Raw genomic sequence first — 224,525 nt, forward strand, 5'->3', positions numbered from 1 at the left:
CACAGCGTCCGGTGCTCGAGCCGGTGCGCGTGTCCGCGAGCCGGCCGGTCTGCGGGGTGAACCCGCCACCGGGGTTGCTGGGGGTGAAGTAACCCTGCACGCTGACGACGAGATCGAGCGTCGCACCACCCTGGGTGTTGTCGATCGTGAGCTTGCCGTCCGAGCCGAGCGCGACCTGCGCCGACACCGACGTCTTCGACGCCTCCGGCGAGTACGACAACCGGCCGGAGCTCGGATCCCCCGACGACGGATACACACGGATCGCACCACTGTGGCCGCCCTGGCTGCGGATCACGACACCGGCCTGCGCTGCCGCAGGCGTCTGCGGGACACCGCCCTTGCCGGGTTCGTGACGGTGTGCGTGGCTGCGACCGGGCAGCCCGGGTCCGACCACTGACCTAGGAGCGGTCCGGTCCGATCGTCCACGCTGCCCACGCGTCGAGCTGCGCCTGCGCGTTGCCGAGCGAGTTGTGCGATCCGCGGATCGTGCCGTCGGTCGAGTGCAACTCGTACCCCTGGCCCTGGTCGATCGTGCCGACGACGATCCCGTCGCGGCGGGCGGTCCAGTGCGCCCCGGAGTCGTGTCGCCATGTGATGGCCTGCATACGGTTCACGAACGCCGACTTCCTGTGTTGCGCCGCTCACCGAGACCGACGACCGACCCCGACGGTAGGCCGCCGACATGTGTGCACCGACATGTGCTGCTCACCGGTCTTCCGCGACTCCTCGTGGGACGCTCGGGGGATGAGCACCTCCCAGACCGTCGTCATCGCCGGCTGCGGCGACCTCGGCACCGAAGCCGCCCTCCGCTTCGCCGACCTCGGGTACCGCGTCGTCGGACTCCGGCGTCGGGCCGAACTCCTGCCCGCACCGATCGAGGGTCGGAGCACGGACCTGCGGCAGGACGTCCCCGAGATCGACGCCGACACCGCGATCGTCGTCGTGGCCCTGGCTGCCGGCAGCCGTGACCCGGACCAGTACCGCGCGACCTACGTCGACGGCCTCCGGAACGTCTTGGACGGCATCGACCGGTCGGGAGCGAGGCCGCGGATCGTCGTCGTGTCCTCCACCGCGGTCTACGACGTGTCGGACGGGAGCGAGGTCACCGAGGAGACGCCGGCGACCGGCGGGACGCCCACGGCGGAGGTCCTCGTGGGGGCCGAAGCCCTCTTCCGTGAGCGAGCTCCGGGTGCGGTGCTCCTCCGGCTCTCCGGCATCTACGGGCCCGGGCGCGAGCGGTTGATCGAGCAGGTGCGGTCCGGCAGTGCCCGACTCGCTCCGACGGACTCGGCGTCGCCGCACACGAACCGCATCCATCGTGACGACGCCGCCGCCGCGATCGTGCACATCGCGACGCTGGAGGACCCGGCACCGACCTACCTGGGCACGGACAACGAGCCCGTCCGGCTCGACGACGTGCTGCGGTTCCTCGCCGTCGAACTGCGCGTGCCGGCACCGGAGTCCGGCCCTGCGTCGGACCGACAAGCGGGCGGCGACAAGCGGCTGTCGAACGCGCTCCTCCGGTCGACCGGCTTCGCGTTCCGCTACCCGACCTTCCGCGAGGGCTACCGCGCGGTGCTGGCCGGCGAGGGTGCACGGCACACCTGACAGAGCGAGAGCCGGGCAACAAGAGCAGTGCCCCGGCGACATGGTCGAAAACCAGCGGTCCACGCGGGGCTCACGTTGCCGACCGTAGTGCGGCCCTGAACGTGCCGCAACCGTGACCGGTGCTCAGTGCCCCCGGTGGTCCTGGATCGTCATCCGCGGCCCGAACGCCGGCTTCCGGAAGCCCGAGCCCGCGATCAACCGCACGACCCGCTCCCGGTGCCCCCGCCACGGTTCGAGCAACTCGAGCATCCCGTCGTCGTCGACCGGGCCGCCCGTGAGCGCCCACCCGACGAGTGCGGGCACGTGGTAGTCCCCGACGCTCGGGGAGTCCGGGTCGCCGTGGGCTCGCTGCGCCGTCTCGGCAGCGGTCCACGGTCCGACGCCAGGGATCGACTGCAGCCGACTCGCGACGAGCTCCCCACCGCGGCCGAGCGTCAGCGTCCGTTCGAGTGCGGGCGCGACCTTCACGACCCGCATCACCGTCGCCGAGCGCCCGGGTTCGATGCCGGCCTTGTGCCACTCCCAACTCGGGATCCGCGCCCAGGTGTCGGCATCCGGCGGGACGACCATGCCCTCGGGAGCCGGGCCGGGCGCGGGCGTGCCGAAGCGTCGGACGAGGTACCGCCACGCGCGCCAGGCCTGCCGGGAGGTCACCTTCTGCTCCATGATCGCGGGCACGAGCATCGCGACGACGGTGTTCGTCCGGAGCAGGCGTAACCCTGGCTGGCGGTGTCGTGCCTGCTCCAGGAAGGCATGCGCGGACACGTCGAGTTCCGACCAGTCGTCGCCACGGCCGACGAGGTCCGGTCCGTGCACGACGGCCCAGGCCGCACCGGCGCCCCACGCACTGATCGCGACGGTGTCGCCGACCGGACGGACCAGGACGGACGCCGGCCCCTCCGGGGTCCGGAGCGCGAGCCACACGTCCGAGCCGACCACGCGGTGCGCCGGGTCGCCGGAGCCGCGCGACAGGGGCCGCAGCGTCGCGACCACGTCCACCGGGCCTCCCGGCCGGTACACGGTGTCCACCCGGTCTGCTCCGTCGTCCGCACCGGGACGGGCCACCGGCGAGGCGGCGACGGGACGGACGGAGGGCATGCAGGGATGGTAAGCGGAACCGCCGTCAGACATGATGGGCACGTCCCCTCGGACCCGACTACGGGAGTCTCCATGCGCATCGGCATCCTCACCTCCGGCGGCGACTGCCCCGGTCTCAACGCGGTCATCCGCGCCATCGTGCTCAAGGGCATCGCGATCCACGGCCACGAGTTCGTCGGCTTCCGCGACGGCTGGCGGGGGGTGGTCGAGGGCGACATCGTGCCGCTCGGCCGCAAGGACATCCAGGGGATCGCGAAGCAGGGCGGGACGATCCTCGGCACGAGCCGCACGAACCCCTTCGAGGGTCCGAACGGCGGCGTCGAGAACATCACGAAGACCCTGGAGCGGCACGGCATCGACGCCATCGTCGCGATCGGCGGCGAGGGCACGCTGGCCGCCGCGAAGCGCCTGACCGACGCCGGTCTGCAGATCGTCGGCGTCCCGAAGACGGTCGACAACGACCTCGGTGCCACGGACTACACGTTCGGCTTCGACACCGCGGTGGCGATCGCGACCGAGGCGATGGACCGCCTGCGCACCACCGGTGAGTCCCACTCACGCTGCATGGTCGCCGAGGTCATGGGCCGGCACGTCGGTTGGATCGCCTTGCACTCGGGCATGGCAGCGGGCGCGCACGCGATCCTCATCCCCGAGCAGAAGACGTCCCTGGCGCAGATCGCGGAGTGGGTGCAGGCCGCCTACGACCGCGGACGCGCACCGCTCGTCGTGGTCGCCGAGGGCTTCGTCCCGGACCACGAGGACACCGCCCACACCGAGCGCGGCCTGGATGCCTTCGGCCGACCTCGCTTGGGCGGCATCGGCGAGCGCCTCGCCCCGCTCATCGAGGAGATGACGGGCATCGAGACGCGCGCCACGACCCTGGGCCACATCCAGCGCGGCGGTACGCCGACGGCGTACGACCGGGTGCTGTCGACGCGCCTCGGGCTGGCGGCGATCGACGCGGTGGTCGAGGAGCGCTGGGGTCGGATGGTCGCGCTGAAGGGCACCGACATCGTGCACGTCTCGTTCGCGGACGCGCTCGGCGAGCTGAAGACCGTGCCGCAGGACCGGTACGACGAGGCCGCCATCATGTTCGGCTGACGCCGTCCCACCCGAGGTCCGCCCGGTCCGCCCGGTTCCGGCCGGGAGGCCCGGGGTAGCGTCGCGCGCATGACCCGCGCCGTCCTCGCCTCACGTTCCGCAGCCCCCGCCGTCACCGACGTCGAGATCGGCGACCCGGGCCCCGGTGAGGCGCTCCTCGACGTCACCCTGTCCAGCGTCAACTACAAGGACGGCCTCGCGCTGGCCGGCAACCCCGGCGTCGCCCGGGTGGATCCGCTCGTGCCCGGGATCGACGCCATCGGCACGGTCGCAGCAGTGGGCGGCGGGGTGACCGACGTCGCTGTCGGGGACCGCGTGGTGCTCAACGGCGCCGGACTCGGTGAGACGCGACACGGCGGCTGGGCGGAGCGGGCGCTGGCCCCGGCCGGGTCCCTGGTGCGACTGGCGGACGACATGCCCGACGAGCGTGCCGCGGCGATCGGGACGGCGGGGTTCACGGCGATGCTCAGCGTGCTGGCCCTCGAGCACGTGGTCGTGCCGGAGGACGGGCCGATCCTGGTGACGGGTGCCTCCGGGGGCGTGGGCACGGTGGCGATCGCCCTCCTGGCAGCGCGCGGCTACACCGTGACGGCGTCGACCGGGCGACCGGAGAACGACGCCTCGCTGCGCGCGCTCGGCGCGACCGAGGTGATCGACCGGGCCGCCATCTCGGAACTCGGGAAGCCGATGCAGCGTGCGATCTGGGCCGGTGCGGTCGACAGCGTCGGCGGTGCGACCCTGGCGAACGTCCTGGCCTCGACGAAGTGGGGTGGCGCGGTGACCGCCTGCGGTCTCGCGCAGGACAGTGCCCTGCCGACCACGGTCCTCCCGTTCATCCTGCGCGGGGTGTCGTTGCTCGGGGTGAACTCGGTGGACGCACCGCTGCCGCTGCGGAAGCGGGCGTGGGACCGGCTCGTGTCGGACCTCGACGCGGCGCTGCTCGCCGGGGTCACGCGGACGGTGGACCTGGCGGCAGCTATGGAGGTCGGCGCCGAGGTGGTCGCGGGACGGGTGCACGGGCGGACGGTGGTCGACGTCCGGGCGTGAACCGCGGCCAGCGACATCTTTGCCAAGCGTTTGCACAATGTCACGTTAGGATTTGAGTTCCGAACACCTTCACTGAGGAGACCCGGATGCCGGTACCCAAGTCGACCGTTGAGAACTCGCCCCGGAAGCTCCTCCGGGACGTCGTCCTCGAGAAGATGCTCGCCGCCATCCAGGACGGCACGCTGCAGGCCGGCGAACGCCTGAACGACGACGAACTCGTCGCCTGGCTGGGTGTCAGTCGCACGCCGATCCGCGAGGCGATCGCCAAGCTCGTCGACTACGGCCTGGTCGAGATGGAGGCGAACCGGTACACCCGCGTCGCCTCACCGACCCGTGAGGCCTACGACGACGCGTTCCAGATGCTCTTCGGCTTCGGCGAACTCGCTGCCCGCTGGTCCTTCCCCCGCTTCGAGGACGCCGACGTGAAGGCGTTCGGCGCGATCCTCGACGACATGCGTGCCCACGCGAAGGCCGAGGACCGCGCGCTGAACGACGACATCGACCGGGCGATCGCGTTCATGGTGCAGAAGTCCGGCAACGAGCTGCTGATCAAGACGAGCGAATCGCTGCTGAACCGGGCGAAGTTCGTGCGGATCGGCGAGCCCGAGTTCGTCTTCTGGGACGTGGAACAGGCCCTCGACGGCTTCCGTGCCGCCGCGAAGGGCCGTGACGGTGAAGCCGGCGGAGCCCTCGTCCGCGGACTCGGACGTGCGATGGCCGAGCACCTGGCCACCGCCCGGGCCGCAGCGGCCTGACAGCGGCCGCGTCCGCCGAGGTGCGCGAGGATGGCGGGATGAACGACGTCCTCCTCCGCACCTCAGGACTCCGTGTCACCCGCAGCGGCCGGGACCTGCTGCACGACGTCGACCTGACCGTCCGCGCCGGCGAGCACTGGGCACTGCTCGGTCCGAACGGTGCGGGCAAGTCCACGCTGCTCGCCGTCCTCGGGGCGACCGGGCACCCCTCCGCGGGCACGGTCGAGCTGCTCGGGCACCGCCTGGGTCGTGTCGACGTCCGGGAGCTCCGCGAACACATCGGCCACGTCGACCCGCGGCACCGCATGCTCTCGCCGCTCACGGTCCTGGAGACCGTGCTCACCGGGCTCACCGGCACGACCGACCTCATGGTGCGGTGGGAGCCGACCGCTTCCGACATCGCGCGCGCCGAGCAGCACGTCGCCGACGTCGGGTTGGCCGCCCGTCGTGACGCCCGCTGGCCGGTGCTGTCCCAGGGCGAACGGGGACGAGCGCTGATCGCCCGGGCGCTGATGTCCGAGCCACGGCTGCTGCTGCTCGACGAACCCGCCACCGGGCTGGACGTCGCGGCCCGCGAACACCTGCTCGAGACCGTCGACGCGCTGCGTGTCCGGCAGCCGGAGCTCAGCAGCGTGATGGTCACCCACCACCTCGAGGACCTGCCGGCGTCGACCTCGCACGCGATGCTGCTGCGGGACGGGGCGGTCGTGGCCGTGGGGCACGCAGACGAGGTCATCACCTCGGCGCGGGTGTCGGCGGCGTTCGACTTCCCGCTGGCGGTCGAGCGCAGCGGTGGACGCTGGCACGCGCGCCGCGCCGACTAGACGAGCCGCGCCTCCCGGCCGGGCCGCGTCCCGCCGCCATGAGACGGGCCCGTCACCGCACGACGCCCCGGAAGCACCGAGACGCCCTGGAGTTCAGGGGCGTCTCGGGCATTTCGAGGCGTCTCGCGTACTCCGAGGCGTCTCGCGCGGGCGCACTCGTCTCGCGCAGGCGGCCCGTCAGGCCGTGGCGGCAGCCGCCGCCTTCGCCGCAGCGGGCAGGGCGTCGAGGATCTGCGAGACCGCACGCTCGTCGTGCGCCGCGGTGAGGAACCACGCCTCGAACACGCTCGGCGGCAGGGTGACGCCGGAGTCGAGCATGCTGTGGAAGAACGGCGCGTACCGGAAGACGTCCTGCGCGCGGACGTCGTCGTAGTTCCGCGGCGGGGTGTCCGTGAAGGCGAACGAGAACAGGTTGCCGGCGTGCTGCACGGTGTGCGCGACACCCTCGGCGGACAGGGCCTCGCTCGTCGCGCGGGAGACGACGTCGGCCGTGCGGTCGAGGTGCGCGTAGACGTCGGCCGTCGCGGCACGGAGCGTGGCGATGCCGGCGGCGACCGCCAGCGGGTTCCCGGAGAGCGTGCCAGCCTGGTACACCGGGCCGAGCGGCGCGAGGAAGTCCATCACCTCGCGTCGACCACCCAGCGCGGCGAGGGGCATGCCACCACCGATGACCTTGCCGTAGGTGACCAGGTCGGGCTTCCACCCGGCGCCGTCAGGGACGGTGTTCGACGCCTCGAGGCCCCACCAGCCGGCGGGTCCCACGCGGAAGCCGGTGAGGACCTCGTCGACGATGAGCAGCGCGCCGTGCGACCGGGTGATCTGCGCGAGCGCCCGGTTGAACCCGCGCTCGGGCGCCAGGACGCCCATGTTCGCGGCTGCGGCCTCGACGATCACGGCGGCGATGCGTTCGGAGTGCTCGTCGAAGGCGCGGCGGACGGCGTCCAGGTCGTTGTACGGCAGCACCAGGGTCTGCGCGGCGGTCTCGGCGGTGATGCCGGCGCTGCCCGGGAGGGCGAGCGTCGCGACGCCGGAGCCGGCCTCGGCCAGCAGCGAGTCGGAGTGACCGTGGTAGTGCCCGGCGAACTTCACCAGCAGGTCACGGCCGGTGTAGCCGCGCGCCAGACGGATCGCGGTCATCGTGGCCTCGGTGCCGGTCGACACCATGCGGATCTTCTCGATCGGACCGTCGCCGTCGACCTGCACCCGCTGCTTCACGAGTTCGGCCAGCTCGGTCTCGCCCGGGGTGGAGGCGCCGAACGACAGCCCGCGGGCCGCCGCCTGCTGGACGGCCTCGACCGTGCCGGGGTGGGCGTGCCCGAGGATCGCGGGACCCCAGGACGCCACGAGGTCCACGTACTCGCGACCCTCGGCGTCGGTGACGTACGCGCCCTTCGCGTTCACGAGGAACCGGGGTGTGCCGCCGACCGAGCCGTACGCACGGACCGGCGAGTTCACACCCCCGGGGATGCTGTTCTTCGCACGGCCGAACAGCTGGTCGTTCGTGGTCGTCGTCGAGGTCATTCGGGGGCCTTCCCGGTCGTGGCGATGCCGGCGACGTCCGCAGTGCTGCCCGAGGTGCGCAGGCCCGCTTCGTCGTTGAGCTTGCGGGCGATGTCGACCGCGAAGTACGTGAGGATCGCGTCGGCACCGGCGCGCTTGATGCCGATGAGCGCCTCCATGGCGGCGGCGTCACGGTCGATCCAGCCGTTCTGGGCGGCTGCGGTGATCATCGCGTACTCGCCCGAGATCTGGTACGCCCAGACCGGGACGGGCGAGGTGTCCGCGGTGCGGGCGAGGACGTCGAGGTAGCTCATGGCGGGCTTCACCATGACGATGTCGGCGCCCTCCTCGATGTCCTGCTCGACCTCGCGCAGCCCCTCGCGTCCGTTGCCGGAGTCGAGTTGGTACGTGCGCCGGTCGCCCTGCAGGGTGGAGGCGACGGCCTCCCGGAACGGGCCGTAGAACGCGGAGGCGTACTTCGCGGCGTAGGCGAGGAGCGCCGTGCCGGAGTGGCCGGAGACGTCGAGGGCGTCGCGGGCGGCGGCGATCTGGCCGTCCATCATCCCGCTCAGGCAGACCAGTTCGGCGCCGGCTTCGGCCTGCGCGACCGCCATGTCCCGGTACCGCAGGAGCGTGGCGTCGTTGTCGACCGAACCGTCGGTCGCGAGCACGCCGCAGTGGCCGTGGTCGGTGAACTCGTCGAGGCACAGGTCGGACTGCACGACGAGCGCGTCGCCGACCTCCTCCTTCGCCACCCGGATCGCGACGTTGAGGATGCCCTTCGGGTCCGTCGCGCCGGAGCCGACGGCGTCCTTGCGCTCGGGCACGCCGAACAGGTTCACGCCCCCGATGCCGACCGACGCGGCTTCGTTGAGCGCACGGCGGAACGAGTCGAGGGAGTGCTGCTGGACCCCGGGCATGCTCGTGATGTCGATGGCGTCGGTGGCGCCTTCGCGGATGAACATCGGCAGCACGAGCTCGGCGGGGTGGAGCCGGGTCTCGGCGACGAGTCGACGCATCGCGGGGGTGGCGCGGAGTCGTCGGGGGCGGACCTGGGGGAAGCGTCCAGTCACGAGTGACCTTCCTGTTCGGGGTGTGGGGCGAGGGACTCGACGACGGCGTCGAGGAGGGCTTCGGCGGACCGCTCGGCTGCGACGACGTGCACGGGCAGTCCGGCGTCACGGGTCTCGGCGGCGGTGCCCGGGCCGATGCAGGCGATCCGGGTGCGCGGGCTGAGGGGGGTGAGTCGGCGGACGACTTCGCGGGCGACGCTGCCGCTCGTCACGAGGACGACGTCCGGCGCCGGGTCCGTGGCGATGGGTTCGTCGCCGGTCCCCACGGTGCGGTACGCGACCACGTCGACGACGGCGATGCCGCGGGCGTGCAGGCCGTCGACCAGGGTCGGGGCGGCCAGGTCGGAGCGTGGGTGCACGACGAGACGGGCACCGTCGGGCAGGGCGGTCACGAGTCCGGCGGCCGAGGCGTCGTCCGGCAGCAGGTCGACGGGCCAGCCGACCGTGCGGGCGGCACGCGCGGTCGCGGTGCCGACGGCGGCGACGCGGACACCGGACGGGAGGCCCGCCATGCGTTCCGCGAGCACCCGCACGGTGGTCGCACTGGTCACCACGAGCCAGGGGGCAGCGGAACCGGGCGCTCCTGCTGCCGCTGCGAGCTGGACCAGGGCGGCTTCCAGCGGACCCGAGTCGGCGGGGGGCTGGTCGGCGATGAGCGGGACGACCACGGCGTCGAGCCCCCGCGATCGGGCGGCCTCGGCGACCCGGTCACCCCACGGACCCCCGCGCGGCACGAGCACGACCGGTCGGCGGGTCGACCGTCCGTCGCTCGGCACAGCGGTCGTCGTCGCCGCGGTCGTCGTCGCAGCGGTCGTCGTCGCCGTCGCAGCGGCGTCCGTGGAGCTCCGGGTGTCGTCCGTGGTGCCCGCCCTACTCGGCCGGGTTCGCCAGCCCGGGGCCGGCGGTGTGCCCGGTGTCCGGTTCGTCGGATCCGGGACCGGTCGTCGCGGGCAGGTCGGCGAGTTCGGCGGCGCCGTTCTCGAGGAGTTCGTCGGCGACTCGGCCGGCGACGGACAGTGCTTCGTCGAGGCGGTCCTGCGCGGAGCCGTCGAGCATCGCCGCGTGCGAGGCCGTCCGGTACTCGGACCCGTCCGGGCTGTACACCGTCGCGGACACCAGGAGCATCTCGGCGTCGACGACCGCCGTCGCACCGATCGGTGCGGAGCAGCCCGCCTCGAGCTTCGCCAGGACCTCACGTTCTGCGGTGACGGTGAGCCGGGTCGGGGCGTGCTCGATCTTCCGCAGGGCGGCGAGCAGGTTCCGGTCGTCCTCGTCCGCACGGATCTCGACGGCCAGCGCACCCTGGCCGGGAGCGCTCGGCCAGAATCCGAGGTCGAGCAGCTCGGTGGCCGCGTCGAGTCGACCGATGCGACCGAGTCCGGCGGCGGCGAGCACGACGGCGTCCAGGTCGTCCTCGACACGGGCGAGGCGGGTGTCGATGTTGCCGCGGATGTCGACGACGTCGAGGTCGGGTCGGTCGGCCTTGAGCTGCGCGGCACGGCGGGGTGATCCCGTCCCGACGGTCGCACCCTCGGGCAGCGTCTCCACCGTCGCGCCGTTGCGGGCGACCAGCACGTCGCGAGCGTCAGCGCGCTTCGGGACCGCGCCGATCGTCAGGCCCGGGTACGGCGCCGTCGGCAGGTCCTTGAGGGAGTGCACGAGGACGTCGACCTCGTGCGCCACCAGGGCCTCACGGAGCGCCGACGCGAACACGCCGGTGCCGCCGAGCGACGCCAGGGAGGCGCGGTTCGTGTCACCCTCGCTGGTCACGGTGACGAGTTCCACCGGCCGACCGGACACCTTGGCGAGCCGGTCCGCGATGTCCTGTGACTGGGCGACCGCGAGTCGGCTGGCGCGGGTCCCCAGCCGGATGGCGGGCTTGTCGCCCGACGACTTCGACGATGCGGGGTCCTGCACGGCAGGGTCCTTCGGTGTGGAGCCGTCGGTCACGGGGCGACGCCGGCGGCGGCGGGCTTGAACCCCGCTCGCACGTTCTCGCAGCACCCCGGACGGCACACGTCGTACCAGGGCCCGATGTCGGTCATGTGCGGTCGCTCGGCCTTCGGTGTCCCGTTGACCCGCTCGAGCACGAGGTCGACGAGACCCGACACGTAGGCGGGGTCGACGCCGGGGGTCTGCGTGCGGAGCGACCAGTAACCGAGTTCACCGGCGGTCTCGGTGGCTTCCTCGTCGAGGTCCCACATGACCTCCATGTGGTCGCTGACGAAGCCGAGCGGCACGATGAGCACGGCGCGGGTCGGGCCGCCCTTGAGCTCCTCGTTCATGTAGTCGTTGATGTCGGGCTCGAGCCACGGCTGCGTCGGGGGGCCCGAGCGGGACTGGTAGACGAGCTTCCAGGCGGGCTTCGACGTTCCCTGCAGGTGGGCGTGCTCGGGCTGCTCGAGCAGTTCCGCCCACGCCTGGTCGAGGACGACCTCGCCGACGGCCAGGTGCTGCGCCTCGTACGCCCCGTGCTCGTCGAAGCCGCGGTAGTCGGGACCGGACCGGGCGGCGTCGGTCGACGGGATCGAGTGCGTGGAGAACAGCACCTGCAGCTCGGTCGCGACGTCGAGCCCGTCGTTCTCGGCGATCGCGCGGGCCAGGCCGTCGCGGACACCGTCGATGAACGGGCGGACGAAGCCCGGGTGGTCGAAGAACTGGCGGACCTTGTCGATCTGGATGGTGTCGATCAGACCGGTCTCGTCGAGCACGCGGGCGTAGTCCTCGCGGTACTGGCGGCAGCTGGAGAACGACGAGTACGCGCTCGTGGCGATCGCGATGAGCTTGTTGTAGCCCTTGTCGGCGGCCTCGGTGAACGCGCCCTCGAGGTACGGCTCCCAGTTGCGGTTGCCCCAGAGCACGGGCATGTCGATGCCGCGCGATGCGAGCTCGGCCTCGAGCGCGGCCTTGAGCGCGCGGTTCTGGGCGTTGATCGGGCTGACTCCGCCGAAGTGACGGTAGTGGTGCGCGACCTCTTCGAGCCGCTCGTCCGGGATCCCGCGGCCACGGGTGACGTTGCGGAGGAACGGGATGACGTCGTCCTGGCCCTCCGGACCGCCGAAGCCGGCGAGCAGGATCGCGTCGTAGGCGGTCGGGACCTCGACGTGCTCCGGGCCGGACGCGGCCGCAGCGGTGGCGGCGAGGACGGGCTGTCCGTTCGTGATCATGCTGGTGTCGGTCATGACAGCACCTCCGGGAGTTCGGCGGTCGTCACGCGACGACCCGTGTAGAAGGGCACTTCTTCGCGGACGTGCATCCGGGCCTCGGTGTAGCGGAGGTCGCGCATCAGGTCGACGAGGTCGACCAGGTCGGGGCTCTCGAGCGGCAGGATCCACTCGTAGTCGCCCAGGGCGAAGGAGGCGATGGTGTTCGTGAGGACCCGGCGGTACTTGGCGCCAGCGATGCCGTGGTCACGGAGCATCCCCGAACGCTCGGCTTCCGGCAGCAGGTACCACTCGTAGGACCGGACGAACGGGTAGACCGTGATCCAAGCCTCGGGGTCCTTGCCGCGGAGGAAGGCCGGCGTGTGCCGCTTGTTGAACTCGGCTTCGCGGTGCATGGCCATCGCGTGCCAGACGGGCTCGGCATCGCGGAAGAGCGCCGTTCGACGCACGTCCCGGAGGACCGCCTGGATGGTCTGCGCGTCGTCGCCGTGCAGCCAGATCATGACGTCGGCGTCGGCACGGAAGCCGGAGACGTCGTAGAAGCCGCGGATGGTGACGCCTCGCTCGGCTCCGGCCGCGACGACGGCGTCGAGTTCGGCGACCGAATCGTCACCGCCACGGGCGACCGCACCGACCGGACGACGGAAGACCGCCCACAGGGCGTAGGCGGTGAGCAGGTTCGGGTCGATGCCGGACGCGGGATCGGTCTCGTGCGGTGCGTTCGGTGCTGGTGCGGGCACGTCAGTGCTCATGGATCGGTCGTCCTCCACGGTGGCCGCGAGCACGATCGCCAGCGGCACGGTTGCCAGGGGTGTGGGCTGCCCGTCCCCGTCGCCGAGCAGGCGTCCGGACCGACGTTCCACAGTGGCTCGCGGTGGCTCGCCGCCTGTGGATCACCGTCGTCGGAGCGCCGCTACGACGATACCCCCGACCACTGCCACTCCCGCTGCGAGACCGGCCAGGTAGGGCACGGGGTTCTCGTCGACGCCGCGCTTCACCTTCGACGCCGCGATGCCGATCTGCTTCGGCACGTTGAGCTTGTCCTCGATCGCGTCGAGGGTGTCGAACAGCTGGGCGCGGGTGGCGGCGACGCGGTCGGCGATGTCGCCGTGCTCGTCCTTCGGGTCGGTCACTGGTCCTCCGATGAGTTCGTGGGGATGACGGGGGTCAGCGGGAGGACGGCTGGTCAGAACCGGCCGTCGACGTCGGGCTTGCGGGCGCCGCGCTGCGTCTCCGGGGTCGGCTTCCAGCCGAGGCCCTTGACGGCGTTGACGTCGTTCTTGACGCTGGCGATCGTGCGCTTCGGCGTGATCGGCAGGCCCTTCTTGAGGCGCTTCCAGCCGACGAATCCGAGGATCCCGGCGACGATGAGCATCAGCACGGCGAGCAGCAGCGCCGCCAGCCACGCCGGCATCACGGTCGCGAGACCCATCACCGCTGCGGTGAGGAGCACGCCGATCGCGTACAGCACGATGACGAGCGCGGCGATCAGGATGCCCGCGGCGATGCCGAAGACCTTCGCCTTGCCGATCATCTCGGCCTTGAGGAGCGAGATCTCGCCCTTCACCAGGTCCTTGACGAGGTCCGGGAGCTCCTTGACGAGGCCGAACAGCGACCGCGACTTCCGGTCGCGTGTGTCGGTCATGAGATCTGCGAGCCCTTGTTGGACGACGCCTTGGAGCTCACCTTGCGGACGACCTTCTTGGTCTGCTCCCCGATGAAGTCGGCGACGTCCGGCGTGCGGTCCTGCACGAAGCCCTCGACGTCGTGGACGCTCTTCTGGACGCCGTTGCTGTTCCACACCTTGCCGCTGACGGTCTTGATCTGCTCGTAGCGAGCCCGTCCGGCTCGCGATCCCAGGACGTACCCGAGCGCTGCGCCGGCAATGAAAAGGAGCTTTCCTCGCATGAGCGATTCCTCCGTTGAGTCAGGGTGCTGTTGTGAGCACTGTGCTTGGTGATGCACCGTTCCGGGGTCATGCACCGATCGGCATGAGTCCGACGGTTGTCCCAACAGTAGCCCTCGGGGCATCAGCGGTCCGCTCAGGAATCCAGGATGCGCTCAGCCGCGGCCCGGGCCGCCGTCACGATGCCCGAGAGGCCCCGCCCCGACGACGCCTCACCGATGCCGACGACCCCCTCGGCCAGTCCGGCGGCCTCGGCGTCCGGCCCGTGCCACAGCACACGAGCGGCGCCGACGACGTGCTCCGGCCTGACCTCCAGGCCGAGCAGGGCGGACGCATCGGTGGTCGCGCGGGCGCTCACCGGTCCGGCCGGGTCGACCGGGAGGCTCGTGGCGACTTCGTCCGCGCCCGTCGCGGCGGCAGCGCCGGTCGCCTCGGCGGCACCTGCCGGGGGCAGGGCGTAGCTGAGACGCAGCACGTGCCTCCCGGCCGCCCGCTCCGCCAGCCACGGCCACTTCACAGTCGCGTGCGTCAGCGCCTTCGCGGCGACGCCGACCGCCGCCGGGTGCACGAGCATGCCGGTGCCGCGCGGGGCGGCGTCCAACTCGGGCCGGTCGACCACGAGTGTGACGAGCTCGATGCCGGACCGTCGCGGCGCGGCGACACGGGCAGGGTCGGCCACGGTGGCGAACACGTGGTCCGCGGCGAGTCGTTCGCTCCGGCCGTTGGCGGAGGTGGCCTCGACCGCGGCTCGCTCGACGCGCGTCACCCGGGTGTGCAGCCGGATGTCGACCCGGTAGGTGTCGAGGTCGGCGACGAGCTCGTCGACCAGTCGGGCGATGCCGCCGCGGAGGCCCTGCACCGCCGAGCCCGCGACGGCCCGCTTCCGGAGTGCGAGCACGGCTCGGGCGAGCGACCCCTCCCGCTGCAGTGCCGCGCGCAGTCCGGGCGCCACACGGTCGGGGTCCAGGTCGTCCGGGTGGGTGGAGTGCACGCCCGCGACGACCGGCACCACGAGGTCGTCGAGCACCTTCGCGCCCATCCGACGCCGGACCATCGCGCCGAGCGACGTCGCCCGCGCTCCGACGGGCGAGGGCAGCAGGGCGTCCATCTGCGCACGGAGGGCCCCGGCGCCGCCGACGACCGCGATGACGTCGGCGGCCATCGGGGTGCCCGGGATCCCGAGCAGCCCGGTCGAGGGGATGGGGGCGGTGCGGCCGTCGCGGGTCATCAGCCACGCACCCCGGGGGTCCGGCGAGACGATGTCGTTGCCGAGGCCCAGTTCGATCGCCAGCGAGGACACGGCGTCCGTCCGGGTGGCGAACGAGTCCGCCGCCATGTCGAGGTCGAGCCCGGCGACGGTGTGCCGACGGATCATGCCGCCGAGCGCGCCGGAGGCCTCGAGCAGCACCACGTGCGCGCCGCCCTTCGCTAGGTCGCGCGCCGCGACGAGGCCGGCGACCCCGCCGCCGACCACGACGACGTCGGTCATGCTCCGGCGCTCCCGGCCCCGTCGGTCCCGTCGGCCACGTCAGTCCCGTCGCCCAGCGAGTGCACGAGTTCGACGACGCGGGTGAGCACCGCCGGATCGGTCTCCGGCGGCACCCCGTGCCCGAGGTTCACGACGTGCGCCCGAGCGACCCCGCCGCTGCGGACGACCGCGCGGACGTGTGCTTCGAGGACCTCCCACGGCGCCGCGAGCATCGCCGGGTCGATGTTGCCCTGCACGGTGACGCCGGTGCCGACGCGCTGCACGGCCTCGTCGAGGGGCAGACGCCAGTCCACCCCGACCGCGTCGACGGCGTCCGCGTGGCCGCCGACCGTCGCCATGTCCGCCAGGACCTCGCCGCTGCCGACCCCGAAGTGGATGCGCGGGACGCCGAGGTCCGCGACGTGGGACAGCGCCGTCGCCGAGTGCGGTGCGACCCGCTCGACGTAGTCGGCCCGGGACAGCGAGCCGACCCACGAGTCGAACAGCTGCGCGGCCGAGGCGCCGGCGAGGACCTGGGCGCGGAGGAACGCCCCCGACACGTCGGCGGCCCAGTCGAGCAGCCGCGACCAGGTCTCCGGGTCGGCGTGCATCATCGTCCGGGCACGGATGTGGTCCTTCGACGGCCCACCCTCCACCAGGTAGGCGGCGAGGGTGAAGGGTGCGCCGGCGAACCCGATGAGCGGCGTGCTGCCCAGCTCGGCGACGGTGCGGGCGACGGCCTCGGAGATCGGTGCCAGGGCCTCCGGCTCGAGCCGACCCAGGGCATCGACGTCCGCCGAGGTCCGGACCGGGGAACCGAGGACGGGGCCGCGGCCCGGGACGATCTCGACGTCCACGCCCGCGAGCTTGATCGGCACGACGATGTCGCTGAAGAAGATGCCGGCGTCGACCCCGTGCCGACGAACCGGCTGCAGGGTGATCTCGGACGCCAGGGCCGGGTCCAGGCACGCGTCGAGCATCGCCGTCCCGACCCGGAGCTCCCGGTACTCGGGCAGCGACCGGCCCGCCTGGCGCATGAACCAGACCGGCAGCGTCTCCGGCCGATCGCCCCGGAGGGCCCGGACGAGCCGGGAGCCCGCGGTGCGGCCGTCGGCGAGCGGATGGGTGGCAGGGAGCGCGTCGGTCACCGGACGATTCTCGCACCGCGAACAGGGCCGTTCTCCGATCTGGCGCTCGGGACGGCGGGGTTACCATTGAACACGTGCTCATCTGTCTCACGGCGTCGCATCGCAACGCCAGCTTCGACCTCCTGGAGCGTCTGAGCATCGGAGCACCCGCGGCCGCCAGCCACCTCGTCACGGACTCGGACGTGCTCGACGGCGCCGTGGTCCTCGCCACGTGCAACCGGTTCGAGGCCTACCTCGACATCGCGGGCGACGACGACGCAGCGGTCCGCGCCACGGTCGAGGCCGTCTCGGCAGCGAGTGACCTGCAGGCGGACGAGGTCCTCGACTCCGTGCAGGTCCTCGGCGGCGGCGACGTCGTGCAGCACCTCTTCGCCGTGTCGAGCGGACTCGAGTCCGTCGTCGTCGGTGAGACCGAGATCTCCGGTCAGGTCCGACGGGCCCTCGAGGACGCCCGCCGGAACGGCACCACCACCTCGGAGCTCGAGCGCCTCTTCCAGGAGGCCGCCCACACCTCCCGCGGGGTCAAGACCCGCACCCGCATCGGCGCCGCCGGCCGGTCGCTCGTCCGACTCGGACTCGAGCTCGCCTCCTCGCGCCTCACCGACTGGGCCACCACGCGCGTGCTCCTCGTCGGCACCGGCAGCTACGCCGCGACCACCATCGCCGCCCTCCGCGACCGTGGTGCCCAGCAGATCCAGGTCTTCTCGCCGTCCGGCCGTGCCCCCTGGTTCGCCGCGAAGCACGACCTGGTCGCCGCCACCGACCTGCGCACCGCGATCGGCACGAGCGACGTCGTCATCACCTGCACGTCGAGCGAGGTCCCGGTCGTCGAGGCCTGCGACCTGGACGACGGCGCCCGACGGATCGTCATCGACCTCGGGCTCCCCCGCAACGTGCACCCGGACGCCGCCGACGTCGAGGGCGTCGAGCTGCTCGACCTCGAGACGATCAGCATCCACGCCCCCATCGCCGAACTCAACGCCGAGACCGAGGCGCGTGCGATCGTCGACGACGCGGTCTCGCGGTTCCGCGCCCAGGCGCTCGAGCAGTCGACCACCCCGGCACTCGTCGCGCTGCGCAAGCACGTGTTCGACATCCTGGACGACGAGATCGACCGCGTGAAGCGTCGGGGTGACACCACGCCCGAGTCCGCGGAACAGACCGAGCGGGCGCTCCGGCACCTGGTCGGTGTGCTGCTCCACCGCCCCTCCGTCCGGGCACGCGAACTCGGCCGTGCCGGTCGCGGCGACGACTTCACCGGGGCGCTCGACGCGCTCTTCGGGGTGCGCCCGGAACCCGTCGCGGACGTGCCGTCCCCGGTCGTGCCGCTGGCCGCGCGCGTGCGCGACGACGAGGCGGACGCGAGCTGACCGGCTCGGGCGGTGCGGGCCTCCCGGCCGTACCCGTGTTGGACGTCAGTGCGCTCCTGCTGGTCCGCGACCGACGGGTGCTCATGGTGCGCGCCCGCGGACGTGACGTCCTGTACCTGCCGGGCGGCAAGGTCGAGCCCGGCGAGACCGCCGTCGACGCCGCCGTGCGCGAGGCGTACGAGGAGACCGGCCTGCGCATCACCGCGGACGACGTCGACGAGTTCGCCGTCGTCACCGAACCGGCGCACGGGCAGGCACCCGGCACGATCGTCGCGATGACACTGTTCCTGGCACGGCCGGGAGGCCCGCTGGACTCCGCCACGCCCGTCGCCTCCGCAGAGGTCGACGAGGTGGAGTGGGTCACCTCCGACGACGCCGGACGCTGCCCGCCGGCCGGGGTCGAGACGCTCCGCCTGCTGACGCGGGCGGGACTGGTCGACTGACCGACCGGTCGGGTGACCGTTACTGGTCGCGGTCGGTGTAGTGCCCGGTCTCCTCGGGTCCGGCCGGCTGCGACTCACCGGGGATGTCCGACTCGACGTACTCGCCGGTCTCGTCGTCCGGTTGCGGGCGGGCCTCGCCGGGGATGTCACTCGACACGAACTCGCCGACCGGTTCGTCGTCGGTGACGCGGTGCTCCCCGGGGATGTCACTGTCCACGAACTCGCCGGCGCGTGCGTCCACGCCGTCCGCCCGGTCGTCGTCGCCGCGTGCTGCCTCGTGCTTGCCTGCTGCCATCGGTCTGTCCTTCCGTGTCCGCACGTCGTCGTCGACGTGCACGATGCCGATCCTGCCCGAAGACACTGGACGGCGGTGCGGATGTGGGAGGACGTGCGAGACAGTTCCACGGTGGAAGTGGTTGTGTGGCGGGCATGGGACGGAGCAGTCGAGGGTCCGGCGCGCAGGTGACGGCATGGCGGTCGCTGCGCGGAACGGTGGGGACGGTGGGCGTGCTCGGGGCGGTCGTCCTCGCGTTGACCGGGTGCACGGGTGGGTCGGACGGCGGTGGGGCGTCCTCGGCGCCGACGACGTCGCCCTCGTCATCGTCGTCCGTTGCACCGGTGTCCGCTGCGCCGACCACGTCGTCTGCGCCGTCGTCCACACCAGCGTCGAGTGCGTCGGGTGCCGCCGCCGCCGGTCCGGCGGACGGTGGCACGGCCTCCGGAGCGGGGACCTGCGCGGCGGCGTCGTTGACCGGGTCGATCGTCGACGGCGGTGGCGGCGGGGCTGGCAGCGTGTACCTGGACCTGGCGCTGCGGAACACCGGCAGCGCGTCGTGCACGCTGCAGGGCTGGCCGGGGCTGTCCTTCGTCGGTGACGGGAACGGCACGCAGGTCGGGGCATCGGCGACGCTCGACCGCAGTGATGCGCGTCCGACCGTCACCCTGGCCGCCGGGCAGACCGCGTACGCGCCGCTCCGGATCGTCCGCGCCGAGAACCTGCAGCCGGGTGACTGCACCGCCCGGCAGCCCGACGGGTTCCGCGTCTACCCGCCGGGTTCGAAGCAGTCGCTGTTCATCGCTTCCACCGCCTACACCGCGTGCCAGCAGCGGTCGGCGCAACTGCTGTCCGTGCGGGCGTTCGTGCCGGAGGGACAGCAGCAGCAGCAGTGAGGGGCCCTGTTCCGCGATGATGGGCGGGTGAGCAGCCACCGCATCGTCACCGGACCCGAGGACCTCGAGGGCGGGTGGTTCGTCATCGACGACGAGGTCGAGCACCTGGAGGACGTCCGGTGGCAGCCTCCGCGCCGCGGACAGCGGGCCGTCCCGGATGCCGAGCGCACGGTGATCCGCGCGGGAGCCCACACCTTCACCGTCGGGGACACGGTCGAGCTCGCCGAGGGTGCGGCCCTGGACACCGGGTTCCGCGACGCGGTCCGGCGGTACTGGCGCACCAGCATCATCGTCGTGGTCTCGCCGCTGACCTTCTGGGTCCTGCACCTCGTGCAACTCGGCTGGCTCGACGACGGTGGCGAGGTCCGTCGGCGCATCCTGCTCGCCGTCGCGACCGTCCCCGTCGTCCTGCTCGTCGTCGGGCTCTGGTCCGTGCTCACCCGCTCGCCCCACGGGACGGTCACCCGGGCGATGGCCGGGTGGCGGATGCGCGGCGACTACGACCGGCAGCGGCGGGACTCGGTGTCCTGAACGCCTCAGCGCTCGGCGCTCGGCGCGCAGTGCTCAGCGCTGGGCGCTCGGCGCTCGGTGCTCAGCGCTCAGCGCTCAGCCGGGGTGTGCACGACCTCGAGCACCTCGGTGCCCATCGTGCGGAGCGCCTCGACGACCGCGAGTCGCCGCTGCAGCGAGTCGTCCTCGAACCGGACCGTGACGGCGTAGCAGACCGACGACGCCGGCCCCCGGAGCACGCCCGCTTCGGCCCGGATGCCCGGCCCGGATCCCGTGACCGCGACGGACTGGAGGCCGTGGTCGAGCGCCCGGTGCGCCAGCGGATCAAGACCGAACGACCCGGCGACGAGCGACAGGTCCGCGGCCAGGGACAACCACCCGAGGACCCGGTTCGACACCGTCTGGTCCACGACCTCGCCGAGCGCCAGCCCGCGGAAGAGCCAGCTGAGCTCTCCCGACGCAGCGACCGAGACGTCCGGGGCGTCGTCCGGGCCCCGGCGGTCCCGCACCCGGTCGATCAGCGCAGACCGTTCGACCCCGAGGGACTCGGCACGGGCACGCACGGCGTCGATCCCGACCGTGGTGAGCAGGGCGTTCGTCGCCCAGGCGTCCGCGGTCGCGCCGACCAGGGTGGCGAGGTCGGACACCTGCATGGTCGGCTCCTGCAGGAACTGCCACAGCCCCGCACCCGTCGCGGTGTCCCGGGCCATGCGCTGGAGCCGGTCGCCGTGCAGCCGACCGTCCTCGAGCTGCGCCGCGACCTCGATGAGGAGCAGCACGCGCCCGAGGCCGGACACGGGTTGCACCAACCGGTCGTCGATCGCCAGCAGCGCACGACCGGTGGAGGTGTCGATGATGGAGGCGCTGACCCCAGCACCGTCCTGCGCGATGGTGCCCAGTGCCTGTGTCGTGGCCGTGAAGCGCTCGTCCGCCCCACCACGGTGCTTGCCGCGGCTCCGACCACCACCGCCGACGGGACCGTTCCCCGCTGAGCCGTCGTCAGCGGGGCGTCCGGGGCGGCGCCGGCGCGACGAGTGCGGCGCGTCCGGCTCCGTCATCACCAGATGGCGACGCGCTCGGCCGGAGCCAGGTACATCGCGTCACGGTCCGAGACGTCGAAGGTGTCGTAGTAGACGTCGATGTTGCGGACGATCTGGTTGCAGCGGAACTCGTTCGGCGAGTGCGGGTCGATGCTCAGCAGACGAGCGGCCTCTTCCGGGCGGATCGCCATCCGCCACGCCTGGGCCCAGCTGAGGAAGAAGCGCTCGGCACCGGTCAGGCCGTCGATCACCGGCGGCTCGGCACCGTCGAGGGAGATCAGGTAGGCCTTCCAGGCGATCGACAGGCCACCGAGGTCACCGATGTTCTCGCCGATGGTGAGGGCGCCGTTGACGTGGCCGTCCGGCACCTCGGTCGGCACCAGGGCGTCGTACTGGGCGATGAGGGCCTTCGTCCGCTCCTCGAACGCCTGCCGGTCGGCCTCGGTCCACCAGTTCTGCAGGCGACCGTCGCCGTCGTACTGCGAGCCCTGGTCGTCGAAGCCGTGCCCGATCTCGTGCCCGATGACGGCACCGATCGCACCGTAGTTGGCGGCGGCGTCACGGGTGGCCTCGAAGAACGGGAACTGCAGGATCGCGGCCGGGAAGACGATCTCGTTGAAGCCCGGGTTGTAGTACGCGTTGATCGTCTGCGGGGTCATGAACCACTCGTCGCGGTCGATCGGCTTGCCGATCTTGCCGAGCTCACGGTCGACCTGGAACGACGCGATCGCGCGGACGTTGCCGAGCAGGTCGTCGGCGGTGACCGGCAGGGCGCTGTAGTCGCGCCACTTCACCGGGTAGCCGATCTTCGGGGTGAACTTCTCGAGCTTGTCGAGCGCGCGGGCCCGGGTCTCGTCGGTCATCCACTCGAGCCCCGTGATGCTCTGGCGGTACGCCTCGACCAGGTTCGCGACGAGGTCGTCCATCGTCGCCTTCGAGGTCTCGTCGAAGTGCTCCTCGACGTAGATGCGTCCGACCGCCTCGCCCATCGCACCCTCGACCAGGGAGACCCCGCGCTTCCAGCGGTCGCGCTGCTTCGGCGCACCGGTCAGTGCGGTGCCGTAGAACGAGAAGCTGGTCGCCGAGAACGCGCTCGTCAGGTACGGGGCGGAGGCCCGGATCACCTGCCAGCAGAGCCAGTCCTTCCAGACGGGCAGCGGCTGCTCGCGGAACAGCTGGGCGAGGCCGGTCAGGAAGGACGGCTGGCGGACCACCACGGTGTCGAAGGCGCCGGCGGGAGCCGCGATGGCGTCCCACCAGAGGCGCAGGTCGACGCCCTCGGCGAGCGCCGAGACCTCGTCCCACGGCAGCTTGTTGTACGTCTTCTGGCTGTCACGGGTCGCGACGTTGTCCCAGTGCGCCGACGCGATCGCCGTCTCGAGCGCGATCACGTGCTCGGTCCGGTCGCCGCTCTCGTCGTACCCGGCGAGCGGGAACATCGAGCCCACGAACTCGCGGTACTTCTCGCGGATGTCAGCGAAGCGCTCTTCGCGGTAGTACGACTCGTCGGGCAGACCGAGACCGGACTGTTCGAGGAACACGATGTAGGAGTCCGGGTCGCCCGGGTCGTTGTCGACGAAGAGCTGGATGAAGCTCGGCAGTCCGAGTCGTTCGAAGCGACCGACCATGCGGAGGACGTCGTTCTTGTCCTCGATCGCGGCGATGTCGGCGAGGAGCGGTTCGATCGGGGCGGACCCGAGCGCTTCGAGCGCCGTCTCGTCGGTGAAGGACGTGAAGAGGTCGCCGACCTTGCGCTGCTCACTGCCCGGCGCGGCGGTCTGCGCGCGCTCGATGATCGTGCGCACGGCGGCTTCGGCTTCCTCGGCCAGGACGGTGAACGAGCCGTAGCGGGCCTTGTCGTCCGGGATCGGCGTCTGGTCGATCCACCTGCCGTTGACGTGCCGGTAGAGGTCGTCCTGCGGTCGCACCGACTCGTCGAGTTCGTCGGTACGGATTCCGGTGGTGCCTGCGACGTCGGTCATGGTCCCCACGATAGCCACCGGCCCCTCGTCCGCCACCCGGTACTCGTTCACTGACCTGACCTCACTCGGGGACGCTCATCGGCGGGAGCCTGCCCGGCGGCGCAGGAAGGCGGCGAGTGGCAGTCCGGCCGCACCGCTGAGGAGCAGTGCGACGGCTGCCGCGGTCGGCCGCCCGATGTCCGCACCGGTGTAGGCGAGCCGGCCGTCGGTACCGGGTCGAGCAGCATCGGACCGGACCCGCGCGGCCGCCGGGTGCCGGGTGTCCGTCCCCGTGACGATGCCACCGCCGGCCGACGCCCCCGTTCCGGTACCGCTGCCGTGGCCCGCTCCGGGCCGATCCGGCAGCCCGGGCAGCACCAGTCGGAGCGCGCCCTGCTCGACGTCCTGCACCCGCTGTCGGGCGATCACGGACCCGGCGGGCAGGTCGTGGCGGGGGACGACCAGTTCCCAGCTCCGGCCGATGCCGGTGCTGAGGGGCTTCCCGTCGGCAGCGCGGAGTTCTGCTCCCGACTCGTCCTCGAGCGTGACCGTGCCGCCGACTTCACCGGTCCCGCTCAGGCGGATCCGGCCGTCGTCCAGCTCCTCCACGCTGCCGGTGAGCGCGAGGGGGATCGTGACGTGCGCGTCCGTCCGCCCGAGTTCGTGCTCGCCGTCGTGCGCGATGACCGTCACGACGTCGAACCGGACGTCGTCCGGGACGGGGAGCGTGGCCTGCCACGAGGTGTCGTCCCCGACCCGGACCTCGACCGGCTGGCCGTCCGGGCCCGTGACCGGACCACGGGCGTCCTCGAACGTCAGGGTGCTGCCTGCCGGTGCGCGGCCTGCGAGTGTGATGCGCTCGGTCTGGCGTGACGCCTGTGCCCGCTCGACCGTCGGGGCGCCGGAGATCTCGTAGACGTCGTCGACACCGCCGTTCTGCGTGCCGTCGAAGTACTGCGAGACCTCGACGTGATGGCGGCCGAAGGCGAGGTCACGGAGCAGGACGTGCCACGTGCCGTCCTCGGCGACGTCGGTCTCGGCCCGGGTCGTCCCGTCGACCCGCACCACGAGGTGCGCCCCAGGGTGGCCGGAACCGGCGAGGTCGATCGTCCGGGCGATGCCGTCGACGGTCGCGAGCATCTCCGGTGGCAGCAGGATGAACAACTCGACGGGGATGTCGACCGCCTGGCCGGAGACCTGGGACGTCACGCGGATGACGTGCTGACCGGGTCGGACCCGGACCTGTGCCTCCCAGTGGCCCGCGGCGTCGCCCTCGGTCCAGACGGGCTCGACGACGTCACCGCTGACCTCGACGCTCGCGCCGGTGGGGACGGAGCCGGTCAAGGTCACGATGCCGGCACCGTGTGCGATCGACCGGACCCCGGCGGTGAAGTCGACGCCCGTGGTGGCGCGCGTCGCGTCCGACGGCGATCCCGGCGTGGGAGCACTGACCCGGGTCGTGTGGCGGTCGGTGGCCGCAGCGAGGGCGGGGTCCGTGGCGAGCACCGGGAGGCCGATGACGGCACCGATGGTGAGCGCGGCGACGACCGGAGGGACAAGGACGTGGTGGTGCAAGTGGTTCGACATGGGGCTCCTCGTGATGTTCCACACACCATATCCAGGTCGTGGGGCGGGGGCACGGTTCTCCACAGGGAGCCCATCCGTCGTCACATGGTCCCGCGTGCCCGCTACGGTCATCGCATGGGACTTCCGTGGAAGCTGCACGGGGACGGCCGCACCGTCTCCGCATCGACGATCGTGGCGCCGGACGAGCGCCTCACCTGGCCCCGCACGATCGGGCTCGGGGTGCAGCACGTCGTCGCGATGTTCGGCGCCACGTTCCTCGTGCCGCTGATCACCGGGTTCCCGCCGTCGACCACGCTGCTGTTCAGCGGCATCGGCACGATCCTGTTCCTGCTCGTCACCGGCAACCGCCTGCCGAGCTACCTCGGGTCGTCGTTCGCCTTCCTCGCGCCGATCGGGGCCGCGACGAAGATCGGCGGGATCCCGCTCGCACTGTCCGGCATCATCGTCGTCGGTGCGTTGCTCGCCGTCGTGGGCCTCGTCGTGCACCTGGCCGGCGCCGGGTGGATCGACCGGCTCATGCCACCGGTGGTCTCGGGTGCGATCGTCGCCCTGATCGGGTTCAACCTGGCTCCGGCCGCGCGCGACAACTTCACGAAGGCCCCGGTCGTGGCGGTCATCACCCTCGCCGCGATCGTCCTGTGCACCGTGCTCTTCAAGGGCCTGGTCGGGCGCCTGTCGATCGTCGTCGGGGTGGTCGTCGGCTACGTGGCCGCCCTCGTCGCCGGTCAGGTCGACCTCAGCGCGATCGAGAAGGCGGACTGGGTGGGGCTGCCGACCTTCACCGCGCCGGCCTTCGACCCCTCGCAGATGGCCGTCTACCTCGGGTTCCTGCCCGTGGTCCTGGCCCTCGTCGCCGAGAACGTCGGGCACGTCAAGGGCGTCGGGCAGCTCACCGGCCGGGACCTGACGCCACTGACCGGGCGTGCCCTCTTCGCGGACGGCATCTCGACCGTGCTGGCGGGGGTCGGCGGCGGTTCGGCGACCACCACGTACGGCGAGAACATCGGTGTGATGGCGGCGACCCGGGTGTTCTCGACGGCGGCGTACTGGGTCGCGGCGATCGTCGCGGTCCTGCTCGGGCTCTCGCCGAAGATCGGTGCGGTCATCTCGACCGTCCCCGCCGGCGTCCTCGGCGGTGCGACCACGGCGCTCTACGGTCTCATCGGCGTGATCGGCATCCGGATCTGGGTGGAGAACCGCGTCGACTTCGCCAAGCCGAAGAACCAGCTGACGGCGGGCGTCGCGCTCATCATGGGCATCGCGGACTTCACGTTCACGCTCGGTGGTGCCACGTTCGGCGGCATCATCATCGGCACCATCGCGGCGATCGTCGTCTACCACCTGATGGACCTGATCGGTCGGGCGCGCGGCACCGACCCGGCGACGCCCACGGCGACCGACGACGAGCGCGCGGCGACCGGCGGGGTCCCCGTCGAGCCGCGGGTCGGCGCGGCGGAACGCGACTGACCCGCGGCCCTCGACGACGACCCGGTCCGCGGAAGACGGACCAGAGCAGCAAGACGGACCAGAGCAGGACGACGGGCCAGAGCAGGACGACGGTTCAGAGCAGCGCGACGGTTCAGAGCAGCGCGACGACGCCCGTCACGAGCTGGACCAGTCCGAGCACCACGAGGACGACGACGAGGGCGACCGAGCCACGCTGTGCGATGAACCGCCTCGTCGCCGCGAGGATCGGCTCAGCTCGGCGCCCGAGTGCGGCCGTGACCGCGATCGGCAGCACGGCGGTGGACCCCGCGATCACCACGTATGCGGTGCCCGTTCCGACCATGGCCGCGACCGACGGATCCGAGTCGCCCACCACCAGACCGGCCGTCAGCGACAGCACCACCGCCTTCGGGTTCGTCACGAACCAGGCCACGCCGACGGCGATGGCGCGGGCGGGCCCGATCGCCGCCATCAGGTCCGACCAACCGGCGCTCCTCGGGCGACCGTCGGGCAGCCGTCGGACGGTCCACTGCCACACCGCGAGGCCGAGGAGCAGCACGCCGGCGACCACCTCGACCACCGCTCGGACGTCGGTCCCACCGTCCGAGGGAGCCGGCAGCCGCTCACCGAGCAGGACAGCCACGACGAGCGCCACCGCGACGCTGAGGACCCATCCGGTGGCACACGCCGCCGCGGAGGCGTACCCACCGCGATGGCCGAGCAGGAACACGACCGAGGCGATCACGAGCGGACTCAGTGCGATCCCCACCGCGGCGGGGACCAGTGCGACGATGTCCACCCCTCGACCGTAGCCATTGGCAGGATGTCCTGGTGCCCACCGTGTCCGAGACCGAGCCCCGTCGGCTCCGCCGTGCCGTCGACCGCGACATCGTCCGGCTCGCGCTGCCCGCACTCGGGGCGCTCGTCGTAGAGCCGCTCTTCCTGCTCACCGACACCGCCCTCGTCGGGCACCTCGGTGCGTCGTCACTCGCCGCAGTCGGTGTGGCGAGCGCGGTCCTGCAGACGGTCACGGGCCTCCTGGTCTTCCTGGCCTACGCCACCACCCCGGCCGTCGCCCGCGCCCTCGGTTCCGGGGACCGCCGCGGTGCGGTGCACGCTGGCATCGACGGGATGTGGCTCGCACTCGGCCTCGGTGTCGTCCTGGCACTGGTCGGCTGGCCGGTCGCCGGCCCGCTCATCGACGTGTTCGGCGCAGCCCCCGAGGTGTCGGACGCAGCGACCGCGTACCTGCTCGTCTCCCTGATCGGGCTGCCCGGCATCCTGGTCGTCACCGCCTCGACGGGCCTGCTCCGGGGGCTGCAGGACACCCGGACACCCCTCGTCGTCGCGACCGTCGGCTTCATCGCCAACGGGCTGCTCAACGCGCTGCTCATCTACGGCCTCGGCTGGGGGGTCGCGGGGTCGGCGGCCGGGACCGTCGTCGTGCAGTGGGCGATGGCAGCCGTGTACGTGGTCATCGCGGTCCGGGCAGCGCGGGCGTCCGGCGCTCCGTTGCGGCCGGGAGCGTCCGGCGTGGTCCGGGCACTGCGGTCCGGGGCGTGGCTGTTCCTGCGCACCGCGTCACTGCGCGTCGCGATGCTCGCGACGATCGCCGCCGCGACCGGGCTCGGCACCATCGGGTTGGCGACGACGCAGATCGGCCTGACGGTCTTCAGCACGCTCGCCTTCGCGCTCGACGCGCTGGCGATCGCCGGGCAGGCCCTCGTCGGCCACGCGCTCGGTGCACGGGACGCCGACCGGGTGCGCCTGGTGACCGGGAGGCTCGTGGTCCTCGGCATCGCCGGTGGCGTCCTGCTCGGTGCGCTGACACTGGCCGCGAGCGGCCTGCTCGGGCCGGTGTTCTCCGACTCGGACGAGGTTCGGTCCGCCTTGCCCCTGGTGCTGGTCCTCATCGCAGCGGGGCTGCCGATCGCCGGGTACGTGTTCGTCCTCGACGGGGTGCTCATCGGTGCCGGTGACGCCCGGTACCTGGCCCTGGTCGGTGTCGTGAACCTGGTCGTGTACCTGCCGCTGCTCTGGTGGCTCGGGGACGGACTCGCTGGGCTCTGGGCTGTCTTCTCGTTCGGCTACATCGGGGTGCGGGCGGTGACACTCGGGGTACGGGCGCACCGGCCGGGGTGGATCGCGGCGGCGCTCGCCCGCTGAGACCGACGTGCGGTCCGTCAGTTCTGGTCGATCGCGGCCGCCGAGCATTCCGGGGACGGCGGATCCGGCAACGACCGGAGCACCCGCTCTCGACGGCGCGACTCGACCGCGGTCATCGCGCCGATGAAGACCGCCACGACGAGCAGGAGCACCAGGAGGAGCACGTCGCCCGACGACAGCGCGATCGCCCAGGCGGATCCGAGCATGACGACCCCGAGTGCGATGAGACTCGGCACGGCTCCCCTCGAGGACCGCCGTTGCCAACCCAGGAAGGCGCGCACGAGCGGCACGGTGTCCGCCGTCGCCGACGTCCGACCGGTGATGCGACGCCAGAGCAGCCGTCGCTGCGTTCGATCGAGGACCGAGAACGGACGCTCCTCGGCCGCGATGCGGAACGGCTGCAGGGTGTGGCGTCGACGTCCGACGACCCAGGCGCGGATGGCGAGCACCATGCCGACCACCGTGACGACGACCGGACCGGACCCCCAGGGCTCGCCGAACACCAGGACGGGCACGACGACGGTCATGAACACGGAGATCACCGCCAGCGAGGCGGTCACCGACAGCCCGCGGACGGTCGGCCCGTGCTCCGCGAGCCGCTCGGCCCGGCGGGTGGCCTCGGCGAGGGCAGCGTCCGGTGTCGGCGCCGCACCGGGGGCCGGGATGGTGGTCACGACCCCAACCAACCACAGCCTCAGCGACACCGGAGCGGTGCCCGACCGGCCGCAGCCGGACCGGAGGCGCGTGGCCAGCCGGTGCCGCGCCTCCCGGCCGACGCTCCTGGACCGGACCGTGCCGTGCCGGTGGTTCGGACCGGACCCGCACGGCCCGATCCCGTCCGAACCACTGCTTCCCGTGGTTCGGACCGGCTTCCGTTGGGCGCAGCCGAACGGAACCCGCAGGCGCGGCGACGCAGCCGGCCGGCCGGCCCTACGCCCGCGGCACCGCCGTGGTGTCCCCGATCCGCAGCTCGGACCGGAACGAGGCCGGCTCCGGCGACTCCCCCTCGAGCATGGCGAGCGCTGCCCGTGCGGCGGCCTCGCCCTTGGGCACGAACGGCTGCACGAGCGTGGTCAACTGCCGGATCGGGGAGCGGTGCAGCAGGCTGTCGTCCACCTGGATGCCGTCGAACCCCACGACACTGACGTCCTCGGGCACGCGGAGTCCGGCCTCGAGCGCCGCCGAGATCACCCCGACGGCGAGCAGGTCGCTCTGCGCGACGACCGCTGTCGGTGCCTCGGCCCCCGTGGTGAAGAGCGCTGCGCCGGCGATCCGGCCCTCCTCGACCGAACTCCCGCCGGCCGCGATGGCCGGTGCCTCCGGGTAGACGTCGCGGACCCCGCGGAGTCGCTCCATGGTGGTGAAGGCCGAGGACGAGCGTTCGCGGGCCTCGTCGACCGGGCCGCGTTCGCGCGCGCTGTCGAGGGGCAGGGTGACGACGGTGACCGCGCGGTGGCCGAGTTCCCGGAGGTACTCGGCGGCACGGCGTGAGCCCTCGCGGTTGTCGAGGTGCACCGGGACGGCCCCCTCGATCGCGTCCGCCTCGATCGCGACGACGGGGATCGCCCGACGTCGGAGGACGGCGACGGCGGGGTCGATCCGCACGTTGCAGCCGATCAGGATGACCGCGTCCATCGGTGCGTCGACGAGCGGCGCCATCCCGCGTTCGTCGTCGAGCGGACTCCGCACGAGCAGCAGCGACACCCCGGCGGCACCGGCGACCTCGGCGATGCCGTCGAGGGTGAGGATGTTGGCCGGGTCACGGAAGGCGTCGCTCAGGCGGTCGTCGAGGACGACGCCGATGACGCCGGAACGCCCACGGCGCAGCGAGCGGGCTCGGGGGTCCGGACCGTCGTACCCGAGTTCGGCGGCGACGGCGAGGATCCGCTGACGGGTGTCCTCGGACACGGGTCCGCTGCCGCTGAACGCGAGGGACGCGGTCGACGGGGCGACACCGGCAGCGCGTGCGACGGCGGCGAGCGTCGGCCGGGAGGCACGCCCCGCGCGGGCAGCACCGGCCGCCGGTCCGGCCCCGCCCGGTCGGGACGCGCGGGACACCGGGGCGCGGTCGTCCGACTCGCCGGGTTCGCTTGCCGTGTCGTCCATCGCTGGTTAGCGTAACGGGAACACCAGCTCGAATCGATTCGATAGGACAGGACCATGACGACGGCCACCACCCGCAGCGCACCGACGACGCGTGCCTGGCGCAACGCGGTGTTCGTGGTGTTCACGCTCTCCGGGCTCGACATCGCCACCTGGCTCGGCCGTGTACCGAGCGTCCGGGACTCCGTCGACGCCTCCACCTTCACGATGGGCCTCCTGGTCCTCGGCATGTCCGTCGGCTCGATCGGTGGACTCACCTTCGCCGGCCACATCGTCGCCCGCCTGGGCGCCCGCCGCGGGGTGCTCGTCGCCTCGGCGTGCCTGGCGCTCGGCATGGTCGCCGCGGGCGTCGCCGTGACGCTCGGCTGGGGCTTCGCCGCGATCTGGGTCTGCCTCATCGCGTTCGGCTTCGGCAACGGGCTGTGCGACGTGTCGATGAACGTCGCCGGCGCGACGGCTGAGCGCCTGGGCGGCCGGACGATCATGCCGCTGTTCCACGCCGCGTTCAGCGTCGGCACGCTCGCCGGCGCGGGCATCGGCTCGCTCGCCGAACGGTTCGAGGTCCCCGTCGCGGTGCACTTCATCGTCGTCGGGATCCTCACGAGCCTGGCGATGATCGTCGCCATCCGCTGGTTCGGCGACGACCGCCACGTCGAGCCCGAGGCCACCGACACCAGTCCCGTCGCTCTGCCGGTCTCCCGCTGGGCCGTCTGGCGGCAGCCGTCGACCCTGCTCATCGGGGTCATCGTCCTCGGCATGGCCCTGGCCGAGGGTTCCGCGAACGACTGGCTGCCCCTCGCCATGATCGACGGGCACGGCCTGGCGAACGACGGCGGTTCCGCGGTCCTCGCGGTGTTCCTCGCCGCCATGACCGCCGGTCGGATCGCCGGCAGTCCGCTCATCGACCGGTTCGGCCGGGTGCCGGTGCTCCGAGCCAGCGCCGTCGTCGCCGTGGTCGGCCTCGGCATGCTCATCTTCGTACCGAGCGTCCCGATCGCGATCGTCGGCGTCGTGCTCTGGGGGCTCGGGGCGTCGCTCGGGTTCCCGATGGGCATGTCCGCCGCCGCCGACGATCCCCGCACCGCGGCCGCCAAGGTCAGCGCGGTCGCGACCATCGGGTACGTGGCGTTCCTCGCCGGGCCGCCGATCATCGGGTTCGCGGGCGAGCACGTGGGCCTCCTCAACGGGCTGCTCATCGTGTTCGTGTTCATCATCGCGGCCGGCCTCGCCTCCGGTGCAGCGCGTGAGCGGACCGGAGCCGGTGCCACGGCGACCACCCCGTCGGGTGACGCGCACAGGGGTGGCGAGCCGCGCCTCCAGTCCGGAGCGGACACGGAGAGCGACGCCACCGCCACCGCCGACGTCGACGTCGACGTCGACCGCAGCTGACCGCGACCCGCCGGGGGCACGCGATCCCGGTTAGGCTCTCCGGGTGCGTCTCGTCATCGCCCGCTGCTCCGTCGACTACGCCGGTCGCCTGTCGGCACACCTGCCCCTCGCGAACCGCCTGCTCATGCTGAAGGCCGACGGTTCGCTGCTCGTCCACTCCGACGGCGGCAGCTACAAGCCGCTCAACTGGATGAGCCCGCCGTGCTCGATCGCCATCGCGGAGCCCGACGAGGACCAGGCCGCCGCCGGCATCACCCAGGTGTGGACGGTGACGCAGAAGAAGACGCAGGACCGTCTGATCGTCAGCATCCACGAGGTGTTCGCCGACGAGTCCCACGACCTGGGGGTCGACCCCGGTCTGGTGAAGGACGGGGTCGAAGCACATCTGCAGCAGCTCCTCGCCGAGCAGATCGAGCTCCTCGGCGACGGCCACACGCTGGTCCGCCGCGAGTACATGACGGCCATCGGACCGGTCGACATCCTGGCGCGGGACGACGCCGGTGCGAGCGTCGCGGTCGAGATGAAGCGGAACGCCAACATCGACGCGGTCGAGCAGCTCACCCGTTACCTCGAGCTGATGAACCGCGACCCGCACCTGCGTCCGGTGCAGGGTGTGCTCGCAGCGCAGTCGTTCGCCCCGCAGGCCCGCACCCTGGCCGAGGACCGTGGGATCCGCTGCCTGGTCCTGGACTACGACGAGATGCGCGGCATCGAGGGCGGGCACGCCCGCCTGTTCTGACGGGAGGCCCGGACCACCGCCTCCTCGGTCGTCCCGTCCGGCGCGGCTAGGCTTGGCAGGTCATGACAAACAGCCCCGAGCGTCCGTTCACCGCCGTCCTGTTCGACCTCGACGGCACCATCAGCGACTCGGCACCGGGCATCCTCGAGAGCCTGACGTACACGTTCGAGCAGGTCGGCGTCCCGGTGCCCGACCGGGCGACGCTGATGTCGTTCGTCGGTCCCCCGATCCTCGACACGTTCCGCGACGCGATGGGCATGGACGAACCCCTGGTCGAACGGACCCTCGCCGTGTACCGCGAGCACTACTTCTCGCACGGGGCCCTCGACAGCCGGATGTACCCGGACATCGACGTCGTCCTGCACACCCTGCACGAGGCCGGCGTGCCGATCTCGACCGCGACGAGCAAGCCCGAGACCCCGGCGACGTACATCCTCGAGCACTACGGATTGACCGGGGACATCGACATCATCACCGGCGCGAGCGACGACGAGGTCCGCTCCGCCAAGGCCGACGTCGTCGAGGAAGCGCTGCGCCGCCTGCGTGCCCACGGCTTCGACGTGTCCCGCCCGGTGCTCGTCGGGGACCGCCTGCACGACGTCGAGGGCGCGGCGGCGCACGGCGTCCCGACCGTCTTCGCGGAGTGGGGCTACGGATCGCCCGCCGAGGCCGTGGGCACCATCGCGCAGGCGGCGACCCCGCTCGACCTGCTGCCGATCCTGCTGCCGAACGCATGACGTCCGGCACGGGGAAGTCCGGCACGGGGAGGTCCGGCACCGTGCAGACGGGCCTGCGCGGCGCCGCCTGGTTGCTGCCGGCCGCGATCGTCCTGGTCGCGCTGAACTTCCGCGGCCCGATCGTGGCACCCGCGCCGGTGATCGGGGACGTCCGCGCCGACCTCGGCATGACCGCGACGGTCGCCGGCCTGCTCACCACGATCCCGGTGCTCTGCTTCGCCCTCGCGACACCGTTCGCCAGCTGGGTGATCGCCCGCTTCACCGCCGAGCGCGCGGTGTCGCTGTCGCTGCTGATCGTGCTGGTCGGGACCGTCGTCCGGTCGGTCCCACACGAGGCCGCCCTGCTCATCGGCACCGCGGTGATCGGCATCGGCATCACGATCGGCAACGTGGTGATCCCGGTCGTGATCCGTCGCGACACCTCGCCGGAGCGGGTCGGTCTGGTCACCGGTGTCTACACGTCGGCGCTCAACATCGGGTCGATGATCACCTCGCTCGGTACCGCGCCCATCGCGGCCGCGTGGGGCTGGCCGGTCGCGATCGCGGTGTGGGGCGTCCTGGCGCTCGTCGCGGCGGCGGCGTGGACCTACACGGTCGGTGCCGGTGCTGCCTGGCGCGGGACCGACCACGACCCGGAGCCGCTGCCCGTCACCGGACCGATCGACCAGGTGCTCGACACCGGGTCGGTCCGGACCGTCGCCGAGCAACGCGCTCCCGTGATCGAGACCCTGCCGCACCCTGCCAAGCGCTGGGTGACGTGGGGGCTCATGCTCGCGTTCGGTGGCCAGGCGTTCTCGTACTACGCGCTGACGGCGTGGATCCCGACGCTGCTGCACGACGAGATCGGGTTCGACACGGCGTCCTCGGGCGCGAGCTCGTCGGTGTTCCAGATCCTGGCCGTCGTCGGTGCGCTCGGGGTCCCCGTGCTCGCCAGCCGGTTCCGGCCGCGGGTCATCATCGTCCTGGTCGCGTTCTTCTGGCTGGCGATGCCGCTCGGGCTCCTCGTCGCCCCGCAGCTCTGGCTGCTCTGGTCCGTGCTGGGCGGTGCAGCCCAGGGTGGCGGCATCACGATCATCTTCATCGTCATCGTCCGGCTGGTGTCGAACGACGACGACGCCCGCCGGATGTCCGCGTTCGTGCAGGGCGGCGGGTACCTGCTCGGTTCCGCCGGTCCCCTCGTCGCGGGTGCGTTGCACGGGGCGACCGGTGGCTGGACGGCTCCGCTGCTGACCGTCCTGGTCGCCGTGCTGATGCTCGGCGTGGTCGGGTCGGTGTCGGCGCGGAAGGTGCGCTGAACCGAGCCGGTCAGCGCCCGCAGCCGGCCCGCCGCAGCACCAACGAGCGGCCCGCCTCAGGCGCCCCGGGCCTCCAGGACCTGGCGGAGCGTCATCGGCGGACGGCCGGTGACGCGCTCGACGTCACCCGACACCTTCGCGAGCGACCCGTCCGCGATGGCCGTGTACGTGCTCACCCAGGCGTCCGCCTGCCACGGCTCGGGCTGCCAGCGCTGGCGGGAGGCGTAGGCCTCCTCCAGGGACTCCCGGTGGTACGACACCGGACGGCCACGCACGTCGCTGACGACCGCGGCCGCCTGTCCGAGCGTGATCGCCACCGGACCCGTCAGGTCGTAGGTGCGGTCGAGGTGGCGCGCCGGCTCGCGGAGGACGGCCGTCGCCACCCGCGCCACGTCGGCCCGGGCGACCGCGGCCATCGCGCCGTCGTCCGCCGGACCGCGGATCACGCCGTCCTCGCCGACCAGGTCCTCGACGAAGTCCAGGTAGAACGAGTCACGCAGGAACGTGTGCGCCATCGAGGTGTCGCGGATCGCCTGCTCGGTCCAGAAGTGGTCACGCCCGAGGGTGAACGTCGCGTCGGCGGCCGCACCCTGGAAGGACGTGTAGACGACGTGCCGGACCCCGGCGTCGGCCGCGGCACGGATCACGGTGCGGTGCTGGTCGAGCCGGTCACGGGCCTCCGCGCCGGACACCAGGAACAGGACCTCGACGCCGGCGAAGGCGGCTCGCGCGGCATCGGCGTCGGCGTAGGTGGCGACCGCGACGTCGGCACCGGTCAACTCCGGGGCGCGGGAGGCGTCACGGACGACCATGCGGAACGGCGTACCGTCCGCGGCGAGCGCGCGGGCGACGGACCCGCCGATGTTGCCGGTGGCCCCGGTGATGGCGATGGTCACGTCGTGCTCCTGTCGGTCGGTGGTCCAGGGGTGGCGCGGTGGTGGGCGTGGTCTGACGCTACGTCCGGACCAGGACGGCGGCCCGGTGCAGGTCCGCTGCGACCCGTGCGGCGTTGACGCCGTCCACCTCCACAGCCCAGGCCCGGGCGGACCCGTGGTCTCGGCCGTGGCGCATGTGTCGACCGACGAGGCGGTCGACGCGGACGTCGTCGTCGGCCACGCAGGCCCAGGTCTCGGTGAAGAGCCCCGGCAGCTCGCACCAGGGCGTGCTCTGGTCGAGCAGGTAGTTGCCCTCGGAGACGACGAGCGCGGTCTCCGGTGGGACGGCGATGCTGCCGGCGACGGGCTCGTCGACACGGCGGTCGAAGTCCGGGGCCCAGATCGTGTCGGTGCGGTCGGTGCTGTCGGTGCCCGTGCCCCCGGTCAGCCGTCGGACCAGCGCGACGTACCCGGCCGCGTCGAAGGTGTCGATCGCGCCCTTGCGGTCGTGTCGGCCGAGGGCGTCGAGTGCGGCGTTCGCCAGGTGGAAGCCGTCCATCGGGACCTGCACGGCGACGCCCGCACCCAGCTGCTCGGTGACCGCGGTGACCACGCGTCGGGCGAGCGTCGACTTGCCCGCACCGGGGGCGCCCGCGATGCCGAGCACGCTCCGGCCACCGGCTGCGGCGAGCGCCACCGCGCGTGCGACGGCCTGGTCGGCGGACAGGGTCTCCGGCGTGCTCACGCCCCCATCCTCCTGCATCGTCCTCCGGCCGGCCGCACGTGGCAGCCGAGCCGGCCGCCTCTGACCCACGAACGGGCGCGTTCCCCCGCGCCCCTGCTGCCGGTAGCGTCAGGTCCTGATGACGAAGACGCCTTCCGGTCGGACCGTCGTCCCGGGCACCGCGACCGACCGAGCGGGCTCCGCCCCCGGGCGGACCGGGGCGAGGACGACCCCGGTGACCAACCAGGCGGTGATCGTCGTGGTGTCGCTCCTCGCCGCGGTGTGCAGCGTGTTGCTGCCCTGGCTGACGGTCACGAACGCGACGAGCATGTGGACGGGGACGGCACTGGCGGTCCTCGGCCTGGCGTTCACCGGACTGCTCGTGGCCCGACCGTCGCTGATGCGGTTCGAGCTCCTGGTGCCGGCGCTCGACTTCGTCGCCATCGGCCTGCTGCGCTTCGGCACGGGTGACTCGCGGTCCCCGTTCCTCGCAGCGGTCCTGCTGCCGGTGATCTGGATCGCCGCGCGGCCGGGCCGGCAGAACGTGCTCTACCCCCTGGTCGGGACGGTTGCGACCTTCCTGGTGCCGATGCTCCTCGGGCACGCCGACCTGGTCGCGAGCGAGGCCGTCCGGCTCGTCGTCGTGCTGGTCGTCTTCACCGCCGTCGCGGGCGTCACCAACGAGCTCGCCCGCCAGGGTGCGGTCCGTCTGCACACCGTCCAGGAGCTGCGGCGACAGGCCGAGGCCGAGATCTCCCAGGCGGCCCTCGTCCAGCGTTCCCTGCTGCCCGTCTCGACGGCGGACCTCCCGACGGCCTTCACGGTCCGGGCCGTGTGCCTGCCGACCCGCTCGGTGGGTGGTGACTTCTACGACTGGTTCCCCACCGCCGGCGGCGCTGCCTTCACCCTCGGGGACGTGATGGGCAAGGGCGTCGGCGCGGGCATGATCGCCGCGGTGGTGCGGTCGGTCCTCCGGTCGTCGGTGCGGGTGGGTGCACCGGACGAAGCGGTGAGCCGGACCGCGACCGGCCTGGACGTGGGGCTGGACGCGCCGGCGACCGAGCAGTTCACCACGTGCTTCCACATGCACCTGGACGTCGACGGGGTCGCCCGGTGGGTCGACGCCGGGCACGGACTGGCCCTGGTGCTCCGCGCCGAGGGTGGCCACGAGTGGCTGCGGAGCACGGACACCCCGATCGGGGTCGGGACGAGCTGGACGACGCAGGAGACGCTGCTCGGCCGTGGGGACGTGGTCCTCGTCGTCAGCGACGGCGTCCTGGACCTGTTCGGCGACGGACTGGACGCACTCGACCGCTTCGAGGCGTTCGCCGTGACCGAGCCGGACCCGGAACGCCTGGTCTCCCGTCTGGAGGAGCTCGGCCGCGCCGGGCACCACGCGGACGACGTCACGGTGCTGGCGGTCCGCTACGACCCGGAGCCGGGAGCGGCGGTCACTCCCCCTCGGTGAGGGTGGTCAGGGCGGCCATCAGCGCCGCACGACCCGGTTCGTCGAGCGGAGCGAACAGCTCGTCGAGCACCCGGGCGGCCACACGGTGCCCGTCGTCGAGTGCCTCGCGACCGGTGTCGGTGAGGGTGTGCACGAGCCGACGCCCCCGACCGGCCGACCGTTCGATGAGTCCGCGCTCCACCAGTCGCGCCGCGAGGGTGCCGAACGCCTGGTCGCTCTGGAACGTGGCGACGGCCAGGTCGTGGCCGGACGCACCCGGCATCCGGTCGACGGCGCGCAGGGCGTCCCACTGCACCAGGGTCACCCCGACGTCGTGGAGGGCGAGGTCCATCGTGCGGTGGTTCCGGTACTGCGCCCGCTTGATGGCCTGCCCGAGCCGTTCGAGGTCCGTCGTCATGGTGCTACGGTATCAACACGTTTAGATCAACATGTTGATTCAGGAGCCACGACCATGCCGAACACCCTCCCCGACGACCTGCCCGTCCTCCGCGCGGGCGACCCCACCGCACCGACCGCCCTCGTGCTGCACGGTGGTGGTGGACCCCGGACAGTCGCCCCGATCGTCGGACACCTCGCTGCCTCCCGGTCCGTCCACGCCCCGACCCACCCGGGCTGGGACGGCACCGACCGACCGGAGTCGATCGCGACGATCGCCGACCTGGCCTCGGCGTACCTGACCCGGCTCCGTGACCACGGTGAGCGCGACGTGCTCGTCGTCGGGTCGTCGATCGGCGGGTGGATCGCCCTCGAGATGGCCGTGCAGGCCGCGGCGGACGAGCGCTCCGCCGGTGTGCTCGGCAGTGTGGTCGTCATCGACACCGTCGGGGTCGTCGTCGAGGGCGAACCGATCGCGGACTTCTTCGCGCTCGACGCCCGCGGACTCGCCGAGGTCGCCTGGCACGACCCCGAGCGCGGGTACCAGGATCCGGCCCTCGCGACCGAGGAGCAGCGCGCCGTCCTGCGGTCGAACGGGCAGACCATGGCGGTCCTCGCCGGTCGGGGGATGAGCGACCCGACCCTGCTGGAGCGCCTGGCGTCCGTGGAGGCGCCGACCCTCGTCGTCTCGGGCGCGAGCGACCGCGTCGTCACCGTCGGCCACGGACGCGCGGTCGCAGCAGCCGTCCCCGGTGCCGCGTTCGCCGAGGTCCCCGCAGCCGGACACCTGCCGCACCTCGAGGCGCCCGAAGCCACCTGGGCCGTGCTCGACCCGTTCGTCGCGCAGCACCGACCGGGTCAGCACTGACGAGGCGGCCGGGAGGCGCGGCTCACCCCGCCGTGACGCCCGCCCACCGCAGTGCCTGCGCCACGAGCAGCCCGTGGCGGTGCGACCCGAGTCCGGCGATCGGCACCCATGCCGCCAGGTCCGTCGTCCCCTCGGCCTCGTGGCGCAGCGCTCCCCCGACGACCCGGGCTCGGTGCACCACCTGCACGGCCTTCATCGGTCGGCCGTTCCGGGTCTTGCGACGCTCGGGCGGGACGACGTGGGAGCGCACCCCGAGCAGCTCCTCGACGACCACGTCGTACCCGGTCTCCTCGAGCACCTCGCGGACCGCACCCTCCTCGACGGTCTCGTCGAGCTCCACCCCGCCGCCCGGCAACGTCCAGAGCCCGGCGTCCGGCCAGCTCAACCGGGCGAGCAGCACCCGGTCCCCGTCGGTGATGACGGCGTAGGACGCCAGCCGGGTGTCGTAGTCGGTGTACTCCATGTGCCGACCATCCCAGGGACCGGGCCGATGCCGGAACGCCGCGCCGTGCCTCCCGTCCGGCCGGTCTGCCGACCCGACGGGTCTGCCGGGTCTGCCGGGTCTGCCGGGTCTGCCGGGTCTGCCGGGTCTGCCGGCCTGCATCCGGCGCGGCCTGCATCGAAGGACGCAACTCCGACGGTCCCACCGTTCGGCCCTGGGGCGGGCGGGCCCGGATTCCTAGCGTTGACGGTGTCGTGCGAACCCGCGCACCGCACATCGAGGAGTCCCCCGTGTCCACAGCCCTCCACCCCGAGCCCGGAACCGCCGCCCGCCCGAGCGGCACCGCCGTGCACCTCGACCACGTCACCAAGACGTACCCCAACGGCCCGTCGACGGTCCACGCGCTCGACGGCGTGAGCCTCGACGTCGCCGCCGGCAGCTTCACCGCCGTGATGGGAGCGTCGGGCTCCGGCAAGTCGACCTTCCTCAACTGCGCCGCCGGACTCGACACCCCCACCAGCGGCCGGGTCGTCATCGGCGGCGTCGACCTCGGCACGCTCTCCCCGGACGCGGTGACCCGGTTCCGCCGCGACCACGTCGGCTTCGTCTTCCAGGGCTACAACCTGGTGCCGCACCTGACCGTCGGCGAGAACGTCCGGCTGCCCCTGACCCTGGCCGGGGTCCGCGAGGACGACCACCGCGTGGCCGGACTGCTGCACGCCGTGGGGCTCGAGGGCATGGCCGACCGGCTGCCGGGCGAGCTCTCCGGCGGCCAGGCGCAGCGGGTCGCGATCGCCCGCGCGCTCGTCGCCGGGCCGGACGTGGTGTTCGCCGACGAGCCCACAGGGGCACTGGACACCGCGACCGCGGACCGGATCCTGCAGCTGCTGCAGCACGCGGTGCGGTCCCTCGGGCAGACCCTGGTGCTCGTCACCCACGACCCCCGCGCGGCCACCTACGCCGACCGGGTCGTGTTCCTGGCGGACGGCCGGGTGCGCGACGAGCTGGTCGCCCCGACGCTCGAGTCCGTCACCGCCCGCGTCCTCGGTCTGGGGCGCTGAGCCGTGCGCGTCGCTCTGCGCTCCCTGCTCGTCGTCAACCGCGCCGCGGTGCTCGGTGCCGGGATCGTCGTGGCCCTGGCAGCCGTGCTCCTCGGCATCACCACCGCCTGGCTCGAGGCCGGGGTCCGCCACCCCGAACTGCCGTTCCTGTCCAGCGTCGCCGGCTCGTTCGCGGGCACGCTGCTCCTCATCACCGTGTTCATGGTGGCCAACGTCTTCGCCGGGGTCCTCCGCGAGCGCCGCCGCGAGTTCGCGCTGCTCCGCGCGGTCGGCGCCACCGCCGCGCAGATCCGCGGAACGGTCCGGACCGAGGTGCTGCTGTTGCTCGCACTCGTCGCGCCGCTCGGCGCGGTGGTCGGCACGTTCGCTGCCGCCTCGGTCACACCGCTGCTGCGGGCGAGCGACATCGTCCCGGCGGGCTTCACCCTGACGGCGAGCGTCGTGCCGCTGCTCGGCACGCTGGTCGTCCTCGTCCCGACGGGGCTCCTCGCAGCGGCGATGGCCGCCCGGGCCGCGACCCGTCCGAGTCCGACGGACGCCGTCCGCGCCAGCACGACCGACGTCCCGACGCTGTCCACCGGTCGCCGGATCGCCGCCGGGGTGACCGCCCTCGCCGGACTCGGCATCGCCGCCACCCCCTTCTTCACCCCGGGCCTCGTCGGCAGCGCCGCCGGTGCCACCTCGGCGATCGTGCTCGTCGTCGCCGCGGCCCTCGCCGGACCGCTCCTGGTGCAGTGGGCGGCCCGTCGCGGGCTCGCCGTCCCGGGAGTCCGTGCGACCACGACGATGCGCGACCGTGCCGGATCCGTGCAGGTCGAGGAGCCCGACGAGGACCTCGGCGGCCTCGGCGGCCTGGAGTGGGAACCGACCGTCGTCCGCGGCCTGTCCGCGGACACCCGCTCGGTCGACCCCGACGTCCGGTCCGGGTCCCTCGCCGCGCTCGACGCCCCCGGCACCGTCGCGGTGAGCAGCGACCTGGTCGCGCTGACGCCCACCGGCCTCGGCGACACGATCCAGCTGCGGTCCGGGAACGGCCCGGCCACCTCTGCACGCGTCGTCGCGGTCCACGACCGGGGGCTGGCGTTCGGGGACGTGCTGGTCCGCGACCGGTCGGCCGGACCCGTCGACACGCTGCTGGTCGGCGCTCGTCCGGGTGACCGTGCGGCCGTCCGGGAGGCCCTCATCGCCCTGGACCTGCGCGTCACCACCGCCGACGGGTACGCCGCGAGCGTGCTGCGGTCCGGAGACGGCGACCGGCGGCTGTCCCTGGTGCTCGTCATCGCGTTGCTCGCCTTCGTGGCGGCCGCGGCGGGGAACACCCTGCTCACCGCGATGCGGGGGCGTCGCGGCGAGTTCGGACTGCTGCAGCGGACCGGCGCGACGCGCTCGCAACTGCTGCGGATGGCGGGGGTCGAGACGGCGTTCACGGCGGTCGCAGCCGTGGTGATCGGCACGGTCGCGGTGGTTCCGGCGCTGGTCGGGGTCGGACAGGGACTCGCCGGGGCGCCGTCCTCGGGGTTCGACGTCGGGGCGTGGGCCGGCTTCTCAGCCGCTGCCGTCATCGTCGCGGTGCTCGGGGTCCTGCCGGGTGTGGCGCGGCTCGTGCGCGGACGGTGACGACGGGCCGCACAGGGGGCTGGCCGCACAGGGTGGGCGCTGCGGGGTGGAGCCCGCCCCACCCCGGTGCTAGGTTGACGACACGTCGTGTCATCAACCGGAGGTCGTCATGGAAACACAGCGCATGGAGGGCAAGACCGTCCTCGTCTCGGGCGGCTCGTCCGGTGTGGGGCTCGCCGTCGCGAAGGGGCTCGCCCGCCTGGGTGCCCGCACCGTGCTGCTCTCGCGAGACGGCGACCGCGGACGCAACGCGGTGCGGGCCGTGCAGCAGGCAGCGCCGGGCGCCGACGTCGACTCGCGCGTCGTCGACCTCACGTCCCCCGCCTCGGTGGCTCGCCTGGTGGACGACCTCCGTGACACTGCCGGCACGCTCGACGTGCTCGTGAACGCCACGGGAGCAGTCGGTGAGCGCGGTGACCTGCGGCCCGGGATCCCCCGGAGCTTCGCGACCAACTACCTGACCCACCACCTCCTGACGCGGGCCGCGTTGCCACTGCTCCGCGGCGCTCCGGCCGCACGCGTCCTCACGGTCGGTGTGGCGCCGGCACTCGTCCGGCGTCTCGAGGAGTTCGCGGTGGACGGCGTGGACGCGAACGCCTCCGGGGTACGGGTCCTGACGCAGGCGGTCGCGTGGAAGCTGCTCCTGTCACGGCACCTCGCGGAGACCGAGACCGGCATCAGCGCCGCGGTCTTCCACCCCGGTCTGATCAAGTCCGACCTGCTCGGTCGACAGGCGCTGCCGTTGCGGCTCGTCGGCAGCGTCGCGAACCGGTTCGCCGGCTCCACCTGCCCGGTCGCGGACCACCTCGCGTCACGGACCGCAGACCTCGGGCCGGCCGGAGGGATGGTCGACGACCGCGGACGGACGGTCGCCCTGCCGCCGACGATCAGCACCGCGAACGCCGAGCGTTCGTGGGCAGCGAGCGAGGCCCTGGTCGATCAGCTGGTCTGACCCGGACCGTTCAGAGGATGAACAGGGCGGTGACCAGCGACAGCAGGAGCAGGCACGACGTCAGGACGGTCGCGACGATGGTCGTCACGCGTGACCGGTCCGGCCCACGGGTCCGGTGCCACGCGACGACCGTGCACACCACGGCGATCACTGCCAACGGGATGACGACGAAGACGTCGCCGATCCGGGTGATCTCCCGGAACAGTCTCCCGTGTCCTGCCTCACCCTGACTCGCGGCGTAGACGAGCCCGCTGCCCAACAGCGCGGCCACCCCCAGCACGGCACCGATCAGCGCTGCCGCGAACCCGGTCGCTCCGACGACGAGGCCGGCCACCGCCCAGGCTGACCCGCGACGGCGCATCGGTCCTGTCGGCGGTCGACCCCACACCGGTACCGGACTCCCGCTCCCCCACTCCTGCATGACGCAACCCTGCCACGCTCCGGGCAGCACGCCGAGGGGCGACGGACGGGAGGCGCGTCACCGGTGAGCTCGTCGGCCCACCGGCACCGCGCCTCCCGTCCGTCGGCTGCGGACGCAGCGTCCGCAGCGTCAGCTCCGGATGAACGCGAGGATGTCGGGGTTGATGACGTCCGCGTGCGTGGTCAGCATGCCGTGCGGGTACCCCTCGTAGATCTTCAGCGTCGCGTCGCTGAGGAGCTCGGCCTGCTTCAGGGCCGCGTCCTCGTACGGGACGACCTGGTCGTCGTCGCCCTGCAGGACCAGGACCGGCACGGTGATCGCCCGCAGGTCCTCGGTCTGGTCGGTCTCCGAGAACGCCTTGATGCCCTCGAGGTGGGCGAGCGCGCTGCCCGTCATGCCCTGGCGCCACCAGTTGGCGATGACGGGCTCAGACGGCGTCACGCCGTCACGGTTGAAGCCGTAGAACGGGCCGGAGGCCACCGCCTGGAAGAACTCGGCACGGTTCGCGGCGAGCGCCGCACGGAACCCGTCGAACACCGAGATGTCGGTGCCCTCCGGATTCGACTCCGTCTTGAGCATCAGCGGCGGCACGGCGGAGACGAGGACCGCCTTCGCGACCCGCCCCTGCGGCTGGCCGTACCGGGCGACGTACCGAGCGACCTGGCCGCCACCGGTGGAGTGGCCGATGTGGATCGCGTCGTGCAGGTCGAGGTGCTCGACGACGGCGGACACGTCGCTGGCGTAGTGGTCCATGTCGTGGCCGGTGCCGATCTGCGACGAGCGGCCGTGACCCCGCCGGTCGCTCGCGACCACGCGGTACCCCTCGGCCAGGAAGTAGAGCATCTGCGCGTCCCAGTCGTCCGAGGACAGCGGCCAGCCGTGGTGGAACACGATCGGCTGCGCGCCGGGGTCCCCCCAGTCCTTGAAGGAGATCTCTGCTCCGTCGTCGGTGGTGATGTACCCCATGTGCGTTGCCCTCCTGTGGTCGTTCGTCGGATACTCGCAGATCGACGGCCTCCCGGACAGGAGTTCACACACTCGTCACCAGCACGGAACCAGGACGACGCGTGCGACGACCGACCCGGTGTCCGTCCGCGGTGGTGACGCCACGTCAGCTCCTGGAGCCGTCGTCCCACTCGATCGTCAGGGAACTGCCGGACACACCCGGAGGGGGCGTGCCCGATCCCGTCGCCGCACCGTCCGCCACGGTGACCGCGCTCGCCTGCCCGCCGTACGGAGGATGCGGGACGTCCTCCCAGTCCACGGTCACCCGCTCGCCCGGAACGAGGGAGGCGAAGTCACGCCCCACGACCGCGCTGAAGTGCGCCCAGACGTCGCGCACGGCCGGGAGGCCCGGACCACCTCCGACGACCGGGTCCAGGTCGACGACTCCCCACCCCTCGTCGGCACTCCAGCTGCGCACCGTCCCGGCGGTCGTCGTGGTCATCGGGCCATCATGCGCGCCGCAGACGGCGGGGTCCAGGAGGCCTCCGCCGGTCGTTCAGACGAGCGCGACCGCACCCCACCCGGCGCGCATCCGGGCGACGGCCCGGTCCCATCCGGAGAGCAGGTCGTTGTCGTCCCGCATCAGCGACTGCACCTGCAACCCCTCGTAGAGCGCGACCAGCTGCTCCGCCGCGTGCCGGGGCGACGTCCCGTGCGGCTCGCGACCGGCGACGACGTCCCGCACGAGGGCGAGGGTGATGTCCTCGAACTCGTGGACGTACTGGTTGCGGAACCACCCGGCGGCGGGGTGTGTCGGCGCCGAGGCTGCGCTGAGCGTGGCGATCCGGATGCGCACGAGCCCGGGATCGGCCAGGCCGGACTCCAGGCGGGCGCGGAGGTACGCGGCAGCGCCGTGCTGCTCGGCGATTGGCCACAGGGCCGCCCGGTCGCCGTTGTTCCAGCGGTTCATCACGGCGACGACGAGCAGCTCCCACACCGGGTAGGCAGCCGTGACGTCATCGGCGGTGAGGTCGGCGAGCGCGGCGACCTCGGCGGGCCCGACGGCGTGGAAGTCCGAGCGCCGGAAGGCCTCGATCGCGGCCTGGACGATGCGGGGACGGAGATCGGCATCGGGCGCGGGCATGAGGACGATCATCCGGTCCGGACGGCGGTCGCGCGACCGCCAGTTCGAGGGGCGCGGACGGATCGCGCTCAGCCGCGGTCGAACGTCAGCGTCTCGTCGTCGGCTGCGGTGACCCTGCCGGAGCGCGCGAACTCCGCCCAGATCGCGCGGTGCCCCGGCCCGCGGCGCTCGACGGCCGCCCAGTCCTGTTCCGGAACGAACCGGCTGCCGGCCCATGCCGCCCGGTCGCCGAGCAGCAGTGGCACGTCGCTCATGTGCACTGCCCCGGTCGGCCGGACGGTCACCCCGCGGTGCAGCCGGTAGACCACGGCCCGACCGCCCGCGGCGCGGTGTCGGGCAGCGAAGGCCCGGGCGTCCCGGCCGTAGATGACCTCGCTGAGCGGGCGGACGAGCCACCAGCGGAGCAGGGCTCGTCCGACCCGGGTGCGGGCGATGGCCGGCAGCCCGGGGATCATCGGGACGTAGAGAGCGGCCTCGTCGGTCGCGGACCCGATGAGCACCTCGACGTGCGGGGCCGCCCGACGCCAGGCGTCCGGCAGATCGCGTTCGGCGGGCAGCGGCGCGTGCCCGTACTGCGTGCCGAACGGCATCCCGCCGCGCAGCCCGTACGGCAGCGCCACCCTCTCGGCCGCCGCCTGCAGCGTGAGCACGTCCGGCAACGCGGTGTCCGGTGCGACGGTGCCGACCGCGCGGAGCATGGCCCGGTTCATCCGGGCCCGACGGCGCGAGAGCCCGAGCGGTGCGCTCTGCACGATGGCCCGCTGGAACAGCCCGGTCGTGCCCTCGGCCACCATGAGGTGTGCGATCGCGTCACCGCCGGCCGACTGCCCGAACAGGGTGATGCGGTCCGGGTCCCCGCCGAACCCCGCGATGTTCGCGTGCACCCACCGCAGCGCCTCGACCAGGTCGAGCAGTCCGAGGTTCGCCGGGACACGTACCCCGTCGCCGAGGAACCCGAGCACGCCGAGCCGGTAGGTGACGGCCACGACGACGACCCGCTGCTCCTCGGCGAGCGCCCGGGGGTCGTGGATCGGGATGTCCCCGCCGCCGACGACGTACGACCCGCCGTGGATCCACACCATCACGGGCAGCTGTTCGTCCTCGCCGAGGTCCGCGGGCACGGTCACCGAGAGGGCCTGGCAGTCCTCGGAGACCTCGGCCTCGATCGGGTGGATGAGCTCCTCGAGGACGGGCGTCGCTGGCTGCGGCGGCACCGGCGCGGGGGTGTCGGCGACGAAGTCCGACGTGAACGGCGGGACCGGCTGCGGTCGCCCGAACCGCTCGGCGCGGGCGTAGGGGATGCCGAGCGCGCGGACCACCCCGCCGTCGCGGTGGCCGACGATCCGGCCGACGGGGGTGGTGAAGGTGCGGGTCGGCGCGGCGGTCATCAGGCAACCGTACGACGGTCCGCCCGACGCGGATCACGTCATCGGGAAACGAAAACCACACAGCGGGTGGTTTCTGCGGTAGCGTCGGATCGTCTCGCCGTGGAGCAGTGTCTCCGTCGGCCGCACACCACGTCAGGATCGAAGGAGCCTCTGCAATGCCCACCACCTCTGTGCAGCTGTACTCACTGCGCGACGCGATCGCCGAAGACCTCGACCAGGCCATCGCCCGGGTCCGGGAGATCGGCTACGAGAACGTCGAGCCCTACGCGTTCGTCGAACGTGCCGCCGACCTCGAGCGCGCCTTCGCCGCCACCGGCCTGAAAGCCCCGTCCGGCCACGTCGCCGTGATCGACGCCGACGACACCGCCCCGATCTGGGACGCGGCGGAGCGCCTCGGCATCCACACCGTCATCGACCCGTTCATCCCGACCGACCGCTGGCAGACCGCCGACGACGTGAAGAAGATCGCCGAGCGCGTCAACGTGCTCACCGCCGAGGCCACCGCCCGCGGCCTGGCGTTCGGCTACCACAACCACCAGTGGGAGTTCACGAACAAGGTCGGCGGCCGCACCGTCTACGACCTGTTCGTCGAGCAGCTCGCGCCGGAGACCGTCCTCGAGGTCGACACCTTCTGGGCGACCGTCGGTGGCGCCGACGCCGCCGCCGTGCTCCGCGGCCTCGGCGAGCGCGTCGTCGCGATCCACGTCAAGGACGGCAAGGTCGACGGCGACATCCGCACCGCGCTGCCCTCGTCCGAGAGCGCGCTCATCGTGCCGGAGGCGCTCCAGCGCGCGTTCGAGAACCAGACCCCGGCCGGCCAGGGCGACGTCGACGTCGCGGGCATCCTCGCCGCAGCGCCGCAGGCCATCCGCGTCGTCGAGTTCGACGCGTACAAGGGCGACGTCTTCGAGGGCATCACCGAGTCCCTCACCTGGCTCCAGGACAACGACAAGTGAGCCGCTTCGGCATCGGCATCATCGGCGCGGGGAACATCTCGACGCAGTACCTCGAGAACCTGACGCAGTTCGCCGACGTCGAGGTCCGCTTCGTCGCCGACGTGCTGCTCGACCGGGCCGCCGCGCAGGCGGAACGGTACGGCGTCGCCGGTTCCGGCAGCGTCGACGAGCTGCTGGCTCGTGACGACGTCCAGATCGTGATCAACCTGACGATCCCGGCCGTGCACGCCGAGGTCGACCAGCAGATCATCGACGCCGGCAAGCACGTGTGGAGCGAGAAGCCGATCGCCACCGACCACGACTCGGCCGCGGCCGTGCTCGCGTCGGCGCAGGCGAAGGGCCTCCGGGTCGCGACCGCTCCGGACACCGTGCTCGGCGCGGGCATCCAGACGGCGCTGCGGGCAATCGCCCGCGGGGACATCGGCGAGCCGCTGACCGCGACAACCCTGTTCCACGTGCCCGGACCCGAGGCGTGGCACCCGAACCCGGACTTCCTGTTCGCCACCGGTGCCGGTCCCCTGTTCGACATGGGCCCGTACTACGTCACCACGCTCGTGCACGCCTTCGGAACCGCCAGCCGTGTGCAGGCCGTCTCGTCGAAGTCGCTCGACCGTCGCACCATCGCGTCAGGTGACCGTGCCGGGGAGACCTTCCCGGTCGAGGTCCCGACGCACCACGCCGCGCTCATCGAGTTCGCCGGCGGGCAGTCCGCCCAGTCGACGTTCTCGTTCCAGCACGCGCTGCCACGCCAGGGCTTCGTGGAGATCAACGGCACGCTCGGCACGATCTCGCTGCCGGACCCGAACACGTTCGAGGGTGAGTCGACCCTCTGGCGCTTCGGCCAGGACGAGGCCGAGACCCTGCCCGCCGTCGGCTCCACCTGGGGCCGTGGTACCGGGGTCGTGGAGCTCGCGCGAGCCATCGCCGAGGACCGACCGGAGCGCGCCTCCGGTGCCCTGGCCCTGCACGTCCTGGACGTGCTGCTCGGCATCCGCGACGCGGCCGAATCGGGTTCCGCCGTCGAGATCGCGTCGTCCGTCGACGCGGTCCCGCCGCTCCCGGAGGACTTCGACCCGGCCGCCGCCGTCCTGACTGCCGGCGAGTAGCCCGACAGCTCCACCACCGGAACGGCCGGCCCTCGGCGAGGGCCGGCCGTTCCGTGTTCCCCGGCGAGGGAGCAGGATGACGGCATGGGCAACGCGTTCTCAACTGGTTGGCGCATCGCCCGTTCGCGCCGGTCGGAGTTCCTCGACCTGGCGCGCCTCCGACGCCGGACCGTCGTGACCGGCACGGTAGCCGTCGTCTCGGGCACGGTCATGGTCATCGCCGACCTGCTCTGGGGCACCCTCGACGGGGCGTGGCCCCTGCGCCTCCTGGCCATCGTCTGTTTCGCGGCCGCACTCGGCTGCTTCGTCGGGGTGTTCCTCCGGGTCCACCGTCGGGATCTCGACCTCCGGGGCACCGGCACCGGAGCGGGCGACTGGCGCCGCGGCGAGCGCATCGACCGGCAGTTCGCCGCGCGTCCCCCGGCGATGCTCCCGGAGGACCGCGACGAGGTCCTCGCTCGGGCCGAGCGCTCCCTCGGACCCTCCGTAGCCCTCGCGGCGCGGTTCGTCCTGCTGCCGATCACCTGGGCACTCGTCTGGGCGGGAGCGCTGCTCTCCGGCCTCGGCACGCTCGACTCCCCGCTCGTGTTGTTCTGGCCGCCGATGCTCATGCTGCTGCAGTCGGCCACCTTCATCGCGGCGGTGACGGGCATCGGGCGGTCCGACGCCGCACGCCGCCGCGCCCTCGCGCTCGAGCCGGCCCCGGTCGTCGCGGCACCGCCGCGTCGGAACGTCGACCCACGCGGTTCGAAGGTCGGTCTCCCCGGTGACTGACCCCGCGCTCCACGGACCTCTGTGTGGAGCCTGTCGACAGGGCCTGTGAGGCGGGGCAAGATCGGGCGGGGTGTCGGGCTCGGCGCTCGTCTCGTGATGCAGGGGGATCGATGACGATCGAGATGTTGTGGGAGCAGGACGATCCGACCGACGTGCTCCGGAACCGTTTCGGCTTCGCGGACGCCGAGGCGGTGGGCGATTGGGTCAGGTCGACGGTCGAGCATCACTGGGGTGTTCGTGTCGGGCCACCGGAGCGGATGGTGATGAGCGACAGCAACGCCCTCGCATGGGTTCGTGGAGGGGACGAACGCCTCCTGGTGAAGTGGTCGGTCGCTCCCGACCGGTTCGAGCGACTCGCGTTCGCCGCCGACCTCACTGCTTGGCTCGGAGCACAGGGACTGCCCGTGTCGACGCCGGTACCGACCCTCGCGGGTGAGGTTCAGGTGACGGACGACGGCATCTCGCTGGGTCTACAACGCGTCATCGACGGAGCACACCTCGATGTCGAGGACACCGATCAGGTCCGTGCAGCGGGGGCGACGCTCGCTCGACTACACGACGCGCTGCGCTCGTGTCCCTTGCACGACGCGCGCCCCGGGGTGCTGTCCGCGCCGGCACCGCTCACAGAGCAGATCGCGGGCTGGGTCGCTACCGAGCCGTCAGCGCTGTCTCCGAAGGCCCGCGACGTACTCTGGCGGGTGCTCGAACGAGCGCCTGCGGATCTCCCGCCTCTCCAGATCGTGCACGGCGACTACCGCGCCGCCAACATCTTGTGCGTCGGCACCGCGGTCGTCGGCGTCCTCGATTTCGAGGAGCTCCGACTCGACCATCGAATCGTCGAGCTCGCTCGCTCCGCGGTCATGCTCGGCACGCTCTTCCGGGACTGGGGACCTGTTCCCGTGTCCGTTCGGCAGCAGTTCCTGGACGGCTACCAGACGGTCCGAGCCCTCACGGACGAGGAACTGCACTGGTGGCCGGTACTCGTGCTCTGGTATTCGCTGGCACTCGTGCCTCCCGGCGACGACCCCACGGGGTGGGGTCGAGCGGCAGTCGAGCAATTCGAGACCGCCGACGGCTCGTCGGCCGGCAGTTACCGATCAACGGTGCCGGTGGTCTTCCCGCCTCGCCACCAGCGAAAATGCGACCACGAAGATGACACTCGAGATCCGCGCCGCGGCTCCTGCTGATGCTCTACAGATCGCGCGGGTGCACAAACGATCACGCGAGGCCTACTACGGGGATGCCCTCGACCCGGTCGATGCGGCTCGTGATCGGTACCCGATGTGGCTCGACACGTTGACCAGGGCTGACACCTGGTGCGCCGTCGCGGTGCTGCATGAGGACCTCGTGGGTTTCATCGCGGGCCACCTCCCGGAGCGGGACGATCTGCCTGCCGAACTGTCAAGTCTCTACGTCGACCCTGATCGGTTCGGTTCAGGGGTCGGTAGTGCGCTGTACCAGCGCTTCGTCGACGTCGTTTCATCGGGTACCGCTGAACTCGAGGTCTGGGACGGGAACGACCGGGCAAAGCGCTTCTACGAGCACCGAGGCTGGCAACCGACCGAACAGATCAGAGCAGGCGTCACCGGGAAGCCATTCGTCACCTGGACGCTCGACCTTCGCCCCTGCGAGCCAGACGTCCGTAGCCGATCGTCTACAGGATGTCGTCAGCGGGCGTACCGCAAAAAGCTCCACGAGAGGCGAGGAGCGTCCTCACCTCCTGCGAAGAACTAGTCACCACGTGGCGGGTAGCACTCCGCTGTCGGACCCGACCCGGGACTCGCTGCACTGCGCTGCGTGGCTTGCATCATCCGACGGGCATGCCGAGCCGGTCGTTCCCCAACCTGGCTCGGAGCGTGTTGAGCAGAGCACCGACGATCTTCACTTGGTCGTCGTCGAGAGACGGGGCGACGAGTTCGGCGAGCCGGCGACGGAACGTCACCTCTGCCGCAGCGACGATTGCGGCACCTGTGTCAGTCAAGGAGACGAGCACCGATCGCCCATCTGTGGGATTCGGTCGGCGATCGACCCAGCCGCGCGCGGCGAGTCGATCCACCCCCTTGCTGATCGCCCCGACTCCGGCAGCGAAGTTCGTGGCGACGTCTGCGATCCGCGACGCAGGGTGGTCCCGGAAGTAGCAGAGGAACTCGTACTGCGTAGCCACGATGCCGTGCTCGCGACGCAGGGTGTCACTCACTGCGTTGTAGAGACGCGTCTCGGCTCGAACCAGGTCGTCGAAGAGCTGCACGAGATCATCGCTTGCCGTTCCGGTTGCCACGGCATACAGTCTACCGTTGCATGCCGCGGCAACCAAATCGCCCGGCGGGAGGAGCACCATGAGCCGAGAACAACGACAGGCACTCAACGACATGCTTCGGGCAGCGCCGCAGGCCAGCGGGCCGGTGCCAGTCGAGCAGATGCGACAGGGGTTCGCGCGCTTCATGAGCCAGTTCCCCGTCCCCGAGGGCGTCACGCGAACGCCGATCGAACTCGGCGGTCGAGGCGCTGTCCGCGTCGAACCGAGCGCTGACGCGCGTCCCGGCATCATCTTGTACTTGCACGGTGGATCGTTCTCGCTTGGTTCCCCCGAGACCGCGATGGCGTTGACCGCGCACCTCGTGGAACGCACAGGCGTGCCAGCGGTCTCGGTCGACTACCGGCTCGCTCCGGAGCACCCGTTCCCGGCAGCCATCAACGACTGCCTTTCCGCCTACCGCGACCTGCTCGATCACGACGTCGACCCAGCGAGCATCGTGTTCGCGGGCGATTCCGCAGGAGGGGGCCTCGCGGTGACGACGACCCTCGCCGCCCGGGATGCCGGGCTCCCCGTCCCTGCAGGGATCGTCGCGTTCTCGCCCGGGCTGGACCACACGCGTACCGGTGCGTCGATGACGTCGAAGGAGGGCATCGACCCGCTCTTCACCCGCGCCGGGATGGAGCACACGGGCACCCTCTACCTCGACGGTCAAGACCCGGAGCAGCCGCTGCTCGCTCCAGCGGTGCACGCCGACCTCAGGGGGTTCCCGCCGATGCTGCTGCAAGTCGGGACCAACGAGCTCCTCCTCGACGACGCCGTCCGACTCGCCGACCTGGCACGCGCCGCCGAGACGGACGTCATCCTCGACGTCGTTGCCGGCGTGCCCCACGTGTTCCCCGCGTTCGTCGGGCTGATCGACGAAGCCGACGAAGCAATAGCCCGGGCAGCCCTGTTCATCGGACAGCGCCTTCGGATCAGTTGACGAGGCCACGTCCGGGGACCGACGGGCCGACGAGACTGCTCCAGCGCCCGAACCGACGAGGACCAACCACACTGGTCACGTGCGTTTCGACACCGTCCTGACCCAGGCTGACGTCCCGACGCTCCGTACCGAGGTTGCTGCGCTCCGGCTCCCAGGGCGTCGACTGGCGCGAGGCGTGAGCATGCAACGCGACGGGCGCGAACGCCCGTGGCAGTTCCAAGCGGTCGTTGACGAGCGTGATGAGAGTTGGACGTTCGACCGGGAGGGGCACACCCACCGCGACCGCTACGAGGAGGGCGTCCTCCAGACCGTTGACGGGCCGTCGGAAGTCAGCTTCGCTCGCAGCGGCACGGTTGCCTCTCCCGTTCGCCTGCTCACTCCTGAGCTGCTCCTCCTCTGGGGATCACCTGCGAGCTACTCACCGATGCTCGTCCAGCGGATCAACGAGCACTGGCTGCTGTTCACGTTCGAGCACGAGCTCGACCCCGCGCAACGCACGACGCTGGTCATCGACGAGCGCGACGGAGTCGCACACCGCTCGTACGGAGTGGATCAGATCACGGTGATCACCGAGCTCCGCTTCATGGAAGACGACGAGCCGATGCCTCCACGTCCGCGCTTCCCTCGACTGCAGGAGTGGCCCCGGCTCGAGTACTGAACCCACGCGCGAAGCTGCGCCCGGATGTGGACCGCCATCAGCGCACGATCTTGCGCTGCACGCTCCTCGGCAGACGAATCAGCAACCGACCCCCCCCACCACCCTCCCCCGCGACCGAACCCGCGCTCCACGGATCGTCCTGCCGCGTGCTCCGGCCACCCGGTGCCCATGCGCAGCCGCCCGAGGATTCACTCAGTGCATGCGCACCATGGGAGTCGAAGAAGAGCTGTTGCTCATCGACCGGACGACGGGTCACCCCGTCCCGGTCGCGGAACAGGTGCTCGCCCGTGCCGTCGCTGCCGGTGGCCCCGGCGACGGTGGCGAAGTCGTCGGCGAGATGCACCGGGAGGCCATCGAGGTCTTCACCCGCCCGCACTCGTCGCTCGCAGCGCTCGGTGGCCAGGTCCTCGCCAACCGTGAGTTCACCGAGATGCTCGCGTCCGAGGCCGGAGCACATGCCGCCCCCCTCGCGACCTCGCCCTCCCCGGTCGAGCCACACCCGACGGAGTCGCAGCGGTACACGACGATCATGCAGCGGTACGGCTCGCTGCCCCGGCGGGTGCTCACGTCCGGGCTGCACGTGCACGTCTCGGTGGACTCCCCGGAGGAGGGTGTCGCCGTCCTCGACCAGATCCGCACGTGGACGCCGATCCTCATCGCCCTGACCGCGAACTCCCCGTTCCACGACGGTGTCGACACGGGGCATGCCAGTTGGCGGTCGATGCTCTGGAACCAGTGGCCGTCGTCGGGTCCGCAGGAGCGCTTCGGTTCGCTGGCGCGCTACCGGGCGGTGACGGACGCGATGCTCAGCACCGGTGCGCTCCTCGACTCAGGCATGCTCTACCTCGATGCCCGGCTGTCGCAGAACCACCCGACGGTCGAGGTCCGGGTCGCCGACGTGCCGCTCGACCCCGGCACGACCGTCACGGTCGCCGGACTGGTCCGCGCCCTGGTGGACACGGCGGCGAAGGACGCCGCGGTCGGCCGGGAGGCTCCCAACACCCCCGCCTGTGCGGTCCGGCTGGCGAACTGGCGAGCGGCGCTCGAGGGGCTCGACGGGTGCCTCGTCGATCCGACGACCGAGCGTCCGGCCCCCGCCCGGGACGTCGTGATGCTGCTCCTGGCGCATGTCCTGCCGGCCCTGACGGCGAACGGCGACGACCAGCTGGTCGAACGGGGCATCGCCGACCTCTTCGCCCGCGGCACCGGTGCCGCCCGCCAGCGCGCAGCCCGTCTGCCGATGACGGAACCGGGGTCGGACGACCTCGGGCACATCGCCCTCGCCGCGGCCCGGGTCGTCCCGGTCGCGAGCACCCACCTCGATGCAGCACGACCGCGGACCGTGATCGGACGGAGTACCCCATGACCCAGACGACGACGCCCCCAGCCCTCGGGGAAGAGCCCGGTGAACTCCTCGGACGACGGCCGCTCCGGTCCGGTGTCCGTGCGGTGCACTGGCACACCTCCACGGACCACAAGACGATCGGCAACCTCTACCTGGTGACCTCGTTCGGCTACTTCTGCCTCGCCGGACTGATGGCCGTCGTCATGCGGACCGAGCTCTTCACCCCCGGACTCGACGTCCTGGACACCCGCGAGCAGTACAACCAGCTCATGACGATGCACGGCACCGTGATGCTGCTGCTCTTCGCCACCCCGCTGTTCGCCGGGTTCGCGAACGCGATCATGCCCCTGCAGATCGGCGCCCCGGACGTCGCCTTCCCGCGACTGAACGCCCTGTCCTACTGGCTGTACGTCTTCGGCAGCGTCATCGCGATGGGTGGCTTCCTCACGCCGGCCGGGTCGGCGTCGTTCGGCTGGACCGCCTACGCGCCACTGTCGGACACGACGTTCCAGCCCGGCCTCGGTGGGACCCTGTGGGTCGCGGGCCTGAGCATCACCGGGTTCAGCACGATCCTCGGGTCGGTGAACTTCATCACGACGATCGTGACGATGCGGGCGCCCGGGATGACCATGTTCCGGATGCCGATCTTCACCTGGAACGTGCTGATCACCTCGATCCTCGTGCTCATGGCGTTCCCGGTGCTCGCGGCGGCCTTGTTCGGGCTGCTGCTGGACCGGGCGTTCGACGCGCAGGTCTACAACCCCGCCAACGGCGGTGCTCTGCTCTGGCAGCACCTGTTCTGGTTCTTCGGTCACCCCGAGGTCTACGTGATCGCGCTGCCCTTCTTCGGGATCGTCTCCGAGGTGTTCCCCGTCTTCAGCCGCAAGCCGATCTTCGGCTACAAGACGTTGGTGTACGCGACCATCTCGATCGCGGCCCTGTCGATCTCGGTCTGGGCGCACCACATGTTCGCCACCGGCGGGGTCCTGCTCCCCTGGTTCTCCCTGATGACGATGCTCATCGCGGTGCCGACCGGCGTGAAGATCTTCAACTGGGTCGGCACGATGTGGCAGGGTTCGGTGACGTTCGAGACGCCGATCCTCTGGGCGATCGGATTCCTCGTGACGTTCACGTTCGGCGGCCTGACCGGGGTGATCCTGGCGTCCCCGCCGCTGGACTTCCACGTGCACGACACCTACTTCGTCGTCGCGCACTTCCACTACGTCGTGTTCGGCACCGTCGTGTTCGCGATGTTCTCCGGCTTCTACTTCTGGTGGCCGAAGTTCACGGGGAAGATGCTCGGCGAACGCCTGGGCAAGGTCCACTTCTGGATGCTCTTCATCGGGTTCCACACGACCTTCCTCATCCAGCACTGGCTCGGCGTGGTCGGCATGCCCCGCCGCTACGCGAGCTACCTGCCGGAGGACGGGTTCACCTGGATGCACCAGGTGTCGACCGTCGGGGCGATGGTGACCGCCGCGTCGATGCTCCCCTTCTTCCTGAACATCGTGCAGACGATGCGGCACGGTCAGCGGGTGCGTGTGAACGACCCGTGGGGCTACGGCCGATCGCTGGAGTGGGCGACGAGCTGCCCGCCGCCGCGCCACAACTTCACCGCGATCCCGCGGATCCGGTCCGAGTCGCCGGCGTTCGACCTGAACCACCCGGAGGCCGGCGTGCCGGTCGGCGTGGGTCGGGCGATGGACGCCCCTGACGCGCCGACGCACGACCAGGCGAGCGGCAAGACCCGGAAGCCGGAGGGCCCCGGGCAACAGGCGTGACCCCTCGCACCGCTCAGTGCGGTCCGTGCCCCTCGGTGCCGCCGGGGGGCACGATCCGTTCCAGCAGTCGCAGCACCCGCTCCCCGTCGACCGCGTCCGGGTCGAGCAGCCACTGCACCTGCATCCCGTCGGACACCGCGATGCTCAGGCTCGCCAGGTCCTCCGGGTCCAGGTCGTCACGGATCCGCCCTGCCAACTGGTCCCGTTGCTGGACGGCACGGTCTACGGGTCGACGGTCATCCGGGCAACCGCGCTTCGAGCGGCTGGTCACCGCCGTGGTCCACCAGCACCCGGCTCCCGTCGACGTGGAGGCGGAAGACGTCCTCATCGGTCGATGAGGGTCCCGTCTCGACCTGGTTGCTGTTCGCCCACGCCCGCGCGCCGGCGGCGGGTCGGAAGGACCATCCGTCGCGGAAGCCGAGTTGGAGCTGGCGTCCGCCCAGCGAGCGGTACTCGGCGACGGTCACCGTGTGACCGGAGGCCGAACCGACGTCGACGTACCGGACCGACCCGCCGAGGGACGAGAGCACGACGGAACCGAGTGCGCACCCCAGGAGCCCCACCGACAGGAGCGCCGCGGCAGCGCGAGCGACCGTCCGGCCGGCGGAGCGCCCGGACCGGGTCAAGTGCCACGCCCACGTGACGGCGGCGTACGCGGCAGCGAGCGCACCGACCAGCCAGCAGGCCTGCGTGATCGTGCCGGGCCCGCGTCCGGCGACGACGAGCTGCGCGCCGTCACCTCCGGCGTGCACGAGGACGACGCCGACGACGAGCGCGACGGCGGCGACCACGACAGCAGTCCACCGGCTCGCGGTGGACACAGCGCGACCGGTTCTCGCTCGCGGTGCCTGCTCGGCGAGCATCAGTCGGCCGGGAGCACGGCCTCGGGGCCGGATGCCCGCGGTTCGCCCGGGGGCACGATCCGTTCCAGCAGTCGCAGCACCCGCTCCCCGTCGACCGCGTCCGGGTCGAGCAGCCACTGCACCTGCATACCGTCGGACACCGCGATGCTCAGGCTCGCCAGGTCCTCCGGGTCCAGGTCGTCACGGATCCGTCCTGCCGACTGGTCCCGCCGGATCAGGTCGGCCAGGTCGGCGCGCAGCCGGGTGAACCGGTCGCGCATGAACTCGCGGGTGGCCGGGTGACCCTCCTGCACGGCGTCGGCGGAGAGGGTCGTGTAGAGCTGCACGAGCCCCGGTACGGCCCGGTTGCGCGCGGCGCTCTCACGCATGTCGCCGATGGCGGACTTCATCCGCTCGGGTGCACCCTGCTCGCGCACCTCGTGCTCGCGGTAGACGGCGAGCAGCAGCTCGTCGCGGCTCGGGAAGTAGTGCCGGAGCGCCGCGTGCGTGATGCCGAGGGCGTCCGCGACGGACCGCAACGAGGACGCGTCGACGCCCTGCTCGGCGACCATCCGGATCATCTCGTCGAGGATCTGGGCCCGTCGCTCCGTGCCCTTGCGGTAGCCGCCGCGGCGCGACGAGATCGCTGCGTCGTCATCGGCGGGGTCGGTCACCGTGCCAACTTACCGCTGGAAGGTTTTCGCGGCCAGTGGCGGACGGGAGGCCCCGATCACCAGCGGTGACGTGCCTCCCGTCCGGTGGGTGTCAGGAACCGGCAGCCGACCCGTCGGCGTCAGCGCCCGCCTGCGGGACGGTGTACTCGTCCACCGGTGTGGGCAGGCCGGCGTCGAGTGCGGCCGTGATCTGCCCCAGGCAGCGTGCCAGGACCTCGTTGTCCTCGGCCGAGAGGTGGTCGATGACCTCGACCACGGCCTCGTGGAAGATCTCGTACGACTTGTCGATCTTGCGGGCGGCCTGCACGGTCGGCTCGAGCACCTGCGCCCGACGGTCGGTGGGGTGCGGGACCCGGAGCAGGTCGCCCTTCTCGACCAGGCCGTCGACGATCTTGGTGACCGAGGCGTTCGAGACCGACAGCATGACGGCCAGGTCCTTCGGGCCCATGCTCCGGCCGTCGCGGTGCGCCTGCAGCATGTAGCGGACGGTGAGGAACTCGTTCTTCGTCAGACCGCTCTCGCCGCGGGCACGTTCGAGCTGGTCCTCTTCGGCGTGCTGCAGCCGCAGCAGGGCGTCGACCGCGGTCTTGGCGGACCGGGTGCGCGGCTCGCGGGCGTAGAGGTGGACGTGCTCGCGGCGGACGACGGTCAGCGGCATGCGTCAGGCGGCCGGGGCGACGAAGAAGTCGGCGTAGGACAGTTCGGTGCGGCGGGACAGCAGCGACGGGTCCTCGATCCGCTGGGCGACCCAGGCTTCGATGACGGCCGGGTCGGTGAGTCCCACTCGCGGGTGGGAGCCGCCGAACCGGGTGTCGTGCGACGTGCCGTGGTACGTGCTCTGCATGGGTGCGCCTTCCTCGTCGAGGGTCTGCTGTCCGTGCGGACGTGGCAACTCTTTCACATCGTGAACTATGAGGGCAACAAACAGTTTTGCCACTTGTACAGTTCGCGCACCGAACGACCGCGGTCCCCGAACGCACACGAGCCCCTCCTCCGACGGAGGAAGGGCTCGTGCGTGGAGCGGGAGGGACTACTCCTTGTTGAGCTTGTCCTGCACCGTGCCGGCGATCTTCTCGACCGTGTTCGGCAGCTCGGTCGTGCCGTACAGGCGCGAGTCCGGGTGCGTGGGCGGGGGCATCGGCACCGAGGTCGTGGGGCCGTCGTGGTACGAGTACTCGCCCTTGCCGTCGAACGACGGGCCGCTCGCCCACGAGCCTTCCTTGGCCTGCGCACCGTCGGAGAAGTTGAGGTACTGGTAGTGGACCTCCTGGTTCTCCTTGTGCTGCGGGAAGTTGCTCGGGACCGGCATGGTCTCGAGGCCCTGCTCGCGGAGCTCGGCAGCGGCGGTCGCCCACATGTTCTGGTGCATGGTGTCGCGGGCGATGAGGAAGCTCAGCAGGTCCCGGACGCCGTGGTCGTCGGTCATGTGGTAGAGCCGGGCGGCCTGGACGCGGCCCTGCATCTCGGCGTTCTCGTTCGCCGTGAAGTCGGCGAGCAGGTTGCCGCTGGCCGTGATGTAGGAGCCCTGCCACGGGTTGCCCATGCTGTCGACCGGACGCGCACCGGCGCCGGCGACGATGGCGTGCTGGACGTCCGTGCCACCGACGATCGCGGCGACCGTCGGGTCGTCCTGCAGTGCGTCCTCGGTGATGCCGAGGGGGGACTTCTCGAGCAGCTGGGCGATCATCGTCGCGAGCATCTCGACGTGGCCCATCTCCTCGGCGCCGATGCCGAACACCATGTCGCGGTACTTGCCCGGGATGTGCATGTTCCACGCCTGGAACTGGTACTGCAGCGCGACGGAGATCTCGCCGTACTGACCACCGAGCACCTCCTGGAGCTTCCGCGCGTAGATCGCGTCGGGCTTGTCGGGGGTCGCCTTGAACTGGAGCTCTTGCTTGTGGAAGTACAAATCGTTCTCCTGTTTCTGTTCGGTTCGGGTGGACGGGTCAGAGGATCGGCGTGCCGCCGGTGACCGCGATGCGCGCACCGGAGACGTAGCTGCCGTCGTCGCTCGCGAGCAGGACGTACACCGGGGCCAGCTCTGCCGGCTGTCCGGCGCGACCGAGGGGTGTCTGGGTGCCGAACTGTTCGACCTGCTCGGCGGGCATCGTCGAGGGGATCAGCGGCGTCCAGATGGGGCCGGGCGCGACGCTGTTCACGCGGATGCCGCGCTCCCCGACGAGCTGCGCGAGCGCGGCCGAGAAGTTGGCGATGCCGGCCTTGGTCACGTCGTACGGCAGCAGGGTCGGCACCGGGTTGTCGGAGTTCACCGAGCTCGTGCCGATGATCGAGGCGCCCGACTGCAGGTGCGGCAGTGCTGCCTTGACGAGGTGGAAGTAGGCGCTGAGGTTCGTCGCGAGGGTGTGGTCCCACTCCTCGTCGGTGATCTCCTCGAGCGTCTCGTGGGTCATCTGGTACGCGGCGTTGTTCACCAGCACGTCGATGCCGCCGAGCTCGGACACCGCGGTGTCGATGATGCTGCGGCAGTAGGCCGGGTCACTGACGTCACCGGGGAAGAGCACGGCCTTGCGACCGGCGTCCTCGATCCAGTGCTTGGTCTCCTGCGCGTCCTCTTCCTCTTCGGGCAGGTAGGAGATCAGGACGTCGGCACCCTCGCGGGCGAAGGCGATCGCGACCGCCTTGCCGATACCGCTGTCACCGCCGGTGATCACGGCCTTCTTGCCGGCAAGCTTGCCGGATCCCTTGTAGCTGGTCTCGCCGTGGTCCGGCTTCGGTCCCATCGCCTGCTCGGAACCGGGGGGTTGCTGCTGTTGATCGCTCATGTCACTCCCTGGACGAAGGTCGTCGTGCAGGGGGTCATGGTCGGCGGGCGTCGCTGGACGGCCGTCCGGAGTGTTCAGATCACGCGGACGGGCGCGGCGTGCCCGCCGGTCAGGAGGCGGTGGTCGCCCGTCCGAGCCACTCCTGCAGCAACGCCCGCTCGGGGGCGGTCAGGCCGGGGAGCGCGGGGGCGGCGGCACGCACGGCCTGCAGCGCGCCGAGGGGCACCGATCCCCCGTCGGCATCCTCGCCGTCCGCCCAGGTCGGCGGGTCGGTGACGATCGCTGCCAGGACCGTGTCGAGCATCAGCTCGGGCAGCGACCCGTCGCCGGGCGAGCCGCCCTCCGGTGCGCCGCCGGCGAGCATCGTCAGCATCGACCCGGCGCCGGCTGCGCGGATCATCGAGACCGCCTGCTCCTCGGGCACGCGGAGGCGTCCGGCGGCGGCGACCCGGTGCACCCGCGCGCGGAGCACGTCCAGTCCGGCAGCGACCGCCGGGGAGTCGTCGTCGCGGTCCGAGGCGTAGAGCAGACGGAACAGCGCGGGGTTGGCGAGCCCGAAGGCCACCTGCACCCGCCACGAGTCGCGGAGGTCCGCGACGGGGTCCCCGCCACCGTCGGCCTCGGCGGCCGCGTGCTCGGTCTTCGCGGCGACGAAGTCCGCCAGGACGTGCTCGGCGACCGCGTCGAGCAGGCCGTCCTTGTCACCGAAGAGCCGGTAGATCGCCGGCGCCTGGACACCGGCGGCGAGCGCGACGCTCCGGGTGGTGACCGCGGCGGCACCGTCCTCGGCGAGCAGGCGTGCGGCCGCGGTGACGATGCGGGTGCGCGGGTCCGGTGCGGGGCTCATGGTTCCGATGCTACCGAGGCGGTGGTATCGCCGCTTCCGTCATGGCGTTTCCAATGATACTTTCCTCGTGTTACCACTGGAAACACGATCGGAGCAGCCATGATCATCGTCACCGGAGCCACCGGACAGCTCGGCGGGGCAGTCGTCGCCCACCTCCTCGGACACGTCCCCGCCCAGGAGGTCGCCGTCAGCGTCCGCGACCCGCGGTCGGACGCCGCACGTCGGCTCGCCGACCAGGGCGTGCAGGTCCGACGGGGTGACTTCACCGAGCCCGCCACGCTCCCCACGGCGTTCGCGGACGCCAGCCGGGTGCTCATCGTCTCCGGGCCGGCCGACCCCGAGCCGCACCGCGCCGCCGTCGAGGCAGCGGTCACCGCCGGTGCGGAGCACATCGTCTACACGGCACACATGGCGACCTCGCCGGACTCCCACTTCGGTCCGGCCCGGCAGCACGCCGCCACCGAGCAGGACCTGGCGGCCACCGGCATCACCACCACGTCCCTCCGCAACGGCTTCCACGCCTCCAGCGCACCCTTCATGCTCGGCGCCGGCCTCCGGACCGGCGAGCTCCGCCTGCCCGCCGACGGCCCGGTCGCCTGGACCGCGCAGGCGGACCTGGCCGTCGCCGCCGCGATCGCCCTGACCGACCCCGACCGCCTGCACGGCACCACCCCGCCGCTCACCGCGTCCCGGGCGCTCGACATGGACGAGCTCGCCGAGATCGTCTCGCAGGTCACGGGTCGCAACGTCACCCGGACCGTGGTCGACGAGGACGAGTACCGCGCAGCACTCGTCGCCGGCGGGCTCCCCGAGGCGTTCACCCCGATGATGACCGGGTTCTTCGCCGCCGCGCGTGACGGCGAGTTCGCCACGGTCGACCCGACGCTCGCCGACCTCCTCGGCCGCGAGCCGCGGAGCATCCAGGACGTCCTCGCCGACGCACTGCGGGCGCACTGACCGCGCACGTGGGCGCACACGGCGCCGGACGGGAGGCGCGGGGCGGGCCCGCCACGGGCCTCCCGTCCGGCACCTGAACGGGCACCGGCGTACCGTCCACGACGTGGATCTCCAGCTGCAGGACCGTGTCGCACTCGTCGTCGGCGGGAAGGGGTACATCGGCACGGCCGTCGTCGACCGCCTCCGCCAGGAGGGTGCCACCGTCGTCGTCGCCTCCCGCACCGCCGACGCCCCGGGAAGCGTCGCGATGGACACCGCCGACCAGGCATCGGTCGACAGCGCCGTCGCCCGCGTGCTCGAGGACCACGCGCGCATCGACGTCCTCGTGGTCACCGCGGCCCCGGCGGCGAACACCCTCGACCCCGAGCGCCGCTCCGACCCGGACCAGGTCACCGCGGCCGTCGACGGCAAGGCCCTCGGGTTCCTCCGCGTGGCGAACGCCGTCCTGCCCGCGCAGCGCCAGGCCGGTTTCGGCCGCGTCGTCGTCGTCAGCGGACAGAACGCCTACCTCTCGGGGAACATCACGACCTCACTGCGCAACGCGGCGACGAACGTGATCGCGAAGAACCTGGCCGACGAGACCGCGGGCACCGGCGTGACCGTCAACGTCGTCAACCCGGGCACCGTGACCGACCAGCCCGACGCCGAGGTCCGACCGGGTGCCGGCGGGCAGTCCAGCCCGCAGCAGATCGCCGACCTGGTCGCGTTCCTGTCCTCCCCGCTGTCGGTCGTGTCCGGCGAGTCGATCTCGATCGCCCATCGTGTCCTCGGGAGCGTCACCGTCTGACCGGCGGGCACGCCTCTTCCGCCGGGCGACGGGCGGGTGTTGACTGCCGCCATGCAGCAGGTCCACTCCGCCGACGGCACCTCCATCGCATGGGAGGCCGTCGGCCCGTCCGACGCCCCCGGAGTCGTCGTGGTCGGCGGGGCGTTCAGCACCGCCGACGCCGCCCGACCGCTCGCGCACGCCCTCGCCGAGGCGGGCCTCCGGGGTGTGGTCCTGGACCGCCGTGCCCGCGGCGGATCCGGGGACACCCGGCCGTACGCGCCCGCACATGAGGTCGAGGACCTCATCGCCGTCACCGCGGCCGCCGGCGGCGTCCGTGCCGTGCTCGGGCACTCCTCGGGCGCCGTCCTGGCCCTCCGTGCGGCGGCCGGTGGACTCGAGGTCGACCACCTCTTCCTCTCCGAGCCGCCCTTCGCGTTCGACGACTCCCGCCCACCGCAGGCCCCGGACCTGGTGGACCGATTGCAGGCGCACGTCGACGCCGGGCGACCCGAGGACACTGTCGTCCTCTTCCAGCGCGAGGCAGTGGGCCTGCCCGACGAGGTCATCGAACAGATCCGGCATGCACCGATGTGGCCTGCCCTCGTCGCCGTCGCGCAGTCGACCGTGTACGACGCGACGATCACCGCCGAGACGCCGGTGCCCTCCCCCGCGATGGCGGCCGTGTCGATGCCGGTGACCGTCCTGCGGGGTGGGCGGACCTGGCCGTTCCTGGTGACCGCGACCGACCGGCTCGCGGAACTCCTGCCGACCGGGAGGCTCGTGGTCGTCCCCGAGTCGCAGGACCACGCACTCCACCCGGCGGGTACGGCGCGGGAGGTCGCGGCCGCGCTCGGCGCGTGACGGCAGCGCCCACGGCGCGCGACGACCAGCCGCCGCGAACGACCGACCCGCCGCCGCGAACGACGAAGGCCCCGATCTCTCGATCGGGGCCTTCGTCGTGCTGCTCTCCATCGGAGAGCCCTGGTGCGCGAGGGGGGACTTGAACCCCCACGCCGTTTCCAGCACACGGACCTGAACCGTGCGCGTCTACCAATTCCGCCACTCGCGCCAGCGACGAGAACACTACCATGCACAGACGGTGCCCGGAGCCAACCACTACCATGCAGAGGTCAGCGACCGAGAACGTGGGGACCATGGGCTTACTGGACAACTTCGAGCGAGGGTTGGAGCGCGCCGTCAACGGCGCGTTCGCGAAGACCTTCCGCTCCGGTGTGCAGCCGGTCGAGATCACCGCGGCACTGCGGCGTGAACTCGACACCAAGGCTGCCGTGGTCTCCCGCGAGCGCATCCTCGTACCGAACGAGTTCACGGTGCGGCTCGCTCCGCCGGACCACACCCGGATGAACGACGTCGGGCGGCCGCTCATCGACGAGCTCACGCAGCGGGTGCAGCAGCACGCGGTTGCGCAGAACTACTCGTTCTCCGGCCCCGTCACCATCCGCCTGCAGCAGGACGGCACCCTCTCCACCGGCATCCTCGAGATCGACTCGACGACGGTGCAGCGTGACGTCGCCTGGGTCGCGGTCCTCGACATCGGCTCGCAGCGCCACCGTCTCCAGCGCGGCCGCACCGTCATCGGCCGCGGCACGGACGCCGACATCACGGTCGCCGACACCGGCACGAGCCGCAAGCACGTCGAGGTCCTGTGGGACGGCAAGCACGCCCAGGTGAACGACCTCGGGTCCACGAACGGGTCGAAACTCAACGGTGAGCGCTTCAGTCAGGCGATCCTCGAGCCGGATTCGACCATCGAGATCGGTCGGACCCGTATGGTGTTCCGGGTGATCCCGGAGAACGACGGAGGTGCGCGATGACCACGGGCCTGACCCTGCTCGTCCTGCGCTTCGCGTTCCTCGCGGTGCTGTGGCTGTTCGTCTTCGTGATCGTCTTCGCGCTGCGCAGCGACCTCTTCGGTCAACGCGTCCGTGCGATCCCGACCGATCCCAAGGCCGGCCCGTCGACACCGACCACCCCGCCGATGCCGGCCGGTGCCGGGACCGCAGCCGCAGCCTCCGGGGCGTCACCCAGCGCCTTCACGGAGCTGATCGGCCAGGCCAGTGCCCCGACGGCCTCCCCCGCGGGAGCGGTCGCCACCCGTCTCGTCATCACCGAAGGTGCTCGTGAGGGCATGGAGATGCCCCTCGGCGGCGGCCCCATCACGATCGGACGCTCCAGCGAGAGCAACGTCGTGATCCGCGACGACTACACCTCCACGAACCACGCCCGGCTCGACCTGCAGGGCGGCGCCTGGGTGCTGACCGACCTCGGATCGACCAACGGCACCTTCGTGGGCGGCCAGAAGGTCACCGTCCCCACCACCGTGGCGGAACGCACCCCGATCACCATCGGGACGACGACGTTCGAGCTGCGGCGGTAGTCCCGGGATGACGGCTCGCACGCTGAGCGCCGCTGTGTCCCACGTGGGACGCATCCGCGCGAACAACCAGGACTCCGGCTACGCCGGGCAGCACCTGTTCGCGGTGGCCGACGGCATGGGCGGGCACGCCGGCGGCGACGTCGCCTCCGCCATCGCGATCCGGCGGATCCGCGAGGTCGACCGCGAGTTCCCGTCCGCGCACGACGCCGAGTTCGCGCTGCAGTCGGCACTGATCGCCGCGAACCAGCTCATCACCGAGACGGTGTTCGAACACCAGGAACTGACCGGCATGGGCACCACGGTGAGCGCCATGATCCGGGTCGGCGACCAGCTGGCGATCGCCCACATCGGCGACTCGCGCATCTACCGCTGGCGTGACGGCGAGCTGCAGCAGATCACCGCCGACCACACGTTCGTGCAGCGGCTCGTCGACAGCGGCCGCATCACGCCCGAAGAGGCCGCCGTGCACCCCCGCCGCTCGGTCCTGATGCGCGTGCTCGGGGACGTCGACGCCGCACCGGAAGTCGACACCGCGATCATGGACATCCGCCCGGGCGACCGGTGGCTGCTGTGCTCCGACGGGCTGTCGTCGTACCTGGCGGAAGAGCGCATCCGGCACGCGCTCGCGTCGACCATGGACGCCAACCAGGTGACGCAGCGCCTGGTCAAGGAGACGCTCGACCACGGTGCGCCCGACAACGTCACGGTCGTCGTGCTCGACGTCACCGACTCCGAGCCGGGCGACGACGACGACGCGGCCACGACGGTCGGTTCGGCCGCAGCCCCCCTCACCTTCGAGGCGTCGACCGGCCGCAAGCCGATCCGGCTCCCCACCATCCTGCTCCACCCGCTCAAGGTCTCGAGTGCTCCGGAGGACTCGCACTTCGAGCCCGAGTCGGACCAGTACTTCGCCGAACTCATCGCCGAGGACCGCCGCCGACGGGTCCGACGCCGCGTCTCGTGGTCGATCGCGCTCGTCGTCGCGATCCTGGCCCTCGTCGGCGCACTCTTCCTCGGCTACCGCATCGTGCAGGACCACTACTACGTGGGTACGGACCGCGGTTCGGTCGCGATCTACAAGGGCGTCCAGCAGTCGATCGGTCCGATCGCGCTGTCCGATGTCTACGAGGACACCGACATCGCGCTGACCGAACTGCCCGACTACACGCGTGAGAACGTCCGGTCGACGATCAACGCGACCTCGCTGCAGGACGCGCGGGCGATCGTCGAGCGCCTGCGCACCGCCGCCGCCACCGGCCAGGACCAGAGCGGGACGGGAGGCTCGGCCGACTCCCCGACGTCGTCACCGTCCGCCTCCCCCTCCGGGTCCGCGACGCCCCGCACCCCGTCACCCTCTCCGTCGAGGAGCGCACGATGAGCGCCACGACCGCACCCTCGTTGACCCAGGCGATCACGATCAAGCTCCGGGAGCCGGCCCGCGCGCGGAACCTCGAGCTCGTGCTGCTCGTCATCGCGTGCGGCATCTGCGCGGGGGCCATGGTGCTCGTGCAGCTCGGGACCAAGGGCCGGGTCTTCGACACCTCGGTGCTCTGGACCGCGGCCTCGATCCTCGGCCTCGCGCTGGTGATGCACGTCATCCTGCGGATCGTCGCGAAGAACGCCGACCCGTTCATCCTCCCGGTCGCGCTCGTGCTGAACGGCATCGGCATCGCCGAGATCTACCGGATCGACATCCACAACGGCGTCGAGGGCTGGGCGGCGATCGGCGTGAAGCAGATCGCCTGGACGCTGCTCGCGATGGTGTTCGCGATCGCGACGATCCTGCTCGTGCGCAACCACCGGTTCCTGCAGCGCTACCGGTACATCTTCATGCTGCTCACGATCGTGCTGCTCCTGCTGCCGATGCTGCCCGGCATCGGCACGAACATCGGCGGCGCTCGGGTCTGGATCCGGATCGGACCGTTCTCGTTCCAGCCGGGCGAGCTCGCGAAGATCACGATGGCGCTGTTCTTCGCCGGCTACCTGGTCACCGCGCGGGACAGCCTGTCGATCGTCGGCCGGAAGTTCCTCGGCATGACGTTCCCGCGCGCCCGAGACCTGGGCCCGATCCTCATCATCTGGGGTGTGGCGATGAGCGTGCTGGTGTTCCAGCGCGACCTCGGCACGGCGCTGCTGTACTTCGGCCTGTTCCTCGTGATGATCTACGTCGCGACCGCCCGGCTCAGCTGGGTCGTGATCGGCCTCGTCCTCTTCGTCGGCGGCGCCCTCGTCGCGGCGAGCGTCCTGGTCTACGTCCAGGGCCGGTTCGAGCAGTGGCTCGACCCGTTCGACCAGCAGATATTCCTGCGGCAGACGCAGGGCAGCTACCAGCTCGTGCAGGGCCTGTTCGGCTTCGCCAACGGCGGCATCACGGGCACCGGCCTGGGGCAGGGCCGTCCGTACATCACGCCGGTCGCCAACGCCGACTACATCATCGCCTCGATCGGTGAAGAGCTCGGTCTGATCGGCGTCTTCGCGGTCCTCGGTCTGTTCGTCGTCCTGGTCTCCCGGGGCATCCGGGTCGGGTTCATGGCGCAGGACGACTTCGGCAAGCTGCTCGGCATCGGGTTCGGCTTCACGATCGCCCTGCAGGTCTTCGTCGTCGTCGGCGGCATCACCCGGATCATCCCGGTCACCGGACTCACCACGCCGTTCATGGCGGCGGGTGGTTCGTCCCTCGTGGCGAACTGGATCATCGCGGCGATGCTGCTGCGCCTGACCGACTCGATCCCCGCCGAACAGCGCATCCAACAGGGTGCGTTCTCGGAGCGGGGCAACACCGGCCGTGGCCGGTCCAGGAAGGAGCGCCGGTGAACCGCCAACTCCGCGGCGTCTCGACCGTCGTCGTGCTCATGTTCGTCGCACTCTTCGTGTCGACGACGTCCATCCAGTTCTTCGCGGCGGACTCGCTCCGCGCCGACAGCCGGAACTCCCGAACCATCCTGGACAGTTACTCGACCAAGCGCGGTGCGATCCTCGTCGACGGGAAGCCGATCGCCGAGTCCACCGCGGTCGACGACCAGTACCAGTACCAGCGCAAGTACAACAACGGCGAGCTCTACTCGGCCGTCACCGGCCACTTCACGATCGGCCAGGGCAACTCCGGCATCGAGAGCGCAGAGAACGCCGTGCTGTCCGGCAACAGCGACGACTCGTTCTTCCAGAACCTCAACGCGATCCTCACCGGCCAGGACGTCCAGGGCGACAACGTCAACCTGACGATCGACCCCGACGTGCAGCAGGCCGCGTACGACGCCCTCGGTGCGAACACGGGTGCGGTCGTCGCGATCCAGCCGAAGACCGGCAAGATCCTGGCGATGGTGTCGAAGCCGGGCTACGACCCGAACACGCTCACGTCGCACGACACCAAGGACGTCATCGCGCGCTACCAGGCGCTCGAGTCCGACGCGTCGAAGCCGCTGGCGAACCGTGCCATCGCGGGCGACCTGTACACACCCGGATCGGTGTTCAAGCTCGTGGTCGCCTCCGCGGCACTGGCGAGCGGGGACTACACGCTCGACTCGACGCTCCCGAACCCGTCGACCCTGACCCTGCCGGGCAGCAGCTCACGGATCAACAACGCCGAGGGCGGCAGCTGCGGTGGTGGCGACGAGGTGAAGCTCCGCGTCGCGATCCAGTACTCGTGCAACATCCCCTTCGCCGAACTCGGTCGGAAGCTCGGGTACCAGGCCATCAAGAAGACCGCGGACGAGTACGGCTTCGGCAGCGTCATCGACGTCCCGACCTCGGCGACCCCGAGCCAGTACCCGGAGCCCGAGTCGACGGCCGAGCTCATGCTCAGCTCGTTCGGTCAGGCCAGCGACCGCGTCACCCCGCTGCAGATGGCGATGGTGTCCGCCGGCATCGCGAACGGCGGCCGCGTCATGCAGCCGTCGCTCGTGGAGTCGATCGAGACGAGCGACCTCAAGACCGTCGACTCGTTCTCGCCGAAGCAGTTCAGCGCCCCGCTGTCGTCCGACGCGGCTTCCGACCTGACCGAGGCGATGCAGAGCGTCGTCAACGCGGGGACCGGAACGAATGCGAAGATCGACGGTGTCGACGTCGCCGGCAAGACCGGGACGGCCGAGGGCGGCACGGGCGATCCCTACACACTCTGGTTCACGGGCTTCGCCCCGGCCAAGGACCCCGAGGTCGCGGTCGCCGTGGTCGTCGGGAACGGCGGCGGGCTCGGGCAGTCCGGAGTCGGCAACACGGTCGCGGCTCCCGTCGCGAAGAAGGTCATGGAGGCGGTGCTGAACAAATGAGACCCACCAGCGGACTCACCTTCGGTGGGCGGTACCAGCTCTCCTCCCGAGTCGCCATCGGCGGCATGGGAGAGGTGTGGCAGGCGACTGACCTCGTCATCGGGCGCACCGTCGCCCTGAAGATCCTCAAGGACGAGTACCTCGGCGACCCCGGGTTCCTGGAGCGCTTCCGCGCCGAGGCCCGGCACGCCGCACTCGTCAACCACGAGGGCATCGCCAACGTGTTCGACTACGGCGAGGAAGACGGCAGCGCCTACCTCGTGATGGAGCTCGTCCCCGGCGAAGCACTGTCGACGATGATCGAGCGCGAGCACACCCTGCCCGTCGACAAGGTCCTCGACATCGTCGCCCAGACCGCGAACGCCCTGCAGGCAGCGCACGCGGTCGGCCTGGTGCACCGTGACATCAAGCCGGGCAACCTGCTCATCACCCCGGACGGCCGCGTCAAGATCACCGACTTCGGGATCGCACGCATCGCCGACCAGGTGCCGCTCACCGCGACGGGCCAGGTCATGGGCACCGTCCAGTACCTCTCGCCCGAACAGGCGAGCGGCCACCCGGCGTCCCCGTCCACGGACGTCTACTCGCTCGGCATCGTCGCGTACGAGTGCCTGGCAGGTCGGCGACCCTTCACGGGTGAATCGCAGGTCGCCATCGCGATGGCGCACATCAACGACCAGCCGCCGGCGCTCCCGGGGACCGTCCCGGAGCCGGTGGCGGCCCTCGTGATGTCCTGCATCGCGAAGAAGCCCGTTGACCGGCCGGCGACCGCGGCCAACCTCGCCCGCGCTGCCCAGGCCCTCCGTCGCGGAGACGTCGCCGCGGCGACCGTGGCGGTACCGGCGATCGGCGGTGCCGGGACGGTGGCGTTCAACCCGCCCCCCGGCAACGACGCAGCCACTGCCCTCATCGGCACCCAGGCCAACGCACCGATCGTCGGTGGCGGTGCGCCGCGCAGCCCCGCCGGCCCCGAGGACGACACCGAAGAGAAGAAGAGCCGCGCCTGGATCTGGTGGCTCGTCGGCGCGGTCGTGCTCATCGCGGCGATCGTGATCGGTGTGCTCGTCTTCGCGAACGGCGACCCGGACCCGAAGCCGTCACAGACCCAGAGCAGCGCTCCGCGGCCGACGAGGTCGCAGACGCCGAGCCAGGAACCGTCGGCCACCCCGTCCGACACCCGCACGACGATCAACCCGGCCGACTACGTCGGGCGGGCGACGGACCAGGTCCAGACCGAACTGCAGAGCATGGGCTTCGCGGTCCAGGTGCAGGACGGCGACCCGGCCGAGAACGCCGAGCAGGCGAACACCGTGCAGTCGATCAGCCCCACCGGCAGCCTGTCGGACGGCGCGCTCATCACCCTGCGCGAGTTCACCGCGCCGCCGTCGGTGAACAAGCCGAACACTCCGAGCGCCGGCGCGGTCTCCGCCACCGGAGCGGTGCGGTTCAGCTGGTCGACCGCCACCTGCCCGACCGGGTACACCGTCTCGAAGTACTCGTGGACGGTCTCCGGCGGCAAGGACTCCAGCGGCGCGACGAGCGGCGACACCTCGGAGACCTCGGTCGACATCCAGGCGGACCAGGCCGGCGACGACGTCACCCTGTCGTACACCGTCACGTGCGGGAACCTCGCCGCGTCGAGCAGCTCCGACCCGGCCACGGCCACATGGGTCGCACCGGTGGAGCCCACGGACGCACCGTCCTCGACGGCGACGCCGCAGGACTGACGCGCCACACGCACCACCGCCCGGGGCCCCGACACGGAACGTGTCGGGGCCCCGCCACGTTCCGGTAACGGTTGCCCGCGGAGCGCGGTCAGCCAGCCTCCCCCCAGAGACCCCTGCCGTACACTTGCCCGGACGGACATTCGGAGGAGTACGTGCCTGAAGGTGTGACCGCGGGGATCACGCTCCTCGCCAACCGGTACGAGATCGGTGACGTCATCGGACGCGGCGGCATGGCCACCGTGCACGTCGGCACCGACACGCGACTGGGCCGGCGAGTGGCCGTGAAGCTGCTCAAGCCGAGCCTCGCCAACGACCCGGCGTTCCGCACGCGCTTCCGGCAGGAGGCCCAGGCCGCAGCCCGTATGGCGCACCCGACGATCGTCCGGGTCTACGACGCCGGTGAAGAGACCGTGCGCGAGAACTCCGGCGCCGAGGTGCAGGTCCCCTTCATCGTCATGGAGTACGTCGAAGGTCGCCCGCTGAGCGAGATCGTCGCCGAGGGCCCGGTCGTGCAGGAAGAGGCCGCGCGCATCGTCGAGGGCATCCTCACCGCGCTCGAGTTCTCCCACCGCGCCGGCGTCGTGCACCGCGACATCAAGCCCGCCAACGTCATGATCACCCACTCGGGCCAGGTCAAGGTGATGGACTTCGGCATCGCGCGCGCCATCACCGACACCTCGGCCACGGTGGCGCAGACCACGTCGATCCTCGGCACCGCGTCGTACTTCTCGCCGGAGCAGGCCCGCGGCGAGGTCGTCGACGCCCGCACCGACCTGTACTCGACCGGCATCGTGCTGTTCGAGCTCCTCACCGGGCACCCGCCCTTCCGGGGCGCATCGCCCGTGGCCGTTGCCTACCAGCACGTCAGCGAGCAGCCCGTCGCACCGTCGACCCTCACGTCGACGGTGTCACCGGCCCTCGACGCCGTCACGCTGCACGCCCTCGTGAAGGACCGCACCCGCCGGTTCCAGAACGCCGCCGAGTTCCGCCGGGACCTGCAGCAGGCGGCCGCCGGCCACGTCCCGATCTCGAAGAAGAAGCTCGCGGCCGCCGCCGCGGACGACGCCGCACTGCTGTTCGGGGTCAACCCCCGCGCCGCCGCCACTGCCGACGTCACGTTCCGCGAGCTCGACGACACGCAGGAGCGCCGTCCCCAGCGGACCCAGAACCGTCCACCGGTCGCCTGGATCTGGCTCGGCATCGTCCTGACCATCGCCGTCATCGCCGGGGTGGCCTACTTCGTCGCGAACCTCGAGCCGGGCAAGCCGCCGGTGAGCTCCTCGATCAAGGTCCCGAGCGTCTCCGGCCAGACCTTCGACGAGGCCCAGGCGACACTCGAACGACGGGGTCTCAAGGCAGTCCGCGACGACGAACCGTCCGACGACGTGGACGAGGACGACGTCATCCGGACGGTCCCGGGTTCCGGTACCTCGGTGGCGCGGGACCAGGACATCCGCATCGTCGTCTCGACGGGGCCGGAGCAGATCGCGGTCCCCGACGTCCAGTCGCAGACGCAGGACGCTGCGACGAAGGCCCTCGAGTCCGCCGGCTTCTCGGTCGGAGCGGTCAGCTCGGACTACTCGCCGACGGTTCCCGAGGGCACGGTCCTGAGCAGTGACCCGGCGTCGGGCGGCACCCAGGCGAAGGGCTCGGTCGTGAACCTCGTCGTGTCCAACGGCAAGGTCCAGCTGCCGGACGTCACGCAGCAGCCGTTCGACACGGCCCGTTCGACCCTCGCCGGCCTCGGGCTCACCGTGCAGCCGGCGCCGACGTACGCCTGCACGGGCACCACGGTGACCCAGCAGAGCGTCCCCGCGAGCGACGTCGCCCAGGGCAGCAGCGTCACGCTGACCTACTGCGCCGGCACCGCCCAGCCGCAGCGGCAGCCGTCGCGACAGCCGGCGGCCCCCTCCGACCCTGGAGCGGACAACGGCGGTACGACCGGCGGCGGCGCGACCCTGAACCAGGGCGACGACGGCTGACGGCTGGGAGCGTCCTCTGCGCCTGCGCCTGCGTCAGGTCAATCCGGGGATCCGGGGATCCGGGGATCCGGAGATCAGCGTCCGGAGATGAGCGGGCCGAGACCGACTGCGCGCTCGGCTGCGCCGCTGAGCCCGGCCGTCTCGAGCCAGTTGCCCACCATCCGGTACCCGCCCTCGGTCAGGACGGACTCCGGGTGGAACTGCACGCCGTAGACCGGTGCGCCGCGGTGCTGGACGCCCATGATGACGCCGCCCGCGGTCCGGGCCGTGATCGTCAGTTCGTCGGGCACCGTGCCGTCGACGATCGCCAGCGAGTGGTACCGCGTGGCCGTGAAGGGGTGCGGGACGCCGGCGAAGAGCACGCTGTCGTCGTGGTCGACCTGTGACGTCTTGCCGTGCATGAGTTCGTCGGCGTGGGTGACCGTGGCTCCGAGAGCCTCCGCGATCGCCTGGTGTCCGAGGCAGACGCCCAGCAGGGGCTTGTCAGCGGCGATGGCCGCCCGCACGGTCGGGATCGAGACGCCGGCGTCGGCCGGGGTGCCGGGGCCGGGAGACAGCAGCACACCGTCGTACTCGGCGATGCGGTCGGCGATCTCCTCCACCGGGAACGCGTCGTTGCGGACGACGTCGGTGTCCGCCCCGAGCTGCTGCACGTAGCCGTTCAGGGTGTACACGAAGCTGTCGTAGTTGTCGACGACGAGGATCTTGGTCATGGGCCGTCCACCGTACTCGTGTGTGATGTGAGTCCCGTCCGACGGGGCGGGAACGCACGCATGGTGACGGTAGGATACCGGCCATGGCCATGGACAAGGACCGCACCAAGCCCGCCCGGACGACCCGAGCCGACTCGGTCGACACCGCGGGGGACCAGCCGAACCCCGTCTGGTTCAAGCCCGTGATGTTCGGCTTCATGCTGATCGGACTCGCGTGGGTCATCGTCTTCTACGTCTCCGGCGGCACGCTGCCGGTCCCGTCGCTGAACTCGTGGAACATCCTGATCGGCTTCGGCATCATGTTCGTTGGCTTCCTGATGACGACGCGGTGGCGCTGACCGCCTGCTCCCCACTTCCTCGACGCCCGTCGCACCGCTCCTGGTGCGACGGGCGTCGTCGTCTTTCCACAACCTGCGGGCGCCCCGCAACGCCGGCCAGGAGGCCCAGGGCGCGTTGTCCACAGATCGTGCGGTTCTCCACACAACTGTCCCCACCCCTGATGCCTGGTTTTCCACAGGCTCCTCCACAGTGGGGATAATCACACCGGTGTAACTCACGATGTTGTCCCCAGGTGTGGAGAACTCGGGCGGCAGGTGTGGAGAACTGACGCGCGCTTCCCTCCACCGTCCGACCGATGGGTCGGTCGCCAATGCAGAACGCCCCACCGAAAGCGATCGGTGGGGCGTTCTATGAAGCCGTCAGGCTGGCGTGCGCTGAGGCGTCAGCCGGTGGTGACCGCGTACCCGACGAAGCAGAGCGCGATGGCGACCACGGCCTCCAGTCCGAGCAGCGTCACCTGCAGGCCCCGCTGCCGGACGTTGCGCGTCCGGGCGAACACGAACCCGGTGACGAAGCCGGCGATGATGCCACCGACGTGCGCCTGCCACGAGATGTTCGTGCCGGGCAGGAAACCGATCACCAGGTTCAGGCCGATCACGACCAGGAGCGACACGGCGTTGTTGCCGAGGCTGCGCTGCAGGACGAAGAACGCCGCGAACAACCCGAAGATCGCGCCGGACGCCCCGACGACCCAGGTACCGGGTGCCAGGAAGGTGACGAGCACCGAGCCGCCGACCCCGGCGATGCAGAACAGCGCCAGGAACCGCCACGTCCCGAGCAAGTTCTCGAGCATCCGACCGAAGATGAACAGCGCCCACATGTTGAAGGCGAGGTGCAGGAACGTCGAGTGCACGAAGAGCACGGTCACGATGCGCCACGGCTGCGTCGGGAGCAGCGCCGAGTTGTACGCCAGCCACTGGCTCAGGAACCCGCCGGTCACCTGGTCGAGCAGCCACACGGCCACCGACACGGCGACCAGGACGACCGTCGCCTTCTGGTCGAGCATCGCGAACCGGCGCCGAGCGACCGTCAGGCTGCTCGGACCGGACGCGCGACGGTTCTCGGTGAACTTCGCCCGCTGCTCACGCACGCACTCGGGGCAGTGCACCCCGACCGCTGCCGGCGTCTGGCACTCCGGGCAGATGGTCCGCCCGCAGCGTTGGCAGAGCACGAAGCTCGGCCGGTCCGGGTGCCGGTAACAGGTGTTGGACGAAGCCGAGGTGGAGTCGGTCACTCGGTTCAGACGTCCTCGACGTCGATGCTCTGGATGACGACGTCCTCGACGGGCTTGTCACGACCGTCGGTCGGGACGCCCTCGATCGCGTCGACGACGGCACGGGACTCGTTGTCGGCGACCTCACCGAAGATGGTGTGCTTGCCCTGCAGCCAGGGGGTCGCCACCGTGGTGATGAAGAACTGCGAGCCGTTGGTGCCACGGCCACCCTGGAGGCCGGCGTTCGCCATGGCGAAGATGTAGGGGTTCTGGAAGGTGAGCTCCGGGGAGATCTCGTCGTCGAAGCGGTAGCCCGGGCCGCCGATGCCCTGGCCGAGCGGGTCGCCGCCCTGGATCATGAAGTCCTTGATGATGCGGTGGAAGACGACACCGTCGTAGAGCTTGTCGGTCGACACCTTGCCGGTGCCGGGGTGCGTCCACTCCTGGGTGCCGGTCGCGAGACCGACGAAGTTCTGGACGGTCTTCGGTGCGTGGTTGCCGAACAGGTTGACGCGGATGTCGCCCTTGTTGGTGTGGATCGTTGCGACAGCGGTGTGCAGAGACATGACCCGATTCTCGCATGTGCCGCTGGATGTGCACGGGACGCACAGCCGGGGTTCCGTGACCTGTCAGGCGCTCGGGTGGCAGTATGGGGTCACGTCGACCCATGGAGGTACCGAATGTCGATCGACATCCCGCGTAAGCGCCGGAAGCAGATCAAGAAGCTCAAGGGCAAGACCGCGACGCTCCTCGGTGAGCAGCGCAAGGTCCTGGAGCACGCGAACGCCATCCTGGCCGAGGCTCGGGGGCACGCAGCCGATGCCGCTCGGAAGGACCTCGCCCCTCGCGTGCAGAACGCGATCGACAACGGGCTCCGTCCCGCGGTCGCAACGGGCGTGCACGCCGCGACCTCTGCCGCGCAGAGCGCCTCGCACCGTTTCCAGTCCGAGGTGGTGCCCGGCCTGATCTCCACCGCCGGCTCCGTGCTCAGCGTCGGAGACCTGGCGAAGGACCCGCGCGTGCAGAAGATCGTGAAGGAAGCACAGAAGCGCGGCGGGAAGTTCCTCAAGCAGGCTCCCGTCCCGCAGAAGAAGGGCATTGGGTTCGGTGGGGTCGCCCTCATCGTCGTCGGTGTCGTGGCGGTCGCGGGTGCTGCGTACGCGGCGTACCAGACGCTCCGCGCTGACGACGACCTCTGGGTCGCCGACGACGCGGACAACGCGGGCAAGCCCGCCGCCTGACCTCCTGGTTCGCTCGAAGGGCCCCGGCACTGCGCCGGGGCCCTTCGTCGTTCCCGGGGCCCGGGGCCCTTCGTCGTTCCCGGGGCCCGGGCGCCGGCCCCGACCCGAGCCGCCCGAGGTCGCACGACTCGCCGCCACCCCGACGCCGAGGTCCCACAATCCGCGCAGCTCGAGCGCCGAGAGCAGCACATTCGGGGACCTCGACGGACAGCGCGCGGCACGTCGCGCGACCACGGCGCGGCCAGGGCGCGACCGACGAGGGTGACACCACGTGGGGACCGACGCCCCAGCGAGCACGGCGCCCCAGCAGAGCCCCCGGACGTGCGTCGTGTCGGAGCTCGAGGTCGCACAACACGCCGTGACCCAGTCGCTGAGGTTCCACAATCCGCGCACCTCGACCGCCGAGAGCTCCACATTCCGGAACCTCGACGGACAGCGCACGACGCACGCGCCGCAGGGGCCGCGGCTCGGAGGAGCACGACGACCGCAACTGGCGGAGCGAGGAACGAGCGGAGCAGAGCTCACGCCGAGGGAGTGGAGCCTAGGAGATTCGAACTCCTGACATCTGCCTTGCAAAGGCAGCGCTCTACCAACTGAGCTAAGGCCCCGGAGCGACCGGACCGGACGCAACGTCGAGAGTTCCGACGCGGGAGTTGAGTTGTGGTGGGGCTACAAGGACTTGAACCTTGGACCTCTTCGTTATCAGCGAAGCGCTCTAACCGCCTGAGCTATAGCCCCTCAGACCGGATGAAAGCCTACCCCACGATCGCGCCTGAGCGAAATCGAGCGGGTCGGCCCACCCGGACCGGGTCAGTTGTTGGTGAAGCCCACGAGCACGCCGCCCGTGATCCGCACGCTGAGGTTGTACAGGACGCTGACGATCGCGCCGAGCACGGTCCCCACGACGACGTTCAGGATGCCGACGACGATCGAGAACCCGAGGACCTGGCCCAGCGAGAACTGGTCCATGATCGAGTAACTGTTCTGCCCGGTGACGTCCTTCAACAGGCTGTCGATCTGGTCGAAGACGCCGGTCTGGTTGAGGATGACCCACACCAGCGCCGTGGCCACGACGATCACGATCGAGCCGGCCAGGGCGATGAGGAAGGACAGCTTCACCATCGACCAGAAGTCGACGTAGACCAGGCGGAGTCGGACCTGACGAGTCCCGACGGGCCGCTTCGCTTTCCGCTGGAGCTTCTCGGCGACACTACTCATTGCTTGACTCGTCCTCTCCGGCCTCGACAGGCGCGGCGTCGGTGGGCAGTGCGTCGGTGGAGACTTCCTCCACGAGCTCTGCGTCGGCGGCGTCGGCGACCGCTTCGTCCGGGCTGACGGTCTCGACCGGGCCCGCGGGCTCGATCTCGGCGTCCTCCTGGTCGTCCAGGTTCCGCTCACTGTTGCGGGCCACAGCGATGATCCGGTCGTTCTCCGCGAACCTCGCGAAGACGACCCCCATCGTGTCCCGGCCCTTGGCTGGGACCTCGGCCACGGCAGACCTTACCACCTTGCCCGATTGCAGCACGACGAGCACTTCGTCGTCCTCGCCGACGATCAGGGCACCGACCAGGTCACCGCGATCGGCGGCCAGACGCGCCACCTTGATGCCGAGACCACCACGGCCCTGGATCCGGTACTGGTCGACCGAGGTGCGCTTGGCGTAGCCACCCTCCGTCATGACCCAGACGAACCCGTCGTCCGAGACGACCGAGGCCGACAGCAGCGAGTCATCCCCGCGGAAGGACATGCCCTTCACGCCTGAGGTGGAGCGCCCCATCGGACGCAGGGTGTCGTTCGTGGCGGTGAAGCGCAGCGACATCCCGTGGCGGGACACGAGCAGCAGGTCGTCGTGCTCGTCGACGAGCAGCGCAGAGCGGAGCTTGTCGCCCTCGCGCAGGTTGATGGCGATGATGCCACCGGTGCGGTTCGTGTCGTAGTCGGTGAGCGCCGTCTTCTTCACGAGGCCCTGCTCGGTGGCGAGCACGAGGTACTGAGCCGCCTCGTAGTCGCGGATGTCGAGGACCTGCTGGATCTTCTCGTCCGGCTGCAGGGCCAGGAGGTTCGCCGAGTGCTGGCCCTTCGCGTCGCGCCCGGCTTCCTGCAGCTCGTACGCCTTCGCCCGGTAGACGCGTCCCTGGTCGGTGAGGAACAGCAACCAGTGGTGCGTCGTGGTGACGAAGAAGTGCTCGACGACGTCGTCCGCGCGGAGCTGAGCGCCGCGGACACCACGGCCGCCGCGGTGCTGCGAGCGGTACTGGTCGCTGCGGGTGCGCTTCACGTACCCACCGCGGGTGATGGTGACGACGACCTCTTCCTCGGGGATGAGGTCTTCCATGCTCATGTCGCCGTCGAAACCGAGCATGATCTCGGTGCGACGGTCGTCCCCGAAGCGGTCGACGATCTCGGTCAGCTCGTCGATGATGATCGAGCGCTGACGCTCCGGCCGGGCGAGGATGTCCTCGAAGTCGGCGATCTTCAGCTCGAGGGCCTCGGCCTCCTCGTGGATCTTCTGGCGCTCGAGGGCGGCCAGGCGACGCAGCTGGAGTTCGAGGATGGCGCGGGCCTGGATCTCGTCGACGGAGAGCAGCTCCATCAGGCCGTTGCGGGCCTCCTCCACGTCGGGCGAGCGACGGATGAGGGCGATGACCTCGTCCAGTGCGTCGAGCGCCGCCAGGTAACCGCGCAGGATGTGCGCACGCTTCTCGGCCTCACGCAGACGGAACTGGGTGCGGCGGACGATGACCTCGACCTGGTGGTCGACCCACGCGCTGATGAACCCGTCGAGCGCCAGGGTGCGCGGGACACCGTCGACGATCGCGAGCATGTTGGCGCCGAAGTTCTCCTGCAACTGCGTGTGCTTGTACAGGTTGTTGAGCACGACCTTCGCGACCGCGTCGCGCTTCAGCACGATGACCAGTCGCTGACCGGTGCGCCCGGAAGTCTCGTCGCGGATGTCGGCGACGCCGGCGAGACGACCGTCCTTCACGAGCTCGGCGATCTTGATCGCCAGGTTGTCCGGGTTGACCTGGTACGGCAGCTCGGTGACGACCAGGCAGGTGCGGCCCTGGATCTCCTCGACGCTGACGACGGCACGCATCGTGATCGATCCGCGGCCCGTCCGGTAGGCGTCGACGATCCCCCGGGTACCGAGGATCTGCGCCCCGGTGGGGAAGTCCGGGCCCTTGATCCGCTGCATCAGGGCCTCGAGGAGCTCTTCACGCGTCGCGTCGGGGTGTTCGAGCGCCCAGACGGCACCGGCAGCGACCTCGCGCAGGTTGTGCGGCGGGATGTTCGTCGCCATGCCGACCGCGATGCCGACGGAGCCGTTGACGAGCAGGTTCGGGAACCGGGCCGGCAGGATCGCCGGCTCCTGGGTCCGACCGTCGTAGTTGTCCTGGAAGTCGACGGTCTCTTCCTCGATGTCCCGCACCATCTCGAGAGCGAGCGGGGCCATCTTGGTCTCGGTGTACCGCGGCGCCGCGGCGCCGTCGTTGCCGGGAGATCCGAAGTTGCCCTGCCCGAGCGCGAGCGGGTAGCGCAGCGACCACGGCTGCACGAGACGGACCAGTGCGTCGTAGATCGCGCTGTCACCGTGCGGGTGGAACTGTCCCATCACGTCGCCGACCACGCGCGAGCACTTCGAGAATGCCCGGTCCGGACGGTAGCCACCGTCGTACATCGCGTAGATCACGCGGCGGTGCACCGGCTTGAGACCGTCGCGGACCTCCGGCAGCGCGCGCCCGACGATGACGGACATCGCGTAGTCGAGGTAGGAGCGCTGCATCTCGAGCTGCAGGTCGACCTGCGAGATGCGGTCACCGGAGACGACGATGTCCCCGCTGTCGCCGTGCACGATCTCGGGCTCGTCGGCGCCGTTCTCGTTGTCGTCAGCCATGTGCTTGCGTTGCCTTCCTTGACAGCCTGGAGGCTCGTCGTCCGTCGGTCGCGCCGGGCGCGACCACGTGGGGTCGGGTCGGGTCGACGCGGCTCACGCCGCGCCTCCCGGCCTAGATGTCCAAGAAGCGGACGTCCTTCGCGTTCTGCTGGATGAACTGGCGACGGGCGTCGACGTCCTCACCCATGAGCGTCGCGAAGACGCTGTCCACCGCGGCCGCGTCTTCGAGCGTGACCTGCAGGAGCGTCCGGGTGTCCGGGTTCATCGTGGTGTCCCACAGCTCCTTGTAGTCCATCTCGCCGAGGCCCTTGTAGCGCTGGATCCCGTTGTCCTTCGGGATGCGCTTGCCGGCGGCGATGCCGGTCTGCAGCATCGCGTCGCGCTCCCGGTCGCTGAACACGTACTCGTGTGCCGAGTTCGACCACTTCAGGCGGTACAGCGGCGGCTGCGCCAGGTACACGTAGCCGCGCTCGATGAGCGGCCGCATGTAGCGGAACAGCAGCGTGAGCAGCAGCGTCGTGATGTGCTGGCCGTCGACGTCAGCATCGGCCATCAGCACGATCTTGTGGTACCGGGCCTTGTCCGGGTCGAAGTCCTCACCGATGCCGGCGCCGAACGCCGTGATCATCGACTGGATCTCCTGGTTGGCCAGGGCGCGGTCGAGCCGGGCCTTCTCGACGTTGAGGATCTTGCCGCGCAGCGGCAGGATCGCCTGCGTCATCGGGTTGCGGCCCTGGACGGCGGAGCCACCGGCGGAGTCACCCTCGACCATGAAGATCTCCGACAGGGTCGGGTCCTTCGACTGGCAGTCCTTGAGCTTGCCGGGCATGCCGCCCGACTCGAGGAGTCCCTTGCGCCGGGTGGTCTCGCGGGCCTTGCGGGCGGCGAGCCGGGCCTGCGACGCCTGGATCGCCTTGCGGACGACGTCGCGCGCCTGCGTCGGGTTGCTCTCGAACCAGTGGGTGAGCTCCGTGCCGACCACACGCTGTACGAACGACTTGGCCTCGGTGTTGCCGAGCTTGGTCTTGGTCTGGCCCTCGAACTGCGGTTCGCCGAGCTTGATCGAGATGACGGCGGTGAGCCCTTCACGGATGTCGTCACCCGTGAGGTTGTCGTCCTTCTCCTTGATGATCTTCGCTTCGCGCGCGTAGCGGTTCACCAGCGTGGTGAGTGCAGCGCGGAAGCCCTCTTCGTGGGTGCCACCCTCGTGCGTGTTGATCGTGTTCGCGAAGGTGTGGACGCTCTCCTGGTAGGAGGTGTTCCACTGCATCGCGACCTCGAGCGCGATCTTGCGCTCCGGGTCCTCGGACTCGAAGCCGATGACGTCCGGGTGGACCAGGTCGGCCTTCTTCTGCGCGTTGAGGTACTCGACGTAGTCGGCGAGCCCGCGCTCGTAGCGGAAGGAGTCGTTGCGGGCCTCTTCGCCCTCGGCCGGGGTCCGCTCGTCGACGAGCGTGAGACGCAGGCCCTTGTTGAGGAACGCCATCTGCTGGAACCGGCCACGCAGCGTCTCGTAGTCGAACTCGACCGACTCGAAGATCTCGGCGTTCGGCCAGAAGGTGATCGTGGTGCCGGTCTCGTCGGAGGCTTCGTCCTGGGACAGCGGCGCCACGGGGACGCCGTCGGTGTAGCTCTGCCGCCAGACGTGTCCCTGTCGACGGACTTCGACGTCGAGCTCGCTCGAGAGCGCGTTCACGACGGAGGAGCCGACACCGTGCAGACCACCGGACACCGCGTAGCCACCGCCGCCGAACTTGCCGCCGGCGTGCAGGACGGTCAGGACGAGCTCGACCGTCGAGATGCCTTCGTTCGGGTGGATGTCCACGGGGATGCCACGGCCGTTGTCGACCACGCGGACGCCGCCGTCTTCGCGGATCGTGACGTTGATCGTGTCGCAGTACCCGGCCAGCGCTTCGTCGACGGAGTTGTCGACGATCTCCTGCACCAGGTGGTGGAGACCACGGGGGCCGGTCGATCCGATGTACATGCCCGGGCGCTTGCGGACGGCTTCGAGCCCTTCGAGCACCTGGATCTGGTCTGCGCCGTACGATGGTTCGCTCTGCGGGGCCAGCTCCTGCGGCTGGACCTCGTCACTCTGCGGGTCTCGCTGGTCGTCGTCAGATTCAGATGTCATGTCGGGGGTGCTCCTGCCTGCGCGCGGAACGCCCGCGCACTGCACTCCCCAGTCTACCGCAGCAGGGCCCGAGTCCGGGGGCCGTACGCCTCACAGAGCGACGAATCTCAGACGGATGGATGATTTCGTCTGGTCAACCGTAGGTATCGCGAGGGCCGCGCCCCTGGACCGACCTGAGGCCGCGTTTCCATGTGGGGGCGTCCGGGCCGGAAACCCGGATGGACTCGACCCCCGCTGCCGGGTACCGCTGGGCGATGGTCGTCGTGACCGTCCCGCGCATCAGTCGGAGCTGCGTCGCCCAGGCCGTCGAGTCGCACCGGATGACCAGCGCGCCGTCCTCGATCGTCACCGGTGTGGAGTGCTTCGCGAGTTCGTCACCGACCACGCTGGGCCAGTCCACGAACAGTTCGGAACGTGCCAGCGGTTCGGTCCAGCCGAGTTCAGCGGTGAGGGCACCCATCACGTCGCCGAGGCCCGCGGGCTCTCTTCCCTTGCCGTACGGCACGGAGTCCGGGTCCTGTCCGGCGGCTCGGCGGCGTCGGGCATCGAGGCCGCGCTTCGACGGGTCGCCGAAGACGGCCTTGAAGTGCTGGTAGACGCGGGAGGGTTCCGCGGGCTTCCGGGGGGCGGGCATCAGGACGCCGCCGGGGTGGGATCCGGACGGGAGGCACGGTCCACGTCCGCCTCGTCGGTCACGATGGCGCCCGCCTCGATCCGCACGGTGTGCGCGGTGAGCTGGCCGGGGACGTCGCCGTGCACGGCCGCGGTGATGAGCACCTGCTCGTAGTCGGCGACCGCTCCGGCCAACCGCTCACGCCGCGATTCGTCGAGTTCCGCGAACACGTCGTCGAGGATGATGATCGGGTCCCCGAGCGAGGACTCGGCGCGGAGGATGGTCGCCGACGCGAGCTGCACGGCGAGTGCGAACGACCAGGACTCCCCGTGACTGGCGTATCCGCGGGCCGGTAACCCGTTCAGCTCGAAGAGCACGTCGTCCCGGTGCGGGCCGGTGAGGGTCAACCCGCGGTCCAGCTCGTCCCGCCGCCGCCGCTCGAGCGCCGCTCGGAAGGCCTCGGCAGCGGAGGCGATGGTGACCGGCTCCTCCGGGGTCCCGAGCACCGGGTCCGTCGCGGCCGCGTCCTCCGGGTCGGCACCGCGGACACTGAGCACACCGGCGATCGACGCCTGGTGTCGCTCGCCGGCGACCGTCGCGTACGACTCCGTCACGAACGGGGCCAGCCGCCGCGTGAGGTGGTCGCGCGCCGCGATGATCTCGGCGCCGAACTCGACGAGTCGGTCGTCCCAGACGTCGAGCGTCGAGAGTGCCCCCGCCTTCGCCCCGGTCGCGCGCGCGGACTTGAGCAGCGTGTTCCGCTGCCGGAGCGTCCGGTCGTAGTCGGCCAGGACGCCCTGCATCCGCGGCGCGATCTGGACGAGGAGCTCGTCGATCATCCGACGGCGCCCGGACGGTTCGCCGCGGACGAGCGCCAGGTCCTCCGGCGCGAAGAGCACGCTCGTGCAGTACCGCGGCAGTTCACGTGGCTTGATCGCCGACCGGTTCACCTGCGCCCGGTTCGATCCGGTGCGGTTGATCTGCACCTCGGCGAGGATGCTCCGGTCCTCGTGCGCGAGCCGCGCCCGCACGATCGCGGAGTCACAGCCCTGCCGGACGAGCGCGGCGTCGGTGGGGACCCGGTGCGAGCCGAGGGTCGAGAGGTACCCGATCGACTCGACGAGGTTGGTCTTGCCCTGACCGTTGCGGCCGACGAACAGGTTCGGCCCGCGTGCGAAGTCGACGTCCGCCTCCCGGTAGTTCCGGAAGTCGGAGAGCTGGAGATGGTCGACGTGCACGCGGGCCGAGACGGGTCGAGGGGGTTACCCCGACCGACTACGCCTTCTTGACGGCGTGGCCGCCGAACTGGTTGCGCAGGGCCGCGACGGCCTTCATCGTCGGGGACGCACTGCCCTGACGCGAGACGAAGCGGGCGAACATGGCCGCGGAGAGCGCCGGCATCGGCACCGCGAGCTCGATGCCCTCTTCGAGGGTCCACCGACCCTCGCCGGAGTCGTCGACGTAGCCCTCGATGGCGTCGAGCTTCGGGTCCTCGTTGATCGCGAGGACCATGAGGTCGAGCAGCCAGGAGCGAACGACGGTGCCGCGCTGCCAACCGGCGAAGACGGCGGGGACGTCGGTGATGATGTCCTTCGCCTCGAGGAGCTCGTAGCCCTCGCCGTACGCCTGCATGATCGCGTACTCGATGCCGTTGTGGACCATCTTCGCGTAGTGCCCCGCGCCGATGCCGCCGGCGTGCGAGAAGCCCTCTTCGCGCGGGCCCTCGGGACGCAGCGCGTCGAAGACGGGCATCGCACGCTCGACATCCGCGACGTCACCGCCGGCCATCATGCCGTACCCGTTGTCCTTGCCCCAGACGCCGCCCGAGACGCCGACGTCCATGTAGCGGATGCCCTTGGCGTCGAGCTGCTTCGCGTGCACCTCGTCGTCGAGCCACTTCGAGTTGCCGCCGTCGATGACCAGGTCGCCCGGCTCGAGGACCTCGGCGAGGTCGGTGATGACGTCGTCGGTGATCTTCCCGTGCGGGACCATCACCCAGACCAGGCGCGGCCCGGTGAGTGCCGCTGCCAGTGCGCCGAGGTCGGCGACGTCCGACACGGCGGGGTTCGCGTCGTACCCGACGACGTCGATCCCTGCGTTGCGCAGACGCGCACGCATGTTGTTGCCCATCTTCCCGAGGCCGACAAGACCGATCTGCATGATTTCCTCTTCTTCGTCGATGTCGCGCTGATGCAGGTGGTGGCGCGTCAGCGCAGGATCCCCGTTGCGACTAGCGCAGCAGGAGGTTGGGCTGGAGCAGGTACCGGTATCCGTCCGTGGCCGGTTCCTCTCGCGAGGACTGACCGGTGATCAACACCGGTCCCGGCTTGTTCGGGTTCTCCGTCTTGGTGAAGGAGATCCGGACGAATTCGGAGTGCACTGCATTCAACCCGTCGAGGAGGAAGGCCGGTTTCAGGGAGACAACCGTTTCCTCACCGGTCAGCAACGCATCGATCGACTCTGACGCCTGCGCTTGTTCGGAACCGATCGCCTCGAGCGTGAGCCCGTCGACCGTGAAGGAGAACCGGAGCGCGGCTTCGCGCTCCAGGACGAGGGAGACCCGTCGGACGGCTTCGACCAGTTCCGCGGTGTTGATCACCGCGTGGTCCTGGACCGTCTCGGGGAACAGCCGGCGGACCGGCGGGTAGTTGCCCTTGATGAGCAGGGAGGTCACGGTCTTGTCGTCGGCGTGGAACGCGATGAGTTCGCGGTCGGAGCCACCGCTGATCGAGACCGACACCGTCGTGGCCGAACCGAAGGTGCGACCGACCTCCTGCAGGGTCCGGGCCGGGACGAGGGCGTGGAGGGTCGTGGCTGCGTCGCCGTCGTTGCCGGCGCGGCCCGAGTCCCACTGGATGGTGCGGACCGCGACGCGGTAGCGGTCGGTCGCGATGAGCGAGACGTCGTGCTCGCCGACCTCGAGCTGGACACCGGTGATGACCGGGGTGACGTCGTCACGGCTGGCGGCGACCGCCACCTGCGAGACGGCTTCGGAGAAGGAGTCGCCGGGGATGACGCCGGTCTGCGGACCGATCTCGGGGAGCGTCGGGTACTCCTCGACGGGCATCGACAGCAGCGTGAAGTGCGCCGAGCCGCAGGTGACCGTGATCCGGGAGTCCTCGGTCGAGAAGCTGACCGGGGCGTTCGGCAGTCGGCTCGCGATGTCGTTCAGCAGTCGGCCGGAGACGAGCACCGTGCCCGGGTCGTCGATCTGCGCGGCGATCGACGTCTGCGCCGAGACCTCGTAGTCGAACGACGACAGCGTCAGACGATCACCGTCGGCGTGGATCAACACACCGGACAGGATCGGGAGGGTCGTGCGCTGTGGGAGGAGTTTCACCGCGAAGGAGACGGCTTCGGAGAAGACGTCCCGGTTGACCTCGAACTTCACGGCGTGGACCCCTGTCGATCGGTTGACTGCCCGGCCGCCCCATTGTGGCACAGCGTCGGCAGACCGCCGATCCGTGTCATTCGCCGTCCCCAGAGGTTGGCCCAGGGAGAGGGAGAGAGAAGAGAGGAGTAATGGTCTTAACGCCTGTGCACACTGTGGACAACTCTGGGGATGCCGCTCCCCGACTGGGAACTACAACCGTGTGACTTGTTGGCGGCGTGTGAGCGACCTCTGGATGAGTGAAAATCATCTATCCACTTCTCTCCCCAGTTTCCACAGGTGCCCCTCCGGCTGTGTACAAGCGGGCGGCGTGTCCTCCACAGTTATCCACAGGCTTTCCACACTGTGGGGAATCCGCCGCATGGAACCGTCTCAGATGGTGGACGCACGCAGAAGGAGGCCGATCCCGGGTGCGGGACGGGCCTCTCCCCACCGGCACGGCCTGCCCGCCGCTGCGCGTCGGTCAGGGACCGGCGGCGTGGGCCCTGGACGGGGGGTGGCGCGGTGGTACGCGCTACCGGTACCGGCGGTCCTGCTTGATCCGACTGGTCAGTTCGGTGACCTGGTTGTAGATCGAGCGGCGCTCCTTCATGAGCTCGGCGATCTTCTTGTTGGCGTACATGACGGTCGTGTGGTCGCGGTTGCCGAACAGCTGGCCGATCTTCGGCAGCGACAGGCTCGTGAGCTCACGGCACAGGTACATCGCGATCTGGCGTGCCGTGGCGATCGCCTGCGACCGGGACGAGCCGTAGAGGTCGTCGACCGAGAGCTTGAAGTAGTCCGCGGTGTGGTTGATGATGTCCGTCGGCGCGATGACGTTGTCCTCGTCCAGGGTGATCAGGTCCTTGAGGACCGTCTGCACCAGCGCCATGTCGACGGCCGTCCGGTTGAGGCTCGCGAACGCGGTCACCCGGATCAGGGTGCCCTCGAGCTCCCGGATGTTGCTCGACACCTTCGACGCGATGAACTCCATGATGTCGTCCGGCACCTGCAGGTGGTCCGACTGTGCCTTCTTGCGGAGGATCGCGATGCGTGTCTCGAGGTCGGGTGCCTGCACGTCCGTGATCAGGCCCCACTCGAAGCGGCTGCGCATCCGGTCCTCGAACCCGGTGAGGTGCTTCGGCGCCACGTCCGACGTGATGACGACCTGCTTGTTGTGGTCGTGCAGCGTGTTGAACGTGTGGAAGAAGGCCTCCTGCGTGGAGTCCTTGCCCTGCAGGAACTGGATGTCGTCGATCAACAGGATGTCGATGTCGCGGTAGCGCTGCTGGAACTGGTTCGAGCGGTTGTTGGCGATCGAGTTGATGAAGTCGTTGGTGAACTCCTCGCTCGACACGTACCGGACCCGGATCCCCGGGTACAGGCTCTCGGCGTAGTGCCCGATCGCGTGCAGCAGGTGGGTCTTGCCGAGACCCGAGTCGCCGTAGATGAACAGCGGGTTGTAGGCCTTCGCCGGCGCCTCGGCCACCGCGACCGCCGCGGCGTGGGCGAACCGGTTCGAGGCACCGATCACGAAGTTGTCGAAGTTGTACTTCGGGTTGAGCCGGGACTCCGGGCGGCCGCCGGTCCCGGGTGAGTCCACCGGGCTCGGGATGAACGGCGCCTCGATGTACTGGCGCGGTGCAGCGGTCTGCGGGACGTGTTCCTGCACCGGCTCGGCGTAGGAGGGCACCGCGACGGCGTCGACCCGCGGCTCCGAGGCCATGTCCGGGTTGACGGTGATCGCGAAGTTGGCGACCGAGTCGTCACCGATCCGCGAGACCGCCTCGGTGATGGGCACCCGGATGCGCTGCTCGAGCATGCCGCGGGTCAGGTCGTTCGGGACCTCGAGGTAGAGGGTCCCGGCGAGGACGCCCTTCGGTTCGACGAGGTTGAGGAACCCGTGCAGCTGCGGCGTGATCCGGTCGTCGTCGGAGAGGATCCCGAGGACCGACGACCAGAGGTCCTCGACGGGGTCGGCCGGCATCGTCATGGCGTGCTCGTCTCCTGGTCTCACTGCTCGGGTGCGTCGCTCTGCGGGCGTGGTCGGTCCGGGTCTGTCCCGTCCGGATCCGGTCCGTCCGGCACCAGGCCGGGCGTCGACCGGCGAGCGAGCCACGCCGGGCCGGCCCGCGCCTCCTGGACTGCCGGAGGCGATCGGCGCGGTCTTCTGGCGCCGTTTCCCCGTCGAGCTTCCCACAGGGTTGTCCACAGTCTGCTCCACGGCCGCGCGGACCGAGGTCGAGGGGGTACTCGCCCGTACTACCGGGCTTCCGGCGGTGCGGTGACACAACTGTAAAGGACCGGGGCGCGTCGTACCCAACGGAAGTTGTCCCCAGTGTGGAGAATCGGGAGCACGCGATGCTGCGGGTGGCCACCGGCCCGCGGGTATTTGACCTCGCAGCCCTCGTCACGTACCGTTGTCCAGTTGACTGCGGCCGTTCGGTCGCGCCTTCCGCGTCAACCAACGCATACGTGACGGCTCGCCGCGAGCAGCCGTGTGGAGATCATCATGAGCAAGCGCACCTTCCAGCCGAACAACCGCCGCCGCGCCAAGAAGCACGGCTTCCGCGCCCGCATGCGCACCCGTGCGGGCCGCGCCATCCTCGCCGCACGCCGCGGCAAGGGGCGCACCGAGCTCTCCGCCTGATCCGCGGGGGTCCTCGTCGTGTTGGCCCGAGCCAACCGCATCGTCCGAGGCGACGACTACCGGATGGTCGTGCGCCGTGGCCGCAAGAGCGCCACGGCGCACGCTGTCGTGTCGGTGGTCCGTCGCCTCGATGACGATCCCGGTCCCACCAGGTTCGGGTTCATCGTGGCGAAGACCGTCGGGAACGCGGTGACGCGCAACCTCGTGCGACGCCGACTGAAGGCGATCGCGCACGGGGTCCTCCCGAGCGCACCGCTCGGGTACGACGTGGTGGTGCGTGCACTGCCAGCCGCCGCGCAGGCCGCATGGCCTACCCTGCTCGAAGACATCACGCGCTCCTTCGCGCGCGGTGTGGAGAAGGCAGCATGAACCGGTTCCTCTGGGTCCTCGCGTTGCTCCCACGCAACGCGTGCGTCGTGGTGCTCCGGGCCTACCGAGCGGTGATCTCGCCGCTCTACGGCAACGTCTGTCGGTACCACCCCTCGTGCTCGCGGTACGCGCTCGAGGCGATCCAGCAGTACGGCGTGGTCCGCGGATCGGCGATGGGCGCTTGGCGCATCGCCCGGTGCAACCCGTGGGCAGCCGGCGGGATCGACGACGTCAGGGAACGTCGCCGCCCCTTCACCGTCAGTCGGTTCGGGTTCGTCCTCGCGCCGATCCCGCAGCAACAGCAGACCTCGGCCGGCACGGTCCGTCCGGTGCTGCTCCCCCAGCGCACTCGAAAGGCGTGACCGTCCCCATGGACCTCATCGGTACGATCCTCTGGCCACTCAAATGGGTGGTGTCCGCGATCCTGGTCGGTTTCCACTGGGTCTTCGAGAACCTCGGGATGGACCCCTCCGCGGGCATCACGTGGGTGCTGTCGATCATCTTCCTGACCTTCGTGGTGCGCGGCGCGCTGATCCCCATCTTCGTTCGACAGATCAAGTCGCAGCGACGGATGCTGGAGGTCGCCCCGCAGCTCAAGAAGATCCAGGACAAGTACAAGGGCAAGAAGGACCAGTTCTCGCGTGAGGCCATGTCCCGCGAGACGATGGCGCTGTACAAGGAGACCGGGACCAACCCGCTGAGCTCCTGCCTGCCGCTCCTGATCCAGATGCCGATCTTCTTCTCGCTGTACTCCGTGCTGCACGAAGCCCAGATCAACAAGACGGGCATCGGCCTGCTCTCGAGCGACCTCGCGAAGTCGTTCGGCAACGCCTCGCTGTTCGGCGCACCCCTGCACGAGACGTTCACGAACGCATCGGGTTGGGAAGTCCGGGTCATCGCGGGCTTCATGATCGTCGTGATGACGGCCTCGCAGTTCATCACGCAGCTGCAGCTCGTCGCCAAGAACATGTCGCCGGAGACCAAGGAGTCTCCGATGTACCGCCAGCAGAAGATGATGCTGTACGTGCTCCCGCTGGTCTTCGTGATCTCGGGTCTGTCGTTCCCCCTCGGCGTCATGTTCTACTGGCTGGCCTCGAACATCTGGACGATGGCGCAGCAGTACTTCGTCATCCGCAGCATGCCGACGCCCGGGTCCGAGGCGGCGCTCGCCCGTGAGGCCCGTCTCGCGAAGAAGGCGCAGCGCAGCGGTTCCTCCGCGACCGCCGGCGTCCTCACCGAAGCCGGCGCCGGGGCCTCCCTGGCCGAGGTCGAAGCCCGCGTGAACAACCAGCGCCAGCAGCCGGTCGGCAAGTCGCGCGCCAAGAAGAACGGGAAGACCAAGTGAGCGAGCAGGACACCGCTGCGGTCGTCGACACCACGGACGACCAGCACCTCGCCCCCACCGACGCGACGGTCGACGTGGACCGCGATGACGTGGACGGTGATGAGGTGGATGGCGACGACGAGACCCGCGACGAAGCGGACATCGCTGCCGACTACATCGAAGAGTTGCTCGACATCTGCGACCTCGACGGCGACATCGAGATCGAGGAGCGGGCTGGTCGCGTCTACCTGACCGTCACGGACGACGGGGCGGCCCTGCGCGTCCTCGCCAAGCCGGACACGGTCACGGCACTGCAGGAGCTCACCCGGATCGCCGTGCAGGCCGAGACGGGCGAGTTCAGCCGCCTGATCCTGGACATCGGTGGATCGCGGGACGCCCGTGCCACGGAGCTGCAGCGTCTGGTGGACACCGCTGTCGAGCGCATCGAGGCCGGTTCGACCACCGCGGCGCTCCCCCCGATGTCGTCCTACGAGCGCAAGTTGGTCCACGACCTGGTCGCCGAGAAGGGCTTCCACTCGGAGTCGGAGGGCGAGGGCCGGGACCGCCACACGGTCATCACGCGATGACGGATACCGACGTCACGGCCGGTTCGGAGCCTCCTGTTCTGGAGGCCGAGCCGGCCGTTGCCGCGAGCCTCTTCGGGAAACAGATCGACGTCGCACGGTCGTTCGCGAACGAGCTCGCCCGTCGTGGTGAAGAGCTGGGCTTGATCGGTCCCCTCGAACTCCCCCGGCTCTGGACACGACACATCCTCAACTCTGCCCTGGTGGCCCCACTCCTCCATGAGGGTGCATCCGTCGGCGACGTCGGATCGGGCGCCGGTCTGCCCGGGCTGGTGTTGGCCATCGCTCGTCCGGACGTGTCGATGACGCTCATCGAGCCGATGGAGCGGCGGACGGACTGGCTCCGTGGTGAAGCGGACCGCCTGGGACTCGAGAACGTCACGGTGGTCCGTGCGCGCGCCGAAGACGTTGCCGATGAGCTCGTGCTCGACCAGGTCACTGCGCGCGCTGTGAGTGCGCTCTCGAAGCTCATCCCGCTGACGGTCCCGCTCGTCCGGTCCGGCGGGCAACTCATCCTCATGAAGGGCGCGCGCGTCGATGACGAGGTCACGGCCGCTCGCAAGGTGATCTTGCGCACCCGACTTGAAGACGTCGAGGTCCTGGAGCTCGGGGTGGGTGTGGTCGACGAGACCACGCGTGTCTTCCGGGCTACAGTTGACTGACGCCACCGGTCCGGTCTGACTGGGCTCGGCTGCTGCACGGTTCCGCCGCTGCGCGGGCTGATGCGTCGAGGGGCGAACGCACCGCAATGGGCCCCGATGTTCCACGTGAAACACAGACCGGGGAAGAGGCACTCGTTGAGTTCATCCACTGACTACGACGCGTCGACGCCCCTCGCGCGCGAGATCGCTGATCTCAACCGGCGGCGACGCGCCATCGCGACCCAGCAGTTCCCGCTGCCGGAGAAGACGCGGGTCTTCACCGTGTCGAACCAGAAGGGTGGCGTCGGAAAGACGACCACCACCGTGAACCTCGCGGCGGCGTTGGCGCACGGCGGAGCCCGGGTTCTCGTGATCGACCTCGACCCGCAGGGCAATGCGTCGACTGCTCTCGGGATCGACCACCAGGCCGAGGTCGCGAGCATCTACGACGTCATCGTGGACGAGGCTCCCATGGCGGACACGGTCCAGCGCTCCCCCGAATCGGAGACTCTGTGGTGCGTGCCGGCGACGATCCACCTGGCGGGTGCCGAGATCGAACTCGTCTCGCTCGTCGCCCGCGAGCAGCGGTTGCGGACCGCGCTCGACGAGTACTTGGCCTCGGTCGACGAGCCGTTCCACTACGTCTTCATCGACTGCCCGCCGTCGCTCGGCCTGCTGACGATCAATGCCTTCGTCGCGGCCAAGGAAGTACTCATCCCGATCCAGTGCGAGTACTACGCGCTCGAGGGTCTGAGCCAGCTGCTGCGGAACATCGAACTGATCGAACGCCACCTGAACCCGCACCTCGCCGTGTCGACCATCCTGCTGACCATGTACGACGGTCGAACGAACCTGGCGAACCAGGTCGCGAACGAGGTACGGACCCACTTCGGTGGCCAGGTGCTGCAGGCCATGATCCCCCGCTCGGTCCGGGTCAGCGAGGCGCCGAGCTACGGGCAGAGTGTGGTCTCGTACGACGTCAACTCCACCGGCTCGCTCTCCTACCTGGAGGCCGCAGCCGAGATCGCAGAACGAGGAGCAAAGGCCTGATGGCACCCAAGCGGACCGGACTCGGGCGCGGCATCGGCGCGCTCATCCCCACGACGAACGAGCAGCAGGAGCGGCCCGTCGACGTGTTCTTCCCGTCCGGGGGTACCTCGGCGGCGGACACGACCAGCGGCGGTTCCGGCGCGGGTACTGCAGAGGAGCTCCTTGCTGTCCCAGGGGCCCGGCTGGCGAACCTCAACCCGCTCGACATCGTGCCGAACGCCCAGCAGCCGCGGAAGGAGTTCCGCGAGGAAGAGCTCCAGGAGCTCGTGCACTCCATCCGCGAGATCGGGTTGCTGCAGCCGATCGTCGTGCGACCCATCCCGGGTGCTGCCGGCACCGCGCCACAGTACGAGCTCATCATGGGTGAGCGCCGCCTCCGCGCCACGAAGGAACTCGGACTGGCAACGATCCCGGCCATCGTCAAGGAGACCCCTGACGACGCCATGCTCCGGGACGCACTGCTCGAGAACCTCCACCGGGCACAGTTGAACCCGCTCGAGGAGGCCTCGGCCTACCAGCAGCTCTTGGCGGACTTCGGCATCACGCAGGAGCAGCTCGGACAGCGGATCGGTCGCTCCCGTCCGCAGATCACGAACACGATCCGTCTGCTCCGGCTGCCCTCCCCCGTGCAGCGCCGTGTAGCGGCGGGTGTTCTGTCAGCCGGGCACGCCCGAGCGATCCTGGCGGCGCCCGACGCCGAGGCGATGGAGTACCTGGCCGAGAAGATCGTCAACGAGGACCTGTCGGTACGGGCTGCTGAGGCGATCGCCCAGCAGCTCTCCACGAAGACACCGGCGAAGTCCCCCGCACAGCCGTCGAAGCGGCAGGTGCACTTCAACGACATGGCGGAGCGTCTCGGTGACCGGCTCAACACGCGCGTGAAGATCGCCGTGGGCGCCCGCAAGGGCTCGGTGACGATCGACTTCGCGAACCCGGACGATCTGGCTCGGATCCTCAAGGAGCTCGGAGTACAGGACCTGGCTGGTTGACGGCACAGCCAGGGCGATGAGCCGCTGTGTGGCCGTCTGCGGCGTCGGGAGCGCTCATGGTTGACCGGGTGCGGTCGGGGCCATGAACCGCGTCCTGCGGGCCCTGACTCGCGTCGAGGACCCGATGGACGTCTTCCGCGTCAGCTGATCGTCGGGGTTGTTGGCGTCGCCTTGCGGGAAGCGTCGTGACGGGTTCGCGCGGAAGCTGTCGGCTCTCCGTCGTTGAGCCATGCATCCTACCGGGCGGACGGCTGCCTCGAGAGGAGCCCTCCGCGCGGGCCGCAGTGGGGTGCAACGAGCTACACCGAGTTCTACGCTGCCCAGGGATGGCTGAAGCGATGTTCCACGTGGAACACTTCCGTGAGGGCCCAGAGTCTCTCGAGTGACAGGACACTCTCGCCACGAGTGCCACCTCGTGCTGGATCACGAGAGTCCGCCGCCTGGGCCTCTCCTGCACGGGTCTGCCGTTCGGTCACGACCGAGCCGTCCTGCTGGGAACGACCCCCCCGTCCTCGTAGGTGCGACGGCGAATGTTCCACGTGGAACGCCTGCCTGACACCCAACCCGGCTCGCCAGGCCGACGCTCCACGTCATTTGCCGGTCGTAGGACGGCGGCGCTCCGATCGCGAGAGACCCGTCGCTTTGACCAGCGGCGTCCTGTGCCGCGCCGGTAGATCAGGGCCACGGGTGCGGCTCTCTGGCTCACTTCCGGTGCAGCTGAGATGACGGAATCGTGAAGCGACCCGACGTGGTTCCGAGGGGAATCGACGCTGCTGTTGATCGCCCGCAGCAATCGGGTGTGGCTCAAGTCGTGGGGCCGATCTGCGCGGTGCGAGGTCGCGGCTGGTGCAGGAACGAAGCCGGATTGACGGCGCGAGTGATGCGATGCTCTCGCTTGACGCTCCCCTGCACCAGCTTGACCAGCCCGAAGGTGCCAGCGGACATTCCTCCGGACCGCGAGGTCGTCGAGAAGCTGTCTGAGCGGCTCACCGAGCACGTGTGCGAGGGTCACCTGGTCGCACCCGACGGCGGATCGCAGTGGCGGTGACGGGACGTGGCGACGACCCAGTGTCCGAGGGAGCCGTGGATGCGGTGAGGTACCAGCGCACCCGATCAGCGCCGTAACGACCCAGCGATGCAGTGAATGACGAGTGCGTGGATCAGTCACTGTGCCGCGCTCTGTCGCACGCGAGAGCTGAAGTACTGCCGTAGTGCCGCCGTGACGCGGTGGCGCAAGCAAGTGGTCGTGCAGTCGCGCTGGGCCAAAGCGCCCTGGCTTCGCCTGAACTGCACAAGCGGTTGGGTCCCCGAGTGGTCCTTGCGTTACTCCATGCGGTGCACCCGTGCTGCACTTGGCTGAGGCGTGACCGACATTCGGGCTACGAGGTGAGATCACCGCGGAGCAGGCGGTCGACGCCAGGCCGGGTGGGACGGCTCCCGTACGGAACTGCCGAGCGCGGCCACCGGACGACCGGGGACTGGCGCCCTGGTCGTGGGATCTGCGATGGTGGAGAGCAGCGCCCGAGTACCCCACGTGCTGATGCTGATGCTGGCTCGGAGCCGACATCGATGTTCCACGTGGAACATCGGGACGTCGTCGTCGCCCTTGCCCCAGCGCTGGTCGCGCAACCGCCCCAGGAGTGACCGGCGCCAGTAGGAAGCCCAGGAACTGACCCTCCGAGAGAGCCCCACGACAGAGCTCCGACCTCCCAACTCCCCCGGCAGGCCACGATGCTGAAGGTCGGCGGGAGTCAGCTGGGGCCGGCTGCTGTCCGGGCGCCGGGTCGACGCGTCAGGCCGAGTGGTCCCGGATGGCCTGCTCCGCCAACTCGGCGTAGGTCCACCCGAGGTCGAACCCTGACGCGGACAGTGCCTGCGGTACGAGCGACGTCTCGGTCAGCCCGGGCAGCACGTTGGCCTCGAGGAACCACGGCGTGCCGGCCCCGTCGATGATGAGGTCGACGCGGGACACGTGGCGCAACCCGAGTGCTCGGTGCGCCAGGACGGCTGCAGCGGAGGCAGCCTGCGACTGCTCTTCGCTGAGTCGCGCGGGCGTGAAGAAGGTCGTCTCCCCCGCGTTGTACCGCGCCTCGTACCCGTAGAACCCGTTGCGGGGCACGATCTCGACCGGCGAGAGCGCAGTCGGGCCGTCACCGGTGTCGATGATCCCGACGGCGATCTCGGTGCCCCGGATGAGCTGTTCGACGACGGCGTCCTCGCAGTACGTGTACGCAGCGACCATTGCACGCGGCAGGTCGTCGGCGTTCTCGACCAGGGTGACGCCCTGGGCGCTGCCGCCGCGTGCAGGCTTCACCGCGAGCGGGACGGGGTGCTCCGCGGCGATGGCCTGGAGGACGCCCACGGCACCGAGTTCCCGGAAGACGTCGTGCGACAGGGTGATCGAGCGCGGCGTCCGGACTCCTGCCAGGGACACGAGTGCCGACGCGGTGGGCTTGTCCCAGGCCAGGCGAGCGGACGTCGAGCGGGAGCCGACGTACGGGATGTCGAGGGCCTCCAGGATGCCGCGGAGCGCGCCGTCTTCGCCGGACGCGCCGTGGAGCGCGGGCCAGACGACGTCCGGCCGGTTCGCGGCCAGCGCGGGCAACAGCGAGGCGTCCGCGTCCCGCAGGTCGACCTGCCACCCGTAGCCGGTCAACGAGTCCGCGACCCGCCGACCGGACCGCAGGGAGATGTCCCGCTCGTGGGAGATTCCTCCGGCGACGACGACGACGTGACGGCTGGCGAACTCGGCCATGGGGCGATCCTCTGCGGATGTCGTTGATCGGTACGAAAGCCCTGGTCAGGGCATGTTCGGCTGCGGGGAGCTGACTGTCGAGGTGCTCACCGAGGCGCTCGAGCGACTGGCGGATCCGAAGGTCTCGACCAGTTCGAGCTCGTCGTTGACGACGGACGCCAACCGCTTCACCCCGACCCGGATCTGTTCCGGCGTCGGGTAGCAGAACGAGAGCCGGATGTTGCCGGCTCCGCGCCCGTCGGCGAAGAAGGCGGTGCCCGGTGTGTAGGCGACGAGCTCCTTCACTGCCCGGGGCAGCATGCCCTTCGAGTCGAGGGAGTCCGGCAGCGTGAGCCAGACGAAGAACCCGCCGTTCGGCACGGTCCAGCTGAGGTCGGGCAGGAACTCCCCCAGGGCGGAGAGCATGGCGTCACGGCGCTCGGCGTAGATCCCGCGGAAGGTGTCGACCTGACCCTTCCAGTCCGCGGCGTCGAGGTAGGCGTTGACGACGTACTGGCCGAACGAGTTCGGGGCGAGCACGGCCGACTCGTTCGCGAGCACGAGCTTCTCGCGGATCGCGTGTGGGGCGAGCGCCCATCCGACGCGGAACCCGGGAGCCAGAGTCTTCGAGAACGAGCCGAGGTAGACCACACCCTCGTCGTCGATCGAGCGGATCGCCTGGGGTGCCGGCTCGTCGAACCAGAGCAGCCCGTACGGGTTGTCCTCGAGCACCAGGATGTTGTTCGAGCGGCAGATGTCGAGCACCTCGATGCGGCGCTCCCGACTCATCGTGACACCGGCTGGGTTGTGGAAGTTCGGGATCGTGTACAGGAACTTCATCCGCTTGCCAGCGGCCCGGAGACGGGCGATCGTCTCGCGCAGGGCCTCGGGGACCAGTCCGAGCTCGTCCGTCGCCACGTGGACCGTCTCGGCCTGGTACGACCGGAACACACCGATGGCCCCGACGTACGAGGGGGACTCGGCCAGGACGACGTCGCCCGGATCGATGAAGAGCCGCGTGACGAGGTCCAGTGCGTGCTGGGACCCCGTGGTGACCACGACGTCCTCCGCGCTGGCACGGATGCCCTCGAGCGACATGACGTTGACGATGTGCTCGCGGAGGGACCGCAGGCCCTGTCCACCGCCGTACTGCAGCGCCATCGCGGAGTCCTCGGCCATCACCCGGTCGAGCGAGCCGGTGACCAGTTCACGGGGCAGCGCGGAGACGAAGGGCATGCCGCCGGCGAGCGAGACCACCTCCGGCCTCGACGCGACGGCGAACAGAGCTCGGACCTCGGAGGCGCTCAGCCCGGCGGTGCGCTGGGCGTAGGAGTCGTACCAGGGATCGAGACTGTTGCCGTTCGTCATCGAGTTTCCTCCACTCGGTCGTTCTCGCCACAGTACGACATGCAGCAGGGCGTCCGTCGTCCCCCCGCACAGGCCGATCGACGATCCGTGGCCTGTCTGCGGCCGGGCTGCGGCCTGGAGGCCCCCTCAGCGTCCGCCGGTCGGCGGACGCTGGACGGGCCTCCAGACAGACGAACGCCCCGCCCTCCGATGGAATGGAGGACGGGGCGTCCGGGTCTGTGCGGCGGATCTCCTACGCGAGGAAGTCCGCGAGGTCGGCCTCGAGGGCCGGCTTCGGCTTGGCGCCGATGACGGTCTTGACGACCTCGCCACCCTTGAACACCTTCATCGCGGGGATCGAGGTGATCTGGTAGTTCATGGCCGACTGGGGGTTGTCGTCGACGTTGAGCTTGACGATCTCGATCTTGTCGGCGTGCTCTGCGGCGATCTGGTCGAGGATCGGGGAGACCGCACGACACGGGCCGCACCATTCGGCCCAGAAGTCGACGAGGATCGTCTTGTCGGACTTGAGGACTTCGGCCTCGAACGTGGCGTCGGTCACTGCCTTTGCGCTGGACATGTTTGCTCCTTCGACGGGAAGTCGGTTCGGTGTGGTGAACGGGGACGCGGCGGCGCACATTCCCGTGGCGTGCAGGGGCCGCAGGTCAGACCCGGGCGGTGACGTCGATGATCGCCTCGGTCGGGGTGACGCCCTCGGCCTGGTCGGTGAGGTCGCGGTCGAGGTCGGCGAGGTACTTCTCGGCGTCGAGGGCTGCGACCGCACCCGAGCCCGCGGCGGTGATCGCCTGTCGGTAGGTCGGGTCGAGCACGTCACCGGCGATGAAGACACCCGGGACGCCGACGGCGCGGGACGAGCGGCCCTCGACGGCGAGCGTGCCTTCGGGGGCGATCTCGAGCTGACCGTGCACCAGGTGCGTGCGCGGGTCGTTGCCGATCGCGATGAACAGACCGTCCAGGGCGAGCGAGGACTCTTCCCCGGTCACGGTGTCCTTGAGCGTGACGCCTTCGACAGCGGAGCCACCCGTGATGCCGGTGACTTCCTTGTTCCACGCGAACTCGATCTTCGGGTCGTTCATCGCGCGGTCCTGCATGATCTTCGACGCGCGCAGGGAGTCCCCGCGGTGGATGACCGTCACCTTGTCGGCGAAGCGGGTGAGGAAGGTGGCCTCTTCCATCGCGGAGTCGCCACCGCCGACGACGGCGATGTTCTTCTGACGGAAGAAGAACCCGTCGCACGTGGCGCACCAGGAGACGCCGTGGCCGGAGAGACGCTCTTCGTCGGCGAGGCCGAGGTGGCGGTACGCGGAACCGGTGGCGTAGATGACCGTGAGGGCCTCGTACGTCTCGCCGGAGCCGACCGTGACCTTCTTGACCTGGCCGGTGAGGTCGACCGAGACGGCGTCGTCGTACAGGACCTCGGCACCGAACTTCTCGGCCTGTTCCTGCATCTTGATCATGAGGTCGGGGCCCTGGACGCCCTCGGGGAAGCCCGGGAAGTTCTCGACCTCGGTGGTCTTGGTGAGTTCACCGCCGGTCTCGACACTCGAGGCGACGATGAGCGGCTTCAGCTCAGCGCGCGCGGCGTAGATGCCGGCCGTGAACCCGGCGGGACCGGAACCGATGATGATGAGCTCGCGCATGCGTGACTGCCCTTCCGTTGCTTGCTGACCGGGTCAACCCATGGTAGCTGCGCCCCATTCCCGGGACTGGCTCCGCGGTCAGCGTCCGAGCCGGGCGCGCACGAGGTCGAGGGCACTGCGGACCTCGGCGTTCTTGACGACGACCAGCACGGCGAAGTAGACGGCCACCATCACGGCGCCGGCGAGCACCACGGTGATGAACGCGCTCGTGAAGTCGGACATGGCGAACCCGGTGCGGGAGTACCCGCCGAAGAACGTCGTGACGAGGAACCCGACCACGCCGGCGACGACTGCGGCGATGACGAACTGCAGGTGCGAGCGCGCGATGATGCGACCCTCGATGCCGTCGAGTCGACGGCGGACCACGACGAGGGCCACGATCGTCTGGGCCGAGCCGGCGATCGTCGTGCACGCGGCGAGCGAGAGCCCGATGATGTTCCCCGGCAGCAGGGTGACCGCGAGCGCACCGATCACGAACAGGACCGACTGCACGAGCTGCATGAAGAACGGGGTCCGGTGGTCGTGCATCGCCCAGAACACCCGCTGGACGATGAAGAGCATGCTGAACAGCACCAGTCCGGGCATGTAGGCGAGCAGGACGGCGCCGATCGAGAACGCACCGTCGAAGTCCGCGGCGAACATCCGGCCGAACGGTGCGGCGACCACCATCAGCGCCACCGACGAGAACACCGTGAACAGCCCGACGATCCGGAGCGACAGCGACAGGTTGCGCCGGACGGCTGCCAGGTCGCCGCGTTCGGCGTCGTGGCTCATCCGGGTGAAGTACGCGGTGGCGATCGACACGGCGATGATCGAGTGCGGCAGCATGAAGAGCAGCCAGGCGTTCTGCAGGACAGCGTTGCCGGCGTTGCCCGAGCCGAGCGAGGCCACGCGGGACTGCACGATGCCGGCGAGCTGCGTGACGAGGATCATCGCGAAGAGCCAGCCGGCGGCGGTCCCGGTCGCCTTGAGCCCGACGCCGCGCCACCGGAAGTCGGGGCGGAAGGTCAGGCCCGCGCGCTTCCAGAAGAACGGCAGGAACGCGGCCTGTGCCAGCACGCCGAGCGAGGCGCTGCCGGCGAGCACCGCGATCTTCAGCGGCGTCCAGTCGTCGGTGCCGGAGTTGACCGCGCGGTTCCCGAACATCGCGATGAAGACGACGAGGCCGGAGATCGCGATGACGTTGTTGATGAGCGGCGCCCAGGTGAACGGCCCGAACACCTGCTTGGCGTTGAGGACCTCACCGAGCAGCGAGTAGATCGCGTAGAAGAGGATCTGCGGCAGGCACCAGAACGCGAACGCCACGGCCAGGTCGGTGGCGGCCGGCGAGAAGCCCTTGCCGTCCTGCGCCTGCGCCGAGTAGAGACGCACCAGGAGCGGCGCGAGCAGGGTCGCGATGATCGTGATGACGACGAAGACCGAGCCTCCGAGGGTCACGATCTTGTTGACGTAGGCCCGCCCGCCGTCGCCGTTCTGCGACATCGAGCGCACGATCTGCGGGATGAGCACGGCCGACAGCAGTCCGCCGGCGATGAGCGCGTAGATGTTGTTCGGCAGCTGGTTCGAGACGGCGAACGCGTCGGCGGACCGGGAGTTCGCCTGGCCGATCGCGTAGGCGAGCACGAACGTCTTCGCGAACCCGAGCAGGCGGGAGATCATCGTCCCCGCCGCCAGCATCGCGCTGGCCCGGCCGAGGCCGCGGCCCTCGCCCTGTTCGGCGTCGACCTCGGCGCTGGGCTGGGTGGTGCTGATGGTCGGCTCCTCGGGGTGCGGGCGGTCGCCCTGGTCGTGTCGGTCGCCCTGGTCGCTCTGGTCGTCTCGGTCGGACGGGAGGCTCGACTCCATCCCGGCGCGCGCGATCGCGTCCTCGAGACGGTCGCCGTCCCCACCGACGGTGTCGGTGCCGGAGCTGGCCACGGCGATGGCGGTGGCGGCCCCGGGGACGGGGGCCGGGCCTCCAGACCGGGAGGTGTCAGCAGGTCGGACCACGTCGGCAGACCGGGACACGTCGGCGGCCAGCGGACGCTCGCCCGGCCCGGGGGGCTGGATCTCGAGGGGACGGTTGGGGTCGTCGTCCTCGGGTTCCGGCTCGCCGTTGCGGCGACGGAGGCGGCGGCGGACGTTGCGGAGGATCCCGAGGCCGAAGACCGCCACGACGGCGATCGCGGCGAGGGCCGTGATCACGGTCTCCCACTGCGCCTGCACGTTGATCTCGACCGTGGCGGGGGTGGCGATGCGGGCACCACTCGCGCTCGTCAGCGCCATCGACAGCGCGACCTTGCCGTTCGCGACCGACTGCACCGGGAAGGTGGTGCGGGTCGAGGAGCGGGGCTGGATCGTGACCTCGACGGCGTTCCGCTCGATGCGCAGGAACGAGTTCGACGGCGTGACGGTCAGGAACACCGTGACCGGCCAGTCGGAACGGTTCCGGACCGAGATCGGCAGCGAGGACCGGTCACCGAGCAGCGTGATGTCACTCGAGTTGACGATCCCGACGCTGCCGATGGTCTCCCGGTGGTCCGCGGCGATCCCGTCCACGACCGTCGTCAGTCCGTCGGTGTCCGCACGCCAGGCGTTCGACGCGGCGGCGAGGGTCCGCAGGCGGGCCGGAGCCGTGACCTGGACCGGGTCGGTGACCGCGCTGGCGAAGTCGACGAGCGCCTGCTCGGACCGCACCAGGCGCCGGAGGACCGTGAGCCGGTCGGCGCCGTCGTCACTGCTCTGCAGGGTGAGCGAGCCCGGCTTCGCGTCGACGACCGTGGAGAAGTCCGTCGGCGAGATCCAGGCGGTGTCCTCGAGGGCGTCCAGGGCCTGCTCCAGGCGGGCGGAGTCGGTCGGCCAGGACCGGCCGAGGGTCAGCAGGACCGGGCCCGTGGCGCTGCCCTGGACGGCGACGGTGGCGAGGGTGGCACGGAGCGTCGCCACGGCGCGGTCGGTGGCCCGTGCGGAGCGGGCGTCGGCGGCCTGGCGCAGGAGGTCGGACATGCCCTGGTCGGACACGAGGGCCTTGGTGGAGCCGACCTGCTCGGCGGCGGCGACCGTGGTGTCCCGGCCGGCGGAGGTGTTCCCGCTGGAGAGGATCGTCGAGGTGGAGCCGGCGGTGCGCAGAGCGGGGAGGTCGTCGGCGGCGACGGTGCCCTCGACGGGCCAGGCGACGGTGTCGACGGTCCAGGGGAAGGACACCAGCGAAGCCGAGGTAGGGATGGTGGCGGGGTCGGTCTCGTCGGCTCCGTTGCCGTTGCCGTCTGCCGCGTCTGCGCTGGCGGTGTCGGTCGGTCCGGTGGCGGTGTCGTCGGGGGTCTGCGTGGTGTCGCTGCCGCTGCCGCTGCCGCTGCCACTTCCCTGGTCGGCCGGGTCCTGCGCGGGGTCCGTGGCCGGGTCCGCCGGGGTCGCGGTGGCGGTCGGGCTCGGGGTCGCCCCGGGGAACCGGTCGGCGTCCACGGCGGCGGCGATGGCCTGGTCGAAGGAGATCGGCGCGGCGATGCCCGACAGCCCGGCCTGGCGCAGCCCCGTCACGTCCGCGTCGGCGTAGGACAGCGGGAACTTCTCGTTCCGGAGGCCCTCGAGCCGCTCGAGCCACGCCGTCGCGGAACTCGGGGCGTCGTCGCCGAGGATGCGGATCGACGCGATGATGCGGGGGTCGACGGCGAGGGCGACGCTGTGGCCGGCCGCCGCGTCGAGCTGCTGGGTCAGCGTGCCGTCCAGCGCGGTGTCGGCGGCCAGGGTGTTCGCGCTGAGTAGGCCGTCCTCGGTCGCCGGGACGGTGACGGGCATCGCGACCGCGACGTCGACCGGTGCGGGGTCGGGCCCGGGGTTCCAGGTGAAGGCGGAGCGCCCGACCGCGAGGGTCGATCCGGCGACGTACGAGGCCGCGATGCGTCGGGCGCCGAAGGGGTTGAGCGTGCCGAGACGGACGTCGGCGAACGGCACCGAGATCGAGTCGACCGTGACGGATCGGTGTGCCGGGACCTCCGGGATCGTCACCCGGTCCATGGGCTCGCTGGGGTAACCGTCTGACGAGGTGTCGTTGAGCCAGTCGGTGAGGATGTCGCGCGTCCCCACCACCGGCCGGATGATGTCCAGGTCCGCACGGCCCGCCGGCAGCGCGGTGTCCGTGTCGTTCGTCACCGTGACGGAGAGCGAGAGGTCGTCGCCGAGGTCGAGCACCCCGCGTCCGGAGGGGGTCACCTGGACCGACGTGGTGCCCGCCTGGGCCGTCGCCGGCGTCGCCGGCTTCGAGGTGGTGGCGGCGTCGGCGACGTCCACCGCTGCGGGCGCGATGACCAGACCGGTGGCGACCAGGGCGGACGCGGCGGCGGCGAGCACGGTACGGAGAATCTGCATGTGGGAGGGTCCTGGTCTTCAGCGGGCCACGACGAGTGTATGAGGCGCGACCATGACAGCAGGCGAGCGCGCAGGTGCTCGCGCCCACTATCTGGGATGATCGACGGCGTCATGCAGTCCGTAGCCCAGGCCGTCGAGCGACTCGACGCACTCGCCGCCACCGACACCGTCGACGTCCTCGCACGGGCGTTCGCCGCCGCCGGTCACGAGTTCGCGCTCGTCGGCGGACCCGTACGGGACGCCTTCCTCGGCCGTCCGGTGACCGACCTCGACTTCACGACGGACGCCCGACCCGACGCCGTCCTGGCGATCGTCGAGCCCCTCGCCAGCTCGACCTGGGACGTCGGCCGCCAGTTCGGCACCATCGCCGCGATGGTCCGCGGCGAGCAGGTCGAGATCACCACCTACCGCAGTGACGTCTACGACGGCGAGACCCGCAAGCCCGAGGTCACCTTCGGCGACACCATCGAGGCCGACCTGCTCCGCCGCGACTTCACCGTCAACGCGATGGCGCTCCGACTCCCCCAGCGCGAACTCGTCGACGTCCACGGCGGCGTCGAGGACCTGCTCGCGCAGCGCCTCGCGACGCCACAGGCGGCTCGGGTGTCCTTCCGCGACGACCCGCTCCGGATGATGCGCGCGGCACGGTTCACGGCCCAGCTCGGGTTCACCGTCTCCGACGACGTCCGTGACGCCATGTCCGACCTCGCCGACTCGATCGAGAACATCTCCGCCGAGCGCGTGCGGGACGAACTCGTGAAGCTCCTGAACACGGCGGTCCCGGTCGAGGGTGTCCGGCTGCTGGTCGACTCCGGCATCGCCGAGCGGATCCTGCCCGAGCTCCCCGCGATGAAGCTCGAGATCGACGAGCACCACCACCACAAGGACGTCTACGAGCACTCGCTCACCGTCCTGACGCAGGCCATCGGGTACGAGGCCGAACGCCACCCCGGCGACGCCCCCGACACGGTCCTGCGTCTGGCCGCACTGCTGCACGACATCGGCAAGCCGGCGACCCGGAAGCTCGAGCCGGGCGGCGCCGTGAGCTTCCACCACCACGACCTGGTCGGCTCGAAGCTCGCGAAGAAGCGGCTCCGCGCCCTGCGCTTCGACAACGACACGATCGCCTCGGTGTCCCGCCTGATCGAACTGCACCTGCGGTTCTTCGGCTACACCGAGGGCGCCTGGACCGACGCGGCCGTCCGTCGCTACGTCCGGGACGCCGGTGACCAGCTCGAGCGGCTGCACGAGCTCACCCGCTCGGACGTCACCACCCGGAACCGTCGGAAGGCGGACCGGCTCGGGTTCGCGTACGACGACCTGGAGGCCCGGATCGCCGTCCTCGCGGAGCAGGAGGAACTCGACTCCATGCGTCCCGACCTCTCGGGGGACGACATCATGCGGATCCTCGACATCCCGCCGGGGCGCGCGGTGGGCGAGGCGTACCGGTTCCTGCTCGAGGCGCGGATGGACGAGGGGCCGCTCGGACCCGAGGACGCCGAGGCGCGCCTCCGCACGTGGTGGGCGTCCCGCGACGCGTCCGCCTGACCGACGCCGGTCGCTCTGCACAGCCGGTGGCGCGCCTCCAGGCCGTCCGCTACGATGGGCAGGTTGTCTCGCGCGCATTCAGCGTGCCGAGGCACATGCATCAACCCTCCTGCCCCGGGAACTGCCCGGGGCCGCTGAGACCAGAGGAGGTGGGTTCCGCATGCACCAGTACGAACTGATGGCGATCCTCGACCCCGAGATCGATGAGCGCACCGTCGCTCCCAGCCTGGACAAGTTCCTCGCGGTCATCCGCAACGACGGTGGCACCGTCGACAACGTGGACGTCTGGGGCCGTCGCCGGCTCGCTTACGAGATCGCGAAGAAGAACGAGGGCATCTACGCCGTCGTGAACTTCACGTCGTCCGCCGACTCCGCCAAGGAGCTGGACCGCCAGCTCGGTCTCTCCGAGGCCGTGCTGCGCACCAAGGTCCTCCGCGCCGAAGAGGGCATGGCCCAGGTCGCCGCGCAGAAGCAGCGCGACGAAGCCCGTGCCGCCCGCAAGGCCGCCAACGCGTCGGCCTCGGCCGCCACGACCGCGAGCGCCGAGTAGCCCGTGGCCGGCGAAACCGTCATCACGGTGGTGGGCAACCTCACCGCGGACCCGGAGCTGCGCTACACGCAGAACGGGCTCGCCGTGGCGAACTTCACCATCGCGTCGACTCCTCGCACGTTCGACCGTCAGGCGAACGAGTGGAAGGACGGCGACGCGCTGTTCCTCCGTGCGAGTGTGTGGCGCGAGTTCGCCGAGCACGTGGCGGGGTCGCTGACGAAGGGCTCGCGCGTCATCGCGCAGGGTCGTCTCCGTCAGCGTTCCTACCAGGACCGTGAGGGTCAGCAGCGGACGAGCATCGAGCTCGAGGTCGACGAGATCGGCCCCTCGCTCCGGTACGCGACCGCCCAGATCACCCGTGCACCGGGTGGCAGTGGTGGTGGCGCCGGTGGTGGCCGTGGCCAGGTCGGCGGAGGCAACTCCTCCGGCGGCAACGGCGGCTACAACGGTGGCGCGTCCGGTGGCAACGGTGGCGGTCAGTCCGACGCCCCGTGGTCGCCGCAGGGTGGTCAGCAGGGTGGCGGGAACGCATCGTCGAACGACGTGTGGTCCACCCCCGGCGGCACCTACGACGACGAGACCCCGTTCTGATCCTCAGCGGTCTGACGACACAACTTCTTCTTCTCTAAGGACACACAATGGCTGGAAAGAGCACCGGCGATCGCCGGAAGCCTCGCGGTAAGGGCGGCAAGAACGCCGCTCCCGCGAAGTCGATCAAGGTCGGCGTCATCGACTACAAGGACGTTGCGACCCTTCGCAAGTTCATCTCGGAGCGTGGGAAGATCCGCGCCCGTCGCATCACCGGCGTCTCCGTCCAGGAGCAGCGCCTCATCGCCCGTGCCGTGAAGAACGCCCGTGAGATGGCGCTCCTCCCCTACGCCGGCTCCGGCCGCTGATCGGAGGTCGACGAATGTCGAAGCTCATCCTCACCCACGAGGTCTCTGGCCTCGGTTCCGCCGGTGACGTCGTCGACGTCAAGAACGGCTACGCCCGCAACTACCTGATCCCGCAGGGCTTCGCCGTGTCGTGGTCGAAGGGCGGCGAGAAGCAGGTCGAGTCGATCCGTGCTGCTCGTACCGCACGCGAGCTCGCCACCATCGAAGAGGCACAGGACCTCAAGATGAAGCTCGAGAACGCCACCATCCAGCTGTCGGTCAAGGCCGGCAAGGACGGTCGTCTCTTCGGCTCCGTCCGCCCGGGTGACGTCGCTGACGCCGTCCAGGCGCAGGGCGTCGGCTCGCTCGACAAGCGCAAGGTCGAGGTCCCCGCGACCATCAAGACCGTCGGTGACCACGAGGCCACCGTGCGTCTGCGCGAGGACATCGTCGCGACCATCTCGCTGAAGGTCGTCGCCGCGAAGTAGTCCCGGTCGCTGCTCCGGCAGCACCAGCACCGCCGGAAGGGCGGGTCTCCCCCAGTGGGAGGCCCGCCCTTCTCGCATGCCCGGGGTGCACGTGGTGTCTCCGCCCCGTACGGCCGGTCGACGGGGACTGTTCGACGGACGCCAACCTCGTGGTCCCGGGCGTGTCGGCGGGTGTCGAGAACGTCCTGGAGGCGCGTGCCGGTCGAGCACGTCCGGCACCCGAAACACGACTGGCTGGTTACGTCCTGCTCGGTTCTGCCACCTGGGAGCCAGCCGAGTGTGACGGGACGCGGGTGCCGTTTGTCAAGTCGGTTCTGCACAGTGACAGGCTCGAAGGGCAACCTTCGACTCACGCTTGAAGCCGAGTTCTCCACACATGGTGTGGATCAGGAAACCCCAGGTCAACAGTCGAAAGTGTGTTCTCCGGTGGAGTTATCCACAGTGGAGTACACAGCCCTCCACACAGGAGTCCGGCGTGTTCCACGACCTCTCCACAGAGTTGTCCACAGGGCCGTTTGCTGGGGATAACTCCGTACCCGTAGCTTGAGCCAGCGACTCGGGGATGTCGGTCGCCCGGGGTAGAACTGCTCGGTGGGGAACGGTCCACCGGGCCGTCCGCCAGCACCGCCAAACACTGAGGAGCACGTGTGTCGATCGCGCATCTGGACCCGGCCCCCCGGGAGTACGCCGAGCGGAACAACGACCGCACTCCCCCGCACGACATGCTCGCGGAGCAGTCCACCATCGGCGGAATGATGCTGTCGAAGGACGCCGTCGCCGACGTCATCGAGACCGCCCGCGGCGTGGACTTCTACATCCCCAAGCACGAGGTCATCTTCGACGCGATCCTGTCGCTCTACTCCCACGGCGAGCCGACCGACGTCATCGCCGTCACCGACGAGCTGACGAAGACGGGCCTCCTGTCCCGTGGCGGCGGCGCCGAGTACCTGCACAGCCTGACGAGCATGGTGCCCACCGCGGCGAACGCCGGCTACTACGCCGCCATCGTCGCGGAGAAGGCGGTCCTCCGCCGCCTGGTCGAAGCCGGCACCCGCATCGTCCAGATGGGCTACGCCAGCGAAGGTGAGGTCACCGACCTCGTCAACAGTGCCCAGGCCGAGGTCTACAACGTCGCCGGCGGGGTGCAGACCGAGGACTACGTCCCCCTCACCGAAGCCATCGGCACCGCCATCGACGAGATCGAAGCCGCGAAGGGCCGCGACGGGCAGATGACGGGCGTCCCGACCGGGTTCGCCCAAATGGACGCCCTGACCAACGGCTTCCACCCCGGACAGCTCATCATCGTCGCGGCACGACCGGCACTCGGCAAGTCGACCCTGGCGCTCGACCTGTGCCGCTCAGCAGCCCTCAAGCACAACCAGACCGCCGCGTTCTTCTCGCTCGAGATGGGGCGCGCCGAGATCGCCATGCGCCTGCTGTCCGCCGAGTCCAGCGTGCCCCTGCAGAACATGCGCAAGGGCACCGTCGACGCCCGCGACTGGACCACCATCGCGCAGACCCGCGGACGCATCAACGACGCTCCGTTCTTCATCGACGACTCCCCCAACATGACCCTCGTCGAGATCCGCGCCAAGTGCCGTCGGCTCAAGCAGCAGCACAACCTGAAGCTCGTCGTCATCGACTACCTGCAGCTGATGACCTCCGGCAAGAAGGTCGAGAGCCGCCAGCAAGAGGTGTCGGAGTTCTCGCGTGCGCTCAAGCTCATGGCGAAGGAGCTGCAGGTGCCCGTCATCGCCCTGTCGCAGCTGAACCGTGGACCCGAGCAACGTGCCGACAAGAAGCCCATGATCTCCGACCTGCGTGAGTCCGGGTCGATCGAGCAGGACGCCGACATGGTCATCTTGCTGCACCGCGAGTCGGCGTACGAGAAGGACAACCCGCGTCAGGGGGAGGCGGACCTGATCGTGGCGAAGCACCGCAACGGGCCCACTGACACCATCACGGTGGCGTTCCACGGGATGTTCTCGCGGTTCGTGGACATGCCGCAGTAGGGGAGTTGTTGTCGTCCGCCAGCTAACGTGTCCGATTGCCACTCAACGTGTCTGAAATACCAACTTGGACGCGTTGTTTGGCAGCGACGACGATGAGGCCCTTGTCGTGCTCGGGGCAGTGCGTAGTGTCGAGTTGCGCGACCGGTCGGTGGCCTCGGCTCGCATGTGGCTGCAGAAACAACGTGTCCAACGCGCAGCCTTACGTGTCCTCAAGGGGCCGTCTGACACGTTGCGCTGCATCTGGCAGTGGGTGGTTCCTGACGATCGACTACCGAGGGAATGGCGCTGGTATTACATGTCAGCGACACCGTTAGGGGCGAGGTGTGATTCACAGCCGTCAGCGGTGGTCAAATGCACTGAGGAGGGAGCTGGCAAGGATGAGGACAGCACCAAGGATCGCGATGGCGGGAAGTTGTTCGCCGGCGAAGACGCCGATGATCGCGGCCCAGACAGGTTCCCCTGCGTAGATGATGGTCGCGCGGGTCGGTGACACGGTCCGTTGCGCCCAGTTCATCGTGAGTTGGATCACACAGCTCGCGGCGCCGAGAGCCGCTGCTGCCGACAACCACACCCACGAGAAGTCAGGTGGCCGCTCGCCGACCACTGGCATCGTCGCGAGCCCGAGCGCTCCAGCAACGAGCAGTTGCACGACGATGACGCGGCCCAGGTGGACCTTCCCGGCGAACCAGCCGATGAGGATGATGTTGACTGCGATCGGGAGCGCGCTGACGACTGTTGCGATCTCGCCCGGGCCAACGGTGAGACCTGCTCTGGCTGGATCTGCGATGAGCACGAGCCCACCGAAAGCAAGAGCTACCGACACCCAGGTGAGAAGCTGCGGTCGCTTCTTGAACACGACCCATTGCAGGACCGGAACGAGCGGTACGTACAGGGCGGTGATGAAGGCGGAAGTCCCACCGCCGATGGTCTGCAAACCGACAGCCTGCAGGCCGTACCCGAGGAAGATCATCGCTCCGATGGCTGAGCCCGCGAAGACCTCAGCTCGACTGAGCTGACCGAGCCCTCGGCCGAAGACCAGCACGCTGATCATGCCCGCGATGAGGTATCGCGTCCCGACGAAGAACCACGGGCCGCTCTGCTGCACGGCAACGTGGACGATCGTGAAGGTCGCACCCCACACGACGGTGACGATCAGGAGTGAGAGCTCCTGCCGGGAGACCGATGGAAGCCGTCCGAAGGTGTGCAACATGCTGCACAGCGTAGAGTGCACGATTGTGCACGCAAACAGTAACGAGGCAGCGGGCGTGCTGGCGCATGTCAGCGAGAACGTTCGTCGCTACCGATCGGCAGCCAACATGAGCCAGCTCGCGCTCGCCGAACGTGCGGGTATCAGCCGCCGCACTGTCATCAAGTTGGAGTCCGGTGAGGCGAACATCAGCCTGTTGGGACTTGACCACCTTGCGGAGGCGCTCGGAGTCACGTTCGTCGACCTCGTTGCTGCCCCCGCCGCCCAGCACACCGACATCAACGAAGTCACGTGGCGAGGGAATGGTCCGACCAGCGCTGCGACCCTGCTGGCATCAGTACCCGCGAGCAAGAACGTGCAGCTCTGGTTCTGGGTACTCGAACCCCGTGACCGATACAACGCGGAGACCGACCCGGAGGGGTGGTCAGAGATGATCCTCGTCATCGAAGGGTCGGTCCGGGTGGAGTTCGAGTCCGGCACGACGGAACTCCACGCAGGTGATCATTTGGCTTTCCCGACCTCTCAGCGGTACTCCTACTTCAACGCCGGACCGGCGCTCGTCCGGTTCGTCCGCGTCGTCGCCACTCAGAAGTGAAGCTCTTCTCGCTTGCAGGCGGTAAGTTCGCGATCGACCAGTCGAGTCACGAGGGCCCCGAACGCCTGATCGCTCTGAAACGTTGCGGACTCCCATCAGGAACTCTTGTGATTTGCGCGTCAGTGTCCCGATAGTCGATCGGCTATCGAACCCGTCGGGCGGAGCTGCGACGTTCCTCGGTCTTGCGGCTTGTAGCGGGAGAAACGTCGCTAGTTGAGCAGTTTTGCCAGTAGTCGTTGCAGTTCCGCCTGCTCGTCGGTGTCGAGGCGCACGAGCCATTCGTCGAATTTCGCGGACAGGACTTCGAGCGCCTCGTCGAGGGTCTGCGCACCTTCTGGAGTGACAGCGAGGCGGTGGCGTCGGAGGTCGGCAGGATCGATTTCCCGGCGGACGAAGCCCTTGGCCTCGAGGCTCTTCAGGTACACGGTCACGCTGGCTTTGGGCAGGACGAGCCGATCGGCCAGCTCCGCGGGGTACGGGCAGTCGTCGACTTCTCCGAGCACGAAGAACTCCTTTGCCTCCAGCCCAAGGGCCTCGATGTCCGGGGCGCAGTCGTTCATGACGCGGGTGAGCACCTGGTGATTGAGCGACCAGATGCGCGCAGCGTTCGATGCGGGCAAGTGATTCCTTCCCAAAGTGGTACAGTTTCGTACTAGTTCCGATCGGAACAATCGGCTCGATGTACTGTCTGAATATCGAACAAGCCTAGCAGCACGCCACAATCCTCCTGGAAGGGACTCCTTCACCGTGTCTTCAACGCACGACGTGACGTTCACCAACGACACCTTCGACCTCGCCGGCCAGTTGCACCTGCCAGATGGTTTCCGCGAGGACCGCACGTATCCGGCGGTCGTGATCTCCACCCCGGGCAGCAGCGTGAAAGAGCAGATCGGTGCCAACTACGGCCGAGGCCTTGCCGATCGCGGCTACGTCGCGCTCGCCTTCGATCCGGGCTTCCAGGGCCAGAGTGGTGGCCACCCACGCGACCTCGAGAACCCGGCCGCACGGGTCGATGACATCCGGTTCGCCGTCGACTACCTCACGACGCTTCCGTGCGTCGATAACGCCCGGATCGGAGCTGTCGGCATCTGCGCCGGTGGTGGCTACGCGGTCAGTGCGACCATGACCGACCATCGGATCAAGGCGCTCGGAACGGTCGTGCCCGTCAATGTCGGGCGAGCATTCCGCCAGGCCGATACCTCCTCGACGGGCTCCGTGATCGCGATGATCGAGGCCGTGGGTGTCAATCGCACGGCGGCCGCTGCTGGCGAAGACGTCGACCGCAACATGTGGATCCCCGACACGGAGGAACAGGCGGCGGCTTTCGGCATCACTGACGTTGACACCCTGGAGGCGGTGCGGTTCTACCGGACCTCGCGCGGCTACAACGAGCACTCCACCAATCGCCGCTACTTCACCAGCGATGCGATGATGCTCGGCTACGACGCCTTCAACCTCGTCGAGGAACTCCTCACCCAGCCGCTCCAGATCATCGTCGGCGGGCGGCTCGGGACCACGTTCTCCTACTCGGACGGGCTCGCGCTCTGGGAGAAGGCGCCCAACGCCAAGAACTTCCACGTCGTCGAAGGGGCGGGCCACTACGAGATGTACGACGAACCGAAGTACGTCAACGAAGCGGTCCAGACCCTGAACACTTTCTTCCAGCAGCACCTCGCCAACTGAATCGCCCGACAACATCTGCCGCCAACGTCGAGGGCGCACTGCCGCTCGTGAAACGCCACGAGTCGCAGCGCCCGCTGAACGGTCCCTCACCGGTCGTTCCGGCTCGTCCGGTGGCCCGCTCGTCGGGGTCGCCAGCTCGTCAACGGTTCATGATGCCCCAAGGGTGCGGACGACGTCGTGAACCGCGGTCCAGAGCATCAGCCCGTCCTCCCACGGCATAGCGTGCGGGCCCGCGGCGCGCCGGCTTCGCGCCGTGAGCAGCCCCTGGACGCTGAGGAGGGCCTCCTGCATCGTCTCGAGTTGGTTCATCGGCACGAGCTGGTCCGACTCGCTCTGGTCGAGCACTACGAGCCGGGGGACAAGTCCCCGCTCCAGCCGGTACCGAATCGCTTCTGAATCCAGCCGTGCGGGGCTCGCGCCTGACCATCGCGAGCGGTCCCCGAACGCGTGAGAGAGGAGGTTTTCGTACTCCGCGGCGACGTGCTCGTGGGTTGAACCTGGCCGGTCGACGAGGTTGGGAAGGTCGTACAAGCCGTTCACTCCGTAGAGCGCCGCGGGCGTCGGCGGCGTCAGATCTGGGTCGAGGCCGAACGCTTCGGGCCCCAGCAGTGCCGCTTGGAATGAAAGGCAGGCGCCGGCGCTGTGACCGCTGAGGATGTACGAGCGATCGGCGAGGCCGAGCGTGCGCAGGAACCGGATGCCCTGCAGTACGTCTCGGAGGTGGTCGGGGTGTACCGCCTCACGGGCCGGGTCGAGCTGACCGATGCTCCCCGGTTCATACGGATCGGTCGGGTGGGTGGGGAAAGGTGAAATCGAGTAGTTCAGCGATGCCACAGCTCGGATCGATCCGCCGTCATCGCGGAAGGCATGTGCGACCGTTGCCTCGATTGACCTCCCGGTCAGGTGCGGATCCCGCCACGCCCCACCATGGACGTGCACCAGCGTGGCCGGGTGTTCGCTCGCGAGGAGAGAACCGAGGAACGGTCTGACCGGGGACCCGACCAGTTCCTGCGTGCCGGTGGTGAGCGGCAGATACAGGTCGACGGTCTGAAACCGGTTCGCCCCCGGTGCCGTCGGCACGTCGAGGGCGCCGACTACCGGGACCGGCGCGTCGAGCCGTGGACTCGCGACTTCCTGGATCATCCAGGTGTTCGTCTGCCCTGTCATGTTCGTCATGCGTCTCCTCGCCGCGATGCGGTCAGTTGGCGAACGCGGCGGACGCGGGGCCGACGATCGGGCGCCAACTGTGGACGCGCTTCGTTGTCACGACCTCGTTGACGACGAACGGGTCGTTCCCGACGATCTCGTCGATGCGGGCACGGTCAGCCACACGGTAGACGAGCAGCCCACCGGGGGCCTCGCCGTCACCCCACGGTCCGGAGAGCAGCAGTTCACCCTGCTGGAGTCGTTCGCGGAGGTAGGCCAGATGCGCGGGGCGGTGCTCGTCCTGCAGCGTGGTGTCGTCGGGGTAGGAGTACTCGACGGTGTAGATCTCGGTCATGGTGGTTCCTTTCGTGGTTACCGAGGACAACTGTCGCGCCGTCGTCGACGGCTCGGGTAGGACTGCGGATACCAGCGAGGAGCCGCATCGGGACCGCATGATGGGGTCATGGAAGACCGCGGCGACCTGAGCAGACTCCTCACGACCTGGCGCGCCCGGTTGCGGCCTGCGATGGTCGGTCTGCCGGCGGTGTCATCTCGGATCCCCGGGCTCCGACGCGAGGAGGTCTCTATGCTCGCCGGCGTATCGGTTGACTACCTGGTCCGGCTCGAACAGGGCCGCGCACGACGTCCATCGATTCAGGTCGCCCGGAGCCTCGCCCGGGCACTGCAGCTCTCGGTTGGGGAACGCGATCAGTTGTTCCGGGCGGCGGAGCTGCCCATCCCGCTCCCGAGCGAAATGCCGACCCACATCCCGCCGAGCGTGCAGCGCCTCCTGCTGCGCGCGCCGGAGATCGCGATCGGCGTCTACACCATCGACTGGTCGCTGCTCTCGGTGAACCCGTCGTGGCAGGCGCTGCTCGGACAGCCGCCGAAGGACCACAACCTCATTGAGGCGCACTTCACCGGTACCGCCCCTGAGGTGCTCATGAGCCGCGCCTACATCGAGCGCTTCGAGCGTGCGCTCGTCACCGACATGCGAAACGCGGCCTTGCGGTACCCGAACGACGAGACCGTGCAACATCGGCTCCGCCGGCTCCGTGCCATCGCCCACTTCGAGGAGATCTGGCGCGAGGGCTCGTCCGTTGAACAGCAGTCCGAGCCGAAGACGTTCAACCACCCGGTGGTCGGACCGATCACCGTCGACTGCGATGTCTACACAGCGGTCGGGACCGACCTCCGCGTCATTACCTACACCGCCGAACCCGGATCAGAGGATGCGTCAAAGTACGACCTCGTCCGTGCGCTCGGCGTACACAATCCCGCGGCGGTCTGACTGCCGAGGAACGACGACGGCCCCGGAAGCGCCCTCGGCAGGTCCGGGGCCGTCGTGCTCGCCGAGGGATCAGGACTCGGCGAGCCAGGTGCGCAGAACCTTGTTCACCTCGGTGGTGTGCGTAGTGAGCAGGCCGTGCGGGGCGCCCTCGATCTCGACGTACTCCGCAGCCGGCAGGGCCTTCGTGAAGCGTCGGCCGGTGGCGTCGATCGGCAGGATGTTGTCCGCCGTACCGTGCACGATGAGGGCGGGGACGGTGACCTTCGGGATGTCCTGGCGGAAGTCGGTCGGCCAGGTCAGCGGTGCTGCAGCGGACGCGATCGAACCCGAGCCGGCCGCGATGTTCCAGGCGTTGCGGACCTGCTCCTCAGAGATGCGGGTGCCGAGGTTCTCCGACAGGTTGAAGAAGTCCTGGTAGAAGTTCGTGAAGTACCCGTACCGGTCCTTCTCGACCTCGGCGGAGACGCCCTCGAAGAACGACATCGGGGCTGCGCCGTCGGGGTTATCGTCGGTGATCGCGAGGAACGGCTCGAGCGAGGCGAGGAACGCGACCCGGGCGATCCGGTCCTCACCGTGGCGCCCGATGTAGCGGGCGATCTCGCCGGTGCCCATCGAGAATCCGACGAGGATCACGTCCTGCAGGTCGAGGGTCTCGAGGACGGTGTGCAGGTCGTCGGCGAAGGTGTCGTAGTCGTAGCCGGTCGAGGGCTGCGAGGACTTCCCGAACCCGCGGCGGTCGTACGTGATGACGCGGTAGCCGGCCTCGAGGAGCATCGGGATCTGCCCCTCCCACGAGTTACCGTCGAGGGGAAAGCCGTGGATGAGGACGATCGGCTGCCCCTGGCCCTTGTCCTCGTAGTGCAGTGCGATGTCGACGCTGTTCTCAGTTCCGACGGTGATGGTGCTCATGATGGTGTCCTGTCTCGTGGATTCGGTGCTGACCGTTGTCAGCGGCGGTTGAGGTGATCTGCAGGGTGTGACGGCGTCAGTGCTCGACGCCAGGGACGATCAGGACGCGGTAATCGGCCGCGGCCTGACGGTGGGGGAGAGCTGCCTGGTATGCGGGGCTGTGGTACCAGGCAAGGGCGTCCTCAACGGTCGGGAACTCGTTGACGAGGATCCCGTCCACGGGTACGCCCTCGAGGGTGGTCACCTCGCCGTACCCGATCATCGGAGTGACCGGGTGTCCGGCACGTGCCGCGCGGGCGGCGGTGACGTAGGTGTTGAACTCGTCCTGGTCACGCAGCGCCTCGCGGATCATGACGACGTAGGCACTCACGCGCTCATCGCCTCGAGCTTTGTGAGGAGAGCGTCGGCGGCGGCTGCCGAGGACGCCGGGTTCTGACCGGTGATGAGCAGACCGTCCTCGACGACGTAGGACTCCCAGTCGCCGATCTTGCTGTAGTCGCCGCCGAGCCGCACCAGCTCGTCCTCGACCAAGAAGGGCACGACGTCGGTGAGGCCCACGCCCTCTTCCTCGGAGTTCGTGAAGCCGGTGACACGGCGGCCCTGCACAAGCGGGGTCCCTTCCTCGTTTGTCACGTGACGCAGCACGCCCGGCGCGTGGCAGACGAGCGCAATCGGCTTACCGGAGCGGAGGGTGTCCTGAATCAGCGCGATCGAGTCCTGGTCCTCGGCGAGGTCCCACAGGGGACCGTGGCCGCCCGGGTAGAAAACGGTGTCGAAGTCGGCGACATTCACGCTGTCAAGCCGGATGGTGTGCTCCAGTGCCTCCGTTGCGGTTGCGTCCTGCTCGAACCGGCGGGTCTGGTCGGTCTGGTTCGCCGGCGCGTTGCTCACGGGGTCGAGCGGCGGTTTGCCGCCCTTCGGCGAAGCCAGGGTGATGTCAGCACCGGCTTCGACGAAGCGGTAGTAGGGCGCGGCGAGTTCCTCGAGCCAGAAGCCGGTCTTCCGGCCGGTGGTGCCGAGTTCGTCATGTGAGGTGAGGACCATGAGGATCTTCATGAAGACGTTCCTTTTCTAGTAGACCGATCAGTTATGAGCGGGGGTGCGCCCATGTGACTCGAGTGAGTCGACGCTGGTCAGGCGTGCAGGAGCTGTGCAGTCAGGGTGAGAGCTCTGTCCAGGGGCCCCATGTTGCGATGGATCTTCGCCATGACACTCGCCCCGAGCCACAGGTCGTACAGCATCTCGGCGGTGGCTGCGGGGTCATCTGCGCCTGCGAGCGAACCGTCGGCAAGGCCGAGTGGGATCATCTTCGCGATGCGCTCCGTGATGGAGGTGGTGCCTTCCATGAAGACCAGACGCATGGACTCTGACAAATCAGCTACCTCGGCGCCCAGCTTCACGGCAAGACATCTGCCCTGGCAGTCATCGAGGCTCTGAAGCTCCCGCCACCCCCGGAAGTACTGCATCAGGCGGTCTGCCACTGATCGGTCCTGCTGCGCGAGCAAATCGTCCATCATCACGAGATGGTCGCGGAAGTAGTCCCGCATCATCACCTCACCGAACACGTCCTTCGACTTGAAGTAGTAGTAGAAGGATCCGCGCGGGACACCGGCTTCAGCCAGGATCTCGTTCAGTCCGACGGCGGCCCAGCCCTTGTGGGCGGTGGTACGCCGTCCAGCGTCCAGGATGGCCTGGCGGGAGTCGGTATCGGTGGGCATGTCGGAACCGTAGCACTAGTAGACCGATCAGTTACAACTTCCTCAGGAAGTTGCTGCCTTAGTGCTCGCTGCGACGAACCGCCGCTTCATCTGATCCCGGTCCCCGAGGACAAAGCCGAGCGACACCGAGCTCAGGGGAGCATCGACGAGGGGGACGAACCGGATCGTGGGATGGATGGTGCGCTGCGCAGCCAGCGACGAAACGACTCCGATGCCGCGTCCGGCCGCGATGGTCTCCAGCCACTCGTCGTAGTTCGCGGTCTCCACGAACGTGGCCGGGCCACTGCCTGCCGTCCATGACCACGGGCCAACGGTGCCCGTGGTGGCATTGAACACGAAGGGGTGGCGATCAAGCGCCGCCCAGGGCACCGGCTGGTCCCGCGGGAGATCAGCGCGGGTCGAGCAGATCAGAACTCGCTGTTCCTTCAGGATCGGGAGGACTCGGACGCCTGCCGGGACGTCGCGAGGATCTCGAAGCACCGCGACGTCGACGTCTCCGCGGAGCAACGCATCGATCGGTTCATCCGTCCGGACGAGGGTCACCGGCCCCTCGCCAAGGCGCTCGTACTCAGCGATTGCGTCCTGCGCCCACGGCGTGGGGAGCAGCCACGTGAACGCCAGCCGCAGGGGCAATGCGGACCGCGCCGAGGACACGGCGCGGTCGACCGCGGCCACGGCAGACTCTGCCTGCTCATAGAACCGCGTACCGGCCACGGTCAACCCGACGTGACGGGTGTCTCGGTCCAGTAGGCGTACCTCGAGGAGCTGCTCCAGCTGCTTGATCGTTCGTGTCAGCGCCGGCTGCGTCACGAACAGCTGCTCCGCCGCACGGGTGAAGGAACGGTGCCTGCCGACCATCAGGAACGCGCGCAGGTGGCGCAGTTCGACGTTCATGACCGCCAAGCATAGGTGCGCCGTGGCCGGCAATTCCGCTTCCGTTCAGGCGCTCCTAGCGTCACTCCTGCAGCCGGAACCGCTGCATCCCCCCTTCATCACCCTCCGACGGGAACCCCATGGCCATCACCGCCACCGCCACCCACACGATCTCCCTCCCGTCACTGCGGGTGTCTTCGCCCGGGATGGTCGTGCTCCAGGGTGCGGCAGCTCTGGCCGCCAGCACGGGCATCGCCCGCTTCGTATTCACCCCGATCCTTCCGCTCATGCAGACCCAGGCGGGACTGTCCGTGAGCGACGGTGCCGGGCTCGCGACGAGCAATTACGTCGGTTACCTGCTCGGCGCGCTTCTGGGCATCAGCGCTCCGGGGTTGGTCCGGTCACGATGGGTGATGCGGTTCGCGATGCTTCTGACGGTTGCGACGCTCGCACTCATGCCCGCAGCGTCCGATACGTCCTGGTGGACCGCCTTCAGGTTCGTCGCCGGGCTGACCAGCGCCCTGGTGTTCATCTATGCGACCTCCGCGATGATCTCCCACCTTCGCGAGGTCGGCCCACACTTCGTCGGCTGGGGCTTCGGCGGTATCGGCACCGGCATCGCCTTGTCCGGTCTTGTTGTCGTCGTCGTCCGAGCAACGTCGACGTGGCAGGCCGCCTGGTTCATCGCCGCCGGGCTGACCGCAGCCCTCACCGTCGTCGCCTGGAGGCTCCGTCCGGCGACGGTCGAGCAACGGCCATCTGCATCGTTGGACCAGGCGCTACCGCCCACCGGGAACCGGTTCGCGGCACTTGTGGTGAGCTACGGATTTGAAGGGGTTGGGTACATCATCGCCGGCACCTTCCTCGTCGCCGCTGTCGGGCAAAACGGACCAGCCTGGCTCGGTGACGGCGCATGGGTCGTCGTGGGTCTCGCCGCGATTCCCGGCGCTGCGTTGTGGACCGCGCTCGGCCGTCGGTGGAGCCGCCCGACGCTGCTCACCGTCGCACTCGGCGTACAGGCCGTTGGCGTCGCCCTTGCCGGGGTGCTCCCCGGCAGCGTCAGTGCCCTGGTCTCAGCGGCGCTCTTCGGTGGCACGTTCGTCGGGATCAGCTCGCTGGCCCTCGCCCTCGGCGCCTATCTGCAAGTCCCGCGCGCCGTCGCGCTCCTTACCACCGGCTACGGCATCGGACAGATCCTCGGACCGGTCCTCTCCCGCCCGTTGCTCACCGCCGGGTACAACGGCCCGCTGCTGCTCAGCGGGGTGGTCATCGCCGCTGCGGCTCTCGCAGGTCTCGTCGTCCGGTTCCGTTTCCCGCATCGCGTGGGCGCCACGATCGAGCCCTCGCGATCGTCCCGATAGATCCCGACCAGCCCGATGGCTCGCGACACCGCAGCTACTGCTGTCCAGCACGCGAGCCGCTGAGAACACCGGATCCGCCCGTCGTACCTCCTCAGGTGCCGGGGGAGGCGAGCGCATCGCGCAGCTTCACGTCCAGGTCACCTCGGCACACGGTGAGTTTTCCGTCGACTACTCGGTAGAAGACCATCTCCTGCACCATCACTGTGCGGCCGGTGGGTGCGATCCCGAGGAATTCGCCCTGATGCGTACCGGCCCCGTGGACCAGCGCGGCAATCCACTCGCCCTCGATCACAAGCCGCTCCATTGTCCACCGGTAGTCGGGGAACGCATCGGTGATTCTGCGAACGCCCGCGACGTAGTCGCCCACACCGCGAACGGAGCCCTCGAGCGAACCGTCGACCTCCGGGTGCACGTATCGGGCGAGGTCCTCAAAACGGCGGTCGTTGCATGCGGCCAAGTAGGACATGTACCACTGCTGACTCAGGGACTCCCGGCCGGGCATGAGCCGATCCTACGGCTCGAGCGGGAATGAGCGCGGCATGTAGGAGCCGGATCGGATTTCGTCGATCAGTGTCGGACCGTTGGGTGCCCAGCCGAGCGCTCGAGCTGCGGAAGAGTCGATGCTGGCGTTGAGGAGGAGCGGGTCGGCGAGGGGCCCCAAACGGTGCCGTGCTTCCTCGGGGGAGTCGCCGTGGATCTGTCCGGCGAGCCCCTGAGCGTCGCTGAGGGCGCGTGCCAGCGTGTCCATCGGCACCGATTCGGTGTTCGCGGCGATCACGTAGGGACCGGGTGCGTCGTGTTCGAGGACATGAACGAAGAGAGCCGCCGCATCGTCGACGTGGACGTTGGGGAACGCCTGCGCCGACCCGGGGTAGCGCAGCTGGCCGTTCTCCGTCGGAGCGTTCGCCAGCAGTGCCACCAGTCCGCCGCCGTGACCGTAGAGGTTCGCCGGTGCGACCATCGTCGCGTGTACCGTGCTGGCAGCCACGCGGATCCGGTCGAGGACCGCCGGGCGCCACGCGACGATCACTGGTGGCGCATAGGGGCTCGCTTCGTTGAGTCGTCGTCCTGAGCCGTGGATCCAGCTTCCGCCGGTGTGGACGTAGCGCTGGTCCGTACCCGCGAACACGTCGAGCACGGTGTCGAGGATCCGGCCGTCGAACGCAGCGCTTCCCGTGTCATTCGGGCTCGCTGCGTGGACCGCACCATCCACGTCCGTGAGCTCTCCACGGAGCCAAACGTCGTCGAGGACGTCGCCGAGACGCGGGACGATGCCAAGGCTGCTGACACGGTCGGCGGCTTCAGAGGTTCGTACGTGACCGAGTACCTCATGCCCGTTGGCGAGGAGCTGCTTCGCGATCGCGCTACCGAGGTAGCCGGTCGTACCGGTGAGAAAAACCTTCATTGGTGCCTTCTTCATTCGAGATGTATACGAGCGGGTGGATTGGGGTGCCGACGTCCGGGCCACTCCCTGTCGGCTGGACATCACGAGCGGGCGATGAAGGGGTCGATGGCCGCCCAGGTCGCCGCAGGGTCTTCGAGGTGCGGGAGGTGTCCGGCGGCGGGCACAGCGACAAACGAGGCCCCGGGAATCGCGTCGGCGACGGCCCGACCGTAAGCGGGGGTGACGACGCGGTCGCTTTCGCCGTACACGACGAGCGTCGGCACGTTCACCGAGCCGAGACGGCCCAGAAGTGTGGTGTCGCTCATCGCACGGCCAGCGACCGCCGCCATCGTCTGGGCGTTCGACTGCAGGATCGCCCGCTGCTGGTCGGTGAACGAGGCGGGGTCCATGTACCCCCGCTCGGGGTCGTGCCAAGCCACTTCCGCCAGCCCCCGGGCATCGAGGGCGAAGAAGTCCGCGATGGGCTCGCCGTCGACGACGGCACCGATCCCGTCGATGTCGACCATTGCGCCGATAAGACCCCTGTACCGGACGTCGGCGGCCGCCTGGATGGCCATCTCCAGCGCGATCCACCCGCCGATGGAGGAACCCACCAAGAGCACGTCGCGGCCCCCGTCGGCGAGCAGGTGATCCAGGTAGGCGCTCGCCAGCGCGGGGATCGAATCGATGTCATCGGGACGTGAAGTGCCGTTCCAGCCTGGGTGGGTCGGGGCGAGCGTGTGGAACGTGGGGGCGAGGTGGCCGACGATCGGCGCGACGGTCTGGGGGCCGCCGCCGCCGTGCAGAACGAGCGCAGTTCTGGCTTCGGGGTTGCCGGCTTCGAGGACTTCGAGGTCGACGGGGAGGGGGATGGTCATGGCACTGCCTTTCTCAACATGCTTATCTAAGAATGTTGATACGCTAACACCGTGACAACCAATCTGGAAGCGCTCGGGCAGGCGATGAAGCGGGCGCAGTACCGCAACCACCGAGCAGCCGATGCGGCGCTGCGGGACGTCGGTGTGTCACTGGTGCAATGGGACGCGCTCCGGGCGATCGATCGGATGCCGCACGCATCCGGCCACGACCTGGCCCTCGCAACGTTCCAGAGCGACCAGGCCTTCGGAACCCTCGCGACCCGGCTGGTCGACCGCGAACTCGTCGTCCGCTCTCCCGGGACGGGGCGCCGGGTCGAGCACACCCTGACGGACGAGGGCCGCCGGGCGCTCGAAGACGGCCATCGCATCGTGGCCGACGTGCTCGACGAGCGCTTCGCTCCCCTCGACGAACAGCTCCGAGCAGCCCTCGCACGAATCCTCGCGAAGCTAAACGGCGACGACGAGAGCGTCGGACCCGGCTCGGCGTGACTGTCGTGTATTGGTGATGTGCCGCTGTAGGTTCGGCGTGTGCTCGCGTCTGCCCGTGGTTCTGGCCGTCCGCTTGTCGCCCTTCACGGGTTCGGGGTCGACCACCGGATCATGCTGCCGCTCGAGCAGATGATCAGCGACATGCCGTGGCGCCGGCTCTACCTCGATCTGCCTTGGGCTGCCGGCTCGACCGGGTCGGCTGCGGCGAGTGCACTCGACGTGGCCAACGAAGTCCTCGCAGCGATCAGCGACCACCTTGGTGACGAACCTTTTGCCTTGGTTGGCCAGTCGTACGGCGGGATGCTCGCCCGCCACATCGCACACGTGCGGCGTGGGCAGGTCCTCGGTCTCGCCACGATCGCGGGCGTCACCGAGACGGAGCACCGGGCTCGACGTGTGCCCGAGCGCACGGTCCTGGTCATCGAACCGGCCGCCCTCGAGCGGGCAGGGGATGCCCGCGAGGCGTTCACTACAGCGCACGTCGTCCAGACGACCGAGACCTTGGACGCGTTCATAACCTCTGTCCTGCCCGGCGAACGGGACGCGGACCAGGCGGTGATGGAGCGCATCGCGGCACGGTACGGCCTGCCCGTCGAACCCGAGATCGCGCATCCGCTGCCCTTCACGGCACCATCCCTCCACGTGTTCGGTCGGCAGGACGACGTGGTCGGTTACGAGGACGGATGGCTCCTCCGCGAGCACTACCCCCGTGGGACGTACGCAGTCCTCGACACCGCGGGCCATGGTGTCCACCTCGAACGACCCGGATTGACCGCCGCGCTGATCCGAGACTGGCTCAGCCGGGTCGACGACGTCGAGCGATAGACGTACATCGAATCAGAGGCGACGACGGTCAGATGAACGTCGCAGTTCCCCGTATCACAGCCCCTGTAGCGCAACTTCGACAGGGCGGGGGATCGTCGCGGGGCGCGGTGCTCCGTCGGGACGCCGTGAACGGCCCGGCGATACGGTTGTCCGATGACCGTTGGGTCCTTCCTCCGTCCGTTCCGCGCTGGCGAGCAACACAGCGTGTGGAACCGTCCGGCGCTGCGCGCTCCTGACACGATCACGGTCAGAAGTGATGGGTTCACTCCGAACGGGCGAATCCCCGCGGTGCACCGGGGTCAGGGGGCGGGGGAGAACCGGTCCCCGTCACTGCACTGGGACGATGTGGACGGCGAACGCGTCCGGGCTCTGATGATCGTCCTCGAGGACGTCGACGTACCGCTGCCTCGACCTCTCGTGCACACGCTCGGTGTCCTGGATCCTGGAACGCAGCGACTGGCGGAAGGTGGCTTGAGCACCCCGACGGCCGGCGTCCAGTTCGCTCGAGCAGCCTTTGGTCGGACCGGGTACCAGGGGCCAAGGCCGCTTCCTGGCCACGGGCCGCACCGCTACCTCTTCGAGCTCTACGCGCTCGACATCCGGCTCGATCGGTTGACCACGGCTGCGGAGGCGCTTCGCCGAGCGGCGGACCACGTCGTTGCACGTGGCCGGCTCGTCGGCGTCGATGAACGCGGCGCGACCGGTTGACGATTTCCGGAGCGGTGTCAGTCTCAGCGGTCTGATTGCGGAGTGATCGTCGACACCGCGGCGGCTAAGTCGTCATACGCGGCATCGAGGTGGTCGGGCAGATTCTTGTCTGGATCACGGATCCATGCGGCCGCAGCGTGCTGGTACGTCGCCCATCCCATCGCTGCGACCAGGTCGGCGACCGCGGCCGGGACTCCACGGTGCTGCAGTGCCGAAGCCAACGTCTCGGTCAGCATCGCCGCCTTCGCGAGATCACGTTCCCGCAGTGCCGGAGTGGCGGCAATGACGTTCATTCGGGCGAGAGCAGCGTCAGCGTCCTGTTGTTGCGCCTCAGCTGCGCGCGTGAACGCACGACGCAGCACCTCCGCCGGCCCGAGGCTTTCTGGCGCACCCAGGATGTCATCCGCCAGGGTGCTCCGGGCGTGCTCCTCACCGCCGAACAGCACTTCGCGCTTGTCCGGAAAGTGTCGGAAGAAGGTGCGGAGGTTGACGTTCGCGGCCGCGGCGATCTCGGCCGTGGTCGTGCCCTCATACCCGTGGGTCGCATAGAGCTCCAACGCGGCCGCCTGAAGTCGGGCGCGCGCTTCTTTCCCACTCCTCGGCATGCTCCGAGCATACGCAGTCCGGCGAGGGTTGCGCCATGAAGTGGCGCAACGTAACGTCACTTAGTGGCACTACGCCGAGCGTTGAGGCCCTGGGCCTCAACGCTCAACCCGAAGGAGTTCTCATGCACAACCACGCACTGATCGACATCCACGCCCACTTCACGGCACCCACTACGAACGACGCCCGTGAGGCAGCCTGGCGCGCGATGCGCGCCGACAACTTCATGGCACCAGCCCCGCATGAGTGGTCTCCGGAACGCGCCATCAGTGCCATGGACGCGAACGGGATTTCCATGCAGCTGCTCAGCACGGTCCCGACGACGCACGATGCCCTCGTGGCCAGCAACACGTACGGCGCCGCCGTTGTCGCAGAGTCCCCGGGCCGCTTCGGCCTCCTCGCGGCGCTCCCCAACGACGACCCGGACCTCGCGCTCAGCGAGATCCGGCGGGCGAGGACCGAGCTCGACGCCGACGGCTTCGCGATGAGTACCACCTACAACACCGTCAGCATGGCCGACCCTCGCCTGGAACCGGTGTGGAACGAGTTGAACGACGCGGCCGGCGTCGTGTTCGTGCACCCCGACACGACCATCCCGTCCCGGCTGGGGCTGCCCACGCCGCTCATTGAGGTCACGTTCGAGACGGCACGCGTGATCACGAGCATGCTGTACGCCCGGGTGTTCTCTCGATTCCCGGACATTACCTTCGTCCTCGCGCACTGCGGTGGGGCACTCCCCGGACTGTCGGGGCGTATCGCGCTCATCGGAACGGAAGCGTGGGTGTCGAACCCGAACCGCGTCACGTCGGAAGAGTTGCGCGCGCAGATGCGTCAGCTCTTCCTCGACACCGCAGCGTCCGGAACGGACGCTAATCTCGCGGCCGCGCTGCAGATGGTCCCCGTCGAACACATCGTCTACGGCGGCGACTCTGGAGTGCCCTGCACCGACGACGAGTCCGTAGCTGGAAACCTCGCCGCCTTGCGGAACTCCTCCGTGCTCCACCCAGACGACATGACCGGAATCGCTCGGCGCGCGCTCGCCCTGTTCCCGCGCCTCAGCGATCGCCTTTAGAGGCGTGATCGGCGTGTCAATGTTTCGGTGGAACATCTTCGCCGAGCGCTTCCTCACTTAGGCACCGCTCTGCAGATCTGATGTCCGTCGCAGACGGGGCGTCCCAACCTCAAGACGGGCCTCCGCAGACCCTCCGAGGCCCCTACGGCTCCAGATACAGCAAGGGCACATGCTGGTTGCTTGATCATCGCGACGAGAAGGGGAGCGAGGGGCTCACTGCCATTTCCAGGGTGTGGTTCGGACGATCCCCACCCAGGGGAGGGTGCGGTTCGCAGCACCTCTTCCGACGACGCTCGGCGCAGCTCAGGTGCCGATCGGTCTCGCCGCTGGCCCATTGGACCTGGGCTGACCGCGCGACTGCTCGCTCTTCATCGTGGTGGGGGGCGATCACGAAGCGGCTGCGACCCGCCCGCGGAACGCCGCCGGCGACACCCCGACGTGCCGCTTGAACGCCGCACTGAACGCGCTCTCCGAGCTGTACCCGAGCGTGAACGCCAACGCCCCGACGCGGGTGTCGCTCGAGCGCAGTGCACGCTGCGCCAGCAGCATCCGCCAGGCGATCAGGTAGGCCAGCGGGGGAGCCCCGGCAGCCTCGCGGAAGCGCGCCGCGAACGTGCTGCGGGACATCGACGAGGCGCGGGCCAGGTCCTCCAGGCTCCAGTTCCTGGCGGGCCCGTCGTGGATCAGGTCCAGGGCTGGGCGGAGCTGCTCGTCGGCCAGGACCTTGAGCCACCCGGCCGGCAGTTCGGCGTCGTCGGCGAACCCGCGGACGACGTCGAGGACCAGCAGCTGCGCGTACTGCCGCATCGCGAAGTCCGATCCCATCCGGCCTCCGGTGATCTCGCTGAACAGTCGTTGCACGTGGCCTCGGGCCTGCGCACCGACCGTGCTGTCCGCGCCGACGTGCATCAGGGGTGGCAGGACGCGGAGGAGCAGCTCCCGGCCGGTGGCGTTCAGGTCGATGCGGCCACCGATGACGATGTCCACGTCGCTCGCCGCGGCGTCGGCGTCCGAGATCCGCGATCCCGCCGTCGGCGGTTCGACGACCACGGGGTCTTCCGGGCCGTCACCGCCGTCGAGTGTCAACCACGACCTCCCGTTCAGGACGGCGACGTCGCCGGCGTCGAGGCGGACCGGCGCCGCGGCCCCCTCGGTGTCCAGCGTCGCCCACCCGCGGACGACGGCGATGAACTTGATGTCGTCGTCGATGACGCTCCGGGTGTGCCACCGGCCACGGAGGGCCGAGCCGCCGGACACGACCCCGCGGACCTCGATGAGGTCGAGCACCTCTGACAAACGATCGACGGGCATACCTGGACTCTAGGACATGAAAAGGCGACGGGACATGATTCCGGATGTGAATGCGAGGCCTCAAGCTGGTCTCCGGACCAGGTTCCTGGTCCCGTCGTCACACCGCCTCTGGGCGGCACGGAAGGACCACACCATGACTGCACCCCTGATCGCCCTGGTCACCGGAGGCAACAAGGGCATCGGCCGCGAGATCGCCGCACAGCTCGCACGCCTCGGCCACACCGTCGTCATCGGCGCGCGGAGCCTGGAGCGCGGGGAGGAGGCTGCGGCGGAACTCCGGGCAGACGGTGGCACCGTCACCGCCGTCGCGCTCGACGTGACCGACGCTACCTCGGTCGCCGCGGCCGCGGAGCACGTCGCCGACGCCTACGGCCGGCTCGACGCGCTGGTCAACAACGCGGGGATCAGCCACCAGCCCGGCGCCGACCCCGCCGGACAGCTGCCGCGGTCGGCCGACGTCGATCACGTCCGGGCCGTGTTCGAGACGAACGTCTTCGGCGTCATCACCGTCACGAGCGCGTTCCTGCCGCTGCTGCGTCGCTCGGCGTCACCTCGGATCGTCAACGTCTCGAGCAGCGCGGGGTCGCTCGCCGCCATCTCGGACTTCGCCAACACCGATCCGATCGCCCTCGGGTACGTGCCGTCGAAGACCGCGCTCACGGCCGTGACGATGATGTACGCCCGCGACCTGGCGTCGGAGAACATCCTCGTCAACGCCGTCTGCCCGGGCTTCGTGGCGACGGACCTGAACGGTCATCGCGGTCTGCTCACGACGGCGGAAGGAGCCCGGTCCGCCGTGACCATGGCGACCATCGCCTCCGACGGACCGACCGGGACCTTCACCGACGTCAACGGGCCGGTCGCCTGGTGAGGCGACGGCGGCGGGTGGCTCGCGCGCCACGGGTGCCGGGTCGAGCCTGACGGCGGTCAGCTTGGCTCATCCACCCCGGTTCCGTGACCGACCTGCGAAGGCGACCGGGGTGCACGGTGGGGCGTGCGGTCAGGAGTGGTCCCGGCTGCCTTCACCAGAAGCCGGGGCGACCGCTGGGGGAGCGGAGCTGTTCTCTCGGCGCAGTACCTGAGGGGACACCATGTCGTTCAAGCACGTCATCACCACCGTCGTCGGGATCACGGTCGTGACCGTCGCGCTCGCCGGATGCTCGTCGCAGTCGGGGGAGTCCGCTCCGATCACGGCACCGGCGGAGCCGTCGCAGAGCCAGGCTGCGGAACAGCAGACGCCGAGCCCGACGCCGAGCAGCAAGCCCGCTGCGTCCGGTGAGGTCGACGTCACGTCGGACAAGATCACCGACGACCAGATGGGCCACACCGTGCAGGCCGACAAGGTCGTGCGGAACTTCCCGTGGACGTCGGCGCAGTCGGGGCTCGCGGACCGTGACGACAACGAGCAGGTCCTGGTGCACGTCGCGGTGACCGCGGGGGAGAAGTACTACTCGACGGTGGACTGCCTGGCGATCCGCGTGCAGGCCCACGGCAGCACGGAGTCGTACACGTCCCAGGGCACGACGTCGGTCGTCGAGGACGCGATGAAGGCCGCCGGCTACCCGGCGCTGACGAAGGTGGACCAGGGGCAGTCCGGGGAGGGCTGGTGCGCCTACTCGGTGACCGACCCGTCCGACGTGCTCGACCTGGAGTACCAGCGCAACGCCGCCGCGTCGAACGACGGCACGCAGATCACGGCGAAGGACTTCACCGCGCCGATGACGCCGGTGGCGTCCTGACGGCGACGGAGCCCGCCGTCACTCGCCGTTGCCTTGCATTTGGAGAGCGTTCCCATCGGCGCACTCGGACACCGCGGTGATCGTGTAGCGCTGCTCGCCCGCCAGGAAGCTGATGGAGGTCGTCGGCCCTCCGACCCCGCGAAGGCCGAGGAGCGGGTCTGCACCCCCGCTCTTGTACGGCTTGGTCGTGATGCCCGCGCCTTCCCACAGCTTCTTCACCACGGCGACGTCCTGAGCGGGGTCACCGTGCGGTCCCTCGAGCGCCGTGATGGAGCTGTAGGCCGCACCGTCGTCGCCGTTCCCCTTGGTGCACTGCTCGACCGACGGCCCGCTGTACACCTGCCAGTCGCCGTCGAGCGACGTCGTCGACCGGTCGACGATGTCCTGCACCGACTGCCGAGCCTCAGTAGTACTGACGGTCGTGTTGGCTCCTGACCGCGTCGGGTTCTCGCCGCTGCACCCCGTCAGCGCGAGGATCGCGGTCATCGCACCGACGACGACGATCACCGAACCGGTTCGTTCGCCCCGTGGACTCACGGTCAGGAACCCGTCTCGAGATCGACGTCGGGAGCGGTCTGCCCCGTGGATTGGTAGCCCGTCATCGTGTCCCCCTGCCCTGTGGTGGCGCATTCGACCCCCGCAGCCATCGACGTGTTCCGATCAAGGTCACCAGTCTGCTCCGCCGTCCGCACCCGTGACCACCGGCCCGGATGGACCTCGGCGCAGCGGGCTTCCTGCTGAAGGAGACCGACCCCGAGGGCTCCGCCGAGTACGTCCGGGTGCTCACCCGCGGCGAAGTCGGTGAACGCTCGACGTGATGCGCAGAGCCGACGACGGTCAGTCGATGGTGGGTGTCAGGAGACCGATGAGTTCGTCACGGTCGGACAGTCCAGGGACGTCCCGACGGACGGAAGACCAACTCCATGGCTCGACAATGCCGATCGAGAACGTCACCGTTGTGTCTCAGGGCTTGATCGGCTCGTGTTCCTGCGGAAGGGTCGCACGGGAGCCGGAGGTCCTGCCATGCACAACGCCGTCATCCCGCAGCAGTACGACACGTCATGGACGATCGTGCTCGTCGCGGTCCTGGCACTGATGGTCGCGGCCGTCGTTTCCGTCGTCCGGAACACCGCGCGGATGACTCTGCTCGCGACGGTCGTGTGGGTCGTCGGGGTGATCGTGCTCCCGGTGCTGGGGTCGCTCGTCTGGTTCTTCGTCGGACGGCGGGATCTCCGCCGACGTTCGAGCCCGCTCCATGATTGACCGCCCCGCCCCGCCCCGCCCCGCCGTGGTGCTGAGGGCGGGCCCGACCGTGTCGGCGAGGAACAGCGTGTGCGACCGGCGGCCGGATCGCGAGGACTAGGTCGCGCTGACCGCTGCTTCGTCCGCCGCGACCTCCTTCTGCACCGCGAACTGGGTCCGGTGCAGCTCCTCGTACCGCCCACCTGCGGCCAGCAGTTCCTCGTGCGTCCCGCGCTCCACGATCGAGCCGTCCTCGACGACCAGGATCAGGTCCGCGCTCCGGATGGTGGAGAGACGGTGGGCGATCACCATCGCCGTCCGGCCCTCGAGTGCCTCGCTCAGCGCAGCCTGCACGGCGGCCTCGGACGTCGAGTCCAGAGCGGCGGTCGCCTCGTCGAGGATGACGACGCGCGGCTGCGCGAGCAGGAGGCGCGCGATGGTCATCCGCTGACGCTCACCACCGGACAGCCGGTAGCCACGCTCGCCGACCATGGTGTCGAGCTGGTCCGGCAGGGACCGGATGAGCGGCTCGAGGCGGGCGCGGCGGACCGCGTCCCACACCTCGTCATCGGTGGCCTCGGGCCGGGCCAGCCGCAGGTTCGAGCGGATGGTCTCGTGGAACAGGTGACCGTCCTGCGTCACCATGCCCATCGTGTGCCGCATGGAGCTGAACGTGACGTCGCGGACGTCGGTCCCGCCGAGGCGGACGGCACCGCTGTCCACGTCGTACAGGCGCGAGAGCAGCTGCGCGACCGTCGACTTGCCCGCGCCGGACGTGCCGACGAGGGCGACGGTCTGCCCCGGCTCGATCCGGAACGAGACCCCGTGCAGGACCTCGTCCCCGCCGCGGGTGTCCAGCGTGGAGACCTCCTCGAGCGAGGCCAGGGACACCTTGTCCGCGGACGGGTAGGCGAAGCGGACGTCGTCGAACTCGACCGCGACCGGGCCGTCGGGGATCGTGACGGCGTCGGGCTTCTCCTGGATGAGCGGCTTCAGGTCGAGGACCTCGAAGACGCGCTCGAAGCTGACCACGGCGCTCATGATCTCCACCCGTGCGTTCGCCAGGCTGGTCAGCGGCGCGTACAGGCGGGTGAGCAGGAGGGCCAGGGTCACCACGTCGCCGGTGTTCAGCTGCCCGCCGAGTGCGAGGGAACCACCGACCCCGTAGACGAGGGCGAGGGCGAGGGCGGAGACCAGGGTGAGCGCGGTGACGAAGACGAACTGCAGCAGCGCACTCCGGACCCCGATGTCGCGGACGCGGGCGGCGCGGACGCGGAACTCCTCGGCTTCCTCGTCGGGACGGCCGAACAGCTTGACGAGGGTGGCGCCGGGCGCCGAGAACCGCTCGGTCATCTGCGTGCTCATCGCGGAGTTGTGGTCGGCGGCCTCGCGGCGCAGTGCAGCGAGGCGGCTGCCCATCCGGCGTGCGGGGATGAGGAAGACCGGGAGCATGACCACCGCGAGCACCGTCACGAGCCAGGACGTGCTGAGCATCACGGCCAGGGTGAGGACCAGCGCCACGACGTTCGTGACCACGCCGGACAGCGTGCCGCTGAAGGCCTGCTGCGCGCCGATCACGTCGTTGTTCAGCCGGCTCACGAGCGCGCCCGTCCGGGTGCGGGTGAAGAAGGCGATCGGCATCTTCTGCACGTGGTTGAACACGGCGGTGCGGAGGTCCAGGATCACGCCCTCGCCGATCCGCGCCGAGTACCAGCGGGTCACCAGCGACGCGGCGGCGTCGGCGATGGCCACCAGGGCGATGACGACGGCGAGCCAGACGATCGTGCCGACCGCGCCCCGGGCCGCGATGACGTCGACCACCTGGCCGGCGAGCACCGGTGTCGCGACCGCGAGGAACGCCCCCACGACGGAGAGGATGATGAAGACCACCAGCTTGGACCGGTACGGCACGGCGAACGTCATGATCCGCCGCACGGACTCGCGGGAGATGCCGTGCTTGCCGTCCCTGGCGGTCGAGATCTTGTAGAGCGAGCTCCAGGCCACGCCTTCCATGCTCATGACAGTTCCCTCCGTGGCCGGCCGGCCCTGCTGCGGTGGCGGTTGCCCGGACTCGGGGTCCTCAGCGGCGGCGGCGACCAGGGAGTCAGGATACGGCTCGGCCGGCGCCGAGCGGGTGGGCGGCGTGCGCAACGCGGCTGGCCAGGTGCTGCAGTGTGATCTGCCGGGCGGACGTCCCGATCGGTGGCGCGGGACCCCCGCGCGTGCCGGCGGCTCAGCAGAACCCGTCGAGCGCCGCCGTCAGCGCCGCGCTCCCACCCGGCCCGCCGTGCCCCTCGTCCTCGACGATGGTGAGCGTGCTCTGCGGGAGTCCCCGGTGCACACGCCAGGCCGTGACGGCCGGCCCGCTGAGGTCCCGCCGCCCGTGGACGAGCGCCGTCGGGACGTGCGCGATCCGGTCCAGACGCGCCAGCACGGCCTGGTCGCCCGACAGGAACCCGTCGTTCGCCCAGTAGTGCGTGACGAGGGTGGCGAAGCCCTCGCGCAGCTCCGGACCCAGGTGACCGCGCTCACGGAGTGCGGGGTCGTCGAGGGAGACGTGGACGCTCTCCCACCGGTCCCAGGCCTGCGCGGCGTCCGCACGGGCCTCCCGGTCGGCACCGGCCAGGCGACGTGCGTAGGCGTCGACCACGCGCTCACCCGGGAGGCGCTGGCTGGCTCGCTCGAACGCCTCCCACTCCGCCGGGAACACGCGTCCCACACCCTCGGTGATCCAGTCGACCTCGTCGCGGCTGGTCGTCGTGACGGCCATCAGGGCCAGCGCGCGGACACGTGACGGGTGCTGCTGCGCGTACGCGAGGGCGAGGGTCGTGCCCCACGAGATCCCGGCGACGACCCAGTCCTCGACGCCCAGGTGCTGCCGGAGAGCCTCGATGTCGGCGATCAGCCGTCGCGTGGTGTGGTCGGTGAGCCGGTCGCGGGACTCCGTGACGAGGGGGCGGCTCCGGCCGCTGCCACGCTGGTCGATGCCAATCAGGCGGTACCGGGTCGGGTCGAAGTGCGTTCCGTACCAGCCGCTGCCGAGCGAGCCGCCGGGGCCGCCGTGCAGCCAGAGGGCGGGGACGCCGTCGGGAGAGCCGGACTCCTCCCAGTAGAGGGACGTTCCGTCACGGACGTCGAGCAGGCCGGAGGCACTGGGTTCGGTCCTCGGGTACGGCATGGCTCGACGGTACCGGCCGGGTCAGCCGTGCAGGGCGTCAGCGAGGGTGAGGTGAGTGGGGAGTTCGTCGCCGTCGTCCGTGCCCCGGCGGAAGTCGGTGCGACCGTCCTCGCCGACGTACACACCGGCTGCACCGCCCGTGATGAAGTACTGGTCGGCCAGGTCGCCGTCGAGCGCCGACGGCGTGAGGTAGAGCAGGTACGTGCCCCCGTCTTCGAGGAGCATCCCCGGACCCGACGAGCGGGTGGTGCCGTGCTGGCGGACGACGACCGTGGACCCGACCGGATGGTCGGGGTCGGTCTTGGCGGTCGCCACGATCCGGACCGTGGACAGTGTGGTGGGGTCGGCATCCGCGACGTCGTTCGCGACGCGTTGCTGTCGGACGGTGCCGGTCACGACGAGGGAGCTGTGGTCGGCCATGCTGCTGACGGAGTCGTACATCCGCGCTCGGGAGCCGCTGGACGCGGACGAGCAGCCGGTGACGGTCACCACGCCGGCGGCGAGCAGCGCCGCCGCGACGAGGGTGCCGAGCCGGACCCGCGTCACGGCTCGACCCGGGTCGGCCAGAGCAGCCGGAAGCGCTCGCACACGACGGGCATGTCCGGTGCCCAGCCCCGCGGGTCCTCGGAGTGCTGGCGCCAGTACCGTTCGTGCGACGCCCGCCAGTACGCCAGGCTCCGGTCGCCCTCACCCTCGGCTCGGGCGTGCTCGGCGTCGACCTGGTCGAACGGGACGGTCCGGATGTCCGTCGTCACGATGACCGCGCTCGGCTGGTCGGCGCCGTCGAGGATGAGGCTGTGTTCGCCGACCTCGGGCAGTGGTTCCGCGGTCGCTTCGTAGTCCCAGAGTGATGACGCCGTGCCGTCCTTCACGCCGGCGAGGACCAGCGCGAGCAGGTCGTCGGCGTGCTCGGGCGTCGCGCCGAACGCCCACGCCGGGGGCACTTCCTCGGGCAGGTCCGGGGACTCCTGGCGGCGGGCGGCCCAGAAGGCGGCCACGGAAGGCGACGCTGCGTCCATGGCGCGACCCTAGCGGTGCCGCCGGTTCCCGCGCGAGGAGACCCTCAGAGAGCAGCTGCGAGGAACCGCAACTGCTCCGGAGCCACGCGCCGCCAGTACGACCAGTCGTGCGCCCCGAGCGTGAAACTCGACTGCGGCGCCGGCGTGATGCGGTGCACGAGTTGCTCGTCGCCCGGGCAGAAGGCGTCGGCGGTGCCGCAGGTGATCCGTGTGTGCAGGGCTCCGAGCGCCGCGGTCCGGGCCGTCAGGTCGTGCTGCGCGAAGTCCTCCGCGCCGTCGAACGCCCCCGAGGCCGCCCGCTGCGGGGTCGGCCAGAGCGCCACCGAGCTCGCTGCGACGGCCCGCACCCGCTCCGGCCCGAGGGTGCTGCCGACCAGGAGTGCGCCGTACGCCCCCATCGACCAGCCGAACAGTCCGAGCCGCTCGACGTCCAACCCGTGGTCGTGCAGCAGGGGGAGGAACTCGTCGACGAGCATCCGGTGCGGGTCCCGCCCGGAGGCGCGGGGGTGCCAGTAGTCGTTGCCGCCGTCGATCGACGCGATCGCGACGGCCGGCTCGCCGGCTGCCCGGGCCGCGGCCTGGAACCGGTCGAGGTGCATGCCGTGGTCGAAGCTGCTGCGGTGGTCGCCGCCGTACCCGTGCAGGGCCACGACGACGGGCAACGGGTCGCCCGCGGCCGATCCGGGCGGGTAGCTGATCGTCCACCCGGTCTCGGCACCACCGCGGGCGGCCGAGGTGAACGAGCCCTCGATGCGGGACCCGGTCCGGCTGGTCGGGACGATGCCGGCAGGTCCGGTCATCCCGAGCTTCCGTTCGACCGCGGCCCGCCCGGGCAGCACGCCCTGCTCGAGCAGGACGGCGCCGGCGGCGGCCGCGAGGACGACCGATCCGCCGCCGATGAGCAGCGTGCGTCGCGACAGTGTCGTCATCGGACCCCTCTTCCGGTGTGGTGCGACGACGTTCCCAGGGAGCACTGGAGAAGACCTCACGACACGCTGCGGGAGCGCTCAGGGCAGGATCAGCACCTCGTCAGCACCGGGGACCCCGGTGGCACCGAGCCGGTCCTGGGAACCACAGCCGGTACCGTGGTCCGCATGTCCTCGGGGGAACAGCACGACCACATGTCCGCGCCCACGCAAGCCGGGTCCACGCCAGCGACGGGGTCGGGGGCCGGCACCACGCTCGGCCTCGGTGCCGCCGTCGGCATCGTCGGGGCGGTCCTCGGCCTGCTGCCGTGGATCGTCACCGGCATGCACCTGCCGTTGCAGAACCTGTGGGAGACGTCGGTCGCCGACGAACGGGACATGCCGATCGCGTTCCTGCCCTTCAACCAGTACTTCCTGACCTTCCTGGCCGCTCTGCTGCTGACCGGGGCCGGCATCGTCGGCGTCACGGCCCGTCGGCTCCACCCCCGAGTGGGACGCCAAGGGGTGTTCGCTGCCTTCGGTGGGCTGCTGCTCGTGCAGGTGGTCGCGGTGGTGCAGACCACGGTCGTCACGACGGCCGGCCTCGGCATGGACCGCACCGTCGGGACGGGAGGCGCGATCAGCGCCTCCGAGATCTACGTCGTCGCCCTCGTGGTCGGCTCCGCCCTCACCGTCCTGCTCGGGGCCGGGCTCGTGCTGCTCCTCGCGCTCGCACCGGACGGCGTCGCGGTGGTCGCGCTCGCCGTCGTGGCGGTGGCGCTCGCCGAGTGGCTGCGGGGATTCGTGCTGCCGCCGGCGACCCTCTCGACCGGACTGCAGAGCACGATCGCCGGGTGGGCGTGGTGGGTCGCGCCGGTCGTGGTCGGGCTCGGCATCGCGGTGACCGGTGTCCGTTCCGCCGGCCGGGTGGTCGGGGTGCTCGTCGCGCTCGTCGTGCTGCTCGTCGGGCCGGCACTGCTCACCGCCGTCGACGGTGCGGCGGGGATGCGGGTGTTGGCCCCGTACCCCCTCGAGCTCGTCGCGTTCGGGTCGGGCCTCTTCGGCGATGTGCTCGGACGCGGACTGGTGGCGGTCGTCCTCGCGGCGGTCATCGGCTGGGTGGGGATCGCCCTGCTGCGACGGCGTCCTACCGGCCGGCGGTCCACCGGTCTGCGCGCTTCCGACCCGCCGTCTTCCGGTACGCCGTCTTCCGGTGCGCGCTGAGGCTCGTCGTGTGCACCGCCGTCGGGTCGTCGAGCAGCCGCAGGTCGTAGGCGGCGCAGTCCCCGAACGTCCCGATGCCCGGCGTCCCCTCGGTCGGCTCGAGCACGCCCTTCGAGGGGCCGTCCGACCCGATGCCGGCGCGGTGCACCATCCACTCGAGGTCCATCGCCTCGTCGGCCAGGTACCGCATCACCGCCTCGTTGTCCCGGTGCTGGCCGTCGTAGCTGCGGGCGATCGTGTTCCGGATCGCCCAGAGCGCGGGCGTCAACCGACCGTGCGGCGGCGCACTGAGCGCACCCGCCTGGTACAGGAACCGGCGGACCCCGGTCCGGCGCATCGCGGGCACCAGGCGTCGGACGAACGCCGTGTTCACCATCGCCGTCCGCTGCGCCTGCACGTCACCGAGCAGCGAGACCACCGAGTCGACACCGTCGAGCAGTCCGTCGAGGTCCAGGTCGTCGGTCACCGACCCCTGCCGCACGTCGAGTCCGGCACGCGGTGGACCGGCCTTGGCGGGCGTCCGGGCGAGGACGCGGACGCGGTGTCCGGCCGCGAGGGCGAGGTCGGTGAGGTGGCGGCCGGTCTGTCCGGTCCCGCCGAACACCAGGATCGTGCGCTGCGACTCCATCAGGCGTCCATCCCGACGACGATCTTGGTCGCCGAGACGCCGTCCCGGAGGGTCTGCAGAGCGGTGGGGAGGGCCTCCAGTCCGTGGCCGACGACGGTCGGCTCGGGTGCCGGACGGAACCGTCCGTCGGCGAGAGCCGCAGGCAGGAAGTCGCGGAACACCGCCGGCCCGACCGGCGAGACGACGGGGGTGCCACCCCAGATCGCCGTGACGTGCATGCCGCGGATCCGCTCGATGCGCGAGCGCACCGCGGTCGCCGGGTCGGGGTAGGCGGACGCGATCCGCTTCGTGCCGGGAACGGGGCGGGCGATGCGCAGGGCGTGCCCGAGCGAGCCCTTCCCGATCGCGACGGTGCCGGCCAGTCGCCGTCCGCCGAGGGCTGCGACGACCTGGCGGTCGACGTCGGCGTCGCGGTAGTCGACGACGGTCTCGGCACCCAGGGAGCGGACCAGGTCGTGGTTCGCCCGTCCGGCCGTCGCGACCACGGTGTAGCCGCTCGCCCGGGCGAGTTGGACGGCGTTCATCCCGACGCTGGTCGACGCGCCCCAGACCAGGACGACCTCGGCGGTACGGGACGCCCCGACCGTGGGGAGCGGCAGGCCGAGCTGGTCCGTCTCGTACAGGCCGGCGGCTGCCGTCGCGAGTGCCAGCGGCAGGACCGCGGCACGTTCGAAGGCCACGTCGGCCGGGAGGCGCGTGGTGACACGCTCGAGGACCGTCACGTACCGCTGGAACCCGCCTTCGGACGCGCGGTTCCGCGCTCGCTCCTGCCCGGCGGCGAACGCGGTCACCCGGTCGCCGGGCTGGAGGTCCGTGACGTCCAGGCCGACCGCGACGACCTCGCCGGCGATGTCGCTGCCCAGGACGGTCGGGAAGCGGACCCACGGTGAGACGAGTCGGCGGAGCGGCCCGGTGATGGCGTCGACGGGGTTCACCGCGATCGCACGGACCCGGACGACGACCTCACCGGCACCGGGGGTGGGCATCGGGGTCGGGCGCACCTCGAAGGGTCCGCGCGGGCCGAGGAGCCAGAGGGCTTCGTTCGTCGGGGTGTCGGTGGGATCGGGGGTGGACATGCGAGCTCCTCGCTCTCGGGCGTCAGCGATGATGACACGTGATGTCATCGTATCCCTTCATGGCACGACGTGTCATCGGGTACGATCGACCGATGCGATGGGCTCCGGATGCACGAGGTCGACTCGAGCGCGCGGCCTTCGAGCTCTTCGCCGAGCAGGGCTTCGCGGCGACGACCGTGCCGCAGATCACCGCACGCGCCGGCCTGACCACCCGGACGTTCTTCCGACACTTCGCCGACAAGCGCGAGGTCGTCTTCGCCGGCGACGAGATCCCCACGAACGCCGCACGACTCATCGCCGACGCCCCCACCGACCTCGAGCCCATGCAGGTCATCCGCAGCGTGCTGCACCAGATCGCCGCCGCACGGTTCGACGGCAACCACGAGCAGACCGCCGCCTGGCGCCGGATCGTCGAGGGGAACGACGAACTGCGCGACCGGGACGCCCGCAAGCGGTCCGACCTGGTCCGCGCTGCCCGGGGCGCCTTCGTCGAACGGGGGGAGACCCCGCTGCAGGCCACAGTCCTGGCCGAGGTCGGCGTGCTCGTGTTCCAGGTCGCGCTCGAGACCTGGGCCGAGGACGACGCTGCTGCTGCCCGACCGATGTCCGCCGTGATCGACGAGGTCCTCGCCGCACTGCCCCTCGCCGGCCGGCCCTGATCGCCCGGCCCTGATCGCCCGGCGCTGACTGCCGGGCGCTGACTGCCCGGGTGGCAGGATCGGGCTCATGCGCGCCGTCACCTTCGACTCCTTCTCCGCGACGCCCGTCGTCTCCGACGTCCCGGAACCCGCGTGCCCACCGCACGCGGCCGTCGTCCGCGTCGTCGCCACCGGCGTCTGCCGCAGCGACTGGCACGCCTGGCACGGCCACGACGACACCGTCGCGCTGCCGCACGTCCCCGGGCACGAGTTCGTCGGCGTCGTCGAGCGGGTCGGCGACCAGGTCCGGCAGTGGCAGCCCGGCACACGTGTGACCGCACCGTTCGTCAACGCGTGCGGCACCTGCCCCACGTGCGTCGCCGGCCGTCAGAGCATCTGCCCGAACCAGACCCAGCCCGGCTTCGACCGCCCCGGCTCGTTTGCGGAACAGGTCGTCGTGCACCACGCCGACACGAACCTGGTCGCCGTTCCGGACGCCATCGACGACCCCACGGCCGCGGGACTCGGCTGCCGGTTCGCCACCGCCTACCGAGCCGTGGTGAGTCGCGGCCGCACGGCACCCGGGGAACACGTGGTCGTGTTCGGCTGCGGGGGAGTCGGACTCTCGGCGATCGTCGTGGCGGTCTCGCGCGGTGCCCGGGTCGTCGCGGTCGACGTCTCCGCCGAGGCGCTCGCCCTCGCTCGTTCCCTCGGTGCCACCACCACGCTCGACGCGCGGACCGACGACGTCGACGAACAGATCCGGGCCGCGACGGACGGCGGTGCGCACGTCGTCGTCGAGGCCCTCGGCCGTGCGTCCCTCGTCCGCCAGGGCATCGCCGCGCTCCGCCCCGGCGGTCGGCACGTGCAGGTCGGTCTGCTCGCGGGCGAGGACGCCACCCCGCACGTCGACCTGGGCCGGGTCATCGCGCTCGAGCTCGAACTGCTCGGCAGTCACGGCATGTCCGCCCACGAGTACCCGGCGATGCTCGCCGAGATCGCCGACGGGCGGCTCGACCCGTCAGCGCTGGTCGGCCGGACCATCTCCCTCGACGAGGCGCCGGCGGCGCTCGCCGCGATGGACCGGCCGGCGACGTCGGCGGGTACGACGGTGGTCGTGCTGTGATCGCGGCCGACCGCGGGACCGCCGGCGCAGTCCGGGTCAGCCGCGGCGGACCGCGTCGCCGTCAGGTTCTCGGAACTGCGCTGGCCGCCGCCGTGGTCGTGCTGCTCACCGGATGTGCCGACGGCTCGCCCTCCTCCGGGGGGAGCGAGCACGGCGTGAGCCACCGAGGCCCCGAACCCACTGCCCGTTCCTACGAGGACGGCGTCGAGACCTGGGACCTGACAGTGCCGCCCTCGGTCGAGGCGTTCGGGATCGACACGGACGTGCCGGAGGGGGCGCGGACCCGGGTCGGTGCGTACGGCTCGGAGGCAGCCGGGGGACGTCCGGTCCGGTTCCTGCTCCTCGGCGGCAAGCAGGTCCGGGTACAGGCGACCCACGTGGTCTTCGACGCCCTCGACAACGCGCAGGAGATGCAGGACGCGTCGGGCGAGGTGATCCTGCCGAAGGGGCGGCTGTTCCACCTCCGCGTCAACACGGTGCCGGTGGCGGGCGCGAAGGCCGGGGTGGACGGGTACCGCGACGTGCTCCGACAGCTCGATCTGCCGGACACCTCCGTCGGCGAGCTCGAGGAGGAGATCGCATCGGCCGACTCGGTCGACCCGGTGGATGCGTCGCAGCGGGTCGGCGTCGAAGCCGGCGTGCCCAAGACGGGCGGGCTGGACTTCGGCCCCAGCACGTCGTTCCGGCCGAACGACGATCCGCTGCTGTTCACGCTCCGGTTGAACGCAGCGTGGGACCCCGAGTCGAACTGAACAGGTCTTGTACATGTAGTCTGCTGTTCATGCCCGTCTCACCGAAGCGACGCCTCGTCGCCGACGCTCTCCGCGACGCGATCGCAACGGGCCGGTACGCGCCGGGCCAACGCCTACCGGGCGAACACGACCTGGCCGAACGCTTCGCCGTCAGCCGCGGGACCGTGCGGGCAGCGCTCGCCGACCTGGCCGACCAGGAGTACATCGCCATCCACGGCGGCATCGGCTCGATCGTCACCTTCGACGGCGCCGCGCTCGACCCCCGCAGCGGCTGGGCCCGTTCGCTCGCTGCCACCGGCACCGAGATCGCCGTCCGCGTCCTGCGCATCGAGCGCGTCAGCCGGCCCGGGCAGGCCGCCGAGCTCGGTCTCGACGACCCCGACTTCATCGCGGTCGACCGCGTCCGCCACGTGGTCGGTGGACCGGACGTCTCGCTCGAGCGCAGCCTGGTCCCGCCGTTCGGGAGGCTCGCCCGCGCCGTCGACGACGGTCTCGTCGACGACTCGCTCACCGCCACCATCGCGAGCGCCGGGCTGGTGCCCGCGCTCGCCGAGCAGTGGGTCGACGTGCAGGCGCTCACCGCGGAGGAGGCGGCTTCCCTCCACAGGGCGGTCGGGGAGCCGTTCCTCCACAGCCGACGGGTCTCCCGCGCGGCCGACGGCAGGTTCGTGGAGGCTGTCGACAGCCTGCTCGACCCGAGCCGGTTCCGCCTGCACATGAAGTTCGGGAGCGCGTCATGACGACCACCACCACCGCCGAGTACGAGCACGCGCTCGCGGCCTTCCGTGGGCTGGCGATCGGGGACGCACTCGGCATGCCCACGCAGTCGATGTCCCTCGACCAGATCCGTGCCGACCACGGGGTGATCGACGGGTTCGTGGACGCCGGTCCCCACCAGCGGATCGCACACGGCATGCCCGCGGCGAGCATCACCGACGACACCGAGCAGGCCGTCCTCGTGGCGCAGCTGCTCGTGCAGGGCGGCGGACGACTCGACCCGGTCGACTTCGCCGAGGCCCTCATCGCCTGGGAACGGACGATGGCGGCGAAGGGCTCGCTCGACCTCCTCGGACCGAGCACCAAGACGGCCGTGCAGCGGATCCTCGACGGGGTCCCCGCTTCCGAAGCCGGCTCGACCGGCACCACGAACGGGGCGGCCATGCGGATCACCCCGGTCGGCATCGCCACACCGCTCTCCGGCCGTGTGGAAACCGGCACGGACGGTGTCACGGCTCTCGTCGACGCTGTCCAGGACGCCTCGCGGGTCACCCACGACACCGGACTCGGCATCGCCGGTGCCAGCGCGATCGCCGCGGCGGTCTCCGCCGGCATCGACGGTGCCACACGGTACGAGGCACTCGACGTGGCGATCGCCGCGGCCCGGATCGGTGCGACGCGGGGACACTGGGTCGCCGGTGCCTCGATCGCCGAGCGCACCGAGTGGGCCCGCGGGCACCTCGCCACCGTGCCGGCAGACCAGCGGATCGACGTCGTCTCCGGGCTCATCGGCACGAGTGTGTCGTCCCAGGAGTCCGTCGTCGCAGCGCTCGCCCTCGTCGCCCTCGACCTCGACCCCTGGCAGACCGTCTGCACGGCGGCGAGCATCGGCGGCGACACGGACACCATCGCCGCCATGGCCGGAGCCGTCCTCGGCGCCGTGCACGGAGCAGCGTCGTGGTCCGACGACGCCGTGCACCGTGTCGAGACCGTCAACGACCTGCACCTCGACGAGCTCACCGAGCAGCTCCTCGCCCTCCGCGCCGCCGCCGCCCGGTAGCGCCCTCCAGACCGCCGGGCGGTGGTGTTCCCCCCTTCACCGCCGCCCGGCCCCACCCCTCGCACCCTTCCGACGACGTAAGAGGACCTGATGACCACGACCCCCACGGACTCCGGCACCAAGTCCGGCACGCTGACCACGATCGAGCAGCGCGGCATCGAGCCCGTCCCGGTCGCCGAACGCACCGGCACACCCGGTGCGCTGTTCTGGGTCTGGTTCGCCGCGAACATCTCGATCCTCGGGCTGCCCCTCGGCGCCACCCTCGTCGCGTTCCAGGGCCTGACCGTCTGGCAGGCGCTGCTCGTCGCCGTCATCGGAGCCGCCGGGTCGTTCGCGGTCGTCGGGGTCATCTCGATCGCCGGCCGTCGGGGCGGGGCACCCGGCCTGACCCTGAGCCGCGCCGTCTTCGGCGTCCGCGGCAACATCGGACCGACCGCGGTCTCGCTCCTCAGCCGCCTGGGATGGGAGACCGTGAACACCACCACGGCCGCGTTCGTCCTGCTCTCGTTGTTCACGATCCTGTTCGGGACCGACGGCGGCTCGAAGGCCCACCCGGTCGTCACCGTCGTCGCGATCCTGCTGTTCGTCGCCGCGACGGTGCTCATCTCCGGCCTCGGCCACGCGTTCATCGTCGCCGTGCAGAAGTGGGCGACGTGGGTCTTCGGCGCCCTCAACGTCTTCGTCGCGGTGTTCCTGGTCGCACGCATCGACTGGGACGTCGTCGGTGCGCAGCCCGCCGGACCCATCGCCGCCATGGTGATCGGCGTCGGCACCATCGCCGCCGGCACGGGCATCGGCTGGGCGACCGCCGGCGCCGACATCGCCCGCTACACGCGTACCAGCGTCCGCGCCGGCAAGCTCGTCGCCGCCAGCGCCGCGGGTGCCGGCATCCCCCTCGTCGTCCTGGTCGGGCTCGGCTCCCTGGTGTCCGCCGGTGACCCGACACTCGCCCAGGCCGGTGACCCGGTCGCCGCGATCCGCGACATGCTGCCCAGCTGGATGGCCGTGCCCTACCTGATCGCCGCGTTCGGCGGGCTGCTGCTGTCGAACCACCTGTCGGTGTACTCGGCGAGCCTCACCACGCTGACCCTCGGCGTGAAGGTCCCGCGGGTGTGGGCCGTCGCGGTCGACGTCGTCATCACCACGCTCGGTGCCATGTACTTCATGCTGGTCGCCGACGGCTTCTACGCCCCCTTCATCACGTTCATCTCGGTGCTCGCCGTCCCGATCACCGCCTGGCTCGGTGTCTTCATCGCCGACATGCTCCGCCGCACCTGGTACGACCCGGCCGCGCTGCTCGACCTGCGCCGCGGTGGCCGCTACTGGTACGCGGGCGGCGTCGCCTGGCGTGCCGTGATCGCCTGGGTCGTCGCGATCGTCGTCGGCTTCCTGTTCACCAACGTCCAGGTGGGCGACGCCGACCCGGTCTTCGTCGGCGCGTTCTCGGACACGTGGATCGGTGCGAACGGCCTCGGCTGGGTCGTCACCTTCATCGTCGCCGCGGCGGTCTACCTGCTCACCGGCGGCCCGCGCGGGACCCTGCACGAGCAGCCCGACCAGTCCGCGCCGCTCCCGCACACCGAGCACACCGTCCGATGAGCCGCCTCGTCTCGGTCGGCAACGTCATCGTCGACATCGTCATGCGCATCGGCGAACTGCCCGAGCCCGGTGGCGACGTGATCGCCGACGGCTCCGAGATCACGGCCGGCGGCGGCCTCAACACCATGGTCGCCGCCCGCCGCGACGGCATGGACGTCGTCTTCGCCGGGCAGTACGGCACCGGACCCTTCGGTGACGTCGTCCGCCGCGCCCTGACCGACTCCGGTGTCACCGTCGTGCAGCCCGGTCTCCCCGACGTCGACAGCGGCTACTGCGTGGCCCTCGTCGACGCCACCACCGAGCGCACCTTCGTCACGAGCGTCGGCGCGGAAGGGCAGCTCACGCGCGCCGACCTCGACCGCGTCGCACTCCGCGCCGACGACGTCGTCTTCGTCTCCGGCTACGGCCTGGCGCACGCGGTCAACGGCGCGGCCATCGCGGGCTGGCTCGGCACGGTGCCCTCGTCCGTCCGCGTCGTGTTCGACCCGTCACCCCTCGTCGACACCCTGCCGGCAGCCGTCCTGGCCGCCGTGTCCGCACGCTCCGACGTGGTCAGCGCCAACAGCCGGGAGGCCCGTCTGCTGTCCCCGACGTCGGCCACCCTCGCCGAGGCGACCGCGGCCATCGCCGCGGCCGCGCGGGGCACCGCCCTCGTCCGGGACGGCGCCGACGGCTGCTGGGTCGTCGAGTCCGGCGGCGAACCGGTCCTGGTCCCCGGGTTCCCCGTCGTCGCGGTCGACACCAACGGGGCGGGAGACGCACACGACGGCGTGCTGGCGGCGGCGCTGGGACGTGGGGCGGGCCTCCAGGACGCCGTCCGACGGGCCAACGCGGCGGCGGCACTCGCGGTGACCCGCACCGGACCGGCGACCGCGCCGACGGCGGAGGAGACGGACGCGCTGCTCGCTGCGGGGTGAACGGTGCGCGGTGGTGCGAGCGACTGGTTGCACTTCCGGACTCCCGGCGGGCGGCATAGTGTGCACGCAGGGAGGGACACCATGGACGAGCGGACCGAGCGCAGCCGGTACACCCAGCTGCCCCCGACCGTGGACCCGGCCGCCTTCGTGGTCGAGGTCCCGGCGTTCGAGGACGACCGACCGGCTCCTCCGCCGATCCCGCCCGCTGCGGCGCCGGAACTCGTCGCGGCCACGGAGTTCGCCCGCGGCGCCGGTGGTCCCCGGACGATCCGACGCACGCAGATCCCGGCCGCGCTGGTGATCGCCGGCGTGCCGATCGGGATCGTCGTCGTCATCGCGACCGTCCAGGTGCTGTTCACGCGCTGATCGCGGACCACCCGTCCGGACCGCTCGCTGCGCTCTGCGGACCAGGCAAGCCGCCGGTGTTTCCTGCCCGTCAAGTGTTGGTTACGACCCCGTTTCCGATGCTCGGCAGACGCTGAGTCCCCTCGAAGCTTCCTCATGAGAAACCCTTCACACGAGGAGCCCCTTGCCCAGAACCCGTTCCCGGAGTCGGCTCGCTGCACTGGCGATCACCGCCACGCTGACTCCCGCCCTCGCCCTGACCGCAGTCCCTGCGTTCGCGGCGCCGACCCCTGATCCCGTCGTCGCATCCGGCAGCGACTGGGACGTCACCACCACCCCCGGCGGGTACCTGGTGTCCCTCGACCTCGACGAGCCCCTGCCGATGGTCGACGACGCCCCCACGCTCGTCGTCGACGGCGAGCCGGTGGGTCTCGCGACCGAGTCCGCCGACGGCCGCACCCTCCAGGTCCTCACGGCCGACCGGTCCGTCGCCGACGCGACCGACGTCAGCAAGGCCTGGTCGAGCGGTGACGAGGACAAGGCCGCGGAGACGACGACGGCCCCGGTCACGCCGCCCGTCCCCGAGAACCGGACACTCAAGCGGCAGATGAAGTCGCTCGCGACGGCCGCTGCCGTCGAGGACCCGTCGACCGCGGGCGCCTACTCCGTGACGGAGGCGGAGTACGACTTCGGCGACCAGGCGATCCCGCTCGCGGCGATCGGCGGCATCCGGGGTGAGCTCACCGGGAAGATGTACCTGACGAGCGCCGCCGGTGCGCGCCCGACCGTCGTGCTGCTGCACGGCCGCCACACCTCGTGCGCCGGCACCGGTGCGAACCCGCTGCGCTGGCCCTGTGGCCCGACGCAGTCGAACGTCCGCTCGTACCTCGGGTACGAGGGCACGGCCCGGGCGCTCGCGACCCGCGGCTACAACGTCGTCTCCATCGCGGCGAACGCCGTGAACTCGAACGACAACCAGCTCGCGCTCGACTACGGCGCCGAGGCCCGCGGCCAGCTCATCCTCGACACGCTGGGGATGCTCGGCAAGGCCGATGCCGGAACGGCCGTCTCCTACGACGACGTCACGACGGCGACCGACGCCACCCCGAGCACCACGACCACCCGCACCCTCGACGACGCCCTCGTCCGCGCGACCACCCGCGCCGACCAGCCGGCCGCCGCTTCCGGTCTCACCGCAGCGTCCCTGAAGGGCCGGTTCGACCTGAGCCACGTCGGCATCATGGGCCACTCCCGCGGCGGTGAGGGCGTGGTCTCGGCCGCCACCCTCAACCAGGCGCTCCCGAAGCCGTACGGGATCGAGGCGGTCATGCCGCTCGCGCCCGTCGACTTCGGCCGCATGACGCTGCCCGACGTCCCGACCGCCGTCTTCCTGCCCTACTGCGACGGCGACGTGTCGAACCAGCAGGGGCAGCATTTCATCGACGACTCCCGCCACGCCTTCGGCGACCAGGTCCTCCGGTCCGCCGTGTGGGTGATGGGCGCGAACCACAACTTCTTCAACACCGTGTGGACCCCGGGCCTGTACCCGGCGGCCACGGGCGACGACTGGCGGACGAGCGACACCACGTCCACCTGCTCGACGACCAACCCGACCCGCCTCACCGCGGCGCAGCAGTACCAGGTCGGCGTCAGCTACATGACCGGCTTCTTCCGCCTGACCATGGGCGGCGAGACGCAGTTCCAGTCGATGTTCGACGGATCGGTCAAGCCCGCCACCACCGCGACGCCGTTCGCGGACGTCCGGACCATGGCGACGCAGCCCACCGGGAAGACCCAGCTCGTCACCGACTTCACGACGTCCAGCTCGCTCGTCCGCACGGTCGGTGGCGCGACGGCCGCGGTCTGCACCAACCTGACCGGTCGCACGCTGCCGCAGTCGAACCCGTTCTGCGCCACGACGAAGGCCTCCGCACAGGTCCCGCACTGGACGCCGGGCTCGTTCGCGCCGAACGTCCCGACCTTCCCCACCACCCGCTTCCTCTGGACGGGTGCCTCGACGACGGACCCCGCGGTGCCGAGCACCGGTGAACTCCGTGTGTCCGTCCCCGCCTCCGCGCGCAACGTCACCGGCAGCACACAGATGACGCTGAAGACCGCACCCGACGAGGCCGTCCCCACCGGCACCGACTTCCGGGTCACGGTCCTGGACGGCTCCGGAGGCAGCTGGTCGACCGCCGCATCGGCGATCAACCCGCTCGCCGTCAACCGGATGCCGGGCGGCACGAACACCACGCTCAACAAGATCGTGCTGCAGCAGCTCACGATCCCCACGGCTTCGATGACGGGCGTCGACCTGACGGACGTCCGCGAGGTCCGCTTCACCGCGGGCGTCGGCGCGGACGGCACCGGGACCGGTGGCGTGTACCTGTCCGACCTCGCCTTCGACACCCCGAGCGTCGGCACCGCCGTCGCGGCGACCCGCACCACCGTGAACGTCGCCCCGACCACGGTCGAGGAGGGTGACGGCCCGGGCACCGCCGACGTCGCCGTCTACCTGTCCCGCGCCTCCGACCGGCCGGTCACCGGCTACGTCAGCGTGCTCGGCTCCGCCACCGGGTCGGTCGGTGTCGGCATGGAGCGCGTGACCTTCGCGCCCGGCGAGACCTGCCAGGCCGTCACCGTCCCGACCGCGGGCAACACCGCGGTCTCCGCGACGCCGAGTTCGGCGTTCAAGGTGAGCGTCACGAACACCCGGAACGCGGTCATGGGCGCCACGGCGTTCACGAACCTGACGGTCCGCGAGGACGACGGTGTCACGGCACCGGCGACCGAGCTGCCGCCCGTCGGTGCGCAGGGCGACGTCTGCGCCGAACGCGCCGCGGCGGCCACCCCGGTGACCCTCGGTACGTCCGCCGACACCGTCGCACCCGGCGGGTCGGTCGAGCTCACCGGTACCGGCTTCCGCGCCGGCGAGACCGTGACCTTCCGCTCCGGCACGACGGTCACCGACACGGTGGTCGCCGACAGCGCCGGCACGGCCAGCTCGACCCTGCGGATCGCGGAGGACGCCGACCTCGGTGCACTCGCCGTGTCCGCCGAGGGCGCCGGTTCCGGCCGGGAGGCCCAGGCCACCCTCGCGGTCCTCGCACCCACCGAGACGGTCCTGTCCGTCACCCCGGCCGAGCCGGTCGCAGGCGACGAGGTCGTCCTGACCGCCACGGTCACCGGCCGCGACACCGACGGCACCGTCACGTTCCGCGACGGCGAGCCCTCCGCTCGTGCCCGTGCCGCCGCGGCGACACTCGGAACGGCGGAGGTGACGGACGGGGTCGCGACGCTGACCCTGACCGACGGGTTGAGCGCCGGTGACCACACGCTGGTGGCGGCGTTCGGCGCGACCGCCACGGCGGACGCGTCCGCGTCCGACCCGGTGGTCGTCACCGTGGCGGCAGCACCGGTGGTGCCGACCCCGACGCCGACACCGACCCCGACGCCGACCCCGGCTCCCTCGCCGGGAGCCGGAACGCCGGGAGCGGGAACACCAGGTGGTGGGACGCCGAGCACGCCTGCACCGGGCGGCACCGCAGGGACGCCGACCGGCACCGTCGGCGACCCGGGCTCCGGCTCCGGGCCCGCGGGCGGTGCGGTCACCGAGCGGCCGGGCTCCCTCGCCTGGACCGGGGCCGAGATCGGGTCGGCGGCCCTCGCGGCGCTCCTGCTGCTGACGGCCGGAGTCGGGATCACCGTGGCACGTCGTCGTCGACGGACCGAGTGAGACGCACGCGCTGGCAGAGCAGGGCCGTACCCGTCCGGGTGCGGCCCTGCTCTGTGTCCACCGAGAAGGCGCGACCTCGCCGAGATCGTCATCAGCGCGACCGTCCCGGTGGTGTTCGCGCACCGGGCGGTCCCGTCTCCCCAGAGCGGTCCGGATGCGCGATGCTCGCCGTGGTCGTCACGTCAGAGCGCCCAGTCGCCGCCGACTGCCTCGGTCGTCTCCTCGACGACGTCGACGACGGTGCTCCTCGCTTGATCGGGAGGCACGACGCGTCCGGGCGGGTCGTTCCCACAAGCGGTGAGTGCGAGTGACGCACCCACGAGGACCAGAGCGACGGTGGTGGTCCTCCTGCTCTGCGATCGAGGCCGGGTCACTCTTCGCGACGCAGTTCCTTGACGTCGCCGTCCGAGCACTTCGAAATGCCGGTCATGGTGTAGCCCTGTGGGTACGCGTCGAAGCCCACCGTGGTGACGGGACCGCCCCTTCCGTTCACGCCGGTCAAGGGGTCCGCGCTCCCGCTCTGGAAGCGCTCGGTCGTGATCCCCTTGCTCTTCCAGAGTTCCTCGACGGTGCTGATGTCAGCTGCCGGTGTGGGGCCGTCGGCGCCCTCCCGCTCCAGGATGTAGACGAAGTGTGCGCCCTTTCCGCCGCCGGGCTGCTCGCAGACCTCAGCTGCGGGACCGCGGTAGAGCGTCCACTCGCCGCCGACCGCGGTGGTGGACTCCTCGACGAGGTCGACGATCGACTCCTTCGCATCCGACGGATCGGTGGTGTTGCCGCTGCAGCCGCTCACGGTCAGTGCCGTCGTCACGAGGAGCGCAAGGCCGGCACACGTTCGTGTGTGCATCACTCTGGCTGCCGGAGGTCCTTCACGTTCCCAGAGGAGCACTTCGAGACGCCGGTGACGCTGTAGCGCTGCGGGTAGGCGTTGAAGCCCACCGAGGTCACGGGACCACCGACGCCACGGATGCCGGTGAGCGGGTCGGCTCCGCCGCTGGCGAAACGCTCGGTCGTGATCCCCTTGCTCTTCCAGAGCGCTTCGATGGTGGCGATGTCGGTCTCAGGAGCCGAACCGTCCGCCCCGGCCCGCTCGAGGATGTAGACGAAGCGAGCGCCTTCCTCGCCGTTGGACTGCTCGCACACCTCGGCATCGGGACCGCGGTACAGCGTCCAGTCGCCACCGACGGCGTCGGTCGACTCCTTGACGATGTCGACGATCGACTTCTCCGCGTCGGAAGGATCCACGGTGCTGCCTCCAGGGTCTGTTCGACAGCCGGTCAAGCTCAGAGCCGCTGTCAGGATGAGTGCGACGCCTGCGATCGAGTGAGCGAGGCGTCGGGTCGGATGGTTCACGGTCACAATGTCCACTGTGGGTTCTCCAAGAGGGACTGCTGGAACGCGGTCGGCCCCTTGGGCGGGTCGTCCGTCATACGCTCAGCGTGGCCGGTCGTGGCGAAGCCCAGGTTCATCAGCGACTCGGTGTTGAGGTCGAGGTACCCGTGGTCGTCGGGGGCGTGCGTGCCGTGGTCTTCGACGGCGTTGAGCGGACCGTTCTCCGTCTCGCCATCGGTACCGAAGGTGGTGGCGCCGAAGTCGGGATCGGTCGGGTCCTGACCATGCTCAGCGCTGAGGCGCCCCGTCCAGGCCCACTGATCGCCCTTCTCCAGCTCGATCAACCACACGTCCTGCGCTTGACCGCTGTAGACGTGATCGGCGTTGAGGTCGCTGGCCTCGTCGACCTCGTTCGGCAGGCCGGCCGAACCGACCGTCGAGAACGTGTCGACATGGACACCGCTCTGCGTGAGCGCGTACGCCGACGCGGTCGAGCCGTAGGAGTGCGCGACGACGTTCGTCGTCGGGGCGTCGCCGGCGCGGACGGCGTCGAGGCCGCGGATGGATGCGGCGAGGTTGTCGCCGCCGGCCTTGGCGTACTCACTCCCGAGCACGCCGAAGTCCCATTCTCCGGAGATGACGGGCTTCGGGGGTGAGTCGTAGCCCATCCAGCTGATGACGGCGCGGTTCGCGGGCCCGGTGTCCGCTTGTTGGTCGTAGAGGTGCTGCGCCGAGTCCGTCCACTCGCTCATCCCGGTCGTGTCCGAACCCATCCCGGGCACCGCCCAGGTGACGTTGTCAGCGGTGTCGAGATCGCCGATCGACACTGCGGCCAACGGCGGGTGGTCCTCCGTCAGGGAGATGAGGAAGCGTTCTCCGCCCTTGCCGCCCTTGCCGCCCTTCGCGTCGGTCAGTGACGTCCGGATGTCCTCGAGTGCGTCGAGGTCCGTCGCGGCCTTCCCCCACGCCGTCCCGTTGTCGTATGCGATGGTGTTCCGGAGGGCTGCCACTTCCTCTTCCGCCGCAGCGATGCGGGCTTTGAGCACGACTCGGTTGGCCGTGTCCCGCGCCCAGTAGTCGACGCCCTCCAGGTTCCCCAGCCGATTGAGCACCGGGATGGGCAGGGCCTTGAGGTCGTCCTCGTCGGCCTTCGAGTAGCCGAGCTTCGCCCAGAGCGCTGCGACCTCCGCCGGGGACAGGTCGGGATCGAGCATCTGCTCGAACGCCGCCGGGAGTTCGGTGGCAGCGGAGATGTCGAGCGTCGCGTTCGAGAGCGATCCGTGACCGCCCGCGCGTTCGAAGGCATCGGCGATGCGTTCCGCCCACGCGGCGTCCTCGCCGTTCTCCTCGAGCAACCGGTCGAAGCCGGTCAGGAAGGTGGCCGATTCGATCCGCGCCCATCCGCACGATCCCGTGAAGCCGTGCCACGCACTCCGCAGCGTGGTCAGCTTCTCGTCAGCGCCCCGGTCCAGCCCGCGGTAGGCACTCCCGAAGGACCGCAGGTGGTCGGGGTCGGCCGAGCTCTTCCCTCCGGACGTCCCGTCCCCGGTGCGCGTGCGCCCTCGTGCCGAGAAGGACGCCGAGATGCTCGGCGGCGCGATCGGTGTCTCCGACGGCTTGAAGTCGAAGCCCGTCCCTCCGGACACCCCGAAGACGCCGAGGGGCGATCCGGCCGCCGAGCGGTCCCGCTCGTCCTGCCGGACCTGCCACGCGGCCAGGTCGGCCTGGCGCTCGCGTTCCCGCTTCGCCGCTGCGGTCACCTCGTTCACCTGGTCGCCCAGGTCGTCGAGCACGGACGCGAGTTTCGGCCGGTCCTCGGCTTCGATCCGGGCTGACTCCTCGAACCGGGTCGCGTAGGCGCCGGAGAAGTCGTCCGTGCCCTGCTCGACGGCAGACCGACGGCCAGCGCCCTGCCCGCGGAGCTTCTCGGCAGCTGCCGTCGACGCCTTCACGAGTGCGTCCGCTGCCGCCTCGTCGTACTGGATGTCCCCCATGGTGTCCTTCCCCCTGCGGCCCTCGCGAGCCCACATCCAGGACTGTACCCATCTCGATGACCGGCGTCACGGGTCGCGGTGCACTCCTCCGGTGCAGCCGGCTGTCCGGCCGAGGACGCCGAGTCCCAGGGTGATGGAGATCAGTGTGGGGGTGCCGCCGGAGACGGCCACACCGCCTGTACCGGCGGTGCGGATGTGGAGCCGGCAGACGCGGAGAAGTCGATCGTCAGCATCGTCGACGAGACGACGAGGAGCGTCGGCGGCCACTGGACGGTGTACAGCGAACCGACCGCTGAATCGTGCGCCGAAGCAGCCGACGACGGCCTGACCTACACGTACATCCTCATGCAGGACGCGCCGCCGACTGATCCGGCGAAGGCTGTCGCCGCGGTCGAGCAGCTGTGGAAGGACAAGGGCATCACGAGTCAGCAGTACCGACGGGAGCCGCGGACCCGATCCTCGGTGTCCGCGGCCGTGGCGGCCCTGTGACGTCGATGGACTTCCTCGCACACGGCCGCCGCTTCAGCGTCGTCGGTGTCTCGGAGTGCGCCGAGGGCACCGCGGTCGAAGAGCGGAAACGACGGAGCACGTCGTCTCCGACGCCGTGACCCAACCGGACGCAGCGAGCCGGGGTGCGTCACCCGGGTGACCCGGTTCCGGACGGGAGGCGCGGACCGGCGCCGGCCCGCGCCTCCCGTCCGGCGGTCCCGCCGCCACCGCGCCCACGCGACCCGAACACGGGACTGGCGCCGCCACTGGTCGCGCACTTGACTCGTTCCAGGGCACCCCGCCCTGCCACGACCAGGGAGGCCGACCGTGCGCACACTCGTCTACACCAGCACGCAGACCCGACCGATCTCGGACTCCGAACTCGCGCAGATCCTGGCAGTGGGACGCGAGAAGAACACCCGGCTCGGCATCACCGGCATGCTCGCGCACCGCGACGCCAACTGCATCGGCATCATCGAGGGCGAGGACGACGTCGTCCACGAGCGCCTCGAGCAGATCCGCCTCGACCCGCGCCACGCCAACGTCCGGGTGCTCTGCGACGACCCGGTGCAGCAGCGCTCGTTCCCGGACTGGTCGATGGCGTTCCAGCCCCTCGACCCGCTGATGCGCGAGGTCCCGGGCTTCAGCGACCTGTTCGACACGCAGCGGCCGACGGACGGGGAGTTCGGCGCGTCCCGGGCCCGCGCGCTGCTGGAGTGGTTCCGCAAGCACCCGCTGGCTCCGCTGACGAGCCAGGACTCGGCCGACGCCGAAGTCCCGCGCACGCGGGTCCTGAACGGCGCGATCGCGGTACTGCACGACGCCGGCACGGTCGCCTTCTCCACCGAGGCGGTCGCCGAGCGGTGCGGCATGCGCGTCGCCGAGGTCGAAGGGCTCTTCCCGAACCGGCACGCCCTGCTCGCCGCGACCGTCGAGCGCTGGAGCCTGGCGGTCTCGGCGCCGCTCCTGCCGATGATCACCGAGCGCGGCACGGTCGCGTACATGCACGCGCTGCTCGCCGCGCACGTCGAGGAGCCGGGCCTGATGCGTCTGCTCGCGTCCATCCTCGGAGCCGCCACGGACCCGACCGTCGACGGTGCCGACTACTACCGGTCGGCGTACCTGCAGTTCCGGCAGACGATCCGGACGGCGCTCGCCGCGGACGTCCGCGACGGCCGGGAGCCTGCGACGATGGACCCGGAGCGCGGTGCGCAGCAGCTCCTGGCGCTCTACGACGGGCTCCGGCTGCAGGCACTGCTGACGCCGGACACGGACCCGGTCGACGCGTTCGACCGTGCGGCCGCCCGGATGCGCCGCGGCTGGTCCGAGCAGTACGAGCAGCCGACGTACTGGGACATCCCGGTCGCCCCCACCCGCTGAGCGCCGACCAGTAGGCCGACGGAACGGTCTAGCCGTGGAGTGGGGGCGGTGGAGCGCTCCCGGTTCCGCCATGATGGCTCCAGGGCGCGGACCGGGTATCTGCGCTCTGCTCTCTCACCCAGGGTGGTGAGCCGGCCGTCTGGTCGCCTTCGGGTGGTGATCAGGCGGCCGAACGCGTCCGTCCGGGGACCGGCACTTGTCCGCCGTTCGTCCGACTGCGGAGCATGTCCGATCGGGTCTAGCGTCGCGACCGTGCGGCAACGGGGCCGCACCGGTCATGAATCGAGCATCATGCAACGACGGATGAGAAGTCTCGTCGCCCTCGCCGTGAGTGCCGGCGTCGTGGGGGCGCTGGTCCCGGCGATCTCGGCCCAGGCGGTCACGACGAGCGACACCCCGGACTTCGGCAGCAGCGTCAAGGTCTACAGCCCTTCGACGTCGACCTCGACGATCCAGGCGGACGTCGACGCCGCGTTCAACTCGCAGCTGCGCAGCACCACCGCACAGTTCGGATCGCAGCGGTACGCCTTCATGTTCAAGCCCGGCAACTACGGCCGGGTGTGGGCGAACCTGGGGTTCTACACCTCGGTCGCGGGCCTCGGGAAGAACCCCGACGACGTCACGATCAACGGCGCGGTCAACGTGGACTCGGGGTGGAACGCCGGCGACGAGTCGAACGCCACGCAGAACTTCTGGCGCTCGGTCGAGAACCTGGCGATCGTGCCGGAGGGCGGCACCGACCGCTGGGCGGTGTCGCAGGCGGCCCCGATGCGCCGGGTGCACATCAAGGGCAACCTCACGATGGGCCCCTCGAACCAGGACGGCGGCCAGGGCTACTCGTCCGGCGGGTACATCGCGGACAGCAAGGTCGACGGCACCGTCACCTCGGGCTCGCAGCAGCAGTGGTACACCCGCAACTCCACGCTCGGCTCGTGGCAGGGCGGCAACTGGAACATGACGTTCTCGGGCGTGCAGGGTGCGCCGGCGAACGACTTCTCGAAGAGCTACACCACGCTCGCCACCACGCCGACGACCCGCGAGAAGCCGTACCTGTACATCGACTCGTCGAACAAGTACCACGTCTTCGTGCCGTCGCTCAAGCAGAACTCGAGCGGTGTCACCTGGCCGAACACCGGCGGCACCGACATCCCGATGCGGAACTTCTACGTCGCGCACCCGGGCGACTCGGCGGCGACCATCAACAGTGCGCTGGCGCAGGGGCTCAACCTGTTCTTCACGCCCGGCACCTACCAGCTCGACTCCGCGCTGAACGTCACGCGGGCCGACACGGTCGTCACCGGCATCGGTTTCCCGACGCTCGTCCCGACGCGGGGCAACGCCGTGCTGACCTCGTCCGACGTCGCCGGCGTGAACGTCTCGAACCTCGTCGTCGACGCCGGATCGCAGAACAGCGCGCAGCTGCTCCGCCTCGGCACCAGCGGATCGCACGTCGACCACGCAGCCGACCCGCAGAGCATCCAGGACGTGTTCTTCCGCGTCGGCTCGAGCATCCAGGGCAGGGCGACGACGACGCTGCAGGTGAACGCCGACGACACCCTCGTCGACCACATCTGGGCCTGGCGCGCCGACCACGGCGGGGCCGCCACGGGCTGGACGGTCAACACCGGCGCGACCGGTGTCGAGGTGAACGGCAACGACGTCCTGGCCACCGGCCTCTTCGTCGAGCACTACCAGAAGTACGAAGTGCAGTGGAACGGCAACAACGGCCGGACGATCTTCTTCCAGAACGAGATGCCGTACGACGTGCCGGACAACGCCTCGTGGCAGAGCCCGACCGGAGCCGGGTACGCGGCCTACAAGGTGGCGTCGACCGTCACCAAGCACGAGATCTGGGGCGGTGGCGTCTACTGCTTCTTCAACACGAACAAGTCGGTGCACGCCGACCGCGCCTTCGAGGTCCCGCAGACGGCCGGCGTGAAGGCGCACGGCCTGGTCACGGTGTCCCTCGGTGACGTCGGCACCATCTCGAGCGTCATCAACGGCGTCGGCGGCGCCGTCCCCACCCCGGCGGGCAACACCGCGCCGAACCGGGTGGCCAGCTACAACTGACCGTGGTCGCGACGCGACCACCTGACGGACGGGAGGCCCGGTGCCAGCTGGCACCGGGCCTCCCGTCCGTCTCGTGGTGCGTCGGTCAGGACCGCTTCGACGACCGCGGCAGGAACGTCCCGTCCCGGAGCGACTGCTCGATCTGCTCGAGCGAGCGCCCCTTCGTCTCCGGCACCCGCAGGAACACGAGCACCCACCCGAGCACGTTGAGGGCTGCGTAGACGAGCATCGTGCCGCCGAGCCCGATCCATCCGGTCAGCGTCAGCGCGGTCGAGGTCACGAGCAGGTCGGCGCCCCACAGCACCATCGCGTGCAGGCTCGTCGCCGCGGCACGCACCCGCAGCGGGTACATCTCGGAGCCGATCAGCCATCCGACGACCTGGATGCCGCCGGCCTGGAAGAACATGAACAGCAGGATCAGCACGATCGTCAGCACGGGGGAGGGCTTGCCGCCCTGCACGAAGAACAGCACGCCGAAGGCACCGATGCTCAGTGCGGCTCCCGGCAGCATGACGAGCGTCAGCCGTCGGCGGCCGACCCGGTCGACGATCCGCGACCCGACGAAGGTCATCAGCAGGTAGACGACCCCGACGCCGACGTTGGCCCAGAGCGAGTACACGTGCGGGAAGCCCGCGTCCGTCAGGATCGTCGGCGTGTAGTAGATCATCATCTCGAGGCCGGTCAGCTGCGTGAACGCGGCCACGATCAGGCCCGCCACGAGCGCGGGACGGACCCAGGGCTTCCGGAGCTGCGCCCACTGCCCCGAGCGCGAGTCCGGTTCGGCGTCGTCGAGTCGGCGGATCTCGTCGAGTTCGTCCTCGGCTGCCCGGTGCGTCGGCCGCAACCACCGCAGCACCTGGCGCGCCGGCCCGACGCGGTCCTGGGACACGAACCACCGCGGGCTCTCCGGCAACCGCAGCATCCCGAGCAGCAGCACGATCGCGGGGGCCGCGGCGACGCCGATCATGAACCGCCACGACACGACACCGTTGAGCATCACCCCGACGAGCGCCGCGGCCAGGATCCCGACGCCGATCGCGCAGTTGAACACCGTCACCAGGCTCCCGCGCCGCGGACCCGGCGCGATCTCGGCGATGTACGTCGGGATCGTCTGCGTCGACCCGCCCACCGCCAGGCCGAGGAACAGCCGGCTGAGCACCAGGAACACCGGGCTCGGCGACACCGCGGCGAACAGGACGCCGAGGATGAAGACCGCGGCGATGAGCAGGATCGTGCGGCGTCGGCCGATCCGTGCCGAGACCGGACCGGTCAGGAAGGCACCCAGGATCGCGCCGACGAGGATGGACGCGGTGATGAACTCCTTGACGGCGGAGCCGATCGAGAACTCCTTGCCGATCTCGATGAGGGTGCCCGAGATCACGCCGGTGTCGTACCCGTAGAGCAGCCCGCCGAGTGCGGCGATGAACGCGACGCGGGTGACGTGGTGCCGCGTGGTGCGGGCCTGCTCCGCACCGCCGTCGTCGTCCGGGATCGCCGGAGGGACACCGGCGACCTGGTCCTCGGTGCTCGTCGTGTTCGTCATCTGCGCCCTCCACCTCGCCGCCTCCGGCACGCGCCGGACCGGCGGTCACGCTAGACGGGACGCGGCGAGCGGACGAGGAGCTTGTACGGATCGCGCCGTGCCGGGCACGTCCGGGTGCAGCGCAGTGGCGGGTGGACGGACGGGAGGCTCTCCACCAGTTGATGGAGCGCCTCCCGTCCGTCGTCGTGCGCGGTCCCTCAGGGCTGCAGCGCCTCGAGGTCCTCGAGTAGGGACGGGTGCGTCGGCTCCCACCCGAGCGCCTGCCGGGTGTGCACGCTGGACGACGGCTGGTCCATGGCGAAGATCGGCCCGAACGGCCCGAACGTGTCGTCCGGCACGGACTCGACCGGCAGGCCGAGGCGACGGCCGACCACGGTCGCGATGTCGATGACCCGGTCGCCCTCGTCGGCGACGGCGTGCCAGGCGGTGCCGCCGGGTGCGGACTCGAGCGCGAGCCGGAAGAGCGCAGCGGCGTCGCGGGCGTGCACGGCGGGCCAGCGCTGCTGGCCGTCACCCGGGTACCCGGCGACCCCGGTCCTCCGCGCGGCCTGCGTGAGCAGCCCGGCGAACCCGCCCTGCCCGTCCTCGTGGACCGTGCGGGGCATCCGGACGGCGGAGGTGGCGATCCTCGACGGGGAGTCGCTGCTCAACGACGCGACGGCGCTCGTCCTGCTGCGCACCGCGACCGCCGCGGCCGCGGCAGCGTTCTCGTTCTGGGGAGCTGTCGGCGACTTCGCCTTCGCGGTGGTGCTGGCCGTGCTCATCGGCGCAGCCGTGGGGCTGCTCAACCTCGCGGTCCGGGCACGGATCACCAGCGCGCCGGTCAACACCGCGATCTCGTTCGCCGTGCCGTTCGTGGCGTCGATCCCCGCGGAGCACTTCGGCGCCTCGGGCCTCGTCGCTGCGGTCGTCGCCGGACTCGTGACCGGCATCCGCGCGCCCAGGGTGCTGCCGCCCGACCACCGGCTGTCCGACGCCCAGAACTGGAGCACGATCGAGTTCGTCCTCGAGGCCGCGGTGTTCCTCGTGATGGGCCTGCAGCTCGCCTCGATCGTGGGAGCCGTCGAGCGTGAACACACCGGGGTGTGGTCAGCGCTCCTCATCGCGCTCGGTGCCCTCGTCGTGACCCTGGCGGTCCGGGCGGCCTACGTCGTCCCCTTGCCCCGCTCGTTGCGCGCGAGTGCTCGGCGCAGTGCCGGCATGCAGGACCGGGTGGAGACCATGCGGTCCCGACTGGACGACCTGGAGACCGCCAGGGCCGCGATCCAGGAGCACCGGCGCGGGCGGCGCATCCCGACCGCGCGTGACATCGAGCGGCTGGGGAGCCGGGTGCGACAGGCGCTCGGCGACATCGCCTACTTCCGGAAGGCCCCCCTCGGGTGGCGCGACGGCACCGCGGTCGTCTGGGCGGGCATGCGAGGCGCCGTGACCGTCGCTGCCGCGCAGACCCTGCCGGAGGGCACTCCGCAGCGGGCCCTCCTGGTCTTCGTCGCGTTCGCGGTCGCGGTGCTGTCCCTGGTGCTGCAGGGCGCGACGATCGGTCCGCTCCTGCGACGGATCAGCCCGCGACGGACCGACACCGCGGAGCAGGACTCCGGCGAGCGGCAGCGTCTCCTCGAACTCCTGCGGGCGGCGTCCGAGGCAGTGCCGACCGCTGGCGAATCCGCCGTCACACGGGAGGAGCTCGCGGCCGCCGACCCGTCAGCGGTCCGGGCCTGGCTCGGCCGCGAGAAGGCACGCCGCCTGGCCGTCCTGCGGGCACAGCGGACGGCGCTGCTCGACGCACGAGACGACGGGACGTTCGACGCCGAGGTGCTGGCGTCCGTGCTCCGGAACCTGGACGCCGAACAGATCGCACTCGAACTGCGCGGCGGTCCGGGCACCTGACGGCTCAGTCGCGGACGACGACGCCCTGCCGCAGCATGTCGCGCGCCACCCGAGAGCGCGGGATCACCCACAGCGCACTCCACAGCGCGAGGCCGACCCACAGCCCGAGCAGCAGCAGTGTGATCACGGTGCCGTGCTGGTCGCGCATCGACCAGGTCATCGCGCTCCAGAACACGGCGAGCACGATCTTGCCCCATCCGGCGGTCTGCTGGTCCGCCTGGGCCTGCAGTCGCGGGACCCAGATCTCGGCGGGCACCCCGCTCGGCACGTGCCGCTCGGTCACCCAGCGCTCGACCATCACGACGTTCTCGTAGCCGCCGTCGACCCGCCACGACCGGAGCTGCAACCAGCCGGCGACCGCGGCACCGACCAGGGCTGCGGGCAGTCCGACGGACACGAGCACCTGCGGCGTCGCGGTCCGGAACGACGACAGGACGAGCATGGTGAACACGAGCGCGAAGCCCGCACCCGCCGCCGCACTGCCGAGCAGCCGGAGCCGCCCGGCTTCGTCGACCTCACCGATGCCGTGCACGCTCCGACCGTACCCGCGTGGACGGACGTGCCGCCGGTCGCCGGGGCAACGCACAGGAGGCCCGTCACCGGTCTCGTGGACCGGTGACGGGCCTCCCGTCTGTGTCGTGCTCGCGCGTCTGTGTCGTGCTCGCGCCCGGAGCGGTCAGTCTCCGGCGTTGATGAGTCCGAGCCAGCGGCCGAAGCCAGTCGGTTCGTCGTCCTGCAGTCGGAACTGCGGGTGCTGGGCCACGTCGGTGCGCTGGCCTGGGGTGCGGTCGTCGTCGATCACGGCGGACTCCTTTCGTCGAGGTGATGATCTGTACACGCGGGGCCCTGCGCGCATTCCCGCTCCGATGCGGTTCACGGGGTACGTCCAGCGGAGAGGCCGGTGTCCCGGCGAGACGCCGCGATCGGGCCGGGACGCCGCCGATCCCTGCGGCGTCTCGGCGGTCCCGGGGCGTTCCGCACAGACGGGGGCGTCTCGCCGCGGCACGACCGCCCGGGCGATCGGGGGACAAGCCCGCGGAGGCGCTGGACCCGCCACCCCGCCGTGCTGGTAGTCCTGGGGGATCGGCTGCGCCCCGTGGCCGAGGACGAGGTGGGACCCCATGGCCGACGCGAGGACCTACGACGACTCCGGGTACTGGTACCCCGACCGCTCGACGAAGACCGGCGTGGAACTCCTCAACGCGATGCGCCGCTACCGGTCCGCCGAGGTCGCCATGCGGCAGCGCACCCGCGACACCATGCAGCTCGGCCCGACCGACATGGCCGCCGTCCGCCACCTGCTCCAGGCCCGGCAGCGCGGCACCGTGGTGAAGCCGACCGGCCTGGCGGCGCACCTCGGGATCACGACCGCGTCGACCACGGCCCTGGTGAAGCGACTCGTCGCCGCCGGCCACGTCGAACGCCGCGCCGACCCGAGCGACGGTCGCGGGTTCGTGCTCGTCGCCACCGACAACGGCGACGACACCGTCCGGTCGCACCTGACCGGGGTCCACGCCCGGATGATCGCAGCGGCGGACCGGCTGTCAGCCACGACCCTCACGGAGATGAGCGCGTTCTTCGAGGAGATGACCGCCGCGATGGACGACGCAGCGACCGGCGACCTCGTGCCCGACGACGCCCGCAGCGCCGGGGCCGTGGCGCTGCCCGCACACCACTGACCCCGGCGCCGGGTGACGCTGCTCGGTCCACCCCGCGAAAGCGACACTTGTGCGCCTGCGGTCCGCGCTGATCTGTCGCTTTCGCGGACAACTGCGGCACCGCCCGCGCCGGCCCCGCCCCGGCCCGCGCCGGCCCGGCCCGGCCCCGCGCGCAGCGCGGCGGGTCAGAGCCGGAAGGGGTTCGTCCGCGTGACCGCGAGCAGGTACCACGCCGTCGCACCCGTGTGCAGGCTGGCGTAGTACAGGTCGCCGAACCCGGTGTCCAGCCCGTCCGACGACGCCGACACGATCCCCTTCCCGTCGCTGTTCGGCTGCGTCCGCTGCGCGAGCTGCACGCTGTCCAGGACAGCCGAGGCCCGGGCCCGGTCACCACGTGCGCCCCGGGCTTCCAGGGCGAGCGCCAGCTGACCGGAACCCTCGAACCAGACCTTGCTGGTGTCGGTGTCCGAGAAGGACGGGCCCGTGTACGGACCGTCGTGTGCGATGAGGGTGTCGAGTACCCACGTCACCGACGCCGAGTACCGCCGGTCGAGCGTCGCGAGGTACGCCCAGACCTGCACGTCCTCGGGGATCGGCACGCGGTTGATCGTCACACCGTCCGGGTCGGTGCCGGTCCACAGGTGCCCGTCCGTCCGGTCCTGCATGGCCCGGACGAACGACTCCGCCAGGGCCGCCCGTCGCTTCCACGCCCGGTCGCCGGTGAGCTGCGCGAGCTGGGTGAAGAACGCGGTCACGTCGATGTTGTGCTCGGTCGACTTGTACGTGATCGGCTGGTCGTCGGCATCCCGGCCACCGGTGTACCCGGCCGGCTGGCGGACGTCGTCGCGGGCGTGTTCCTCGATCCACGTGCCGAGGCGCAGGGCACCGTCCAGGAACCGCCGCTTCCGCGTCACCGCGTACAACCGGCAGAAGGTCATCCCGACCCACGACTGGTTGCCCGTGTACGCCGCGGGGGAACCGATGTCGATCGGCCGCGGTGGTGTCGCCACCGGGAACGTGTCCGGCTGGTACGACGCCCGAGTCCGGCCGTCCCCGATCGGGTCCGCCGCCTGCAGGGACAGCAGCGCGTCACCGAGGACCGTCGCCCGCTGCACGTCGTCGCGACGACCGCGACCGAGCCACGCCAGGACCATCAGGGCGTCGTCGTACGCGAACGAGGACACGAACTCCGTCGGCAGGGACGCGAAGTAGCCGCCGGAGTAGCTCCGCGGCAGCCGGAGGGCGGACCCGCTGCCGTACTCGTCCATCCGCAGGTCCAGGTAGTCGTACGCCAGGTCGCGCGAGCGGGCGCGGGACAGCGTGGGCGTGCCGGGCCGGTGGCCGGTGCTCGCGACGGCTGCCGGGCCTCCCGGGCTGGCCGAGGCGATGCCGGGTGCACCCAGCGCCACGGCGGCTGCGGCGACGGCAGCGGCACCGCCGAGGACGACGCCACGACGGCTGAGCGTGCCGGACGCGCGGAGGTCGGCGGAGACGGGCGGTTCGACGGAACGTGTCGGGTCGGTCATTGCGTGCTCACTCCCAGCCGCGGCTGACGCGGCGGACGGTGGATCCGTACAGGATGGTGCGCCGGACCGACCGTGTGGTCGGCGCCGACAGCGGCCGTGGGGGTCGATGCGACGTGACGGGAGGCCCGGCTCGGCCGGGTCCCGCCCCTCGCGTCAGGCGGCCGTCACGGCTGACTCGGGAGCCAGGAAAGCGGCGCCGAGTGCGGCGAGCGGCTGGTCGAGGGGCGCGAGGAGCACGCGTGACGACAGGCCGAGCGACGCGACGAAGGGGGAGGCGCGTGCGGCCTCGTCGAAGTCCGCACGCAGGGGCAGGAGGAGGCGCTGGCCGAGGGCGGCGAGCCCACCGCCGATGACGACCGACTCGACGTCGGCGGTGACCACGAGGATCCGGACGGCCGAGGCGACGCCGCCGACGAAGCGGTTCCGTACGGCGGTCGCCACCGGGTCGCCGTCGTCCGCACTGTCGAACACGCTCGTGGCGGTGCTGCCCGGGTGCCCGGGCCAGGCGGTGGCGAGTGCCGAGCCGGACGCGACGGTCTCCAGGCAGCCGCGCTGCCCGCACACGCACACGGGGCCGTCGGCGAGCACCGGGATGTGGCCGACCTCGCCGGCGTTCCCGCGGGCTCCGCGCCAGAGCCGGCGGTCCACGACGATGCCGGCGGCCAACCCCGTGCCGATGTTGAGGTAGGCGTGCGGGCCGTCGAGGTGCATCGCCTGCGCCGCGCCGAGTGCCGCGACGTTGACGTCGTTCTCCACCTGCACGGGCAGCCCGACGTGGTCGGCGACGAGCGGGCCGAGCGCGACCTCGGACAGCCCGAGGTTCACCGCGTGGCGGACCCAGCCGGTCTCGTGGTCGATGAGCCCGGGGATCCCGATGCCGACCGCGGTCGGTGTCGTGCCGGTCCGTGCCCGCAGCGAGTCGATCACCTGCAGCGTGTTCGCGACCACCGTCTCGGCACCGAAGCCGGTCGGCACGCGGACCCGGTCGACGGTCTCCCCGGTCGGAGCGACCGCGACGGCGTCGATCTTCGTCCCGCCGATGTCCAGACCGATCCTCATCGGGGACCGGTCGTCGGGGTGTCCGGCCTCGGCGTCGAGGACGCGGCGTCTGGGCTGCGCATGCGGGTTAGTAAACACGCCTTACGCATCCGTGGCAAGCAGTGACTTCCGCCTGTTTCCGCCAGATCACGCGCTTGTTACGGCTGCAGATCGGGTCTTGACAGGCGATTAGGAACGGTCCTTTACTAAGGCAACCGCTCGGAGGGAGGAGATCTGATGCCGAACGAGACGGACGCACAGACCGCCTTCGGCGCGCAGCTCCGACGCCCGCGCAGCAAGGCGCTCCCACAGCACAGCCGGGCCCACAACCGCTCGCTGATCCTGCAGACGCTCTTCACCGACGGGGCCATGAGCCGCGCCGACCTGTCCCGGCAGTCGGGCCTCACCCGCCCGACGGTCAGCGGACTCGTGGCGGAGCTCGAGGCCGACGCGCTCGTCACCGAGCTCGGCCCGCGGGAGGACCTGCGGGTCGGCAAACCCGCGACCCTGATCAACCTCAACGTCGACGCCTTCCACATCGTCGTCGTCGACCTGTCGCTCCCCGACCACTTCGTCGGCGCGGTCACGAACCTCCGTGGCGACGTCGTGGACAGCGCGAAGATCGAGGTGGACGGCGCCACCGGGGAACAGGCGGTCGTCCGGATCATCCGGCTGGTGGAACGCCTCACCACGATGACCACCCGCCGGTTGCTCGGCATCGCGGTCGGCTGCCCCGGGGTCATCGACGCTGCGGGCACCGTGCTGCACTCCGTGGCCCTCGGCGCCGGCCTGCCGCTGCAGGAACAGCTCACCGAGCACTTCCGGCTGCCCGTGCACGTGCTCAACGACGCCAACACCGCGGCCCTCGGCGTGCACGCGTTCGAGGTCGAGCCCGGCAACGACCTGCTCGTCGTCGCACTCGAGCACGGTGTCGGCACGGGCATGGTGCTCGGCGGCCGTCTGGTCCTGGGCGAGCGGTTCGCCGCCGGTGAGATCGGACACCTGACGATCGACGAGGACGGCGAACCCTGCCTGTGCGGTCGTCGCGGTTGCCTCGAGGTCCTCATCGGCGCCGAACACCTGACCCGCCGGATCGCTGCGTCGCCCGACGACCGCGACGAGGTCCTGCGCTCGGCCGGCAGCACCCTCGGCGGTGTCCTCGCGCCCATCATCAGCGCGGTGAACATCACCGAGATCGTCGTCACCGGCCCCGCCGACCTCGTCCAGGGTCCCTTCATCCAGGCCGTCCGCGAGACGGCCACGGCACGGACCCTCGCGAGCGTCGGCAACGACCTCTCCGTGACCGCCACCTCCACCAACAGCGACCTGATCCTCCGGGGCGGAGCAGCCTTCCTGCTCGCCGCGGAGCTCGGCGTGAGCTGACCCGACACCGACACAGCAGAACGACCACCAAGGAGAAGCAATGCGTACGAAGAAGTTCGCGGCAGCAACTGCCGTGGCCCTGACCATCGCCATGGGCCTGACGGCCTGCTCCAGCGCCGGCAACGCCGGTGGCGGAGGCGGCGGCGGGACGAAGGACGTCGCCGACGTCAAGGGCGACGGCAAGACGCTGACCGTGTGGGCCATGACCGGCGACTACTCGGACAAGACGATCGCCGCGATCAACAAGGAGTTCGAGGCGAAGACCGGCGCGAAGGTCAAGGTCCAGATCCAGCAGTGGGACGGCATCACGACGAAGATCTCCACCGCCCTGGCGACGAACACCCCGCCGGACGTCCTGGACCTCGGCAACACCCAGGTCGCGAGCTACGCCGCCAACGGGGCGCTCCTGGACCTGACGCCGTACAAGAAGGACCTCGCGCAGGGGCAGACCTGGCTCGGTGGGCTCTCGGATCCGGCGACCGTCGACGGCTCGCTGTACGGCGTCCCCGGGTTCGCCGGTGCCCGATCGGTCATCTACAACAAGCAGATGTGGGCCGACGCCGGCATCACCACGGCCCCGACCACGTACGAGGAACTCACCGCAGACCTCGACAAGGTCAAGGCGAAGAACACCGCCGATGACTTCTCCGCGTTCTACATGCCCGGTCAGTACTGGTACGCCGGCATGCAGTTCGTCTGGGACGCGGGCGGCGAGATCGCGACCGAGCAGGACGGCACCTGGAAGGCCGGCTTCGGCGACGCGAAGGCGCAGCAGGGTCTGGCGGACTTCAAGGAGTTCGCGAACGACTACTCCTCGAAGGCCTCCGCGACGCTCAACACCGACAGCCCGGACATGAACCAGGTCTTCGCCGACGAGAAGGCCTCGGCGATCCTCAGCACCAGCGGCACGCTCGGGCTCGTCGAGCAGGCGAACCCCGAGATGACGGCGGACAAGCTCGGCACCTTCCCGTTCCCGGGCAAGTCCGGCAAGACCCAGCCGGTGATGCTCGGTGGCTCCGACTGGGGTGTCGCCGCCAAGTCGAAGAACACCGACCTGGCCCTGCAGTGGGTGAAGATCGCGTCCGGCCCGGAGATGCAGAGCAAGTACGTGTACGGCGACAACGGCTGGATCCCGAACAGCACCGACGGCATCAAGGCCGCCGACTCGACGCTCAGCGACATCAACAAGGGCTTCTTCACGGCAGCGCTGAACTCGAAGGCCACGCCGGCGAACTCCCGGTGGGCCGACCTCGAGGGTGACCAGAGCATCAACAACCTGTTCTCGAGCATCGTCTCCGGCTCGAAGACCCCGGAGGAAGCCGCCGCGACCTTCGACAAGGCAGCCGACTCCACGCTCAACAAGGAGTAGGCCGCACTCCTCGACCGACGCAGGACGGTGCGGGCACCCCGGCACACGCCGCGGCACCCGCACCGTCCGCCCCTCACGGAAAGGCCAGACGTGACCGTCTCCGCCACCCGCCCGAGCCAGGAGCGCACCGACCGTCCGACCCGCTCGCGCGACGACCGGCCTGGTGGGTCACCCCGCCGTCGCGCCACCCGCTCGTTCGCCCCGCTGTGGCTCCTCACGCCGGCGGGCCTGGTGCTCGTCTTCGTGACGATCGCCCCCATCGTCTTCCTGGTCTTCACGTCGTTCACCGACTACGACCAGCGCTCGCTCTACACCGGTGCCTACGACGCGGTCGGCCTGGCGCAGTACGTGCAGATCCTCACCGACCCGGCGTTCTGGGCTTCCCTGGTGCGCACGATCCTGTTCACCGCGGCGATGGTGCTCGGCAGCATCCTCATCGGCGCCGGTGTCTCCCACCTGATGACCCGGCTCGGGGTGGTCCTCCGCTACGCCGTGACGATCGTCCTCATCTGCGCGTGGGGCATGCCGAACGTGGCGTCCTCGCTCGTGTGGAACTGGTTGTTCCAGCCGGGCTACGGCGTCGTCAACTGGGTGCTCACGCAGCTGCACGTCTTCGGCGACATGACGAACACCGACTGGGGCAACAGCGCCGGTCTGGCGTACACGTCGATCTGGATGCTCGTCGTCTGGCAGGCGGTGCCCTTCATCGCACTGACCCTGTACGCGGCCGAGACCCAGATCCCGCTCGAGGTGAAGGAGGCCGTCCGACTCGACGGCGGCTCGGAGTGGACGGTCTACCGCGTCGTCACCATCGAGTACCTCCGGCCGACGCTGCTGCTGGTGACGATGCTCTCGATCATCTGGGACTTCAACGTCTTCAACCAGATCTGGCTCGTGTCCCAGGGCGGACCGGACGGTGCCACCTCGACCCTCGGCGTCTTCACCTACATCACCGCCTTCGTCGGGCACGACATCGGCACCGGGTCCGCGGTCGCCGTGATCGCCGCGCTGATCCTCATGGTCCTCAGCGCCCTCTACATCCGGAACCTCGTCCGATCGGGAGAAGAGCTGTGACCACCGCACTGCCGACGGGCATCCCCGTCGAGGCCGACGTCCCCGCAGCCGTCCCGACCCCGAAGGGCATCGCGGCCACCAAGCGCATCCGCCGTCGACGTCGTCCGGTCAGGTGGATCAGCAGCACCATCGCCGTGGTCTTCTGCGTGGTGTGGATCTTCCCCGTCTACTGGATGGTGAACACCGCCTTCAAGCCGCGGTCGGAAGCGCTGACGAGCACCCCGCTGTTCGCCCCCGCACACCCGACGGTCGAGAACTTCGTCACCGCGTTCACCCGCGCCGACTTCCTCGTCTACCTGAAGAACTCGAGCATCGTCGTGGTCGGGGCGGTCGTCCTGTCGCTGGTGCTCGGGATCCTGGCGTCGGCGGCACTGTCCCGGTTCCGGTTCCGCGGACGCCGGACGATCCTCGTGGTGATCCTGCTGGTCCAGATGCTGCCCGGCACCGCACTGCTCATCCCGCAGTTCCTCATCTTCAACCAGACCGGACTCACCGGCAGCTACGCCGGGCTGATCCTGGCCTACGTCGCCGCGGTGCTGCCGTTCTCGATCTGGGTGATGCGCGGGTTCTTCCTGGCCATCCCGATGGAGATCGAGGAAGCTGCCCGCATCGACGGCGCGAGCACCTGGCAGGTGCTGACGAAGGTGCTGTTCCCGCTCGTGATGCCCGGCATGATCGCGACGAGCGTCTTCGCGTTCATCGCCGCGTGGAACGACTACATCGTCGCGTACACGTTCATGCAGGACCAGGCGCACTACACGCTGCCGGTCTGGCTGGCGTCCTTCACGACGCAGACCGCCGGCACCGACTTCACCGGACAGATGGCTGCCTCCGTGCTGTTCTCGCTGCCGGTCGTGGTGTTCTTCATGATCATCCAGCGCAACCTGGTCTCCGGCATGTCCGCGGGTGCGGTCAAGGGCTGAGCCTCGGGGACAGCCGGCCTGAGTAGCGTCGACGGCGACACGAAGGAGACGAAACACATGTCGAAGAAGAGCCGGACCACCAGCACCCTGACGCGTGCACTGCTGCTCGGGATCCTCAGCGGAGGCCGTTCCGCCACGCCGCTCGCCGTCCTCGGCCTGCACCAGGGCGACAAGAACCTGCGCGGTGACTGGCAGGACTGGAAGACCTTCGACTCGTCGATCGGTCGCGCCGGTCTCGTCGCCGGTGCCGCGGGCGAGATCATCGGTGACAAGTTGCCGAAGACCCCGAACCGGATCGCCTTCCCGGCGCTCCTCGGCCGCATCGGCGCGGGCGCGTTCGCCGGGCTCGCGCTCGGCACCACGACGAAGTCCGGTAAGTCGGACCTGCGCATCGAGGGCGCGATCCTCGGCGCGATCGGGGCCCTCGTCGGCTCCTACGTCGCCTGGGGTGCCCGCAAGGCCGTCGGCACGGTGCTGCCCGACAAGGTGGTCGCCGTCGCCGAGGACGTCGCCGTCATCGCCGGATCACGCGCCGTGGTCAAGGCCGGCTGAGCCGACCACCTCACAGACGGGAGGCCCGACTCACCTGGTGAGCCGGGCCTCCCGTCCGTCCGTGGTCGCGATCACCAGCGCTCGTGGACCGTGGCACGGAACCACCGGTCGTACAGGTCGTGGACGGTCGCGTCGAGGTCCCCGGGCAGGTCGAGGGACCCGGCCGCGGCGTTCGACCGTGCCTGCTCGGCGTTGCGCGCACCCGGGATCGCGGCGGTGACCCCCTCCTGCGCGACGACCCAGGCCAGTGCGGCCTGCGGGACCGAGACGCCCTCGGGCAGAGCCGCGGCGAACTCCTGCGCGGCACGGACGCCGTCCTCGAACGGGACGCCGCTGAAGGTCTCGCCCTGGTCGAAGGCCTGACCGTCACGGTTGTACGTGCGGTGGTCCTCCGGGGCGAACGTCGTCTCGGTCGTGTACTTGCCGGTGAGCAGCCCCGAGGCCAGCGGGACCCGTGCCAGGATCGCGACCCCGGCCTCCCGGGCGGCGGGCAGCACGCGGTCGAGCGGCTTCAGCCGGAACGCGTTGAGGATGACCTGGACGCTCGCGACCCCGGGACGGGCGATCGCGGTGAGGGCCTGGTCGGCGGTCTCGACGGAGACGCCGTACGCGGCGATCGAGCCGTCGGACACCAGCGCGTCCAGGGCGTCGTACACGGCGTCGTCCTCGAACACCGCGGTCGGCGGGCAGTGCAGCTGGACGAGGTCGAGCGTGTCCTGGCCGAGGTTCTCGCGCGACCGGTCGACCCACTGCCGGAAGTTCGCGGCGACGTAGTTCGACGGGACCTGGTCGACGCGGCGACCCATCTTCGTGGCGACCGTGACCCCGGCATCGGGGTGCGCGGCGGTCCAGCGGCCGATGAGCTGCTCGCTCCGGCCGTCGCCGTACACGTCGGCGGTGTCGAACAGGGTGGTGCCGGCCTCGGCGGAGGCGTCCATCACCGCGAAGGCGTCCTCCGCGGCGACCGGACCCCAGTCGCCGCCGAACTGCCAGGTGCCGAGTCCGATCACGGAGGTCTCACGGCCGGTACGGCCCAGTGTGCGTCGCTGCATGGGATCGACGGTAGCCCCTGACCACCGGGCGGACGTCGGCATCGTCCGCTGCGCGTGGCGAGCGGACGGCCGCGCGTACGGTGACGTCCATGAGCAGACAGCGCGTCGTCGTCATCGGGGCCACCGGCCACATCGGCACCTTCCTCGTCCCGCGTCTGGTGCGTGCCGGCCACGACGTCGTCACCATCAGCCGCGGCTCCCGCTCGGCCTACGTCGACGCCCCGGAGTGGCAGCAGGTCGAGCAGGTCACCGCCGACCGCGAGCAGGAGGACCGCGACGGCGTCTTCGGCGACCGCATCGTCGCGCTGCGCCCCGACGTCGTCATCGACCTCGTCTGCTTCACCCTCGAGTCCGCCACCGCCCTCGTCGCGGCGCTCCGCGGAACCGACGCGCACCTGATCCACTGCGGCTCGATCTGGCGCGCCGGACCCAGCGCCGTGCTGCCCGTCACCGAGGAGAACGCCACCCCGGCGCAGGGCGAGTACGGCATCCAGAAGGACGCGATCGCCCGGATGCTCAAGGAGGAAACCACTCGTGGCGGTGTCCTGACGACGTCGCTGCACCCCGGCCACATCAGCGGCCCCGGCTGGGCGCCGATCGGCCCGGTCGGCAACCTCGACCCGTCGGTCTGGCGCACACTGTCCGCCGGGGAACCCCTGCTCGTGCCCGGCCTCGGCGCCGAGACGATGGCCCACGTTCACGCCGACGACGTCGCCCAGGCCTTCGCGCTCGCCGTCGAACACCGCGATGTGGCGTCAGGCGAGGACTTCTCCGTCGTCGCCCCCACCGCACTCACCGCCCGCGGGTACGCCGCGCTCGCCGCGTCCTGGTTCGGCCAGGAGGCCCGGCTCGAGTCCGTCACGTGGGACCGGTTCCGCGCCGCCACCGCTGCGGAGCACGCCGACGCCAGCTGGGAGCACCTCTCACGCAGCCACGTGTTCAGCATCGACAAGGCCCGGCGGCTGCTCGGGTACGCACCCCGGTACACGGCGGAGGAGACCGTGCTGGACGCCGTGCGGTGGCTCGTGGAGCGCGGCGAGGTCGAGGTCGCCGGGCCGATCGTCGGGTGACGTCACCTCCGCCCATCTGGAATACGAAGTACTTGGCATCGGCGCGGTCCACCTGCCAGCCTCGGCCTGCCTCGATCGGGGGCAGGAAGAGGAACACACATGGTGCACAAGAAACCAGTCCTGATGGTCGGTCTCGCGCTGGCGTCCGCGCTCGTCGTCGGACCAGCATCCCTCGCGTCGGCGACGCCGACCGAGATGCTCGGGCATGGCCCTGAGGCGGGTGGCGTCCTGATGACGAGCGACGGGCCCGGCTCGAGTGGTGAGACCCGCGGCAGCACGGCGCGCAAGGACGACGGTGGTGGGGGCAGTTTCTGGCAATGGGGAGTCGGGAAGGACGATGCATGGTCGAACTTCTTCCGCGAACGCCGGTGTCACGGAGCCACCGCCGTCGGGGTGAAGTCGAAGCGTGTCACCGGAGTCGCGGGCGGCAGGTACGCGCTCGCCACGGCACCGAAGGCCCGGAGCGGCAACAAGGCGTACTACCACAACTGCTGACCGGACAGCGGGGCGTTCTCCTGCGGACGCCCCGCTCGCCGCTCTGCCCATCGGTGCCGCCGGAAGGAGACCCATGCGGATGCGCTCCGTGCGCCTCGCCTACGTCATCCCACCTCTGCTCGCCGTCGTCCTCGCCTTCCTCGGCGCGACCCGCCTCAGTGAATCCGGCGTGGTCGGTGTCTCCGCCGTCGTGACGGCCGCAGCCGAGCGCGGGACGACGTCGAACAGCCGGATCGCCGCCTCCCTCGAAGACGTCGCTCGACGACACCACGCCACGATCGTCCGGACCGTCGCCGACCGGTCGGCACCGACCACCCGGCGCACCGCTCTGGTGACCGCTGCTCCGGGGACCGACGGGGCCGGTTGGTCGCGTGACGGCTACGCCGACTTCTCCCGGACGGTGCGCACGGCGGTGCGACCGATGGCAGCACTCGACCGCTACGACCCCACCGGCTCGTACGAGGTCATCGGTGACGACGGAGCCGAGCGTGCGACCGCCGCAGCACTCCGGGGTGCTGGTTTCACGACCAGCTCGGAGACGGTGCCGGTCCTGGATCGCATCGGCGTGACGGGCGGCGTCCAGGGCACGTCCCAGCTCACCGGCACCCTCGTGCTCGGCTGCGTGGCGCTCTGCTTCGTCGGCACGATCGGCGCACCGCGACGGAGCGCGGTGCGCCGACTGCACGGCCGCAGCACAGGCGCGATCGTGTGCGCCGAGCTGTCCGAGGTCCGAGCGACCCTGACCGTCGTGCTGGTCGGCGTACCGGTCGTGGGACTCCTCCTCTGGTTCCACAACGGGCTCGCGTCGTGGGAGACGTTCGCGATGTCGGCCGCGGTGTTCACCACAGCGCTGCTCGTCCCGGTCGTGGCAGCCCACGTCGTCGGCACGCTCATCGCCGTTCGCCGGCCCATCGCGGCCACCCTGCGGGGAGCTCGGCTTCCGGGCGCGCTCGTCCTGGTGGCACATGCCGCTCGACTGCCAGCGGTCTTGCTGCTGGTCGCCGCGGTGTTCGACGTGACGGCTGCCGTCGTCGCGGCCAGGTCGGACTCCGGCGACCGCGAGCTGCAGGCAGCCGGGGACGCCGTCCAGCTCTGGGTGACCCCGGACCCGCGGCCCGGATCCGAGACGCAGGGCTACTGGGACCGGATCGGCGACTTCGTCGGCGGCGCCCTGGACCGGCACGATGCCCTGCTCACCGCTGCGGTCGAGGTGGGCACGGGAACCGGTCCGGGTTCGGTGCCGGCACTGTTCGTCGACGCCGAGTACCTGCGTCATCAGGACCTCCGCGCCGAGAACGGTGACCGCATCACCGTGACGGACGACCGCATCACCGTCTGGACCCCGCCGGGGTCGGACCTCGACCGAAGGGCGGTGATCCGCGCGCTGGTGGGCTGGGAACTCCGCGGGGCGCCCGACGAGCAACGACGGCACATCGGCGGCGGGGCCCTCCGATCGGCCGGGGCGTACACGTACGCAGGTGACTCCTCGGCGGCCTCCTGGTCGACCGACGCCGTGGTGGTCGTCGTCCCCGATGCCTCCGGTGTCTTCACGCCGGACCAACTCGGTGCCTGGCTGTCCACCGGCGACGTCGTCTTCACCTCCGAGGCCGTCGCCGACCGCGCGATAGAGGCCGCTGGTCTCGGCGACGAGTTCAGCGCGGTCGTCTCCGTGGGGCAGGCGGTGGCTGAACGCCAACGGCAGGCCGCGACCGCCGTCGGCATCGGGGGCCTCGCGGTGATCAGCGGTCTCACCGTCGCCGTCGTCCTCGCCGTGATCAGTACCGCCGCACATCACCGACGTCACGGCCGTCGGCTCTTCGCCGGCATCGCCGCCGGTCGATCACCGGCTCGCGTGAACGGGGACCTCCTGCTGGTCGAGGGTCTCCTGCTGTCAGCCGGCGGGATCGCCGTCGTGCATCGCTGGTGGCAGACGCGACCTGACGGGTCAGGAGCCGTCTCGGCGCTCGATCCCGCTGCGCGTGCCGCTGGCGTGAGCGGAGTCTCCGCAGTCGCAGCGCTCGTCGTGCTCACGGTGGTCGCCGTCGCCGTGGTCGCCGTCTCGACGCGGGCGGTCGTCCGGTCCCGGGGGAGTGGTTCGTGATGCTCGAGGTCGACCGCGCCGCGAAGCACCGTGGCGGACGGCTGCTCTGGCGGGACCTGTCGTTCGGTGTGGCGTGCGGGGAGGTGCTCGCGCTCACCGGGCCGAGCGGCTCCGGCAAGTCGACCCTCCTCGACTGCATCGGGCTCATCGACTCGCTGGACTCCGGAACGGTCCGCATCGACGGGACCAACGCGGGCAGGAGCCCCGGTCGAGCCAGACGACTCCGGCGCGACCACCTCGGCTACCTCTTCCAGGACTTCGGCCTCGTCCCCGACATGACGGTCGACGCCAACATCCGGATCGGCCGTCCGGGTCGTGCACGGACCGGACTCCGGACGTCCGTAGCCGAGGCCCTGGAGCGGGTGGGACTCGCGGGGCGTGGGAGCGACCGGGCACACGACCTCAGCGGCGGCGAGCAGCAGCGCGTCGCCCTCGCTCGACTCCTCGTGAAGCAGCCCGACGTCATCCTGGCCGACGAACCGACGAGCGCACTCGACGACGACAACGCGCGGATGGTGCTGGAGGCGCTCGCCGACTTCGCATCGGCCGGAGCTGCGGTGCTCGTCGCGACGCACGACCCATCCGTCGTCGCCTGGGCGGCGAGCGTCCTCCGATTGGAGCCGACGGGCCCGAGGTGAGCCACCGGAAGTGGTCCGGGCGTGCCTTGTGACAGATGTTCCGTTACGGTCGTGGTCAGGGCCTTCCGGCTCCCGCCGCACCGCCACCACCGCCCGGCAGCGCGAGCGCCCCGCGGCGGTGGACCACCCACACCGTGAGCGCGAACCCGAACAGGACAGCGCCGCCGATCGAGACCGCCGTCCAGCCGCCGAGGCCCCAGAGGACCGAGGCCAGCGCGGAGCCGACCGCACCGCCGATGAAGTTCCCGGTCACGAACGCCGTGTTGAGCCGACTCCGTGCGGCCGGGTCGATCGCGAACAGCCGGGTCTGGTTGAGCACGTTCGTGGCCTGCACCCCGACGTCGAGCAGGACCACCGCGACGAGGACGACCACGATCGACCGCGCACCGAGCCCGGCGACGACCAGCGACACGAGCCCGAGGGCGAGCGCCGCCCCGGTCACCGGCACCGACAGCCCGCGGTCGTGCAGCCGGCCGACGCGCTGGGCGGCGACGGCCCCGGCGAGCCCCGCGAGACCGACCAGTCCGATCGCAGCCGGCGAGTACCCGAACGGTGCAGCGCTGAGCAGGAACGTCAGCGCCGTCCAGAACATGGTGAACACCGCGAACGCTGATGCGCCGAGCACCAGGGTCACCTGCACCGATCGGTGGTGGGCGACGGCACGGAACACCGAACCGATGAGCCGTGGGTACGGCACCCGGTCGCGCCGCTCGAGGTGCGGGATCGCCCGGCGCAGCAGGACCGCGAGCACGAGGGCTGCGACGGCGGCGACCACGTAGATCGCGCGCCAGCCGGCCACCTGCGCCACCAGCCCGCTGACCGTCCGCGACACCAGGATGCCGGTCAGCATCCCGGACGCGACCGTGCCGACCACCCGACCGCGGGCGGCCGGGTCTGCCAGGTCGCCAGCGAGCGGCGTGAGGAGCTGCCCGGCGACGGTCGTCAGCCCGACGAGGCCGAGGGCGCCGAGCAGGACGCCGAACGAGGGCGCGACCGAGGCGAGCAGCAGCGCGACCGCCGACGCGACGAGCACCCCGGGGACGAGACGCCGGCGGTCCAGGACGTCGCCGAGGGGGACGACCAGGAGGATCCCGAGCGCGTACCCGACCTGCGTCACGGTGACGAGCAGCCCGGCCAGCGACGACGAAGCGTGCAGGTCCGCCGCGATCGCGTCGAGCAGCGGCTGCGCCCAGTAGAGGTTCCCGACCGCAGCACCACCCCCGACGGCGAAAAGGAGGGTGCGACCGGTCGTCATGCCGGTGGTCCCGGACGGGTGCGGGGTCTGTGCTGACACGTCGACGACGGTAGGCGGAGGCGACCCACGAGGGAGGTGACGTCCGTACCCCTGTCCGCCGCGCCTCCCGTCCGAGGACCACCCGCGGGACGGAATGCACACAGCCGACAGGTGTTGTCTCCGGTTCACCGCCCTCCACCGGAAGGACCCGCATGACCGCGACCCCGCACGCCCTCGTCGTCGGCGCCACCGGCATCGCCGGATCGGCGATCGTCGACCACCTCGTCGCCGACGGCTGGACCGTCACCGCACTGTCCCGCCGCCCGGGAGCCGAACGGCCGGGCGTCACCTGGCGCTCCGCCGACCTGCGTTCCGCGGAGTCGCTGAACTCGACCCTGGCGGACGTCCCGGCCACCCACGTGTTCTTCACGGCGTGGTCACGGCAGGCGACCGAAGTCGAGAACATCGCCGTCAACGGGGGCATGGTCCGCGACCTGCTCGCGGCGCTCGCCGACGCACCCGTGCAGCACGTGGCGCTGATGACCGGCCTGAAGCACTACCTCGGCCCGTTCGAGGCGTACGGGCAGGGCGCGATGCCGGACACCCCGTTCCACGAGGACGAGCCACGCCTGGAGGTCGACAACTTCTACTACGCGCAGGAGGACGAGCTCTTCGCCGCCGCCGCGCGCCAGGGTTTCACCTGGTCGGTGCACCGCTCGCACACCGTGCTCGGGTACGCGGTCGGGAACGCGATGAACATGGGGCTCACCATCGCCGTCGCCGCTGCGATCAGCCGCCACACCGGCCGCCCGATGGTCTTCCCCGGCAGCGAGACGCAGTGGAACGGCCTGACCGACGTCACCGACGCCGACCTGCTCGCCGCGCAGATGGTGTGGGCGGCGACGGACCCGGCCGGGTCGGACGAGGCGTTCAACACCGCGAACGGCGACGTCTTCCGCTGGCGCTGGATGTGGCCGCGGATCGCTGCGCACCTGGGCGTCGAGGCCGAGGGCTTCGACACCGCACCCCGCCCCTTCGAGGAGCAGATGGTCGACGCCGCCCCCGTCTGGGCCGAGATCGTCGCCGAGCACGGTCTGGTCGAGCAGGACCTGGAGCGGCTGGCGTCCTGGTGGCACACCGACGCCGACCTCGGGCGGGACATCGAGGTGATGACCGACATGTCGAAGAGCCGACTCGCCGGATTCACCGAGCACCACCGGACGCTCGACTCGTTCACCCGGCTGTTCGACCGCTACCGCGCGGAGCGGCTCGTCCCCTGACGGAGCGCACCCCGGTCGGGTGCCTCACGTGCCCGTGGTCAGCGGGACCTGCACGATCCGGTCGTCGTCCTCGTGGGGGTCGCCGCGTCCGTCGGTGTTGTTCGTGACGAACCACAGCGTGTCGTCGGGCCCTGCCAGGACCGTCCGGATGCGGCCGTACTCACCGGCGAAGTACTCCTGCGCACTGCTCGGGTCGTCGACCGGGATCCCGCGGAGCATCCGGCCCTGCAGGTTGGCGATGAAGACGGTGTCACCGACGACGGTCAGGCCGCTCGGGCTCGCGTCGTCGGTGGCCCATTGCTGCACGGGGTCGACGAACCCCTGGTCCTCGCCGCCGGTGCCCTCGACCTCGGGCCAGCCGTAGTCGCTGCCGGGTTCGATGACGTTGAGCTCGTCGTGGGCGTCCTGCCCGAACTCGGAGGCGAACATCGTCCCGTCCGCGCTCCACCCCAGGCCCTGCACGTTCCGGTGTCCGAGGCTCCACACGGGGGAGTCCGGGAACGGGTTGTCCGCGGGCACGTCGCCGTCCGGGGTGAGCCGGAGGATCTTGCCGGCGAGGGAGTCCCGGTCCTGGGCGTCCTCGCTCGCCCCCGCGTCGCCGACGCTGGCGTAGAGCATGCCGTCCGGGCCGAACGCGATCCGGCCGCCGTCGTGGAAGGTGTTCGCGGGCAGGTCGTCGATCAGGGTCGTCGCGTCGCCGAGCGTGTACGAGCCGGTCGAGCCCCGCAGGTCGTAGCGCTCGATGCGGTTGCCGTCCGCAGCCGTCGAGTACACGAACAGGTCGTCGTCGTGCAGCGCGAGTCCGAGCAGCCCGCCCTCGCCACCGTGTCGCACGCCGGCCACGGTGCCCACCGTGCGGGTGCCGCCGTCGGCCGACAACTCGAGCACCTCGGCCGAGTCGCGCAGGCTGATGAGGGCGTCGGCACCGTCACCGGTACGGACGACGGACCAGGGGGCCTCCAGTCCGGTCACCACGTCGGTCGTGGCACCGTCCGGTGCGACCTGCCCGGTCGCCAGGTCGGCCGGGGCGGAGGCCCGGGGTGCGCCCGACGGGTCGCTCCGGTCCGCGCTCGTGCAGGCGGTCAGCGCAAGGGCGACGAGCGCGACGCTCGCGACGCTCGCGGCCGAGACGGTGCGACGGGTTCTTCCCATGGTGAGCCTCCCGGGCGATGTCCCTCGATTGCACCCCGCGGAGGTGCGGAACCGCTGGGTGCTGGCGGCTCCGAGCAGCCACGGGATCAGACCGACCTCGTCTCGCCGGCCCGGTCGTCGTACGCTGCGTCGAGGTCGCCCCGGACCGCAGCACCGACCCGCCGGTGCCGATCGGCGAGCTCCTCGAGGTCGACCGCCGCGAGCGTGGTCGACGCCTGTTCGAGCACCAGGTCGGCCTGCCGGAGCAACTCCTCGCCGTCGAGCGGGTCCTGGGTGGAGGCCGCACAGTCCCGGAGCATCCGCAGCAGTGCACCCAGGACGATCGGCTCGGCGGAACCGTAGCGGCGGAGCGGACCGCAGACCAGGTCGAGCCAGTACCGCCGGTCCCGGTCCGGGACGACGAGCCGCAGCACACCGGTTCCGTCCTGCATCCGGCGGTCGCGGACGACGACACCTTCCAGCCGCACGAGCAGGTCCGCGCAGTAGCCGATCGCGTGCACGGCGGTGACCGGGTCGTTGATCGCCGGGGACACCGCCTTCACACCGATGTCCGTGAGCTGGCGGAACCCGTACGCGATGTCCTGCTCCATCGTCCGCTCGTACCCGATCTCAAGGGCCCGCTCGACGACGTCCGACGGGTCGGCTGGGCGGCTCCGGAACCACATCCGTGCGATCGGTGCGCCGAGGGTGACGTGGTCCCCGGGCATGACCCGGAGTTGCACCACGACGTCATCCCGCCGGGCGGCGCGTGTCAGCGCTTCCGTGTCGATGCGTCGGACGAACCCGGTGCGACGCGCCCGCAGGTCGAGTTCCGGCACGCGGTCCGGCAGGGATCGGCTCGGGTCCCGCCGGTCGTCCGGGAGTCCGTCGGAGCCGGCCCCGGGCCTCCCGTCGGTCCTCGGCGGGTACGTTGCCGAGATCATCGCCGCCGTCTCACCGTGGACCGCCCGCATGAGCGAGTCGATCCGGAGCGACCGGACGATGTGCCCGACGAACGCGATGAGCGCGCCGGCGGACGCGATCCCCAGGACGAAGACCAGCGCGAGGGCGAACACCGGGAGCCGGGTGCCGCCGATCCCGAGCACGCAGGTGAGGGCGGACACGAAGGTGGCGAGCAGGATCCCGAGCACGGCCTGCGTGACCCGGTCACGAGCGAACTCGCGGAGCAGCCGCGGGGAGAACTGCTGCGACGACAACTGCAGCGCGACGACCGTCAGCGAGAACGTGACCGTCGTCGCGGCCATCACGCTCGATGCGACCACCTGGAGCAGGACACCGGCGGATTCCTGCCCGCCCGGCCAGCGCCACCCGGACGGGCCCGGACGCACGACGAGCAGCAGCAGGGTGACGACGACGGCGACGCCTGCCCAGACGGACGGCCAGAACCAGAGCGCCGCACGAGCGCTCTCCCGGGTGATCCGGTGGGGAGCGGTGGGACGGGACATGCCTGCCACGCTGCGGGTGGAGACCTCGGCGTGCACGCAGGAGCCGCGCTCGCCGGTGGAGTCCACGGTCCCCATCCGGGATGCGCGACGCTGATCGACGCCCGGAGGGCGACCGAGGTTCGATCCAGGGACGTCGTGGCTCGCGGCGGACCGTGCAGGTGGAGGTGCTCCGGATGTGGATGCGTGTCGTCCTGCCGCGTCGTGTCCGATCGCGGAGCCTCCCGGGCGTCCTGCACCGGGCCTGGGTCGCGGGTTTCTCGGCGCGTGTGCTGCCAGCACCGGCGGGTCCGGGGAACCCGGGCTGGGCCGAGGTCGAGTTCCTCCTGGACATCGAGACCGCGACCATCGAGGGTGCCGGGGTCTTCGAGATCGAGTTCATCTCGGCGCTGCCGCCGAGGTGCCGCCTCGCGGTCGAGGGGGAGGGATGCCGACTCGATCCGATCTCCCGGCCGCTGCCGTGACCATCCGGCTGCCACCGGCGCGCCCGCGGGCCTCGACCTGCCCGGGTGACCGGACCAGGTGGCCTGGTTCAGTGGGAGGACCACCCCACTGTCCTTGGAGGACACATGACCACCATCGCCATCGTCGGCGCCGGCAAGGGCCTCGGGCTCGCCGTCGCGGAACGCTTCGCCCGCGAGGGCTTCGCCGTCGCCCTGATCTCCCGCAACCAGGCGCGGCTCGACGAACTCGCGGCGTCGCTCCGTGAGCAGGGCCACCAGGCCGCCGGGTTCGCCGCGAACGTCCGGGACGGTGACTCGCTCCGGCACGCGCTCGAGCAGGCAACCGAGCAGCTCGGCCCGATCGAGGTCCTGCAGTACAGCCCGCTGCCGGCGAAGGAGTACATGCGGCCGGTCCTCGAGACGACCGCGGAGGACCTCGTCGGCCCGATCGAGTTCTCCGTCTACGGCTCGGTCAACGCCGTCCGCCAGGTCCTGCCGGGCATGCGGTCGCTCGGGCACGGCACGATCCTGTTCGTCAACGGCGGCAGCGCGGTCCGGCCGGGTGCCCGCGTGACCGGGACGTCCGTCGCCTTCGCCGGGGAGACCGCGTACGCGCAGCTACTCCACGACGCCGTCCGGGACGAGCAGGTGCACGTCGGCCAGCTGATCATCCCGTTCGGCATCGACGACGGCCAGGAGGACCACTCGGGTGCCTCGATCGCCGAGCGCCTGTGGGCGATCCACACGGAGCGCGGCGAGTTCCGCACCTACGCCGAGCCGCTCCCCGAGTGATCCGTCGGACGGGAGGCGCGGTGCCGGACGGCCATGCGCCTCCCGTCCCTCGCTGCCCACCCAGGCCCCGCCGGTGGCAGCCCGCCACCGACGCGCCCCGCCACTGGCGCGCCCCGCCACTGGCGCGCCCTGCCGCCGCACAACAGGAACCGACTCGAACCACGGGAGTCCGCGGTTCGAGCGGGTTCCTGTTGTGCGCAGCCTGAGCGCGCCGCGGGAGCGCGCCGCGGGAGCGCGCCGCGCACCGCCCGCCGCCCGCCGCCACCGGTGGCCCTCGGGCCACCCGCGGGCTACCGTGGGCGCATGCGACGCAGGGACCGCGCGACGGGCGACACCGCGCTGACGGTCGACGAGGCCACCGCGATCGCGGAGCACGCCGAGAACGGGCACCTCGACATGGAGGACCCGGAGGTCCGCCGCCTGGTCGGCGAGGCGAACCGCCTGCTGGTCCGTGCCGGCGTCTGGGGCGTCGCCGAGAGCCCCAGGCAGCGTCGTCGCCGGCGGCTCCTGGCGATCGGCGCCTCCGTGCTCGTCCTCTCCTGGCTCGCCGGGCTCTTCCTGCCCCTGCTCATCAAGCTCACCGAGTAGCGGTCGGCGACCGCACACCGGACGGGAGGCCCGGTGTCAGCTGGCACCGCGCCTCCCGTCCGGCGTGCAGGCCGTCCGCCGTCAGGCCGTCCGGCGCACCGCCACCCGCCGCCGACGCCCCGCGACGGCCCACACCCCGGCGGTGACCAGCAGCGGCAGGCCGAGCGCGAGCACGACGAGCGAGGTCGGGTCCGGCGCGAACGGCAGGTGCGAGACGCCGAGCGGGGTGGGGGTGAACCGCAGCGTCAGTGCCCGGAGCGGCAGGACCCCCAGCGCGACGCCGACCAGCGAACCGACCAGGGTCAGCACCGCGGCCTGCCAGGTGGAGACCCGGCGACGGACCCCGGGTGAGGCGCCGATCGCGTCGAGGACCTCGTCGTCGCGGCGGCCGTCGGCGCGGGCCAGTCCGATCGCGACGGTCGTGGCCCCGAGGGTGACGATGCCGGCGAGCAGGACGACGACCAGGGCGATCGGACGGAACGGGTCCTGCGGTCCGGCCTCGACGGTGAACGACGGGTACCAGGAGTCCGCCTGCTGTCCGGCGGAGGCCTGCCAGGTGGCGGCGAGGGCGTCGGAGCGTTCCGTCGACATGCCGTCCGGGAAGCTCCCGACGAGGTAGTTCGGCTCGGTCTCCAGGCCGTGGCGTGCGGCACCCTGCGGAGTGAGGAAGACGGCGATCTGCAGCGGCTCGTCGGTGTGCTCGACCACGGCCGGGACGGTCATGGTGTGCAGGGGCCGACCGGTCGGCTGTTCCCCGTACATCGCGAACTGCGATGCCTTGCGGGTGTCGAACCGGACGACACCGTCCTGGACGAACTCGGGGCGGACGGCGACGGCGTCACCGTGCTCGAGCGCTGCCCGGGCGGCTCGGGAGGGCCGGTGTCCGATCAGCACGCCGAGGTCGTCGGCGCTGCCCGTCAAGACGTGCGGGCTGGTGCTGTCCGGCCCCACCAACCACCCGGCGCAGGGTCCGCTGCCGGCGCTCATGCAGTCGGGGCGGTGCACGTCGACCGGCAACGTCACCGGGGCGTCGTCCGAGCGGTTCTCGACGCCCGCGCCGAGCACGCGGACGTGGGCTTCCGGGACGACCTGTCGCACGACGCGGACCGCCCGCGCGGTGAGGTCGGCGTCCGGCACCCCGTCGACGTCGGTGACCGCGGTCGTCCCGACGCCCGTCGCGGTCCGGAACTCGTACTGCTCGTTGCTCTGGGTCGACTGCGACGCGGTGAAGGTCAGGACGACGGTCGCGACGAACACGACGCTCATCACGCTCGCGAGCACCGGGACGGTCCGGACCGGGTTGCGGACGGCGTCCCGCACGGCGATCCGGGCGGGCAGGCCGAACCGTTCGCCGACGCGGGCGACCGCGCCGAGCAGTCGACGGGCGGCCATGACGATGCCGAGCTGCGCCAGGCACGGCCCGAGCGCGACCCCGGCGCCGACGACGAGGGCCAGGTGGTCCTCCTGGACGGGGCGGGCGTTCAGGGCGAGGACCCCGATGCCGCAGGCCAGGGTCATCACGATGCCGACGACGGCGAGCACCGGTCCGGCCGCCGCGGCCCGTCGTCGACGCGACACCGGGGCGGGGCGGGTCGCACCACGGAGGGCGCTGTCCACGTCGACCCGGCTGGCGCTCCGGGCGGCGACGAGCGACGCGGCCCAGCCGGCCAGGACCCCGAGGACCAGGACGACGAGCAGCACCAGCCAGGGCAGGTGGACGCCGGGGTACTGCGCGCGGTCGCCGGAGTCGAGCAGGTGGAACGCGACGACACCGCCGACGATGCCGAGCGCGCTGCCGACGACGGCCCCCACGGCACCGAGCACGAGCCCGGACGAGGACACCACGGTGAACAGGAAGCGCCGGTCCCCGCCCACGCTGGCGAGCACCGCGTGGGTCCGGGTGTCGGCGCGGGAGCTGACCAGGAACGCGGCCGCCGCGAGCAGCCCGACCTCGAAGAGGGCGAACACCCCGGCCAGACCGACGTACCCGTAGCTGATGAGGGAACCGGAGCCGCGCGTGCTCGCGCTCGGGAAGGGTGGGTCGAGCACGACTGCCCGCGACTCGACGAGGATCCCGTGGTCGTTGTACCGCTGGATCTCGGGCCACGTGACGCTGCGGTCGGGCAGGAACACCTGCGCGGTCGTGTCGTCCTCGAGTCCGAGTGCGCCCCACTCTCCGAACACCCCGAGGCTCGACGTGGGCTGCCCCAGGTCGCGGAGCGTCCCCACGACGGTGACCTGCCGCTGGACCGGGTCGTTGAGCTCGAGCGTCTGGCCGATCGCGATGTGCAGTCGGTCGAGCGTCGCCGGGGTGACGAGGACCTCGTTGCCGGATCGCGGGACGCCGCCGTCGATGCGTTCCCAGTGGCCCTGCAGTGCGCCCGCCCAGGTCTGGCCCTCGACGGCGTTGACCGTGACGGGGACGCGGGGGCCGCTGACGACGGCGGTGCCCTGCCGGACCGGGATCGACGCGGCACCGTCGGGCACGGAGCCGAGCAGGTCGGGTGTCGGGAAGGCGCTGGCGTCGGCGTCGGAGGTGTCCGGACGGTCGTAGTACCGCTGCAGCGGGCTCTTCTTCGCGATGGTCGACGTGTACCGGTCCACCGGGTCCTGCCGCATGCCGGCGATGTCCGGGCCGTTCGCCTCGAGCATCGCCGCGGACTGCCCGAGTTCGACGGTCAACCGGTCCTCGGTGCTCTGCGTGCTCGACGCGATGAGCACCCCGCCCGCGGCCAGGCCGGCGATCGGCAAGCCGATGAGTGCCGCGACGAGCACCGCACGCCCGGGCCGGGCGAACGCCAGACGTCGGGCCAGCAGCAGTGCCGGGCGGACGGCGAACGGGGAGCGGCTGCGGATCGTCGGACGGTGCGTGTCCCGCCGGGGCCGCTCGCTCACGGTCGCTCCTGCACGTCGGTCAGGGCCAGCTCGACGCCGGCGTACGACGACTCGTCGACGATCCGGCCGTCGCGGAGGAACACGATGCGGTCCGCCCACGCGGCGTGCCGGGCGTCGTGCGTGACGAGCAGTGCGCCGGCGCCGGAGTCGACGTGCCGACGGAGCATGCGGAGGACGACCTCGCCGGTCTGCGAGTCGAGGGCACCGGTCGGCTCGTCGGCGAGGACGAGCTTGCGGTCCCCGACGACCCCGCGGGCGATGGCGATGCGCTGTCGCTGGCCGCCGGAGAGGTCGTCCGGCCAGGCGTCCAGACGGTGTCCGAGTTCGACGCTCTCGAGCGCGAGCTCCGCGGCCTTCCGTGCACGCCCGGTCCGCCAGCCGTCGAGCTCCAGCGGCAGCGCCACGTTCTCGACCGCGGTCAGCGAGGGGATGAGGTTGAAGTCCTGGAACACGAACCCGAGCACCCGTCGCCGCAGCGCTGCGAGTTCGCGTGCGGGGCGGTCGGACACCCATTCGCCGTCGATGCGGACCTCGCCACTCGTCGGGGGCATCAGCGTGCCGGCGACGGACAGCAGTGTCGACTTGCCCGAGCCGGAGGTGCCCATGACGGCGACCATCTCGCCCGGTCGGATCGTCAGGTCGACACCAGCCAGGGCGGTCACAGCCTGCCTGCCGCTGCCGTACTGCACGGCGACGGCGTCGAGTTCCAGCAGCGGTGCGGTGCTCATCGGACGACTCCCGTGCCACGGCGGCCGGTCGGCTCGCTGCCGTAGGCGTCCTCGTCGTCGGGGGTGTCGATCGTGGCTCGGGGCGCCGGCTGGTACCGCGCGACGCTCGACTCGACGTGGTCGAGCCACCGGACCTCGGACTCCGCCTGGAACACCATCGACTCGAGCACGAGTGACCATGCCAGTTCCGTCGCCGGGTCCGTGGTGCGCTTCAACCGGGTCAGGTCCTGCAGTGCCCGGAGCGCCGCGGTCCGCTGCACCTGCACCAGGTGTCGGACGTCGACGCCGGGCACGGTGACCGCGATCGCGAACTTGATCGCCAGCTCGTCGCGACCGCGCTTGGTGGCGACCGGCTCGTTGAACCAGCGGTCGACGGCCTCGCGCCCGGCGTCGGTCGCCGTGTAGACGACGTGCCCGTCGTCGTCGGCGTCACCGCGGGCCACGAGGCCGTCGCGTTCCAACCGGTCGAGCGTCGTGTAGACCTGGCCGATGTTCAGCGGCCAGCTGCCCCCCGTGCGGTGCTCGAACTCCCCCCGGAGCTGGTAGCCGTAACCCGGCTCGGCCACCAGCAGTGCGAGTACGCCCATGCGAACGCTCATCGTTCCCCCTCGACCCGTCGGAGCACTTCCCCTCGGGCATACCGAGTATGCACATACTCGGTATGGGTCGGCAAGCAGCCGTGCGGAGATCATCCGAACGGATGACGGGAGGCTCCCCACCGGACCGGTGGGGAGCCTCCCGCGCGCTCGTTCCGAGTGACGCGCCAGCGGCACACGGCGCCAGCGCCGACCGAGCTCGCGAGGTCGGTCGGATCGGAACTGCGTCAGCTGTGCAGCTTCGACAGCTCCTGGAACTCGTCGTCGCTGAGCTCGATCGTCGCGCCCTGGAGGTTGTCCTCGAGGTGGTCGACGCTCGACGTGCCCGGGATCGGCAGCATGACGGGCGAGCGCTTGAGCAGCCACGCGAGCGCGACCTGCGCGGGGGTGGCGTTCTTCTGCTTCGCGAGCTCGGTGAGGGGCGAGTCCTCGCCGGTCAGGCCGCCGGTCGCGAGCGGGAACCACGGGATGAACCCGATGCCCTGCTGCTCGGACCAGTCGAGGAGCTCCTCGGCCGACCGGTCGGTGAGGTTGTAGAGGTTCTGCACGGAGACGATCGTGGCGATCTCCTGCGCGGCCTTCACGTCGTCGACGGAGACCTCGGACAGCCCGATGTGGCGGATCTTGCCCTCGTCCTGCAGCTTCTTGAGTTCACCGATCTGGTCCTCGAGCGGGACCTTCGGGTCGATGCGGTGCAGCTGGAACAGGTCGATGCGCTCCAGGCCCAGGCGGCGGAGGCTCATCTCGGCCTCCTGGCGCAGGTACTCCGGGCGGCCGACCGGCGGCCACTCGTTCGGGCCGGTGCGGGTCAGGCCGGCCTTGGTCGCGATGACGACGTCGTCGCCGTAGGGGTGCAGCGCCTCCTTGAGGAGCTCCTCGGCGACGTAGGGGCCGTAGGAGTCGGCGGTGTCGAAGAAGTTCACCCCGAGCTCGACGGCGCGCTTGAGGACGCGGATCGCCTCGTCGTGGTCCTTCGGCGGTCCCCACACGCCGGGGCCGGTGAGCTGCATGGTGCCGTAGCCGAGGCGGTTGACCTCGAGGTCCCCGCCGATGCGGAAGGTGCCGGAAGATGCGGCCGGACGGTTCGTGGTGTCAGTGCCAGTGGTCATCCACCCGGTCTACGCCTGCCTGGCACCACGTTCCTGAGGGTCCGCCCGGGCACGGGGGTACGGCGTCTCGCCGCGCTCCAGCATCCCGACCAGCTTCGCCACCCGGTTCGCCCGCGCCGTCGGACTCGGAGCGGTCACCACACGGTGCACGACGGCGTACCGGTTCGTCGCGTCGAGCTCCGCGAACAGGGCGGCGGCGGTCGATGCGGTGTCGAGCGCTGCACGGAGGTCGGTGGGCACCTCGGCGGTCGCCGCACCCGCGTACGCCCGGTCCCACCGACCGTCGGCCTCCGCCCGGTCGATCTCCGCCTGCCCCCGGGACCGCATCCGTCCGGCCGCGACCAGCCCCGCGACCAGCCCGACGTTCCGCTGCGACCACAGCGACGCCTTCCGGCGCGGGGTGAACCGCTGGAGGAACGTGGCCGCGTCGAGCCCGCGCTTGGACCCGTCGATCCACCCCGAGCAGAGCGCCTCGTCGAGGGCCTGCGCGTACGTCAGGCTCGTCGGACTCGTGGTGCCCTTCTTCGCGAGCACCAGCCACACCCCGTCGGACAGGTCCTCGTGACCGTCCAACCAGGCGCGCCAGGCAGCGGCGTCGGCGACGACGAACGGCTCGATCTCCATGGCCCGATCGTAGGACTCAGGCCCTCCCGGCGCCGCTGACCCGCACGGCGCCGGCCCACGCCGTCACCCAGCCCGGCAGGGTCAGGTCGCGGGGTGACCCACCGACCGCCGCGAGCAGCTCGTCGGGCTGCACCGTGCCTCCCGTCCGACGGAGGAACCGGGCCTGCACGACGGCCCGGGCGACGACGTCCCCGTGGCGGACGAAGGTCTGCTCCATGTACACGGCGCGCTCGTCCACACCGAGCACCCGCGACCGCAACTCGAAGCGCTGCCCGAGCGTCAGCGACCGCTTGTAGGTGATCGTCTGCGCGGCGACGACCGGGTACCACCCGTGCTCACCGAAGGTGCGCCAGGCACCCGACCGGAGCATCAGCTCGAAGCGGCCGAGGTCGAGCAGTGACAGGTACTTGCCGTTGTTCACGTGTCGGAGCGGGTCCAGGTCCGTGAGCGTCACGCGGAACGGGGTCCGCGACTCGTCCCACAGCGACAGCCGGCGACGCGGGGAGAGGCGCACGCGCAGGGTCAGCAACAGGAGCCGGAAGGTCAGGTTCACGGGGACGATCCGACCACGTCGCGAAACGGACAGCGGTGCGTTCGGAGACTACGTTCAGGTTCACAAGTGCAAACGGCTCACCGAGCCACGAAGGGAACGCCCACATGAGCACCACCTCCGCGACCGGTCGTCCGACCACGGTCACCGTCTCGTTCATCCTCTGGCTGATCGTCGTCGTCGTCGGCATCATCGGCGGCATCGTCAACGTCATCGGCGTCGGATCGCAGACGGACGACACGACCATGCGCGCGGGGCTGACGGTCGGCGCGGTCATCGCGATCGTCATCGCACTCGTCGAGCTCTTCATCGTCTTCAAGATGCGTGACGGCCGGAACTGGGCCCGCATCGTGCTGCTCGTCCTGGCGATCCTGCAGCTGCTCGGCATCTTCGCCGCCTTCTCGGTCTTCGGGACGATCACGTTGATCCTGGTCATCGTCGCCACCGTCCTGATGTTCCTGCCGGCGTCGAACGCGTACTTCCGCAAGCACTGACGACCAGCTCGCACCACCCGACGGACCCGGTACCGCGCACAACGCGCGGACCGGGTCCGTCGGCGTTCGTGGTGTCGTGCGCAGGCGCCGCTGCCGTGCATTCCCGTCAGGCGGGCACGGCCAGTGCCTCCCTCCGACCGGATGCAGGCGAGTACACCGGGACTGCGAACGAGAGGACCACGCATGCAGACACGCAAGCTCGCCGACCTCCAGGTCGGCTCGATCGGCCTCGGCACCATGGGCATGAGTGCCTTCTACTCGGGTGCCGGCTCGGACGACGCCGAGTCCATCCGCACCATCCACCGCGCCATCGACCTCGGGGTCACGCTCTTCGACACCGCCGAGGCGTACGGCCCGTACACGAACGAGGAACTCCTCGCCGAGGCCCTGCGCGGCCGCCGCGACGAGGTCGTCATCGCCACCAAGTTCGGCCTGTACCACCACGAGGCCGACGAGCAGACGCCGACCCAGACCCGCGCGATCTCCAGTGCGCCGGAGTCCGTCCGCGTCGCCCTCGAGGGATCGCTCCGCCGGCTCGGCACCGACCACATCGACCTCTACTACCAGCACCGCGTCGACCCGGCCGTGCCGATCGAGGACGTCATCGGGCAGCTCGCCGGCTTCGTGCAGGAGGGCAAGATCCGCCACATCGGTCTCTCCGAGGCCAGTGCCGCCACGATCCGGAAGGCCCACGCCGTCCACCCGATCACGGCCCTGCAGAGCGAGTACTCGCTCTGGACGCGGGACCCCGAGGGTGACGTGCTCGACACCCTCCGTGAGCTCGGCATCGGCCTGGTGCCGTACTCGCCGCTCGGCCGTGGGTTCCTCACCGGAGCCATCACGAAGCCGTCGGACCTGGGCGCCGACGACTTCCGCTCCGCGAACCCGCGCTTCCAGGAGGAGGCCTTCGCGGCGAACATGGCGATCGTCGACGTGGTGAAGGGCATCGCGGACGAGGTCGACGGCACCCCGGCGCAGGTCGCGCTCGCGTGGCTGCTCGCCCAGGGCGACGACATCGTCCCGATCCCGGGCACGAAGCGCGTCTCGCGGCTCGAGGAGAACGTCGGCGGTGCGGAGGTCACCCTCACGGCCGAGCAGGTCGAGCGCCTGACGTCGCTGCCGCTGCCGACCGGTGACCGCTACCCGGACATGTCCAGCATCGGTCGCTGACGCGACCACCTGTCGGACGGGAGGCCCGGTGCCAGCTGGCACCGGGCCTCCCGTCCGTCGTCACTCACGACGGTGACGTCGTCGGACCCGAGGGGCCGCGATCAGGTCCCGAGCGACGTGAGCTGCACGTCGAGGACGTGCTCGCGGCGAGCGGGTGCGGAGGCCTGGCTGCGCGTCCACGCGAAGCCGGCGGCGAGGATGAACAGGTCGTCGCCGTCCAGGTCGGACCGAGCGACCCCGGCCTGCTGCGCGCGTGCGAGCAGCTCCGCGCCCGACGCCCGCATCTCGACGCACGCGGCATGCAGGGCTGACTCCGGGTCGTCGATCGCCGACGCCATCACGTCGATGACGCCGCGGTAGACGTCGGCGCTCCTGACGAACTCCCGGACCCAGGTGAGCAGCGCAGCGCGGGGGTCGTCGGCCGTCATCAGGGCGCGTCCGTGTTCAGCCAGTTCCGTGAAGCCGGTGCGGAGCAGCACCTCGAGCAGGGCGTCCCGGGTCGGGAAGTTCCGGAGGAGCGTCGCCAGGCCGACGTCGGCACGACGGGCGATGACGCGGAGGGACGCGTCGGCACCGTCCTCTGCGAAGACGGCGGCGGCCGCGTCCACCAGGGAGTCGTGGTTCTTGCGTGCGTCTGCTCGCATCCGGGCACCTCGTTTGCTATCTGGATCACTGGTCCATATATTCGGACCACTGGTCCACTTCGGTCCAGTCTAGATGACCGACAGGCAGACACGATGACCGAGTTGATGATGCACGCAGTCCAGGTCCACACCCCGGGCGGACCGGAGGTCCTGCGGTACGAGCAGGTGACCCGACCGGAGCCGCAGGCGGGCGAGGTGCTCGTCCGGGTCCACGCCATCGGGCTCAACCCACCGGACTGGTACATGCGGGACGGCATGACGATCCTGCCGCCGGAGTGGCGACCCGTCCTCGCCTACCCCCTGATCCTCGGCTCGGACATCTCCGGCGTGGTCGAAGCGGTCGGGCCCGACGTCACGGACTTCGTGCCCGGCGACGAGGTCTTCGGCCTGATCCGCTTCCCGGACGCCCCGGCGAACGCGTACGCGGAGTACGTCGCGGCACCGGCGACCGACCTGGCGCACAAGCCGGCGAGCATCGACCACGTCCACGCGGCCGCGGCGCCGATGGCGGGGCTGACGGCCTGGCAGTTCCTCATCGAGCTCGGGCACGACACCGTGCCGCCGTTCCAAGCGGAGCTGCACCGCCCGGTGCCGCTGCACGAGGGGACCCGGGTCCTGGTCAACGGTGCCGCCGGCGGTGTGGGCCACATCGCCGTCCAGCTCGCGAAGTGGAAGGGCGCGCACGTCGTCGCGGTCGCTTCGGGAGCGCATCGGCAGTTCCTCGAGGAACTCGGAGCGGACGAGGTCCTCGACTACACGGTGACGCCCCCCGAGGGATCCGGTGCGGAGTTCGACCTCGTCCTCGACAGCGTCGGCGGGCCGGACACCGGTCGGTTCCTCGCGAACGTCACGCGCGGTGGTGCGCTCTTCCCGGTCTTCTTCGGTCCCGTCGACCCCGAGCGGGCCGCGGCCGAGGAGGTCTCGGTCTCGAGCACCCAGGTGCGCGCAAGCGGTGCCCAGCTCGCGGAACTCGCCGAACTCCTCGAGACGGGGGTCGTGCGGGTCGCGATCGACAGCACCTACACCCTGGCCGACGCGCGGCTCGCGCACGAGCGGGCCGCGGCAGGCCACCTCGAAGGCAAGATCGTGCTCACCGTCGCATGAGCGCCGCGACCCACGAGATCCAGCAGGTCATCGCGCAGTACGGCTCGGCGCTCGATGCACACGACCTCGACGCCCTCGCCGCCGTGCACCGGGACGACGCCGAGTGGTCCTTCGCCGTCAGGGACCAGGTCGTCATGGGCCCGATCCGCGGGCGGGACGCCATCATCGGGTTCGCTTCCACACCGTCGGACGGTCCGCCCGTCCAGCAGCGGCACCTGCTCACCAACACCGTCATCACGGGCGGCGTGGACGGGACCAGTCGGGCGACCGCCCTCCTGACGCTGATCGCCGTCGACGGCTCCGCGCCGGTCATCGTCGCGACGGGCACGGCCACCTTCACGCTCAACGTGGCCGACGAGGTGTGGCGGATCGCAACGCTCCGCATCGCGTTCGACAACCCACCGCTGCCGCACTGACCGGACGGGAGGCGCGGTGCGGGCCGGCACCGCGCCCCCCGTCCGTCCCTGAGCGGTCCAGGTCCCGGTTCAGACCTCGGCGGCGAAGCCCGCGACGCGGAGCTGCAGGTCCTCGATGCGCCGGAGCCGAGCGGCGTCGACGTCGTAGCCCCCGTACGCCGGCGGTGGAGTCTTCCGGACGTTCCGCGAGCACTGGAAGTCCTGGCAGACCAGCGTGCCGACGGTGTCGCCCTTCCGGCCCGCCGGACCGGAGCGCTTGGCCGAGTAGAAGACGACTTCGTTCGGCAGCTTCACGTCCTGACACCACGAGCACTGGGCACGGGAGCGGGGGGATGCCTCGGCCTGCCGGAGGACGATGCCGACCAGGGCGCCGTCGAGCGTCGGGACGACGGCGTAGGCGCGGCGGGAGGTCTTGGGGTCCCGCCAGCCGAGGAAGGTCAGGTCGTCCCAGTCGACCGTCTCGAGGTCGGGGACGGTCATGTCGGTGAGCTCTCGGCGGGAGGCGTTGACGAAGGAGGCGCGGAGGGCCTCGATGGTGACGGGGAGCATGGTGAGCCTGTCGTTCTGGCACCGGCGCAGCAGTGTGCGTCTCAGGTGCGTTCGTTCTGGAGGGGTCGACGACGACGCCGTGTCGATGACACGGCAGGGGCGTCAGGCCCTGATGTCGGCGCAGGCGCCGACGACCTCCTCGGAACGGTTGCTCACAGCAGCACCCTACGGCTCGGCGACGACGAGCACCAGGGAGCCCTCGTACGAGGGCTGCACGCGGAGCCGGCCGTACCGGGCGTCCCACGAGCCGTCCTCGATCGCGGTGCGGAGGGCGGCGACCGAGCGGGCTGCGGTCATCTCGTCGACCGAGGCCCACGCCGGGTCGGCCCGGCGCGCGCTGGCGTCGAGCAGTCGTTCCGGCCGGGCGTAGTACGCCTCGGAGAACCCGTCGACGCACGTGAAGGGGATCGGCACTGGCGTCGTCGTGACCGCCCCACCGAGGGCATCGACGATCCGGTCGAGTGTCGGCCAACGCCCGGCCTCCCGTGCCAGGACGTCCGGGGCGTAGTCGGCGAGCCAGTGGTCCTCGATGCGCGCCGGGTCGCGGGTGAGCAGGACGACCGGCCCACGGGCGACCCGACGGACCTCGGCGAGACCCCGTTCCAGGTCGGGCCACACGGGAAGTGTGAAGGCCGACGAGGCGGCGTCGAACGAGTCGTCGGCGAAGGGCAGGGCCTCGTCGGGAGGCTCGACGGCGGTCAGATCCCGGTCGCGCGGCTCGTACGCCCCGGCACCCGCGCCCACATCTGCGCTCGCCTCCGCACCGGCTCGGACGTGGAGGACCGTACGGGCCTGCCCGAGCGCCACCCGGATCGCCCGCTCGAAGACCGGCTCCGGGCGACGATGGCGGGACGAGCCGTCGACGGTGCCGTCGATCCTGCCGCGCTCGGCGTCGCCGGCTGGTCCGTCCGCAGTCCTCGTCACGCCGTCAGCCTACGGCGGGCAGGTCGGCGGCAACCGGTCGGTTGCAGGCGGCTTCGGTCGGTCCGGCCGGTCTCAGTCGACCTGGTCGACCGACTCCGGCGAACGCACAGCGGCCCGCTGCTCCGCCAGCTCGGTGGCGGCCCAGGTGCCGAGGAGCGACAGGGACCGCTCGGACTCCGACCCGGCGTCGGCGCCGTACGTGAACACCGTCAGCCCGGGGTCGGCCACCAGGTCCAGCGCCTCGAACGTCAGCTCGAGGTCACCGACGATCGGGTGGTGCAGGTGCTTCCGGCCCGAGCGGTGCACGTGGACGTCGTGCTCGGCCCACCAGGTGCGGAACTCCTCGCTCTTCGCCGAGAGCTCGCTGACCAGTGTCATCAGCCCGGGCTCGCACGGGTTCGAGGCCGCCGTGGTGCGGAGGACGGCCACGGCGTCGCGGGCGGTCTGCTCCCAGCGGGGGAAGAAGTCGCGGGCGGCGGGGTCGAGGAACGCGAAGCGCGCCGTGTTCACCGGACGTCCGGCGCCGGCGAAGACGGGGGCGTAGAGCGCATGGCCGAGGGTGTTCGCGGCGACGATGTCCAGCCGCTCGTTGCGCACCCACGCCGGGGCGCCGGTGATCGCGTCGAGCAGTCGCTGCACCGCCGGGCGCACCGACGTCGGCACCGGACGGTGGGTGGTCTTCACACCGGCGTTCGCCAGGTGGGCGAGGTCCGCCAGGTGCGCCCGCTCTGCCTCGTCCAGCTGGAGCGCCGTGGCGAGCCCGTCGAGCACACCCTCGGAGACGCCCTTCAGGGTGCCTCGTTCGAGCCGTGTGTAGTAGTCGACGCTGACGCCGGCGAGCATCGCGACCTCGTGTCGTCGGAGTCCCGGGACGCGCCGGGTGCCCCCGCCGAAGGCCGGCATGCCGGCCTGGTCCGGGGTGAGCCGGGCTCGACGGCTGGACAGGAAGTCGCGGATCTCGTTGCGGACGTCGATACCCATGTGCCAAGGCTACGTGTGCGTCCCTCCGGTACCGGACGGGAGGCCCGGCACCGGTTCGGAGACCGGCTCGCTAGAGTGCGCGGCCGGTGTGGGCGGCGAGCCAGGCGGCCGGGTCGACCGGCAGGGTGCCGTCCATCAGGACCTCGAGGTGCAGGTGGGCTCCGGTCGAGACACCGGAGGACCCGACGCTGCCGATGAACTGGCCGGGCTCCACGCGGTCGCCGACCTGCAGGGGCGACGACCCGGGGATCATGTGGCCGTACAGGGTCGAGACCTTCCGGCCGTCCACCTGGTGGTCGATGATGACGGTCTCGCCGTACGAGAAGTAGATCCCCGAGACCCGGACGGTGCCCGCGGCGACGGCACCGATCGGAGCGCCCATGCCCGGGTTGAAGTCGAGCCCCTGGTGCAGGGACGAGCACGCGCCGCACGGGGCGGTGCGGTACCCGAAGCCCGAACTCATCCGGACCGGGCCCGGGAACGGGGATCGGATCGCGCCGCCGTAGGTCACCGTCTCACCGGCCACCACGGCGCCGGCGTCCGCCGACGCGACACCGCCGCCGACCGTGAAGCCGTCGCGCGAGGTGCTCGGGAGCGCCACCTGGGTGACGGCGAAGTCCTGGGTGCTCACCGCGGGGGCGAGGGTCGCGATCGCCGAGGACCCCCCGGTGCCGGCGTGGGCGGGCATCGCGGCGGCACCGAACATGGCGAGGGCGGCGGCGGCGCTCGTCAGGGTGAGCCGGCTGGCGCGGGCTCCGCGTCGGCGGCTGACGGCAGTCGTGGTGCCCGCGGTGCCCGTGCCGACCGTCGTCGTGCTGGCGATCGCGACAGCCCGCCGCGGGACCCGGCGGACACGGGTGTCGGCGTGCGTGACGGGCGGGGGCGTGACGACCGGGACCGCGACGACCGGGGTGGTGACGTTCGGGGTCGCGACGTCCGGGACGGCTGCCGGTCGCGCAGCGCGCAGGCGCGGCTTCGTCGCGGCGGTCTGCTCGGCCCGCTCCGCCGCCAGGGCAGCGCGACGCGTCAGGTGCACGACGGGCGTGCTGCTGGGGTGGTCTGCATCTGGGGGAGTCATGGCCGGAGCCCATTCTGCACCAAGCTGTCCGGTTGTACAGCCCCTCGTTCCGCGGCCATCTGCGGCGGGGAGTGCGGAGAGCGACCGGATCCGGGCCTCCCGGCTGTGGATCAGTAGGGTCGAGGCAAGCGACGGAGAGGACCCCTCATGGCCCGATCGCCGCGGGAGCGGCACGAACCCATCGACCTGCGGTCGGCGGAGGTCGTGCTCGCCGGTACCCAGGACCTGCTCCCCGTCCTGCGGGCGGCTGCCGTCCGTGCCGGGGTCGACGCGACACGGATGCGCGTCGTCGGTGTCGACGACGTGCCCGAGGTGGACGGGAGCGGCAGTGCCGAACTCGCCGTCATCGCCATCCGCCGGCCCGGCGATGACCCCGCGTTCCACCGTGCGCAGGAGGCCGCCGAGTTGCTCGAGCCCCTGCTCCGCCCGGGCGCGGTCCGCATCGTCATCACCGTCTCGCGGGTCACCAGGCTCGCACCGAAGCTCGAACACGCCCTGACGGCGGAGGTCCTGCACCAGCTCGGTGTGGCCACGGCGGAGTCGGGGTTCCGCCGACCGTTCCGGAACCTGCGCACACGGCTCGGGACGGCAGGCCTGCGGGCCGCCGGTCTCCGGGTGTTCCGCCTGACGGTCTGAGCCCCGGAGCCCTGCGGGGCTGTGCCCTTCCTCCACAGGTGCGGTCGGCACTGGTGCTCCTCCACAGGACGGGTATCTTGATGTCGAGACATCTCACGCCGCGAGTAGCGTGGGGGGCACGGACCGCGCGAACAAGGGAGTACCCGCCAGCATGGCCAAGATCATCTACACGCTCACCGACGAGGCCCCGTTCCTCGCCACCCACTCCTTCCTGCCGGTCATCGCGTCCTTCGCGAAGACCGCGGGCGTCGAGGTCGAGACCCGCGACATCTCGCTCTCGGGCCGGATCATCGCCCTGTTCCCGGAGCGGCTCAGTGCTGAGCAGCGCCTGGACGACGCCCTGGCAGAGCTCGGCGAGCTCGCCGGGACGCCCGAGGCGAACATCATCAAGCTGCCGAACATCTCGGCCTCGATCCCGCAGCTCAAGGTCGCGATCGCCGAGCTGCAGTCGCAGGGCTACGACCTGCCGGACTACCCCGACGAGCCGAGCACGGACGACGAGCGCGACGTCCGGGCCCGCTACGACCGCGTCAAGGGCAGCGCCGTCAACCCGGTCCTGCGCGAAGGCAACTCGGACCGCCGCGCGCCGCTGTCCGTGAAGAACTACGCCCGCAAGCACCCGCACCGCATGGGCAAGTGGAGCTCGGACTCCAAGACGAACGTCGTGACCATGGGCGTCGACGACTTCCGCTCCAACGAGAAGACCTGGGTCGCCCCGGCCGACGACACCCTGACGATCACCTTCGTCGGGCAGGACGGCAGCGAGCAGGTGCTCAAGCAGTCGATCCCCGTCGTCGCCGGTGAGGTCGTCGACGGCACCGTGCTGCACGTCGCCGCGCTCGAGCAGTTCCTCCGCAAGCAGATCCAGCGCGCGGCGGACGAGGGCATCCTGTTCTCCGTCCACCTCAAGGCCACGATGATGAAGGTCTCCGACCCGATCATCTTCGGGCACGTCATCCGGGCGTTCTTCCCCGACGTGTTCGCGCGCTACGGAGCCGACCTCGCCGCCGCCGGGCTCACGCCGAACGACGGCCTCGGCTCGGTCCTCGCCGGGCTCGACGCGCTGCCGAACGGTGCCGAGATCAAGCAGGCGTTCCAGGACGGCATCGACGCCGGCCCGGACCTGGCCATGGTCGACTCGGACAAGGGCATCACGAACCTGCACGTCCCGAGCGACGTCATCGTGGACGCCTCGATGCCCGCGATGATCCGCACCTCCGGGCACATGTGGGGCCCGGACGGCGACGAACACGACACCGTCGCGGTCATCCCGGACTCCAGCTACGCCGGCATCTACCAGGCCGTCATCGAGGACTGCCGTGCCCACGGCGCCTTCGACCCCGCGACCATGGGCTCGGTGCCGAACGTCGGACTCATGGCGCTGAAGGCCGAGGAGTACGGCTCCCACGACAAGACCTTCGAGCTGCCGGGCGACGGCGTCGTCCGCGTCACGAACGCCGCCGGGGAGACCGTCCTCGAGCACGACGTCGAGCAGGGCGACATCTGGCGCGCCTGCCAGACGAAGGACATCGCGATCCGCGACTGGGTGAAGCTCGCCGTCACCCGTGCCCGCGCCAGCGCGACGCCCGCCGTCTTCTGGCTGGACGAGACCCGGTCGCACGACGCCGTCCTGATCGGCCTGGTCCGCACGTACCTGCAGGAGCACGACACCGACGGGCTGCAGATCGAGATCCTGTCGCCGGAAGACGCCATGCGTTTCTCGCTCGACCGCATCCGGCGTGGTGAGGACACCATCTCGGTCACGGGCAACGTCCTGCGCGACTACCTGACCGACCTGTTCCCCATCATGGAACTCGGCACCTCGGCGAAGATGCTCTCCGTCGTCCCGCTCCTCGGCGGCGGCGGCCTGTTCGAGACCGGTGCCGGCGGCTCCGCGCCGAAGCACGTGCAGCAGCTCGTGCAGCAGAACTACCTGCGCTGGGACAGCCTGGGCGAGTTCCTGGCCCTCGCGGTCAGCCTCGAGCACCTGGCCGGTGTGACCGGCAACGCCCGCGCGAAGGTGCTGGCGGACACGCTCGACCGCGCCACCGGGACCTTCCTCGACGAGGACAAGTCGCCCGGCCGCAAGCTCGGCTCGATCGACAACCGTGGCAGCCACTTCTACCTGGCGAAGTACTGGGCCGAGGAGCTCGCCGCGCAGACCGAGGACACCGAGCTCGCCGCGGCGTTCCAGGGCCTCGCGACGACCCTCGCCGACCAGGAAGAGACCATCGTCGACGAGCTCGTCGCGGTGCAGGGCCACCCGGCGGACATCGGCGGGTACTACCGGCCCGACGACGCCAAGACCGGTGCGGTCATGCGTCCGTCGGCGACGCTGAACGCGGCGCTCGCGAGCCTGTAGGCGCGACACACGACGGACGGGAGGCCCGGTGCCAGCTGGCACCGGGCCTCCCGTCCGTCGTGCGCGCCCTGCCTGCACGCCCTGCCCCTGCCTGCGCGCCCTGCCTGCGCGCACGGCGGCGTGCCGCGGGGCCGGTCCCAGACGCGAAAGCGACAGTTCGCGCCGGTTCTCCCGCGCACATCTGTCGCTTTCGCGTCCCAGACCCGGCCGCGCCCGGCAGCGGTGCGCGACTCAGCGGGACGGCACCGGCGGGCCGAGGGCCAGCAGCACGCCGAACACGGCGGCGACGAGCACGACACCGACCAGCGCCGAGAGCACCGGGTGCCGCACGACCACGAAGAGCAGCCGGTCGAGCGGACCGTGACGGTCCCCGGCTGCCGCGCGCCGACGCCATCTGCCGTCGAGCATGCCGCGGCGGGCGACTCCGACCTCGAACGGCAGCGTCGTGTACGGAACGATCGCGCTCACCCACCCGAGCACCGTGGTGCCGAACGACCACCGCTGGTTCACCGCGACGACCGTCGTGACGACCAGGTACGCCAGGAACACGAAGCCGTGCACCCCGCCTCCGACCCGGACCGGCCAGTCACCGGCTCCCAGGCCGTACTTCAGCAGCATGCCTACCAGCAGCAGGGTCCAGGTCACGAGTTCGGCGATCGCGAGGCCGCGGAACAGGGATCGAGGGGTCATGGCCTCCATCGTGACGGACGCCGGATGGAAGTCGCGTGGACGAGCGCGGAACGACAGCAGGACGCCCCGGACCGCAGAGCCCGGGGCGTCCTGTCTGTGTCGTTCGGCGGTCCGCGTCAGCGTCGGACGGTGACCACCTGCCCGAGCTGGTTCACACCGGCGGCGGCGTCCCAGGTGCCGACGTTCGCCGTCTGGATCGCGAAGGCCGGGTCACGTGCGACCGAACGCTCGGCGGCGGGCATCGCGAGCGCAACCTGCCACTTGCCGGACGGCACCTTCGCGAGCGACGCGGTGACGGTGGCGGTGGTGCCGGGCTGCCACGACGACGCGTCGGCACGGACGGGCACCGTGACGTGCCGGTGACCGTTGGTCAGCACGAGCTGCACCGGACGGTGGTTGTACGGCGCTGCCCAGCCGTCGTTGCGCACGGACACCGAGACCGCGGCGTGCTTGCCGGAGGTCACGGTGCTCGAGGTCATCGTGAACCGGTAGCCGAGCTTCTTCGCGGCGTCCGTCATGCCGGCCTGGCCCCAGGTCGACAGGACGTCCTTGTTGTAGTCCAGGTTCAGGTAGCTGTAGTGGTACTTCGCCATCTCGGCCGAGGCGGACGGGTACTCGGACCGCGGTGCGTTCACGGCGCAGGTCTCACCACCGACCGGGACGTACCGGGAGTCGGCGGCCAGGTAGTCCTGGTCGAGCGACAGCGGGTCGGTCAGGAAGGTGCCGAAGTCGTCGGGGGAGGCGAGGAAGCAGTCGTTGTGGTGGCCGATCCGGGAGGCGGCCGAGCCGTTGTGCGCCTGCTGCGGCGTGAGTGCGCCGGCGGTGCCCGACGTGGTGCGGAGGGCGTCCTGCTTCATCTGCATGGTGCGCACCTGGATCGAGCGGCTGGACGGCAGCGCGGCGAGCTCGGCCTTGACGACCTGGCGTCGGGCGTCCTTGTCCGCGTCGGTCAGCACGCCCGGGTTGGCCGGGTCGCTGGCGAAGTGGTCCGTGTAGTAGCCCTCGCCCCAGAGGCCGATGAAGCCCTCCTGCAGGGTCGGGATGACGTCGGCGTTCCGGCGGAGCGTCGGCGTGAGCTGCTTGATGTGTGCGAGCACGGTCGGCAGGTCGGCGTCACCGTACGGCGCCGAGTACGGCCAGTTGCCGCCCTGGACGTACGCGAAGCGGGTGATCACGCTGACGCCGGCAGCACGGGCGGTGTCGTAGTCGTGCTGCACCAGCTTGAGCCAGGCCGGGCTGAGGCGCCGCTGGTCGACGAACGCCTCCATGTAGAACACGCGGACGATCTGGGTGACACCGTCGGCCCGGTAGCCCTCGAGCGTGGCGGCGTCGAGCGGGGTGTAGCCCGTGCCGTCGGCGCGGTAGTGCGTCTCCGTGGTGTGGTCGAACCCGCGCTGGGGGTTCGGGATCACGGCGTCGCTCGCCGTGTAGGTCACGGTGGAACTGGTCGGTGCCGGGTGGTGGTCGCTGTGTGACGACGACGCCCACGCGTTGGTCGGCACGGCGAGTGCGATCACGGCCGCGAGTGCGGCGGTGGTGATGGTGCGGTGCTGCATCGGACGAGCCCCTGTCCTCGGCGCGGGTGCGGATCGACACCCCTGGTGTCGGAACCTGCGCGAATGTGATCTGAAGGTAGGTCAAACGATCAGAAAACACCAGCACCAGTTCCTCGTATCGATTCGATCTGATCTTGGGTAGCGTGGTCGACATGTCGCAGACGACGGACGCATCGAAGACGCTGCGCGTGGGGGTGGTCGGGCTCGGGTTCGCCGGGACGACGCATCTCGACGCCTACACCGCACTCCCCGGCACCGAGGTGGTGGCGCTCGCGGGCAAGGAGACCGACCGGCTCCACGAGCTCGCCGAGACCCGCCAGGTGCCGGACACGTACCCGGACTGGCAGGACCTGGTCGCCCGTGACGACCTGGACATCGTGTCGATCGGCGTACCGAACTCCCTGCACGCCCCGATCGCCATCGCCGCGCTCGAGAGCGGCAAGCACGTCTTCTGCGAGAAGCCCCTCGCGACCACGGGTGCCGAGGCGCAGGCGATGGTCGACGCCGCCCTGGCGAACGACCGCGTGCTCGAGGTCGCCTACAACCACCGCCGCCGCGCCGACGTGCAGTTCCTGGCCGACCACGTCCGCCCCGTCGAAGGGCAGGACAGCCCGCTCGGGCACGTTTACCACGCCCGGGCGAGCTGGCGACGACGCTCCGGCATCCCCGGCATCACGTCGTGGTTCACGAACAAGGACGCAGCCGGTGGCGGTCCGCTCATCGACCTCGGTTCGCACGTCCTCGACATCGCGATGCACCTGATGGGCGAGCCCCGCGTCGTGGCCGTCAGCGCCGTCGCGTACAACGAGCTCGGCACGGCCGGACGCGGTGGCAGCACCGGCGGCGGACCCGTCTCCGGTGCGACCGGTCGCCCGTTCGACGTCGAGGACTTCGCGAACGCCCTGCTCCGCTTCGAGGACGGCTCGAGCCTGCAGCTGCAGGCGTCGTGGGCGTCCTACTCCAAGGACGACGAGGACATCGAGGTCGAGCTCCTCGGCTCGACCGGCGGTGCCCGGCTGTTCGTCCGGAACTACGCCACCGAGGGCACGGTCGAGCTGTACTCCGACATCGACGGCGTCCCAGCGGTCACCCGGCCCGCCGTGCACGTCCCGGCAGGCCACCACCAGCGCGTCATCGAGGAGTTCCTCGCCACCATCCGGTCCGGCACGCACGAGGGCCACCACGGCGAGTTCGCGCTGCACCGCACGCGGGTCGTCGACGCCGTCTACGCGTCGGCGCAGGCCGGCCACGAAGTGGAGGTCGTCGCATGAACATCGTCGTCTGGAACGAGAACGTCCACGAGACCCGCGGTGACGAGACCGTCCGCGAGCACTACCCCGACGGCATCCACACCGTCGTCGCCGCCGGCCTGGAGGCGCGGCTCCCCTCCGCCCACACCGTCACGACCGCCACGCTGCAGGAGCCGGAGCACGGCCTGACCGAGGAGCGCCTGGCCGCCACCGACGTCCTGTTCTGGTGGGGCCACATCGCCCACGACGAGGTCGCCGACGAGGTCGTGGACCGCGTCGTCCGGCACGTGCACGCCGGCATGGGGCTGGTGGTGCTGCACTCCGGCCACTACTCGAAGCCGTTCACCCGGCTGATGGGCACGACCTGCTCGCTGAAGTGGCGCAACGACGGGGAGCGCGAGCTGGTCTGGACGATCGCACCCGAGCACCCGATCGCCGCCGGGGTCCCGCACCCGATCGTCATCGACCGCCAGGAGATGTACGGCGAGTACTTCGACATCCCGCGCCCGGACGAAGAGGTCTTCCTGTCGACGTTCGCCGGCGGAGAGGTGTTCCGCTCGGGCGTCGCCTACCGTCGCGGGCTGGGCAGGGTGTTCTACTTCTCGCCCGGCGACCAGGAGTACCCGGTGTACCACCACTCCGACATCCAGCGGGTCCTGGCGAACGCCGCCGAGTGGGCCGCGCCGACCGGTCCACGCCGGCAGCTCACCGCCGACCCCCACCCGAGGGACTGGTTCCTGGACGCGGCGTCGCGTAGACAGGAGGGGTGAGCACACCGCAGGAGGTCGACCGCCGCACGGCCCTGATCGAGGCGCTCGACGTCCTCGGTGCAGGCCCGGAGGAACGCTTCGACCGGATCACCCGGATGACGCACGACGCGTTCGGGGTACCGCTGACGTTCCTCAACCTCGTGCACCACGACCTCGTCACCACGCAGTCGACCTTCGGGTGGAACCAGGGCACGAGCGTGCCGGCGAACGAGCAGTTCTGCGCGACGACCGTGCTCACGCCGGAGCCGCTGGTGATCCCGGACACGACGCTCGACCCGCGGTTCGCGCACACCGCGGCCGTCGCCGAGCACGGCATCCGCTTCTACGCCGGCGCGCCGCTCTCGATGCTCGACGGCACCCGAGTGGGCACGCTCTGCATCATGGACGCGCAGCCGCGCGCCTTCTCGGCGACGGACCTCGCCCTGCTGCGCGACCTGGCGCGCTGGGCCGAACGCGAACTCGGGTACGCGCTCGAGCGTGACCGACTCACCAGGGTGCGCGCGGCGCTGGTGCCGGACCCGCTGTCGGTCCCCGGCCACGACGTCGCGACGCTCGCCGTCCAACGCCCGGACGGCGGTGGCGGGCTCACCGACTGGCGGGTCGCCCCCGACGGCGCCCTGCACCTGACGGTCGGCGCGGTGGTCGCCGGACGCGTCTCGTCGCTCCTCGCGGCCGACGTCCGTGGGGCACTGGCCGCGCGGACCGGCCTCCCGATCGCCGAGGCGGTCGCCGGACTGGAGGCCCAGGTCGCCCCCGACCTCCGGGTCGCCGACGCGGTCGCCGAGCTGGTGCACGCACGGCTCGACCCGACGACCGGGCGCGTCGACCTGGTGGACGCCGGGCTCGGCACCGCGGTGGTCGTCAGCGCCGACGGCAGCGTCCGTCCGGTGCGGTCCACCGAGCTGCCCGTCGGGCTCGGTACCGCGTCGAACCCCGGCGCCCGGTCGACGCTGTCGGTCGAGCTGGCAGCCGGCGACCGGCTCGTGCTGGCTTCCGACGCGTGGTCGACCGTGCCCGGCGTCGAGGGGCCCGAAGCGATCGCGGCCCTCGTCGCCGCACAGCCCGACGGCACGGCGGCGGTCGAGCACGTCCGTACGCTGCTGCCCGAGGGCGACCCGGCGACCGACCTGACGCTCGTCGTCGTCACCCGGCACTGAAGTCGTCAGCCGGTACTGAAGTCGTCAGCCGGTACTGAGGTCGGCGCCTCGCACTGAGGTCGTCACCCGGTACCGACCCGGCTGATCAGCGCGTCTGTGCGCCGGGCTTCCCCGCGAACGCCGCCACGAGCAGGGTCGCGAGCATCCCGAACCCGGTCAGCACGACGCCGAGCGCAGCGAGCTGCCAGTACGCACTGGCGACGTGCTGCGGCTGCGTGACGATGTCCGGCCACCACGGGTCGAGGAACGGCACCGAGCCCGGGAACGGGTCGAGCCCGAACATCGCCAGCCCGCCGAGGAGCAGCACGACCCCGAGGGCGGCCATCGTGCCCCGGCGACCGCCGAGCATCCGGACGACGAGCGCCGCCCCCGTGCCCACCAGCCCGACGACCGCGAGCGCGAAGGCCGCGACGAACACGGGCTGCGGCACGAGCGAGAACCAGTCGAGCACGGCGATCGGCACGAGCAGCCATCGCCCGGTCCTGGCCCACCGTGCGGGCGTGCGCCATCCATGCATGCGGGCACGGTACGACACGAACCCGGACGACCGCCCGGTTACCATCGCGAGGTGCCCACACCAGCAGCCGAGGTCGAGGTCGACACCGCACTCGTCCGCGCGCTGCTCGTCGACCAGCACCCCGACCTCGCCGACCGACCGCTGGCCGTCGTCGCCTCCGGCTGGGACAACGTGGTCGTCCGCCTCGGCGCCGACCTGGCCGTCCGCATGCCCCGACGCTCCGCCGCCGCGGTGCTCGTCGAGCACGAACAGCGCTGGCTGCCGGAGCTCGCCCGCCTGGTCGGTGCCGTGGTGCCCGTCCCCGTGCCGCTCCGCGCCGGTCGCCCCGCCCTCGGCTACCCGTGGGCCTGGAGCGTCGTGCCCTGGTTCCCGGGCAGGACGCTCGGCAGTGACGCCGGCGGACCGGGGGTCGGGGAGGCGCTCGCCGACTTCGTCTCCGCTCTGCACGTGCCGGCCCCGGACGACGCCCCGCCGAACGCGGTCCGGGCCGTGCCCCTCCACACCCGGACGGACGCCGTCCTGGAACGACTCGGGTCCGGACCGGTCCCGCGCGCCGAGGAGCTGGCGACCGCCTGGCGGACGGCGGCCGACCTGTCGGTGGCTGCCGGGCCTCCCGTCTGGGTGCACGGTGACCTGCACCCGTTCAACCTGCTCGTCGAGACCGGCCCGCGGGGCGACCACCTGTCCGCGGTCGTCGACTTCGGTGACGTGACGGCGGGAGATTCCGCCGTCGACCTCGCGACCGCCTGGTTGACGCTCGACCGGGAGGCCCGGACCGCCTTCCGCGCCCGGGTCACCGCGCAGGACGCCAGCCTGGACGAGCACTCCTGGGGGCGGGCCCGCGGCTGGGCCGTGTCGATCGCGTCGGCGCTCGCAGTCAGTGACGAGCCGTCCTTCCGCACGGTCGCGCGCCGCGCGATCGACGACGTGCTCGACGACTGACGACCTGCTCCGGTTCGCGCACGTCGTCGAGACGGGGGCTACCGCGAGCGCGACCACGGGGTTACCGTCTCCCCACACCAATCCGTGCACGTGAAGATCGGGAGGGGCCTCATGACCCTCGAGTTCCGCGTCCAGCACGACGTCGCCACCGACGCCTCCCCCTCCTCCCGGACCGCGCCACGCGGCCGGGTCCGTCGGGTCCTCGACCACCTCGCCGCCCGACGCACCGCGGCGCAGCTGCGTCGGCTCGATGCCGACCTCGTCGAGCTGTCCGACCTGCAGCGCGTGCTGTCGGACGCCCGCGCGGTCGTCGACCGCGGGTGGATCCAGCACGCGTGGTTCGCCTACGTCGACGACCGGGGACGGACCCGGACCGCGTCGAGTGCCGCCGCGACGGAGGTGGCCGGCCGTCCCCTCGTCGGCGCGTGCCTGGTCGGGGCCGTCGTCGACGCCGCGGGTGGGCCGCACGCCGTGCACTCGCAGCCGGTGCAGCGCTCCCTGGACCTCGTCTGGCACGCACTCGCGGCGGCCGAGGGATCGCCGGTGACCTGGTGCCCCGCGCCGGACATCCGGATGGGCCGCGTGCGTGACCTCACCCGCTGGAACGACAGCGCCGGGCGCACCGCTGAGCAGGTCTCCGGGCTGCTGCTCACGGCAGAGCGGGTCGCCCTGCAGGAGTCCGACCGGGTCGCGGGACGAGCATCCGCGCTCCGTGCACACTCGGGGGCCGTACCCGTCCTCGGCTGAGATCGTTACAGACCTCCCAGGATCAGCTCGGTGATGGCGCCCTGACCAGGGCTTCCCTCCGCACTTGTCGTGGCGGGGAAGCGGCGATCACGTGACGGCGGGCCCGCCTGGGCTGAGCATCTGCGTAGCTTGGAGGCCGTCCGTCCCCCGATCCGTGGGCCGGACTGCCGACCCGAGGGAGTGCAGAACCGGTGTTCCAGTACATCGCCGAGCGATGGGACCAGATCTGGTTCTCGTCCTGGCAGCACTTTTCGCTGGTGGTCCAGTGCGTCGTGCTCGCGACCGTCATCGCCGTGGTCCTCGCGGCGCTCGTCTACCGGGTACCCGGCCTGCGTTCCGCCGCGAACGAGGTCTCCACGATCGGTCTGACGCTGCCCTCCTTCGCGGTCATCGGTCTGCTGCTCGTGCCGCTCGGGTTCGGCGTCGTGCCGTCCGTCGTCACGGTGACCTTCTTCGCTGCGCTGCCGATCCTCCGCAACGCCGTCGTCGGGCTCAACGAGATCCCACCGGCCGTCGTCGAGTCGGCGCGCGGCATCGGCATGAGCCGCTTCCGCACCCTGGTGCAGGTCGAACTGCCGATGGCGTGGCCGATCATCCTCACCGGCGTGCGGGTCTCCGCGCAGATGGTGATGGGCGTCGCCGCGGTCGCCGCGTACGCACTCGGGCCGGGACTCGGCAGCTTCATCTTCTCCGGACTGTCCCGCCTCGGTGGCGCGAACTCGCTCAACTCCGTGATCGTCGGGACCGTGGGCGTCGTGTTGCTCGCCCTGGTGCTCGACCTCCTGCTCCTCGGCCTCGGCCGCCTGACCACCTCGAGAGGTATCCGTGTCCAGCACTGACTCCCCGACCACCGCGCCCGACTCCGACGTCACCGGTCGGAGCATCCTGCTCGACCAGGTCACCAAGCGGTACCCGGGCCAGGCGAAGCCCGCGGTCGACGGCATCACGCTCGAGATCCCGGCCGGCAAGATCGTGATGCTCGTCGGCCCCTCGGGCTGCGGCAAGACCACCACGCTGAAGATGATCAACCGGCTCATCGAGCCGACCGAGGGTCGCATCGTGGTCGGCGACGACGACGTGACCAAGATCGACGGCGACGAACTGCGTCGCCGGATGGGCTACGTCATCCAGGCCGGCGGACTCTTCCCGCACATGACGGTCGCGGCGAACATCGCGGTCGTGCCGAAGATGCTCGGCTGGTCGAAGGACAAGATCGCCGCCCGGGTCGACGAACTGCTCGACCTGGTCTCCCTCGACCCGGACACCTACCGCGACCGATACCCCCGTGAGCTCTCCGGCGGACAGCAGCAGCGTGTCGGGGTCGCCCGTGCCCTGGCAGCCGACCCGCCCGTGCTGCTCATGGACGAGCCGTTCGGTGCCGTCGACCCGATCACCCGGCAGCGCCTGCAGGACGAGCTCATCCGCATCCAGGCGGAGCTCCACAAGACGATCGTCATCGTCACCCACGACTTCGACGAGGCCGTGAAGCTCGGTGACTGGATCGTGGTGTTCTCCGAGGGTGCACACATCGTGCAGTACGACTCCCCGGAGCGGATCCTCGCCGAACCCGCGAACGAGTTCGTGGAGAACTTCATCGGCTCGGGTGCCGGCCTCAAGCAGCTGACCCTGACCCGCGTCCGCGAGGTCGGACTGGCCGACGCCGTCACCTGCTCACCGGGCGAGCAGACCGAGGCCGTGCTCCAGCGCATGCGCGAGGCCGGCGGACACGGGCACGCCGTCGTCGTCGACCGGCGTCAGCGTCCGATCGGGTGGCCGTCGCGCCGCCAGCTCGAGCGCCTGGACCGGATCCCGGAGGGCATCGAGGCGAACCTGCCCGTCGTCTCCGAGGCCTCGACCCTGAACGACGCGCTCGACACCATGCTCGTCTCGAGTGCCGGCGCCGCCCTGGTGACCGGTCGTCGGGACGCGTTCCGAGGCGTCATCACGGTCGAGACGGTGATGGACGCCATCACCCGCACCCGTGCTGCGGCGGCGGAGGACCAGGCGTACACGCCGGTCGGGACGAACACGAACCCCATCGGGACGATGCCGAGCACCCCCGCCGACCTCGGTGACGAGCCCGCCGGGTCGGCCGACGACTCGCTCGCCACCGACGCGGCACGCTCCGACGGCCGGGACGACCGGTGAGCGACGTCGTCACCGCGTCCCCGGCGACCGGGGAACGGACCAGCTGGCGCGGACTGGTGATCCAGCCGGTCGCGATCCTGGTGGTCCTCGGGGCGTTCGCGGTCTGGCTCGCCACCGCGGACCTGACCCCCAGTGAGCGCAGCACCCTCAACCCGTCCGGCCTGCTCGACCTCACGTGGCAGCACCTCATGCTCACCGTGGTGTCCACCGTCATCGTGCTCGTCATCGCCATCCCGCTCGGCATCGCACTCACGCGCGGCCCCCTGCGGAAGGCGAGCGGGGCGATCCTGGCCGTCGCCAACTTCGGGCAGGCCGCACCCGCCGTCGGACTCGTCGTGCTCCTGGCCTTCTGGCTCGGGTTCACGTTCTGGGCCGCCGTCGTCGCGCTCGTCCTGTACGCGATCCTGCCGGTGCTCCGGAACACGATCATCGGCATCGAGAGCGTCGACGCCCGGCTCGTCGAGGCCGGTCGGGGCATGGGCATGAGCGCTGCCGCCGTCCTGCTCAAGGTCGAACTGCCGCTCGCCGTCCCCGTCATGCTCGCGGGCATCCGCACCGCGCTCGTGCTCCTGGTCGGGTCGGCCGCCCTCGCGACCTTCATCGGTGCGGGCGGCCTCGGGCTGCTCATCACCACCGGCGTGAACCTGTTCCTGCCGAAGGTCCTCGTCTCCGGGGCGCTCCTCATCGCGCTCCTCGCCCTCTCCATCGACTGGCTCGGCCGCATCGTCGAGACGTTCGCCCGACCGAAGGGACTCCGATGACCCGCCGCACGCGCTCCCCGGGCCGCCGAGCCCGCCGTCTGCTCGCCGCCGTCGTCCTGGCGGGCGCGACCACGAGCCTCCTGGCCGGCTGTGGTCTGCAGCCCGCAGCCGCGTTCGTGCCCGCCGCCGCACCCGGCACGATCGAGCACATCGACGACCTGCCCGAGGACGCACCGCTCACGGTCACGTCGAAGAACTTCACCGAGCAGCTCGTCCTCGGCAAGATCGCGGTCCTCGCTGCCTCGGCCGCGGGCTTCGACGTCACCGACGAGACGAACGTGCCGGGCTCGGTGGCGGTCCGTCAGCTGATGACCTCGCACGACGCCGACATGACGTACGAGTACACCGGCACCGCCTGGCTGACCTTCATGGCGCACAAGCAAGGGATCCCGGACAAGACGGAGCAGTGGCAGGCCGTCAAGGACGAGGACGCCGGCAACGGGCTCACCTGGCTGAAGCCGGCACCGATGAACAACACGTACGCGTTCGCGGTGCGGAAGGAAGCCGTCAAGGACCTCGACGGCATCACGAAGCTGTCGCAGATCGCCGACCTGCCCGCCGATCAGCGCACGTTCTGCGTGGAGTCCGAGTTCAACTCGCGCGCCGACGGGTTCAAGCCGATGCTCGCGAAGTACGGCATGACCCTCGGCGGCTCCGGCGACGGAGCGATCCCGAAGGGCAACGTCGACATCCTCGACACCGGCACCGTGTACACGGCGACCGACCGCGGCACGTGCAACTTCGGTGAGGTGTTCACCACGGACGGGCGCATCAAGTCGCTCGGACTGCAGGTGCTCGAGGACGACCAGGGCTTCTTCCCGGCCTACAACGTGGCGCCGGTGCTCTCCAGCTCCGCGCTCGAGCAGTACCCGCAACTCGAGGGGGTCTACGACCAGATCTCGCCGAAGCTCACCGACGCGGTGCTGCAGGAACTCAACCGGCAGGTCGACGTCGAGGGGCGCGAGCCCGCGGACGTGGCGTTCGAGTGGATGGTGAAGGAGGGCTTCATCACGAAGCCCTAGGTCCCGACGCGACCACGAACGGACGGGAGGCGCGGTGCCAGCGGGCACCGCGCCTCCCGTCCGTCACGAGCCGGCCGTGACGGGCCGCCCGTTACGCTGTCCCCGTGTCAGAGCCACGACGGAGTCCGGGCAGCCAAGCTTCACTGCGTGAAGCCAACCGGGGTCGAGTCGTGGCGGCGGTCAAGCGGCACGGCGGCCTGACGCAGGTCGAGCTGGCCGGCGCGACCGGCCTCAGCCCCGCGACCGTGTCGAACATCGTCAAGGAACTCGTCGCCACCGGCGCCCTGCATGCGACGCCGAGCACCTCGAGCGGGCGCCGGGCACTGCGGGTGACGCTGCCGCACGGTCTCGGTCTGGTCGCCGGCGTGCACGTCTCGCCCCGGCACCTGCGCTTGGCGCTGTCCGACCTCAACGGGACCGTCCTGGCCGAGCGGCACATGCCCCTGGCCCGCGACCACCGGGCCGACGCCGAGCTCGACAAGACCGCGCTGCTCGTGATGGACATGGCCGAGTCGGTGGAGTCGTCGATGGACGAGGTGCTGGCCGTCGGTCTGGCCGTCGCGGCGCCGATCGACCGGCGGACCGGCATGACCGCCCGTGGTGGCATCCTCCGCGGCTGGGACGGTCTGCCGATCGGGCAGTCGCTCGAGCGGCGGGTCGGCAAGCCCGTGCAGGTCGACAACTCGGCGAACCTGTCGGCGCTCGCGGAGCACCGGAGCGGGGCGGCCCGAGGGCGGGACACGGTGATCACGCTGGACGTCGGCAACGGCATCGGGGCCGGTCTGATCCTGGACGGACGGTTGTTCCGCGGGCACCACGGCGTCGCGGGGGAGTTCGGGCACACGCCCGTCGTCCCGCACGGCCCGATCTGCCGCTGCGGCAACCGCGGCTGCCTGGAGGCGGTGGCCGGTGCCCCCGCGGTGCTCGAGGGCGTCCGCGACGAGGTCGGCACCCTGAAGACGGCCGACCTGATCCTCCGTGCGATGTCGGGCGACCCGGTGTGCATCCGGGCGATCGCGGACGCCGGCCGGGCGATCGGCACGGCGGCGGTGGGGCTGTGCAACGTGCTCGACCCGGAGCGGCTCGTGGTGACCGGGGAGTTCGCCCGTGCCGGGGAGCTGCTCCTCGGCCCGATGCGGCACGCCCTCGAGTCGATGCTCATCGTCGACGCGGACGGCACCCCGGACGTCGTGCAGGGCCAACTCGGCGAGAAGGCCGCGGTGACCGGGGCGTTGGCGGTCGCGATCGAAGCGGTGGACGTTCGCCACTCGCGGTGACTTGATAACGATTTCGTCACGGCACCGCACCCTTGCGTTCAACTCTTGCAGCCAAGAACCGCCGCTGGCACACTCAGGTCACCGCCAACGTGGGCGGTCCACCTGTTGGAGGACATTTCGATGAAGAAAGCCACCACACGAGCCATGCTGGGCGTCGGCGCCCTCCTGCTCGCGATCACCACCCTGGCGGGCTGTTCGAACGGAGCCGACGCGGGGACGGGTTCCGGCGGCGGCGGGGGCGACGCCTCCACGGCCAAGATCGGCCTGCTCCTGCCCGACTCCGTCACGGCCCGCTACGCCAGCGCCGACCGCCCGCTCTTCACCGCCGAGGTGAAGAAGCAGTGCAGCGGCTGCTCCGTCGTCTACGCGAACGCCGACGGCGACGCGTCCAAGCAGCTGCAGCAGGCGCAGTCGATGCTCACGCAGGGCGTCAAGGTCCTGGTCCTCGACCCGTTCGACGGTGAGGCAGCGGCATCGATCGTGCAGCAGGCCAAGGCCAAGAAGGTGCCGGTCATCTCCTACGACCGGCTGATCAACAGCCCCGACCTCAGCTACTACATCTCGTTCGACAACGAGAAGGTCGGCCAGCTGCAGGGCGAGGCGCTCGTCAAGGCCCTCAAGGCGAAGAACGTCCCCGAAGGCTCGGGCATCATCATGGTGAACGGTTCGCCCACGGACAACAACGCCTCGCAGTTCAAGGCCGGTGCCCACAAGGCGATCGACGACAGCGGGTACAAGGTCCTCGCCGAGTACGACACCCCCGGATGGGACCCCGCCAAGGCACAGGACTGGGCCGCCGGGCAGATCAGCAAGCTCGGTGCGGACAAGATCACCGGCGTCTACGCCGCCAACGACGACACCGGCGGCGGCGTCATCGCGGCCCTGAAGTCGGCGGGCGTCTCCGAGCTCCCGCCCGTCACCGGCCAGGACGCGTCCCTCGCCGGCATCCAGCGCATCCTCTCGGGCGAGCAGTACATGACCGTCTACAAGGCGTTCAAGCCCGAGGCGTCGAAGGCAGCCGACCTGGCCATCCAGTTCGCCAAGGGTGAGACCCCGAAGGGCGACACCACCACGAAGACGGCGGGCGGCGCGAGCGTGCAGTCCACCCTCCTCGACCCGGTCGCCGTGACCACCGACAACGTGCAGGACACCGTCATCAAGGACGGCCTCTACGAGGTCGCGCAGGTGTGCACCTCGCAGTACGCGAGCGCCTGCTCGAAGAACGGCATCGAGTAAGGAACACCCCCGGCCGCCCGGTCCGATCGGACCGGGCGGCCCTCACGCACTTTCGATCGAGGACGACACCGTGAGTATCGAGCCCCCAGCAGCACACCCCACCACCGAACCCGTGATGTCCCTCCGCGGCATCGACAAGCGGTTCGGTGCCGTCCAGGCCCTCAGCGAGATCGACTTCGACGTCTACCCGGGTGAAGTCGTCGCCATCGTCGGCGACAACGGCGCCGGCAAGTCGACGTTCGTGAAGATCCTCGCCGGGGTCTACACGCCGGACGGTGGCACGATCACCTTCAACGGCGACGAGGTCACCGTCCCGAACCCGGCAGCGGCCCAGTCGCTCGGCATCGCCACGGTCTTCCAGGACCTCGCCCTCGCCGACAACCTCGACGTGGTGTCGAACCTGTACCTCGGTCGGGAGATCGCCAATCCCTTCCTCGACGAGGAGGAGATGGAACGCCGCTCGTGGGAGCTCCTGCAGCAGCTCGCCGCGCGGATCCCGTCCGTCCGCATCCCGATCGCGTCGCTGTCCGGTGGGCAGCGGCAGACCGTCGCGATCGCCCGGTCCCTGATCGGTGACCCGCAGGTCGTCATCCTCGACGAACCGACCGCGGCGCTCGGCGTCGCGCAGACCGCCGAGGTCCTCAACCTCGTCGAGCGCCTCCGTGAGCGCGGCCTCGGCGTCGTCCTCATCAGCCACAACCTCGCCGACGTGCAGGCCGTCGCCGACCGGGTCGCGGTGCTGCGGCTCGGTCGGAACAACGGCACCTTCCGCATCGACGACGTCTCCTACGAGGAGATCATCGCGGCCATCACCGGCGCGACCGACAACGCCGTCACCCGTCGTGCCGCGGCCCGGACCGAGCAGGAGACCAGCGCATGAGCAAGACCGACGAGACCCTCACCGCATCGACCCCGACCCCGTCGGCGGCCGACCTGCAGGACGAGCGGCTGCTCCGCGACCAGGGCCTCGGCGGCGCCGCGAAGGCGTTCGTCCGGCGGGTCCGGGGCGGCGACATCGGCTCCCTGCCGGTCGTGGTCGGCCTCATCGTGATCTGGGCGGTGTTCCAGGCGCTGTCGCCCGACTTCCTGTCCCCGGGCAACCTGGTCAACCTCGCCCTGCAGTGTGCCGCGGTCGGCACCATCGCGATCGGCATCGTCCTCGTCCTGCTCCTCGGCGAGATCGACCTGTCCGTCGGCAGCGTCAGCGGACTGGCGGCGGCGATCCTCGGTCAGGGGCTGACGTCCCTCGGCTGGCCGCTGTGGCTCGTCATCGTCGTCGCACTGGCGGTCGGCGCGGCAGCCGGCCTGCTCTACGGTCTGCTCTTCACCCGCTTCGGGGTCCCGAGCTTCGTCATCACCCTGGCCGGTCTGCTCGGGTTCCTGGGCCTGCAGCTGCTCATCCTCGGCCCGAACGGCTCGATCAACCTGCCCTACACGTCGCCGATCGTGCAGTTCGCCTCGGCGTCGTACCTGCCGCCGTGGCTGGCGTACGTGCTCGCCGCGGTCGCCGCCGGCGGACTGTTCGTCACCGAGGTCCGTCGCGCCGGTCGTCGTCGCCGTGCCGGCCTGTCCACCGGCGCGATGTCCCTGACGATCGCGAAGTCCGCCGCCCTGTTCATCGGGCTCGCGGTGATGGTCTGGTACCTGTCGCGGGACTTCGGCACCGGCACGTCGTTCGTGTTCTTCGTGGTGCTCGTCGTGCTGATGAACTTCCTGCTCAAGCGCACCCGCTGGGGCCGCTCGGTCTTCGCGGTCGGCGGCAATGTCGAGGCCGCACGCCGCTCCGGGATCCGGGTGAACCGCATCTACATCTCGGTGTTCATGCTCACGTCGCTGTTCGCCACGATCGGCGGCATCCTGGCTGCCGCGCGGCTCAACTCGGCCAGCCTGTCCTCCGGTGCCGGTGACACGAACCTCAACGCGATCGCGGCGGCGGTCATCGGCGGGACGAGCCTCTTCGGCGGACGCGGCAGCGCGTGGTCGGCGCTGCTCGGCATCATCGTGATCCAGTCGATCTCGAACGGGCTCACCCTGCTCAGCCTCGATTCGTCGATCCGCTACATGATCACCGGAGCCGTCCTGCTGCTCGCGGTCATCATCGACTCGCTGTCGCGTCGCAGCCGCGCCAGCCACGGGGCGGCCTGACCGCACCGCGCCTGTCAGCCGGCGGCCCTGCCGGTCGCCCCCCGCACGCACATCGCGTCCCGTTCCGACGGGGCGCGATGTGCGTCGAGGGGGGGCGTCTCGACGGAGGGAACCACGTGACGGAGGGAACCACGTGACGGTCGGGAGGCCCGGTGCCAGCGGGTGCCGCGCCTCCCGTCCGGTGCTGCCCGCGTCAGGACCCGCCGTCGTCCCTCCACGCGGTGATCCGTCTCCGTCTCCAGGCGGACCGTCGTCGGTCGCCGGTATCGTCGACGCATGGCACTGTTCGGACGACGCAAGCCCGACGTGCGCGATCGGCCCGTCAGCCAGGTCGAGCTGAAGCGCGCGGTGGACGAGGGGTTCCTCATCGCCAGGGCAGCGGTGACCGTCGCCGTGGCGAACCGCATCATCACCAACGCCCTGCGCGACCAGGGGTACTTCGACCACGCCCTGATCGCCGACGCCGCGCGTCAGGAACTGCACCGGATGGCCGAGGAGCAGCGCGGCGACGCCGAACGGATGCGGGAGATCCGGGTCCGGTCGAGCAAGCAGGGCGGGCGCTCGCAGCACCAGCACGACTACCGGCGCGGTGACGACCTCAAGCTCCGCACCCGCGAGGCCACGTACGAGGAACTCGCCAGACGCCTCGACGCCCGCCGGGACGACCAGCACTTCGTCGACGGCATCGTCCTCGCCGCCCGTGCCCGCGCGTGGGACGACATCGGCACGACCGTCGTCGGCCGTCTCGGCTGGGCCCAGCGGCCCGCGGACGACTACGAGGTCGGGCGCGACGAACGGCTGCAGCAGCTCCTCGACGAGGACTTCGCGACCCTCGTCGCCGAGCACCCGGTCGGATCCGGCACCGCGGTCGGCGCGGACGAGCCGGACGCGGACGGACCGGACGACGGCACCGACCCGGCCGAGGCGGACACCACCACGAGCTGACCGCGCGCACGGTTCCGGACGCGGGCCTCGACCCGTGTCCAGCCGTCGCTCCGTAGGCTCGCCCGCATGGTTGATGCGGTGGTCGTCGGAGCCGGACCGAACGGGCTGGCCGCAGCGGTCACCCTCGCTCGGGCCGGCCTCAGTGTCGAGGTCGTCGAGCGGAACGACACGATCGGCGGCGGGGCCCGGACCAAGGAGCTCACGCTTCCGGGGTACCTGCACGACGTCTGCTCCGCCGTGCACCCGATGGCACTGCAGTCCGAGTTCTTCCGGGCGTTCGGGATGGAACGGCGCATCGAGCTCCGGCTGCCCGAGGTGCAGTACGGTCACCCGCTCGACGGCGGCCGTGCCGGCATCGCGTACCAGGACCTCGACCGCACCGCCGACGCGCTCGGAGTCGACGGCCGTGCGTACCGGCAGCTGATGGCGCCACTGGTGTCGCACGCCGACGAGGTCTCCGACTTCGCCACGGACGCCCTCCTGCACGTCCCGCGGCACCCGGTCACCGTCGCCCGGTTCGGCCTCCGCGCGCTCGAGCAGGGCTCCCGCGCGTGGAACCTGCGCTTCCGCGACGACGTCGCCCCGGCCATGATCAGCGGTGTCGCGGCGCACTCCATCCAGCACATGCCCTCGCTCGCCACCGCGGCCGCAGCGCTGTCGCTCGGCGTGTACGCGCACGCCCGCGGTTGGCCGGTGCCGATCGGCGGCAGCCAGGCGATCGTCGACGCGCTCGCCGCCGACCTGGTCGCACACGGCGGCACGATCGAGACCGGGCGGGAGGTCCACTCCCTCGGCGACCTCACCCCGGCCAAGGCCGTGTTCTTCGACACGAGCGTCCCGTCCATGCTCCGGATCGCCGGCAACCAGCTGCCCGCACCGAAGCGCGGCGCCCTGCGGCACTTCCGGTTCGGCAACGCGGCGGCCAAGGTGGACTTCGCGCTGTCCGAGCCGGTGCCGTGGACGAACCCCGAGCTCCACCGCGCCGGCACCGTGCACATCGGCGGCACCCGCGCCGAGATCGCCGAGGCCGAGGCGCAGGTCGCGCGCGGTCAGGACCCCGACCGCCCCTACGTCCTGGGCTCCGAGCCGACCGTCGTCGACCCGAGCCGGGCCCCCGCGGGCGGACACGTCTTCTGGGCGTACGCCCACGTCCCCGCCGGCTCGACGGTCGACCACCAGGAGTCCGTCATCCGTCAGATCGAACGGTTCGCCCCGGGCTTCCGGGACACCATCGTCGCGACGAACAGCCGGACCGCCGAGGACATGGAGCAGTACAACCCGAACTACTCCGGCGGGGACATCGCCGCCGGTGCCGCGAGCTTCTGGCAGCTGGTGAAGCGGCCCGTGCTCTCGAGTGACCCGTGGCGGATGGGCGGCGGGATGTACCTGGCGTCGCAGTCCGCGGCTCCCGGTCCCGGGGTGCACGGCATGGCAGGCTGGCACGCGGCGAAGAGCGCCCTCCGACACACCTACGGGTTGCCGGTGGACGTCGACCTGGCACCGAGGAGCTGACATGGCGAAGAACGTCCGGATCATCCACTGCACGCCCGAGGAGGTCTTCGACGTCCTCCGCGACGGCTGGCTCTACCCCACGTGGGTGGTCGGCGCGTCCCGGATGCGCGGCGAGGACCCCGGCTGGCCCGCGGTCGGCACGAAGCTGCACCACTCGTTCGGCGTCTGGCCGCTCGTGATCAACGACACGACGAGCGTCCTGGAGTACGACGAGCCCCGACGCATGGTGATCCAGGCGCGCGGCTGGCCGGTGGGGGAGGCCCGCGTCGAGGTCGAGGTCGAACCCCACCCCCGCGGCTGCCGTGTCACCCTGCGGGAGAACCCCGTGAAGGGCCCGGGGACGCTCGTTCCCGGCTTCCTCGCACAGCCCGGCATCTGGTTCCGCAACCACGAGACGGCACGCCGCCTCGGCTGGGTCGCGGCCGGTCGCGCGCGCAGCCACTGAGCCCTCCGCGAGACGCCGCATCGACGCGAGACACCGCCGTCCGTGTGAGACGCCGCCGGAATCGGCGGCGTCGTGCGCACTCGGTGGTGTCCGGCGCACTCGGCGGCATCTCGCCGCGGTAGCGGGCCGGTCTGCGGCGGACGGGAGGCGCGGTGCGGGCCCGCCACGTGCCTCCCGGTCGCGACGCCCCCATCGACGCCAGACGCCGCCGAACGTGCGAAACGCCACCGAAGTCGGCGGCGTCGTCGTGCGAAGTCGGCGGTGTCCGGCGCATTCGGTGGCCTCTCGCCGCCGCGCCCGCCTACTCCTCGCGGGAGAACGCGCTCGCGCGTGCGACCTGGTCGGCGGTCAGGGCGACGCCCGTGTACCGCTCGAACTGGCGTGCCGCCTGCAGGGCGATGACCTCCGCGCCCGTGATCACGTGCGCACCGGCGTCGCGGCCGGCCCGGACGAGCGGGGTCTCGGAGGGGAACGCGACCACGTCGAAGACGGTGCCCACGGCGGTGATGCGGTCCGGGGCGAAGGACAGTGCCGCCTCCTGGTCGCCGCGCATGCCGAGCGGGGTGACGTTGACGAGCACGTCGGCGTCCCCGGCCTGCTCCTCGGCGCCCACCCACGTGTACCCGTACTGGTCCGCGAGGGCGCTGCCGGTCGCCTCGTTGCGGGCGACCACGGTGAGGTGCTCGAACCCGGCACCGCGGAAGGCCGCGGTCACCGCCTTCGCCATGCCGCCGGAGCCCCGCAGGAGCACGCGAGCGTCACGGTCGACCCCGTGCGAGTCGAGCAGCGCGGCGACGGCCTCGTAGTCGGTGTTCGACGCGGTGAGGACCCCGGCGTCGTTGACGATCGTGTTGACCGAACGGATCGCGGCCGCGGACTCCTCGAGTTCGTCGACGAGGGGGATCACGTCCTCCTTGAACGGCATCGACACCGAGCACCCGCGGATGCCGAGCGCCCGGATGCCCGCGACCGCCCCGGGCAGGTCTGTCGCGGTGAACGCCTTGTAGACGTAGTCCAGCCCGAGTTCGTCGTAGAGGAAGTTGTGGAACCGGGTGCCGATGTTGCTCGGACGGGCGGCGAGCGAGATGCAGAGCTGCATGTCCTTGTGGAGGATGGGCATGTCGTCAGTGTCCCACGCGGCAACGATGGAGCGGTCCATCACGGATCCACCCGCGAGGAGTGCGGCGTCCGTCGCCGGCCTGGCGTACCGTGACCGGGGATGACTGCTCTCCCTGACACCATGCGCGCCGTCCGCTTCGAGGAGTGGGGCGACCGTTCCGTCCTGCACGTCGCCGAGGTCCCCGTCCCCGAGGTCGCTCCCGGCCGCGTGATCGTGAAGGTCCGCGCCGCCGGCATCAACCCCGGTGAGTCCGCCATCCGCCAGGGCGTCGTCGACGACCACGACCCCGAGAAGCTGCCCTCCGGCCAGGGCACCGACCTCGCCGGCACGGTCGCCGCGATCGGCCTCGACGTCGACGGGTTCGAGGAGGGCGACGAGGTCCTCGGCTGGTCGTGGGAGCGCTCGAGCCAGGCGGAGTACGTCTCCGTCCCCGCCGGGCAGCTCGTCCCGAAGCCCCGTCTGCTCTCGTGGGAGGCCGCCGGTGGCCTGGACGTCGCCGCGACCACCGCTGCCGCCGCCGTCCGCGCCGTCGACCCGCGAGCCGGCGAGACCGTCGTCGTGTCCGGTGCCGCCGGCGGCGTCGGATCGTTCGTCACGCAGCTGCTGACCAACGAGGGCGTCGACGTCATCGCGATCGCCTCCGAGTCGAACCACGACTGGCTGCGGTCCAAGAACGCCCGTCCGGTCGCGTACGGCGACGGGCTCGAGGACCGGATCCGCGAGCTCGCCACGAACGGCATCGACGCCGTCATCGACACGTTCGGCGCCGAGTACGTGCACCTCGGCATCACCCTCGGCGTGCCCACCGACCGGATCGAGACGACGATCGCCTTCGCGGCCGCGGCCGAGGTCGGCGCCAAAGCGTCCGGCAGCGCCGACACCGCCGACCCCGAGATCCTGTCGGCACTGGCGAACATGGTCGCGGACGGTTCGGTCGAGGTCCCGATCGCCGCCACCTTCCCGCTCGACGCGGTGCGGGACGCCTACGCCCAGCTCGAGGAGCGCCACACCCGCGGCAAGATCGTCCTGCTGCCGTAGGGCGGCGGGCCGGACCGGCCGGGAGGCCCGACCACCGTCCGGCGGGCTCGTCCCGTCTCGGTGGGGTTGTCCCCACCCCGGAGTGGGGGCCTGGCCGGATGCCGCCGCGCAGCCTCGACCCGTAGCGTCGAGGACATGACGAACACACTGCACCGCCCCCGTGCCGGCCGCCTGCTCGCCGGCGTCTGCGCCGGCATCGCGGACCGCTTCGGCTGGTCCCGCACCGGCGTCCGGGTCCTCTGGGTCATCCTCAGCCTGTTCCCCGGACCGCTCTGGATCGCCTACGTCGTGCTCTGGATCGTGATGCCGACGCAGGGCAAGCGGCGCTGATCCCGCCCGCTCCCGCGGGTCCGTCCCGCCATGTGGACGCGCCGGGAAGTCAGGAGGCGGCTCCTGTCGACATCTCCCGGCGTCGGGAGGCCGGGACGGGAACGACGAACAGGGTCCGGACGCGTTGCATCCGGACCCTGTTCGTCGTTCAGGCGCTCAGCGGCGGCTGCGGCCACCAGCGAAGCGCGTGTAGACGAGCAGCACGATGATCGCGCCGATGATGGAGCCGATGATGCCGGCTGGCTGGAAGAAGCCGTCCATCGGGTCGTGCTGGAAGACCAGGAAGCCGAGGAAGCCACCGACGAACGAGCCGATGATGCCGAGCACGATCGTCATCACGAGGCTGATGTCCTGCTTGCCGGGGACGATGAGACGGGCGAGTGCGCCGGCGATGAGGCCGACGATGATGAGGCTGAGGATGAGACCGAGCATGGGCTGACTCCTTGGTGCGTTCTGCACGACCGGTAGAAGGGCCGAGCGCGTCCGTCACCCGATCGGGTGACGTCGACAACCCTTCCACCCCCAAGGGTGTTCCGTCTCACCCCTTGGGGTGGAAAGGTGGCCCCATGCCGGTCGACGCTCCCACCACTCCGCTCCTCGTGACGCTCGTCGACGACTACGACGTCGTCCTCAAGGGCCTCGCGCACATGTTCGACGCGCACCGCGACCGGATCGTCGTGGCCGAGATCGACGCCAACGCAGAGCTCGACGACTCGATCGACATCGTGCTCTACGACTCGTTCGCGCAGCCGGAGTCCGACCAGCTCGAGATCGCCGCACTCGTCGCGAACCCACGAGCACGGCACGTCGTCGTCTACACCTGGAACTCACAACAGGAGCTCGTCGACGCTGCGCTCGCGGAGGGGGTGCACGGGTACCTGTCGAAGACGCTGGGTGCCGCCGACCTGGTGGACGCGCTCGAGCGGATCGCTGCCGGCGACGTCGTGGTCAGCCGCGCCGGACGTCGCGCCCCGAGCGCCGACGGCCTGGATTGGCCGGGCAAGGGCGTCGGTATCACCGATCGCGAGTCCGAGGTCCTCGCGCTCATCACGCAGGGCAAGAGCAACGCGGAGGTCGCTCAGCTGACCTACCTCAGCCCGAACACCGTGAAGTCACACATCCGTTCCGTCTACCGCAAGATCGGGTCCGACAGTCGCACCCAGGCAGTGCTCTGGGGGGTCGCGAACGGGTTCAGCCCGGACCACCACCGGATCGACCACTGGCTCGGCGGGCCCTGATCCCGACGGCGACGAGCAGCGGGACGAGACACCCGGGCGGTTCCGGACACGGCGCCTCCCCGGCGCACCTGCTGATCGGGCTCGGGCTGGTCGCGCTCGGGGTCGTCGTGGGCCTGGTCAACCGGTGGCAGGCCCGACCAGGCCACTGAGCCTCCCGTCCGAACGGCGTAGGGTGACGGCGTGCCGGTCTCCGTCTTCGATCTGTTCAGCATCGGTGTGGGGCCGTCGAGTTCTCACACGGTGGGCCCGATGCGCGCCGGCGTCGACTTCGCCGAACGCGTCGTCGGACTGCCGGTCACGAGCATCCGGGTCGACCTGTACGGCTCACTCGCCTCGACCGGACACGGGCACGGGACGCTCGGCGCCGTCGCGATCGGCCTGATGGGACACCGGCCGGAGGACGTCGATCCCGACGTCCTGACCGCCGCGCTCGAGGGCCTCGAGTCCAGCGGTCTCCTGACACTGGCGGGCGGCCCGACGGTCGCGTTCCGGCTGACCGACATCGTCCTGCACCCGCTGACCATGCTGCCCCGGCACCCGAACGCCATGCGCCTGCGGACCTTCGACGCCACCGGCACCGAGACCGCCGTGGAGACCTACTACTCGATCGGCGGCGGGTTCATCGCCCGCGACCGCGACGAGGAGCCGGGCGAGGACGTCGCCGGCACCGCGATCCCGGTCGAGACCGACGCGGTGCCCCACCCGTTCTCCAGCGGAGCCGAGCTGCTGGCGGCCTGCGCGACCACGGGCCTCCCGGTCAGCGGTGTCGCCCTGGCCAACGAGTCGGCCACCCGCCCCGAGGCCGAGGTGCGGGACCGACTCCTCCGCATCCACGCCGTGATGGAGGACTGCGTCGACCGCAGCGTCCGTCGCACCGGCACCCTGCCGGGCGGGCTGGAGGTCCGACGCCGAGCCGCCGACTGGTTCGAGCAGCTGACCCGTGACGACCCCGGGCACGACCCGCTCTTCGCGATGGAGTGGACGAACCTCACCGCCATGGCCGTGAACGAGGAGAACGCCTCGGGGGGCCGTGTCGTCACCGCCCCGACGAACGGTGCAGCCGGGATCATCCCCGCGGTCCTCTTCTACGCGCTCACCTACGTGCCGGCGATCACACCCGACCGACGGGATGACGCGATCGTCCGCTTCCTGCTGACCGCGGGCGCCGTCGGCTCGATCTACAAGGAGCGGGCGTCCATCTCCGGTGCGGAGGTCGGCTGCCAGGGCGAGGTCGGCTCGGCCGCCTCGATGGCCGCCGCCGGACTCGCCGAACTGCTCGGCGGGACGCCCGAGCAGGTCGAGAACGCGGCCGAGATCGCGATGGAGCACAACCTCGGTCTGACGTGCGACCCGATCGGTGGCCTGGTGCAGATCCCGTGCATCGAGCGGAACGCGATCGCGGCGAACAAGGCCGTGAACGCCGCCCGGATGGCGCTCCGCGGTGACGGCGTGCACCACGTCTCGCTCGACCAGGTCGTCGAGACCATGCGCCAGACCGGCGCCGACATGTCCCACAAGTACAAGGAGACCGCGATGGGCGGTCTCGCGGTGAACGTCCCGCTCTGCTGACCCGGCCCCGGAACTGGGGCTGCGGCGGGTGTCGAGCGGCGGGGTAGCGTGCACCGTCCGGAACCTGCCGGAC

At 70.8% G+C, this 224,525-nt stretch carries 226 protein-coding genes and 3 tRNA genes (1 of these 229 cut by a window edge); 120 read left to right on the forward strand and 109 right to left on the reverse strand.

Features of this window, described 5'->3' with window-relative positions:
* Positions 1-295, reverse strand: partial view of a hypothetical protein gene (locus DEJ33_RS00290; protein ID WP_146242490.1) — the 5' portion only. The gene continues 11 nt to the left of window position 1, outside the view; the window shows 295 of its 306 coding nt (coding positions 1-295); it begins with the start codon at positions 293-295; its stop codon lies off the left edge, out of view.
* A gap of 103 nt (positions 296-398) precedes the next feature.
* Complete coding sequence (locus tag DEJ33_RS00295; protein WP_146242491.1) at positions 399-614, reverse strand: hypothetical protein; 216 nt, start codon at positions 612-614, stop codon at positions 399-401.
* Positions 615-744: 130 nt separating this feature from the next.
* On the opposite strand from DEJ33_RS00295, the gene DEJ33_RS00300 reads away from it, so the two are divergent.
* The gene (locus DEJ33_RS00300) at positions 745-1,608 is read left to right on the forward strand and encodes an NAD-dependent epimerase/dehydratase family protein (protein ID WP_111076946.1); all 864 of its coding nucleotides are present in this window, start codon (positions 745-747) and stop codon (positions 1,606-1,608) included.
* A gap of 123 nt (positions 1,609-1,731) precedes the next feature.
* On the opposite strand, the gene DEJ33_RS00305 is transcribed toward DEJ33_RS00300, so the two are convergent.
* Positions 1,732-2,706 (reverse strand): DNA-3-methyladenine glycosylase, encoded by a 975-nt coding sequence (locus DEJ33_RS00305; RefSeq protein ID WP_258374618.1) that lies wholly within the window; start codon positions 2,704-2,706, stop codon positions 1,732-1,734.
* Between the two features lie 72 nt (positions 2,707-2,778).
* On the opposite strand from DEJ33_RS00305, the gene DEJ33_RS00310 reads away from it, so the two are divergent.
* From DEJ33_RS00310 to DEJ33_RS00325, 4 genes are all read left to right on the forward strand, one after another.
* Positions 2,779-3,807, forward strand: coding sequence for a 6-phosphofructokinase (locus DEJ33_RS00310; protein ID WP_111043672.1), 1,029 nt, complete (start codon positions 2,779-2,781; stop codon positions 3,805-3,807).
* Positions 3,808-3,876: 69 nt separating this feature from the next.
* Positions 3,877-4,854 carry an acryloyl-CoA reductase gene (locus DEJ33_RS00315; protein ID WP_111076947.1) on the forward strand — a complete coding sequence of 326 codons (978 nt, stop codon included), beginning with the start codon at positions 3,877-3,879 and terminating at the stop codon, positions 4,852-4,854.
* Positions 4,855-4,940: 86 nt separating this feature from the next.
* A complete protein-coding gene (locus DEJ33_RS16805) occupies positions 4,941-5,609 on the forward strand; it encodes a GntR family transcriptional regulator (RefSeq protein ID WP_111043670.1) in 669 nt (222 codons plus the stop codon).
* 38 nt (positions 5,610-5,647) lie between these two features.
* Complete coding sequence (locus tag DEJ33_RS00325; RefSeq protein WP_111194079.1) at positions 5,648-6,433, forward strand: ABC transporter ATP-binding protein; 786 nt, start codon at positions 5,648-5,650, stop codon at positions 6,431-6,433.
* A gap of 177 nt (positions 6,434-6,610) precedes the next feature.
* On the opposite strand, the gene hemL is transcribed toward DEJ33_RS00325, so the two are convergent.
* From hemL to hemE, 11 genes are all read right to left on the reverse strand, one after another.
* Entirely contained in the window at positions 6,611-7,954 is a 1,344-nt protein-coding gene (hemL, locus tag DEJ33_RS00330; protein ID WP_111076949.1) for a glutamate-1-semialdehyde 2,1-aminomutase, read from the reverse strand.
* Positions 7,951-9,006: a porphobilinogen synthase gene (gene hemB, locus DEJ33_RS00335; protein WP_111076950.1), complete on the reverse strand. Its 1,056-nt coding sequence runs from the start codon at positions 9,004-9,006 to the stop codon at positions 7,951-7,953. Before hemB ends, hemL begins: the two co-directional genes overlap by 4 nt.
* A complete protein-coding gene (locus tag DEJ33_RS00340) occupies positions 9,003-9,782 on the reverse strand; it encodes a uroporphyrinogen-III synthase (protein ID WP_111076951.1) in 780 nt (259 codons plus the stop codon). The genes hemB and DEJ33_RS00340 overlap by 4 nt, the downstream gene beginning before the upstream one ends.
* A 94-nt stretch (positions 9,783-9,876) precedes the next feature.
* On the reverse strand, positions 9,877-10,923 hold the full coding sequence (gene hemC, locus DEJ33_RS00345) for a hydroxymethylbilane synthase (protein ID WP_111076952.1): 1,047 nt from the start codon (positions 10,921-10,923) through the stop codon (positions 9,877-9,879).
* 29 nt (positions 10,924-10,952) lie between these two features.
* Entirely contained in the window at positions 10,953-12,188 is a 1,236-nt protein-coding gene (locus DEJ33_RS00350) for a ferrochelatase (RefSeq protein ID WP_181432755.1), read from the reverse strand.
* A complete protein-coding gene (gene hemQ, locus DEJ33_RS00355) occupies positions 12,185-12,922 on the reverse strand; it encodes a hydrogen peroxide-dependent heme synthase (protein ID WP_111077093.1) in 738 nt (245 codons plus the stop codon). The genes DEJ33_RS00350 and hemQ overlap by 4 nt, the downstream gene beginning before the upstream one ends.
* A 141-nt stretch (positions 12,923-13,063) precedes the next feature.
* Positions 13,064-13,303 carry a DUF3618 domain-containing protein gene (locus tag DEJ33_RS00360; protein WP_258374620.1) on the reverse strand — a complete coding sequence of 80 codons (240 nt, stop codon included), beginning with the start codon at positions 13,301-13,303 and terminating at the stop codon, positions 13,064-13,066.
* Between the two features lie 53 nt (positions 13,304-13,356).
* Positions 13,357-13,815, reverse strand: coding sequence for a phage holin family protein (locus DEJ33_RS00365; protein WP_111076953.1), 459 nt, complete (start codon positions 13,813-13,815; stop codon positions 13,357-13,359).
* On the reverse strand, positions 13,812-14,078 hold the full coding sequence (locus DEJ33_RS00370; RefSeq protein WP_110902968.1) for a hypothetical protein: 267 nt from the start codon (positions 14,076-14,078) through the stop codon (positions 13,812-13,814). Before DEJ33_RS00370 ends, DEJ33_RS00365 begins: the two co-directional genes overlap by 4 nt.
* 134 nt (positions 14,079-14,212) lie before the next feature.
* Entirely contained in the window at positions 14,213-15,565 is a 1,353-nt protein-coding gene (locus tag DEJ33_RS00375; protein ID WP_111194080.1) for an NAD(P)/FAD-dependent oxidoreductase, read from the reverse strand.
* Positions 15,562-16,692 (reverse strand): uroporphyrinogen decarboxylase, encoded by a 1,131-nt coding sequence (gene hemE, locus DEJ33_RS00380; protein WP_111076955.1) that lies wholly within the window; start codon positions 16,690-16,692, stop codon positions 15,562-15,564. The genes DEJ33_RS00375 and hemE overlap by 4 nt, the downstream gene beginning before the upstream one ends.
* 74 nt (positions 16,693-16,766) lie before the next feature.
* Between hemE and DEJ33_RS00385 the strand changes: the two genes are divergently transcribed.
* Both DEJ33_RS00385 and DEJ33_RS00395 read left to right on the forward strand, forming a co-directional pair.
* Complete coding sequence (locus DEJ33_RS00385; protein WP_111076956.1) at positions 16,767-18,062, forward strand: glutamyl-tRNA reductase; 1,296 nt, start codon at positions 16,767-16,769, stop codon at positions 18,060-18,062.
* Positions 18,063-18,097: 35 nt separating this feature from the next.
* Positions 18,098-18,505, forward strand: a complete 408-nt coding sequence (locus DEJ33_RS00395; RefSeq protein ID WP_258374625.1) for an NUDIX domain-containing protein — start codon at positions 18,098-18,100, stop codon at positions 18,503-18,505.
* Between the two features lie 19 nt (positions 18,506-18,524).
* Here the strand turns inward: DEJ33_RS00395 and DEJ33_RS00400 are convergent, their stop codons facing one another.
* Positions 18,525-18,800 (reverse strand): hypothetical protein, encoded by a 276-nt coding sequence (locus DEJ33_RS00400; protein ID WP_146242492.1) that lies wholly within the window; start codon positions 18,798-18,800, stop codon positions 18,525-18,527.
* Between the two features lie 323 nt (positions 18,801-19,123).
* Here DEJ33_RS00400 and DEJ33_RS00405 point away from each other — a divergent pair, with 323 nt between their 5' ends.
* Positions 19,124-19,675, forward strand: coding sequence for a DUF4232 domain-containing protein (locus DEJ33_RS00405; RefSeq protein WP_111076959.1), 552 nt, complete (start codon positions 19,124-19,126; stop codon positions 19,673-19,675).
* A gap of 27 nt (positions 19,676-19,702) precedes the next feature.
* Positions 19,703-20,206 (forward strand): hypothetical protein, encoded by a 504-nt coding sequence (locus DEJ33_RS00410; RefSeq protein WP_111076960.1) that lies wholly within the window; start codon positions 19,703-19,705, stop codon positions 20,204-20,206.
* Between the two features lie 68 nt (positions 20,207-20,274).
* Here the strand turns inward: DEJ33_RS00410 and DEJ33_RS00415 are convergent, their stop codons facing one another.
* The 3 genes from DEJ33_RS00415 to DEJ33_RS00425 form a co-directional block, all read right to left on the reverse strand.
* Positions 20,275-21,243 carry a serine hydrolase gene (locus DEJ33_RS00415; protein ID WP_111076961.1) on the reverse strand — a complete coding sequence of 323 codons (969 nt, stop codon included), beginning with the start codon at positions 21,241-21,243 and terminating at the stop codon, positions 20,275-20,277.
* Positions 21,243-23,207, reverse strand: a complete 1,965-nt coding sequence (locus DEJ33_RS00420; protein WP_111076962.1) for a M13 family metallopeptidase — start codon at positions 23,205-23,207, stop codon at positions 21,243-21,245. The genes DEJ33_RS00415 and DEJ33_RS00420 overlap by 1 nt, the downstream gene beginning before the upstream one ends.
* A 75-nt stretch (positions 23,208-23,282) precedes the next feature.
* Positions 23,283-24,773, reverse strand: a complete 1,491-nt coding sequence (locus DEJ33_RS00425; protein ID WP_111076963.1) for a hypothetical protein — start codon at positions 24,771-24,773, stop codon at positions 23,283-23,285.
* Positions 24,774-24,887: 114 nt separating this feature from the next.
* Here DEJ33_RS00425 and DEJ33_RS00430 point away from each other — a divergent pair, with 114 nt between their 5' ends.
* On the forward strand, positions 24,888-26,240 hold the full coding sequence (locus tag DEJ33_RS00430) for a uracil-xanthine permease family protein (RefSeq protein ID WP_111076964.1): 1,353 nt from the start codon (positions 24,888-24,890) through the stop codon (positions 26,238-26,240).
* A gap of 112 nt (positions 26,241-26,352) precedes the next feature.
* Here DEJ33_RS00430 and DEJ33_RS00435 read toward each other — a convergent pair whose 3' ends face one another.
* Positions 26,353-27,018, reverse strand: a complete 666-nt coding sequence (locus tag DEJ33_RS00435) for a GAP family protein (protein WP_181436491.1) — start codon at positions 27,016-27,018, stop codon at positions 26,353-26,355.
* Between the two features lie 32 nt (positions 27,019-27,050).
* On the opposite strand from DEJ33_RS00435, the gene DEJ33_RS00440 reads away from it, so the two are divergent.
* A complete protein-coding gene (locus DEJ33_RS00440) occupies positions 27,051-28,385 on the forward strand; it encodes an MATE family efflux transporter (protein ID WP_375334679.1) in 1,335 nt (444 codons plus the stop codon).
* Between the two features lie 17 nt (positions 28,386-28,402).
* On the opposite strand, the gene DEJ33_RS00445 is transcribed toward DEJ33_RS00440, so the two are convergent.
* Complete coding sequence (locus DEJ33_RS00445) at positions 28,403-29,059, reverse strand: hypothetical protein (RefSeq protein ID WP_111076965.1); 657 nt, start codon at positions 29,057-29,059, stop codon at positions 28,403-28,405.
* 256 nt (positions 29,060-29,315) lie between these two features.
* Positions 29,316-30,491, reverse strand: a complete 1,176-nt coding sequence (locus DEJ33_RS00450; protein WP_111076966.1) for a LacI family DNA-binding transcriptional regulator — start codon at positions 30,489-30,491, stop codon at positions 29,316-29,318.
* Between the two features lie 54 nt (positions 30,492-30,545).
* Here DEJ33_RS00450 and DEJ33_RS00455 point away from each other — a divergent pair, with 54 nt between their 5' ends.
* From DEJ33_RS00455 to DEJ33_RS00470, 4 genes are all read left to right on the forward strand, one after another.
* Positions 30,546-31,877, forward strand: a complete 1,332-nt coding sequence (locus tag DEJ33_RS00455; RefSeq protein ID WP_111076967.1) for an MFS transporter — start codon at positions 30,546-30,548, stop codon at positions 31,875-31,877.
* A 43-nt stretch (positions 31,878-31,920) separates the two neighbouring features.
* Positions 31,921-32,616, forward strand: a complete 696-nt coding sequence (gene nucS, locus DEJ33_RS00460) for an endonuclease NucS (RefSeq protein WP_111075370.1) — start codon at positions 31,921-31,923, stop codon at positions 32,614-32,616.
* 62 nt (positions 32,617-32,678) lie between these two features.
* A complete protein-coding gene (locus DEJ33_RS00465) occupies positions 32,679-33,353 on the forward strand; it encodes an HAD hydrolase-like protein (RefSeq protein ID WP_111076968.1) in 675 nt (224 codons plus the stop codon).
* Positions 33,350-34,648 (forward strand): CynX/NimT family MFS transporter, encoded by a 1,299-nt coding sequence (locus DEJ33_RS00470; protein WP_111076969.1) that lies wholly within the window; start codon positions 33,350-33,352, stop codon positions 34,646-34,648. Before DEJ33_RS00465 ends, DEJ33_RS00470 begins: the two co-directional genes overlap by 4 nt.
* A 56-nt stretch (positions 34,649-34,704) precedes the next feature.
* Here the strand turns inward: DEJ33_RS00470 and DEJ33_RS00475 are convergent, their stop codons facing one another.
* Both DEJ33_RS00475 and DEJ33_RS00480 read right to left on the reverse strand, forming a co-directional pair.
* Entirely contained in the window at positions 34,705-35,544 is an 840-nt protein-coding gene (locus DEJ33_RS00475; RefSeq protein ID WP_111076970.1) for an NmrA family NAD(P)-binding protein, read from the reverse strand.
* Positions 35,545-35,602: 58 nt separating this feature from the next.
* The gene (locus tag DEJ33_RS00480; protein WP_258374631.1) at positions 35,603-36,268 is read right to left on the reverse strand and encodes a nucleoside/nucleotide kinase family protein; all 666 of its coding nucleotides are present in this window, start codon (positions 36,266-36,268) and stop codon (positions 35,603-35,605) included.
* 118 nt (positions 36,269-36,386) lie between these two features.
* On the opposite strand from DEJ33_RS00480, the gene DEJ33_RS00490 reads away from it, so the two are divergent.
* Positions 36,387-37,715, forward strand: a complete 1,329-nt coding sequence (locus tag DEJ33_RS00490) for a PP2C family protein-serine/threonine phosphatase (protein ID WP_146242493.1) — start codon at positions 36,387-36,389, stop codon at positions 37,713-37,715.
* On the opposite strand, the gene DEJ33_RS00495 is transcribed toward DEJ33_RS00490, so the two are convergent.
* Positions 37,699-38,112, reverse strand: a complete 414-nt coding sequence (locus tag DEJ33_RS00495) for a MarR family winged helix-turn-helix transcriptional regulator (RefSeq protein ID WP_110902948.1) — start codon at positions 38,110-38,112, stop codon at positions 37,699-37,701. The two genes, DEJ33_RS00490 and DEJ33_RS00495, sit on opposite strands and share 17 nt — an antisense overlap.
* Positions 38,113-38,166: 54 nt before the next feature.
* Here DEJ33_RS00495 and DEJ33_RS00500 point away from each other — a divergent pair, with 54 nt between their 5' ends.
* Positions 38,167-38,958: an alpha/beta fold hydrolase gene (locus tag DEJ33_RS00500; protein ID WP_111076974.1), complete on the forward strand. Its 792-nt coding sequence runs from the start codon at positions 38,167-38,169 to the stop codon at positions 38,956-38,958.
* Positions 38,959-38,980: 22 nt separating this feature from the next.
* On the opposite strand, the gene DEJ33_RS00505 is transcribed toward DEJ33_RS00500, so the two are convergent.
* Positions 38,981-39,421 carry an NUDIX hydrolase gene (locus DEJ33_RS00505; protein WP_111076975.1) on the reverse strand — a complete coding sequence of 147 codons (441 nt, stop codon included), beginning with the start codon at positions 39,419-39,421 and terminating at the stop codon, positions 38,981-38,983.
* Positions 39,422-39,690: 269 nt separating this feature from the next.
* Between DEJ33_RS00505 and DEJ33_RS00510 the strand changes: the two genes are divergently transcribed.
* The 3 genes from DEJ33_RS00510 to DEJ33_RS00520 all read left to right on the forward strand — a co-directional run bounded on the left by DEJ33_RS00510 (position 39,691) and on the right by DEJ33_RS00520 (position 43,030).
* On the forward strand, positions 39,691-40,461 hold the full coding sequence (locus tag DEJ33_RS00510; protein WP_111076976.1) for an ABC transporter ATP-binding protein: 771 nt from the start codon (positions 39,691-39,693) through the stop codon (positions 40,459-40,461).
* A gap of 3 nt (positions 40,462-40,464) precedes the next feature.
* Positions 40,465-42,078, forward strand: a complete 1,614-nt coding sequence (locus DEJ33_RS00515; RefSeq protein ID WP_111194081.1) for an ABC transporter permease — start codon at positions 40,465-40,467, stop codon at positions 42,076-42,078.
* A 109-nt stretch (positions 42,079-42,187) separates the two neighbouring features.
* The gene (locus DEJ33_RS00520; RefSeq protein ID WP_111076978.1) at positions 42,188-43,030 is read left to right on the forward strand and encodes an SDR family NAD(P)-dependent oxidoreductase; all 843 of its coding nucleotides are present in this window, start codon (positions 42,188-42,190) and stop codon (positions 43,028-43,030) included.
* 10 nt (positions 43,031-43,040) lie between these two features.
* Here the strand turns inward: DEJ33_RS00520 and DEJ33_RS00525 are convergent, their stop codons facing one another.
* The 5 genes from DEJ33_RS00525 to DEJ33_RS00545 all read right to left on the reverse strand — a co-directional run bounded on the left by DEJ33_RS00525 (position 43,041) and on the right by DEJ33_RS00545 (position 46,928).
* Positions 43,041-43,364, reverse strand: coding sequence for a hypothetical protein (locus tag DEJ33_RS00525; RefSeq protein WP_111076979.1), 324 nt, complete (start codon positions 43,362-43,364; stop codon positions 43,041-43,043).
* Between the two features lie 216 nt (positions 43,365-43,580).
* Positions 43,581-44,417, reverse strand: a complete 837-nt coding sequence (locus tag DEJ33_RS00530; protein ID WP_111076980.1) for an alpha/beta fold hydrolase — start codon at positions 44,415-44,417, stop codon at positions 43,581-43,583.
* A gap of 145 nt (positions 44,418-44,562) precedes the next feature.
* Positions 44,563-44,898: a cold shock domain-containing protein gene (locus tag DEJ33_RS17040; protein WP_181436492.1), complete on the reverse strand. Its 336-nt coding sequence runs from the start codon at positions 44,896-44,898 to the stop codon at positions 44,563-44,565.
* A 54-nt stretch (positions 44,899-44,952) separates the two neighbouring features.
* Entirely contained in the window at positions 44,953-45,540 is a 588-nt protein-coding gene (locus DEJ33_RS00540; RefSeq protein ID WP_146242494.1) for a TetR/AcrR family transcriptional regulator, read from the reverse strand.
* 68 nt (positions 45,541-45,608) lie between these two features.
* Positions 45,609-46,928, reverse strand: a complete 1,320-nt coding sequence (locus tag DEJ33_RS00545) for a carboxylesterase family protein (RefSeq protein ID WP_111076982.1) — start codon at positions 46,926-46,928, stop codon at positions 45,609-45,611.
* A 155-nt stretch (positions 46,929-47,083) separates the two neighbouring features.
* On the opposite strand from DEJ33_RS00545, the gene DEJ33_RS00550 reads away from it, so the two are divergent.
* The 5 genes from DEJ33_RS00550 to DEJ33_RS00570 all read left to right on the forward strand — a co-directional run bounded on the left by DEJ33_RS00550 (position 47,084) and on the right by DEJ33_RS00570 (position 51,498).
* Complete coding sequence (locus tag DEJ33_RS00550; protein WP_181432751.1) at positions 47,084-47,884, forward strand: sugar phosphate isomerase/epimerase; 801 nt, start codon at positions 47,084-47,086, stop codon at positions 47,882-47,884.
* The gene (locus DEJ33_RS00555; RefSeq protein WP_111076983.1) at positions 47,881-48,990 is read left to right on the forward strand and encodes a Gfo/Idh/MocA family protein; all 1,110 of its coding nucleotides are present in this window, start codon (positions 47,881-47,883) and stop codon (positions 48,988-48,990) included. Before DEJ33_RS00550 ends, DEJ33_RS00555 begins: the two co-directional genes overlap by 4 nt.
* Before the next feature lie 84 nt (positions 48,991-49,074).
* On the forward strand, positions 49,075-49,764 hold the full coding sequence (locus DEJ33_RS00560) for a hypothetical protein (RefSeq protein ID WP_111076984.1): 690 nt from the start codon (positions 49,075-49,077) through the stop codon (positions 49,762-49,764).
* A gap of 110 nt (positions 49,765-49,874) precedes the next feature.
* Positions 49,875-50,951: a phosphotransferase gene (locus DEJ33_RS00565; protein ID WP_111194082.1), complete on the forward strand. Its 1,077-nt coding sequence runs from the start codon at positions 49,875-49,877 to the stop codon at positions 50,949-50,951.
* Complete coding sequence (locus DEJ33_RS00570) at positions 50,917-51,498, forward strand: GNAT family N-acetyltransferase (protein WP_111076986.1); 582 nt, start codon at positions 50,917-50,919, stop codon at positions 51,496-51,498. The genes DEJ33_RS00565 and DEJ33_RS00570 overlap by 35 nt, the downstream gene beginning before the upstream one ends.
* 73 nt (positions 51,499-51,571) lie before the next feature.
* Here DEJ33_RS00570 and DEJ33_RS00575 read toward each other — a convergent pair whose 3' ends face one another.
* Complete coding sequence (locus DEJ33_RS00575) at positions 51,572-52,042, reverse strand: MarR family winged helix-turn-helix transcriptional regulator (protein ID WP_111076987.1); 471 nt, start codon at positions 52,040-52,042, stop codon at positions 51,572-51,574.
* 58 nt (positions 52,043-52,100) lie between these two features.
* On the opposite strand from DEJ33_RS00575, the gene DEJ33_RS00580 reads away from it, so the two are divergent.
* The 4 genes from DEJ33_RS00580 to ctaD all read left to right on the forward strand — a co-directional run bounded on the left by DEJ33_RS00580 (position 52,101) and on the right by ctaD (position 56,787).
* The gene (locus tag DEJ33_RS00580) at positions 52,101-53,003 is read left to right on the forward strand and encodes an alpha/beta hydrolase (RefSeq protein ID WP_111076988.1); all 903 of its coding nucleotides are present in this window, start codon (positions 52,101-52,103) and stop codon (positions 53,001-53,003) included.
* 181 nt (positions 53,004-53,184) lie between these two features.
* Positions 53,185-53,661: a hypothetical protein gene (locus DEJ33_RS17410; RefSeq protein ID WP_146242495.1), complete on the forward strand. Its 477-nt coding sequence runs from the start codon at positions 53,185-53,187 to the stop codon at positions 53,659-53,661.
* 199 nt (positions 53,662-53,860) lie between these two features.
* Positions 53,861-55,027, forward strand: coding sequence for a glutamate--cysteine ligase (locus DEJ33_RS00590; RefSeq protein WP_111076990.1), 1,167 nt, complete (start codon positions 53,861-53,863; stop codon positions 55,025-55,027).
* On the forward strand, positions 55,024-56,787 hold the full coding sequence (gene ctaD, locus DEJ33_RS00595; protein WP_110902931.1) for a cytochrome c oxidase subunit I: 1,764 nt from the start codon (positions 55,024-55,026) through the stop codon (positions 56,785-56,787). Before DEJ33_RS00590 ends, ctaD begins: the two co-directional genes overlap by 4 nt.
* 13 nt (positions 56,788-56,800) lie before the next feature.
* On the opposite strand, the gene DEJ33_RS00600 is transcribed toward ctaD, so the two are convergent.
* The 8 genes from DEJ33_RS00600 to DEJ33_RS00635 form a co-directional block, all read right to left on the reverse strand.
* A complete protein-coding gene (locus tag DEJ33_RS00600; RefSeq protein WP_258374487.1) occupies positions 56,801-56,983 on the reverse strand; it encodes a TetR family transcriptional regulator C-terminal domain-containing protein in 183 nt (60 codons plus the stop codon).
* Positions 56,984-57,023: 40 nt separating this feature from the next.
* Positions 57,024-57,608: a hypothetical protein gene (locus DEJ33_RS00605; RefSeq protein WP_146242496.1), complete on the reverse strand. Its 585-nt coding sequence runs from the start codon at positions 57,606-57,608 to the stop codon at positions 57,024-57,026.
* A 41-nt stretch (positions 57,609-57,649) separates the two neighbouring features.
* Positions 57,650-58,303, reverse strand: a complete 654-nt coding sequence (locus tag DEJ33_RS00610; protein ID WP_258374486.1) for a TetR/AcrR family transcriptional regulator — start codon at positions 58,301-58,303, stop codon at positions 57,650-57,652.
* Positions 58,304-58,394: 91 nt separating this feature from the next.
* Positions 58,395-58,961: a MarR family winged helix-turn-helix transcriptional regulator gene (locus DEJ33_RS00615; RefSeq protein ID WP_111076992.1), complete on the reverse strand. Its 567-nt coding sequence runs from the start codon at positions 58,959-58,961 to the stop codon at positions 58,395-58,397.
* Between the two features lie 3 nt (positions 58,962-58,964).
* Positions 58,965-59,147 (reverse strand): hypothetical protein, encoded by a 183-nt coding sequence (locus DEJ33_RS00620; RefSeq protein ID WP_111075333.1) that lies wholly within the window; start codon positions 59,145-59,147, stop codon positions 58,965-58,967.
* 186 nt (positions 59,148-59,333) lie between these two features.
* A complete protein-coding gene (locus DEJ33_RS00625) occupies positions 59,334-60,215 on the reverse strand; it encodes a manganese catalase family protein (RefSeq protein ID WP_111076994.1) in 882 nt (293 codons plus the stop codon).
* 37 nt (positions 60,216-60,252) lie between these two features.
* Complete coding sequence (locus tag DEJ33_RS00630; RefSeq protein WP_111043639.1) at positions 60,253-61,089, reverse strand: SDR family oxidoreductase; 837 nt, start codon at positions 61,087-61,089, stop codon at positions 60,253-60,255.
* 109 nt (positions 61,090-61,198) lie between these two features.
* A complete protein-coding gene (locus DEJ33_RS00635; RefSeq protein WP_111076995.1) occupies positions 61,199-61,936 on the reverse strand; it encodes a TetR/AcrR family transcriptional regulator in 738 nt (245 codons plus the stop codon).
* A 99-nt stretch (positions 61,937-62,035) separates the two neighbouring features.
* On the opposite strand from DEJ33_RS00635, the gene DEJ33_RS00640 reads away from it, so the two are divergent.
* The 3 genes from DEJ33_RS00640 to DEJ33_RS00650 all read left to right on the forward strand — a co-directional run bounded on the left by DEJ33_RS00640 (position 62,036) and on the right by DEJ33_RS00650 (position 64,523).
* Positions 62,036-62,893, forward strand: coding sequence for an NmrA family NAD(P)-binding protein (locus DEJ33_RS00640; protein ID WP_111076996.1), 858 nt, complete (start codon positions 62,036-62,038; stop codon positions 62,891-62,893).
* 103 nt (positions 62,894-62,996) lie between these two features.
* Positions 62,997-63,680 carry an SDR family NAD(P)-dependent oxidoreductase gene (locus DEJ33_RS00645; protein WP_111076997.1) on the forward strand — a complete coding sequence of 228 codons (684 nt, stop codon included), beginning with the start codon at positions 62,997-62,999 and terminating at the stop codon, positions 63,678-63,680.
* A gap of 51 nt (positions 63,681-63,731) precedes the next feature.
* On the forward strand, positions 63,732-64,523 hold the full coding sequence (locus DEJ33_RS00650; protein WP_111076998.1) for an alpha/beta fold hydrolase: 792 nt from the start codon (positions 63,732-63,734) through the stop codon (positions 64,521-64,523).
* 121 nt (positions 64,524-64,644) lie between these two features.
* Here DEJ33_RS00650 and DEJ33_RS00655 read toward each other — a convergent pair.
* Positions 64,645-64,731 (reverse strand) — tRNA-Leu (locus tag DEJ33_RS00655).
* Positions 64,732-64,816: 85 nt separating this feature from the next.
* Here DEJ33_RS00655 and DEJ33_RS00660 point away from each other — a divergent pair.
* The 7 genes from DEJ33_RS00660 to pknB all read left to right on the forward strand — a co-directional run bounded on the left by DEJ33_RS00660 (position 64,817) and on the right by pknB (position 74,034).
* A complete protein-coding gene (locus tag DEJ33_RS00660) occupies positions 64,817-65,497 on the forward strand; it encodes a DUF3662 and FHA domain-containing protein (RefSeq protein ID WP_110902921.1) in 681 nt (226 codons plus the stop codon).
* Positions 65,494-66,060: an FHA domain-containing protein gene (locus DEJ33_RS00665; RefSeq protein WP_111076999.1), complete on the forward strand. Its 567-nt coding sequence runs from the start codon at positions 65,494-65,496 to the stop codon at positions 66,058-66,060. The genes DEJ33_RS00660 and DEJ33_RS00665 overlap by 4 nt, the downstream gene beginning before the upstream one ends.
* A gap of 7 nt (positions 66,061-66,067) precedes the next feature.
* Positions 66,068-67,438: a Stp1/IreP family PP2C-type Ser/Thr phosphatase gene (locus DEJ33_RS00670; protein ID WP_110902919.1), complete on the forward strand. Its 1,371-nt coding sequence runs from the start codon at positions 66,068-66,070 to the stop codon at positions 67,436-67,438.
* Positions 67,435-68,874, forward strand: coding sequence for an FtsW/RodA/SpoVE family cell cycle protein (locus DEJ33_RS00675; RefSeq protein WP_111077000.1), 1,440 nt, complete (start codon positions 67,435-67,437; stop codon positions 68,872-68,874). The genes DEJ33_RS00670 and DEJ33_RS00675 overlap by 4 nt, the downstream gene beginning before the upstream one ends.
* Entirely contained in the window at positions 68,871-70,325 is a 1,455-nt protein-coding gene (locus DEJ33_RS00680) for a penicillin-binding protein 2 (protein ID WP_111077001.1), read from the forward strand. Before DEJ33_RS00675 ends, DEJ33_RS00680 begins: the two co-directional genes overlap by 4 nt.
* Complete coding sequence (locus DEJ33_RS00685) at positions 70,322-72,052, forward strand: protein kinase (protein ID WP_111077002.1); 1,731 nt, start codon at positions 70,322-70,324, stop codon at positions 72,050-72,052. Before DEJ33_RS00680 ends, DEJ33_RS00685 begins: the two co-directional genes overlap by 4 nt.
* A 152-nt stretch (positions 72,053-72,204) precedes the next feature.
* Positions 72,205-74,034: a Stk1 family PASTA domain-containing Ser/Thr kinase gene (gene pknB / locus DEJ33_RS00690; RefSeq protein WP_258374485.1), complete on the forward strand. Its 1,830-nt coding sequence runs from the start codon at positions 72,205-72,207 to the stop codon at positions 74,032-74,034.
* Between the two features lie 74 nt (positions 74,035-74,108).
* On the opposite strand, the gene DEJ33_RS00695 is transcribed toward pknB, so the two are convergent.
* On the reverse strand, positions 74,109-74,747 hold the full coding sequence (locus tag DEJ33_RS00695) for an aminodeoxychorismate/anthranilate synthase component II (RefSeq protein ID WP_111077004.1): 639 nt from the start codon (positions 74,745-74,747) through the stop codon (positions 74,109-74,111).
* Between the two features lie 83 nt (positions 74,748-74,830).
* Here DEJ33_RS00695 and DEJ33_RS00700 point away from each other — a divergent pair, with 83 nt between their 5' ends.
* Complete coding sequence (locus tag DEJ33_RS00700; protein ID WP_110902913.1) at positions 74,831-75,085, forward strand: cell division protein CrgA; 255 nt, start codon at positions 74,831-74,833, stop codon at positions 75,083-75,085.
* 383 nt (positions 75,086-75,468) lie between these two features.
* Here DEJ33_RS00700 and DEJ33_RS00705 read toward each other — a convergent pair whose 3' ends face one another.
* Both DEJ33_RS00705 and DEJ33_RS00710 read right to left on the reverse strand, forming a co-directional pair.
* The gene (locus DEJ33_RS00705) at positions 75,469-76,320 is read right to left on the reverse strand and encodes a rhomboid family intramembrane serine protease (RefSeq protein WP_111077005.1); all 852 of its coding nucleotides are present in this window, start codon (positions 76,318-76,320) and stop codon (positions 75,469-75,471) included.
* Positions 76,321-76,325: 5 nt separating this feature from the next.
* Complete coding sequence (locus DEJ33_RS00710; RefSeq protein ID WP_111077006.1) at positions 76,326-76,865, reverse strand: peptidylprolyl isomerase; 540 nt, start codon at positions 76,863-76,865, stop codon at positions 76,326-76,328.
* A 114-nt stretch (positions 76,866-76,979) separates the two neighbouring features.
* On the opposite strand from DEJ33_RS00710, the gene DEJ33_RS00715 reads away from it, so the two are divergent.
* Positions 76,980-77,540 carry a hypothetical protein gene (locus DEJ33_RS00715; protein WP_110902910.1) on the forward strand — a complete coding sequence of 187 codons (561 nt, stop codon included), beginning with the start codon at positions 76,980-76,982 and terminating at the stop codon, positions 77,538-77,540.
* 535 nt (positions 77,541-78,075) lie between these two features.
* On the opposite strand, the gene DEJ33_RS00720 is transcribed toward DEJ33_RS00715, so the two are convergent.
* The 10 genes from DEJ33_RS00720 to dnaA all read right to left on the reverse strand — a co-directional run bounded on the left by DEJ33_RS00720 (position 78,076) and on the right by dnaA (position 89,545).
* Positions 78,076-78,148 (reverse strand) — tRNA-Ala (locus DEJ33_RS00720).
* A 53-nt stretch (positions 78,149-78,201) separates the two neighbouring features.
* A tRNA-Ile gene (locus DEJ33_RS00725) sits at positions 78,202-78,278 on the reverse strand.
* Positions 78,279-78,350: 72 nt separating this feature from the next.
* Complete coding sequence (locus DEJ33_RS00730; protein ID WP_110902908.1) at positions 78,351-78,758, reverse strand: DUF3566 domain-containing protein; 408 nt, start codon at positions 78,756-78,758, stop codon at positions 78,351-78,353.
* On the reverse strand, positions 78,751-81,435 hold the full coding sequence (gene gyrA, locus DEJ33_RS00735) for a DNA gyrase subunit A (protein ID WP_258374484.1): 2,685 nt from the start codon (positions 81,433-81,435) through the stop codon (positions 78,751-78,753). Before gyrA ends, DEJ33_RS00730 begins: the two co-directional genes overlap by 8 nt.
* 112 nt (positions 81,436-81,547) lie before the next feature.
* Positions 81,548-83,569, reverse strand: a complete 2,022-nt coding sequence (gene gyrB / locus DEJ33_RS00740) for a DNA topoisomerase (ATP-hydrolyzing) subunit B (protein WP_111077007.1) — start codon at positions 83,567-83,569, stop codon at positions 81,548-81,550.
* 133 nt (positions 83,570-83,702) lie between these two features.
* On the reverse strand, positions 83,703-84,203 hold the full coding sequence (locus tag DEJ33_RS00745) for a DUF721 domain-containing protein (protein WP_111077008.1): 501 nt from the start codon (positions 84,201-84,203) through the stop codon (positions 83,703-83,705).
* Positions 84,203-85,420, reverse strand: a complete 1,218-nt coding sequence (gene recF, locus DEJ33_RS00750) for a DNA replication/repair protein RecF (protein ID WP_111077009.1) — start codon at positions 85,418-85,420, stop codon at positions 84,203-84,205. Before recF ends, DEJ33_RS00745 begins: the two co-directional genes overlap by 1 nt.
* Before the next feature lie 37 nt (positions 85,421-85,457).
* Complete coding sequence (gnd, locus tag DEJ33_RS00755; protein WP_111077010.1) at positions 85,458-86,342, reverse strand: phosphogluconate dehydrogenase (NAD(+)-dependent, decarboxylating); 885 nt, start codon at positions 86,340-86,342, stop codon at positions 85,458-85,460.
* Positions 86,343-86,412: 70 nt separating this feature from the next.
* On the reverse strand, positions 86,413-87,573 hold the full coding sequence (gene dnaN / locus DEJ33_RS00760) for a DNA polymerase III subunit beta (protein ID WP_111077011.1): 1,161 nt from the start codon (positions 87,571-87,573) through the stop codon (positions 86,413-86,415).
* Positions 87,574-88,087: 514 nt separating this feature from the next.
* Positions 88,088-89,545, reverse strand: coding sequence for a chromosomal replication initiator protein DnaA (gene dnaA / locus DEJ33_RS00765; protein WP_110902902.1), 1,458 nt, complete (start codon positions 89,543-89,545; stop codon positions 88,088-88,090).
* 519 nt (positions 89,546-90,064) lie between these two features.
* Here dnaA and rpmH point away from each other — a divergent pair.
* The 8 genes from rpmH to DEJ33_RS00805 all read left to right on the forward strand — a co-directional run bounded on the left by rpmH (position 90,065) and on the right by DEJ33_RS00805 (position 95,159).
* On the forward strand, positions 90,065-90,202 hold the full coding sequence (gene rpmH, locus DEJ33_RS00770; RefSeq protein WP_043595303.1) for a 50S ribosomal protein L34: 138 nt from the start codon (positions 90,065-90,067) through the stop codon (positions 90,200-90,202).
* An 18-nt stretch (positions 90,203-90,220) separates the two neighbouring features.
* Positions 90,221-90,571: a ribonuclease P protein component gene (gene rnpA, locus DEJ33_RS00775; RefSeq protein ID WP_111077012.1), complete on the forward strand. Its 351-nt coding sequence runs from the start codon at positions 90,221-90,223 to the stop codon at positions 90,569-90,571.
* Positions 90,568-90,933, forward strand: a complete 366-nt coding sequence (gene yidD, locus DEJ33_RS00780) for a membrane protein insertion efficiency factor YidD (protein ID WP_110902900.1) — start codon at positions 90,568-90,570, stop codon at positions 90,931-90,933. Before rnpA ends, yidD begins: the two co-directional genes overlap by 4 nt.
* 8 nt (positions 90,934-90,941) lie before the next feature.
* A complete protein-coding gene (gene yidC, locus DEJ33_RS00785; RefSeq protein ID WP_111077013.1) occupies positions 90,942-91,916 on the forward strand; it encodes a membrane protein insertase YidC in 975 nt (324 codons plus the stop codon).
* A complete protein-coding gene (locus DEJ33_RS00790) occupies positions 91,913-92,482 on the forward strand; it encodes a protein jag (RefSeq protein ID WP_375334680.1) in 570 nt (189 codons plus the stop codon). Before yidC ends, DEJ33_RS00790 begins: the two co-directional genes overlap by 4 nt.
* Entirely contained in the window at positions 92,479-93,141 is a 663-nt protein-coding gene (gene rsmG, locus DEJ33_RS00795; protein WP_111077014.1) for a 16S rRNA (guanine(527)-N(7))-methyltransferase RsmG, read from the forward strand. Before DEJ33_RS00790 ends, rsmG begins: the two co-directional genes overlap by 4 nt.
* Before the next feature lie 96 nt (positions 93,142-93,237).
* Complete coding sequence (locus DEJ33_RS00800) at positions 93,238-94,170, forward strand: ParA family protein (protein ID WP_111077015.1); 933 nt, start codon at positions 93,238-93,240, stop codon at positions 94,168-94,170.
* Positions 94,170-95,159: a ParB/RepB/Spo0J family partition protein gene (locus tag DEJ33_RS00805; RefSeq protein WP_111194084.1), complete on the forward strand. Its 990-nt coding sequence runs from the start codon at positions 94,170-94,172 to the stop codon at positions 95,157-95,159. Before DEJ33_RS00800 ends, DEJ33_RS00805 begins: the two co-directional genes overlap by 1 nt.
* 1,792 nt (positions 95,160-96,951) lie before the next feature.
* Here the strand turns inward: DEJ33_RS00805 and DEJ33_RS00810 are convergent.
* The 5 genes from DEJ33_RS00810 to DEJ33_RS17415 form a co-directional block, all read right to left on the reverse strand.
* A complete protein-coding gene (locus tag DEJ33_RS00810) occupies positions 96,952-97,914 on the reverse strand; it encodes a D-alanine--D-alanine ligase (protein WP_111194085.1) in 963 nt (320 codons plus the stop codon).
* Positions 97,915-97,959: 45 nt separating this feature from the next.
* Positions 97,960-99,261, reverse strand: a complete 1,302-nt coding sequence (locus DEJ33_RS00815; protein WP_111077018.1) for a PLP-dependent aminotransferase family protein — start codon at positions 99,259-99,261, stop codon at positions 97,960-97,962.
* Between the two features lie 232 nt (positions 99,262-99,493).
* Positions 99,494-99,820: a thioredoxin gene (gene trxA / locus DEJ33_RS00820; RefSeq protein ID WP_110902894.1), complete on the reverse strand. Its 327-nt coding sequence runs from the start codon at positions 99,818-99,820 to the stop codon at positions 99,494-99,496.
* Positions 99,821-99,905: 85 nt separating this feature from the next.
* On the reverse strand, positions 99,906-100,901 hold the full coding sequence (gene trxB / locus DEJ33_RS00825; protein ID WP_111077019.1) for a thioredoxin-disulfide reductase: 996 nt from the start codon (positions 100,899-100,901) through the stop codon (positions 99,906-99,908).
* A gap of 78 nt (positions 100,902-100,979) precedes the next feature.
* On the reverse strand, positions 100,980-105,245 hold the full coding sequence (locus DEJ33_RS17415; RefSeq protein WP_220034425.1) for a DUF6049 family protein: 4,266 nt from the start codon (positions 105,243-105,245) through the stop codon (positions 100,980-100,982).
* 111 nt (positions 105,246-105,356) lie between these two features.
* Between DEJ33_RS17415 and DEJ33_RS00835 the strand changes: the two genes are divergently transcribed.
* The 6 genes from DEJ33_RS00835 to dnaB all read left to right on the forward strand — a co-directional run bounded on the left by DEJ33_RS00835 (position 105,357) and on the right by dnaB (position 110,718).
* A complete protein-coding gene (locus tag DEJ33_RS00835) occupies positions 105,357-106,793 on the forward strand; it encodes a CCA tRNA nucleotidyltransferase (protein WP_111194214.1) in 1,437 nt (478 codons plus the stop codon).
* A 160-nt stretch (positions 106,794-106,953) separates the two neighbouring features.
* On the forward strand, positions 106,954-107,343 hold the full coding sequence (rpsF, locus tag DEJ33_RS00840) for a 30S ribosomal protein S6 (RefSeq protein WP_110902892.1): 390 nt from the start codon (positions 106,954-106,956) through the stop codon (positions 107,341-107,343).
* A 3-nt stretch (positions 107,344-107,346) separates the two neighbouring features.
* Positions 107,347-107,934 carry a single-stranded DNA-binding protein gene (locus DEJ33_RS00845; protein WP_110902891.1) on the forward strand — a complete coding sequence of 196 codons (588 nt, stop codon included), beginning with the start codon at positions 107,347-107,349 and terminating at the stop codon, positions 107,932-107,934.
* A gap of 47 nt (positions 107,935-107,981) precedes the next feature.
* Positions 107,982-108,239 (forward strand): 30S ribosomal protein S18, encoded by a 258-nt coding sequence (gene rpsR, locus DEJ33_RS00850; RefSeq protein ID WP_017887834.1) that lies wholly within the window; start codon positions 107,982-107,984, stop codon positions 108,237-108,239.
* A 14-nt stretch (positions 108,240-108,253) separates the two neighbouring features.
* A complete protein-coding gene (gene rplI, locus DEJ33_RS00855; RefSeq protein ID WP_110902890.1) occupies positions 108,254-108,706 on the forward strand; it encodes a 50S ribosomal protein L9 in 453 nt (150 codons plus the stop codon).
* A 647-nt stretch (positions 108,707-109,353) separates the two neighbouring features.
* Positions 109,354-110,718, forward strand: a complete 1,365-nt coding sequence (gene dnaB, locus DEJ33_RS00860) for a replicative DNA helicase (protein ID WP_111075290.1) — start codon at positions 109,354-109,356, stop codon at positions 110,716-110,718.
* Positions 110,719-111,055: 337 nt separating this feature from the next.
* On the opposite strand, the gene DEJ33_RS00865 is transcribed toward dnaB, so the two are convergent.
* The gene (locus DEJ33_RS00865) at positions 111,056-111,925 is read right to left on the reverse strand and encodes a DMT family transporter (RefSeq protein ID WP_258378053.1); all 870 of its coding nucleotides are present in this window, start codon (positions 111,923-111,925) and stop codon (positions 111,056-111,058) included.
* 1 nt (position 111,926) lies between these two features.
* Here DEJ33_RS00865 and DEJ33_RS00870 point away from each other — a divergent pair, with 1 nt between their 5' ends.
* Positions 111,927-112,520, forward strand: coding sequence for a helix-turn-helix domain-containing protein (locus tag DEJ33_RS00870; protein ID WP_111194087.1), 594 nt, complete (start codon positions 111,927-111,929; stop codon positions 112,518-112,520).
* Between the two features lie 209 nt (positions 112,521-112,729).
* Here the strand turns inward: DEJ33_RS00870 and DEJ33_RS00875 are convergent, their stop codons facing one another.
* Positions 112,730-113,140: a MarR family winged helix-turn-helix transcriptional regulator gene (locus DEJ33_RS00875; RefSeq protein ID WP_258374483.1), complete on the reverse strand. Its 411-nt coding sequence runs from the start codon at positions 113,138-113,140 to the stop codon at positions 112,730-112,732.
* A 145-nt stretch (positions 113,141-113,285) separates the two neighbouring features.
* Between DEJ33_RS00875 and DEJ33_RS00880 the strand changes: the two genes are divergently transcribed.
* On the forward strand, positions 113,286-114,203 hold the full coding sequence (locus DEJ33_RS00880) for an alpha/beta hydrolase (RefSeq protein WP_111194088.1): 918 nt from the start codon (positions 113,286-113,288) through the stop codon (positions 114,201-114,203).
* A 147-nt stretch (positions 114,204-114,350) separates the two neighbouring features.
* On the opposite strand, the gene DEJ33_RS00885 is transcribed toward DEJ33_RS00880, so the two are convergent.
* Positions 114,351-115,379 (reverse strand): alpha/beta hydrolase, encoded by a 1,029-nt coding sequence (locus DEJ33_RS00885; protein WP_111077023.1) that lies wholly within the window; start codon positions 115,377-115,379, stop codon positions 114,351-114,353.
* Between the two features lie 22 nt (positions 115,380-115,401).
* A complete protein-coding gene (locus tag DEJ33_RS00890) occupies positions 115,402-115,704 on the reverse strand; it encodes a YciI family protein (RefSeq protein WP_181432748.1) in 303 nt (100 codons plus the stop codon).
* Positions 115,705-115,812: 108 nt separating this feature from the next.
* Between DEJ33_RS00890 and DEJ33_RS00895 the strand changes: the two genes are divergently transcribed.
* Positions 115,813-116,640, forward strand: coding sequence for a helix-turn-helix transcriptional regulator (locus tag DEJ33_RS00895; protein WP_111194089.1), 828 nt, complete (start codon positions 115,813-115,815; stop codon positions 116,638-116,640).
* A 69-nt stretch (positions 116,641-116,709) separates the two neighbouring features.
* Here the strand turns inward: DEJ33_RS00895 and DEJ33_RS00900 are convergent, their stop codons facing one another.
* From DEJ33_RS00900 to DEJ33_RS00920, 5 genes are all read right to left on the reverse strand, one after another.
* On the reverse strand, positions 116,710-117,549 hold the full coding sequence (locus DEJ33_RS00900) for an alpha/beta fold hydrolase (protein WP_111077026.1): 840 nt from the start codon (positions 117,547-117,549) through the stop codon (positions 116,710-116,712).
* Between the two features lie 76 nt (positions 117,550-117,625).
* Positions 117,626-117,919 carry a DUF1330 domain-containing protein gene (locus DEJ33_RS00905; RefSeq protein WP_111077027.1) on the reverse strand — a complete coding sequence of 98 codons (294 nt, stop codon included), beginning with the start codon at positions 117,917-117,919 and terminating at the stop codon, positions 117,626-117,628.
* Positions 117,916-118,605: a type 1 glutamine amidotransferase domain-containing protein gene (locus tag DEJ33_RS00910; protein ID WP_111077028.1), complete on the reverse strand. Its 690-nt coding sequence runs from the start codon at positions 118,603-118,605 to the stop codon at positions 117,916-117,918. The genes DEJ33_RS00905 and DEJ33_RS00910 overlap by 4 nt, the downstream gene beginning before the upstream one ends.
* Positions 118,606-118,682: 77 nt before the next feature.
* On the reverse strand, positions 118,683-119,267 hold the full coding sequence (locus tag DEJ33_RS00915; protein WP_111077029.1) for a TetR/AcrR family transcriptional regulator: 585 nt from the start codon (positions 119,265-119,267) through the stop codon (positions 118,683-118,685).
* Between the two features lie 42 nt (positions 119,268-119,309).
* Positions 119,310-120,161 carry a LysR family transcriptional regulator gene (locus tag DEJ33_RS00920; RefSeq protein ID WP_111077104.1) on the reverse strand — a complete coding sequence of 284 codons (852 nt, stop codon included), beginning with the start codon at positions 120,159-120,161 and terminating at the stop codon, positions 119,310-119,312.
* 119 nt (positions 120,162-120,280) lie between these two features.
* Between DEJ33_RS00920 and DEJ33_RS00925 the strand changes: the two genes are divergently transcribed.
* On the forward strand, positions 120,281-121,501 hold the full coding sequence (locus DEJ33_RS00925) for a YbfB/YjiJ family MFS transporter (protein WP_111077030.1): 1,221 nt from the start codon (positions 120,281-120,283) through the stop codon (positions 121,499-121,501).
* A gap of 91 nt (positions 121,502-121,592) precedes the next feature.
* Here DEJ33_RS00925 and DEJ33_RS00930 read toward each other — a convergent pair whose 3' ends face one another.
* The 3 genes from DEJ33_RS00930 to DEJ33_RS00940 all read right to left on the reverse strand — a co-directional run bounded on the left by DEJ33_RS00930 (position 121,593) and on the right by DEJ33_RS00940 (position 123,763).
* Complete coding sequence (locus DEJ33_RS00930) at positions 121,593-122,003, reverse strand: ester cyclase (RefSeq protein WP_111194090.1); 411 nt, start codon at positions 122,001-122,003, stop codon at positions 121,593-121,595.
* 9 nt (positions 122,004-122,012) lie between these two features.
* Complete coding sequence (locus tag DEJ33_RS00935) at positions 122,013-122,921, reverse strand: NAD-dependent epimerase/dehydratase family protein (protein WP_181432747.1); 909 nt, start codon at positions 122,919-122,921, stop codon at positions 122,013-122,015.
* Positions 122,922-122,986: 65 nt separating this feature from the next.
* Positions 122,987-123,763, reverse strand: coding sequence for an alpha/beta fold hydrolase (locus DEJ33_RS00940; protein WP_111077033.1), 777 nt, complete (start codon positions 123,761-123,763; stop codon positions 122,987-122,989).
* A gap of 51 nt (positions 123,764-123,814) precedes the next feature.
* On the opposite strand from DEJ33_RS00940, the gene DEJ33_RS00945 reads away from it, so the two are divergent.
* The 3 genes from DEJ33_RS00945 to DEJ33_RS00955 all read left to right on the forward strand — a co-directional run bounded on the left by DEJ33_RS00945 (position 123,815) and on the right by DEJ33_RS00955 (position 125,785).
* Positions 123,815-124,252, forward strand: a complete 438-nt coding sequence (locus tag DEJ33_RS00945; protein WP_111077034.1) for a MarR family winged helix-turn-helix transcriptional regulator — start codon at positions 123,815-123,817, stop codon at positions 124,250-124,252.
* Positions 124,253-124,363: 111 nt separating this feature from the next.
* Entirely contained in the window at positions 124,364-125,077 is a 714-nt protein-coding gene (locus DEJ33_RS00950) for an alpha/beta fold hydrolase (protein WP_375334681.1), read from the forward strand.
* A gap of 153 nt (positions 125,078-125,230) precedes the next feature.
* A complete protein-coding gene (locus DEJ33_RS00955; protein ID WP_111077036.1) occupies positions 125,231-125,785 on the forward strand; it encodes a YbhB/YbcL family Raf kinase inhibitor-like protein in 555 nt (184 codons plus the stop codon).
* A gap of 23 nt (positions 125,786-125,808) precedes the next feature.
* On the opposite strand, the gene DEJ33_RS00960 is transcribed toward DEJ33_RS00955, so the two are convergent.
* Positions 125,809-126,390: a TetR/AcrR family transcriptional regulator gene (locus DEJ33_RS00960; RefSeq protein ID WP_111077037.1), complete on the reverse strand. Its 582-nt coding sequence runs from the start codon at positions 126,388-126,390 to the stop codon at positions 125,809-125,811.
* 35 nt (positions 126,391-126,425) lie between these two features.
* On the opposite strand from DEJ33_RS00960, the gene DEJ33_RS00965 reads away from it, so the two are divergent.
* Entirely contained in the window at positions 126,426-127,460 is a 1,035-nt protein-coding gene (locus DEJ33_RS00965) for an amidohydrolase family protein (RefSeq protein WP_220033969.1), read from the forward strand.
* Between the two features lie 387 nt (positions 127,461-127,847).
* Here the strand turns inward: DEJ33_RS00965 and DEJ33_RS00970 are convergent, their stop codons facing one another.
* Positions 127,848-128,771: an AraC family transcriptional regulator gene (locus DEJ33_RS00970; protein ID WP_111194092.1), complete on the reverse strand. Its 924-nt coding sequence runs from the start codon at positions 128,769-128,771 to the stop codon at positions 127,848-127,850.
* Between the two features lie 133 nt (positions 128,772-128,904).
* Here DEJ33_RS00970 and DEJ33_RS00975 point away from each other — a divergent pair, with 133 nt between their 5' ends.
* Both DEJ33_RS00975 and DEJ33_RS00980 read left to right on the forward strand, forming a co-directional pair.
* A complete protein-coding gene (locus DEJ33_RS00975) occupies positions 128,905-129,642 on the forward strand; it encodes an SDR family NAD(P)-dependent oxidoreductase (RefSeq protein WP_111194093.1) in 738 nt (245 codons plus the stop codon).
* Between the two features lie 220 nt (positions 129,643-129,862).
* Positions 129,863-130,510, forward strand: coding sequence for a hypothetical protein (locus DEJ33_RS00980; RefSeq protein WP_111077040.1), 648 nt, complete (start codon positions 129,863-129,865; stop codon positions 130,508-130,510).
* Between the two features lie 18 nt (positions 130,511-130,528).
* On the opposite strand, the gene DEJ33_RS00985 is transcribed toward DEJ33_RS00980, so the two are convergent.
* Positions 130,529-131,017, reverse strand: coding sequence for a hypothetical protein (locus tag DEJ33_RS00985; protein WP_111194094.1), 489 nt, complete (start codon positions 131,015-131,017; stop codon positions 130,529-130,531).
* Between the two features lie 516 nt (positions 131,018-131,533).
* On the opposite strand from DEJ33_RS00985, the gene DEJ33_RS00990 reads away from it, so the two are divergent.
* A complete protein-coding gene (locus DEJ33_RS00990; protein ID WP_111077042.1) occupies positions 131,534-131,773 on the forward strand; it encodes a PLDc N-terminal domain-containing protein in 240 nt (79 codons plus the stop codon).
* A 96-nt stretch (positions 131,774-131,869) separates the two neighbouring features.
* On the opposite strand, the gene DEJ33_RS00995 is transcribed toward DEJ33_RS00990, so the two are convergent.
* The 5 genes from DEJ33_RS00995 to DEJ33_RS01015 all read right to left on the reverse strand — a co-directional run bounded on the left by DEJ33_RS00995 (position 131,870) and on the right by DEJ33_RS01015 (position 136,878).
* Positions 131,870-133,771 carry an ABC transporter ATP-binding protein gene (locus DEJ33_RS00995; RefSeq protein WP_111194095.1) on the reverse strand — a complete coding sequence of 634 codons (1,902 nt, stop codon included), beginning with the start codon at positions 133,769-133,771 and terminating at the stop codon, positions 131,870-131,872.
* A 214-nt stretch (positions 133,772-133,985) separates the two neighbouring features.
* Positions 133,986-134,930, reverse strand: a complete 945-nt coding sequence (locus DEJ33_RS01000) for an alpha/beta fold hydrolase (RefSeq protein ID WP_111194096.1) — start codon at positions 134,928-134,930, stop codon at positions 133,986-133,988.
* Positions 134,931-134,951: 21 nt separating this feature from the next.
* Positions 134,952-135,476: a hypothetical protein gene (locus tag DEJ33_RS01005; protein WP_111194097.1), complete on the reverse strand. Its 525-nt coding sequence runs from the start codon at positions 135,474-135,476 to the stop codon at positions 134,952-134,954.
* Positions 135,473-135,949 carry an ASCH domain-containing protein gene (locus DEJ33_RS01010; protein ID WP_111077046.1) on the reverse strand — a complete coding sequence of 159 codons (477 nt, stop codon included), beginning with the start codon at positions 135,947-135,949 and terminating at the stop codon, positions 135,473-135,475. Before DEJ33_RS01010 ends, DEJ33_RS01005 begins: the two co-directional genes overlap by 4 nt.
* A 44-nt stretch (positions 135,950-135,993) precedes the next feature.
* Complete coding sequence (locus DEJ33_RS01015) at positions 135,994-136,878, reverse strand: alpha/beta hydrolase family protein (RefSeq protein WP_111194098.1); 885 nt, start codon at positions 136,876-136,878, stop codon at positions 135,994-135,996.
* 165 nt (positions 136,879-137,043) lie between these two features.
* Here DEJ33_RS01015 and DEJ33_RS01020 point away from each other — a divergent pair, with 165 nt between their 5' ends.
* Positions 137,044-138,078: a hypothetical protein gene (locus DEJ33_RS01020; protein WP_146242497.1), complete on the forward strand. Its 1,035-nt coding sequence runs from the start codon at positions 137,044-137,046 to the stop codon at positions 138,076-138,078.
* Here DEJ33_RS01020 and DEJ33_RS01025 read toward each other — a convergent pair.
* The gene (locus DEJ33_RS01025) at positions 138,002-138,706 is read right to left on the reverse strand and encodes an NAD(P)-dependent oxidoreductase (protein WP_111194100.1); all 705 of its coding nucleotides are present in this window, start codon (positions 138,704-138,706) and stop codon (positions 138,002-138,004) included. The genes DEJ33_RS01020 and DEJ33_RS01025 overlap by 77 nt on opposite strands.
* Positions 138,706-139,782 carry a zinc-binding alcohol dehydrogenase family protein gene (locus DEJ33_RS01030; RefSeq protein WP_111194101.1) on the reverse strand — a complete coding sequence of 359 codons (1,077 nt, stop codon included), beginning with the start codon at positions 139,780-139,782 and terminating at the stop codon, positions 138,706-138,708. Before DEJ33_RS01030 ends, DEJ33_RS01025 begins: the two co-directional genes overlap by 1 nt.
* Positions 139,783-139,874: 92 nt before the next feature.
* On the opposite strand from DEJ33_RS01030, the gene DEJ33_RS01035 reads away from it, so the two are divergent.
* From DEJ33_RS01035 to DEJ33_RS01075, 9 genes are all read left to right on the forward strand, one after another.
* Positions 139,875-140,441: a TetR/AcrR family transcriptional regulator gene (locus tag DEJ33_RS01035; protein WP_181432746.1), complete on the forward strand. Its 567-nt coding sequence runs from the start codon at positions 139,875-139,877 to the stop codon at positions 140,439-140,441.
* 67 nt (positions 140,442-140,508) lie between these two features.
* Entirely contained in the window at positions 140,509-141,546 is a 1,038-nt protein-coding gene (locus DEJ33_RS01040) for a zinc-binding dehydrogenase (RefSeq protein ID WP_111194103.1), read from the forward strand.
* Between the two features lie 155 nt (positions 141,547-141,701).
* The gene (locus tag DEJ33_RS01045; RefSeq protein WP_146242498.1) at positions 141,702-142,298 is read left to right on the forward strand and encodes a hypothetical protein; all 597 of its coding nucleotides are present in this window, start codon (positions 141,702-141,704) and stop codon (positions 142,296-142,298) included.
* A 29-nt stretch (positions 142,299-142,327) separates the two neighbouring features.
* Positions 142,328-143,038 (forward strand): GntR family transcriptional regulator, encoded by a 711-nt coding sequence (locus tag DEJ33_RS01050; protein ID WP_111194105.1) that lies wholly within the window; start codon positions 142,328-142,330, stop codon positions 143,036-143,038.
* A complete protein-coding gene (locus DEJ33_RS01055) occupies positions 143,035-144,075 on the forward strand; it encodes an ADP-ribosylglycohydrolase family protein (protein WP_111194106.1) in 1,041 nt (346 codons plus the stop codon). Before DEJ33_RS01050 ends, DEJ33_RS01055 begins: the two co-directional genes overlap by 4 nt.
* 90 nt (positions 144,076-144,165) lie before the next feature.
* On the forward strand, positions 144,166-145,674 hold the full coding sequence (locus DEJ33_RS01060; RefSeq protein ID WP_111194107.1) for a cytosine permease: 1,509 nt from the start codon (positions 144,166-144,168) through the stop codon (positions 145,672-145,674).
* Positions 145,671-146,591, forward strand: a complete 921-nt coding sequence (locus tag DEJ33_RS01065; RefSeq protein ID WP_111194108.1) for a PfkB family carbohydrate kinase — start codon at positions 145,671-145,673, stop codon at positions 146,589-146,591. Before DEJ33_RS01060 ends, DEJ33_RS01065 begins: the two co-directional genes overlap by 4 nt.
* Before the next feature lie 81 nt (positions 146,592-146,672).
* Positions 146,673-146,957: a hypothetical protein gene (locus tag DEJ33_RS01070; protein WP_111194109.1), complete on the forward strand. Its 285-nt coding sequence runs from the start codon at positions 146,673-146,675 to the stop codon at positions 146,955-146,957.
* Positions 146,958-147,120: 163 nt separating this feature from the next.
* On the forward strand, positions 147,121-150,672 hold the full coding sequence (locus DEJ33_RS01075; RefSeq protein ID WP_111194110.1) for an Ig-like domain repeat protein: 3,552 nt from the start codon (positions 147,121-147,123) through the stop codon (positions 150,670-150,672).
* A gap of 370 nt (positions 150,673-151,042) precedes the next feature.
* Here DEJ33_RS01075 and DEJ33_RS01080 read toward each other — a convergent pair whose 3' ends face one another.
* The 3 genes from DEJ33_RS01080 to DEJ33_RS01090 form a co-directional block, all read right to left on the reverse strand.
* Complete coding sequence (locus DEJ33_RS01080) at positions 151,043-151,465, reverse strand: hypothetical protein (RefSeq protein WP_220034426.1); 423 nt, start codon at positions 151,463-151,465, stop codon at positions 151,043-151,045.
* Positions 151,466-151,518: 53 nt separating this feature from the next.
* Entirely contained in the window at positions 151,519-151,917 is a 399-nt protein-coding gene (locus DEJ33_RS01085) for a hypothetical protein (protein WP_111194112.1), read from the reverse strand.
* A 110-nt stretch (positions 151,918-152,027) separates the two neighbouring features.
* The gene (locus DEJ33_RS01090; RefSeq protein ID WP_146242500.1) at positions 152,028-153,998 is read right to left on the reverse strand and encodes an alpha/beta hydrolase; all 1,971 of its coding nucleotides are present in this window, start codon (positions 153,996-153,998) and stop codon (positions 152,028-152,030) included.
* A gap of 195 nt (positions 153,999-154,193) precedes the next feature.
* Between DEJ33_RS01090 and DEJ33_RS01095 the strand changes: the two genes are divergently transcribed.
* The 3 genes from DEJ33_RS01095 to DEJ33_RS01105 all read left to right on the forward strand — a co-directional run bounded on the left by DEJ33_RS01095 (position 154,194) and on the right by DEJ33_RS01105 (position 157,937).
* Positions 154,194-154,487 carry a hypothetical protein gene (locus DEJ33_RS01095; protein ID WP_111194114.1) on the forward strand — a complete coding sequence of 98 codons (294 nt, stop codon included), beginning with the start codon at positions 154,194-154,196 and terminating at the stop codon, positions 154,485-154,487.
* 327 nt (positions 154,488-154,814) lie between these two features.
* Positions 154,815-155,867 (forward strand): BLUF domain-containing protein, encoded by a 1,053-nt coding sequence (locus DEJ33_RS01100; RefSeq protein ID WP_111194115.1) that lies wholly within the window; start codon positions 154,815-154,817, stop codon positions 155,865-155,867.
* Positions 155,868-156,170: 303 nt separating this feature from the next.
* Entirely contained in the window at positions 156,171-157,937 is a 1,767-nt protein-coding gene (locus DEJ33_RS01105; protein ID WP_111194116.1) for a hypothetical protein, read from the forward strand.
* Positions 157,938-158,022: 85 nt separating this feature from the next.
* Here DEJ33_RS01105 and DEJ33_RS01110 read toward each other — a convergent pair whose 3' ends face one another.
* A complete protein-coding gene (locus tag DEJ33_RS01110; protein ID WP_111194117.1) occupies positions 158,023-159,480 on the reverse strand; it encodes a sugar porter family MFS transporter in 1,458 nt (485 codons plus the stop codon).
* Positions 159,481-159,677: 197 nt separating this feature from the next.
* Positions 159,678-160,085, reverse strand: coding sequence for a hypothetical protein (locus DEJ33_RS17420; protein ID WP_258374482.1), 408 nt, complete (start codon positions 160,083-160,085; stop codon positions 159,678-159,680).
* A 13-nt stretch (positions 160,086-160,098) separates the two neighbouring features.
* Here DEJ33_RS17420 and DEJ33_RS01115 point away from each other — a divergent pair, with 13 nt between their 5' ends.
* On the forward strand, positions 160,099-161,367 hold the full coding sequence (locus tag DEJ33_RS01115) for a sodium:proton antiporter (protein ID WP_258378056.1): 1,269 nt from the start codon (positions 160,099-160,101) through the stop codon (positions 161,365-161,367).
* A gap of 4 nt (positions 161,368-161,371) precedes the next feature.
* On the opposite strand, the gene DEJ33_RS01120 is transcribed toward DEJ33_RS01115, so the two are convergent.
* Positions 161,372-161,899, reverse strand: a complete 528-nt coding sequence (locus DEJ33_RS01120; RefSeq protein WP_111077067.1) for a hypothetical protein — start codon at positions 161,897-161,899, stop codon at positions 161,372-161,374.
* 144 nt (positions 161,900-162,043) lie between these two features.
* Positions 162,044-162,169, reverse strand: a complete 126-nt coding sequence (locus tag DEJ33_RS17525; protein ID WP_258366233.1) for a hypothetical protein — start codon at positions 162,167-162,169, stop codon at positions 162,044-162,046.
* 319 nt (positions 162,170-162,488) lie between these two features.
* Here DEJ33_RS17525 and DEJ33_RS01125 point away from each other — a divergent pair, with 319 nt between their 5' ends.
* The gene (locus DEJ33_RS01125; protein WP_111194119.1) at positions 162,489-163,046 is read left to right on the forward strand and encodes a MarR family winged helix-turn-helix transcriptional regulator; all 558 of its coding nucleotides are present in this window, start codon (positions 162,489-162,491) and stop codon (positions 163,044-163,046) included.
* A 164-nt stretch (positions 163,047-163,210) separates the two neighbouring features.
* Here the strand turns inward: DEJ33_RS01125 and DEJ33_RS01130 are convergent, their stop codons facing one another.
* Together DEJ33_RS01130 and DEJ33_RS01135 are read right to left on the reverse strand one after the other, a co-directional pair.
* Positions 163,211-164,551 carry a hypothetical protein gene (locus tag DEJ33_RS01130; protein ID WP_111194120.1) on the reverse strand — a complete coding sequence of 447 codons (1,341 nt, stop codon included), beginning with the start codon at positions 164,549-164,551 and terminating at the stop codon, positions 163,211-163,213.
* 153 nt (positions 164,552-164,704) lie between these two features.
* A complete protein-coding gene (locus DEJ33_RS01135) occupies positions 164,705-165,610 on the reverse strand; it encodes an ROK family protein (RefSeq protein ID WP_111194121.1) in 906 nt (301 codons plus the stop codon).
* A gap of 216 nt (positions 165,611-165,826) precedes the next feature.
* On the opposite strand from DEJ33_RS01135, the gene DEJ33_RS01140 reads away from it, so the two are divergent.
* The 5 genes from DEJ33_RS01140 (at position 165,827) to DEJ33_RS01160 (ending at position 170,890) form a co-directional block, all read left to right on the forward strand.
* On the forward strand, positions 165,827-166,972 hold the full coding sequence (locus tag DEJ33_RS01140) for an ROK family transcriptional regulator (protein ID WP_111194122.1): 1,146 nt from the start codon (positions 165,827-165,829) through the stop codon (positions 166,970-166,972).
* Between the two features lie 40 nt (positions 166,973-167,012).
* Entirely contained in the window at positions 167,013-168,341 is a 1,329-nt protein-coding gene (locus tag DEJ33_RS01145; RefSeq protein ID WP_111194123.1) for a sugar ABC transporter substrate-binding protein, read from the forward strand.
* 90 nt (positions 168,342-168,431) lie between these two features.
* The gene (locus DEJ33_RS01150; RefSeq protein WP_111078337.1) at positions 168,432-169,415 is read left to right on the forward strand and encodes a carbohydrate ABC transporter permease; all 984 of its coding nucleotides are present in this window, start codon (positions 168,432-168,434) and stop codon (positions 169,413-169,415) included.
* A complete protein-coding gene (locus DEJ33_RS01155) occupies positions 169,412-170,338 on the forward strand; it encodes a carbohydrate ABC transporter permease (protein WP_220034428.1) in 927 nt (308 codons plus the stop codon). Before DEJ33_RS01150 ends, DEJ33_RS01155 begins: the two co-directional genes overlap by 4 nt.
* Before the next feature lie 57 nt (positions 170,339-170,395).
* Positions 170,396-170,890, forward strand: coding sequence for a DUF4126 family protein (locus DEJ33_RS01160; RefSeq protein ID WP_111043576.1), 495 nt, complete (start codon positions 170,396-170,398; stop codon positions 170,888-170,890).
* A gap of 71 nt (positions 170,891-170,961) precedes the next feature.
* Here DEJ33_RS01160 and DEJ33_RS01165 read toward each other — a convergent pair whose 3' ends face one another.
* Positions 170,962-171,942, reverse strand: coding sequence for an aldo/keto reductase (locus DEJ33_RS01165; protein ID WP_111194124.1), 981 nt, complete (start codon positions 171,940-171,942; stop codon positions 170,962-170,964).
* Positions 171,943-172,031: 89 nt separating this feature from the next.
* On the opposite strand from DEJ33_RS01165, the gene DEJ33_RS01170 reads away from it, so the two are divergent.
* From DEJ33_RS01170 to DEJ33_RS01185, 4 genes are all read left to right on the forward strand, one after another.
* Positions 172,032-173,012 (forward strand): NAD(P)-dependent oxidoreductase, encoded by a 981-nt coding sequence (locus DEJ33_RS01170; RefSeq protein ID WP_111194125.1) that lies wholly within the window; start codon positions 172,032-172,034, stop codon positions 173,010-173,012.
* Positions 173,013-173,111: 99 nt separating this feature from the next.
* Complete coding sequence (locus DEJ33_RS01175) at positions 173,112-173,507, forward strand: lactococcin 972 family bacteriocin (protein WP_111194126.1); 396 nt, start codon at positions 173,112-173,114, stop codon at positions 173,505-173,507.
* Positions 173,508-173,580: 73 nt separating this feature from the next.
* On the forward strand, positions 173,581-175,608 hold the full coding sequence (locus DEJ33_RS17050) for a hypothetical protein (RefSeq protein WP_181437238.1): 2,028 nt from the start codon (positions 173,581-173,583) through the stop codon (positions 175,606-175,608).
* A complete protein-coding gene (locus DEJ33_RS01185; RefSeq protein ID WP_111194215.1) occupies positions 175,608-176,246 on the forward strand; it encodes an ABC transporter ATP-binding protein in 639 nt (212 codons plus the stop codon). Before DEJ33_RS17050 ends, DEJ33_RS01185 begins: the two co-directional genes overlap by 1 nt.
* A 55-nt stretch (positions 176,247-176,301) precedes the next feature.
* On the opposite strand, the gene DEJ33_RS01190 is transcribed toward DEJ33_RS01185, so the two are convergent.
* Positions 176,302-177,540 carry an MFS transporter gene (locus DEJ33_RS01190; RefSeq protein WP_258378057.1) on the reverse strand — a complete coding sequence of 413 codons (1,239 nt, stop codon included), beginning with the start codon at positions 177,538-177,540 and terminating at the stop codon, positions 176,302-176,304.
* A gap of 152 nt (positions 177,541-177,692) precedes the next feature.
* Here DEJ33_RS01190 and DEJ33_RS01195 point away from each other — a divergent pair, with 152 nt between their 5' ends.
* The gene (locus DEJ33_RS01195) at positions 177,693-178,760 is read left to right on the forward strand and encodes an SDR family oxidoreductase (protein WP_111194127.1); all 1,068 of its coding nucleotides are present in this window, start codon (positions 177,693-177,695) and stop codon (positions 178,758-178,760) included.
* 24 nt (positions 178,761-178,784) lie between these two features.
* On the opposite strand, the gene DEJ33_RS01200 is transcribed toward DEJ33_RS01195, so the two are convergent.
* Both DEJ33_RS01200 and DEJ33_RS01205 read right to left on the reverse strand, forming a co-directional pair.
* Complete coding sequence (locus tag DEJ33_RS01200) at positions 178,785-179,912, reverse strand: sorbosone dehydrogenase family protein (protein WP_111194128.1); 1,128 nt, start codon at positions 179,910-179,912, stop codon at positions 178,785-178,787.
* A gap of 86 nt (positions 179,913-179,998) precedes the next feature.
* Positions 179,999-181,357 (reverse strand): DUF2254 domain-containing protein, encoded by a 1,359-nt coding sequence (locus tag DEJ33_RS01205; protein WP_181437239.1) that lies wholly within the window; start codon positions 181,355-181,357, stop codon positions 179,999-180,001.
* Positions 181,358-181,437: 80 nt separating this feature from the next.
* On the opposite strand from DEJ33_RS01205, the gene DEJ33_RS01210 reads away from it, so the two are divergent.
* The 3 genes from DEJ33_RS01210 to DEJ33_RS01220 all read left to right on the forward strand — a co-directional run bounded on the left by DEJ33_RS01210 (position 181,438) and on the right by DEJ33_RS01220 (position 183,177).
* Positions 181,438-181,818, forward strand: coding sequence for a hypothetical protein (locus tag DEJ33_RS01210; protein ID WP_111078345.1), 381 nt, complete (start codon positions 181,438-181,440; stop codon positions 181,816-181,818).
* 105 nt (positions 181,819-181,923) lie between these two features.
* Entirely contained in the window at positions 181,924-182,589 is a 666-nt protein-coding gene (locus DEJ33_RS01215; protein WP_111194130.1) for an SDR family oxidoreductase, read from the forward strand.
* A gap of 303 nt (positions 182,590-182,892) precedes the next feature.
* Positions 182,893-183,177: a hypothetical protein gene (locus DEJ33_RS01220; protein WP_110902797.1), complete on the forward strand. Its 285-nt coding sequence runs from the start codon at positions 182,893-182,895 to the stop codon at positions 183,175-183,177.
* A gap of 81 nt (positions 183,178-183,258) precedes the next feature.
* On the opposite strand, the gene DEJ33_RS01225 is transcribed toward DEJ33_RS01220, so the two are convergent.
* From DEJ33_RS01225 to DEJ33_RS01250, 6 genes are all read right to left on the reverse strand, one after another.
* Complete coding sequence (locus DEJ33_RS01225) at positions 183,259-186,072, reverse strand: FtsX-like permease family protein (protein WP_111194131.1); 2,814 nt, start codon at positions 186,070-186,072, stop codon at positions 183,259-183,261.
* Complete coding sequence (locus DEJ33_RS01230) at positions 186,069-186,800, reverse strand: ABC transporter ATP-binding protein (RefSeq protein ID WP_111078348.1); 732 nt, start codon at positions 186,798-186,800, stop codon at positions 186,069-186,071. Before DEJ33_RS01230 ends, DEJ33_RS01225 begins: the two co-directional genes overlap by 4 nt.
* On the reverse strand, positions 186,797-187,399 hold the full coding sequence (locus DEJ33_RS01235; protein WP_111078349.1) for a PadR family transcriptional regulator: 603 nt from the start codon (positions 187,397-187,399) through the stop codon (positions 186,797-186,799). The genes DEJ33_RS01230 and DEJ33_RS01235 overlap by 4 nt, the downstream gene beginning before the upstream one ends.
* 224 nt (positions 187,400-187,623) lie before the next feature.
* Positions 187,624-188,505, reverse strand: coding sequence for an aldo/keto reductase (locus DEJ33_RS01240; RefSeq protein WP_111078350.1), 882 nt, complete (start codon positions 188,503-188,505; stop codon positions 187,624-187,626).
* 9 nt (positions 188,506-188,514) lie between these two features.
* Complete coding sequence (locus tag DEJ33_RS01245; RefSeq protein WP_111078351.1) at positions 188,515-189,129, reverse strand: YdeI family protein; 615 nt, start codon at positions 189,127-189,129, stop codon at positions 188,515-188,517.
* A 16-nt stretch (positions 189,130-189,145) separates the two neighbouring features.
* The gene (locus DEJ33_RS01250) at positions 189,146-189,682 is read right to left on the reverse strand and encodes a thioesterase family protein (protein ID WP_111194132.1); all 537 of its coding nucleotides are present in this window, start codon (positions 189,680-189,682) and stop codon (positions 189,146-189,148) included.
* Positions 189,683-189,786: 104 nt separating this feature from the next.
* Here DEJ33_RS01250 and DEJ33_RS01255 point away from each other — a divergent pair, with 104 nt between their 5' ends.
* Together DEJ33_RS01255 and DEJ33_RS01260 are read left to right on the forward strand one after the other, a co-directional pair.
* Positions 189,787-190,173 (forward strand): hypothetical protein, encoded by a 387-nt coding sequence (locus DEJ33_RS01255; RefSeq protein ID WP_111078353.1) that lies wholly within the window; start codon positions 189,787-189,789, stop codon positions 190,171-190,173.
* Positions 190,174-190,356: 183 nt separating this feature from the next.
* Positions 190,357-191,343 (forward strand): aldo/keto reductase, encoded by a 987-nt coding sequence (locus DEJ33_RS01260; protein WP_111194133.1) that lies wholly within the window; start codon positions 190,357-190,359, stop codon positions 191,341-191,343.
* Positions 191,344-191,444: 101 nt separating this feature from the next.
* Here DEJ33_RS01260 and DEJ33_RS01265 read toward each other — a convergent pair whose 3' ends face one another.
* Positions 191,445-191,987 carry a TetR/AcrR family transcriptional regulator gene (locus DEJ33_RS01265; RefSeq protein WP_111078355.1) on the reverse strand — a complete coding sequence of 181 codons (543 nt, stop codon included), beginning with the start codon at positions 191,985-191,987 and terminating at the stop codon, positions 191,445-191,447.
* 93 nt (positions 191,988-192,080) lie between these two features.
* Here DEJ33_RS01265 and DEJ33_RS01270 point away from each other — a divergent pair, with 93 nt between their 5' ends.
* Together DEJ33_RS01270 and DEJ33_RS01275 are read left to right on the forward strand one after the other, a co-directional pair.
* Complete coding sequence (locus DEJ33_RS01270) at positions 192,081-193,091, forward strand: NADP-dependent oxidoreductase (protein ID WP_220034430.1); 1,011 nt, start codon at positions 192,081-192,083, stop codon at positions 193,089-193,091.
* Complete coding sequence (locus DEJ33_RS01275; RefSeq protein ID WP_111194134.1) at positions 193,088-193,507, forward strand: nuclear transport factor 2 family protein; 420 nt, start codon at positions 193,088-193,090, stop codon at positions 193,505-193,507. Before DEJ33_RS01270 ends, DEJ33_RS01275 begins: the two co-directional genes overlap by 4 nt.
* A gap of 69 nt (positions 193,508-193,576) precedes the next feature.
* On the opposite strand, the gene DEJ33_RS01280 is transcribed toward DEJ33_RS01275, so the two are convergent.
* The 4 genes from DEJ33_RS01280 to DEJ33_RS01295 form a co-directional block, all read right to left on the reverse strand.
* Positions 193,577-194,056, reverse strand: coding sequence for an FBP domain-containing protein (locus tag DEJ33_RS01280; RefSeq protein ID WP_111194135.1), 480 nt, complete (start codon positions 194,054-194,056; stop codon positions 193,577-193,579).
* A gap of 165 nt (positions 194,057-194,221) precedes the next feature.
* Positions 194,222-194,980, reverse strand: coding sequence for a class I SAM-dependent methyltransferase (locus DEJ33_RS01285; protein WP_111194136.1), 759 nt, complete (start codon positions 194,978-194,980; stop codon positions 194,222-194,224).
* Between the two features lie 72 nt (positions 194,981-195,052).
* Entirely contained in the window at positions 195,053-195,961 is a 909-nt protein-coding gene (locus DEJ33_RS01290) for a helix-turn-helix transcriptional regulator (RefSeq protein ID WP_181437240.1), read from the reverse strand.
* Positions 195,962-196,031: 70 nt separating this feature from the next.
* Complete coding sequence (locus DEJ33_RS01295) at positions 196,032-197,039, reverse strand: M23 family metallopeptidase (protein WP_146242501.1); 1,008 nt, start codon at positions 197,037-197,039, stop codon at positions 196,032-196,034.
* A gap of 147 nt (positions 197,040-197,186) precedes the next feature.
* Here DEJ33_RS01295 and DEJ33_RS01300 point away from each other — a divergent pair, with 147 nt between their 5' ends.
* Together DEJ33_RS01300 and DEJ33_RS01305 are read left to right on the forward strand one after the other, a co-directional pair.
* The gene (locus DEJ33_RS01300; RefSeq protein WP_111078360.1) at positions 197,187-197,675 is read left to right on the forward strand and encodes a hypothetical protein; all 489 of its coding nucleotides are present in this window, start codon (positions 197,187-197,189) and stop codon (positions 197,673-197,675) included.
* A gap of 151 nt (positions 197,676-197,826) precedes the next feature.
* Positions 197,827-200,037, forward strand: coding sequence for an NADP-dependent isocitrate dehydrogenase (locus DEJ33_RS01305; RefSeq protein WP_111194137.1), 2,211 nt, complete (start codon positions 197,827-197,829; stop codon positions 200,035-200,037).
* 231 nt (positions 200,038-200,268) lie between these two features.
* Here DEJ33_RS01305 and DEJ33_RS01310 read toward each other — a convergent pair whose 3' ends face one another.
* Both DEJ33_RS01310 and DEJ33_RS01315 read right to left on the reverse strand, forming a co-directional pair.
* Positions 200,269-200,727, reverse strand: coding sequence for a DUF3817 domain-containing protein (locus DEJ33_RS01310; protein ID WP_111078454.1), 459 nt, complete (start codon positions 200,725-200,727; stop codon positions 200,269-200,271).
* Positions 200,728-200,843: 116 nt separating this feature from the next.
* Positions 200,844-202,283: a DUF4832 domain-containing protein gene (locus DEJ33_RS01315; RefSeq protein ID WP_111078361.1), complete on the reverse strand. Its 1,440-nt coding sequence runs from the start codon at positions 202,281-202,283 to the stop codon at positions 200,844-200,846.
* 152 nt (positions 202,284-202,435) lie between these two features.
* On the opposite strand from DEJ33_RS01315, the gene DEJ33_RS01320 reads away from it, so the two are divergent.
* Genes DEJ33_RS01320 through DEJ33_RS01330 form a run of 3 tightly spaced genes read left to right on the forward strand, consistent with a single transcriptional unit; the run spans position 202,436 to position 205,460 of the window.
* Positions 202,436-203,554: a Gfo/Idh/MocA family protein gene (locus DEJ33_RS01320; protein WP_111078455.1), complete on the forward strand. Its 1,119-nt coding sequence runs from the start codon at positions 202,436-202,438 to the stop codon at positions 203,552-203,554.
* Positions 203,551-204,303, forward strand: coding sequence for a ThuA domain-containing protein (locus DEJ33_RS01325; RefSeq protein ID WP_111078362.1), 753 nt, complete (start codon positions 203,551-203,553; stop codon positions 204,301-204,303). The genes DEJ33_RS01320 and DEJ33_RS01325 overlap by 4 nt, the downstream gene beginning before the upstream one ends.
* On the forward strand, positions 204,300-205,460 hold the full coding sequence (locus DEJ33_RS01330; protein WP_111078363.1) for a PP2C family protein-serine/threonine phosphatase: 1,161 nt from the start codon (positions 204,300-204,302) through the stop codon (positions 205,458-205,460). The genes DEJ33_RS01325 and DEJ33_RS01330 overlap by 4 nt, the downstream gene beginning before the upstream one ends.
* A gap of 85 nt (positions 205,461-205,545) precedes the next feature.
* Here the strand turns inward: DEJ33_RS01330 and DEJ33_RS01335 are convergent, their stop codons facing one another.
* Entirely contained in the window at positions 205,546-205,977 is a 432-nt protein-coding gene (locus DEJ33_RS01335; protein ID WP_146242502.1) for a hypothetical protein, read from the reverse strand.
* Between the two features lie 51 nt (positions 205,978-206,028).
* On the opposite strand from DEJ33_RS01335, the gene DEJ33_RS01340 reads away from it, so the two are divergent.
* From DEJ33_RS01340 to DEJ33_RS01400, 13 genes are all read left to right on the forward strand, one after another.
* Positions 206,029-206,919, forward strand: a complete 891-nt coding sequence (locus DEJ33_RS01340) for an aminoglycoside phosphotransferase family protein (RefSeq protein ID WP_111194138.1) — start codon at positions 206,029-206,031, stop codon at positions 206,917-206,919.
* A 111-nt stretch (positions 206,920-207,030) separates the two neighbouring features.
* Positions 207,031-207,666, forward strand: coding sequence for a hypothetical protein (locus DEJ33_RS01345; RefSeq protein WP_111043558.1), 636 nt, complete (start codon positions 207,031-207,033; stop codon positions 207,664-207,666).
* A 191-nt stretch (positions 207,667-207,857) separates the two neighbouring features.
* A complete protein-coding gene (locus DEJ33_RS01350) occupies positions 207,858-208,505 on the forward strand; it encodes an ABC transporter permease (protein ID WP_111078370.1) in 648 nt (215 codons plus the stop codon).
* Positions 208,492-209,814: an ABC transporter ATP-binding protein gene (locus tag DEJ33_RS01355; protein WP_111194139.1), complete on the forward strand. Its 1,323-nt coding sequence runs from the start codon at positions 208,492-208,494 to the stop codon at positions 209,812-209,814. The genes DEJ33_RS01350 and DEJ33_RS01355 overlap by 14 nt, the downstream gene beginning before the upstream one ends.
* Positions 209,811-210,575, forward strand: coding sequence for an ABC transporter permease (locus DEJ33_RS01360; RefSeq protein WP_111194140.1), 765 nt, complete (start codon positions 209,811-209,813; stop codon positions 210,573-210,575). Before DEJ33_RS01355 ends, DEJ33_RS01360 begins: the two co-directional genes overlap by 4 nt.
* Complete coding sequence (locus DEJ33_RS01365; RefSeq protein WP_111194141.1) at positions 210,572-211,597, forward strand: glycine betaine ABC transporter substrate-binding protein; 1,026 nt, start codon at positions 210,572-210,574, stop codon at positions 211,595-211,597. Before DEJ33_RS01360 ends, DEJ33_RS01365 begins: the two co-directional genes overlap by 4 nt.
* Positions 211,598-211,701: 104 nt before the next feature.
* On the forward strand, positions 211,702-212,874 hold the full coding sequence (locus DEJ33_RS01370; RefSeq protein WP_111078372.1) for an ROK family transcriptional regulator: 1,173 nt from the start codon (positions 211,702-211,704) through the stop codon (positions 212,872-212,874).
* A gap of 120 nt (positions 212,875-212,994) precedes the next feature.
* A complete protein-coding gene (locus tag DEJ33_RS01375; protein WP_111194142.1) occupies positions 212,995-214,110 on the forward strand; it encodes a sugar ABC transporter substrate-binding protein in 1,116 nt (371 codons plus the stop codon).
* A 115-nt stretch (positions 214,111-214,225) separates the two neighbouring features.
* A complete protein-coding gene (locus tag DEJ33_RS01380) occupies positions 214,226-214,990 on the forward strand; it encodes an ATP-binding cassette domain-containing protein (RefSeq protein WP_111194143.1) in 765 nt (254 codons plus the stop codon).
* On the forward strand, positions 214,987-216,255 hold the full coding sequence (locus DEJ33_RS01385; protein WP_111078375.1) for a sugar ABC transporter permease: 1,269 nt from the start codon (positions 214,987-214,989) through the stop codon (positions 216,253-216,255). Before DEJ33_RS01380 ends, DEJ33_RS01385 begins: the two co-directional genes overlap by 4 nt.
* Positions 216,256-216,531: 276 nt before the next feature.
* On the forward strand, positions 216,532-217,200 hold the full coding sequence (locus tag DEJ33_RS01390) for a hypothetical protein (protein WP_111194144.1): 669 nt from the start codon (positions 216,532-216,534) through the stop codon (positions 217,198-217,200).
* 66 nt (positions 217,201-217,266) lie between these two features.
* The gene (locus tag DEJ33_RS01395) at positions 217,267-218,712 is read left to right on the forward strand and encodes an NAD(P)/FAD-dependent oxidoreductase (protein ID WP_111078377.1); all 1,446 of its coding nucleotides are present in this window, start codon (positions 217,267-217,269) and stop codon (positions 218,710-218,712) included.
* Position 218,713: 1 nt separating this feature from the next.
* Entirely contained in the window at positions 218,714-219,157 is a 444-nt protein-coding gene (locus DEJ33_RS01400) for an SRPBCC family protein (RefSeq protein ID WP_111078378.1), read from the forward strand.
* A gap of 301 nt (positions 219,158-219,458) precedes the next feature.
* On the opposite strand, the gene DEJ33_RS01405 is transcribed toward DEJ33_RS01400, so the two are convergent.
* Positions 219,459-220,277 (reverse strand): shikimate 5-dehydrogenase, encoded by an 819-nt coding sequence (locus DEJ33_RS01405; protein ID WP_111194219.1) that lies wholly within the window; start codon positions 220,275-220,277, stop codon positions 219,459-219,461.
* A 99-nt stretch (positions 220,278-220,376) separates the two neighbouring features.
* Between DEJ33_RS01405 and DEJ33_RS01410 the strand changes: the two genes are divergently transcribed.
* Both DEJ33_RS01410 and DEJ33_RS01415 read left to right on the forward strand, forming a co-directional pair.
* The gene (locus tag DEJ33_RS01410; RefSeq protein WP_111194145.1) at positions 220,377-221,315 is read left to right on the forward strand and encodes an NADP-dependent oxidoreductase; all 939 of its coding nucleotides are present in this window, start codon (positions 220,377-220,379) and stop codon (positions 221,313-221,315) included.
* Between the two features lie 135 nt (positions 221,316-221,450).
* Positions 221,451-221,645, forward strand: coding sequence for a PspC domain-containing protein (locus DEJ33_RS01415; RefSeq protein WP_111078380.1), 195 nt, complete (start codon positions 221,451-221,453; stop codon positions 221,643-221,645).
* Positions 221,646-221,801: 156 nt separating this feature from the next.
* Here DEJ33_RS01415 and DEJ33_RS01420 read toward each other — a convergent pair whose 3' ends face one another.
* Positions 221,802-222,077 carry a GlsB/YeaQ/YmgE family stress response membrane protein gene (locus DEJ33_RS01420; protein WP_111078381.1) on the reverse strand — a complete coding sequence of 92 codons (276 nt, stop codon included), beginning with the start codon at positions 222,075-222,077 and terminating at the stop codon, positions 221,802-221,804.
* A 134-nt stretch (positions 222,078-222,211) separates the two neighbouring features.
* On the opposite strand from DEJ33_RS01420, the gene DEJ33_RS01425 reads away from it, so the two are divergent.
* On the forward strand, positions 222,212-222,883 hold the full coding sequence (locus DEJ33_RS01425) for a response regulator transcription factor (RefSeq protein WP_111194146.1): 672 nt from the start codon (positions 222,212-222,214) through the stop codon (positions 222,881-222,883).
* A gap of 180 nt (positions 222,884-223,063) precedes the next feature.
* The gene (locus tag DEJ33_RS01430) at positions 223,064-224,452 is read left to right on the forward strand and encodes an L-serine ammonia-lyase (protein WP_111194147.1); all 1,389 of its coding nucleotides are present in this window, start codon (positions 223,064-223,066) and stop codon (positions 224,450-224,452) included.
* Positions 224,453-224,525 lie beyond the last annotated feature (73 nt).

This window comes from Curtobacterium sp. MCPF17_047 (genome assembly GCF_003234045.1).
In the GTDB taxonomy this organism is placed as follows: domain Bacteria; phylum Actinomycetota; class Actinomycetes; order Actinomycetales; family Microbacteriaceae; genus Curtobacterium.

Bases quoted from the DNA above. Each gene is read 5' to 3' on its own strand.
- DEJ33_RS00300 (WP_111076946.1), top strand. From the start codon at position 745: ATGAGCACCTCCCAGACCGTCGTCATCGCCGGCTGCGGCGACCTCGGC.
- DEJ33_RS00305 (WP_258374618.1), bottom strand. From the start codon at position 2,706: ATGCCCTCCGTCCGTCCCGTCGCCGCCTCGCCGGTGGCCCGTCCCGGT.
- DEJ33_RS00310 (WP_111043672.1), top strand. From the start codon at position 2,779: ATGCGCATCGGCATCCTCACCTCCGGCGGCGACTGCCCCGGTCTCAAC.
- DEJ33_RS00315 (WP_111076947.1), top strand. From the start codon at position 3,877: ATGACCCGCGCCGTCCTCGCCTCACGTTCCGCAGCCCCCGCCGTCACC.
- DEJ33_RS16805 (WP_111043670.1), top strand. From the start codon at position 4,941: ATGCCGGTACCCAAGTCGACCGTTGAGAACTCGCCCCGGAAGCTCCTC.
- DEJ33_RS00325 (WP_111194079.1), top strand. From the start codon at position 5,648: ATGAACGACGTCCTCCTCCGCACCTCAGGACTCCGTGTCACCCGCAGC.
- hemL (WP_111076949.1), bottom strand. From the start codon at position 7,954: ATGACCTCGACGACGACCACGAACGACCAGCTGTTCGGCCGTGCGAAG.
- DEJ33_RS00350 (WP_181432755.1), bottom strand. From the start codon at position 12,188: ATGACCGACACCAGCATGATCACGAACGGACAGCCCGTCCTCGCCGCC.
- hemQ (WP_111077093.1), bottom strand. From the start codon at position 12,922: ATGAGCACTGACGTGCCCGCACCAGCACCGAACGCACCGCACGAGACC.
- DEJ33_RS00365 (WP_111076953.1), bottom strand. From the start codon at position 13,815: ATGACCGACACACGCGACCGGAAGTCGCGGTCGCTGTTCGGCCTCGTC.
- DEJ33_RS00370 (WP_110902968.1), bottom strand. From the start codon at position 14,078: ATGCGAGGAAAGCTCCTTTTCATTGCCGGCGCAGCGCTCGGGTACGTC.
- DEJ33_RS00375 (WP_111194080.1), bottom strand. From the start codon at position 15,565: ATGACCGACGTCGTCGTGGTCGGCGGCGGGGTCGCCGGCCTCGTCGCG.
- DEJ33_RS00400 (WP_146242492.1), bottom strand. From the start codon at position 18,800: ATGGCAGCAGGCAAGCACGAGGCAGCACGCGGCGACGACGACCGGGCG.
- DEJ33_RS00415 (WP_111076961.1), bottom strand. From the start codon at position 21,243: ATGACGGAGCCGGACGCGCCGCACTCGTCGCGCCGGCGCCGCCCCGGA.
- DEJ33_RS00420 (WP_111076962.1), bottom strand. From the start codon at position 23,207: ATGACCGACGTCGCAGGCACCACCGGAATCCGTACCGACGAACTCGAC.
- DEJ33_RS00425 (WP_111076963.1), bottom strand. From the start codon at position 24,773: ATGTCGAACCACTTGCACCACCACGTCCTTGTCCCTCCGGTCGTCGCC.
- DEJ33_RS00430 (WP_111076964.1), top strand. From the start codon at position 24,888: ATGGGACTTCCGTGGAAGCTGCACGGGGACGGCCGCACCGTCTCCGCA.
- DEJ33_RS00450 (WP_111076966.1), bottom strand. From the start codon at position 30,491: ATGGACGACACGGCAAGCGAACCCGGCGAGTCGGACGACCGCGCCCCG.
- DEJ33_RS00455 (WP_111076967.1), top strand. From the start codon at position 30,546: ATGACGACGGCCACCACCCGCAGCGCACCGACGACGCGTGCCTGGCGC.
- DEJ33_RS00465 (WP_111076968.1), top strand. From the start codon at position 32,679: ATGACAAACAGCCCCGAGCGTCCGTTCACCGCCGTCCTGTTCGACCTC.
- DEJ33_RS00470 (WP_111076969.1), top strand. From the start codon at position 33,350: ATGACGTCCGGCACGGGGAAGTCCGGCACGGGGAGGTCCGGCACCGTG.
- DEJ33_RS00490 (WP_146242493.1), top strand. From the start codon at position 36,387: ATGACGAAGACGCCTTCCGGTCGGACCGTCGTCCCGGGCACCGCGACC.
- DEJ33_RS00495 (WP_110902948.1), bottom strand. From the start codon at position 38,112: ATGACGACGGACCTCGAACGGCTCGGGCAGGCCATCAAGCGGGCGCAG.
- DEJ33_RS00500 (WP_111076974.1), top strand. From the start codon at position 38,167: ATGCCGAACACCCTCCCCGACGACCTGCCCGTCCTCCGCGCGGGCGAC.
- DEJ33_RS00505 (WP_111076975.1), bottom strand. From the start codon at position 39,421: ATGGAGTACACCGACTACGACACCCGGCTGGCGTCCTACGCCGTCATC.
- DEJ33_RS00520 (WP_111076978.1), top strand. From the start codon at position 42,188: ATGGAAACACAGCGCATGGAGGGCAAGACCGTCCTCGTCTCGGGCGGC.
- DEJ33_RS00530 (WP_111076980.1), bottom strand. From the start codon at position 44,417: ATGGGGTACATCACCACCGACGACGGAGCAGAGATCTCCTTCAAGGAC.
- DEJ33_RS17040 (WP_181436492.1), bottom strand. From the start codon at position 44,898: ATGACCACGACGACCGCCGGGACGGTGCGCAGCTGGAGTGCCGACGAG.
- DEJ33_RS00540 (WP_146242494.1), bottom strand. From the start codon at position 45,540: ATGCCCGCGCCCGATGCCGATCTCCGTCCCCGCATCGTCCAGGCCGCG.
- DEJ33_RS00545 (WP_111076982.1), bottom strand. From the start codon at position 46,928: ATGACCGCCGCGCCGACCCGCACCTTCACCACCCCCGTCGGCCGGATC.
- DEJ33_RS00550 (WP_181432751.1), top strand. From the start codon at position 47,084: ATGCCCACCACCTCTGTGCAGCTGTACTCACTGCGCGACGCGATCGCC.
- DEJ33_RS00560 (WP_111076984.1), top strand. From the start codon at position 49,075: ATGGGCAACGCGTTCTCAACTGGTTGGCGCATCGCCCGTTCGCGCCGG.
- DEJ33_RS00565 (WP_111194082.1), top strand. From the start codon at position 49,875: ATGACGATCGAGATGTTGTGGGAGCAGGACGATCCGACCGACGTGCTC.
- DEJ33_RS00570 (WP_111076986.1), top strand. From the start codon at position 50,917: ATGACACTCGAGATCCGCGCCGCGGCTCCTGCTGATGCTCTACAGATC.
- DEJ33_RS00580 (WP_111076988.1), top strand. From the start codon at position 52,101: ATGAGCCGAGAACAACGACAGGCACTCAACGACATGCTTCGGGCAGCG.
- DEJ33_RS17410 (WP_146242495.1), top strand. From the start codon at position 53,185: ATGCAACGCGACGGGCGCGAACGCCCGTGGCAGTTCCAAGCGGTCGTT.
- DEJ33_RS00590 (WP_111076990.1), top strand. From the start codon at position 53,861: ATGCGCACCATGGGAGTCGAAGAAGAGCTGTTGCTCATCGACCGGACG.
- ctaD (WP_110902931.1), top strand. From the start codon at position 55,024: ATGACCCAGACGACGACGCCCCCAGCCCTCGGGGAAGAGCCCGGTGAA.
- DEJ33_RS00615 (WP_111076992.1), bottom strand. From the start codon at position 58,961: ATGCCGCTGACCGTCGTCCGCCGCGAGCACGTCCACCTCTACGCCCGC.
- DEJ33_RS00620 (WP_111075333.1), bottom strand. From the start codon at position 59,147: ATGCAGAGCACGTACCACGGCACGTCGCACGACACCCGGTTCGGCGGC.
- DEJ33_RS00630 (WP_111043639.1), bottom strand. From the start codon at position 61,089: ATGAGCGATCAACAGCAGCAACCCCCCGGTTCCGAGCAGGCGATGGGA.
- DEJ33_RS00635 (WP_111076995.1), bottom strand. From the start codon at position 61,936: ATGAGCCCCGCACCGGACCCGCGCACCCGCATCGTCACCGCGGCCGCA.
- DEJ33_RS00640 (WP_111076996.1), top strand. From the start codon at position 62,036: ATGATCATCGTCACCGGAGCCACCGGACAGCTCGGCGGGGCAGTCGTC.
- DEJ33_RS00650 (WP_111076998.1), top strand. From the start codon at position 63,732: ATGCAGCAGGTCCACTCCGCCGACGGCACCTCCATCGCATGGGAGGCC.
- DEJ33_RS00660 (WP_110902921.1), top strand. From the start codon at position 64,817: ATGGGCTTACTGGACAACTTCGAGCGAGGGTTGGAGCGCGCCGTCAAC.
- DEJ33_RS00665 (WP_111076999.1), top strand. From the start codon at position 65,494: ATGACCACGGGCCTGACCCTGCTCGTCCTGCGCTTCGCGTTCCTCGCG.
- DEJ33_RS00670 (WP_110902919.1), top strand. From the start codon at position 66,068: ATGACGGCTCGCACGCTGAGCGCCGCTGTGTCCCACGTGGGACGCATC.
- DEJ33_RS00675 (WP_111077000.1), top strand. From the start codon at position 67,435: ATGAGCGCCACGACCGCACCCTCGTTGACCCAGGCGATCACGATCAAG.
- DEJ33_RS00685 (WP_111077002.1), top strand. From the start codon at position 70,322: ATGAGACCCACCAGCGGACTCACCTTCGGTGGGCGGTACCAGCTCTCC.
- DEJ33_RS00695 (WP_111077004.1), bottom strand. From the start codon at position 74,747: ATGACCAAGATCCTCGTCGTCGACAACTACGACAGCTTCGTGTACACC.
- DEJ33_RS00700 (WP_110902913.1), top strand. From the start codon at position 74,831: ATGGCCATGGACAAGGACCGCACCAAGCCCGCCCGGACGACCCGAGCC.
- DEJ33_RS00710 (WP_111077006.1), bottom strand. From the start codon at position 76,865: ATGTCTCTGCACACCGCTGTCGCAACGATCCACACCAACAAGGGCGAC.
- DEJ33_RS00715 (WP_110902910.1), top strand. From the start codon at position 76,980: ATGTCGATCGACATCCCGCGTAAGCGCCGGAAGCAGATCAAGAAGCTC.
- DEJ33_RS00730 (WP_110902908.1), bottom strand. From the start codon at position 78,758: ATGAGTAGTGTCGCCGAGAAGCTCCAGCGGAAAGCGAAGCGGCCCGTC.
- gyrA (WP_258374484.1), bottom strand. From the start codon at position 81,435: ATGGCTGACGACAACGAGAACGGCGCCGACGAGCCCGAGATCGTGCAC.
- gyrB (WP_111077007.1), bottom strand. From the start codon at position 83,569: ATGACATCTGAATCTGACGACGACCAGCGAGACCCGCAGAGTGACGAG.
- DEJ33_RS00745 (WP_111077008.1), bottom strand. From the start codon at position 84,203: ATGCCCGCCCCCCGGAAGCCCGCGGAACCCTCCCGCGTCTACCAGCAC.
- gnd (WP_111077010.1), bottom strand. From the start codon at position 86,342: ATGCAGATCGGTCTTGTCGGCCTCGGGAAGATGGGCAACAACATGCGT.
- dnaA (WP_110902902.1), bottom strand. From the start codon at position 89,545: ATGACGATGCCGGCCGACCCCGTCGAGGACCTCTGGTCGTCGGTCCTC.
- rpmH (WP_043595303.1), top strand. From the start codon at position 90,065: ATGAGCAAGCGCACCTTCCAGCCGAACAACCGCCGCCGCGCCAAGAAG.
- yidD (WP_110902900.1), top strand. From the start codon at position 90,568: ATGAACCGGTTCCTCTGGGTCCTCGCGTTGCTCCCACGCAACGCGTGC.
- yidC (WP_111077013.1), top strand. From the start codon at position 90,942: ATGGACCTCATCGGTACGATCCTCTGGCCACTCAAATGGGTGGTGTCC.
- rsmG (WP_111077014.1), top strand. From the start codon at position 92,479: ATGACGGATACCGACGTCACGGCCGGTTCGGAGCCTCCTGTTCTGGAG.
- DEJ33_RS00800 (WP_111077015.1), top strand. From the start codon at position 93,238: ATGTTCCACGTGAAACACAGACCGGGGAAGAGGCACTCGTTGAGTTCA.
- DEJ33_RS00805 (WP_111194084.1), top strand. From the start codon at position 94,170: ATGGCACCCAAGCGGACCGGACTCGGGCGCGGCATCGGCGCGCTCATC.
- DEJ33_RS00810 (WP_111194085.1), bottom strand. From the start codon at position 97,914: ATGGCCGAGTTCGCCAGCCGTCACGTCGTCGTCGTCGCCGGAGGAATC.
- DEJ33_RS00815 (WP_111077018.1), bottom strand. From the start codon at position 99,261: ATGACGAACGGCAACAGTCTCGATCCCTGGTACGACTCCTACGCCCAG.
- trxA (WP_110902894.1), bottom strand. From the start codon at position 99,820: ATGTCCAGCGCAAAGGCAGTGACCGACGCCACGTTCGAGGCCGAAGTC.
- trxB (WP_111077019.1), bottom strand. From the start codon at position 100,901: ATGCGCGAGCTCATCATCATCGGTTCCGGTCCCGCCGGGTTCACGGCC.
- DEJ33_RS17415 (WP_220034425.1), bottom strand. From the start codon at position 105,245: ATGCAGATTCTCCGTACCGTGCTCGCCGCCGCCGCGTCCGCCCTGGTC.
- DEJ33_RS00835 (WP_111194214.1), top strand. From the start codon at position 105,357: ATGCAGTCCGTAGCCCAGGCCGTCGAGCGACTCGACGCACTCGCCGCC.
- rpsF (WP_110902892.1), top strand. From the start codon at position 106,954: ATGCACCAGTACGAACTGATGGCGATCCTCGACCCCGAGATCGATGAG.
- rpsR (WP_017887834.1), top strand. From the start codon at position 107,982: ATGGCTGGAAAGAGCACCGGCGATCGCCGGAAGCCTCGCGGTAAGGGC.
- rplI (WP_110902890.1), top strand. From the start codon at position 108,254: ATGTCGAAGCTCATCCTCACCCACGAGGTCTCTGGCCTCGGTTCCGCC.
- DEJ33_RS00870 (WP_111194087.1), top strand. From the start codon at position 111,927: ATGCTGCACAGCGTAGAGTGCACGATTGTGCACGCAAACAGTAACGAG.
- DEJ33_RS00885 (WP_111077023.1), bottom strand. From the start codon at position 115,379: ATGACGAACATGACAGGGCAGACGAACACCTGGATGATCCAGGAAGTC.
- DEJ33_RS00890 (WP_181432748.1), bottom strand. From the start codon at position 115,704: ATGACCGAGATCTACACCGTCGAGTACTCCTACCCCGACGACACCACG.
- DEJ33_RS00895 (WP_111194089.1), top strand. From the start codon at position 115,813: ATGGAAGACCGCGGCGACCTGAGCAGACTCCTCACGACCTGGCGCGCC.
- DEJ33_RS00900 (WP_111077026.1), bottom strand. From the start codon at position 117,549: ATGAGCACCATCACCGTCGGAACTGAGAACAGCGTCGACATCGCACTG.
- DEJ33_RS00910 (WP_111077028.1), bottom strand. From the start codon at position 118,605: ATGAAGATCCTCATGGTCCTCACCTCACATGACGAACTCGGCACCACC.
- DEJ33_RS00915 (WP_111077029.1), bottom strand. From the start codon at position 119,267: ATGCCCACCGATACCGACTCCCGCCAGGCCATCCTGGACGCTGGACGG.
- DEJ33_RS00920 (WP_111077104.1), bottom strand. From the start codon at position 120,161: ATGAACGTCGAACTGCGCCACCTGCGCGCGTTCCTGATGGTCGGCAGG.
- DEJ33_RS00925 (WP_111077030.1), top strand. From the start codon at position 120,281: ATGGCCATCACCGCCACCGCCACCCACACGATCTCCCTCCCGTCACTG.
- DEJ33_RS00930 (WP_111194090.1), bottom strand. From the start codon at position 122,003: ATGCCCGGCCGGGAGTCCCTGAGTCAGCAGTGGTACATGTCCTACTTG.
- DEJ33_RS00935 (WP_181432747.1), bottom strand. From the start codon at position 122,921: ATGAAGAAGGCACCAATGAAGGTTTTTCTCACCGGTACGACCGGCTAC.
- DEJ33_RS00940 (WP_111077033.1), bottom strand. From the start codon at position 123,763: ATGACCATCCCCCTCCCCGTCGACCTCGAAGTCCTCGAAGCCGGCAAC.
- DEJ33_RS00950 (WP_375334681.1), top strand. From the start codon at position 124,364: ATGCTGCCGCTCGAGCAGATGATCAGCGACATGCCGTGGCGCCGGCTC.
- DEJ33_RS00955 (WP_111077036.1), top strand. From the start codon at position 125,231: ATGACCGTTGGGTCCTTCCTCCGTCCGTTCCGCGCTGGCGAGCAACAC.
- DEJ33_RS00960 (WP_111077037.1), bottom strand. From the start codon at position 126,390: ATGCCGAGGAGTGGGAAAGAAGCGCGCGCCCGACTTCAGGCGGCCGCG.
- DEJ33_RS00965 (WP_220033969.1), top strand. From the start codon at position 126,426: ATGAAGTGGCGCAACGTAACGTCACTTAGTGGCACTACGCCGAGCGTT.
- DEJ33_RS00970 (WP_111194092.1), bottom strand. From the start codon at position 128,771: ATGCCCGTCGATCGTTTGTCAGAGGTGCTCGACCTCATCGAGGTCCGC.
- DEJ33_RS00975 (WP_111194093.1), top strand. From the start codon at position 128,905: ATGACTGCACCCCTGATCGCCCTGGTCACCGGAGGCAACAAGGGCATC.
- DEJ33_RS00980 (WP_111077040.1), top strand. From the start codon at position 129,863: ATGTCGTTCAAGCACGTCATCACCACCGTCGTCGGGATCACGGTCGTG.
- DEJ33_RS00990 (WP_111077042.1), top strand. From the start codon at position 131,534: ATGCACAACGCCGTCATCCCGCAGCAGTACGACACGTCATGGACGATC.
- DEJ33_RS00995 (WP_111194095.1), bottom strand. From the start codon at position 133,771: ATGAGCATGGAAGGCGTGGCCTGGAGCTCGCTCTACAAGATCTCGACC.
- DEJ33_RS01000 (WP_111194096.1), bottom strand. From the start codon at position 134,930: ATGCCGTACCCGAGGACCGAACCCAGTGCCTCCGGCCTGCTCGACGTC.
- DEJ33_RS01010 (WP_111077046.1), bottom strand. From the start codon at position 135,949: ATGGACGCAGCGTCGCCTTCCGTGGCCGCCTTCTGGGCCGCCCGCCGC.
- DEJ33_RS01015 (WP_111194098.1), bottom strand. From the start codon at position 136,878: ATGACGACACTGTCGCGACGCACGCTGCTCATCGGCGGCGGATCGGTC.
- DEJ33_RS01020 (WP_146242497.1), top strand. From the start codon at position 137,044: ATGTCCTCGGGGGAACAGCACGACCACATGTCCGCGCCCACGCAAGCC.
- DEJ33_RS01025 (WP_111194100.1), bottom strand. From the start codon at position 138,706: ATGGAGTCGCAGCGCACGATCCTGGTGTTCGGCGGGACCGGACAGACC.
- DEJ33_RS01030 (WP_111194101.1), bottom strand. From the start codon at position 139,782: ATGTCCACCCCCGATCCCACCGACACCCCGACGAACGAAGCCCTCTGG.
- DEJ33_RS01035 (WP_181432746.1), top strand. From the start codon at position 139,875: ATGCGATGGGCTCCGGATGCACGAGGTCGACTCGAGCGCGCGGCCTTC.
- DEJ33_RS01040 (WP_111194103.1), top strand. From the start codon at position 140,509: ATGCGCGCCGTCACCTTCGACTCCTTCTCCGCGACGCCCGTCGTCTCC.
- DEJ33_RS01050 (WP_111194105.1), top strand. From the start codon at position 142,328: ATGCCCGTCTCACCGAAGCGACGCCTCGTCGCCGACGCTCTCCGCGAC.
- DEJ33_RS01055 (WP_111194106.1), top strand. From the start codon at position 143,035: ATGACGACCACCACCACCGCCGAGTACGAGCACGCGCTCGCGGCCTTC.
- DEJ33_RS01060 (WP_111194107.1), top strand. From the start codon at position 144,166: ATGACCACGACCCCCACGGACTCCGGCACCAAGTCCGGCACGCTGACC.
- DEJ33_RS01065 (WP_111194108.1), top strand. From the start codon at position 145,671: ATGAGCCGCCTCGTCTCGGTCGGCAACGTCATCGTCGACATCGTCATG.
- DEJ33_RS01070 (WP_111194109.1), top strand. From the start codon at position 146,673: ATGGACGAGCGGACCGAGCGCAGCCGGTACACCCAGCTGCCCCCGACC.
- DEJ33_RS01090 (WP_146242500.1), bottom strand. From the start codon at position 153,998: ATGGGGGACATCCAGTACGACGAGGCGGCAGCGGACGCACTCGTGAAG.
- DEJ33_RS01105 (WP_111194116.1), top strand. From the start codon at position 156,171: ATGAGAAGTCTCGTCGCCCTCGCCGTGAGTGCCGGCGTCGTGGGGGCG.
- DEJ33_RS01110 (WP_111194117.1), bottom strand. From the start codon at position 159,480: ATGACGAACACGACGAGCACCGAGGACCAGGTCGCCGGTGTCCCTCCG.
- DEJ33_RS17420 (WP_258374482.1), bottom strand. From the start codon at position 160,085: ATGCCCCGCACGGTCCACGAGGACGGGCAGGGCGGGTTCGCCGGGCTG.
- DEJ33_RS01125 (WP_111194119.1), top strand. From the start codon at position 162,489: ATGGCCGACGCGAGGACCTACGACGACTCCGGGTACTGGTACCCCGAC.
- DEJ33_RS01130 (WP_111194120.1), bottom strand. From the start codon at position 164,551: ATGACCGACCCGACACGTTCCGTCGAACCGCCCGTCTCCGCCGACCTC.
- DEJ33_RS01135 (WP_111194121.1), bottom strand. From the start codon at position 165,610: ATGAGGATCGGTCTGGACATCGGCGGGACGAAGATCGACGCCGTCGCG.
- DEJ33_RS01140 (WP_111194122.1), top strand. From the start codon at position 165,827: ATGCCGAACGAGACGGACGCACAGACCGCCTTCGGCGCGCAGCTCCGA.
- DEJ33_RS01145 (WP_111194123.1), top strand. From the start codon at position 167,013: ATGCGTACGAAGAAGTTCGCGGCAGCAACTGCCGTGGCCCTGACCATC.
- DEJ33_RS01160 (WP_111043576.1), top strand. From the start codon at position 170,396: ATGTCGAAGAAGAGCCGGACCACCAGCACCCTGACGCGTGCACTGCTG.
- DEJ33_RS01165 (WP_111194124.1), bottom strand. From the start codon at position 171,942: ATGCAGCGACGCACACTGGGCCGTACCGGCCGTGAGACCTCCGTGATC.
- DEJ33_RS01170 (WP_111194125.1), top strand. From the start codon at position 172,032: ATGAGCAGACAGCGCGTCGTCGTCATCGGGGCCACCGGCCACATCGGC.
- DEJ33_RS01175 (WP_111194126.1), top strand. From the start codon at position 173,112: ATGGTGCACAAGAAACCAGTCCTGATGGTCGGTCTCGCGCTGGCGTCC.
- DEJ33_RS17050 (WP_181437238.1), top strand. From the start codon at position 173,581: ATGCGGATGCGCTCCGTGCGCCTCGCCTACGTCATCCCACCTCTGCTC.
- DEJ33_RS01185 (WP_111194215.1), top strand. From the start codon at position 175,608: ATGCTCGAGGTCGACCGCGCCGCGAAGCACCGTGGCGGACGGCTGCTC.
- DEJ33_RS01195 (WP_111194127.1), top strand. From the start codon at position 177,693: ATGACCGCGACCCCGCACGCCCTCGTCGTCGGCGCCACCGGCATCGCC.
- DEJ33_RS01200 (WP_111194128.1), bottom strand. From the start codon at position 179,912: ATGGGAAGAACCCGTCGCACCGTCTCGGCCGCGAGCGTCGCGAGCGTC.
- DEJ33_RS01205 (WP_181437239.1), bottom strand. From the start codon at position 181,357: ATGTCCCGTCCCACCGCTCCCCACCGGATCACCCGGGAGAGCGCTCGT.
- DEJ33_RS01210 (WP_111078345.1), top strand. From the start codon at position 181,438: ATGCGCGACGCTGATCGACGCCCGGAGGGCGACCGAGGTTCGATCCAG.
- DEJ33_RS01215 (WP_111194130.1), top strand. From the start codon at position 181,924: ATGACCACCATCGCCATCGTCGGCGCCGGCAAGGGCCTCGGGCTCGCC.
- DEJ33_RS01220 (WP_110902797.1), top strand. From the start codon at position 182,893: ATGCGACGCAGGGACCGCGCGACGGGCGACACCGCGCTGACGGTCGAC.
- DEJ33_RS01230 (WP_111078348.1), bottom strand. From the start codon at position 186,800: ATGAGCACCGCACCGCTGCTGGAACTCGACGCCGTCGCCGTGCAGTAC.
- DEJ33_RS01235 (WP_111078349.1), bottom strand. From the start codon at position 187,399: ATGAGCGTTCGCATGGGCGTACTCGCACTGCTGGTGGCCGAGCCGGGT.
- DEJ33_RS01240 (WP_111078350.1), bottom strand. From the start codon at position 188,505: ATGACCACTGGCACTGACACCACGAACCGTCCGGCCGCATCTTCCGGC.
- DEJ33_RS01245 (WP_111078351.1), bottom strand. From the start codon at position 189,129: ATGGAGATCGAGCCGTTCGTCGTCGCCGACGCCGCTGCCTGGCGCGCC.
- DEJ33_RS01255 (WP_111078353.1), top strand. From the start codon at position 189,787: ATGAGCACCACCTCCGCGACCGGTCGTCCGACCACGGTCACCGTCTCG.
- DEJ33_RS01260 (WP_111194133.1), top strand. From the start codon at position 190,357: ATGCAGACACGCAAGCTCGCCGACCTCCAGGTCGGCTCGATCGGCCTC.
- DEJ33_RS01265 (WP_111078355.1), bottom strand. From the start codon at position 191,987: ATGCGAGCAGACGCACGCAAGAACCACGACTCCCTGGTGGACGCGGCC.
- DEJ33_RS01270 (WP_220034430.1), top strand. From the start codon at position 192,081: ATGACCGAGTTGATGATGCACGCAGTCCAGGTCCACACCCCGGGCGGA.
- DEJ33_RS01275 (WP_111194134.1), top strand. From the start codon at position 193,088: ATGAGCGCCGCGACCCACGAGATCCAGCAGGTCATCGCGCAGTACGGC.
- DEJ33_RS01280 (WP_111194135.1), bottom strand. From the start codon at position 194,056: ATGCTCCCCGTCACCATCGAGGCCCTCCGCGCCTCCTTCGTCAACGCC.
- DEJ33_RS01290 (WP_181437240.1), bottom strand. From the start codon at position 195,961: ATGGGTATCGACGTCCGCAACGAGATCCGCGACTTCCTGTCCAGCCGT.
- DEJ33_RS01295 (WP_146242501.1), bottom strand. From the start codon at position 197,039: ATGACTCCCCCAGATGCAGACCACCCCAGCAGCACGCCCGTCGTGCAC.
- DEJ33_RS01300 (WP_111078360.1), top strand. From the start codon at position 197,187: ATGGCCCGATCGCCGCGGGAGCGGCACGAACCCATCGACCTGCGGTCG.
- DEJ33_RS01305 (WP_111194137.1), top strand. From the start codon at position 197,827: ATGGCCAAGATCATCTACACGCTCACCGACGAGGCCCCGTTCCTCGCC.
- DEJ33_RS01310 (WP_111078454.1), bottom strand. From the start codon at position 200,727: ATGACCCCTCGATCCCTGTTCCGCGGCCTCGCGATCGCCGAACTCGTG.
- DEJ33_RS01315 (WP_111078361.1), bottom strand. From the start codon at position 202,283: ATGCAGCACCGCACCATCACCACCGCCGCACTCGCGGCCGTGATCGCA.
- DEJ33_RS01320 (WP_111078455.1), top strand. From the start codon at position 202,436: ATGTCGCAGACGACGGACGCATCGAAGACGCTGCGCGTGGGGGTGGTC.
- DEJ33_RS01325 (WP_111078362.1), top strand. From the start codon at position 203,551: ATGAACATCGTCGTCTGGAACGAGAACGTCCACGAGACCCGCGGTGAC.
- DEJ33_RS01335 (WP_146242502.1), bottom strand. From the start codon at position 205,977: ATGCATGGATGGCGCACGCCCGCACGGTGGGCCAGGACCGGGCGATGG.
- DEJ33_RS01345 (WP_111043558.1), top strand. From the start codon at position 207,031: ATGACCCTCGAGTTCCGCGTCCAGCACGACGTCGCCACCGACGCCTCC.
- DEJ33_RS01365 (WP_111194141.1), top strand. From the start codon at position 210,572: ATGACCCGCCGCACGCGCTCCCCGGGCCGCCGAGCCCGCCGTCTGCTC.
- DEJ33_RS01375 (WP_111194142.1), top strand. From the start codon at position 212,995: ATGAAGAAAGCCACCACACGAGCCATGCTGGGCGTCGGCGCCCTCCTG.
- DEJ33_RS01380 (WP_111194143.1), top strand. From the start codon at position 214,226: ATGTCCCTCCGCGGCATCGACAAGCGGTTCGGTGCCGTCCAGGCCCTC.
- DEJ33_RS01385 (WP_111078375.1), top strand. From the start codon at position 214,987: ATGAGCAAGACCGACGAGACCCTCACCGCATCGACCCCGACCCCGTCG.
- DEJ33_RS01390 (WP_111194144.1), top strand. From the start codon at position 216,532: ATGGCACTGTTCGGACGACGCAAGCCCGACGTGCGCGATCGGCCCGTC.
- DEJ33_RS01395 (WP_111078377.1), top strand. From the start codon at position 217,267: ATGGTTGATGCGGTGGTCGTCGGAGCCGGACCGAACGGGCTGGCCGCA.
- DEJ33_RS01400 (WP_111078378.1), top strand. From the start codon at position 218,714: ATGGCGAAGAACGTCCGGATCATCCACTGCACGCCCGAGGAGGTCTTC.
- DEJ33_RS01405 (WP_111194219.1), bottom strand. From the start codon at position 220,277: ATGCCCATCCTCCACAAGGACATGCAGCTCTGCATCTCGCTCGCCGCC.
- DEJ33_RS01410 (WP_111194145.1), top strand. From the start codon at position 220,377: ATGACTGCTCTCCCTGACACCATGCGCGCCGTCCGCTTCGAGGAGTGG.
- DEJ33_RS01415 (WP_111078380.1), top strand. From the start codon at position 221,451: ATGACGAACACACTGCACCGCCCCCGTGCCGGCCGCCTGCTCGCCGGC.
- DEJ33_RS01420 (WP_111078381.1), bottom strand. From the start codon at position 222,077: ATGCTCGGTCTCATCCTCAGCCTCATCATCGTCGGCCTCATCGCCGGC.
- DEJ33_RS01425 (WP_111194146.1), top strand. From the start codon at position 222,212: ATGCCGGTCGACGCTCCCACCACTCCGCTCCTCGTGACGCTCGTCGAC.